This window comes from Tessaracoccus terricola, assembly GCF_054776555.1.
Genome location: NZ_BAAHBS010000005.1, coordinates 227,328 through 454,992 on the forward strand (window position 1 = coordinate 227,328; position 227,665 = coordinate 454,992).

Annotated in this window: 203 protein-coding genes, 10 tRNA genes, 2 pseudogenes and 1 riboswitch (2 of these 216 only partly in view); of the genes and pseudogenes, 136 read left to right on the forward strand and 79 right to left on the reverse strand. The window is 69.5% G+C overall.

Annotation, left to right across the window (positions count from 1 at the left end; translation table 11 throughout):
* Positions 1-1,830 carry the 5' portion of a beta-L-arabinofuranosidase domain-containing protein gene (locus ACYU7G_RS10850; protein ID WP_461107680.1) on the reverse strand. Its footprint begins 534 nt before the window's first position, so 1,830 of the gene's 2,364 nt are visible here — the first part of the coding sequence; the start codon lies at positions 1,828-1,830; its stop codon lies off the left edge, out of view.
* Between the two features lie 165 nt (positions 1,831-1,995).
* Here ACYU7G_RS10850 and ACYU7G_RS10855 point away from each other — a divergent pair, with 165 nt between their 5' ends.
* The 7 genes from ACYU7G_RS10855 (at position 1,996) to ACYU7G_RS10885 (ending at position 12,941) form a co-directional block, all read left to right on the forward strand.
* The gene (locus ACYU7G_RS10855) at positions 1,996-3,024 is read left to right on the forward strand and encodes a LacI family DNA-binding transcriptional regulator (protein ID WP_461107682.1); all 1,029 of its coding nucleotides are present in this window, start codon (positions 1,996-1,998) and stop codon (positions 3,022-3,024) included.
* Positions 3,021-4,544: a sugar ABC transporter ATP-binding protein gene (locus tag ACYU7G_RS10860; protein ID WP_461107684.1), complete on the forward strand. Its 1,524-nt coding sequence runs from the start codon at positions 3,021-3,023 to the stop codon at positions 4,542-4,544. The genes ACYU7G_RS10855 and ACYU7G_RS10860 overlap by 4 nt, the downstream gene beginning before the upstream one ends.
* A gap of 162 nt (positions 4,545-4,706) precedes the next feature.
* Positions 4,707-5,711 (forward strand): ABC transporter substrate-binding protein, encoded by a 1,005-nt coding sequence (locus ACYU7G_RS10865; RefSeq protein ID WP_461107686.1) that lies wholly within the window; start codon positions 4,707-4,709, stop codon positions 5,709-5,711.
* 103 nt (positions 5,712-5,814) lie between these two features.
* Positions 5,815-7,386, forward strand: a complete 1,572-nt coding sequence (locus tag ACYU7G_RS10870) for a sugar ABC transporter ATP-binding protein (protein WP_461107688.1) — start codon at positions 5,815-5,817, stop codon at positions 7,384-7,386.
* Positions 7,383-8,450, forward strand: a complete 1,068-nt coding sequence (locus ACYU7G_RS10875; RefSeq protein WP_461107690.1) for an ABC transporter permease — start codon at positions 7,383-7,385, stop codon at positions 8,448-8,450. The genes ACYU7G_RS10870 and ACYU7G_RS10875 overlap by 4 nt, the downstream gene beginning before the upstream one ends.
* Positions 8,447-9,466 carry an ABC transporter permease subunit gene (locus tag ACYU7G_RS10880; RefSeq protein WP_461107692.1) on the forward strand — a complete coding sequence of 340 codons (1,020 nt, stop codon included), beginning with the start codon at positions 8,447-8,449 and terminating at the stop codon, positions 9,464-9,466. The genes ACYU7G_RS10875 and ACYU7G_RS10880 overlap by 4 nt, the downstream gene beginning before the upstream one ends.
* Positions 9,467-9,539: 73 nt before the next feature.
* Positions 9,540-12,941 (forward strand): pyruvate carboxylase, encoded by a 3,402-nt coding sequence (locus tag ACYU7G_RS10885; RefSeq protein WP_461107694.1) that lies wholly within the window; start codon positions 9,540-9,542, stop codon positions 12,939-12,941.
* Here ACYU7G_RS10885 and ACYU7G_RS10890 read toward each other — a convergent pair.
* The gene (locus ACYU7G_RS10890) at positions 12,925-13,563 is read right to left on the reverse strand and encodes a hypothetical protein (RefSeq protein ID WP_461107696.1); all 639 of its coding nucleotides are present in this window, start codon (positions 13,561-13,563) and stop codon (positions 12,925-12,927) included. The two genes, ACYU7G_RS10885 and ACYU7G_RS10890, sit on opposite strands and share 17 nt — an antisense overlap.
* Before the next feature lie 152 nt (positions 13,564-13,715).
* Here ACYU7G_RS10890 and ACYU7G_RS10895 point away from each other — a divergent pair, with 152 nt between their 5' ends.
* Positions 13,716-14,702 (forward strand): hypothetical protein, encoded by a 987-nt coding sequence (locus ACYU7G_RS10895; protein ID WP_461107698.1) that lies wholly within the window; start codon positions 13,716-13,718, stop codon positions 14,700-14,702.
* A 97-nt stretch (positions 14,703-14,799) separates the two neighbouring features.
* On the opposite strand, the gene serC is transcribed toward ACYU7G_RS10895, so the two are convergent.
* The gene (gene serC, locus ACYU7G_RS10900; protein WP_461109573.1) at positions 14,800-15,951 is read right to left on the reverse strand and encodes a phosphoserine transaminase; all 1,152 of its coding nucleotides are present in this window, start codon (positions 15,949-15,951) and stop codon (positions 14,800-14,802) included.
* Positions 15,948-16,934 carry an acrylyl-CoA reductase (NADPH) gene (gene acuI, locus ACYU7G_RS10905; RefSeq protein ID WP_461107700.1) on the reverse strand — a complete coding sequence of 329 codons (987 nt, stop codon included), beginning with the start codon at positions 16,932-16,934 and terminating at the stop codon, positions 15,948-15,950. The genes serC and acuI overlap by 4 nt, the downstream gene beginning before the upstream one ends.
* Before the next feature lie 145 nt (positions 16,935-17,079).
* A riboswitch (TPP riboswitch) is annotated at positions 17,080-17,188 on the forward strand.
* 51 nt (positions 17,189-17,239) lie between these two features.
* On the opposite strand from acuI, the gene ACYU7G_RS10910 reads away from it, so the two are divergent.
* The 7 genes from ACYU7G_RS10910 (at position 17,240) to ACYU7G_RS10940 (ending at position 23,647) form a co-directional block, all read left to right on the forward strand.
* Positions 17,240-17,869 (forward strand): YkoF family thiamine/hydroxymethylpyrimidine-binding protein, encoded by a 630-nt coding sequence (locus ACYU7G_RS10910; RefSeq protein ID WP_461107702.1) that lies wholly within the window; start codon positions 17,240-17,242, stop codon positions 17,867-17,869.
* Positions 17,856-18,473: an ECF transporter S component gene (locus ACYU7G_RS10915; protein WP_461107704.1), complete on the forward strand. Its 618-nt coding sequence runs from the start codon at positions 17,856-17,858 to the stop codon at positions 18,471-18,473. The genes ACYU7G_RS10910 and ACYU7G_RS10915 overlap by 14 nt, the downstream gene beginning before the upstream one ends.
* Positions 18,463-20,091 (forward strand): ABC transporter ATP-binding protein, encoded by a 1,629-nt coding sequence (locus ACYU7G_RS10920; protein ID WP_461107706.1) that lies wholly within the window; start codon positions 18,463-18,465, stop codon positions 20,089-20,091. Before ACYU7G_RS10915 ends, ACYU7G_RS10920 begins: the two co-directional genes overlap by 11 nt.
* Positions 20,088-20,813 (forward strand): energy-coupling factor transporter transmembrane component T family protein, encoded by a 726-nt coding sequence (locus ACYU7G_RS10925; protein ID WP_461107708.1) that lies wholly within the window; start codon positions 20,088-20,090, stop codon positions 20,811-20,813. Before ACYU7G_RS10920 ends, ACYU7G_RS10925 begins: the two co-directional genes overlap by 4 nt.
* Positions 20,814-20,867: 54 nt before the next feature.
* On the forward strand, positions 20,868-21,353 hold the full coding sequence (locus ACYU7G_RS10930) for an RNA polymerase sigma factor (RefSeq protein WP_461107710.1): 486 nt from the start codon (positions 20,868-20,870) through the stop codon (positions 21,351-21,353).
* On the forward strand, positions 21,350-22,444 hold the full coding sequence (locus ACYU7G_RS10935; RefSeq protein ID WP_461107712.1) for a hypothetical protein: 1,095 nt from the start codon (positions 21,350-21,352) through the stop codon (positions 22,442-22,444). Before ACYU7G_RS10930 ends, ACYU7G_RS10935 begins: the two co-directional genes overlap by 4 nt.
* A gap of 66 nt (positions 22,445-22,510) precedes the next feature.
* Positions 22,511-23,647, forward strand: coding sequence for an N-acetylglucosamine-6-phosphate deacetylase (locus ACYU7G_RS10940; protein WP_461107714.1), 1,137 nt, complete (start codon positions 22,511-22,513; stop codon positions 23,645-23,647).
* On the opposite strand, the gene ACYU7G_RS10945 is transcribed toward ACYU7G_RS10940, so the two are convergent.
* Complete coding sequence (locus ACYU7G_RS10945; protein WP_461107716.1) at positions 23,616-25,061, reverse strand: 13E12 repeat family protein; 1,446 nt, start codon at positions 25,059-25,061, stop codon at positions 23,616-23,618. The two genes, ACYU7G_RS10940 and ACYU7G_RS10945, sit on opposite strands and share 32 nt — an antisense overlap.
* Before the next feature lie 118 nt (positions 25,062-25,179).
* On the opposite strand from ACYU7G_RS10945, the gene ACYU7G_RS10950 reads away from it, so the two are divergent.
* The 3 genes from ACYU7G_RS10950 (at position 25,180) to trxA (ending at position 27,060) form a co-directional block, all read left to right on the forward strand.
* Positions 25,180-25,878: a metal-dependent transcriptional regulator gene (locus ACYU7G_RS10950; RefSeq protein WP_461107718.1), complete on the forward strand. Its 699-nt coding sequence runs from the start codon at positions 25,180-25,182 to the stop codon at positions 25,876-25,878.
* Positions 25,875-26,627, forward strand: coding sequence for a class I SAM-dependent methyltransferase (locus ACYU7G_RS10955; RefSeq protein ID WP_461107720.1), 753 nt, complete (start codon positions 25,875-25,877; stop codon positions 26,625-26,627). The genes ACYU7G_RS10950 and ACYU7G_RS10955 overlap by 4 nt, the downstream gene beginning before the upstream one ends.
* A 76-nt stretch (positions 26,628-26,703) precedes the next feature.
* Complete coding sequence (gene trxA / locus ACYU7G_RS10960) at positions 26,704-27,060, forward strand: thioredoxin (protein WP_461107722.1); 357 nt, start codon at positions 26,704-26,706, stop codon at positions 27,058-27,060.
* 70 nt (positions 27,061-27,130) lie between these two features.
* Here the strand turns inward: trxA and ACYU7G_RS10965 are convergent, their stop codons facing one another.
* Complete coding sequence (locus ACYU7G_RS10965) at positions 27,131-28,447, reverse strand: DUF7168 domain-containing protein (protein ID WP_461107724.1); 1,317 nt, start codon at positions 28,445-28,447, stop codon at positions 27,131-27,133.
* 104 nt (positions 28,448-28,551) lie between these two features.
* Here ACYU7G_RS10965 and ACYU7G_RS10970 point away from each other — a divergent pair, with 104 nt between their 5' ends.
* The gene (locus ACYU7G_RS10970; protein WP_461107726.1) at positions 28,552-29,388 is read left to right on the forward strand and encodes a hypothetical protein; all 837 of its coding nucleotides are present in this window, start codon (positions 28,552-28,554) and stop codon (positions 29,386-29,388) included.
* Positions 29,389-29,393: 5 nt separating this feature from the next.
* Here ACYU7G_RS10970 and ACYU7G_RS10975 read toward each other — a convergent pair.
* The 4 genes from ACYU7G_RS10975 to ACYU7G_RS10990 all read right to left on the reverse strand — a co-directional run bounded on the left by ACYU7G_RS10975 (position 29,394) and on the right by ACYU7G_RS10990 (position 31,971).
* Positions 29,394-29,469, reverse strand: a tRNA-Arg gene (locus tag ACYU7G_RS10975).
* A 49-nt stretch (positions 29,470-29,518) separates the two neighbouring features.
* Complete coding sequence (locus ACYU7G_RS10980; RefSeq protein ID WP_461107728.1) at positions 29,519-29,794, reverse strand: DUF7218 family protein; 276 nt, start codon at positions 29,792-29,794, stop codon at positions 29,519-29,521.
* 52 nt (positions 29,795-29,846) lie between these two features.
* Positions 29,847-31,256 carry a class II fumarate hydratase gene (gene fumC / locus ACYU7G_RS10985; protein ID WP_461107730.1) on the reverse strand — a complete coding sequence of 470 codons (1,410 nt, stop codon included), beginning with the start codon at positions 31,254-31,256 and terminating at the stop codon, positions 29,847-29,849.
* Positions 31,257-31,305: 49 nt separating this feature from the next.
* Positions 31,306-31,971: a helix-turn-helix transcriptional regulator gene (locus tag ACYU7G_RS10990; RefSeq protein WP_461107732.1), complete on the reverse strand. Its 666-nt coding sequence runs from the start codon at positions 31,969-31,971 to the stop codon at positions 31,306-31,308.
* 49 nt (positions 31,972-32,020) lie between these two features.
* On the opposite strand from ACYU7G_RS10990, the gene ACYU7G_RS10995 reads away from it, so the two are divergent.
* The 9 genes from ACYU7G_RS10995 to ACYU7G_RS11035 all read left to right on the forward strand — a co-directional run bounded on the left by ACYU7G_RS10995 (position 32,021) and on the right by ACYU7G_RS11035 (position 40,295).
* The gene (locus tag ACYU7G_RS10995) at positions 32,021-32,305 is read left to right on the forward strand and encodes a DUF2249 domain-containing protein (protein ID WP_461107734.1); all 285 of its coding nucleotides are present in this window, start codon (positions 32,021-32,023) and stop codon (positions 32,303-32,305) included.
* A gap of 47 nt (positions 32,306-32,352) precedes the next feature.
* On the forward strand, positions 32,353-32,769 hold the full coding sequence (locus ACYU7G_RS11000) for a hemerythrin domain-containing protein (protein ID WP_461107736.1): 417 nt from the start codon (positions 32,353-32,355) through the stop codon (positions 32,767-32,769).
* A complete protein-coding gene (locus ACYU7G_RS11005) occupies positions 32,729-33,832 on the forward strand; it encodes a hypothetical protein (protein ID WP_461107738.1) in 1,104 nt (367 codons plus the stop codon). Before ACYU7G_RS11000 ends, ACYU7G_RS11005 begins: the two co-directional genes overlap by 41 nt.
* Positions 33,833-33,840: 8 nt before the next feature.
* Positions 33,841-36,444 carry a multicopper oxidase domain-containing protein gene (locus ACYU7G_RS11010; protein ID WP_461107740.1) on the forward strand — a complete coding sequence of 868 codons (2,604 nt, stop codon included), beginning with the start codon at positions 33,841-33,843 and terminating at the stop codon, positions 36,442-36,444.
* A gap of 49 nt (positions 36,445-36,493) precedes the next feature.
* Complete coding sequence (locus ACYU7G_RS11015; RefSeq protein ID WP_461107742.1) at positions 36,494-37,423, forward strand: ABC transporter ATP-binding protein; 930 nt, start codon at positions 36,494-36,496, stop codon at positions 37,421-37,423.
* Positions 37,423-38,268 carry an ABC transporter permease gene (locus ACYU7G_RS11020; RefSeq protein WP_461107744.1) on the forward strand — a complete coding sequence of 282 codons (846 nt, stop codon included), beginning with the start codon at positions 37,423-37,425 and terminating at the stop codon, positions 38,266-38,268. Before ACYU7G_RS11015 ends, ACYU7G_RS11020 begins: the two co-directional genes overlap by 1 nt.
* Before the next feature lie 7 nt (positions 38,269-38,275).
* Positions 38,276-38,512 (forward strand): helix-turn-helix transcriptional regulator, encoded by a 237-nt coding sequence (locus ACYU7G_RS11025; protein WP_461107746.1) that lies wholly within the window; start codon positions 38,276-38,278, stop codon positions 38,510-38,512.
* A gap of 72 nt (positions 38,513-38,584) precedes the next feature.
* The gene (locus ACYU7G_RS11030; RefSeq protein ID WP_461107748.1) at positions 38,585-39,958 is read left to right on the forward strand and encodes a UTP--glucose-1-phosphate uridylyltransferase; all 1,374 of its coding nucleotides are present in this window, start codon (positions 38,585-38,587) and stop codon (positions 39,956-39,958) included.
* Entirely contained in the window at positions 39,951-40,295 is a 345-nt protein-coding gene (locus ACYU7G_RS11035; protein ID WP_461107750.1) for a hypothetical protein, read from the forward strand. Before ACYU7G_RS11030 ends, ACYU7G_RS11035 begins: the two co-directional genes overlap by 8 nt.
* A 76-nt stretch (positions 40,296-40,371) precedes the next feature.
* Here ACYU7G_RS11035 and mscL read toward each other — a convergent pair whose 3' ends face one another.
* From mscL to ACYU7G_RS11050, 3 genes are all read right to left on the reverse strand, one after another.
* Positions 40,372-40,743, reverse strand: coding sequence for a large conductance mechanosensitive channel protein MscL (mscL, locus tag ACYU7G_RS11040; RefSeq protein ID WP_461107752.1), 372 nt, complete (start codon positions 40,741-40,743; stop codon positions 40,372-40,374).
* A gap of 96 nt (positions 40,744-40,839) precedes the next feature.
* Entirely contained in the window at positions 40,840-41,451 is a 612-nt protein-coding gene (locus tag ACYU7G_RS11045; RefSeq protein ID WP_461107754.1) for an SAF domain-containing protein, read from the reverse strand.
* Positions 41,452-41,516: 65 nt separating this feature from the next.
* The gene (locus ACYU7G_RS11050) at positions 41,517-41,801 is read right to left on the reverse strand and encodes an FmdB family zinc ribbon protein (protein ID WP_461107756.1); all 285 of its coding nucleotides are present in this window, start codon (positions 41,799-41,801) and stop codon (positions 41,517-41,519) included.
* Positions 41,802-41,957: 156 nt separating this feature from the next.
* Between ACYU7G_RS11050 and ACYU7G_RS11055 the strand changes: the two genes are divergently transcribed.
* Positions 41,958-42,554, forward strand: coding sequence for a hypothetical protein (locus ACYU7G_RS11055; RefSeq protein ID WP_461107758.1), 597 nt, complete (start codon positions 41,958-41,960; stop codon positions 42,552-42,554).
* Here ACYU7G_RS11055 and ACYU7G_RS11060 read toward each other — a convergent pair.
* The gene (locus ACYU7G_RS11060) at positions 42,499-43,128 is read right to left on the reverse strand and encodes a 5-formyltetrahydrofolate cyclo-ligase (protein WP_461107760.1); all 630 of its coding nucleotides are present in this window, start codon (positions 43,126-43,128) and stop codon (positions 42,499-42,501) included. The genes ACYU7G_RS11055 and ACYU7G_RS11060 overlap by 56 nt on opposite strands.
* Positions 43,129-43,146: 18 nt before the next feature.
* On the opposite strand from ACYU7G_RS11060, the gene ACYU7G_RS11065 reads away from it, so the two are divergent.
* The 10 genes from ACYU7G_RS11065 to ACYU7G_RS11110 all read left to right on the forward strand — a co-directional run bounded on the left by ACYU7G_RS11065 (position 43,147) and on the right by ACYU7G_RS11110 (position 54,282).
* Positions 43,147-44,433 (forward strand): molybdopterin molybdotransferase MoeA, encoded by a 1,287-nt coding sequence (locus tag ACYU7G_RS11065; protein ID WP_461107762.1) that lies wholly within the window; start codon positions 43,147-43,149, stop codon positions 44,431-44,433.
* A gap of 69 nt (positions 44,434-44,502) precedes the next feature.
* Positions 44,503-45,264: a hypothetical protein gene (locus tag ACYU7G_RS11070; RefSeq protein ID WP_461107764.1), complete on the forward strand. Its 762-nt coding sequence runs from the start codon at positions 44,503-44,505 to the stop codon at positions 45,262-45,264.
* A 131-nt stretch (positions 45,265-45,395) separates the two neighbouring features.
* Positions 45,396-46,421 (forward strand): FecCD family ABC transporter permease, encoded by a 1,026-nt coding sequence (locus ACYU7G_RS11075; RefSeq protein WP_461107766.1) that lies wholly within the window; start codon positions 45,396-45,398, stop codon positions 46,419-46,421.
* Positions 46,418-47,224: an ABC transporter ATP-binding protein gene (locus ACYU7G_RS11080; protein WP_461107768.1), complete on the forward strand. Its 807-nt coding sequence runs from the start codon at positions 46,418-46,420 to the stop codon at positions 47,222-47,224. The genes ACYU7G_RS11075 and ACYU7G_RS11080 overlap by 4 nt, the downstream gene beginning before the upstream one ends.
* A 20-nt stretch (positions 47,225-47,244) precedes the next feature.
* Positions 47,245-48,249 (forward strand): ABC transporter substrate-binding protein, encoded by a 1,005-nt coding sequence (locus tag ACYU7G_RS11085; protein WP_461107770.1) that lies wholly within the window; start codon positions 47,245-47,247, stop codon positions 48,247-48,249.
* A gap of 76 nt (positions 48,250-48,325) precedes the next feature.
* Positions 48,326-49,927, forward strand: a complete 1,602-nt coding sequence (locus ACYU7G_RS11090) for an ATP-binding cassette domain-containing protein (RefSeq protein WP_461107772.1) — start codon at positions 48,326-48,328, stop codon at positions 49,925-49,927.
* On the forward strand, positions 49,920-51,689 hold the full coding sequence (locus tag ACYU7G_RS11095) for an amino acid ABC transporter ATP-binding/permease protein (protein WP_461107774.1): 1,770 nt from the start codon (positions 49,920-49,922) through the stop codon (positions 51,687-51,689). The genes ACYU7G_RS11090 and ACYU7G_RS11095 overlap by 8 nt, the downstream gene beginning before the upstream one ends.
* A gap of 67 nt (positions 51,690-51,756) precedes the next feature.
* Positions 51,757-53,214, forward strand: coding sequence for an MDR family MFS transporter (locus ACYU7G_RS11100; protein ID WP_461107776.1), 1,458 nt, complete (start codon positions 51,757-51,759; stop codon positions 53,212-53,214).
* Between the two features lie 86 nt (positions 53,215-53,300).
* Positions 53,301-53,720 (forward strand): DUF1801 domain-containing protein, encoded by a 420-nt coding sequence (locus ACYU7G_RS11105; RefSeq protein ID WP_461107778.1) that lies wholly within the window; start codon positions 53,301-53,303, stop codon positions 53,718-53,720.
* 25 nt (positions 53,721-53,745) lie between these two features.
* Complete coding sequence (locus ACYU7G_RS11110; RefSeq protein WP_461107780.1) at positions 53,746-54,282, forward strand: DUF488 domain-containing protein; 537 nt, start codon at positions 53,746-53,748, stop codon at positions 54,280-54,282.
* Positions 54,283-54,339: 57 nt separating this feature from the next.
* On the opposite strand, the gene ACYU7G_RS11115 is transcribed toward ACYU7G_RS11110, so the two are convergent.
* The 3 genes from ACYU7G_RS11115 to ACYU7G_RS11125 all read right to left on the reverse strand — a co-directional run bounded on the left by ACYU7G_RS11115 (position 54,340) and on the right by ACYU7G_RS11125 (position 55,594).
* Positions 54,340-54,415 (reverse strand) — tRNA-Ala (locus tag ACYU7G_RS11115).
* A 60-nt stretch (positions 54,416-54,475) separates the two neighbouring features.
* The gene (locus ACYU7G_RS11120; RefSeq protein ID WP_461107782.1) at positions 54,476-55,015 is read right to left on the reverse strand and encodes a GNAT family N-acetyltransferase; all 540 of its coding nucleotides are present in this window, start codon (positions 55,013-55,015) and stop codon (positions 54,476-54,478) included.
* 57 nt (positions 55,016-55,072) lie between these two features.
* Positions 55,073-55,594, reverse strand: coding sequence for a ferritin (locus tag ACYU7G_RS11125; protein WP_461107784.1), 522 nt, complete (start codon positions 55,592-55,594; stop codon positions 55,073-55,075).
* Positions 55,595-55,676: 82 nt separating this feature from the next.
* On the opposite strand from ACYU7G_RS11125, the gene ACYU7G_RS11130 reads away from it, so the two are divergent.
* The 3 genes from ACYU7G_RS11130 to ACYU7G_RS11140 are packed head-to-tail and all read left to right on the forward strand — an operon-like array spanning position 55,677 to position 58,649.
* Positions 55,677-56,561 carry an alpha/beta hydrolase gene (locus ACYU7G_RS11130; protein ID WP_461107786.1) on the forward strand — a complete coding sequence of 295 codons (885 nt, stop codon included), beginning with the start codon at positions 55,677-55,679 and terminating at the stop codon, positions 56,559-56,561.
* Positions 56,562-56,596: 35 nt separating this feature from the next.
* Complete coding sequence (locus tag ACYU7G_RS11135) at positions 56,597-57,532, forward strand: formylglycine-generating enzyme family protein (RefSeq protein WP_461107788.1); 936 nt, start codon at positions 56,597-56,599, stop codon at positions 57,530-57,532.
* Positions 57,533-57,578: 46 nt separating this feature from the next.
* Positions 57,579-58,649, forward strand: a complete 1,071-nt coding sequence (locus tag ACYU7G_RS11140; protein WP_461107790.1) for a hypothetical protein — start codon at positions 57,579-57,581, stop codon at positions 58,647-58,649.
* A 14-nt stretch (positions 58,650-58,663) separates the two neighbouring features.
* Here ACYU7G_RS11140 and ACYU7G_RS11145 read toward each other — a convergent pair whose 3' ends face one another.
* Positions 58,664-59,800, reverse strand: a complete 1,137-nt coding sequence (locus ACYU7G_RS11145) for a uroporphyrinogen-III synthase (RefSeq protein ID WP_461107792.1) — start codon at positions 59,798-59,800, stop codon at positions 58,664-58,666.
* Between the two features lie 243 nt (positions 59,801-60,043).
* Here ACYU7G_RS11145 and ACYU7G_RS11150 point away from each other — a divergent pair, with 243 nt between their 5' ends.
* Both ACYU7G_RS11150 and ACYU7G_RS11155 read left to right on the forward strand, forming a co-directional pair.
* Entirely contained in the window at positions 60,044-60,262 is a 219-nt protein-coding gene (locus ACYU7G_RS11150; RefSeq protein ID WP_461107794.1) for a dodecin, read from the forward strand.
* Positions 60,263-60,287: 25 nt separating this feature from the next.
* Positions 60,288-63,899, forward strand: coding sequence for a hydantoinase B/oxoprolinase family protein (locus tag ACYU7G_RS11155; RefSeq protein WP_461107796.1), 3,612 nt, complete (start codon positions 60,288-60,290; stop codon positions 63,897-63,899).
* Here the strand turns inward: ACYU7G_RS11155 and ACYU7G_RS11160 are convergent.
* The 4 genes from ACYU7G_RS11160 to ybaK all read right to left on the reverse strand — a co-directional run bounded on the left by ACYU7G_RS11160 (position 63,875) and on the right by ybaK (position 67,171).
* Positions 63,875-64,852 carry an endonuclease/exonuclease/phosphatase family protein gene (locus ACYU7G_RS11160; RefSeq protein ID WP_461107798.1) on the reverse strand — a complete coding sequence of 326 codons (978 nt, stop codon included), beginning with the start codon at positions 64,850-64,852 and terminating at the stop codon, positions 63,875-63,877. The genes ACYU7G_RS11155 and ACYU7G_RS11160 overlap by 25 nt on opposite strands.
* A 74-nt stretch (positions 64,853-64,926) precedes the next feature.
* Complete coding sequence (locus tag ACYU7G_RS11165) at positions 64,927-65,784, reverse strand: hypothetical protein (protein WP_461107800.1); 858 nt, start codon at positions 65,782-65,784, stop codon at positions 64,927-64,929.
* 30 nt (positions 65,785-65,814) lie between these two features.
* On the reverse strand, positions 65,815-66,654 hold the full coding sequence (locus tag ACYU7G_RS11170; protein WP_461107802.1) for a CPBP family glutamic-type intramembrane protease: 840 nt from the start codon (positions 66,652-66,654) through the stop codon (positions 65,815-65,817).
* Between the two features lie 19 nt (positions 66,655-66,673).
* On the reverse strand, positions 66,674-67,171 hold the full coding sequence (gene ybaK, locus ACYU7G_RS11175; RefSeq protein ID WP_461107804.1) for a Cys-tRNA(Pro) deacylase: 498 nt from the start codon (positions 67,169-67,171) through the stop codon (positions 66,674-66,676).
* A gap of 158 nt (positions 67,172-67,329) precedes the next feature.
* On the opposite strand from ybaK, the gene ACYU7G_RS11180 reads away from it, so the two are divergent.
* Genes ACYU7G_RS11180 through ACYU7G_RS11195 form a run of 4 tightly spaced genes read left to right on the forward strand, consistent with a single transcriptional unit; the run spans position 67,330 to position 72,156 of the window.
* Positions 67,330-68,631, forward strand: coding sequence for an exo-beta-N-acetylmuramidase NamZ family protein (locus tag ACYU7G_RS11180; protein ID WP_461107806.1), 1,302 nt, complete (start codon positions 67,330-67,332; stop codon positions 68,629-68,631).
* A complete protein-coding gene (locus ACYU7G_RS11185) occupies positions 68,631-70,415 on the forward strand; it encodes a serine hydrolase domain-containing protein (RefSeq protein WP_461107808.1) in 1,785 nt (594 codons plus the stop codon). Before ACYU7G_RS11180 ends, ACYU7G_RS11185 begins: the two co-directional genes overlap by 1 nt.
* Before the next feature lie 54 nt (positions 70,416-70,469).
* On the forward strand, positions 70,470-71,342 hold the full coding sequence (locus ACYU7G_RS11190; protein ID WP_461107810.1) for a hypothetical protein: 873 nt from the start codon (positions 70,470-70,472) through the stop codon (positions 71,340-71,342).
* 25 nt (positions 71,343-71,367) lie between these two features.
* Positions 71,368-72,156: a maleylpyruvate isomerase family mycothiol-dependent enzyme gene (locus ACYU7G_RS11195; protein WP_461107812.1), complete on the forward strand. Its 789-nt coding sequence runs from the start codon at positions 71,368-71,370 to the stop codon at positions 72,154-72,156.
* A 6-nt stretch (positions 72,157-72,162) separates the two neighbouring features.
* On the opposite strand, the gene ACYU7G_RS11200 is transcribed toward ACYU7G_RS11195, so the two are convergent.
* From ACYU7G_RS11200 to ACYU7G_RS11210, 3 genes are all read right to left on the reverse strand, one after another.
* On the reverse strand, positions 72,163-72,690 hold the full coding sequence (locus ACYU7G_RS11200; protein ID WP_461107814.1) for a hypothetical protein: 528 nt from the start codon (positions 72,688-72,690) through the stop codon (positions 72,163-72,165).
* An 86-nt stretch (positions 72,691-72,776) separates the two neighbouring features.
* Positions 72,777-73,355 (reverse strand): maltokinase N-terminal cap-like domain-containing protein, encoded by a 579-nt coding sequence (locus tag ACYU7G_RS11205; protein ID WP_461107816.1) that lies wholly within the window; start codon positions 73,353-73,355, stop codon positions 72,777-72,779.
* Between the two features lie 38 nt (positions 73,356-73,393).
* Positions 73,394-73,681, reverse strand: a complete 288-nt coding sequence (locus ACYU7G_RS11210; RefSeq protein WP_461107818.1) for a hypothetical protein — start codon at positions 73,679-73,681, stop codon at positions 73,394-73,396.
* 197 nt (positions 73,682-73,878) lie between these two features.
* Between ACYU7G_RS11210 and ACYU7G_RS11215 the strand changes: the two genes are divergently transcribed.
* Positions 73,879-74,586 (forward strand): nucleotidyltransferase domain-containing protein, encoded by a 708-nt coding sequence (locus tag ACYU7G_RS11215; RefSeq protein WP_461107820.1) that lies wholly within the window; start codon positions 73,879-73,881, stop codon positions 74,584-74,586.
* 65 nt (positions 74,587-74,651) lie between these two features.
* Here ACYU7G_RS11215 and ACYU7G_RS11220 read toward each other — a convergent pair whose 3' ends face one another.
* Positions 74,652-74,927 carry a hypothetical protein gene (locus tag ACYU7G_RS11220; RefSeq protein ID WP_461107822.1) on the reverse strand — a complete coding sequence of 92 codons (276 nt, stop codon included), beginning with the start codon at positions 74,925-74,927 and terminating at the stop codon, positions 74,652-74,654.
* Between the two features lie 359 nt (positions 74,928-75,286).
* On the opposite strand from ACYU7G_RS11220, the gene purD reads away from it, so the two are divergent.
* Positions 75,287-76,513: a phosphoribosylamine--glycine ligase gene (purD, locus tag ACYU7G_RS11225; protein WP_461107824.1), complete on the forward strand. Its 1,227-nt coding sequence runs from the start codon at positions 75,287-75,289 to the stop codon at positions 76,511-76,513.
* Position 76,514: 1 nt separating this feature from the next.
* Here purD and ACYU7G_RS11230 read toward each other — a convergent pair whose 3' ends face one another.
* Positions 76,515-77,009 (reverse strand): TspO/MBR family protein, encoded by a 495-nt coding sequence (locus ACYU7G_RS11230; RefSeq protein ID WP_461107826.1) that lies wholly within the window; start codon positions 77,007-77,009, stop codon positions 76,515-76,517.
* Between the two features lie 70 nt (positions 77,010-77,079).
* Here ACYU7G_RS11230 and ACYU7G_RS11235 point away from each other — a divergent pair, with 70 nt between their 5' ends.
* From ACYU7G_RS11235 to ACYU7G_RS11250, 4 genes and pseudogenes are all read left to right on the forward strand, one after another.
* Positions 77,080-77,475: a YchJ family protein gene (locus ACYU7G_RS11235; protein WP_461107828.1), complete on the forward strand. Its 396-nt coding sequence runs from the start codon at positions 77,080-77,082 to the stop codon at positions 77,473-77,475.
* Positions 77,476-77,485: 10 nt separating this feature from the next.
* On the forward strand, positions 77,486-78,916 hold the full coding sequence (gene purB / locus ACYU7G_RS11240; protein ID WP_461107830.1) for an adenylosuccinate lyase: 1,431 nt from the start codon (positions 77,486-77,488) through the stop codon (positions 78,914-78,916).
* A pseudogene (locus ACYU7G_RS11245) lies at positions 78,916-79,776 on the forward strand (phosphoribosylaminoimidazolesuccinocarboxamide synthase); the annotation flags it as partial. The gene purB and the pseudogene ACYU7G_RS11245, both read left to right, overlap by 1 nt.
* Before the next feature lie 71 nt (positions 79,777-79,847).
* On the forward strand, positions 79,848-80,657 hold the full coding sequence (locus tag ACYU7G_RS11250) for a sunset domain-containing protein (RefSeq protein ID WP_461107832.1): 810 nt from the start codon (positions 79,848-79,850) through the stop codon (positions 80,655-80,657).
* Between the two features lie 3 nt (positions 80,658-80,660).
* On the opposite strand, the gene ACYU7G_RS11255 is transcribed toward ACYU7G_RS11250, so the two are convergent.
* Positions 80,661-81,503: a DUF2510 domain-containing protein gene (locus ACYU7G_RS11255; RefSeq protein ID WP_461107834.1), complete on the reverse strand. Its 843-nt coding sequence runs from the start codon at positions 81,501-81,503 to the stop codon at positions 80,661-80,663.
* 33 nt (positions 81,504-81,536) lie between these two features.
* On the opposite strand from ACYU7G_RS11255, the pseudogene purS reads away from it, so the two are divergent.
* Positions 81,537-81,785: pseudogene (gene purS / locus ACYU7G_RS11260) on the forward strand (phosphoribosylformylglycinamidine synthase subunit PurS); the annotation flags it as partial.
* Positions 81,785-82,459, forward strand: coding sequence for a phosphoribosylformylglycinamidine synthase subunit PurQ (purQ, locus tag ACYU7G_RS11265; protein WP_461107836.1), 675 nt, complete (start codon positions 81,785-81,787; stop codon positions 82,457-82,459). The pseudogene purS and the gene purQ, both read left to right, overlap by 1 nt.
* Before the next feature lie 61 nt (positions 82,460-82,520).
* Here the strand turns inward: purQ and ACYU7G_RS11270 are convergent, their stop codons facing one another.
* Positions 82,521-83,267: a glutamine amidotransferase gene (locus ACYU7G_RS11270; protein ID WP_461107838.1), complete on the reverse strand. Its 747-nt coding sequence runs from the start codon at positions 83,265-83,267 to the stop codon at positions 82,521-82,523.
* 93 nt (positions 83,268-83,360) lie between these two features.
* On the opposite strand from ACYU7G_RS11270, the gene pepN reads away from it, so the two are divergent.
* Both pepN and ACYU7G_RS11280 read left to right on the forward strand, forming a co-directional pair.
* A complete protein-coding gene (pepN, locus tag ACYU7G_RS11275) occupies positions 83,361-85,841 on the forward strand; it encodes an aminopeptidase N (RefSeq protein ID WP_461107840.1) in 2,481 nt (826 codons plus the stop codon).
* 35 nt (positions 85,842-85,876) lie between these two features.
* On the forward strand, positions 85,877-86,686 hold the full coding sequence (locus ACYU7G_RS11280) for a DUF1206 domain-containing protein (RefSeq protein WP_461107842.1): 810 nt from the start codon (positions 85,877-85,879) through the stop codon (positions 86,684-86,686).
* Positions 86,687-86,800: 114 nt separating this feature from the next.
* Here the strand turns inward: ACYU7G_RS11280 and ACYU7G_RS11285 are convergent, their stop codons facing one another.
* On the reverse strand, positions 86,801-87,667 hold the full coding sequence (locus tag ACYU7G_RS11285; RefSeq protein WP_461107844.1) for a hypothetical protein: 867 nt from the start codon (positions 87,665-87,667) through the stop codon (positions 86,801-86,803).
* A 326-nt stretch (positions 87,668-87,993) separates the two neighbouring features.
* Between ACYU7G_RS11285 and purL the strand changes: the two genes are divergently transcribed.
* Complete coding sequence (gene purL, locus ACYU7G_RS11290; protein WP_461107846.1) at positions 87,994-90,252, forward strand: phosphoribosylformylglycinamidine synthase subunit PurL; 2,259 nt, start codon at positions 87,994-87,996, stop codon at positions 90,250-90,252.
* Positions 90,253-90,261: 9 nt separating this feature from the next.
* Here purL and ACYU7G_RS11295 read toward each other — a convergent pair whose 3' ends face one another.
* Complete coding sequence (locus tag ACYU7G_RS11295; protein WP_461107848.1) at positions 90,262-91,803, reverse strand: class I SAM-dependent methyltransferase; 1,542 nt, start codon at positions 91,801-91,803, stop codon at positions 90,262-90,264.
* A gap of 67 nt (positions 91,804-91,870) precedes the next feature.
* Here ACYU7G_RS11295 and ACYU7G_RS11300 point away from each other — a divergent pair, with 67 nt between their 5' ends.
* The 4 genes from ACYU7G_RS11300 to ACYU7G_RS11315 all read left to right on the forward strand — a co-directional run bounded on the left by ACYU7G_RS11300 (position 91,871) and on the right by ACYU7G_RS11315 (position 95,988).
* The gene (locus ACYU7G_RS11300) at positions 91,871-92,878 is read left to right on the forward strand and encodes an SPFH domain-containing protein (protein WP_461107850.1); all 1,008 of its coding nucleotides are present in this window, start codon (positions 91,871-91,873) and stop codon (positions 92,876-92,878) included.
* Complete coding sequence (locus ACYU7G_RS11305) at positions 92,875-93,750, forward strand: diacylglycerol kinase catalytic domain-containing protein (RefSeq protein WP_461107852.1); 876 nt, start codon at positions 92,875-92,877, stop codon at positions 93,748-93,750. The genes ACYU7G_RS11300 and ACYU7G_RS11305 overlap by 4 nt, the downstream gene beginning before the upstream one ends.
* Before the next feature lie 67 nt (positions 93,751-93,817).
* Entirely contained in the window at positions 93,818-95,122 is a 1,305-nt protein-coding gene (locus tag ACYU7G_RS11310; protein ID WP_461107854.1) for a flavin-containing monooxygenase, read from the forward strand.
* Positions 95,119-95,988 (forward strand): SDR family NAD(P)-dependent oxidoreductase, encoded by an 870-nt coding sequence (locus ACYU7G_RS11315; RefSeq protein ID WP_461107856.1) that lies wholly within the window; start codon positions 95,119-95,121, stop codon positions 95,986-95,988. The genes ACYU7G_RS11310 and ACYU7G_RS11315 overlap by 4 nt, the downstream gene beginning before the upstream one ends.
* A gap of 4 nt (positions 95,989-95,992) precedes the next feature.
* Here the strand turns inward: ACYU7G_RS11315 and ACYU7G_RS11320 are convergent, their stop codons facing one another.
* Positions 95,993-97,264, reverse strand: coding sequence for an ROK family protein (locus tag ACYU7G_RS11320; RefSeq protein ID WP_461107858.1), 1,272 nt, complete (start codon positions 97,262-97,264; stop codon positions 95,993-95,995).
* A 67-nt stretch (positions 97,265-97,331) separates the two neighbouring features.
* On the opposite strand from ACYU7G_RS11320, the gene xylA reads away from it, so the two are divergent.
* Complete coding sequence (xylA, locus tag ACYU7G_RS11325) at positions 97,332-98,510, forward strand: xylose isomerase (protein WP_461107860.1); 1,179 nt, start codon at positions 97,332-97,334, stop codon at positions 98,508-98,510.
* Between the two features lie 43 nt (positions 98,511-98,553).
* Positions 98,554-99,816: an MFS transporter gene (locus ACYU7G_RS11330; RefSeq protein ID WP_461107862.1), complete on the forward strand. Its 1,263-nt coding sequence runs from the start codon at positions 98,554-98,556 to the stop codon at positions 99,814-99,816.
* A 7-nt stretch (positions 99,817-99,823) separates the two neighbouring features.
* Here the strand turns inward: ACYU7G_RS11330 and ACYU7G_RS11335 are convergent, their stop codons facing one another.
* Entirely contained in the window at positions 99,824-101,734 is a 1,911-nt protein-coding gene (locus ACYU7G_RS11335) for an LTA synthase family protein (RefSeq protein WP_461107864.1), read from the reverse strand.
* Between the two features lie 132 nt (positions 101,735-101,866).
* On the opposite strand from ACYU7G_RS11335, the gene ACYU7G_RS11340 reads away from it, so the two are divergent.
* The gene (locus ACYU7G_RS11340; RefSeq protein ID WP_461107866.1) at positions 101,867-103,363 is read left to right on the forward strand and encodes a DHA2 family efflux MFS transporter permease subunit; all 1,497 of its coding nucleotides are present in this window, start codon (positions 101,867-101,869) and stop codon (positions 103,361-103,363) included.
* Here the strand turns inward: ACYU7G_RS11340 and ACYU7G_RS11345 are convergent.
* Positions 103,356-104,969, reverse strand: coding sequence for a glycoside hydrolase family 13 protein (locus ACYU7G_RS11345; RefSeq protein ID WP_461107868.1), 1,614 nt, complete (start codon positions 104,967-104,969; stop codon positions 103,356-103,358). The genes ACYU7G_RS11340 and ACYU7G_RS11345 overlap by 8 nt on opposite strands.
* A complete protein-coding gene (locus tag ACYU7G_RS11350) occupies positions 104,966-105,961 on the reverse strand; it encodes a LacI family DNA-binding transcriptional regulator (RefSeq protein WP_461107871.1) in 996 nt (331 codons plus the stop codon). The genes ACYU7G_RS11345 and ACYU7G_RS11350 overlap by 4 nt, the downstream gene beginning before the upstream one ends.
* Positions 105,962-106,090: 129 nt before the next feature.
* Here ACYU7G_RS11350 and ACYU7G_RS11355 point away from each other — a divergent pair, with 129 nt between their 5' ends.
* The 3 genes from ACYU7G_RS11355 to purM all read left to right on the forward strand — a co-directional run bounded on the left by ACYU7G_RS11355 (position 106,091) and on the right by purM (position 109,997).
* A complete protein-coding gene (locus tag ACYU7G_RS11355) occupies positions 106,091-107,425 on the forward strand; it encodes a M20/M25/M40 family metallo-hydrolase (RefSeq protein WP_461107873.1) in 1,335 nt (444 codons plus the stop codon).
* 71 nt (positions 107,426-107,496) lie between these two features.
* Positions 107,497-108,960 (forward strand): amidophosphoribosyltransferase, encoded by a 1,464-nt coding sequence (purF, locus tag ACYU7G_RS11360; protein WP_461107875.1) that lies wholly within the window; start codon positions 107,497-107,499, stop codon positions 108,958-108,960.
* Positions 108,957-109,997, forward strand: a complete 1,041-nt coding sequence (purM, locus tag ACYU7G_RS11365; RefSeq protein WP_461107877.1) for a phosphoribosylformylglycinamidine cyclo-ligase — start codon at positions 108,957-108,959, stop codon at positions 109,995-109,997. The genes purF and purM overlap by 4 nt, the downstream gene beginning before the upstream one ends.
* Before the next feature lie 4 nt (positions 109,998-110,001).
* Here purM and ACYU7G_RS11370 read toward each other — a convergent pair whose 3' ends face one another.
* The 6 genes from ACYU7G_RS11370 to ACYU7G_RS11395 form a co-directional block, all read right to left on the reverse strand.
* Complete coding sequence (locus ACYU7G_RS11370) at positions 110,002-110,496, reverse strand: GNAT family N-acetyltransferase (RefSeq protein WP_461107879.1); 495 nt, start codon at positions 110,494-110,496, stop codon at positions 110,002-110,004.
* The gene (locus tag ACYU7G_RS11375; RefSeq protein WP_461107881.1) at positions 110,493-111,215 is read right to left on the reverse strand and encodes an ABC transporter ATP-binding protein; all 723 of its coding nucleotides are present in this window, start codon (positions 111,213-111,215) and stop codon (positions 110,493-110,495) included. The genes ACYU7G_RS11370 and ACYU7G_RS11375 overlap by 4 nt, the downstream gene beginning before the upstream one ends.
* A gap of 2 nt (positions 111,216-111,217) precedes the next feature.
* Positions 111,218-113,593, reverse strand: a complete 2,376-nt coding sequence (locus ACYU7G_RS11380; RefSeq protein ID WP_461107883.1) for an FtsX-like permease family protein — start codon at positions 113,591-113,593, stop codon at positions 111,218-111,220.
* Between the two features lie 100 nt (positions 113,594-113,693).
* Positions 113,694-114,104 carry a pilus assembly protein CpaE gene (locus ACYU7G_RS11385; protein WP_461107885.1) on the reverse strand — a complete coding sequence of 137 codons (411 nt, stop codon included), beginning with the start codon at positions 114,102-114,104 and terminating at the stop codon, positions 113,694-113,696.
* 10 nt (positions 114,105-114,114) lie between these two features.
* Complete coding sequence (locus tag ACYU7G_RS11390) at positions 114,115-115,254, reverse strand: RNA polymerase sigma factor (RefSeq protein ID WP_461107887.1); 1,140 nt, start codon at positions 115,252-115,254, stop codon at positions 114,115-114,117.
* A 1-nt stretch (position 115,255) separates the two neighbouring features.
* On the reverse strand, positions 115,256-115,660 hold the full coding sequence (locus ACYU7G_RS11395; RefSeq protein WP_461107889.1) for a YciI family protein: 405 nt from the start codon (positions 115,658-115,660) through the stop codon (positions 115,256-115,258).
* Positions 115,661-115,852: 192 nt separating this feature from the next.
* Here ACYU7G_RS11395 and ACYU7G_RS11400 point away from each other — a divergent pair, with 192 nt between their 5' ends.
* Entirely contained in the window at positions 115,853-116,350 is a 498-nt protein-coding gene (locus ACYU7G_RS11400; RefSeq protein ID WP_461107891.1) for a hypothetical protein, read from the forward strand.
* Positions 116,351-116,386: 36 nt separating this feature from the next.
* On the opposite strand, the gene ACYU7G_RS11405 is transcribed toward ACYU7G_RS11400, so the two are convergent.
* The 4 genes from ACYU7G_RS11405 to ACYU7G_RS11420 all read right to left on the reverse strand — a co-directional run bounded on the left by ACYU7G_RS11405 (position 116,387) and on the right by ACYU7G_RS11420 (position 123,315).
* A complete protein-coding gene (locus ACYU7G_RS11405; protein ID WP_461107893.1) occupies positions 116,387-117,568 on the reverse strand; it encodes an AMP-binding protein in 1,182 nt (393 codons plus the stop codon).
* Positions 117,558-118,367, reverse strand: coding sequence for an SDR family NAD(P)-dependent oxidoreductase (locus ACYU7G_RS11410; protein WP_461107895.1), 810 nt, complete (start codon positions 118,365-118,367; stop codon positions 117,558-117,560). The genes ACYU7G_RS11405 and ACYU7G_RS11410 overlap by 11 nt, the downstream gene beginning before the upstream one ends.
* A 69-nt stretch (positions 118,368-118,436) precedes the next feature.
* Positions 118,437-120,968: a glycogen/starch/alpha-glucan phosphorylase gene (locus ACYU7G_RS11415; protein ID WP_461107897.1), complete on the reverse strand. Its 2,532-nt coding sequence runs from the start codon at positions 120,966-120,968 to the stop codon at positions 118,437-118,439.
* Positions 120,969-121,101: 133 nt separating this feature from the next.
* A complete protein-coding gene (locus tag ACYU7G_RS11420) occupies positions 121,102-123,315 on the reverse strand; it encodes an NADP-dependent isocitrate dehydrogenase (protein WP_461107899.1) in 2,214 nt (737 codons plus the stop codon).
* A 161-nt stretch (positions 123,316-123,476) separates the two neighbouring features.
* Here ACYU7G_RS11420 and ACYU7G_RS11425 point away from each other — a divergent pair, with 161 nt between their 5' ends.
* Both ACYU7G_RS11425 and ACYU7G_RS11430 read left to right on the forward strand, forming a co-directional pair.
* The gene (locus ACYU7G_RS11425; protein WP_461107901.1) at positions 123,477-123,713 is read left to right on the forward strand and encodes a DUF3073 domain-containing protein; all 237 of its coding nucleotides are present in this window, start codon (positions 123,477-123,479) and stop codon (positions 123,711-123,713) included.
* A 157-nt stretch (positions 123,714-123,870) separates the two neighbouring features.
* Complete coding sequence (locus tag ACYU7G_RS11430) at positions 123,871-124,680, forward strand: alpha/beta hydrolase (protein WP_461107903.1); 810 nt, start codon at positions 123,871-123,873, stop codon at positions 124,678-124,680.
* 40 nt (positions 124,681-124,720) lie between these two features.
* Here ACYU7G_RS11430 and ACYU7G_RS11435 read toward each other — a convergent pair.
* The 5 genes from ACYU7G_RS11435 to ACYU7G_RS11455 form a co-directional block, all read right to left on the reverse strand.
* Positions 124,721-124,797, reverse strand: a tRNA-Phe gene (locus tag ACYU7G_RS11435).
* Between the two features lie 29 nt (positions 124,798-124,826).
* Positions 124,827-124,900, reverse strand: a tRNA-Asp gene (locus ACYU7G_RS11440).
* A gap of 122 nt (positions 124,901-125,022) precedes the next feature.
* Positions 125,023-125,098: transfer RNA gene (locus tag ACYU7G_RS11445), tRNA-Glu, on the reverse strand.
* Positions 125,099-125,208: 110 nt separating this feature from the next.
* Positions 125,209-126,591, reverse strand: coding sequence for an SH3 domain-containing protein (locus tag ACYU7G_RS11450; protein ID WP_461107905.1), 1,383 nt, complete (start codon positions 126,589-126,591; stop codon positions 125,209-125,211).
* A 350-nt stretch (positions 126,592-126,941) separates the two neighbouring features.
* Positions 126,942-127,583 (reverse strand): hypothetical protein, encoded by a 642-nt coding sequence (locus tag ACYU7G_RS11455; protein WP_461107907.1) that lies wholly within the window; start codon positions 127,581-127,583, stop codon positions 126,942-126,944.
* Positions 127,584-127,632: 49 nt separating this feature from the next.
* On the opposite strand from ACYU7G_RS11455, the gene ACYU7G_RS11460 reads away from it, so the two are divergent.
* The 6 genes from ACYU7G_RS11460 (at position 127,633) to ACYU7G_RS11485 (ending at position 131,268) form a co-directional block, all read left to right on the forward strand.
* Positions 127,633-127,708 (forward strand) — tRNA-Lys (locus tag ACYU7G_RS11460).
* Between the two features lie 483 nt (positions 127,709-128,191).
* On the forward strand, positions 128,192-129,133 hold the full coding sequence (locus ACYU7G_RS11465) for a hypothetical protein (RefSeq protein ID WP_461107909.1): 942 nt from the start codon (positions 128,192-128,194) through the stop codon (positions 129,131-129,133).
* Between the two features lie 96 nt (positions 129,134-129,229).
* Positions 129,230-129,595 (forward strand): bleomycin resistance protein, encoded by a 366-nt coding sequence (locus ACYU7G_RS11470; protein WP_461107911.1) that lies wholly within the window; start codon positions 129,230-129,232, stop codon positions 129,593-129,595.
* A gap of 46 nt (positions 129,596-129,641) precedes the next feature.
* Positions 129,642-130,196: a hypothetical protein gene (locus ACYU7G_RS11475; protein WP_461107913.1), complete on the forward strand. Its 555-nt coding sequence runs from the start codon at positions 129,642-129,644 to the stop codon at positions 130,194-130,196.
* Positions 130,193-130,750: a hypothetical protein gene (locus tag ACYU7G_RS11480; RefSeq protein WP_461107915.1), complete on the forward strand. Its 558-nt coding sequence runs from the start codon at positions 130,193-130,195 to the stop codon at positions 130,748-130,750. Before ACYU7G_RS11475 ends, ACYU7G_RS11480 begins: the two co-directional genes overlap by 4 nt.
* Complete coding sequence (locus ACYU7G_RS11485) at positions 130,747-131,268, forward strand: hypothetical protein (protein WP_461107916.1); 522 nt, start codon at positions 130,747-130,749, stop codon at positions 131,266-131,268. Before ACYU7G_RS11480 ends, ACYU7G_RS11485 begins: the two co-directional genes overlap by 4 nt.
* Here ACYU7G_RS11485 and ACYU7G_RS11490 read toward each other — a convergent pair.
* Both ACYU7G_RS11490 and ACYU7G_RS11495 read right to left on the reverse strand, forming a co-directional pair.
* Entirely contained in the window at positions 131,223-132,515 is a 1,293-nt protein-coding gene (locus tag ACYU7G_RS11490) for a hypothetical protein (RefSeq protein WP_461107918.1), read from the reverse strand. The two genes, ACYU7G_RS11485 and ACYU7G_RS11490, sit on opposite strands and share 46 nt — an antisense overlap.
* A 36-nt stretch (positions 132,516-132,551) precedes the next feature.
* A complete protein-coding gene (locus ACYU7G_RS11495; protein ID WP_461107920.1) occupies positions 132,552-134,015 on the reverse strand; it encodes a patatin-like phospholipase family protein in 1,464 nt (487 codons plus the stop codon).
* Positions 134,016-134,102: 87 nt separating this feature from the next.
* Here ACYU7G_RS11495 and ACYU7G_RS11500 point away from each other — a divergent pair, with 87 nt between their 5' ends.
* Positions 134,103-135,023, forward strand: a complete 921-nt coding sequence (locus ACYU7G_RS11500) for a cation diffusion facilitator family transporter (protein ID WP_461107922.1) — start codon at positions 134,103-134,105, stop codon at positions 135,021-135,023.
* 14 nt (positions 135,024-135,037) lie between these two features.
* Here the strand turns inward: ACYU7G_RS11500 and ACYU7G_RS11505 are convergent, their stop codons facing one another.
* The 4 genes from ACYU7G_RS11505 to ACYU7G_RS11520 all read right to left on the reverse strand — a co-directional run bounded on the left by ACYU7G_RS11505 (position 135,038) and on the right by ACYU7G_RS11520 (position 138,009).
* Positions 135,038-136,228 (reverse strand): galactokinase family protein, encoded by a 1,191-nt coding sequence (locus ACYU7G_RS11505; protein ID WP_461107924.1) that lies wholly within the window; start codon positions 136,226-136,228, stop codon positions 135,038-135,040.
* A complete protein-coding gene (locus ACYU7G_RS11510) occupies positions 136,225-137,052 on the reverse strand; it encodes a nucleotidyltransferase family protein (protein WP_461107926.1) in 828 nt (275 codons plus the stop codon). Before ACYU7G_RS11510 ends, ACYU7G_RS11505 begins: the two co-directional genes overlap by 4 nt.
* Before the next feature lie 16 nt (positions 137,053-137,068).
* Positions 137,069-137,686 (reverse strand): dihydroxyacetone kinase subunit DhaL, encoded by a 618-nt coding sequence (gene dhaL, locus ACYU7G_RS11515; protein WP_461107928.1) that lies wholly within the window; start codon positions 137,684-137,686, stop codon positions 137,069-137,071.
* A 68-nt stretch (positions 137,687-137,754) separates the two neighbouring features.
* On the reverse strand, positions 137,755-138,009 hold the full coding sequence (locus ACYU7G_RS11520) for a PLD nuclease N-terminal domain-containing protein (protein WP_461107930.1): 255 nt from the start codon (positions 138,007-138,009) through the stop codon (positions 137,755-137,757).
* A gap of 106 nt (positions 138,010-138,115) precedes the next feature.
* Between ACYU7G_RS11520 and ACYU7G_RS11525 the strand changes: the two genes are divergently transcribed.
* From ACYU7G_RS11525 to menD, 5 genes are read left to right on the forward strand one after another with little or no spacing between them, the layout of a single operon-like run.
* Positions 138,116-138,616, forward strand: a complete 501-nt coding sequence (locus tag ACYU7G_RS11525) for a TM2 domain-containing protein (RefSeq protein WP_461107931.1) — start codon at positions 138,116-138,118, stop codon at positions 138,614-138,616.
* Positions 138,617-138,618: 2 nt separating this feature from the next.
* The gene (locus ACYU7G_RS11530) at positions 138,619-139,644 is read left to right on the forward strand and encodes an AMP-binding protein (RefSeq protein ID WP_461107933.1); all 1,026 of its coding nucleotides are present in this window, start codon (positions 138,619-138,621) and stop codon (positions 139,642-139,644) included.
* Entirely contained in the window at positions 139,641-140,519 is an 879-nt protein-coding gene (locus tag ACYU7G_RS11535; protein ID WP_461107935.1) for a 1,4-dihydroxy-2-naphthoate polyprenyltransferase, read from the forward strand. The genes ACYU7G_RS11530 and ACYU7G_RS11535 overlap by 4 nt, the downstream gene beginning before the upstream one ends.
* Before the next feature lie 7 nt (positions 140,520-140,526).
* Complete coding sequence (locus ACYU7G_RS11540) at positions 140,527-141,495, forward strand: o-succinylbenzoate synthase (RefSeq protein WP_461107937.1); 969 nt, start codon at positions 140,527-140,529, stop codon at positions 141,493-141,495.
* A complete protein-coding gene (gene menD / locus ACYU7G_RS11545; protein ID WP_461107939.1) occupies positions 141,492-143,057 on the forward strand; it encodes a 2-succinyl-5-enolpyruvyl-6-hydroxy-3-cyclohexene-1-carboxylic-acid synthase in 1,566 nt (521 codons plus the stop codon). Before ACYU7G_RS11540 ends, menD begins: the two co-directional genes overlap by 4 nt.
* Here the strand turns inward: menD and ACYU7G_RS11550 are convergent.
* Entirely contained in the window at positions 143,044-143,622 is a 579-nt protein-coding gene (locus ACYU7G_RS11550) for a GNAT family N-acetyltransferase (RefSeq protein ID WP_461107941.1), read from the reverse strand. The genes menD and ACYU7G_RS11550 overlap by 14 nt on opposite strands.
* A gap of 45 nt (positions 143,623-143,667) precedes the next feature.
* Between ACYU7G_RS11550 and ACYU7G_RS11555 the strand changes: the two genes are divergently transcribed.
* The 3 genes from ACYU7G_RS11555 to pntB all read left to right on the forward strand — a co-directional run bounded on the left by ACYU7G_RS11555 (position 143,668) and on the right by pntB (position 147,477).
* Complete coding sequence (locus tag ACYU7G_RS11555) at positions 143,668-144,444, forward strand: hypothetical protein (RefSeq protein ID WP_461107943.1); 777 nt, start codon at positions 143,668-143,670, stop codon at positions 144,442-144,444.
* Positions 144,445-144,515: 71 nt separating this feature from the next.
* On the forward strand, positions 144,516-146,054 hold the full coding sequence (locus ACYU7G_RS11560; protein ID WP_461107945.1) for a Re/Si-specific NAD(P)(+) transhydrogenase subunit alpha: 1,539 nt from the start codon (positions 144,516-144,518) through the stop codon (positions 146,052-146,054).
* A gap of 4 nt (positions 146,055-146,058) precedes the next feature.
* Positions 146,059-147,477, forward strand: a complete 1,419-nt coding sequence (gene pntB, locus ACYU7G_RS11565) for a Re/Si-specific NAD(P)(+) transhydrogenase subunit beta (protein WP_461107947.1) — start codon at positions 146,059-146,061, stop codon at positions 147,475-147,477.
* Here the strand turns inward: pntB and ACYU7G_RS11570 are convergent.
* The 5 genes from ACYU7G_RS11570 to ACYU7G_RS11590 all read right to left on the reverse strand — a co-directional run bounded on the left by ACYU7G_RS11570 (position 147,446) and on the right by ACYU7G_RS11590 (position 153,127).
* Positions 147,446-148,789, reverse strand: a complete 1,344-nt coding sequence (locus tag ACYU7G_RS11570) for an ABC transporter permease (protein WP_461107949.1) — start codon at positions 148,787-148,789, stop codon at positions 147,446-147,448. The two genes, pntB and ACYU7G_RS11570, sit on opposite strands and share 32 nt — an antisense overlap.
* Before the next feature lie 9 nt (positions 148,790-148,798).
* Positions 148,799-149,890 (reverse strand): COG1361 family protein, encoded by a 1,092-nt coding sequence (locus tag ACYU7G_RS11575; RefSeq protein WP_461107951.1) that lies wholly within the window; start codon positions 149,888-149,890, stop codon positions 148,799-148,801.
* Positions 149,887-150,612 carry an ABC transporter ATP-binding protein gene (locus ACYU7G_RS11580; protein ID WP_461107953.1) on the reverse strand — a complete coding sequence of 242 codons (726 nt, stop codon included), beginning with the start codon at positions 150,610-150,612 and terminating at the stop codon, positions 149,887-149,889. The genes ACYU7G_RS11575 and ACYU7G_RS11580 overlap by 4 nt, the downstream gene beginning before the upstream one ends.
* 110 nt (positions 150,613-150,722) lie before the next feature.
* Positions 150,723-152,432, reverse strand: a complete 1,710-nt coding sequence (locus tag ACYU7G_RS11585; protein ID WP_461107955.1) for a TM0106 family RecB-like putative nuclease — start codon at positions 152,430-152,432, stop codon at positions 150,723-150,725.
* Positions 152,432-153,127, reverse strand: coding sequence for a demethylmenaquinone methyltransferase (locus tag ACYU7G_RS11590; protein WP_461107957.1), 696 nt, complete (start codon positions 153,125-153,127; stop codon positions 152,432-152,434). The genes ACYU7G_RS11585 and ACYU7G_RS11590 overlap by 1 nt, the downstream gene beginning before the upstream one ends.
* Positions 153,128-153,191: 64 nt before the next feature.
* Here ACYU7G_RS11590 and ACYU7G_RS11595 point away from each other — a divergent pair, with 64 nt between their 5' ends.
* Positions 153,192-153,845: an ABC transporter ATP-binding protein gene (locus ACYU7G_RS11595; protein WP_461107959.1), complete on the forward strand. Its 654-nt coding sequence runs from the start codon at positions 153,192-153,194 to the stop codon at positions 153,843-153,845.
* A complete protein-coding gene (locus ACYU7G_RS11600; RefSeq protein WP_461107961.1) occupies positions 153,842-155,482 on the forward strand; it encodes a DUF6297 family protein in 1,641 nt (546 codons plus the stop codon). The genes ACYU7G_RS11595 and ACYU7G_RS11600 overlap by 4 nt, the downstream gene beginning before the upstream one ends.
* 497 nt (positions 155,483-155,979) lie before the next feature.
* Here the strand turns inward: ACYU7G_RS11600 and ACYU7G_RS11605 are convergent, their stop codons facing one another.
* Positions 155,980-157,236: an isochorismate synthase gene (locus ACYU7G_RS11605; RefSeq protein ID WP_461107963.1), complete on the reverse strand. Its 1,257-nt coding sequence runs from the start codon at positions 157,234-157,236 to the stop codon at positions 155,980-155,982.
* A gap of 260 nt (positions 157,237-157,496) precedes the next feature.
* Here ACYU7G_RS11605 and ACYU7G_RS11610 point away from each other — a divergent pair, with 260 nt between their 5' ends.
* The 16 genes from ACYU7G_RS11610 (at position 157,497) to ACYU7G_RS11685 (ending at position 175,250) form a co-directional block, all read left to right on the forward strand.
* Positions 157,497-158,795, forward strand: a complete 1,299-nt coding sequence (locus tag ACYU7G_RS11610) for a geranylgeranyl reductase family protein (RefSeq protein WP_461107965.1) — start codon at positions 157,497-157,499, stop codon at positions 158,793-158,795.
* A 27-nt stretch (positions 158,796-158,822) separates the two neighbouring features.
* Entirely contained in the window at positions 158,823-159,182 is a 360-nt protein-coding gene (locus tag ACYU7G_RS11615) for an NADH-quinone oxidoreductase subunit A (protein WP_461107967.1), read from the forward strand.
* Between the two features lie 15 nt (positions 159,183-159,197).
* Entirely contained in the window at positions 159,198-159,752 is a 555-nt protein-coding gene (locus ACYU7G_RS11620) for an NADH-quinone oxidoreductase subunit B (RefSeq protein ID WP_461107969.1), read from the forward strand.
* Positions 159,749-160,468, forward strand: a complete 720-nt coding sequence (locus tag ACYU7G_RS11625) for an NADH-quinone oxidoreductase subunit C (protein ID WP_461107971.1) — start codon at positions 159,749-159,751, stop codon at positions 160,466-160,468. Before ACYU7G_RS11620 ends, ACYU7G_RS11625 begins: the two co-directional genes overlap by 4 nt.
* Positions 160,465-161,817 carry an NADH-quinone oxidoreductase subunit D gene (locus ACYU7G_RS11630; RefSeq protein ID WP_461107973.1) on the forward strand — a complete coding sequence of 451 codons (1,353 nt, stop codon included), beginning with the start codon at positions 160,465-160,467 and terminating at the stop codon, positions 161,815-161,817. The genes ACYU7G_RS11625 and ACYU7G_RS11630 overlap by 4 nt, the downstream gene beginning before the upstream one ends.
* Positions 161,814-162,557, forward strand: a complete 744-nt coding sequence (gene nuoE, locus ACYU7G_RS11635; RefSeq protein WP_461107975.1) for an NADH-quinone oxidoreductase subunit NuoE — start codon at positions 161,814-161,816, stop codon at positions 162,555-162,557. The genes ACYU7G_RS11630 and nuoE overlap by 4 nt, the downstream gene beginning before the upstream one ends.
* A complete protein-coding gene (gene nuoF / locus ACYU7G_RS11640; RefSeq protein ID WP_461107977.1) occupies positions 162,554-163,867 on the forward strand; it encodes an NADH-quinone oxidoreductase subunit NuoF in 1,314 nt (437 codons plus the stop codon). The genes nuoE and nuoF overlap by 4 nt, the downstream gene beginning before the upstream one ends.
* Positions 163,864-166,275, forward strand: coding sequence for an NADH-quinone oxidoreductase subunit G (locus tag ACYU7G_RS11645; protein WP_461107979.1), 2,412 nt, complete (start codon positions 163,864-163,866; stop codon positions 166,273-166,275). Before nuoF ends, ACYU7G_RS11645 begins: the two co-directional genes overlap by 4 nt.
* Positions 166,272-167,570 carry an NADH-quinone oxidoreductase subunit NuoH gene (gene nuoH, locus ACYU7G_RS11650; protein WP_461107981.1) on the forward strand — a complete coding sequence of 433 codons (1,299 nt, stop codon included), beginning with the start codon at positions 166,272-166,274 and terminating at the stop codon, positions 167,568-167,570. Before ACYU7G_RS11645 ends, nuoH begins: the two co-directional genes overlap by 4 nt.
* Positions 167,570-168,121, forward strand: coding sequence for an NADH-quinone oxidoreductase subunit NuoI (gene nuoI / locus ACYU7G_RS11655; protein ID WP_461107983.1), 552 nt, complete (start codon positions 167,570-167,572; stop codon positions 168,119-168,121). Before nuoH ends, nuoI begins: the two co-directional genes overlap by 1 nt.
* Entirely contained in the window at positions 168,118-168,939 is an 822-nt protein-coding gene (locus tag ACYU7G_RS11660) for an NADH-quinone oxidoreductase subunit J (RefSeq protein WP_461107985.1), read from the forward strand. The genes nuoI and ACYU7G_RS11660 overlap by 4 nt, the downstream gene beginning before the upstream one ends.
* Positions 168,936-169,235, forward strand: coding sequence for an NADH-quinone oxidoreductase subunit NuoK (nuoK, locus tag ACYU7G_RS11665; RefSeq protein ID WP_461107987.1), 300 nt, complete (start codon positions 168,936-168,938; stop codon positions 169,233-169,235). Before ACYU7G_RS11660 ends, nuoK begins: the two co-directional genes overlap by 4 nt.
* Before the next feature lie 10 nt (positions 169,236-169,245).
* On the forward strand, positions 169,246-171,153 hold the full coding sequence (gene nuoL / locus ACYU7G_RS11670) for an NADH-quinone oxidoreductase subunit L (RefSeq protein WP_461107989.1): 1,908 nt from the start codon (positions 169,246-169,248) through the stop codon (positions 171,151-171,153).
* 13 nt (positions 171,154-171,166) lie between these two features.
* Entirely contained in the window at positions 171,167-172,681 is a 1,515-nt protein-coding gene (locus ACYU7G_RS11675; protein WP_461107991.1) for an NADH-quinone oxidoreductase subunit M, read from the forward strand.
* Positions 172,681-174,255, forward strand: coding sequence for an NADH-quinone oxidoreductase subunit NuoN (nuoN, locus tag ACYU7G_RS11680; protein WP_461107993.1), 1,575 nt, complete (start codon positions 172,681-172,683; stop codon positions 174,253-174,255). The genes ACYU7G_RS11675 and nuoN overlap by 1 nt, the downstream gene beginning before the upstream one ends.
* A gap of 104 nt (positions 174,256-174,359) precedes the next feature.
* Positions 174,360-175,250: a polyprenyl synthetase family protein gene (locus tag ACYU7G_RS11685; RefSeq protein WP_461109575.1), complete on the forward strand. Its 891-nt coding sequence runs from the start codon at positions 174,360-174,362 to the stop codon at positions 175,248-175,250.
* Positions 175,251-175,316: 66 nt separating this feature from the next.
* Here the strand turns inward: ACYU7G_RS11685 and ACYU7G_RS11690 are convergent, their stop codons facing one another.
* Genes ACYU7G_RS11690 through ACYU7G_RS11705 form a run of 4 tightly spaced genes read right to left on the reverse strand, consistent with a single transcriptional unit; the run spans position 175,317 to position 180,865 of the window.
* Positions 175,317-177,650: a beta-glucosidase family protein gene (locus ACYU7G_RS11690; protein WP_461107995.1), complete on the reverse strand. Its 2,334-nt coding sequence runs from the start codon at positions 177,648-177,650 to the stop codon at positions 175,317-175,319.
* A gap of 8 nt (positions 177,651-177,658) precedes the next feature.
* Positions 177,659-178,543 carry a carbohydrate ABC transporter permease gene (locus ACYU7G_RS11695; RefSeq protein WP_461107998.1) on the reverse strand — a complete coding sequence of 295 codons (885 nt, stop codon included), beginning with the start codon at positions 178,541-178,543 and terminating at the stop codon, positions 177,659-177,661.
* Complete coding sequence (locus ACYU7G_RS11700) at positions 178,540-179,535, reverse strand: carbohydrate ABC transporter permease (protein WP_461108000.1); 996 nt, start codon at positions 179,533-179,535, stop codon at positions 178,540-178,542. Before ACYU7G_RS11700 ends, ACYU7G_RS11695 begins: the two co-directional genes overlap by 4 nt.
* Positions 179,536-179,542: 7 nt before the next feature.
* Entirely contained in the window at positions 179,543-180,865 is a 1,323-nt protein-coding gene (locus tag ACYU7G_RS11705; protein ID WP_461108002.1) for an ABC transporter substrate-binding protein, read from the reverse strand.
* A 148-nt stretch (positions 180,866-181,013) separates the two neighbouring features.
* On the opposite strand from ACYU7G_RS11705, the gene ACYU7G_RS11710 reads away from it, so the two are divergent.
* Positions 181,014-182,060 carry a LacI family DNA-binding transcriptional regulator gene (locus tag ACYU7G_RS11710; protein WP_461108004.1) on the forward strand — a complete coding sequence of 349 codons (1,047 nt, stop codon included), beginning with the start codon at positions 181,014-181,016 and terminating at the stop codon, positions 182,058-182,060.
* A 12-nt stretch (positions 182,061-182,072) separates the two neighbouring features.
* Here the strand turns inward: ACYU7G_RS11710 and ACYU7G_RS11715 are convergent, their stop codons facing one another.
* From ACYU7G_RS11715 to ACYU7G_RS11730, 4 genes are read right to left on the reverse strand one after another with little or no spacing between them, the layout of a single operon-like run.
* Positions 182,073-184,022, reverse strand: coding sequence for a M13 family metallopeptidase (locus ACYU7G_RS11715; RefSeq protein ID WP_461108006.1), 1,950 nt, complete (start codon positions 184,020-184,022; stop codon positions 182,073-182,075).
* Between the two features lie 39 nt (positions 184,023-184,061).
* Entirely contained in the window at positions 184,062-185,342 is a 1,281-nt protein-coding gene (locus tag ACYU7G_RS11720) for a hypothetical protein (RefSeq protein WP_461108008.1), read from the reverse strand.
* Positions 185,339-186,400 carry a 2-oxoacid:ferredoxin oxidoreductase subunit beta gene (locus ACYU7G_RS11725; protein ID WP_461108009.1) on the reverse strand — a complete coding sequence of 354 codons (1,062 nt, stop codon included), beginning with the start codon at positions 186,398-186,400 and terminating at the stop codon, positions 185,339-185,341. The genes ACYU7G_RS11720 and ACYU7G_RS11725 overlap by 4 nt, the downstream gene beginning before the upstream one ends.
* The gene (locus ACYU7G_RS11730) at positions 186,397-188,274 is read right to left on the reverse strand and encodes a 2-oxoacid:acceptor oxidoreductase subunit alpha (RefSeq protein ID WP_461108011.1); all 1,878 of its coding nucleotides are present in this window, start codon (positions 188,272-188,274) and stop codon (positions 186,397-186,399) included. The genes ACYU7G_RS11725 and ACYU7G_RS11730 overlap by 4 nt, the downstream gene beginning before the upstream one ends.
* Positions 188,275-188,401: 127 nt before the next feature.
* Between ACYU7G_RS11730 and ACYU7G_RS11735 the strand changes: the two genes are divergently transcribed.
* Genes ACYU7G_RS11735 through mptB form a run of 4 tightly spaced genes read left to right on the forward strand, consistent with a single transcriptional unit; the run spans position 188,402 to position 191,120 of the window.
* Positions 188,402-188,788, forward strand: a complete 387-nt coding sequence (locus tag ACYU7G_RS11735; protein ID WP_461108013.1) for an NADH-quinone oxidoreductase subunit B — start codon at positions 188,402-188,404, stop codon at positions 188,786-188,788.
* Positions 188,781-189,323 carry an NADH-quinone oxidoreductase subunit C gene (locus tag ACYU7G_RS11740; protein WP_461108015.1) on the forward strand — a complete coding sequence of 181 codons (543 nt, stop codon included), beginning with the start codon at positions 188,781-188,783 and terminating at the stop codon, positions 189,321-189,323. The genes ACYU7G_RS11735 and ACYU7G_RS11740 overlap by 8 nt, the downstream gene beginning before the upstream one ends.
* Positions 189,320-189,625, forward strand: coding sequence for a 4Fe-4S binding protein (locus ACYU7G_RS11745; protein WP_461108017.1), 306 nt, complete (start codon positions 189,320-189,322; stop codon positions 189,623-189,625). Before ACYU7G_RS11740 ends, ACYU7G_RS11745 begins: the two co-directional genes overlap by 4 nt.
* Complete coding sequence (gene mptB / locus ACYU7G_RS11750) at positions 189,618-191,120, forward strand: polyprenol phosphomannose-dependent alpha 1,6 mannosyltransferase MptB (protein ID WP_461108019.1); 1,503 nt, start codon at positions 189,618-189,620, stop codon at positions 191,118-191,120. Before ACYU7G_RS11745 ends, mptB begins: the two co-directional genes overlap by 8 nt.
* On the opposite strand, the gene ACYU7G_RS11755 is transcribed toward mptB, so the two are convergent.
* Positions 191,096-191,998, reverse strand: coding sequence for an exodeoxyribonuclease III (locus ACYU7G_RS11755; RefSeq protein WP_461108021.1), 903 nt, complete (start codon positions 191,996-191,998; stop codon positions 191,096-191,098). The genes mptB and ACYU7G_RS11755 overlap by 25 nt on opposite strands.
* A gap of 5 nt (positions 191,999-192,003) precedes the next feature.
* Positions 192,004-192,495 carry a YajQ family cyclic di-GMP-binding protein gene (locus tag ACYU7G_RS11760; RefSeq protein WP_461108022.1) on the reverse strand — a complete coding sequence of 164 codons (492 nt, stop codon included), beginning with the start codon at positions 192,493-192,495 and terminating at the stop codon, positions 192,004-192,006.
* A 111-nt stretch (positions 192,496-192,606) separates the two neighbouring features.
* On the opposite strand from ACYU7G_RS11760, the gene ACYU7G_RS11765 reads away from it, so the two are divergent.
* The 14 genes from ACYU7G_RS11765 (at position 192,607) to ACYU7G_RS11830 (ending at position 202,746) form a co-directional block, all read left to right on the forward strand.
* Positions 192,607-192,692 (forward strand) — tRNA-Tyr (locus ACYU7G_RS11765).
* 136 nt (positions 192,693-192,828) lie between these two features.
* Positions 192,829-192,901 (forward strand) — tRNA-Thr (locus tag ACYU7G_RS11770).
* 35 nt (positions 192,902-192,936) lie between these two features.
* Positions 192,937-193,012 (forward strand) — tRNA-Met (locus ACYU7G_RS11775).
* Between the two features lie 34 nt (positions 193,013-193,046).
* The gene (rpmG, locus tag ACYU7G_RS11780) at positions 193,047-193,217 is read left to right on the forward strand and encodes a 50S ribosomal protein L33 (protein ID WP_143937037.1); all 171 of its coding nucleotides are present in this window, start codon (positions 193,047-193,049) and stop codon (positions 193,215-193,217) included.
* An 86-nt stretch (positions 193,218-193,303) separates the two neighbouring features.
* Entirely contained in the window at positions 193,304-193,729 is a 426-nt protein-coding gene (locus ACYU7G_RS11785; RefSeq protein WP_461108025.1) for an FAS1-like dehydratase domain-containing protein, read from the forward strand.
* Positions 193,722-194,138 carry a MaoC/PaaZ C-terminal domain-containing protein gene (locus tag ACYU7G_RS11790; protein ID WP_461108027.1) on the forward strand — a complete coding sequence of 139 codons (417 nt, stop codon included), beginning with the start codon at positions 193,722-193,724 and terminating at the stop codon, positions 194,136-194,138. Before ACYU7G_RS11785 ends, ACYU7G_RS11790 begins: the two co-directional genes overlap by 8 nt.
* Positions 194,131-195,228 (forward strand): UDP-N-acetylmuramate dehydrogenase, encoded by a 1,098-nt coding sequence (locus ACYU7G_RS11795; RefSeq protein ID WP_461108029.1) that lies wholly within the window; start codon positions 194,131-194,133, stop codon positions 195,226-195,228. The genes ACYU7G_RS11790 and ACYU7G_RS11795 overlap by 8 nt, the downstream gene beginning before the upstream one ends.
* A gap of 111 nt (positions 195,229-195,339) precedes the next feature.
* Positions 195,340-196,527 carry a peptidoglycan-binding protein gene (locus ACYU7G_RS11800; protein ID WP_461108031.1) on the forward strand — a complete coding sequence of 396 codons (1,188 nt, stop codon included), beginning with the start codon at positions 195,340-195,342 and terminating at the stop codon, positions 196,525-196,527.
* A 122-nt stretch (positions 196,528-196,649) separates the two neighbouring features.
* Positions 196,650-196,722: transfer RNA gene (locus tag ACYU7G_RS11805), tRNA-Trp, on the forward strand.
* A gap of 84 nt (positions 196,723-196,806) precedes the next feature.
* The gene (secE, locus tag ACYU7G_RS11810) at positions 196,807-197,379 is read left to right on the forward strand and encodes a preprotein translocase subunit SecE (RefSeq protein ID WP_461108033.1); all 573 of its coding nucleotides are present in this window, start codon (positions 196,807-196,809) and stop codon (positions 197,377-197,379) included.
* Positions 197,376-198,197: a transcription termination/antitermination protein NusG gene (gene nusG, locus ACYU7G_RS11815; RefSeq protein ID WP_461108035.1), complete on the forward strand. Its 822-nt coding sequence runs from the start codon at positions 197,376-197,378 to the stop codon at positions 198,195-198,197. The genes secE and nusG overlap by 4 nt, the downstream gene beginning before the upstream one ends.
* An 81-nt stretch (positions 198,198-198,278) precedes the next feature.
* Positions 198,279-198,704, forward strand: coding sequence for a 50S ribosomal protein L11 (gene rplK / locus ACYU7G_RS11820; protein ID WP_461108037.1), 426 nt, complete (start codon positions 198,279-198,281; stop codon positions 198,702-198,704).
* A gap of 92 nt (positions 198,705-198,796) precedes the next feature.
* Positions 198,797-199,498 (forward strand): 50S ribosomal protein L1, encoded by a 702-nt coding sequence (gene rplA / locus ACYU7G_RS11825; protein WP_461108039.1) that lies wholly within the window; start codon positions 198,797-198,799, stop codon positions 199,496-199,498.
* 167 nt (positions 199,499-199,665) lie between these two features.
* Complete coding sequence (locus ACYU7G_RS11830) at positions 199,666-202,746, forward strand: endo-1,4-beta-xylanase (protein WP_461108041.1); 3,081 nt, start codon at positions 199,666-199,668, stop codon at positions 202,744-202,746.
* Positions 202,747-202,753: 7 nt separating this feature from the next.
* Here the strand turns inward: ACYU7G_RS11830 and ACYU7G_RS11835 are convergent, their stop codons facing one another.
* Genes ACYU7G_RS11835 through ACYU7G_RS11850 form a run of 4 tightly spaced genes read right to left on the reverse strand, consistent with a single transcriptional unit; the run spans position 202,754 to position 205,955 of the window.
* Positions 202,754-203,320: a hypothetical protein gene (locus tag ACYU7G_RS11835; protein ID WP_461108043.1), complete on the reverse strand. Its 567-nt coding sequence runs from the start codon at positions 203,318-203,320 to the stop codon at positions 202,754-202,756.
* A gap of 5 nt (positions 203,321-203,325) precedes the next feature.
* A complete protein-coding gene (locus ACYU7G_RS11840; protein WP_461108045.1) occupies positions 203,326-204,111 on the reverse strand; it encodes an amino acid ABC transporter ATP-binding protein in 786 nt (261 codons plus the stop codon).
* On the reverse strand, positions 204,108-205,052 hold the full coding sequence (locus ACYU7G_RS11845) for an amino acid ABC transporter permease (protein WP_461108047.1): 945 nt from the start codon (positions 205,050-205,052) through the stop codon (positions 204,108-204,110). The genes ACYU7G_RS11840 and ACYU7G_RS11845 overlap by 4 nt, the downstream gene beginning before the upstream one ends.
* A gap of 3 nt (positions 205,053-205,055) precedes the next feature.
* Entirely contained in the window at positions 205,056-205,955 is a 900-nt protein-coding gene (locus tag ACYU7G_RS11850) for an ABC transporter substrate-binding protein (RefSeq protein ID WP_461108049.1), read from the reverse strand.
* 313 nt (positions 205,956-206,268) lie between these two features.
* Between ACYU7G_RS11850 and rplJ the strand changes: the two genes are divergently transcribed.
* Positions 206,269-206,904 (forward strand): 50S ribosomal protein L10, encoded by a 636-nt coding sequence (gene rplJ, locus ACYU7G_RS11855; protein ID WP_461108051.1) that lies wholly within the window; start codon positions 206,269-206,271, stop codon positions 206,902-206,904.
* Positions 206,905-206,956: 52 nt separating this feature from the next.
* Complete coding sequence (gene rplL / locus ACYU7G_RS11860; RefSeq protein ID WP_461108053.1) at positions 206,957-207,352, forward strand: 50S ribosomal protein L7/L12; 396 nt, start codon at positions 206,957-206,959, stop codon at positions 207,350-207,352.
* An 81-nt stretch (positions 207,353-207,433) separates the two neighbouring features.
* Here the strand turns inward: rplL and ACYU7G_RS11865 are convergent, their stop codons facing one another.
* Positions 207,434-208,456, reverse strand: coding sequence for an endonuclease domain-containing protein (locus ACYU7G_RS11865; RefSeq protein WP_461108055.1), 1,023 nt, complete (start codon positions 208,454-208,456; stop codon positions 207,434-207,436).
* A 456-nt stretch (positions 208,457-208,912) separates the two neighbouring features.
* Here ACYU7G_RS11865 and rpoB point away from each other — a divergent pair, with 456 nt between their 5' ends.
* A complete protein-coding gene (gene rpoB, locus ACYU7G_RS11870) occupies positions 208,913-212,392 on the forward strand; it encodes a DNA-directed RNA polymerase subunit beta (protein ID WP_461108058.1) in 3,480 nt (1,159 codons plus the stop codon).
* Positions 212,393-212,531: 139 nt separating this feature from the next.
* On the forward strand, positions 212,532-216,470 hold the full coding sequence (gene rpoC / locus ACYU7G_RS11875) for a DNA-directed RNA polymerase subunit beta' (RefSeq protein ID WP_461108060.1): 3,939 nt from the start codon (positions 212,532-212,534) through the stop codon (positions 216,468-216,470).
* 84 nt (positions 216,471-216,554) lie between these two features.
* On the opposite strand, the gene ACYU7G_RS11880 is transcribed toward rpoC, so the two are convergent.
* A complete protein-coding gene (locus ACYU7G_RS11880) occupies positions 216,555-217,970 on the reverse strand; it encodes an MFS transporter (protein ID WP_461108062.1) in 1,416 nt (471 codons plus the stop codon).
* Between the two features lie 263 nt (positions 217,971-218,233).
* Here ACYU7G_RS11880 and ACYU7G_RS11885 point away from each other — a divergent pair, with 263 nt between their 5' ends.
* The 8 genes from ACYU7G_RS11885 to ACYU7G_RS11920 all read left to right on the forward strand — a co-directional run.
* Positions 218,234-219,550, forward strand: coding sequence for an ABC transporter substrate-binding protein (locus ACYU7G_RS11885; RefSeq protein WP_461108064.1), 1,317 nt, complete (start codon positions 218,234-218,236; stop codon positions 219,548-219,550).
* A gap of 81 nt (positions 219,551-219,631) precedes the next feature.
* Positions 219,632-220,534 carry a carbohydrate ABC transporter permease gene (locus ACYU7G_RS11890; RefSeq protein WP_461108066.1) on the forward strand — a complete coding sequence of 301 codons (903 nt, stop codon included), beginning with the start codon at positions 219,632-219,634 and terminating at the stop codon, positions 220,532-220,534.
* Positions 220,534-221,424, forward strand: a complete 891-nt coding sequence (locus ACYU7G_RS11895; protein ID WP_461108068.1) for a carbohydrate ABC transporter permease — start codon at positions 220,534-220,536, stop codon at positions 221,422-221,424. The genes ACYU7G_RS11890 and ACYU7G_RS11895 overlap by 1 nt, the downstream gene beginning before the upstream one ends.
* A gap of 244 nt (positions 221,425-221,668) precedes the next feature.
* On the forward strand, positions 221,669-222,040 hold the full coding sequence (gene rpsL, locus ACYU7G_RS11900; protein ID WP_143937015.1) for a 30S ribosomal protein S12: 372 nt from the start codon (positions 221,669-221,671) through the stop codon (positions 222,038-222,040).
* Complete coding sequence (gene rpsG, locus ACYU7G_RS11905) at positions 222,040-222,510, forward strand: 30S ribosomal protein S7 (RefSeq protein WP_461108071.1); 471 nt, start codon at positions 222,040-222,042, stop codon at positions 222,508-222,510. The genes rpsL and rpsG overlap by 1 nt, the downstream gene beginning before the upstream one ends.
* Before the next feature lie 71 nt (positions 222,511-222,581).
* Entirely contained in the window at positions 222,582-224,672 is a 2,091-nt protein-coding gene (gene fusA / locus ACYU7G_RS11910) for an elongation factor G (protein WP_461108073.1), read from the forward strand.
* A 261-nt stretch (positions 224,673-224,933) separates the two neighbouring features.
* A complete protein-coding gene (gene tuf, locus ACYU7G_RS11915; RefSeq protein WP_461108075.1) occupies positions 224,934-226,127 on the forward strand; it encodes an elongation factor Tu in 1,194 nt (397 codons plus the stop codon).
* 138 nt (positions 226,128-226,265) lie between these two features.
* On the forward strand, positions 226,266-227,665 hold the beginning of the coding sequence (locus tag ACYU7G_RS11920; protein ID WP_461108077.1) for a tetratricopeptide repeat protein. Its footprint extends 2,401 nt past the window's final position; the window shows 1,400 of its 3,801 coding nt (coding positions 1-1,400); its start codon is at positions 226,266-226,268; its stop codon lies off the right edge, out of view.

Sequence of the window (227,665 nt, forward strand, 5' to 3'; positions counted from 1 at the left end):
GGTGTCGCCCACGGCCCAGTCGCGGCTCGCGACGACGTGGTAGGCGCCGCTGGCTGCGGGCTCCGGCTCGGCGCCGTTGACGGCCACCGTCGCCCCGGTGGTCCATGCCGGGATCCGCACGTGCAGCGCGAACTCGCCCCCACCGTCGGTGACCGTGATGCTGGAGGTCTCCGCCTGCGGGTACTCGGTGACCTGCTGCAGCACCACCCCCTTCGATGCCCAGGTAAGGGTGGAGGGCATGTAGAGGTTCACGTACAGCGCGGAGTCGTCCTTGGCGTGGGACCAGATGGTGTCCTGGTACTTGATGTGGCTCTCCAGGGCGCTGCCGCCGCAGCAGGTGCCGATGTTGCCGTTGCCGTACTCCTTGGTGGCGCCCGGGTGGACGGGGTACATGTAGCAGTTGCCGGGCGTCAGCTGGGTGCCCTCGTTCTCGGCGTTGTCGAGCCCGCGCGTGCGGCCCCCGAGGATGTGGTTGAGCAGCGTGCGCTCGTAGTAGTCCATGTAGCCGGCGTCGGGCTCCATGAAGAACAGGGAGCGGGAGACCTTGAGCATGTTGTAGGCGGCGCACGACTCGGCGTTGCGGCTGCCGATGTCACCGGCGACGGTGTGGGCCGGTCCCCACATCTCGCCCTCGCCCGTGCCACCGTGGGCGCACATCCGCCCCGGGTTGATCATGCCGTAGAAGTTGCGGGCGGTGGCGTGGTAGTCGAAGCCGTCCTCGGCCGCGCGCGGCACCAGGCCCGCGGCCGCGAGCTTGGCGTAGCCCACGAACTGCGGGATGTGCTGGTTGGCGTGTAGGTCCGTGAGCGGGTCCTCGCCGGCGGTGCAGGAGGCGATCAGGCGGTCCTGGTCGAACAGTTGAGCGCAGGCGAGGAACTCGTCGCGGGGCGCGTCGTACGGGTCGGGCTGGCCCTCCGAGACCACCCACAGGTCGTAGAGGGCCTCGTTCATGCCGCCGAACTCGCCGCCGATGTAGATGGACCACATCCGCTGCAGCTGCTCCACCGAACACTTCGACAGCCTGCTGTGGACCCAGTGCCCGATGCCCTGGGCCAGTTCCAGCGCGGGCTGGTAGCCGCAGTGCTGGTAGGCGTCCACCAACCCGGCCAGGATCTTGGCGAGGGTGTAGTAGGGCGCCCAGATCTCACCATAGGGGGCGAACTCCTCGAGCGCCGAGAACTGCCACTCGCCGTAGGCGGACAGGAACCCGGGGTGGGAGTACGTGACGCCGCCCCTGCCGTCGGCCATCGCGGCCCGGCACTCCTCGAGGCCGTCCACCAGTTGCCGCACCCGCTGCAGGATCTCCTCGTCGTGGGTGGAGGCGTAGGCCATGGAGAGCATGGACAGCATGTGGCCGCTGTAGTGGCCGCGCAGCAGTCCCGAGGCGCCGGCACGGTTGGTGCCGCGGACGTAGTCGTCGCCCCAGCGCTGCTCGATGGCGGCGTCGACACCGCCGTCGGGCCAGCCCTCCCAGCCGCCGGCCGGGCGTGCCGCCAGGGCCTCCTCTCGGGTGATGAGGCCGGCCTGGAGGCGGAAGATCACCAGCAGGCTCTCGAGCGGGTAGCGCCGGGCGAGTTCCAGCATGTTGCGCCGCCCGCGCTCGAAGACGCTGCCGGGGTCCAGGGTCACCTCGCCGAGGGAGAACGGCTGCACCGCCCAGCCGGTGGGATGGGCCACTGCGGGTGCGCCGGTGGCGGCGGGGGTGGGGGGTGCCGCGGATCCGACCTGCGGCAGGAGGGCGGCCGCGGTGAGTGATCCGCCGGCCACCGCTCCGCCCACGAGGACACCGCGACGGGACAGCCGCGCGTGCCATGGTGTGCGTGATTGCATTTGACTACTCCTCTTCGAGTCGAGCCTTCCGGGACGTCCTTCGGTGACGCCCGTCCCGCGGATGTTACCGGGAACAATCGGTTTCGATAACCCTTTTCGACAGGTCGTTCGACACCCTCCTGCGCCAGTGGTGCCACACTGGTTGCTGATCCAGGAGGTGCGCCGATGAGTGACGCGACGATTCCGGGGCGCCCGAACATCCGGCAGGTGGCCGCGGCCGCGGGTGTCTCGCACATGACGGTGTCCCGCGTCGTCAACAACCACCCGAGCATCCGCCCGGAGACCAGGCAACGAGTCCTGGACGTCATCGAGCAGTTGAACTACCGCCCCAACGTCGCCGCCCGTGCGTTGGCGACGCAGAAGACCAGACGGTTCGGGGTGCTGGTGGAGGCGGCCCAGGAGTACGGTCCCAGCAGCATGCTGCGCGGTGTCGAGAAGGCCGCCCGCGCGGCCGGCTACTTCGTCACCTCCGTGGGCCTGCAGGACGAGGAGGGGGAGCTCTCCCCACAGGCGGCGGTCGACCACCTCACCGGCCAGGGGGTCGACGCGCTGTGCGTGATCGCGCCGCGGTCCTCGTCGGTGGCCACGCTGCGCAGGATCAGCATCGACGTGCCGGTCCTGGTCATGAAGGCCGAGGGAGACCCGAACTTCCTCACCGTCTCGTTGGACCAGAAGTTGGGGGCCAACCTGCTGGTGGACCACCTTGCAGACCTCGGCCACCGTGACGTGCTGCACCTGTCCGGGCCGCTCGACTGGCTCGACGCCCGTGCCCGCGAACGCGCCTACAACGCACGTCGCAAGGAGTGGGGCATGCGCGAGCGTCCCATCGTGGTGGGGGACTGGACCGCGGACTTCGCCTACGACTTCGCCAAGGGGCTGGGGCGCCGCCCGGACTACACCGCCATCTTCGCCGCCAACGACGAGATGGCGCTCGGCCTGGTCCACGGGTTCCATGACCGGGGCATCGCCGTCCCCGACGAGATCAGCATCGTCGGCTTCGACGACGTGCCGCTGGCCTCCCACTTCCTGCCGCCGCTGACCACCGTCAGGCAGGGCTTCCAGACGCTCGGCGCCAAGGCCGTCGAGGTCATGAAGGCCGCCGCCGAGGGCAGTGACATCCCGCAGCGCACCAAGTTGGGCGTGGACCTGGTGGTGCGGTCCTCGACCGCCGTGCCCCGGGCGGGTGCCCGATGACCGAGCCACTCATAGAACTCAGGGGGGTGACCGTCAGCTTCCCCGGCGTCGAGGCCCTCCAGGACGCGAGCATCCGGTTCTTCCCCGGTGAGGTGCACGCCCTGATGGGGCAGAACGGTGCCGGGAAGTCGACGGTGGTGAAGGTCCTCAGCGGCGTCACCGGCCCCGTCTCGGGCGAGGTGCTGCTCGACGGCCAGTCGGCTTCGCTCGGCTCGCCCGCGGCGAGCCGGGACCTCGGGATCGCGACGGTGTTCCAGGACATCGAGCTCGGCCCGAGGCTGAGCGTCGCCGAGAACATCATGCTCGGCAACGAGCCGCGCGGGCGGTTCGGCATCGACTGGAAGACCCTGCGCGCAGCGGCCAGCGAGCAACTGGCCCGCCTCGGCCTCGGTGACCTGGACCCGCGGACCAGACTGGACGCGCTGGCCCCGCCCGTCCAGCAACTCGTCGCCGTCGCGCGGGCCATGGTGGGGGATCCGCGGGTGGTGCTGCTCGACGAGCCCACGTCGTCGCTGGAACCCGGCGACGTGAATCGGTTGTTCAAGGTGGTGCGGCAGCTGCGCGACAGCGGGGTGGCCGTCGTGTTCGTCTCGCACTTCCTGGAGCAGGTCTACGCCATCAGCGACCGCATCACCGTGCTGCGCGACGGGCGAGTGGTGGGGGAGTACCCCACCGCGGACATCGACCGCGCCGAGCTGATCTCCAAGATGCTGGGCCAGGACTTCGAGGAACTGCAGGCCCTCGGCTCGCAGCGCCGGGCGCATCAGCAGGACCCGGAGGGCGATCCGGTGCTGGTGGCCGAGGAGCTCGGCAGGGACGGGGAGTTCGAGCCCACCCACCTGGAACTGTTCCCCGGGGAGATCGTCGCCCTCGCCGGGCTACGCGGCTCGGGACGCACCGAGCTGGCCCGGTTGCTGACGGCCACCGACCGTGCCGAGAGCGGTGCGCTGCTCGTCGCCGGGGAGCCGGTCACGCGGGCCGGGCCCGGGGCGGGGCTGCGCCGTCGGCTGGTGCTCTCGCCCGAGAACCGCCACCTGGGCGGGGTGATCGAGTCCATGAGCATCGCGGACAACATCATGCTGGCCCTGCAGGCCAACCGCGGGTGGGGCCGACCGGTCTCCGGCCGGGAGCGCCGCGAGACCGTCGAGTGGTACATCGAGGTGCTCGGCATCGGCGACGTCACCCCCGACACCCTCGTCGGGACCCTCTCCGGCGGGGCCCAGCAGAAGGTGCTGCTGGCGCGCTGGCTGGCGACCCGTCCCCGGGTCCTGGTGCTCGACGAGCCCACGAAGGGGATCGACATCGCCGCCAAGCTGGAGATCCAGAAGCAGATCGCCCACCTCGCGGACGAGGGGATGGCCGTGGTGTTCATCTCCTCCGAACTGGACGAGGTGGTCAGGATGGGGGACAGGATCGTCGTGCTCAAGGACCGTCGCAAGATCGGGGAGATGAGCAACGGCCCCGGCGTCAGCGTGGACACCGTCGTGGAGCTGATCGCCGCCGACGACGAGACTGCTTGACCGAATCGTTACCGAATCCGCCTCCCGCGACCTTGCGCTGTTACAGATGTTCCCGGTAACATCAACGTTGCACGCGGAGGTCGCGTGCTCGATTCGTCGGACCGGGCAGCCAGCAACAAGGCCGGTGGCCCACCGTTCCGCGGCATCTCAAGGAGGAGATTCATGGCAACCAACAGATTCCTCGCCAAGTTCATGGGACTTGTCGCGGTCGGCGCACTCGCGTTGACGGCCTGCGGTGGCGACACCGCCGGCGGCGAGGGTGACCAAGGCGGGGGAGACGCCGGTGAGCTCACCACCGTCGGCTTCGTCGCGGTGGGCCCCGAGGGCGCCTGGCGGCAGGCCAACGAGGCCAACATCCAGGAGACGTTCACCGAGGACGCGGGCTTCGAGCTGAAGTACGCACCCGCGGCCAACCTGGACCAGAAGTCCCAGATCGACGCCTTCACCTCGTTCGTCGACGAGGGCGTGGACGTGATCCTGCTCTCGGCCACCGAGGGCTCCGGCTGGGAGGACTCGCTGACCCGTGCGCAGGAGGCCGAGATCCCGGTCATCCTGATCGACCGCGGCATCGAGCCCGACAACACGGACCTCTACGTCACCCGCATCGCACCCGACAACATCGAGGTCTCGTCCTCTGTGGCGAACTGGGCCATCGAGACCTTCCCGGAGGGCGCGAACTACTTCGTCCTCGAGGGCCCGGCCGGTGTCTCCGTCGTCAACGAGCGCAACGAGGGCTGGGACGCCGTGATCGGCGAGGCCGAGGGCTTCAACAAGCTCGGCGCCCAGACCGCGAACTGGTCCACCGAGGAGGCCAAGAGCGTCTTCGAGACCGTCCTGAAGTCCAACAACAACGACGTCCAGATGGTCTTCGCCCAGAACGACGAGATGGGTCTCGGCGCCGTCCAGGCCGTCGAGGAGGCCGGACTCGTCCCCGGTGAGGACGTCAAGATCGCCACCATCGACGGCACCAAGAACGCCCTGCAGGCGCTGGCCGACGGCAAGCTCAGCTTCGTCGCCGAGTACAACCCGCTGTTCGGCGAGACCACCCTCGACGTCGTCAACAAGACGCTGGCCGGGGAGTCCGTGGACTCCTACATCATCGTCCCCAGCCTGACGTTCGACTCGCCCGAGGCGGCCGAGGAAGCCCTTCCGGACCGGAAGTTCTGAGTAGTCCACGCAATGTGGCGGGTGCGGGGTCCGAGGGGCCCCGCACCCACCTTTCCGGGCCGCGGGGACCTCGCGGTGGCCAACCAGTATCAGGGAGTTCGCGATGTCGCAGTCGCCAATCGTGGAGATGAAGGGCATCTCCATCAGTTTTCCGGGTGTGAAGGCGCTGGACGGGGTGGACTTCCGTCTGTTCCCCGGTGAGGTGCACACCCTCATGGGGGAGAACGGTGCGGGCAAGTCCACCCTCATCAAGGCGCTGACCGGTGTCTACCGCATCGACGAGGGCGAGATCTCCGTCGGCGGTGACGTCGTCGCGTTCCAGGGCACCGCCGACGCGCAGGAGGCCGGCGTCTCGACGGTGTACCAGGAGGTCAACCTCTGCTCCAACCTCAGCATCGGCGAGAACGTCATGCTCGGGCACGAGGTCCGGGGCCGCTTCGGCGTGAACTGGAAGGCCACCCACGAGGCGGCCACCCGAACGCTCACCAAGCTCGGACTGGGGCACCTGGACCCGCGGGCGTCGCTCGCGTCGATCTCGCTGGCCATGCAGCAGTTGGTGGCCATCAGTCGGGCCATGGTGACCCGCGCCAAGGTGTTGATCCTCGACGAGCCCACCTCCAGCCTCGACTCCGCCGAGGTCGAACAACTCTTCTCCGTGATGCGCCAACTCCGCGACGAGGGGGTGGCGATCCTGTTCGTGTCCCACTTCCTGGAACAGGTTTACGCCATCAGCGACCGCCTCACCGTCCTGCGCAACGGCCAGTTCGTGGGCGAGTACCTCACCGGCGAACTGGACCAGGCCAGCCTGATCGGCAAGATGATCGGCAAGGACATCCAGACCCTCAAGAGCCTCGACTCCGCCAGCGCCCGCAAGGACCACCGCTCCGACGCGGAGACCGTCTACCGTGCCCGCGGCATCGGCCGCAAGGGCTCGATCGACCCTGTCGACATCGAACTGCGCAAGGGTGAGGTGGTCGGACTCGCCGGCCTCCTCGGCTCGGGGCGCACCGAGCTGGCGCGCCTGATCTACGGCGCCGACAAGCCGGACTCCGGCGAGGTGGAGGTCCACGGCCGACGCATCGCGGTGAACACCCCCGCGGCCGGCCTGCGGCAGCGGATCGCCTTCTCCAGCGAGAACCGCCGCGACGAGGGCATCATCCGTGACCTGACGGTCCGGGAGAACCTCGTCCTCGGCGTGCAGGCCAAACGGGGCTGGGCCAGGCCGCTGGCCCGGAAGCAGGCCGACGAGATCGTCGACAAGTACATGGTGGAGCTCAACGTCCGGCCCTCGGACCCCAACCGGGCCATCCGCAACCTCTCCGGCGGCAACCAGCAGAAGGCCCTCCTGGGGCGCTGGCTGGCCACCAAGCCGGACATCCTGATCCTGGACGAGCCCACCCGCGGCATCGACGTCGGCGCCAAGGCAGAGATCCAGGAGCACGTGCTCGAACTCGCGGCAGAAGGCGTCGCGGTCATCTTCATCTCGTCCGAGCTGGAGGAGGTGGTGAGGTTGAGCGACAGGATCATCGTCCTCAAGGACCACCGTATGATCGCGGAGGTCACCAATGGGCCCGAAGTCACGGCGGAGACCATCGTGAAGATCATCGCTGACCACGGAAGCGAAGTGGACGCGCCGGAGGCCGGCGCGCAGGAGACCAGGGAGGTCGCGCAGTGAGTGACAAGAGCACCGGTCCCGCCGCGTTCCTGAAGGGGGTCGTGCGCCGCCAGTATTTCTGGGGCATCGTCGCGATCCTCCTGCTGCTCGCGGTCAACCTGACCAAGGACCCCAGCTACCTCTCGATCGGTTGGAACGACGCCAACGGCGCGCTCGTGGGCAACCTCATCGACATCCTCCGCGCCGCCGCGCCCATCATGATGATCTCCATCGGCATGTGCCTGGTCATCGCCACCAGCGGCATCGACCTCTCGGTGGGTTCCGTGATGGTGATCGCCGGCGCGACCTCCATGCAGTTCCTGGCCGCGGCCCCCAACACGTTCGGCGCCGCCATGGCCGCCCTCGGCCTCGCGCTGCTGGTCAGTGCCGTCGTGGGTCTGGTCAACGGCATCCTGGTCTCCGTCGTGGGCCTCCAGCCCTTCATCTCGACGCTGATCATGATGCTCGCCGGACGAGGCATCGCGAAGGTCATCACCGGCGGCCAGAACACCAGCGCCGTCAACGACCCCTTCCGCTGGATCGCCAACGGCTACCTGTTCGGGTTGCCCGTTGTGTTCCTGCTCGCCCTGGCCATCGTCGTCCTCGTCGGCCTGCTGGTGCGCCGCAGTGCCCTCGGGTTGATGATCGAGGCCATCGGCATGGATCCCCAGGCCGCCCGCCTGGCCGGCGTGAACCGGCGCGGCCTGCTGCTGGCCGTCTACTCCATCGCAGGTCTGCTTGCCGGCGTCGCCGGAGTCTTCGCCACGGCCAGCGTCATGACCGTGGACATCTCCCGCACCGGCTACCAGCTCGAGATGGACGCCATCCTCGCCGTCGTCATCGGCGGCACGTCCCTCGCCGGCGGAAAGTTCAACCTGACCGGCGCGACGGTGGGCGCCCTGCTGATCGCCACCCTCGACAAGACCGTCGTGTTCCTGGGCATCTCGTCCTCGGCGACGCCCGCCTTCAAGGCCGTCGTGATCGTCGTGCTGTGCCTGATCCAGTCCGAACGCGTCCGACAGGCACTGGGCAGACGCCGGACGTCCGGGTCCCGTCCCGCCAGGAAGGAGGCGGTGGCAGCATGACCGCCGCGACCATGACCGAATCCAGCACCTCCTTCAAGGACTGGGTCAAGCTCCGCCTGGAGCTCCTGCCCACCCTGGCCGCCCTGGTGATCTTCATCGCCATGGTGGTCTACGGCGAAGTGGCCTACGGCCGGATCGTCCAGATGAGCACCATCTCCAACCTGCTCATCAACAACTCCCACCTGATCATCCTCGCCGTCGGGATGACGTTCGTGATCATCACCGGTGGCATCGACCTGTCCGTCGGGGCCGTGATCGCCTTCACCAGCGTCGCCGGTGTGATGCTCACCAACGCCGGCTGGAACGGCTGGGTGGTGGTGCTGCTCATGGTGGCCATGGGCGGTGTGTTCGGCGTGGTGTCGGGCGTGCTGGTGCAGTACTTCAACGTCCAGCCGTTCATCGCCACCCTCGCCATGATGTTCCTGGCGCGCGGCCTGGCGTCGATGCTCAGCACCGTGCCCGAGCGGCTCGCCGAGGACGCCAGCATCCTGGTGCTGGCGACGCAGTTCAAGATCATCGACGGTCCCAAGGTCAACGACCTGGTCATCACCCCGGGCGTGATCATCGCGCTCGTGGTGGTGGCCGTGGCCATGTTCCTGCTGCACCGCACCCGGATGGGGCGCACCGTCTACGCCATCGGCGGCTCCGAGCAGTCGGCGCAGCTGATGGGCCTGCCCGTGCACGCCACCAAGATGTGGGTCTACGTCATCAGTGGACTGTTGTCCGGCGTGGCCGCCGTCGTCTACACCTCCAGGCTGGGGATCGCGCAGAACATCACCGGCATCGGCTGGGAGCTCGACGCGATCGCCGCCACCGTCATCGGTGGCACCCTGCTCACCGGCGGCGTCGGCTTCGTCCTGGGCTCCGTGGTGGGTTCCCTGGTGCTGGGCCTGATGATCGTCCTGATCACCCGCGACGGCGGCATCCCGCCGGAGGCCACCACCATCATCACGGGCGGCATCCTCCTGGTGTTCGTCCTGCTGCAGCGGCTGGTCCTTGCCCGACAACGCAACTGAGTCCACTCGCCACCGGCGACCATCAACTGATCGGAGGAGGGCCGCCGGGCCACTGGCCGGTAGGCTGACGCGCATGTTCTCGAAAGTTCTAGTGGCCAACCGCGGCGAAATCGCCGTCCGTGGATTCCGTGCAGCCGTTGAACTCGGCCTCTCAACGGTGGCGGTGTTCCCCTACGAGGACAGGAACGCCGACCACAGGGTCAAGGCCAACGAGTCCTACCTGATCGGGCAGGAGGGCCACCCGGTCCGGGCCTACCTGGACATCGACGAGATCATCCGCGTCGCCAAGGAGTCCGGCAGCGACGCCATCTACCCGGGCTACGGCTTCCTCTCTGAGAACCCCGAGCTCGCCGCCGCGTGCGAGCGCGAGGGCATCACCTTCGTCGGCCCGTCCGCCGAGGTGCTGGAGATGGCCGGCAACAAGGTCCGTGCCCTGGAGGCCGCCCGGAGGGCCGGCGTCCCCACGCTGAAGTCCACCCCGCCCTCCACCGACGTCGAGGAGCTCAAGAAGGGCGCCGCCGAGATCGGCTTCCCGGTGTTCATCAAGGCCGTGGCCGGTGGCGGTGGCCGGGGCATGCGGCGCGTCGACGACGCGGCGAAGTTCGCCGACGAGCTCGGCGCCGCGATGCGCGAGGCCGAGTCCGCCTTCGGTGACCCCACCGTGTTCGTCGAGCAGGCCGTCTCGGGCCCCCGCCACATCGAGGTCCAGATCCTTGCGGACCGCGACGGCAACGTCGTGCACCTGTTCGAGCGGGACTGCTCCATCCAGCGTCGCCACCAGAAGGTGATCGAGCTCGCGCCCGCCCCCAACATCAGCGACGAACTGCGCGCCGCCCTCACCTCCGACGCGGTCAAGTTCGCGAAGTCCATCAACTACTTCTGCGCCGGCACCGTTGAGTTCCTCGTGGAGACCGAGGGCGAGCGGGCCGGTGAGCACGTGTTCATCGAGATGAACCCGCGCATCCAGGTGGAGCACACGGTGACCGAGGAGATCACCGACGTGGACCTCGTGCAGGCCCAGATGCGGCTCGCCGGGGGAGAGAGCCTGGCCGAGATCGGCATCGTGCAGGACGAACTCGAGATCCGAGGCGTCGCCATGCAGTGCCGCATCACCACCGAGGACCCGCAGAACGCCTTCCGCCCGGACACCGGGTTCATCCAGGCCTACCGCTCCGCCTCCGGCGCCGGCGTCCGCCTCGACGGCGGCACCACCGGCACCGGCGTGGAGATCAGCCCGCACTTCGACTCGCTGCTGGTCAAGCTCACCACCCGCGGCCGCGACCTCCCGATGGCCGTGTCCCGCGCCAAGCGCGCGCTGGCCGAGTTCCGGGTGCGCGGTGTCGCCACCAACATCCCGTTCCTGCGCGCGGTGCTCGAGGACCCGGACTTCGTCGAGTACAACGTCACCACGTCCTTCATCGACCAGCGGCCGTGGCTGGTCTCGGCCCGCACCCCGGCCGACCGTGGCACCAAGCTGCTGCGCTACCTGGGTGAGATGACCGTCAACAAGCCGCACGGCGAGGCCCCCACCAAGCTGGAGCCCTCGGTCAAGCTGCCCGACGTGGACCTGTCCACCCCCGTGCCCGACGGCGCCCGCCAGCAGCTGCTCAAGCTCGGCCCCGAGGGATTCGCACGCCAGCTCCGGGAGACCAAGGCCGTCGGCATCACCGACACCACTTTCCGCGACGCCCACCAGTCGCTGCTGGCCACCCGGGTGCGCACCCGTGACCTCGTCGCCGTAGCACCCCACCAGGCACGGATGCTGCCCAACCTGTTCTCCGTGGAGTGCTGGGGCGGGGCCACCTACGACGTGGCGCTGCGCTTCCTCGGCGAGGACCCGTGGGAGCGGCTCGCGAAGCTGCGCGAGGCCATGCCGAACCAGAACCTGCAGATGCTGCTGCGCGGCCGCAACACCGTCGGCTACACCCCGTACCCGACGGAGGTCACCCGCGGCTTCGTGGCCGAGGCGGCCGAGGTGGGCATCGACATCTTCCGCATCTTCGACGCCCTCAACGACGTCGACCAGATGCGCCCCGCCATCGACGCGGTTCGCGAGACCAACGCCGTGGCGGAGGTGGCGCTCTGCTACACCTCCAACCTGCTGGACCCCAAGGAGAGCGTCTACACCCTCGACTACTACCTGCGCCTGGCGGAGGAGATCGTGGAATCCGGCGCGCACGTCCTGGGCCTGAAGGACATGGCCGGGCTGCTGCGCCCGAGGGCGGCCGCCAAGCTGGTGAGCGCTTTGCGCGAGCGCTTCGACCTGCCCATCCACCTCCACACCCACGACACCACGGGCGGCCAGATCGCCACCCTCGTCGCGGCCGTGGAGGCGGGCGTCGACGCGGTCGACGTCGCCAACTCGGCGATGAGTTCCACCACGTCGCAGCCGCCGATGTCCGCGCTGATCATGGCGCTCGAGGGCACCGACCAGCAGCCCGACGTGGACCCGGCTGCGGTGCTCGCGCTCGAGCCCTACTGGGAGGCGGTCCGCAAGGTCTACCAGCCGTTCGAGTCCGGGCTGCCCGCACCCACCGGCCGCGTCTACGAGCACGAGATCCCCGGCGGCCAGCTGTCCAACCTGCGCCAGCAGGCGATCGCGCTGGGCCTGGGTGACAAGTTCGAGCAGATCGAGGAGATGTACGCCGCGGCGGACAAGATCCTCGGCCGCCCCGTGAAGGTGACGCCGTCGTCCAAGGTGGTGGGTGACCTCGCGCTGCACATGGTGGCCGTCGGCGCGGACCCGGAGGAGTTCGCCGCGGACCCGCAGAAGTTCGACCTGCCGGACTCCGTCGTCGGCTTCCTCGAGGGTGAGCTGGGCGCCCCGGCCGGTGGCTGGCCGGAGCCGTTCCGCACCAAGGCCGTCGGTGGCCGCCGACGCAAGGTGCGCGAGAACGAGGTGTCCAAGGAGGACCTGGCCATCCTCGCCGAGCCCGGCCGCGAGCGGCAGGAGACCCTGAACCGGCTCCTGTTCCCCGGCCCCACGAAGGAGTTCCAGCAGAAGCGCGACGACTTCGGCGACATCTCCGTCATCCCCACGGTGCCCTACCTCTACGGCATGGACAGCAGCTCCGAGTACGTCGTGCAGCTGGAGAAGGGCGTCCAGCTCCTGTTCGGGCTCGAGGCCATCGGTGAGCCGGACAAGCGCGCCAAGCGCACCGTGATGACGCTGATGAACGGCCAGCTGCGGCCGGTTCGGGTGCGGGACTACTCCCTGGAGTCCGAGGTGGCGGCCGCGGAGAAGGCCGACCCGGGCAACAAGGGCCACGTCGCCGCACCGTTCGCCGGTGCCGTCACGGTCACCGTCGAGCAGGGCGCCGAGGTGAAGGCGGGCGAGCCCGTCGCCACCATCGAAGCCATGAAGATGGAGGCCGCCATCAACGCCCCCGTCGACGGTGTGGTCTCGCGGGTCGTGCTGCCCAGCACCACTCAGCTCGACGGCGGCGACCTCGTCGTGGTCATCGACCCGGCGTAGTCTCCTCGGGCGGGACCTCGACCACCACGACGTCGAGGTCCGGTCCGGACGCCACCACCGCCAGCAGGTCGGCCACGGGTTCCGTCCTGGCCAGCGCGGCGGTGAACTCGTCGTCGGCGCTCTGCCGCAGGGCGGTCAGCGCGTCGAGCGTTGCGACCGCGGTGACGTGCTTGGCGTAGCCGACCGTCTGGCCCGGCAGCGGCCGCAGGATGGTGCCGAGCTGGCGTGCGGCCAGGTTGCGCAGCGAGTTGTCGCTGTGGAGGCCGGCGCGGGCCAGGTCGAACTCGAGCGTGTCCAGTTCGTCCACCACCATCACCCCGTGCGCGGCGCTGAGGTCCTCGAGCCAGGCCAGCAGCAGCAGCCAACCCTGGCGGGTGCGGTCCGGCGGGAGGTGCCCGCCGGCGAGCAGCGCCTCGACGTCGGAGGCGATCGGTTGCGACGCGTCCACCTCCAGTTCCCGGTCCCTGCGGAACAGCCCCAGGATGCCCTTCGGCTTCGGGCGTTCGGGTGGGGCGAAATGGTTGGCGGCCACCTTGCGGAGGCGCTCGGCGAGGGCTTGATCGGCGCCGAAGATGTCACGCACGGCGTCGATGCTGATTGCGAACAGGCGCAGCGTGTGCATGGGGCCACATTATCCGCGCGGGTAGGCTCGGGACTGTGAATCCGAGAACCCGACGCCTGATCGTCTCCGGCGTGCTGTTGGCGCTGGTGCTTGTGGTGCTCGTGTGGGGAGTGCTGCTGCAACCCGCGTGAGGCAGTATTCTTGCCGACAACATGTTGACGCTCCGCCGATTCGCCGCTGCCCTCTCGCTCGGTCTGCTGGTCACCGCCGTCCCGGCCCTGGCCCAGGCGGACGACATCGACCTCGGCGCCACCACCGAGGTGGTGGGGCTCGCCTGGGACGATGCCTCGGAGACCCTCTTCGTCAGTGCCGCCGCCGCGCCGGATGCCGTGCAGCTGCTCAGCGCCGACGGCACCGCGACGGGAGAGGTCACCTTCACCGGTGACCCCGAGTCCGTGCAGGGCCTCGCGCACGACGACGGCCAGCTCTACATCGCAGACATCGGTGACCCGGCTGCGGACCGCGAGTTCGTGACCGTGTTCGCCGTCAACCCCGAGGACGGCCAGCAGAGCTATCGGGCCTGGGACTTCGCGTACCCCGACGGCGCGCAGGACGCCACCGCCTTCCTCATCTCCGGACGGGGCCGTTTCTACTTCATCACCACCGGTGCCGACGCAGGCATCTACGGGGCGGACCTGGACCCGTCCCGCGAGCGCGTGAACACCCTGTTCCGGGCCGCGGACGCGCCCGAGGGCGTCACCGACGCCACCTTCCTCGCCGACGGCGAGACCATGCTGGTGCGCACCGCCACCGGCGTCGAGGTGATCAACGCGTTCAGCTGGGAGGTGGAGGCCTCGGTCACCTACGAGGGTGCGCCCGAGGGTGAGTCCATCACCCAGTTCGGCGAGGGTCGGATGCTGGTGGGTGCCGGGGGAGTCCTCCGCGACGAGGCGCTGCCCGAGGGCCACACCACAGCCACGCCCGCTCCGCCGTCGCCCAGCCCCGAGGTGAGTGAGACCACCGATCCCGGCGCGGATCCCACCGCGGCGCCCTCCGCCACCGGCACCGCCGAGGCACCCGCGGACCCCGGCGACACCGGCTCCGACGGCGTCTCCCGCGGCGGCACGCTGATCGCGCTGGCGGGCGCCCTCGTCGTGGCCTTGGCCGCCGGCGCGATCGTGTTCTTCAGCCGAGACTGACCCTTCGAGGCGGTGACTGCGTCCCCGTACCTCAGGGAAACTTGGTGCCAGTTGCCCTGGGGTGCGAGCGGCAGCGAGCCTCGAAGGGCGTGACGCGCTACTTGCCCAGCTCTCCCACCACGAAGTCGATGCACTGCGTGAGTGCACGGACGTCGTCGGGCTCCACGGAGGCGTAGCAGGCGATCCGGAGCTGGTTGCGGTTCAGTGCCCGGTAGGGGTCGACGTCGACGACGCCGTGGGCGCGGAGCACCGTGGAGAGTTCCTTGGCGTCGACGCTGTCGGCGAAGTCGATGGTGGCCACGACGGGGGAGCGGTGATCCGGGTCGGCGACGAAGGGGGTGGTGAACTCGCGGTCCTCGGCCCACTCGTACAGGATCCCCGAGGAGGTGCGGCAGCGCTCGGCGACGGCGCTGATGCCGCCCCGGCCGAGCATCCAGTTGATCTGGTCCTCCATCAGCAACAGCGTGGCCACGGCGGGGGTGTTGAGGGTCTGGTGCAGCCGGGAGTTCTTCACGGCGGTGAGGAAGTCCAGGCTGGTGGGGACCCAACGACCGGTGGCCGCGATGCGCTCGGCCTGCTCGATGGCGGCCGGTGAGGCGAACGCGAACCACAGGCCGCCGTCGGAGCTGAAGTTCTTCTGCGGTGCGAAGTAGTAGGCGTCGGTCTGCGAGATGTCGGCCTCCATGCCGCCGGCGGCGGAGGTGGCGTCCACGAGCACCAGGCCGTCGCCGATGCGGGTCACGGGCGCGACGGCGCCGGTGGAGGTCTCGTTCTGCGCCCAAGCGTGGACGTCGGCGTCGGTGGCCTCCGGGACCGCGGCGGAGCCGGGCTGGGCCTCGAAGATGCTGGGCTCGTCGAGGAACGGCGCTGCCGCGCTGGCCTTCGCGAACTTCTTGGAGAACTCCCCGAACACGCCGTGCGCGGACCGCTTCTCCACCAGCGAGCTGACCGCCAGGTCCCAGAACAGGGTGGAGCCGCCGTTGCCGAGCACCACCTCGTAGCCCTCGGGGATGGAGTACAGCTCGGCGAGGCCGTGCTGGACGGCGGCCACCAGGTCACGCACGGGCGCCTGCCTGTGGGAGGTGCCCATCACGTCGCCACGCATGGCGAGGTAGTCCAGGGCCTCGGGGCGGACCTTCGCGGGTCCGGATCCGAAGCGACCGTCGGCGGGCAGCAACTCTTCGGGAATGGTGATCACGCGCCCGATTCTCTCACGCCCCGGCGGCGCCCCGGGACACACGTCCGTCAGGCCCGGACGTCCACCACCGTGCGGCCGCGGACCCTGCCGTCGAGCAGTTGCTGGGCAGTGGCCGGCACTTCCGCGAGGCCGATGGTGCTGGCGGTGCGGGCGAGCCTGGCCGGGGCGAGGTCGCGGGCCAGCCGCTGCCATGCCGTCCGGCGGAGTTCCTGCGGCGCCTCCACCGAGTCGATTCCCGCGAGCGTCACGCCACGCAGGATGAACGGCAGCACGGTGGTGGGCAGGTCGTTGCCCTGCGCCAGGCCGCACGCGGCCACCACCCCGGCGCGGTCCGTCGCGGCCAGCACGTTGGCGAGGGTGTGGCTGCCGACGGTGTCGACGGCGCCCGCCCACCTGGGCCGGGCGAACGGCTTGCCCGGTTCGGACAGGGTGGCGCGGTCGATGACCTCGGCAGCGCCCAGTCCGGTCAGGTAGTCGGACTCCTCGGGACGTCCGGTGGACGCGAGCACCCGGTACCCGAGCCCGGCCAGGACGGCGATCGCGATGGACCCGACACCACCGCCCGCGCCGGTGACCAGGACGCCACCCGAGTCCGGGGTGAGGCCGCCGTGCTCGAGCGCCAGGACGCACAGCATGGCGGTGTAGCCGGCCGTGCCGATGGCCATGGCGTCGAACGTGCTGAACTCCTGCGGGAGCGGGACCAGCCAGTCGCCCGGCACCCTAGCCCGCTCTGAGAGGCCACCGTGGTGGGTCTGGCTGAGCCCCCAGCCGTTCGCCACCACCTTGTCCCCGGGACGGAAGCGCTCGTCGTCGGATTCGGCCACGGTGCCCGCGAAGTCGATGCCCGGGACCAGCGGGTGTTGCCGCATGATCTTCCCCGCGCCCGTCACCGCGAGCGCGTCCTTGTAGTTCAGCGTGGAGTACTCGACATCGACGGTGACGTCACCGGGCATCAGGTCGGCGTCGGTGAGTTCCACCAGTTCCGTGGTGGTCCGGCCGGCATTCTCGTTCGTCAGCAGCGCGTGGAAGGTCATGTGGTCAGCCTAGGTGTGACAGGGGCTCGTGACACGCTTGGGGGCCTGTATAGCTGTGCAGCCCGACCGGCGAGTCGCGAGCGCTGGTCACAACCTTGTCCTGGGGCGTGGACAAGGAACTTCCTACTGGTCACGCCTGCTAGCGTGGGCAACGCACGGGAGTCCAGTGAGCTGGGCTGAGAGGGAGTACTCCAACTCCGACCGTAGAACCTGATCTGGATCATGCCAGCGCAGGGAGCGACCAGCCTCATCTGCTGGATCTCGGGCAACCCCGCCCTCCGTGCGAAGTCCACGGAAAGGGCAAAATGCCAAACGAGTTCACAGCAGACCCGCTGCGCTTCGGAGTGGGGGCCAGGGTCAGTGTCGCCGTGATGAGCGATGACTACGCCGACGTCATCCTGACCGCACTGCGCGACGTCGACCCACGCGGCCTTCGGATCAGCACCGGAGACGTCAGCACCTGGGCGGGTGGCCCGGAGGAGGACCTGCTGGCGTGGCTCACGGACCTGTCCGCGGCCATCGCAGCCACCGGGCACCACGCGGCCATCACGGTCCTGCTCAGCCGCGGCTGCCCGGGAGAGGTGGTCTGCGAACTGCCGGGCGGTGCCGGACCACGTGCGGTCGAGACATCATCGGGCCGCGAAGTCGGGGCCTGGGCTGCGGCCGAGTGGGCCCTCTACCCACTGGCCGACGACGTCCGCGCGGGAGTGGAACCGGACCACATGCGAGACATCGAGGCGGCCATCGAACTCGCCCGCGATCAGGGCACGTTCCGGGGCTCGGAGCACTTCGTCACCCGACTGGAGGGTGACTTGGGCACCATCCTGGGCACCGTCGTCGCAGGTTGGACGATGGTGGGGCGCAGCGTCCAGCACGTCGTCGCGCACCTCAGCATCTCCGTCAACAGCCCGAGCCACGCCGATGCTGCGGCGTGACGAGGGGCGCGCAGCCCTGCCCCTGCGCGACATCGTGCTCATGGTGGTCCTCGGCGTCACCTTCGGGTTCCTGTACTGGGTGCTGGTGCAGGCGTGGAACGCCCTCGCCGTGGCCATGGGCCCCGCCGGCGACGTTGCCCAGCACGTCCTGTTCGGGGGTTGGCTGTTGGTGGCACCGTTGGCGATTGCCATCATCCGCCGACCGGGCGTCGGCATCGTCGCGGAGATCCTCGCATCCGTTGTGGAGTTCGTGTTCCTGGGATCGCCGGCCGGCCCGACGCTGCTGATCGCGGCCGCCCTGCAGGGGTTCGGCAGCGAACTGGCGTTCGCGATCGGCCGGTACCGCCGCTTCGGCTGGGGTACCTACGCCCTGTCCGGGCTGCTCGGCGCCTCCATCGTCTTCTTCTACAGTGCCTTCCGCTCCGGCTGGTACGGGCAGAACATCTTCTGGCTGCGGTTCGGGATGCAGGCCGCCTCCGGCGTCATCCTGGGTGGCCTGCTCGCGAAGGTGCTCGTCGATGCCCTCAAGGCCACGGGCGTGTTGGCCAACTTCCGGATCGCCCGCGACGACGCTCCGGCCGAGGTGGTGCGCCGTGAGCGCTGACCCGCTCGTGGAACTGCACCAGGTGGAGGTGGTGTTCCCCTCCGGTCTCGGCGTGGGGCCCGCCACCTTCACCGTCACGGCGGGCGAGGAGGTGCTGGTGCTCGGCCCGTCGGGGTCCGGCAAGTCCACGCTGCTGCGCACCCTCCACGGCGCGGTCCCCGGCGCGATCAACGCGTCCGTCACGGGCTCGGTTGTCGTGGTGGGGCGGCCCGTGGCGGAGGTGGGCGTGGCGGGTCTGGCCGACGTCGTCGGCGTGGTGGGGCAGGACCCGTCCTCGGGGGTGTGCCTCACCGACGTCGACGACGAGCTCGCCTTCCCGCTGGAGAACCTGTGCGAGGAGCCGTCCCGGATCCCCGGGCTGGTGGCCGACGCGCTCGCCACCGCCGGGGCGGGCCACCTCGCCGGGCGTCGGACCGCGGAGCTCTCCGGCGGGGAACTGCAGCGGATCGCGATCGCCGCCGCCACCGTCGCCCGCCCCCGGCTGTTGCTGCTCGACGAGCCCACGTCCATGCTGGACGCCGCCGGGATCGACGGGGTGCGTGCCGCCGTCGCAGAGGTCCGGCGCCGGACCGGGGCCGCCGTCGTGCTGGTGGAGCACCGGATGGACGAGTACGCGGGCGAGGCCGGTCTGGCCGGACTGCCCGCGCGGTGGATCGTCGTCGACCGCGCCGGGCGGATCCGTTTCGACGGCGAGGCCGCCACCCTCGACGATCACACCGTCGCCGAACTGTTGACCGCCGGCTGCTGGCTCCCCGCGGAGCTGGAGGAGCGCATCGTGCCTCCCGAGACTGCCCGAGCCAGTTGCCCTGAGGTGCGAGCGGCAGCGAGCCTCGAAGGGCCTCCCACACCTCTGCTCGCACGGGGCCTCGCCGTGGCGGCGGGCGGCCGCCGGGGCGGGGAGGCGGTGCTGCGCGACGTGGACCTGGAGATCGCGCCCGGCGAGGTGGTGGCCCTGCTGGGGGCCAACGGGCAGGGCAAGTCCTCGCTCCTGACCTGTCTGGCCGGTCTCCACCCACCGCTCGCGGGAATGGTCCGGGGGCCGCAGGTGGGGCTGGTGTTCCAGAACCCGGCCGACCAGTTCCAGGCCCACACGGTCCGCGACGAGGTGGGCTTCGGCCTCGCCGCGGGCAGCGAGGAGCGGGTGCAGGACCTGTTGGTGCGCTTCGACCTGGCCGACCTGGCCGAGCACAACCCGCACCAACTCTCCGGTGGCCAGATGCGGCGGCTCAGCCTCGCGGCGATGCTGGCCCACCGACGCCCGTTCCTGCTGGCCGACGAGCCCGGCTTCGGGCTGGACCGGCACGCCACGGTCGCGGTCATGCACGCACTGCGAGAGGTGGCCGACGACGGCGGGGGAGTGCTGTTCTCCAGCCACGACCTCCGCTCCGTGGCAGCGACGGCGGACCGCGTCGTCGTCGTGGCAGGCGGCACCGTGGTGGCTCAGACCACTCCGCGCGAACTGCTCACGGACCCCGACCTGCTGCATCGCGCCGCGCTCAGGCCGACCACCCGGCTGGTGGAAGTCGCACGCGCCTGCGCGGACGACGCCGAGCTGCGGGCACTACTGCAGGCCGTGGACCGTCGGGTCGGCGCACTGGGCAGGGAGGTGGCGGCATGAGCCCTCTCCCCGCGACGACGGGTTGGCTGCACCGCCGCAACCCGACGGTGAAGCTGGTGCTGGTGTTCGTGGTCTCGTTCGCGAACCTGTTCCTGTTCGACCTGCGCGTGCTCGGACTCCTCTACGCAGCTGCCGTTGCCGGGATCCTGGCCTGCCGTGCGGTGTCCGTGCGGACGCTGCTGCTGGGGCACGTCCCGTTCCTGTTGTTCGGGATCGGGCTGGTGGCGGTGAACTGGATGAGCCGTCCGGAGAACGGACTGGTCATCGGCCTGGCGCTGGCGCTTCGTGGGCTGGTGATCGGCGTACTGAGCATCGCGTTCATCGCCACCACACCGCCCCGCGACCTGATGGTGAGCCTCGTCCAGCACGCCCACCTGGGCCCACGTCTCGCCTATCCGCTGTTGGCCGGCCACCGGATGCTGCAGACCATGCCCGCCCGATGGGGCACCATCCGCGCGGCGCAGTCGGTGCGGGCGCCGCGCAACGGGAAGGGTCGCGCCCGGTTCGGGCCCAGGGAGTTCTCCCAAGCAGCGTTCGCACTGCTGGTGGGCTCCATCCGGGCCTCGGAGCAGATCGCGCTGGCGCTCGAGTCCCGAGGACTCCGCGCCGGTCCGCGGACCATCCACCGACCGGTTCCCCTCACCGCGGCGGACTGGGCCCTCGCCGTCTTCGTTCCCTGCGTCTTCGCCGCGCTGGTGGCCCTGCCGGGCCTGCTCGCCTGATTGGATGTGGTCACCGCTGCAACGAAACCGGTACAGGCCGCGTTGAGGAGGGGCATGAGCGGAAGCACGGCGTTCGACGACTGGGTCTCGGCCTCGCAGTCCCGCCTGCTCCGGTACGCCTACCTGCTGTGCGCGGATCGCGAGGAGGCCCGCGACGTGGTGCAGGACGTCTACAGCCGCATGTTCACCAAATTCGACCGGCTCCATCGCGACGGCGGGGTCGACGCCTACGCAACCCGGTCGGTCACCAATGAGGTGATCTCCAGACGACGCCGACGCCGGCTGCAGACCGTGTCGCTGGAGAAGGAACCGGCCGCTCCCGCGGCCGTGGAGCGGGTGCCCGACCGCGTCGTCGCCTGGGAGCTGTGCCGGGAACTGCCGATGCCGCAACGCGCGGCAGTGGTGCTCCGGTTCTACGAGGACCTGGACTTCGCCCGGATCGGCGAACTGCTCGGCATGCCGGAGGCAACCGCCCGCTCACACGTCCACCGTGCGCTGACCGCACTCCGGCAGCGCCTCGACGAGGAGGATCACCGATGAGCGATCGAGCTGAACAGGCGTTTCGCGACGCCTTCGAGGAGCAGGCAGACGTCCCGCTCGGCACGGTGGGGCCGCCCAGGCGCCACCGCAGACCAATCCAATGGCTGGCGGCGGCGGCCGTCGTGCTGGTCGGGCTGGGGGTGCCGCTCTGGCTGCTGCTCGACGGCAACGGCGACATTGCGCTCCCCGCGGACACGACGTCACCGCCGGTGGTGGAGGAGACCGAACCGACGCTCAGCGGCCTCCCCGCGCCCCAAGACGGGTGGAAGTGGGTGTCGCGGTATGACGTGGCGGTGCAGGTTCCTGAGGCATGGGCCTACAGCGGCTACGCCTGGGCCAGCTCGGCGTGGTGCATCGACGCCAAGTCCGAGCCGGACGTCCCAGAGGCCCCGTTCGTCAGTTCCCCGCAGGGGGTGGTGGCGGCGATCGACTGTGGGGAGTTCCGCCCGGAGTGGGTCCAGATGCACCTCGATTGGCTACGGTCCGGTGCGGAACCGGGGGCACCACTCACGGAGCAGGTCTCATCCGCGGTTGGCGACACCGAAGTGGTGGTGACACTCACCTCGGACCCGTCCGACGAGGACCGGGTGCTCGCCGAGGAGATCACCGGTTCCGCGGTCACCTTCGAGCGGGATCTAGCCGGATGCACACCCGGATCGCCGATCACCGACATCGATGCCCGGCCCTCGCCGGCGTGGGAGGTCGCGCAAGCGGAAGCAGTGCTGGAGATCGGGCTCTGCCGCTACGAGGAGCGGGCTGGGGGGTCTCTGCTGGTGGGATCGCGACTGCTCGTGGGAGAGCACGCGTCCGCGTTCGCGGCAGCCGCAGCCGCCGCCCCGGAGGGCACCGGGGGAGACCCCGACACTTGCATCGAGGGCTACGGCGCCACCAGTGGCGTGGTGGTGCACGTCCTGGACGCCTCAGGGGTGCATGACCTCTTCCTCAGGGTGGACGGCTGCCGCCTGCTGGGATCCGATGACGGCACCACCCGGCGTCTGCTCACCGAGGACATGTGCATCCCGATCTTCCGGGAGGAAACACCGAACATGGTCACCGGGCAGGGAGTGGACCCGACGCTGTGCTGGCGCTGACTGCTCCCGATCAGTTCCGCTGACCCGGTGTTCCCGCGTCGGGCAGCGGGGTGGTTGGATGGGCGCATGGCTGAACGGATCGAGGTTGGGCGTGCGGTCACGCCCGAGGGCGTCATCGAGAACGCGGTGTTGGTGGTCGAGGACGGCCGCATCGTCGCGGTGGAACAGGCGGCGAGCGTCTCGGGCGAGTTCGCGTCGTTGGTGGCGGTGCCGGGCTTCGTGGACACGCACTGCCACGGCGCCGACGGCGTGAGCTTCGGCAACCCGGATGCCGACGCCAACCGCCGCGCGGTGGCGTACCACCTGCGCAACGGCAGCACCACGGTCTTCGGCTCCACCGTCACAGCCTCCGTCTACGACATCGTCGAGCAGGTGGGCGTGCTGCGTGGCCTCTACGACTCCGGTGAGTTGGGCGGCATCCACCTGGAGGGCCCCTTCCTGGCCCCGGAGAAGAAGGGCGCCCACGACGCGGCCCTCCTGATCGATCCCGACCCCGCCACCGTCGAACGCCTGATCGAGGCCGGGGGGCCGGCGCTGAAGATGGTCACCATGGCCACCGAGCGCAACCACTCCCGCGAGGCCATCGCCCGCTTCAGGGAGGCCGGAGTGAAGGTGGCGTTCGGCCACTCCGACGCGGACGAGGCCAAGACCCGCGACGCCCTGGACTGGGGCGCGGACCTGGTGACGCACCTGTTCAACGCCATGCGTTCCATCCACCACCGCGAGGCCGGCCCCGTGCCCGTCCTGCTCACGGACGAGCGCTGCATGGTGGAGCTAATCTGCGACGGCGTCCACCACGCGCCGGTGATCGCACGCATGGCCATCGACGCCGCCGGCGTGGACCGCGTCGCCATGGTCACGGACGCCATGAGCGCCACCGGTCTGGGCGACGGCCACTACATCCTCGGGGCGCTGCCCGTCGAGGTGAAGTCCGGCACCGCCCGCCTCGTCACCGACGACGGCAGCCAGGGCGCCATCGCCGGCTCCACCCTCACGATGGCCGGCGCGTTCCAGTACCTGGTGCAGCAGGTGGACTGCAGCCTCGAGGAGGCCGCCATCATGTGCGCCACCACCCCCGCCCGCTGGCACGGCCTCGGCGACGTCGGCGAGCTGGCTCCAGGCCGCTTCGCGGACCTGTGCCTCGTCGACGACGGCGGAGCGCTCCACGCGGTCATCCGCCGTGGCCGGCGCGTCCCCGCTTGACCGCACGCCCCGACCTCATCCGGGCCAGCAGTTCCTCGGGGACCCGGGGCAGCCGACCGCGGAGTTCAGCCATGGTCATCGGCTTCTGCTCCCGGGCCAGCCGGCGCCACTTGGCACTCGGTGATTCCACTACTCGACGTGTCCCCTTCCGCGGATGCACCGAGTAGCGGTATCCGAGCGGTGACTCGTAGAGCATCAGCATCGAGTCTGGCTGCTCCACCTTCCACAGCCCGGCGGTCTTGGCGCGGTGCGCCCGGCGGCTGAGTGGAGCAAGATTTCCCAGACGGGTCTGGCCTGGGCCGTTGGCTCGCTTGAAGGCCACGGTGTGGTCCAGGTCCAGCCCGGTGGCCCGGGAGGAGAAGGGGAACAGTTCGTTCGGGGCCGCCAACCCCACGGCCGTTCGCAGGGAGTCCGAGGGCACGTACTGGTCCTCGGCGGGCACGTCGTTCAGGTCGATCACAGGGCGGACGGTGACGTCGATGCCCTTCAAAGCTTCGGCGAGCGTGGCGACGGTGACGTGTCCCGCCTTCTCGACCCTGGCGGCACCCTCCAACTTGCCGAGGGCGTCGACATGGAGATGGACGGCGATTCCGATCCGGGGGCGCAGCTTGTGCAGTGGCGTGGTGATGGTGCCGCACAGGTGGCCGAGGCAGCCGTTCTCGTCCTCGAACAGTTCGGGCTGGGCCTCCCGCTGCAGCATCGCCAGGGCTTGTGCCGGGTTGGCGAGCACCCCGAGCGCCTTCGCGCGGAGGACCTCCAGGGTTTCGTCGGGATGCTGGCTGCGCAGGAGCTCCGCGAACTGCTGCACGGCGGCGTCGAGCTGGTGGGCGTCCAGCACCGCCAGCCGACCGGTGAGGTTCATGGTGCCCTGGAACAGGCCCCAGACGTGCACCCCGAGTTGGGTTCGCTCTTTTCGTTCCCGTTTCGCCGCGGCTTCTGGATCCAGGTTGATGATGAGCTTCGCGAGTTGGTTCATGGCCCCGGTCCAGCCGTGGCGGTGCTGCACCTTCAGCCACTTGCGGGTGACCTCCTCGGCGACCTCGGCGGGGAGGTCATGGCACTTCCGGGCAGCGGCGAGAGCCCGGTCCGGATCCAGCTCGAGATCCATCATGTCTCGGTACATGCCCGGGTGACGGTGGCGAAGGCTCACCGCGTCGGCGATCAGGCCTGCGGCAGCGTTCGTCGAGATTCCCAGGAGCCCTGCAACCTCGAGGCTGACGTACTCGGAGACCTCCGGAGCCCCCGCACCGAGCTTGACCCCGCGGTCCGCCAGGACGGGCATGACGTCGTCGACGGTGACGTCGTAGTTGGTGGCGAGCTCCGCCACGAGCATGATCCGGCGCGCACGTGCGAGCCGGGCCAGGTGGTCTGTCGCCACCAGTTCCTCGGCCAGCAGGTGCGCTGTGGTGTCCATGAATCGATGGTGTCACCCACCTCTGACAATTGGAGTGGGCCCGGTCCGTGGCGCTCTGATTCCCCGGCGCCGCTCCGACGGTTCGGACTAGACTGCCCCCGGAGGTGGTCGAAGAGCCATGAGCGGTGACCTGATCGACACGACGGAGATGTATCTCCGCACTGTCTACGAACTGTTGGAGGAGGGCGTGCCGCCCCTGCGTGCGCGCATCGCAGAGCGCCTGCACCAGTCCGGTCCGACCGTGTCGCAGACCGTTGCGCGGATGGAGCGTGACGGACTGCTGGTGGTCGAGGAGGACCGCCACATCAAGCTCACGCCCACCGGCGCGAAGCTCGCCCGCGACGTGATGCGCAAGCACCGGTTGGCCGAATGCCTGCTCACCGAGGTCATCGGTCTCGAATGGGACAAGGTCCACGAGGAGGCCTGCCGCTGGGAGCACGTCATCTCCCTCGACGTCGAGCGTCGCCTTGTCGAGATCCTCGACTCGCCCACCTTCTCCCCGTACGGGAACCCCATCCCCGGGCTGAAGGAGCTGGGCGTCGACGCGCAACAGGTCCCGTTCCGGCGCGGTGTCATCCCGCTGTCCGAGCACGTCGCCACCCACGGCAACGCGCCCGCACGGCTGGAGCGCATGAGCGAGAACGTCCAGAACAACCCAGACACCATCGAGGGCATCGCAGCCATCGGGCTGCGGCCGGGCGTCGCGTTCACCGCCAAGGACGTCGTCGGAGGCGTAGAACTGACGGTGGGCACACAGACCCTGTTCATCTCCACCCAGACCGCCGAGCAACTGTTCGTCGCGCAGGCGGCCGCATGAGCGAGGCCGCCTCCGGGGTCCGCTGGTACGGTTCACGCCGTCCCGGTGCTTCGGAATGGGTGCTCGAGCACTCTCACGGCGGCGACCATGATCCGTACCGCTGGCTGGCGCGAGCCGTCGCGGACTCAGCCACCAAGGTCCTCGACCTGGCCTGCGGCACGGGAGCCCTCACCAGGCGGCTGGTGAAGTCGGACCGCACAGTGGTGGGGGTGGACCTCTCCGACGCCAACCTCGAAGCAGCGCGGGCGGCCGGCCCCGGGACCTATGTCCGGGCCGACGTCGGCTACCTCCCGTTCGCAGACGACAGCTTCGACGCCGTGGTGACGAGCCTCGGCCTCGGGGTGGTTGCGGACCGTGCGCGGTTCCTGAAGGAGGCGGCCCGCGTGCTGCGACCCGGGGGAGTGTTCGCGGCACTCTCGCCGTCGCTGCGGCCCTTCAACGCCGAGGACCTGCGCATCTCCAGCCAGCTCGCCGGTTACCTGCGCGTCACGCCGCAACTGCCGGGCCTCTCGGAGTTCCGCGCCAAGAAGATGCTGGCCGAGGCCGGACTGAAGAAGGTGGAGGACTCCCGCTCCCGCTACCACTACGAGGTGGCTTCGCGCGAGGACGCCGAGTTCCTGCTGGCGGGGCTGCGCCAGGCCCCAGACCGCTCGCGCTCCTCCGCGGCGCTCGAGTTTCTCGCCGCACGGGCCGAGGCGGAGCCGTTCCGGGTGCCGCTGCCCATGCGGCGCATCGTCGCCCTCAAATAGGGCTGTGGAATTTTTCCGGGCCGGGTAGCGTTGAGGATGACGAACCAAGAGACTTCAACAGAAGGGGGTCGCGCAAGTGTCGACCACTGACCTGACCAAGGATAACTTCGCCTCCACCATCGAGGGCAACGGCGTCGTCCTCATCGACTTCTGGGCCGACTGGTGCGGCCCTTGTCAGCGCTTCTCGCCGATCTACGACGAGGCATCCGAGCGTCACGAGGACGTCGTCTTCGCCAAGCTCGACACCGAGGCCAACCAGGAGATCGCAGCCGCGCTGGAGATCCAGTCCATCCCCACTCTGATGGGCTTCCGTGACGGCGCGCTCGTGTTCCGCCAGTCCGGACTCCTCAACGGCAAGCAGCTGGACAGCCTCGTCGAGCAGATCAAGGAACTCGACATGGACAAGCTGAAGGAGGAGGCCGCGCAGGGCTGAGCCCCGCAGCTTCCACCGCACCACATCCCGCCCCCGGCCCCGGGGGCGGGATGTTGCCGTTTCCCACGGCTCAACCAGCCGCCAGCTCCTGCGCCGCACCCAGCCGGGCCCGCTCGGCGGCGTCCCAGCCCCGCCACAGCGAGTGGCCGTCGGTCACCTCCCCGGAGCCGCGCCACGTGCCGGAGACCCCGTGGGTGCGCTTCATCTTGTCGAAGTAGTCACTGACCTCCACCTCCTTGGCCACCAAGGCCAGTTCGGTCGACGTCGGGACCGTGGCCCCAGGAGCCTCCTGTCGTGGCTCGGAGGCCCGGGTGGCGTCCTCCCGAGCGACCCGTGCCGCTCGCCGGGCCTGCCGGAGCCGGGCGCCGATCCGGGTGGTCCAGCCCTCGTAGAACGCCACCCGGGCGGTGCGGCCGTGGACGGGCTTGTGTGCCCCGGAGCGGATGTAGGCATCACCGTCGGCGATCATCTGCAGCACCAGCGTGACGTACAGCGTCTTGGCCACCCGGATGTCCGAACCGAAGCCGTACAGGGTTACGACGGTGTTGTCCGTGCGGATGGTGCAGCGCAGGTCATTGGCGCTGGCGACGGCCAGCATCAGGTTCACGAACCGCACGTTCGAAGGCTTGCCGCGGTGCCCCAGCCGGACCGCCTCGAAGGTGGGGGCCAGGGCGGCCTCGCCCGATTCGTGTGCGGCACGGGCCACGGCCAACTCGATGGAGTGCAGCGTGGCCAGTTCCTGTGCCTTGGCGAAGAAGGTGTCCCGCTCGGCCTCGGTGGAGGCGCCCTCCGCGTGCCTCAGCAGCTTGCCCACCTTGGCCAGCATCCCGTCGTCGACGGGGTCCTGCCGGTCCAGCCCCGCTTGCTGGTTGGCGTCGCGGAGCATGGTGGCGATCTCCACCCAACCGATGTCCTTCAGCAACTGGATGAGGGTGGCGCGGAAGCCCTCGCCGTGGTTGTCGATGATGGCGCCCTGCGTGCCGGTGTTGAGGTGGTGGGCCACCTCGTGGAGCACCACGAGCCCGCGCAGCGCCCAGCCGCCGCCCTTCTCCCGCTCGGGCAGGTGGATGAAGCCGTCGCGGTAGCTGGCCTTCTTCCAGCCGCGGTGGCTCACCACCTGCAGGTCCGCCTGCTCCCGCCCGCGGTAGTTGGAGCCGAACCCCTTGGCCTGTTGCCGCAACCGGGTCAGCACCTCGTGCACGAAGTTCGTCACCTCTGCAGGTCTCGAGAACCGCAGTTCCGGCTCCGGCCGGTAGGTGACGTCGCGGGCGTGCAACCCTTCGCGCAGCACCACCCGCACCTCGCCGCTCTCGTGGTCGACTGCGTCGAGCCAGGCCGCCACCATGTCCTCGGCCGCGTATGTCAGCTTCTGCTCCGGATCCTCCATGTCGTGAGGATGCCAGAGCCCACTGACAACTCTGCCCGCGCCGCCCCGCCGATTCGCCACGGCGCCTACGCTTGCAGCATTACCGGGGCACGGAAGGGGCTGGAATGCTGCGCAGGATGCTCGCCGGCCTGTTGGTGGCGGTGGCGGCCGTGCTGGCCCCCGTGGCGGTTGCGGCGGTGTGGACGAAACAGACCGTCACGGACCAGGAGCGCTACTTGGACGTGGTTTCCGAGGTGTCTGCCGTGCCGAGCGTGCAGCAGGAGGTCCGCGGCCGCGTCGTCGAGGCCATCGTGCACCGCATCGATCCGGGCGCGTTGACCGCGGCACTCGTGGACAGGGCAGTCACCCGGGCGGTGGAGAGCGTGTTCAGCCACGAGCGGTTCGGCGAGCTCTGGCTCGGGCTGAACCGGGTGGTGCACGCGCAGGTCACGGGCGTGCTGGCGGGGGAGAGTGCCGAGTTCGAACTGTCCGACGACGGCACGCTCGCGATGCGGATCGGCCCCGTGGTCGAGGCACTCGCAGCGCAGTTGGAGGAGTTTGGGGTGGAGGTGCCACCCGGTCTGGCCACCGACGAGACCGTGGTCCTGGTGCAGAGCCGCGACCTGGTGCTGGCGCAGTCCGCACATGACCTCCTCGTGCTGGCCGCCGCCTGGCTGCCGTTGGTCTGCGTCGTGGGACTCTGCCTCGGGCTGCTGCTCGTCGAGCGACGTGCGCAGGCACTGTTCGTGGCCGGCCTCGTCACCGCCGGAGTGGCCGTGGCCCTGGTACTGGCGCTCCAGAAGTTGCTCGCCACCCTCGACGACGTGGTCGCTCGGGAAGCGGCCTCGACGCTGCTGGCATCACTGTCGCCCTGGATGTGGGCCACAGCGGTGGTGGGCGGGATCGTGGCGGTGGTCGCAGGCGTCGTGGGAGTGGTGATCCGGCAAGCCCGGTCGGCGTGAGCCGTTGGCGACCCCGGCAGGATTCGAACCTGCGACACCCGCTTTAGGAGAGCGGTGCTCTATCCCCTGAGCTACGGGGCCAACTCGAACAGGGTACCGGTCCTTCGCCCGAGGCACGAAGCCGCTCGCCTCAGTGGTTGCGCAGCGCGTCGATCAGCTCGTCCTTGTTCATGCTGGAGCGGCCCTCGATCTCGAGTTCGGCGGCACGGTCCTGCAACTCGTCCACCGTCCAGTCGTCGTAGCTGCCCGACTCGCCACCCTTGCGGCCGACCTCCTCCCGGGAGGTGTTGGCGGCTGCGTTGGCGATGCGCGCCGACTTCTCCTTGCTGTTGCCCTCGTCGCGCAGCTCCTCGTAGAGCTCCTTGTCCTTGACGCTCGGGCCCGGATCCCGCTTCTTCTCGGCCATCTCGACCTCCTGAATCGTTGGGAGCCCCAACCCTACGCCGCGGGAGGTCGAGCTACTGGCCCCGGGGGTGGGTCATGTCCATGGGGACCACCCACTCGTCGAACTGCGCGTCGGTAAGGAAGCCCAGTTCGAGGGCGGCCTCGCGCAGGGAGGTGCCGTCGGCGTGGGCCTTCTTCGCGATCTTGGCGGCCTTGTCGTAGCCGATGTGCGGGTTGAGGGCCGTGACCTGCATCAGGTTCTTGGCCAGGTTCTCCTCGATGCGGGCCGTGTTGGGCTCGATGCCGACGGCGCAGTTGTCGTTGAACGCGGTGCAGGCGTCGCCGATCAGACGGATGCTCTCCAGCACGGCGTGCGCCATGACGGGCTTGTACACGTTGAGCTGGAAGTTGCCCTGGCTGCCGGCGAAGCCGACGGTGGCGTCGTTCCCGAAGACGCGGGTGGCCACCATGGTGAGCGCCTCGCACTGGGTGGGGTTCACCTTGCCGGGCATGATCGAGCTGCCGGGCTCGTTCTCCGGGATGGTGATCTCGCCGATGCCGTTGCGGGGGCCCGATGCCAGCCAGCGCACGTCGTTGGCCACCTTCATCAGCGCCATCGCCAGCACGCGCAGCGAACCGGAGACCGCGACGAGGGCGTCATGGGCGGACAGGGAGGCGAACAGGTTCTCGGCCTGGCGGAACTCGAGCCCGGTCTCCTCGGCGATGAGCTCGGCGGTGCGCGCGCCGAAGCGGGCGTGCGCGTTGAGCCCGGTGCCGACGGCGGTGCCGCCGATGGCGAGATCGGCCAGCCCCTTCTCGGAGTGGCGGACCTGCTCGAGCGCGTAGTCGATCTGGGCCACCCAGCCGGAGACCTCCTGGCCCAACGTGATCGGCGTCGCGTCCTGCAGGTGGGTGCGGCCCACCTTCACGATGCCTGCGAACTGCTCGGCCTTGGCGGCGAGGGTCTCGCGCAGCGCGCCGACCTGCTCGTAGAGGAGTTCGTGCAGGTCCAGTGCGATGGCGATGTGCATCGCGGTGGGGAAGGTGTCATTGCTGGACTGGCCGCGGTTCACGTGGTCGTTGGGGTGGATGGGGGACTTGCTGCCCATCTCGCCGCCCAGGATCTCGATGGCGCGGTTGGAGATGACCTCGTTGGAGTTCATGTTGGACTGGGTGCCGCTGCCGGTCTGGAACACCACCAGCGGGAAGTGGTCGTCGAGCTCGCCGCGGATGACCTCGTCGGCGGCCTGCACGAGCGCGTCGAGCTGGGTCTGGTCCAAGGTCAGTTCGCCGAGCTCCGCATTGGCGCGGGCGGCGGACTTCTTCAGGATGCCCAGGGCGCGGACCATGGAGCGGCCCCACACGAAGGTGTCTCGGCCGATGGGGAAGTTGCCGATGCTGCGCTGGGTCTGCGCGCCCCAGTAACGATCGGAGGCAACCTCGACGGCGCCCATGCTGTCTGTTTCGGAGCGGATCTCAACCATGACCCGATCCTAATGGGAGTGGCCGCCGGGGTGAGTGGCGGGTCCGGCCTCAGGCCGTGACGGCCTCGCAGGCCTCGACGCGGCACCCGGCCTCCTCGGCGAACGGCAGCAGTGTCAGGCCCTCCGCCGCACCGATCCGGCGCAGCACGCCGTCGATCAAGCCGTGGTGCACGTCGCACAGGAAGGCCTGGTCGTCGTGGTCGTTCCCGATCAGTGGGCAGGTCCGCAGCACGAGGGCCTCGCCGTCGGCGGTGCGGACGCGACCCGGGTCGAATCCCAGCATGTCCAGCACGCGGACGACGGCCTCCACCGGGTCGTGCGCATCGCCGGACAGGCCGGCGGCCTGTGAGTCTCCCCACATCCTGCCGATCTCGCGGGCCTCGTCCGGGCCGTGGCCCGTGCGCACGAGGTAGGAGGCGAAGGCGCCGGTGAGGCTGATGCTGCTGGCCTCCGTCGGGTCCAGGGCGGCCCGCCCCTCGTCGGTGAGGGTGTGGCCGCGGGGGCGGCGGCCCGGCCCGGTCCCCGGGATGTCTGCGACGGTGATCAGGCCCCTGTCCGCCAGTGCGCCCAGGTGTGCGCGGGAGGCGTTGGGGTGGCCGCCGAGGTGTTCGGCGAGCTGGTTGATGGTGACGTGTTCGCCCCCGAGGTCCCGAATCGCCTGCAGCACCCTGCGGCGCGGGTTGGAGAGCTTGTTGCGTTCCTGGGACCTGTGCATGGGCCCACCATACACTTTTGTACAACAAACTTGTAGTAATGTTCGCCACGTGACTGAACTGACCATCACCGAAAAGACATCGTCCTGCGGCTGCGGAGGACACGACGAGGCGCTCCCCGAACTGGACGCCCGCGTGATCCCGCACGCCATCCGCCACGCCGCCATCCACGGCGTCGTCGACTCGCTGCGCCCCGGCGCCGCGTTCGTCCTCGTCGCCCCACACGATCCCAAGCCGCTGCTCGCGCAGATTGCCGAGCACCACGGGGATGCCATCGCCGTCAGCTACGTCCAGCAGGGACCCGACGCCTGGAAGTTGAAGCTGGCCCGCGCCTGATGTGCTCCTACTGCGGGTGTGATTCGATCGAGGTGATCGGTCGCTACATGGAAGAGCACGTGGAGATCATCAACTCCTGTGGCCGCCTGAAGTCTGTGGTGGCAACAGGCGATGACACCACGATCAGGACGCACGCGCACGAACTCGCCAACCTCCTCGGACCTCACACGAAGTCCGAGGAGGTGGGCCTGTTCAACATCATGGGGCGCCGCGAGGAGTTCCATGACCACATCCAGGTGCTCTGCGGCGAGCACCGCAGCCTCGATGACCTGCTCGAGGCCATCGTCGCCGGTGACCACTCCCTGATGGACACCCTGGAGCATGAACTGCGAAACCACATCGACAAGGAGGACAACGGGCTGTTCCCTGCCGCTGCCTCCGGACTGGACGGGGACGAGTGGCAGGAGATCGACCGTCGCACCCATGAGCACGACCACGCAACGGGAACGCCCCACACCCACTGACCCCGGTCGGATCGCCCGCGGTTGGCGCACGCTCCTCATCGTCCTGGGCGGATTGTCCATGCTGTCTGGGCTCAACGCGGCCCTGGTGAGGCTCGGCGTCTGGGCACCGGTGGCCTCCGAGCGGGTCGGTGACCTGCACGGGCCCGTCATGGTGCTCGGGTTCATGGGGACGCTGATCTCGCTCGAACGCGCCCAGGCCCTGCGCAACCCGCTGGCCTACCTCGCTCCCGGACTCCTCGGGCTGGGGTCGATCCTGCTGGTGGTCGGAGTGCCGCAGGCCCTCGGCAAACTGCTGCTCTTCGACGGCACCCTCGCCTTCGTGGCCTTGATGCTGGCGCTGTGGCTGCGCGCGCCGCTGGGGTTGGTGGCGGCACAGGTGCTCGGGGCGTTCATGGCCGCGCTCGCGGCGGGGCTGTGGCTGGTGGTGGACATCGCCGCGCTCATCCCGTTGCTGGCGGCCTTCCTCGTCATCACCATCGCCGCCGAGCGGGCAGAACTCGCCCAGTTGACGATGGGCAAACGCGCCATCCCCACCCTGCTGGTGATGGCCTGCGTACTGTCACTGTCCGCGAGCCTGGCCGTCGTCGTCCCGCACGTGGCCGGCCGGGTCTTCGGTGCCGCCTGTCTGCTGACCGCCCTGTGGCTGATCCGCGACGACGTCGGGCGCCGGATGGTGCGCACCGACGGTCTGCGCCGGTTCAATGCGGCCGCCCTGTTGGCCGGGAACTTCTGGCTGGCGGTGGCCGGTATCGTGTGGCTCGTCGTCGGCCAACCCACGGGCCGCGGCGCCTATGACATCACCATCCACGGCGTGTTCCTGGGCTTCGGGCTCTCGATGATCATCGCCCACGCGCCGATCATCTTCCCCACCGTCCTCGGCCGCCCGCTGCCGTACCGGCCGGTCATGTGGGTGCCGCTCGCGGTGCTGCACGGCGGCATGGTGGTCCGCGCGCTCGGTGACCTGACCGGAATCGACGCACTGTTCAAGACTGGAGGCATAGTGACCGTCAGTTCACTGCTGCTGTTCGCCGCGAGCGTGGTGTTCTCGGTGGTGAAGGCATGAGCCGGGGCATGCGCATCATGCGCGACATCCCCGTGGTGGTCTGGATGGTGGCGGCCGTCGTGATCGCCGTCATCCACCGCTCGGTCCCCGAGGCCACCTGGCTGATGATCCACCTCGTCGGACTCGGCGTCATGACCCACGCCGTCATGACCTGGAGCGCGCACTTCACCGCCGCACTGCTGAAGACCCGGCCCGACGACGCCGCAGCCACCCGCTCCTCCGTCCGGCTCGGCCTGCTCGGCATCGGCTCCCTGCTGGTGTTCATCGGAGTGCCCTCCACCATCTGGGCGCTAACGCTCGTCGGCGCGGTGGCCGTCGGAATCGCCGTCGTGTGGCACGGCATCGAACTGGTGCGCGACCTGCGCCGAGCCCTGCCCGGCCGGTTCCGCATCTGCATCCGCTACTACATCGCCGCCGCCTGCTGCCTGCCGGTCGGTGGCGGCTTCGGCGCTGCGCTGGCGCTGGGGCTCGACGACGCCTGGCACGCCCGGCTGCTCGTCGCCCACACCATGACCAACATCCTCGGTTGGCTCGGCCTGACCGTGGTGGGCACCCTCGTCACGTTCTGGCCCACCGTGCTGCGCACCCGGATGGACGACCGTGCGGAGCGGCTCGCCAAGCAGGCGCTGCCCATCCTCATCGGCGGCATCGCCGTCGTCGCCGCCGGCTCCCTCACCGGACTGCGGCTCGTCTCCGTGCTGGGCCTGTTCGTCTACGCCGGGGCGCTGGTGTTCTGGGGCCGGTGCCTGTGGGGTCCGCTGCGCCGCAAGCTGCCCCGCGAGTTCGCGCCCGCATCCATCGGGCTGGCCTGCGTCTGGGCGTGCGTGGCCATCGTCGCCACCGCCCTGCACGTGCTGCGCACCGACGACAAGGGCCTGGCCGAGGGGTACCCGATGGTGGCCTCCATCTGGGTGGTCGGGTTCGCCCTGCAGCTCGTGACCGGTGCGCTCAGCTACCTGATGCCGTCGGTGATGGGCGGTGGGCCGCGCGTGGTGCGCAAGGCTGCCGCGAAGTTCGACAGGTTCGCCGGAGCCCGCCTCGTCGTCATCAACGTCGGGCTGGTGCTGTGGCTGTTCCCGCTGGTCCCGTGGGTGCGAGTGACCCTGTCCGTGTTGGTGCTCGTGGCGCTCGCGACGTTCCTGCCGCTGATGTTCGCGGGCATCGCGGCGTCGGTGAAGGAGAAGCGCCGCCTGGCCGCCGGCGAGCCCGCCGACGACGCCGAGCGGCCGAGCGCGTTCACCGGCAGTGGCTTCGTCGCCGGTGTCGCTGCGCTGGCCCTGGCCATCACCATCGGCGTCGGCGCGGACCCGGGAGCCGTCGGGCTCGGGGAGTCCGTGGCCGTCTCGTCGGAGGAAGTGGTGCCCAGCGGCGAGACCGTCCGGGTGCGCGTGGAGGCCGTCGACATGGCCTTCGAACCCAACTCCGTGACGGTCAGCCCCGGCGATCACGTCATCATCGAACTCGTCAACACCGACCCCACCAACATCCACGACCTCGCCGTCGGCGACCAGCGCACCGAACGCCTCGCCCACGGTGAGACCGCCGAACTGGACCTCGGCGTCGTCGGCGCCACCGTCGAGGGCTGGTGCACGGTGGTGGGGCACCGCCAGATGGGCATGACCTTCACCGTCGTCGTGGAGGGTGCGCCGGGCACGGCGGCCCCCAGTGCCGAGCCGAGCCACGATGACGGCGGCGTGCACGTCGACCCCGACGCGCAACTCGGCCACGTCGTCGACCCGGTGCTGGAGCCGCTGCAGGCACCTCCGGGGGAGGAGACCGTCCATCGCGTCACCTTCACCGTCACCGAGGTGCCGCTCGAGGTGGCCCCCGGCATCTGGCAGACCCGTTGGACGTTCAACGGGCAGGGCGTGGGCCCGACGCTGCACGGCCGGGTGGGTGACGTCTTCGAGGTCACCCTCGTCAACGAGGGCACCATGGGGCACTCGATCGACTTCCATGCCAGCAACCTCGCGCCCGACGAGCCGATGCGCACCATCGCTCCTGGCGAGTCGCTGGTCTACCGGTTCACGGCCGAGCGGGCGGGCATCTGGATGTACCACTGCTCGACGATGCCCATGAGTTCCCACATCGCCGCCGGCATGCATGGCGCGGTCATCATCGAACCGGCCGAGGGGTTGCCGGAGGTGGACCACGAGTACGTGGTGGTCCAGTCCGAGGTGTTCCTGGACTCGGCCGCCACCACGCCCGAGGAGGCCACCGAGGTGAACGCTGACGCCGTCGCCGCGGAGGAGCCCAGCTTCGTCGTGTTCAACGGCATCGCCAACCAGTACCGCCAGGAGCCGTTCACGGCCGCGGTGGGGGAGCGGGTCCGGTTCTGGGTGCTCTCGGCCGGTCCCAACCGCCCGATCTCGTTCCACGTCGTCGGCGCCCAGTTCGACACCGTCTACAAGGAGGGCGCCTACCTCCTGCGCGACGGCGTGGATGCGTTCGGCGAGTCGGGCGGCGGCTCGCAGGCGCTGGACCTGCAGGCCGCCCAGGGCGGGTTCGTCGAGCTCGAGTTCCCCGAGGCCGGCCACTACAGCGTGGTGAACCACGTGATGGTCGACGCCGAGCGCGGCGCCCACGGCATCGTCGAGGTCACCGAGAGCTGACCGCAACACCCCATCGACACAATGTAGTAGGACTGCTACATTCGTGACTATGGATACTGCTCAGCATCCCGTGATCAGTTGCGAGGGACTGACGATGGCCTACGGCCAGAAGCTCGTCCTGGACGGTCTGGACCTGGAGGTCCCTCGAGGCCAGGTGGTGGCGCTGCTCGGGCCGAACGGTGCAGGCAAGACCACCACCGTCGAGATCCTCGAGGGCATCCGGCGCCCCAGCGGCGGCCGGGTGGAGGTGCTCGGCGCGGACCCCGTCAAGGCGGGGGAGGCATGGAAGGCGCGGGTGGGGATCGTGTTGCAGAGTTGGCGGGACCACGCCCGCTGGCGCGTCCACGAACTGCTCGAGGTGATCGCCGCCTACTACGCCCCCTACGCCACCGACCAGGTGGTGCGGCCGTGGCCCACGGACGAGCTGCTGGAGCGGGTCGGGCTGGGGGAGTCACGCAGGCAACGCATCGACAAGCTCTCGGGCGGGCAACGTCGTCGGCTCGACGTCGCGGTCGGCCTGGTGGGGCGCCCCGAGTTGCTGTTCCTCGACGAACCCACCACCGGTCTCGACCCGAAGGGTCGCCGGGACATCCACGACCTGCTGGGCGACGTCGCAGACCTTGACACCACCATCCTGATGACCACCCACGATCTCGACGAGGCGGAGAAGGTGGCCGACCGGATCCTGATCCTCGCCGCCGGACGCATCATCGCCGACGGCACCCCCGACGAACTCCGGCTCGGGTTCTCCCGCACCAACGAGGTCCGCATCCGGGACCGCGCGACGGGGCGCGTGGCCGTCCACTCCACCCCGGACCCGACGGCGTGGCTCACTGAGCAACTCACCACCCGCCCGGGCGAGGTCGAGGTCCTCGAGGTGCGGCCGGCCTCGCTCGAGGAGGCCTACCTCAACATCATCCGCATGGCCGAGGCGGGCGAGGACCTCTCCCAGATCGAATCCATCAAGGAGGTGGCGTGATGAACCGCCGTTCCGCACTGCTCAGGGCCGCCTGGGGCCAGGCGAAGGTGACCCTGTGGCGCAAGTACGTCAGCCCCACCGGCATCTCGCTGATGATCTTCCCCCTGATCGTGCTGGTGGTGCTGTGGTTCGTCCGTGACACCGTGATCGACGGCACCGTGCCCGTGTCCGCATGGGTGTTCTCCGGAATGCTCGCCTTCAGCCTCATCGCCGGTGCCGCGCTGGGCGTCTCGGCCGAGATCCAGCAGGAGCGCGAGGACGGGACCCTGATGCGTGCCAAGGCCGTGCCCAACGGGGTGCTGGGGCACCTGCTGGCGAAGTTCGTCGTCGCCGTGGTGGACACCGCCATCCCCGTGGTCCCGCTGGTGCTGGGGGCCGCCATCATCCTGCCCGGTCTGCTGCCCACCGACCCGCTGAGTTGGCTGCTGTTCCTGCTCGTCTACGCCCTGGCCACCGCGGCGATGCTGCCCTGGGGCGCCGTGATGGGGTCCATCTTCCGGTCCGCGCTCGGACTCGGCGTGGCGAGCCTGCTGCTGTATGCGATGGCCGCCGTCGCCGGCTTGTTCTACCCGCTGACCGCCCTGCCGGGAGCGCTCCAGGTGATCGGACAGTTCACCCCGCACTACTGGATCGGCCTGGGGATCCGCACCGTCCTGCTCGACGACGCCGCCATGGCCCTCGAGGTGGGCGGCAGCTGGCGGACACCGCTGATGGTGCTGGTGCTCGCGGGTTGGGCCGTCGTCGGGATGGTGCTGGCGCCGATGCTGTTGCGCCGGATGGCCCGCAAGACCTCCGGCAGCGCCGTCGCCGAGGCGCGCGAGCGGGTCCTGAGTCGGGGATACTGAGCTCCCGATGAGTCCCACCGTCAACGACAACGTCCACAACCGCATCGCCATGCTGCGCGCCGAGCGCGGCATCTCCCGGCGGCAGTTGGCCGACGCCCTCGGCGTGCACTACCAGACCGTCGGCTACCTCGAGCGGGGCGAGTACAGCCCCTCGCTGGAGATCGCCCTGCGGATCGCGGGCTACTTCGAGGTGCCCGTCGAGGTGATCTTCTCCCTGGAGCCGTTCCCGCGGTTGGGCAGCTGAGGCGACGCTCGGGTGGTTGGGGTGCCGGGCGCGTCGATAGGATCGGTGGCGAAGTCGACGAAGGGAAAGATCGTGTCCGAAGCAGGTCTCGCCGCCGCACGGGAGAAGATGCAGGCCGCCGGGGTGGCCAAGCCCGCCATCGAGGTGTTCTCGCACTACTACAAGCTGCTCACCTCGGGTGAGACCGGGTTGATCCGCGAGGACAGCATCACACCGCTGCTCGACCCGCCGATGCTGGCGGACGTCGACATCTCCGACGAGGCGGCCGCCGACGCGATCGGCAAGACCGTCATCGTGAAGCTCAACGGCGGTCTCGGTACGTCGATGGGTCTGGACCGTGCCAAGACCCTGCTCGAGGTGCGCGACGGCAAGAACTTCCTGGACCTGATCGTCGCGCAGGTCCGCTCCGCCCGCCGCACCTACGACGCGCGCTTGCCGCTGCTGTTCATGACGTCGTTCCGCACCGACGAGGACACCCTCGCGCACCTGGCCCGCTACGAGGACCTCGCCGTCGACGGGCTGCCGCTCACGTTCGTGCAGAACCAGGAGCCGAAGCTGCGCGCCGACGACCTGACCCCGGTCACCTGGGAGGCGGACCCGACGCTCGAGTGGTGCCCGCCCGGCCACGGCGACCTGTACACCGCACTCGAAGGCTCCGGTGTCCTCGACGAACTCCTCGCCGCCGGCTTCCGCTACGCGTGCGTCTCCAACGGCGACAATCTCGGCGCCGCCCCGGACGCGACGATCGCCGGCTGGTTCGCCGCCTCCGGCGCCCCGTACGCAGCCGAGCTGTGCCGCCGCACCATCAACGACAAGAAGGGCGGCCACCTGGCCATCCGCAAGGCCGACGGCCAGCTCATCCTGCGCGACACCGCCCAGACCGCGCCGGAGGAGATGGACTACTTCACCGACGAGCACCGCCACCCGTTCTTCCACACCAACAACCTGTGGTTCGACCTGCAGAAGCTGCGCGACACCCTCGTCGAGCGTGAGTCCGTGCTGGGCCTGCCGATGATCCGCAACGAGAAGACCGTGGACCCGGGCGACTCGTCCTCCACGCCGGTGATCCAGATCGAGACTGCCATGGGTGCCGCCATCGAGGTGTTCGAGGGCGCGACGGCGATCTGCGTGGGCCGCGACCGGTTCCAGCCGGTGAAGACCACCAACGAACTCCTGCTGCTGCGCTCCGACGTCTACGACCTCGGCCAGGACGGCCGCCTCGCGGCCACCACGAAGTCCACTCCGGAGATCGATCTCGACTCGAAGCACTACAAGCTCGTGGACAAGTTCTCCGAGCGGATCCCGCACCAGCTCTCGCTGCGCGAGGCGACGTCGTTCAAGGTCCGCGGCGACTGGACCTTCGGGCGCGACGTGCGGGTGGTCGGCGCCGCGGAACTCGCAGGTGAGGGCGGCACGATCGAGGACGGCGCCACCGTCGGTGAGTGAGCCCGTCCAACTCGGCAGGGCGCTGACGGGGCACGAGCTCCCGCTCACCGCCACCGAACCGACGGCGCTCGCGGCCGAACTGGCCGCCCTCGGGTGGGACGCCAACAGGTTGGCCGAACTGCGCCGTGCGCGAATGGCCGCCCGCGAGCCGTGGCCGTTCCCCGTGGAGGTGGAGGAGTTGCGCCGGTTCGGGTTCGCCCGCTTCCACGCGCAGCTGACCCAGCTCCGGGAGTTGCTCGGCCTCAGCGGCCGCACCCCGACCCCGCCGGCCCAGGACCGGAAACCCAACCGGGACGAACAGCGGCTGATGGCCGACAGGCCCCCGCACTGGGGCTGAGCCCGGCAACGTCCCGGGACGAGGAACGGGGCGCCACCCAGCGGTGGCGCCCCGTTCATGGTTCAGAGGGTGGTGCTCAGCGGTTGCGCTGCTCGCGCAGCAGGTCGCGGATCTCGACGAGCAGTTCCTCGGACGTCGGGGTGGCGTCCGCCTCCTCTTCCTCGGCCTTCTCGAAGCGCTCACGCAGCTTGTTGTAGGGGAGGACGATGCCGAAGTAGACGATGGCCGCCATGATGATGAAGGCGATCAGTGCTGTCAGGAAGACACCGACGTTGATGCCACCGACCGTGGCGTTGCTGAAGTCCGGCATGCCACCGGCCAGGCCGATGAGGTCGACGATGATCTGGGTGAATGCCGTCACCACGGCTGCGAACGCCGTCGCCATGATGAAGGCGACGGCAAGCTCGATCAGATTCCCGCGGAGCAGGAATTCCTTGAAGCCCTTCATGATGTTTCTCACTTTCGGTTTCCGCCCGGGTGGGGTTGCCCGAGACCACGCGATACTAACCACATCAGGGTCCCGTCCCGCGGTAGGCGCGGCCGGTCAGGCGGAACCAAGGATCACGCTCAGCTCTCCCCTCTGGCCGAGGGCGGCCACCGTAGGGGCGATCTCGGAGGGCACGTCCACCAGGACCAGCGGCGCCCGACCCGTGCCCACGCTCAGTCCCGTGCTCTCCGTCCTGGCCGGCAGGGCCGCCACCCGGGCGTCGTCGGTCACCACCTCGAAGGCCTCGCCCGCGAACACGAGGCTCACCCGGCTCCCGGGGGCCAGCAGATCGACGAGTTGGTCGTCCGGGATCGCGATCGGCACCAGGGCCCGCCCGGCGGCCAGGTCAGTGGTGGTGGCCAGCATTCCCGACTGGACGACGGTGTTGGCGCCCAGGCGCCAACCGGCGGTGGCGCCGACCACGTCGTCGAGCGAGGGCAGCACGCCCTCCGGGAGTGCGTCAGGGGAAAGGGCGACCACCTGCAGGTCCGCCTCCGTGAGGACGGCACCGGCGGCGACTGCGCGGGTGGTGACCACGACGTCGGTGCCGGGTGGGGTGCTGGGGGCGAGTTGGGTGGCCAGCAACAGGACGCCGAGCCCGGCGAGCGCGGCGGCGAGGGCGCGGCGGTGCCAGGCGACGAACTGTCTCAGCTTGTGTGGGAACTCCATACCCACACTCTGGTAGTCGGGATGCCCGATGCGTCATTGTCCACAGGCAACCCCTCTGCCGGGGGTCAGGAAGCGGCTGGGGCGGGCGAGCTGCTGGAGGCTGAGGACGACGACGAGCCGCTGTCCGAGGAGGACGACTCCGACTTCGCGGCCGGGGTGCTGGCGCTGTTCGACTTGCGCGAGTCGGTGGCGTAGAAGCCGGATCCCTTGAACACGACGCCCACCGCGTTGAACACCTTGCGCAGTTCGCCGTCGCAGGACGGGCACACCGTCAGCGAGGGGTCGGTGAACTTCTGGAAGATCTCGAGATCTTCGCCACAGGCGGTGCAACGGTACTGGTAGGTGGGCATACGGCTGTCTCTTTTCGCGAAGGGGACTCCAGACATGATAAGCCGCCCGCCGCATTCCCCCAAGACAGAGCCATCCATGCCCCCGTGTCCCGATACGATCTGCAACCGGCGCAAGGGGTGCGCCGCTTGTCAAACAGCAAATGGATGGGGATGGGGATGAAGAGGACTCTGACGGCAGGCATCGGCGCGGTGCTGGCTCTGGCGATGACGGCATGCGGCGGCGAGGGCGCGGATTCGGTGGATCCGGTCGAGCCGCCGACGCAGGCGCAGACCGCCGACGAGCAGGAGCCGGTGGAGGCCACGCCGGATTCCCAGCCCACCGAAGCGGCCGACGAGGGAGCCGGTTCTGCGGGGGCGTTGCTGCAGTGCGAGGACGAGGCCGTGCTCGCGGCCACCGAGGACATCCGCACCCGCGCGGGCCTCACGGTCCTGTTCGGCGACTCGCTCGAAGAGGTCACCAACTGCTTGTGGGGCCTGGAAGGGGACAGCGACTCGCTGCAGATCAACATCCAGTACTGGACGCTGGGTGGCGACGTGCCGGACCAGGCCACGCTGGACATGCTCACCCTGCAACGCATCGAGGCCCCGGACCTGGAGTCCCGTGGACTCGTCGTCGCGCACGAGGGCGAGGGCAGGGAGACGGTCTGGGCGTTCGGTCACGGCTTCCAGGTGTGGGCGAGGCCGGACAGGATCGAGGTCACGCAGGAGGAGTTGGTCCAGTTGGCCACCAGCCTGGTGGAGGAGATGGCCTGAGGCCTCCACCCAGCGCCTCGAACCCGGCCTCGGTGACCACGGCGTCCACTGGGATGTCGTGGGGGAGCGTCGGCACCCCGTCGAGCACCTCGTCGGCCCGCGCCAGCGCCCAGACCGGGACGCCCTCGCGGCGGTGCGGCAACGCCCTGTCGTACCAGCCGCCCCCGGTGCCCAGCCTGCTGCCGTCGCGTCCGACGGCCAGGCAGGGGACCACGGCGACGTCGGCCCGGCCCAGCGCGGCCGGGCCCAGCGCCGGCCCCGGCGGATGGGGGATCCCGGCCCACCCCGGGACCAGCTCCGCCGCGCCGCCGAACCGCGCCCAGTCCGGGCTGCGGCGCAACTTCGGCAGCAGCACCTCACGACCCTGCGCCAGCAGCGCCTCCAGCAGCCCCGCCGTGCCGGGTTCGGCCGGCCGTGAGGCGTAGAGCGCCACGACGGCGGCGTCGACCGGGAGCGCGGCCAGCAGTGCCGCGGTGCGCGCGGCGTCGGCCCCAGCCCACTGCGCGGCCGACAAGCGGGAACGCGCCGCCACCATGGCCAGACGCAGCGAGTCCTTCGAGCGGTCCGCGATCATTGAACTATCGTAGGCAGCATGGCTCTTTTCGGTCGCAGGAAGCCCGCCCCCGTCGTCGAGGAAGTGGTGGAGGAGGCTCCCAGCCTTCCCCCCGCACCCCCGGTCGACGACGCCGGGCTCCGGTCAGTCGCGGACCACATCGAGTACCTGCTCGGGCTGGTGGAGCCGCTGCGCCCGTTCGGGATGTCGCTGGTGGAGGCCTGGGACCAGGTGATGTGCGAGGACATCAACTCGATGATCAACGTGCCCCCCAACAGCACCGCGAAGGTTGAGGGCTACGCAGTGCGGGTCGCGGACCTGCGCGACGACGACGGCGCCATGGTGGAGACCTTGCGCCTGGTGGATGCCGAGGAGCGGCTCGCGCCCGGTGAGGCGGCCCGCGTGCTGCCCGGCGCGGTGCTCCCCAAGGGGGCAACGGCCGTGCTGCCGGCCACGTTCGTCGAGGCCTCCGACGACGGGCTGAGGCTGCTCGACGTCGTCGAGGAGGGTGCGTACCTGCGCGCGGCAGGCGAGCACCTGGCAGTCGGCGCCCGCCTCCTGAGCGAGGGGGAACGCCTCAACGACCGCGCCATCGGCATGCTCGCCAGCGCCGGCATCGACAAGGTCCTGGTGCGGCCCCGCCCGCGCGTCGTGGTGGTCAGCTCCGGCCACGAGCTGGTGGAGCCCGGGGACCAGGTGCACCACGGCGAGAACACGGACTCCAATTCGTTCATGATCGCCGCGGCCGCACGTGCCGCCGGTGCGACGGTGTTCCGGGTGGCGTTGCACAGCAGCGACCCGCAGGAGCTCAAGATGGCCATCGCGGACCAGCTGATCCGCGCGGACCTGCTGGTCTCGACCACCGGCGGCCACCGCGAGGACTACGAGGCCGTCGCCAACGCGATGCGCGAACTCGGCCTGGTGGACTCGGCGGAGGTGGCGATGTCGCCGGGCCGGACCCAGACCTTCGGCCTGATCGGCGAGGACCAGGTACCGATGGTGATGCTGCCCGGCAACCCCGTCTCGGCCTACGTCACCTTCCAGACCTTCGTGTGGCCGTTGATCCGTCGCCTGATGGGTGCCAACGAGAAGCGACGCGCCGTGCGCGCCATCGCGTCCTCGACACTGCGCTCCCACAAGGGACAGCTCCACCTGCTGCGCGGCGAGCTGTTCTCCGAGTCCAGCATCCGCACCGTGGAGCGGGTCACGGACCCGCACGCCCTGGCGGAGCTGTCCCGGAGCAACGCGCTGATCATCCTCGACGAGGACACGGACCTGGTGAAGGCCGGCGAACAGGTCATGTGCTGGCCCCTCGAGGAAGACTGACCGAGGATCTTTCGCGGTCAACCGCGAGTTGATCTACCTAATTACACGGATGTTGTTTACGGTGGGCTTGTGCTCGCCGGAATCGTCATCAGTGTCCTAGTCATCGCAGGTCTGGCGTTCGGGCTGCCCTGGTTGGCATCCCACCGCGACGCACCTGAAGTCCTCGAGGGGGATCCCACCGAGCGGTTCTCCGACTCGATGCGCATCCTGCGCCGCGACATCTCCGACTACCTGGAGACCACCGACGCCGCAGAGGTCTCCACGCCGCTCACCCGTCGGGCCGAACTCACCGAGATCCGACTGCTCGCCGCCAGTGCGGCCACGCGTCGTCGCCGCACGCTGCTCGCGCTCCTCGCACTGGTGCTGGTCGTCGGTGTGGTCGCGATCCTCGGCCATCTGCCCTGGTGGGCCGTCCTGGTCCCCGTCGGCCTGGTGCTGGGCTTCGTCGTCGTCTCCCGGCTCGGCGTGGGCGCCATGCACCGCCGGTTCGCCGCCCGCGCCGCCTCGGTGGACGAGGGCTTCGGCGACGAGGACACCACTGTCCTGCAGGCCCCGGTGGAGGACGAGACCTCCCGCGAGATCCGCGTGGACCTGTCCGCGCCACAGACCACCGGCGCGCTGTGGGACCCCATCCCCGTCACCGCGCCCACCTACGTCTCCAAGCCCCTCGTGCCGCGGACCGTCCGCACCATCGACCTGTCCGCGCCCGTCGTCGCCAAGCAGCCGCTGGTGCCGACCGCCGACCGCCCCGGCTCCGACGTCGAAGAACTCGAGATGGAGGACACCGAGGCCATGGTGCACGAGTTCCGTCCCCGCGCGGTGGGCGAGTAGCCCGCACCTGAAACGCCTGGACCGGGCCCCGAACGTTGGATCGTTCGGGGCCCGGTTCCGTCCATCCTGATCCCCTTGTTGCGAATGATTCTCATTATGAGTTAGGTTGTCGAGGAATCGAGAGGACACCGATGACGACAACTCTGGGCCGCCGGCCGCTCATCCTTTCCATGCTGGGGCTCGCCGCATCCGTGTGCCTGCTCGTGGCAGCCGCGTCGGGACCCGTGGCGGTGCCGCTGGGCGACGTGCTCGCCTCCCTCGGAAGACTCCTCACCGGATCGTCCTCCGCCGAGGGTGTCGACGCACTGGTCTCCGCGGTGCGCGTGCCACGCGTGCTGATGGCCCTGGTGGTGGGAGCGGGCCTCGGCGTGGCGGGAGCCGCGATGCAGGCGGTCTTCCGCAATCCACTGGCCGAACCCGGCATCACTGGTGTGTCCTCCGGTGCGGCCACCGTCGCCGTCATCCTGATCGTCACGGGCGGAGCGTCGTCCTCGTCCTGGCTGCTGCCGGTGGGGGCGTTCGCCGGTGCCCTGCTCGCCGTGCTCGTGGTGCAGGCCGTCGGCCTCGGTGCGGGCGGCAACTCCACCGCTTCCCTCCTGCTGGTCGGGATCGCCCTCAACGCCTTCCTCGGTGCCATCATCAGCGCGGTCGTGGCCAACGCGGTGAATGCCGAGGATGCGCGGTCTGCCATGTTCTGGCTGAACGGCGACCTCACCGGGCGGACTCTCGACGACCTCCGCCTGGCCATCCTGCCGCTGGTGCTCGGGGTGGCGGTGATCCTGTTCCATGCCCGTGACCTGAACCTCCTGGCCCTGGGTGACGCCACCGCCCAGACCTCCGGCATGAACGTGCGCCGCGTCAAGCACGTGGTCCTGGCGGCCGCGGCCCTCGCCACCGCGGCGGGCGTGGCGGTCACCGGCGTGATCTCCTTCGTGGGTCTCGTCGTGCCGCACCTGGTGCGGCTGCTGTGGGGCGGCGACCACCGGATCCTGCTGCCGGCCAGTGCCCTGCTCGGCGGCATCTTCCTGCTGGGCGCCGACACCGCGGCGAGACTGGTCCTCCAGCCGGTGGCGCTGCAGACCGGAACCGTCACCGCGCTGCTGGGAGCACCGTTCCTGCTGGTGTTGGTGGTGCGCGTCCGGAGGCGGTCCGCGTGAGGGGCGCCGCGCCCGAGCCTGCGTCCGGTCCCGCCGTCAGCCTGCGCGGGGTCCGCGTCGCCCATGGGAGTCGGACGGTGCTGGACGTGCCTGCGTTGGACTTCGAGCCGGGCCGGGTGCACGGACTCATCGGGCCCAATGGGGCGGGCAAGTCCACCCTCCTCAAGGCGGTCCTCGGGCTGCTGCCTGCCACCGGCGAGGTGAGCGTGCACGGCCACGCGCTGGCCCGGATGCCCTTCCGTGCCCGCGCGCGGCTGCTGTCCTACCTGGCGCAGGACACCGCCCTCGAGGTCGACTTCAACGGCCGCGAGCTCGTCCGGATGGCGCGCCACGCACGGCTTCGCCGTTTCGGATCCCTCGGCGTCGACGACGAACGTGCCGTGGACGACGCCCTCCGGCTGACCGGTGCCGACGCCTGGTCCCGTCGTCCCGTGACCAGCACCTCCGGCGGTGAGCGGCAGCTCACCATGCTCGCCCGCGCCATCGCACAGGATGCTGCGGTGCTCCTCCTGGACGAGCCGATCTCCGCCCTGGACCTCGGCCACGAACTTGACGTGCTGCGCCTGCTCCGCCCTTGGGTCGACGCTGCCGCGACGTCCCGAACCGTCCTGGTGGTACTCCATGACCTGACTCTGGCGGCCAGGTTCTGTGACCGGCTGACCCTCGTCGTCGACGGCCGCATCCACTGCCAGGGCACGCCCGAGCACGTCCTCACCGCCCACCACCTCCGCCCCGCCTACGGCGTCGACGTGGACGTTTCCACCAGTCGCGCCACCGGAACCCTGCAGGTCACCCCACTTTGAGAACCAACGAGAGGAAACCCATGAAGACACCATCCGCGCTGAGCCGCGCCACCGGAGGGCTGGCGCTGCTGGCCCTGGCCCTCACCGGTTGCGCCACCGCCGACGAGAACACCCCCGGCGCCCCGGCGTCGCCGGCGGCCGCTGCCTCCGCACCCGCCCAGGCGGGCTGGCCCCGCACCGTCGCGGTCGGGGACCGGGAGGTCGCGATCGAGCAGGAGCCCGCGAGCATCGTCGCGGTCACCTCCGAGGCGGCAGACCTGGTGCTGCTGCTTGCGGGTCCGGAGCGGGTGGCGGCCGTCGCGGCCGGCAGTCAGTCGCCCCACTCGGGCACCGCCGTCGAACTCGCCCTGCAAGTGGCCGACACGCTGCCGCCGGGGACGGACCCGGACCCCGAACAGATCCTGTCCCTGGCGCCTGACCTGGTGGTCTCCACCGCTCGGCACGGCGGTGAGAAGGCCGCGGCAGAGCAGTTGCAGGCCACCGGGGTGCCCACCGTCAACCTGGACTCTGCGGCCTTCGCCACGCCTGAGGGCATCGCCGAGACCATCACCACCCTCGGGGACATGCTCGGCGAGGAGGAGCGCGCGGCCTCGCTCCGCATCGAGTTCGAGGAGCGGATCGCCGAGCTGGATGCCCAGCACCTGCACGACGGCCCCGCCACGCTGGCGCTGATGGCCCGGGGCCGCAATGTCATGGCGATGGATGACTCCCTGATGCTGCCGCATCTGGTCGAGCGGGCCGGCGGCACCAACGCCGCCTCCGCCATCGGCATCACCCAGACCCGCCCCGTCGACGCCGAGGTCATCCTCCACGCGAATCCCGACGTGATCATCCTCGAGGACTTCCAGGGCCTGGGCCGCGCACCCTTCGAGGAACTCCTGTCCAACCCCGCACTCGCCGACGTGCCGGCGGTGGCGGCCGGCCGGGTGCACCTCGTCCCGATGACGGACGCATCCGGCATCTCAGGCGTCCGCACCCCTGTCGGCTACCGCACGGTGATCGACATCCTGTCCGAGGTCGGCTGACGTGCACCGCCGCCAGCGCCGACACGGGGCACACCCGGGACCACCGGTCGACACGGCTGCGGGCCGGCGATGGATCGTGGCCAGCCTCCTGCTGTCCGTGGCCGCCGCACTCCTCACGGCGGGGAGCTTCGTCGTCCTCGGAACGGTCTTCGACGCCGGCCCCGACGTCCGCCGGGTCCTGACGCTGGCCTGCCTCACGGCATCGGCGCTGGGGGCCGAGGTCGCCTCCGGGTGGCTCTCGGTGACGTGGGCCCGCCGGGAGGAGGTCCCCCTGCGAGAACGGCTGCTGCGGCGCTGGTGGGACGGTTCCGCGGGGGAACGGGACCACGAATCCGCCGGAGCCACCGTCGAACTGCTGACGGAATCCGTCGAGCGCGTCTCCAACTACCGCCAGACCTTCCTCGGACCGATGCTCGGGGCCGCCCTCGGACCACTCGCGGTGCTGGTGCTGCTGGCAGTGGCAGTCGACCCGGTGGTGGCGGCAGCCCTGGCGCTCGTGCTGCCACTGATCCCGCTCACGGTGCTGGGGTTCAGCAGGGCCTTCCGGAGGGTTTCCGGAGGCTCGCGGCGTGCCCGCGCACACCTCGCCGACCGGTACCTCGAAGCCATCCAGGGGCTGGAGACCATCACCCTGTTGGGTGCGGCGGGACGGGTCGAGGCCGACCTCGCCCGGGTGGGGGAGGCCAACCGGCGGGCGACCATGCGGCTGCTGGCCGGCAACCAGGTGGTGCTGTTCGTCACCGATGCGGTCTTCTCGCTCGGCGTGGTGACGTCAGCGGTGGTGCTGGCGGCCTGGCGCCTCGACGCCGGCGCCATCGGCCCCGGCGACGCCATCGCGGTCGTGCTGTGCGCCATCCTGCTGCTCCAGCCGCTGGACCGGGTGGGGTCGTTCTTCTACGTCGGCATGTCCGGGATGGCCTCCCAGCGCGCCATCAGGCGCTTCCTCGCCCACGAAACGGCGGCGCCTCCGGCGTCCACCACACCCGAACCCCAGCCGACCGGGCGGGGTGCCGGGCCCGTCGTCGATGTTGTCGACGCCTCGTTGGGTCACGGCGCGGCCCCGGTGGTCTCCCAGGCACGGTTGCGGCTGGAGGCCGGCTGCCGGGTGGCCGTCGTCGGCCCCTCGGGCGGCGGGAAGACGACGCTGCTCAGGGCGTTGAAGGGCGACGTCCTGCCTTCCGGCGGCAGCATCGTGGTGGACGGAATCGCCTCGTCGGCCGGGACCCGCGACGATGTCCGCGCCGCCAGCGCCCTGGTTTCCCAGACCACGTGGCTGTTCACCGGAACCATGGCGTACAACCTGCGGCTCGGAGCACCATTGGCCACCGACGACCAGCTCTGGGACGTACTGGAGCAGGTGGATCTTGCCGACTTCGTCCGCCGCAGCCCGCGGGGCCTCGACACCGTGGTCGGGGAACGGGGGCACGCCGTCTCCGGGGGCCAGGCGCAGCGGATCTCGCTCGCGCGGGCAGTCCTGTCCGGGAGGCGACTCCTGCTGCTCGACGAACCCACCGCGCACGTCGACCTCGAGTCCGAGGCCATCATCCTGGAACTGCTCCGGCGTCTCCCCGCGGACTGCAGCGTCGTCATGACCACCCACCGCCCGGCCATCGCGGCAGCGGCCGAGTCCGTGTGGGAACTGCGTGACGGAACACTGGCGGAGGTGACCCATGCGTGAAACGACCCGGCCGGATCGTGCGGTACTGACCCGCTGGCTGGTCTCGACCACCCGTCCGGTACTCGCCCCGTTGATGGCGTCCACGACGTTCCGGATGCTGGACCAGCTCGCCGGCCTGGCTCTGTTCGGGGCGGGTGCGGCCCTGGTGCTCGGCTGGGCGGGGGAGGCCTTCGACCTGTGGGGGATCGCCGGGATGATGGTGCTGCTCAGCCTGGTGAAGGCGGTGAGCCGCTACCTCGAGCAGTTCCTCGGGCACCTCGTCGCGTTCAAGGCGTTGGAGTTGCTGCGGCGCGACCTGTTCTCCAAGCTCTGGCCGCAGGCGCCCGCCGTCAGCACACGACTGCGCGCGGGAGACGTCCTGGAGCGGGCCACCAAGGACGTCAACCGGCTCGAGGTGTTCTTCGCCCACACCGCCGCCCCTGCCGTGACCGCCGTGCTGACGCCGCTGGTGGCGGCGATCGTGATCGGGGTGGTGGTGTCCCCGGCCGTTGCCCTCGTGATGGGGATCGGGTTCGTGGTCAGCCTGTGCGTGCCCGCATTCGGGGCCCGTCCCGCGGCCGCAGCGGCCATCCGCACGGCAGAGCTCCGGGGACGCCTCACCCAGGACGTCACCGATTCCGTCCTGGGCGCCACCGAGGTGACGGGTTACGGCCTGCAGGCGGACAGGCTCGGTCGGGCCCGTGGCCTGGGCGAGGAACTGCTGCGGCTGGGACGCCGCGTCGCCGCCATCTCGGGGCTGAGGCGGGGGATTGCGATCACCGTCGCGATGGCAACCGTGGTGGGGGTGGTCCTCGTCGGGCTGGGCCAAGGGAGCGAAGCCGCCGCAGTGGCCGCGGCGGCCCTCGTCACCCTGCGCGGGTTCGAGGTCACCAAGGCCGTGGAGGACTTCGTCACCGACCTCGACGCCTCCTTCGCCTCGGCACGACGGCTCTGGACGCTGACCCACACCCCGGCGTCGGTGACCGAACCGCCGTCGGCCGTCGCCGTCCCACAGGGCGCCATCGAGGTCCGGTGGCGGGAGCTCACCCACACCTACCCGGTCGATGGTGTCGGCCGCGGCGAGCCGGCGCTGCAGGAGGTCACCGCCGTCGCCCCGGCCGGGTTGCACACCTGCCTGCTGGGTGCCTCGGGTGCCGGCAAGTCCACCATGGCGCAACTGGTGCTGCGCTACTCGGACCCGGACGAGGGTGCGGTCCTCCTCGGAGGCGTCGACGTCCGCGGTCTCGCGCTGCAGGAACTCCGATCAGCCGTCACCCACGTGGCGCAGCGCCCCTTCCTGCTCAATGCCTCGGTGGCGGACAACCTGCGCCTGGCGAGGCCGGAGGCAAGCGACGAGGACATCCGAGAGGCCTGCCGGGCCGCCCGGATCAGCGAACACGTCGAGTCACTGCCCCAGGGCTACGACACCCACGTCGGGGAGGACGCCGGCCGCTGGTCCGGCGGGCAGCGCGCCCGGTTGGCACTCGCCCGTGCGCTCGTGACCCGGGCGCGGGTGTTCGTGCTGGACGAGTACAGCGCGCACCTCGACGAGGAACTGGCCGACGACGTCGCCCTGGCCCTGCGCGAGGAAAGGCCCGAGGCGACTGTCATCGAGGTGACGCACAGGGTCTCCAGGGCGCTGGCGGCGGACCACGTCGTCGTGCTGGACCGCGGCCGGTGTGTCCAGGCGGGCGCGCCGAACACACTCGCGGATTCCGACGGCCCATTCGCACGGTTGCTCATGCGCGAGGGTGACCAAGTGCTGCGGCTGGGACGGACTTGACAGCGGGGGTAGGGTTTACAAGCTTGTGTGAAACCCGCACTGGTCGATGAGCAACTGAGGATTGCCGATGCCCGAAACCAGAGCAGACAACCGTCTAGACCCCAGGACCCGTGGCGTCATCGCCATCCTGCTGGTGTCGGCGTTCATAGTCATCCTCAACGAGACCACCCTCAACATCGCCATCAAGGCGGTGATGGACGACATGGGGGTGACCGAGCGCACCGCCCAGTGGCTGACCACGGCGTTCATGCTCACCATGGCGGTCATCATCCCGGTCTCGGGCTGGTTGCTGGAGAGGTTCTCCACCAAGCGGGTGTTCCTGCTGGCGATGACGTTGTTCATCATCGGAACCTTCATCGTGGCCATCGGCCCCCTGTTCGGCATCGTCCTGGCGGGCCGCGTGGTCCAGGCCAGCGGTACGGCAGTGATGATGCCGTTGCTGATGACCACGGTGCTCGAGGTGGTCCCCGAGGAACGTCGTGGCGTCATGATGGGCAACATCTCCATGGTGATCGCCGTTGCCCCGGCGCTGGGACCGACGCTGTCCGGGCTCGTGCTGCAGGTGGCTGACTGGCGCACCACGTTCTGGATCATCCTCCCGCTGGCGATCGCGCTGCTGGCGCTCGGGGCCGCCAAGCTGGAGACGCTGAACGAGCCGCGCCGCGTCCCCGTCGACGGTCCCTCGGTGGGCCTGTCGGTGATCGGTTTCGGCGGACTCGTGTACTCCCTGAGCCTGTTCGGCGAACCGAGCGTGCCGGTGCTGCAACTGGTCATCGTCCTGGTGGTCGGTCTGGCCGCGCTGGTGCTGTTCCTGATGCGGCAGGTGCGGCTGGCCCGCACCGGCAAGGCGCTGCTGAACCTCGGCACGTTCGCCACCGCAGGGTTCCGCAACGCCGTCGTCGTGGTGGCCATCGCGATGGCGGCGATGTTCGGGACGCTGATCATGCTGCCGCTGATCCTGCAGGACGCCCTCGGCATGGAGCCGCTCCACGTCGGACTGATGATGCTGCCCGGTGGTCTGGTGATGGGCCTGCTCGGCCCCACCGTCGGAAAGCTGTACGACAAGGTGGGCCCGCGCCCCCTGGTCGTGCCCGCCACGGCGCTGATCGGCGTGGTGCTGGCTCTGTTCTCGTTGATCACCGTCGGGACGCCGGTGTGGTTCATCGTGGTCTGCCACGTCGCGATGAGCATCGGCTTCGCGTTCATGTTCACGCCGCTGCTCACCAGCGCCCTCGGCTCGCTGCCGCGTCCGCTGTACCCGCACGGCTCGGCCGCAGTGGGCACCGTCCAACAGCTCGCCGGTGCGATCGGAACCGCCCTGTTCGTCACCATCTACTCCAGCCAGGCGCGCGTGGCGGAAGTCACGGGGCTGGACTCCGCGCACGCCATGCTCACCGGCTCGCGGGTGGCGTTCCTGTGCGCCGCGGCGGTCTGCGTGCTCGCGTTCGTCGGCACCTGGTGGCTGCGCAAGCCCGAGCGCAGTGGTGACCAGGCAGAGGAGCCCAGCGCCGCCGCCATGCACTGAGCGGCCCATGGGCTAGCGTTGGGACTGATCCGTCGGCCCGGCCGAGGTGGTCGGGGCGACGGTGCAGTGCCACTGAGGAGGCCGTCATGAGCAAGAAGAAGCCCGAGCCCAAGCTGCTCTCGGGCGGCAACCCGCAGGTCCCCAAGGCCGACGGGGACGAACCCGTGAAGACCTACGTCGAGGCCATGCCCGGCTGGAAGCGCGACGTTGGACGCAGGCTGGACAGCCTGCTGGGGGAGCTGCCCGAAATTCGCCGCGGCGTGCGCTGGAACCAACCCTTCTACGGCCCCCAGGGGTCGGAGAACTGGTTCCTGTCCTTCCGCTGTTTCACCGACTACGTCCAGGTCCAGTTCCTCAACGGGACGTCCCTGGACCCGATGCCGCCGAAGGACTCGAAGCACGAGGGCATGCGCTACCTCGACATCCGGCAGGATGACGAACTGGACGAGGCGCAACTACGCTCCTGGTTCAAGCAGGCGCGCGAACTGCCGCCGGTGAAGATGTGATCGGGGTGGATGGGCCCATCCCCGCATGACCATCTTCACCATCGGTCATTCGAACCGTCCGCTGCAGGAGTTCACGGACCTGCTGCGTGAGCACGACATCGCCTTGGTGGTGGATGTGCGCCGGCTCCCCGGGTCCAAACGCAACCCCTGGTTCAACGACGACGCGCTGGCCGCCTCGCTCGCGGACCTCGGCATCGACTACCGCTGGTCGCAGGGGCTCACCGGGCGTCGTCGAGTGAGCAAGGACGTCCCGTTCGAGGTCAACGCCTGGTGGGAGAACCGCAGTTTCCACAACTACGCCGACCATGCCTTGGGGGCTGAGTTCCGCGAGGCCCTCGAGGAACTGCTGCGGTGGGCCCCGGAGGCCGCCACCGCCGTGATGTGTTCCGAGGCGGTGTGGTGGCGCTGCCACCGCCGTCTCATCGCGGACCACCTGCTGGCACGCGGAATCGACGTCCGCCACATCGTGGGTCCCGGCAGGGCGGAGCCCGCACGGCTGAGCGAGGGTGCCGTCGTCTCGGAGGGCGACGTCGTCAAGTACCCGGCGGAGCCCAAGTCCTGAGGTCGTCGGGCAAGAAAAAACCCCCGGCGGGAGCAGGTGCCCCTCCGAGGGTGGTTCTGGTGGAGCTAGGGGGATTCGAACCCCCGGCCTTCTCATTGCGAACGAGACGCGCTACCAACTGCGCCATAGCCCCATCTTTCAAGCGGGTCAATACTACCACCGGGGCCGGGGGAGCCACAAAATCGGGTGGTGCTCAGCGCTCCCAGCCCATGACTGCGACGCGCTGCCCGGTCTCGGGGTAGGTGAAGTCCGGCAGCAGGTCCACGAAGCCCTTGCGGCGGTAGAGCGCGCGGGCGGGGTTGTCGGGGTGCGTGCCCAGCAGGGCGCGGGACTGGGGCATGGAGTCCAATTGGGTGTCGAGGAGGGCGCCGCCCAGGCCCTGGCCGTGGACGGCGGGGTCAACTTCGATCTCGGCGAGCTCGAAGGCATCCTCGAACCAGTCGAGTTGCCCCGCGTCGTTCATGGCCTCGGCGATCTGCTGGGGCCACCAGTTGTTCGACTGTAGGTCGTAGCCGTAGAGGAAACCGAGGATCTCGCCGTCGATCTCACCCACCAGGCAGGTGGCGCCCTTGTAGGTCTCCATGCAGCGGGCGAAGTCCTTGGCGAACTGGGCGGCGGCCTCGTCGGTGTGGTCGAAGGCCTCGCGGTAGATGTTCGAGATTCGGCCGGCCCTGGCGACTGCCTCCTCGGGCGCCAGCCACCGCAGGTAGTCCTCCATGTTGATCTCGCTCACGGTCCCACCCTACGGCCCGACGCGGTCGGCGTCGAAGCGTGGGCGGCGGCTCCGTCGTCAGTCGGCGGTGTTCTCGGTGGAGCCGCCCGGGCGCGCCCCGAGTTCCGCGTCCAGGCGCAGCAGCCCGGGGCCGTCGTCGCCGACGAGGCGGATCCGGGCGAGGATCTCCTTGACCGTTGACTCCTCCTCGATCTGCTCGTCGACGAACCAGTTGAGGAGCGGGCGGGCGTCGAGGTCGCCCTCGGCGTCGGCAGCGCGGTAGAGGTCGCGGATGGATTCGGAGACGATCTCCTCGTGGTGCAGGGCCGCCGCGAACACCTCCGCCGGGGAGGCGCCTGCGGGCACCTGCGGAGCCTCGACCGCGCCGATGACCGGGTGGTTGTCGCGGTCGATGACGTGGTCGATGAACTTGTTGGCGTGCACGATCTCCTCGTCAGCTTGGTGACGCAGCCATTGGGCCATGCCGGGAAGGTCCTGCGCGTCCATCTCGATGGCGAGCTGGCGGTAGGCCATCGACGAGGCGAACTCCAGGGTGATCTGGGCGTTGAACTTCGGGAGCAGGGTTTCCGAGATCTTCATGTGCTGAATCTATGCCCTTTGACGCTGCTTGTCAGCGCCCAATAGGTTCGTCACAGTACTCCAGCAGCAGAGAGGTGGCGCGATGACGGGCCGGACCACGACTGACAGGCAGGCCATCGAGGTGGCAGACCGCGTGCTCGAAGGGCCGCACGGCCCGCTGCCAGTGCGTATCTACAGCCCCGAGGCGCCCCACGGCCCCGCCTTCGTGTGGGTCCACGGCGGCGCGTTCGCGGCCGGGGACCTGGACATGCCCGAGGCGCACTGGGTGTCGACAGCCCTCGCCGAGCGGGGCATCCCCGTCGTGTCCGTCGACTACCGACTGGCGCCGTTCCCCGAGGACTGGGTGGTGGCCGACGGCGTCGCCCGGGAGGAGGGGGTGCACTTCCCCGTGGCCCACGAGGAGGTGGTCTTCGCCTACCGCTGGGCGCTCGGGTCCGGCCTGGCAGATGGTCCCTGGTCACTCGGCGGCGGCAGCGCCGGGGGCAACCTGGCCGCCGGGGCCGTGCTCGCGCTGCTGCATGGCGACGGCCCCCTGCCACCTTTCGTGTTCCTCGCCTACCCGACGCTGCACGCGCACCAACGTCCCCACCGCGCTGAGGTGGAGGCGGCGCTGCAGGGGGCGCCCGAGGAACGTCGCTACCGGCCCGCCGCCATCCTCGGCATGTACGAGAACTACCTCGGCGCCGGTGTGGACGTCGCCTCGGCCCCGATCCGCGCCATCCCGGGCCTCGCGACCGCGGCGGACCTCGTCGGGCACCCCCGCACCCTGGTGGTCAACAACGAACTGGACGACCTGCGCACCTCAGGCGAGGCCTACGTCGACGTGCTGGTCGAGGCCGGCGTCGACGTCGACCTGGTCACCGAGCCCGGCACCTTCCACGGCCACCTCAACCGGCCCGAGGAGGGGATCGCCGAGGGCACCATCGAAGCCGTGGCCGGGGAGATCCTCCACACGCTCGCGCAATAGAGTGGCCCCACTCCAGCCGTCACGAAGGAGAGCCCTTGTCCTGTTGCGCACCAGGTCCTGAGACCCCAGCCGGGCCTCCGGCGGCCGTCGACCACCCCTGGGGGCGTGGCGACGGACGGTCAACGCTCCCCGACGCCGACGTCGTCCACCTGCCGGGCGGAACGTTCCGGATGGGCAGCGAGGATCCCGACGTGAACCCGGCCGACGGTGAGGGACCGGTCCGCAGCGTCGCCGTCGAGCCGTTCGGGATCGCCTGCCACACGGTCACCAACGCCCGGTTCCGCCAGTTCGTCGACGCCACCGGGTACGTCACCGAGGCTGAGGAGTTCGGCTGGTCGTTCGTGTTCCACCTGCTGCTCGACGAGGCGGAACGCGACTCCCACCCGCACCCCGTGGGCACGCCCTGGTGGCGCGGAGTCGAGGGCGCCCGCTGGGACTCGCCCACGGGCCCGGCCTCGGGCATCGACGACATCCCCGACCATCCCGTCGTCCACGTCTCCTGGCGCGACGCCGAGGCCTACGCCCACTGGGTGGGCGGCAGGCTGCCCACCGAGGCCGAGTGGGAGTACGCGGCCCGCGGCGGCCTGGACCAGGCCCGCTTCGCCTGGGGTGATGAGCTCACCCCCGGCGGCGAGCACCGCTGCAACATCTGGCAGGGCACCTTCCCGACGGACAACTCGGCGGCCGACGGGTTCGTCGGCACCGCCCCGGTGGGCAGCTACGCGCCCAACGGGTACGGCCTGTTCGAGGTGGCCGGCAACGTGTGGGAGATGTGCGCCGACGAGTGGAACAGCAATCCCGCGGACCCGACGACGGGCCGCACCTATCCCGGTGGACGCGTGATGCGGGGCGGTTCGTACCTGTGCCACGACTCCTACTGCAACCGGTACCGGGTGGCCGCCCGCACCAGCAACACCGCCGACAGCGCGGCCGGCAACCTGGGTTTCCGGGTGGCGTTCGACGAGGCATAGGCGGAACCCCGCGTGCCAAGGGCCGGAAGGTGGAACACTTTCGGCCATGAGCACCATCCGTAGCATCCTCGGGGGAGTTGCCACAGTCCTGCTCCTGACGTCCTGCTCCCTCCTGCAACCAGCACCCGCCGAGGAGCCGACGGCGGCCCAACCCACGCCGAGCCCGCATCCCGTGGCGTCCGAACTCTCCCAGCAGGTCTGGGACTCCGCGGTGGAGGGCCTCGTGGAGATGGGTGGGGTGCACGCCGTCTGGATGGGCGTGGCCGAGTGGCCCTTCACGGGCGAGTACGTGATCGCGGCCGCGTTCCCCGGGGCAGCGTTGGGCCAGATGGAATGGGACTGGGTGGACTCGACGGGCGAGGTGCGCGAGAGCATCGCGCTCGGGGCGGGTGGCGACATCACGGTGCCCCTGGCCGAGTACTCCTACCAGCAGGCGCGTGACTTCCTCGACGACGTCGGCGAGTGCGGCGTCGACGAGGTCCGGATGTGGGCCGCCAGGCCCATGCCGTCGGGGGCGTGGCACGAGTACGGTGGCTGCGCCGCCGAGAACCGGGTGGCGCAGGATCGCGGCGCTACGCCGGGGCTGTACAACGTCGTCCCCACTCCCCAGATCGTGCGTCTGGACGGGCAACCGGTCCCGGACCTGGAGGAATGGGCATCCCCGGAGGCCCTGGCTCAGATCTGGGCCGACGGGCAGGCTGCGCTGGGTGAGTCGCTGCTGCGGGGCATCTCCATCTCGCCCGCGTACGGTGGGGTCAGCATCGTGGGGTCGAACGGCAGCGAGTGCGGAGCGCAGACGGGCTTCGCGTTCACCAGGTCCCTCACGCCCTCGGACGCGCGGCTGGACCTGAGGCCGGGACAGGGCGGCCTGGTGGCCAACTGCAGCCAGGGCAGCGACCGCGGGTTCCGGTTCTCCGACGTCACGCCCGAAGAGGTGGCCGAGGTGGCCGCCGAGGCCATCAAGGAGCACGGGCTGGACCTCGGCCCCCGGGCCGGGCACCTGGCCATCGCGCTCGAGGGGCAGGCGCTGGTGATGCTGATCGGGCAGGACCGTGCGGTCTCCCACACCTACGTCCTGATCCCGGACCCGGCCGCGACGCAGCAGCCACCCGCCTGAGGCCCGGCCGCCGCTCACGAGTTGAGGCGGTAGCCCCGCTTGATGACGGTGGTGATCAGGTCGGGCTTCGGCAGCATCCGCCGCAACCGGCTCAGGGCCATGTCCAGGGCGTGCCGCGTCGCCACCGAGGGCAGCGCGGCGCAGAGTTCATCGCGCGAGACCACCGAGCCGTCGGCCTCCATCAGGCAGCGCACGATCTCTGCCTGCGTGGGGGAGAGCTCGCACTGCTCCCCGGCGACGTCGAGGGTGCGGCCCCGCAGCAAGCAGGGGCCGTGGATGGTGTCGCGGGTGAGCGTGCCCAGGGACGTGAGGTGTTCCACCAGTTGGAGGATCATCGCTCCCATCCGGTGCCGTTCCGGGACCAGCACCCGGGCCACCCCGGCGTCCTCCAGCGGGCCGGCGGTGACTGGGCCGACGGTGGCCACGGCGACACGTTCGTTCAGCGAGCGCACCAGCGCGGTCTCCCGGTTGCGACGGTGTGCTGCCGCGATCAGGGCAGCCGCGGCGGGGGCGCTGGTGAAGGTGACGGCGTCGAAGTGGGCGGCGCACAGACCGTCGACCAGCTTGTCCACCGCCGGGTCCGTGGCGGACTCCAGCCAGCGGTACGGCTCCACCTTCAGCACGTGCGCGGCGCCCAGCCGCCGCAGCGCGGCGGGGAGCCCGAGGTCGTGGTCTGCCTGCAACTGCACCGCCACGGTGGCCCCTCGGAGCCTGCCGTTGAGCTGGGGGACCAGGGAGGCCACGGTGCCGTCGTCGGAGATGCCGGCTGCCCGGAAGCCGTGGGCTCGGATCGCGCCGTGGGCCTTCGCGCCGCGGACGTACAGGGCCGCGGCCTCGACGGCCTCGCTCAGTTCGGTGCCCAGACCGGCCGCCTCCGCGGAATCGAACCAGCGTCGGAACCCGTAGGCGGTGGAGACCAGCAGGACCTCCGGCCGCGCGGCGATCACGCGCCGGGTCTGCTCCAGGAGGACGGCCTCGTCGTCGAGGGGCGCCAGCCGAAGGAGCGGCACGTGGGTGACGTCGGCGCCGCGCCTGGTGAGGGCCTCGATGAGCTCGTCGGATCGTCGGTCGCTGGTGACCGCCACCCTGAAGCCCACGAGTGGGCGCTGGCCGGCTTGCTCCAGTCCGGGAGCCGTGGTGCAGCTTTCCATGCGCTGCTCGCCTCTTTCCTCTCGTGCTGGAGCATCCCCGGCTCCGCGGTCGTTCGTCCGAGGCTATTGGCCTGATGTCCACACGGGGTTGCGGGATCGTGACGGTCGAGTAACGGAATTCTCACTCCGGGTGCTGACTGCCTGCCCAGGAGTCTCTCATGCCTCTGGGCCCCCAGCGCCGGCAAGAGGCCTACTGTGGTCAGAGGCGGTTTTCCCGCAACCAACTGGACGAAGGAGTTCGAGATGGGCGACAACACCTACAAGGTCACCGAGATCGTCGGCACCTCCGGCGACGGCCTGCAGCAGGCCATCGACGGGGCGATCGCACGCGCCGCGAAGACGTTGAAGAACTTGGACTGGTTCGAGGTGACCGAGGTCCGAGGACACATCGAGGACGGCCGGGTGGCGCACTACCAAGTGGGCCTCAAGGTCGGGTTCCGGCTGGAGGACGCGGCCGGCTGATCCCCGCCCGGTAGCCTCTGAGGCCATGGCTTCGAAGTGGCAGTTCTGGATCGACCGTGGCGGCACGTTCACCGACGTCGTGGCCCTGCGCCCCGACGGGGAGCTCGTCTCCCACAAGGTGCTGTCCGAGGACACTGCCACTCCGCCGCGCTACCGGGACGCGGCCGTGGCGGGCATCCGGGAACTGCTGGGCGTGGGCCCGCAGGAACCGGTGCCCGTGGAGCAGATCGACGTGGTCCGCATGGGCACCACCGTCGCCACCAACGCCCTGCTGGAGCGCAAGGGGGAGCCGACGGCGCTGGTGATCACGCGCGGTTTCGCCGACGCGCTGCGCATCGGCTACCAGAACCGCCCGCGCATCTTCGATCGCCACATCGTGCTGCCCGAGATGCTCTACGAGCGCGTCATCGAGGTGGACGAGCGCATCACCGCCGACGGGACGGTGCTCACCCCACCCGACCTCGACGCCCTGGCCGGGCCGCTGCGCGAGGCCATCGCCGATGGCATCGGTGCCGTGGCCGTGGTCTGCCTGCACAGCCACCTCCACCCGGCACACGAGCAGCAGGTCGGCGCGCTCGCGCGCCGGCTCGGGTTCGAACAGGTGTCCCTCTCCAGCGAGGTCAGCCCGCTGCTGAAGGTGGTCCCGCGTGGCGACACCACAGTCGTCGACGCCTACCTCTCCCCGATCCTGCGCCGCTACGTGAAGCAGGTCTCCGAGGAGCTGCCCGGCGTGGACCTGCTGTTCATGCAGTCCCACGGCGGCCTGACCGAGGCCCGGCACTTCCGTGGCAAGGACGCCATCCTCTCCGGCCCCGCGGGCGGCATCGTCGGCATGGTGCGGATGTCGGAGGCCGTCGGCCTGGACCGGGTGATCGGGTTCGACATGGGCGGCACCTCCACCGACGTCTCCCACTACGCCGGGTCCTACGAGCGGGTCCTCGACACCGAGGTTGCAGGCGTCCGCATGCGGGCACCGATGCTGGACATCCACACCGTCGCCGCCGGCGGTGGCTCGATCCTGCACTTCGACGGCGCCCGCTACCGCGTCGGCCCCGACTCCGCGGGCGCGATGCCCGGACCCGCGTCCTACCGGCACGGCGGACCGCTGACCGTGACCGACGCCAACGTCATGCTCGGCCGGATCCAGCCCGCGCACTTCCCGGCCGTGTTCGGCCCGGACGGGGACCAGCGCCTGGACCTCGACGTCGTCCGCGCCCGGTTCACGGAGTTGGCCGCCGAGATCACCCGCGCCACCGGGGACGACCGCACGCCCGAGGAGGTGGCGGCCGGGTTCCTGCGGATTGCCGTGGCGAACATGGCCGGCGCGGTGAAGAAGATCTCCGTGGCCAAGGGGCACGACGTCACCGGCTACGCCCTGACCACGTTCGGCGGTGCCGGCGGACAGCACGCCTGCGCCGTCGCCGATGCCCTCGGCATGCGGACCGTGCTGGTGCCGCCGCTGGCCGGGGTGCTCTCCGCGCTCGGTATGGGCCTGGCCGACGTGACGGCGATGCGTGAGCAGGCGGTGGGGGAGCGATTGGGCGAGGAGGTGCTGCCGCGGCTCGAGGCAGTCGCCGAACAGCTCGAGGAGGCCGCCCGCTCGGAACTGGAGGGTGCTCCCGGGGACCGCACCGTGGTGCAGCGGCGCGCCCACCTGCGCTACGACGGGACGGACACGCCACTGCAGGTGGAACTCTCAGGAGAGGCGGGGATGGTGGCCGAGTTCGAGACCGCGCACCGCCGGCTCTACTCCTTCCTGCTGGAGCGCCCCCTCGTGGTGGAGGCGGTCTCCGTGGAGGTGGAGGCACGCTCCGGCGCCGTCGCCCCCGGTGCCCCTGGCGATGCCGGCCGGGCGGAGTCCCAGCCGTCGCCGCCCGAGGGCGAGGTGGAGATGTTCGTCGACGACGGTTGGCGGCGGGTGCCGCTGCACCGTCGCGAGGACCTGCCCGTCGGGGAGCGGGTGGCGGGCCCCGCCCTGGTGGTGGAGGCCAATGCCACAACCGTGGTGGAGGACGGCTGGCGGGCGGAGGTGGGCGCATCGGGTGAGTTGCTCCTGGAGCGGGTCCGGACCGGTGCCGCCGAGGCCGGGGTGGGTCTGGAGGCCGATCCCGTGATGCTGGAGATCTTCAACAACCTGTTCATGTCCGTGGCCGAGCAGATGGGCACCCGCCTGGAGCAGACGTCGCAGTCGGTCAACATCAAGGAACGGCTCGACTTCTCCTGCGCCCTGTTCGACGCCGGCGGCAACCTGATCGCCAACGCACCTCACATCCCCGTGCACCTCGGCTCGATGGGCACCAGCGTCCGGGAGGTGATCATGCGCGCGGGACGGATCCGGCCCGGGGACACCTACGCCGTCAACGACCCCTATCACGGCGGCACCCACCTGCCCGACATCACCGTCATCAGTCCCGTGTTCGACGAGGCCGGCGACGAGGTGCTGTTCTGGGTGGCCTCCCGCGGCCACCACGCCGAGATCGGTGGCATCACCCCCGGGTCCATGCCCGCGCGCTCCCGCACCGTCGACGAGGAGGGCATCCTGTTCGACGCCTGGCTGCTCGTTGCTGAGGGCAGGTTCAGGGAGGCCGAGACCAGGGCACTGCTGACGGCGGGCCCGCACCCGTCGCGCAACCCCGACGGCAACCTCGCCGACCTGCGCGCCCAGGTGGCCGCCAACGCCCGCGGCGCCGAGGAGGTGGCCACCATGATCGAGCACTTCGGACTCGACGTGGTGCGCGCCTACATGGCCCACGTGCAGGACAACGCCGAGGAGGCGGTGCGACGGGTGGTGGCCGGGCTCGAGGACGGCGAGTACGCCTACGAGACCGACTCCGGCGCCACCATCCACGTGCGCGTGGCGGTGGACCGCCGGGCCCGCTCCGCGACGCTGGACTTCACCGGCACCTCACCGCAACTGGCCACCAATCTGAACGCGCCCGCCGCCGTGACCACCGCGGCCGTGCTGTACGTGTTCCGCACCCTCGTCGACGACGAGATCCCGCTCAACGACGGCTGCCTGCGCCCCCTGGAGATCATCCTCCCGGAGCGCTCGATGCTCTCACCCGAGCACCCGGCAGCAGTGGTGGGCGGCAACGTGGAGACCTCCCAAGCCGTCACCGGTGCCCTGTACGCGGCGCTCGGGGTGCAGGCCGAGGGCGCCGGGACCATGAACAACGTGTCCTTCGGAAACGACCACCACCAGTACTACGAGACCCTGTCCTCGGGCTCCGGCGCGGGCGACGGGTTCGACGGCACGTCGGTGGTCCAGACCCACATGACCAACTCGCGGCTCACGGACCCGGAGGTGCTCGAGACCCGCTACCCACTGCTGCTGGAGTCCTACGAGATCCGCCACGGCAGTGGGGGAGTCGGCCGGTGGCGGGGCGGCGACGGGGGTGTGCGACGGTTGCGCTTCCTGGAGCCGATGACCGTCAGCATTCTGTCCGGGCACCGGCGCGTCCCGCCCTACGGCATGGCGGGCGGATCCCCGGGTGCGCTGGGTGGAAACCGCGTGGAGCGCGCCGACGGGACGGTCACGCCGATGGCCGGCAACGACGTCGTGTCCGTGGGCCCCGGCGACGTGCTGGTGGTGGAGACCCCCGGAGGTGGTGGTTACGGGTCTTCGGGGTCCAGGTAGGCCTGGGCCACCAGGCCCAGGTGGTCCGTGCCGGAGATTTCGAAGTGGAGGGGGCGGGAGCCCGAGACCCTGTCCGAGAACAGGAAATGGTCGATGCGCGCGAACGCCGGCACGGCTCCTCCCGCCGGCCATGTCGGGCGCCACGTGTCCAGACCGGTGGCGCCGTCCATCGCGTTCCTGATGGGTCCCTTGGTCAGGACCTGCATGGTGTGGTGATCATCGATGGCGTTGAAGTCGCCCACCAGCACCAGCCGCTCGGCGGCGAACTCCATCGCCAGCGCGCTGACCGCGTAACCGTCCTCCGTCCAGACCTCGGCCCCGAGGTGGGGCGGGGTGGAGTGGATGACACCGACGTGCCAGGTGGTGCCTGCCACCTCGGTGGTGGCGACGAAGTTGTCGAAGGTCGTGTCCGCCGTGGCGACGATCTCCACCGGGGTGCGCGAGAGCAGCATCGTGCCGCCGGCGTCCTCGCGCTCGGTGCCCACCCGGTGCGGGAACTCGTCGAGGATTCCCACTGCGTCCAGCCGCCCGCCGAAGTCCGGCGTGTACTCCTGGATGGCCACCAGGTCCACGAACGGACCCAACCTGTCCCGCAGTTCACCCACGTCCGCCCGGCCGTACTGGACGTTCAGGGAGACCACCGTCAGGTCCGGTGGGACCTGCTCGGTGGCGACGATGACCTCCTGCTCCGGCAGCACCGGCAGGCCCCACACCACGAAGGCGGCCACGGCCAACGGGACGGCGAGTAGCTTCCACCAGCGGTGCAGCACCAAGACCAGACCGACGATGGCCACACAGCACGGCAGCCACAGCATGGGGATGAACGTGGCCGCCGCGATCAGGAACGACGAGGCGGTCTGCCACTGCGTCACCAGCGAGAGGCTGAGCAGCACGGCAGCCGCCAACGCGCCGGCGACCAGTAGCAGCCAGCCGAGCCCACGCATCAGTTTCATGCGCTCACCGTATTGACGCGGAGGAGCACCCCACATCCCACCCGGGACGCCGAACCGAGGACCCGGGTCTGATTTCACCGCTCCAGGTTCCATGACACCAGCGCCTCCCGCGCAAGCGGGGCCGCGACTGGGCCCACGTTGCCCAGGACGCTGACCAGGGGCAGGTCCCGCAGGTCTCCCTCGTAGATGCGGTCCCGGCCCACCCGCCAGCCGACCAGGCTGAGCACGTCGGCCAGGTCCTGCAGGAGCGGGAGCCGGCCCATGGTGCCGGTCTCCAACAGGACCAGCAGTGCCGCGTCGCGCCCGAACCCGGAGTCCTGCGGCACCAGCGCCGAGGACAGGTACAGGTACTGGTCCCAGGGGTCGGCCCGGACGTCGGCCCCCACCACGGTGGGCAGCACCCGTCGCCCCTTCGTCTCCAGCAGCCCGACACCCTCCAGCGCAACCCGGAACCGCCGCACCTCGGGGGTGTGCACCTCCCGGTTGCCCACCTGCCCGTGCGGGGTCCGGTGCCGCGGCACCACGTCGCACGCCTCGACTACGGTGGCGGGGGTCAGGTGGCCCGCGGACGTGAGCCGCAGCCCGCCGCTGGCGGCCCGGTCCAGGAACCACCCCACGGGCGTGAGCCCGCTGGTGAGGTGGTGCTCGCACAGCCGCGGGAAGTCGTCGTCGAGCAGCCTGGCCACCTGCCGTTTGATGACGGCCCCGGTGGGGGTGTCGGCCAGCGCCTGCGCCATCCCGCTCAGCCGCGCGAGGATGGGGGCGTCGCTGCCCGGGGCGGACCACGAGCCGGTGTGGCAGCCCACCTCGAAGCCCGGGGGATCGGTGCCGCCGGCGCGTGCGAACGACTCCCTCAGGTCCGCCAGGCCGGGGGAGGACATGAGCGTGTCGAAGCGGTGGTGGAGGTCCGTGCTGCTGGGTTGGTCTGCCATGCAACGACGCTACGACGAGGCTCTGACAGTTCAGTAGAAGAAGATGGCGAACAGGTGCGGGTTGTGGGCGTGGACGATGGCCATGAACACGATGGCGTCGAACAACAGGTGCACCACCAGCACGTACAGCAGGGAGCCGGTGCGGGCGAACAGGAAACCCTGGACCAGCGCGAACGGGAAGGTCAGCAACGGGCCCCACTCGCGGTAGCCCAGCTCCCACAGGAACGAGACGAAGATGGTGGCCTGCAGCAGGTTGGCCAGCCACACCGGGAAGTGGCGGCGCAGCAGCGCGAAGCAGGTGCAGATGAAGAACAACTCGTCCCAGGTGCCGACGAAGTTCACCCCGACGAAGAACCGGACCAGTTCGCTGGTGTCGGTGATGTGGGGCCAGTTGAGGTAGGCGCCGGAGCGGATGAAGTAGAACGGCAGGATCGCCCAGCCCAGGAACGGCACGGCGACGATGTAGGTGATCTCCACCTTGGACCACTTGTGCCCACCGATCCACGGGAAGCCGATGGCGCGCCGTCGGTAGAGCAACCTGTCCACCAGCAGCGGCACGCTCACGGCCAGCACCAGGACGGTGCCGATGGTGAAGAACCGGTCCCAGCTGACGTCTGCCTCCACCGATGTGGCGCTCACGATTGCCACGCCGATCCCGATGAGCAGCAGGTCCTTGCGCAGTTCGCGGTCCACCAGGTGGGCCGCGACGAGGCTGAGCACCAGCAGCGCGTGCCCCCAGCCGGCGAGTTGGAGGCCGAACAGCAGCACCGCTGACAGGCTCACCCCCAGCGCGGGCAGCAGTTCGCCCACCCGCCAACCCTGTTCCGGGCGCGGCTCCGTGGTGGGAGTCAGGTCCGATGACGAGGCCATGGTCCAAGCATCCCAGACCTCAGCCGACGACGCGGGCGATGGCCGCGCTGCTGCCACGGGTGGCGGCCAGCAGGTCTCCGGGCGCCAGCTCGATGTCCAGGCCGCGCTTGCCGCCGCTGACGAGGACGGTCGGGTGCGCGTCCGCGGAGGCGTCCAGCACCGTCGGCAGGGCCTTCTTCTGCCCGATGGGGCTGATGCCCCCGACGACGTAACCAGTGCTGCGTTCGGCCGCGGCCGGGTCCGCCATGACCGCCCGCTTGGCGCCGAGCGCTGCCGCGATCGCCTTCAGGTCCAGCTGCGCGTCCACCGGCACGATCCCCACGGCCAGGCCGCCGTCGGCCTCAACCAGCAGGGTCTTGAACACCCTCGCCGGCTCCACCCCGAGCGCCTCGGCGGCCTCGAGGCCGTACGACGCGGCCGCCGGGTCGTGCTCGTAGGTGCGCACCTCGAACCGGATGCCTGCGCGCTGCAGCGCAACCGTGGCGGGTGTGCCGCCGCTCGTTTTCTTCTTCGCCACAACCGGCAGCCTAGTGACCCCGGGTCTGTTACGTTGTCGAGGTCGCCGACGTGGGCGACGCTCGGGGGACGAAACTCGATGAGGCGGTTCGTCAGATGAGCAACACAACACAACTTCTCCGACGTTCCTGCCCGTCGCAAACGGAAAGGGACGGTTGAATGACTGTCAGCAGACGAGGGATGTTTCGTGGCGCCGGAATCGGCGCAGCAGCAGTGGCCGGCACGGCGCTCACCGCAGGTGTGGCGCAGGCGCACGGCGAGAAGGGCGACAAGGGCCGCGGCCGTGGCCGTGGCCTGAGGACCGGCGCCGACGTCGCAGCCGCGGATCGGTGGCGCATCTTCTCCGGGCGCAAGGTGGGCGTGATCACCAACCCCACCGGGGTGCTGGAGGACTTCACCTCCATCGTCGACGACATGGTGGCCCGCGGCGTCGACGTCGGCGCGGTCTTCGGTCCCGAGCACGGCTTCCGTGGCACCGCGCAGGCCGGTGAGAGCGAGGAGACCTTCGTCGACCCGCGCACCGGGGTCACCGTCTACGACGCCTACGGCGCGAACGTGGACAAGTTCGCGGGCTTCTTCACCGAGTCCGGGGTGGACACCGTCGTGTTCGACATCCGCGACGTCGGCGCCCGCTTCTACACCTACATCTGGACCATGTGGACCGCCATGCAGGCGGCCTCGCAGGTGGGGATCGCGTTCGTCGTGCTGGACCGCCCCAATCCCTTGGGCGGGCAGGCCCGCGGCCCGGTCCTCAAGGAGGGCTTCACCTCGGGAGTGGGGCTGCTGGAGATCGCCCAGCAGCACGGCATGACCGTCGGGGAGCTCGCCCGCTACTTCAACGGCACCTTCATGGAACGTGCCGGGCAGGCGAAGCTGGCGGACCTGGACGTGGTGGAGGTGCGGGGCTGGCGTCGCGAGATGGTGGGCCCGGACCAGGCGGACCGCTGGATCCCGCCGTCGCCGAACATGCCCACCCCACAGACCGCCACGCTCTATCCCGGGACCGGGCTGGTGGAGGCCACCGACTGGTCCGAGGGCCGCGGCACCACCCGCCCGTTCGAGCTGATCGGCGCCCCCTACATCGATCACCAGTGGGCGGCGGCGCTGAACCAGCTCGGCCTCAAGGGGGTCGAGTTCCGCGAGGCCTACTTCGTGCCCACCTTCTCCAAGAACCAGGGCGTGGTCTGCGGCGGCGTCCAGGTCCACCTCATGGACGAGGAGAAGGTGGAGGCCATCGAGTTGGCCACGCACATGCTGGTCACCGCCCGGGACCTGTACCCGGAGTTCTCGTGGCGCGGCGACGGCGGCCGGTGGATCGACCTGCTGACCGGCTCGGACCGGTTCCGCACCCAGCTCGAGGCCGGTGAGTCCGCCGAGGCCATCATCGCCGCGTGGCAACCCGAGTTGCGGCAGTTCGTGAAGGACACGCGCAAGTACCTCCTGTACTCGGGTCGGCGCTGATGACCGGCGCGCTGAGGAAGTTCTTCGGCGCGTCGGCGGTGGGGGTGACGACGGTGGGGATGCTCGCCGTCGGCGCCCTCGCGCCCGCGCACGCCGACGGGCGGCACGGCGGTGGCCACGGGCAGACCGGCCGCTTCGACGTCGTCCATGATGGCTTCATGAGCCCACGCACCACCCTCTCCGACGCGGACCCGGCGCAGCTCGGCCTGGATCCGGATCCCATCGCGGCGGCCTGGGCGGAGATCGACTCCTACGCCGACCCCACCGACCCTGAGGTCAGGCCGCTGTACGCGTCGAGCGTCGGGATCATGGGCCATGCCGGCAAGGTGGTCAGCAGACACCACGACGGCTACTCGCTGCTGTACTCCGACGGCGCCGGCACCCAGCTGCCGCCGGGGGAGCGGATCGAAGCGACGCCGGAGACCATCTACGACATGGCCTCGGTGAGCAAGCTGTTCACCTCCATCGTCGTGATGCAGCTCGTCGAGGACGGGCTGGTGGACCTGGACGCCACCTACGGCAGCTACGTGCCGGAGTTCGCGAACGGCGGCAAGGAGGAGATCACCGTCTCCCAGTTGCTGACCCACACCTCCGGGCTCGTGGCGTGGCTGCCGCTGTGGAGCCAGTACCCGGACGTGGAGTCACGGATCCGCGCGGTCATGGAGGTGGAGGTGAGCAACCCGCCGGGCACGGTCTACGAGTACTCGGACCTGAACCTGATCGCCCTCGGGGTGCTGGCCGAACGCCTCACCGGTGACCCGCTGGACGTCCTCGTCCGCGAGGGCATCACCGAGCCCCTCGGGATGGTGGACACCGGCTACAACCCGGACCCGGCGCTGAAGCAGCGCATCGCCGCCACCGAGTTCCAGGCCACCCCGGACCGGGGGATCGTCTGGGGTGAGGTGCACGACGAGAACGCATGGAGCCTGGGCGGCGTCGCCGGCCACGCGGGCGTGTTCTCGACGGCGCAGGACATGGCCGTCCTCGCCCAGACGTTCCTGAACGGCGGCGCCTACGGCAAGGCCCGGATCCTCAGTGAGAACTCGGTGCGGGCCATGGTCACCAACCTCAACGAGGAGTTCGGCAGCGACGCCCACGGGCTCGGGTTCGAACTGGACCAGATGTGGTACATGGGCGGCCTGTCGAGCCCCGCCACGGCCGGCCACACCGGCTACACCGGCACGTCCTTGGTGATCGACTTCCAGTCCCGCTCGTTCGTGGTGCTGCTCACCAACCGGGTGCACCCGAGCCGCTCGTGGGGTTCCAACAACCCCGCCCGCAGGGCCGCTGCCGCCGGGCTCGCCCGCGCGCTCGCCGTCGCACCGGAGAAGGGACGGAGCGCCTGGTACGGCGGGACCGCGAACGCGTCGGAGGCCACGCTCACCGTCGCCGTCCCGGACGGCCGCAGGGTCAGCGTCGAGTTCAGCGCCTTCGCCGACCTGGAACCCACCGACACCTTCGCGCTGGAGGCCTCCGCCGACGGCGGCGAGACCTGGGAGTTGGTGCCCTTCACCGTGGAACGCGGCAGGGGCAGGCACGCCGTGCGGGTGGAGACCGACGGCACCTGGAACAACCAGGGCAACCGGGACTGGGGCCGAGCCGACGCCCGCGTTCCCGAAGGCTCGCAACTGGTGCGGTGGCGCTACACCACCGACTCCAACACGCAGGGACGCGGCGTCTTCGTCGACGCCGTCAAGGTGCGCGACGGCAGGCGAGTGGTCCTGAACGGCGAGAGCCGGCCGGAGGCGTTCGACGCCGACGGCTTCACCGAGGTGCGCCGCTGACAACGGCCGTCCCCGATCCGGGACACCCGGGAGCTTCCATGCCAGACTCATGCCATGAGCGACGAGGGCGTGGACTCCCGGGCCCGGTTCGAGGAGGCGCCCGAACTCCTGGCCCGCTACGTGCGGGCCGCCGGGCTGCACATGCTCGGCTCCTTCTGCGTGGTGGTGGCGGGCTTCCTGTTCGGGTCCGTGTGGCCCCACGGCTACCTCTCGTGGGAGAGTCTGGCCGCCACGGCTGACCGCTGGGCGGAGACCGCCAGCAGGCTGGCGCTGCCCATGCTCGCCCTCGTCGTGGGCTTGCTGCTTCCGCTCTACCTCGCACCGCTCGGCTCGAAGGACCTGGAGGAGAAGGCCTCCACCGCCGAGGAGGCCCTGACGGCCACCGACCACGAGGTGCTCGCCATCCAGGACGTCCGCGAGAACCTGATCCTCGTGCTTGCCACCGTCGGTTCCGTGGCGTCGTGGTGGATGTTCCCCCCCGGTTTGGAGAACCCGATCTTCGGACTCCTGGTCGTCGTGCTCGCCATGGTGTTCGGGGCGTTGGCCACCATCCGCGAGGCCACCTTCGGCCGCGCCGCCATGCACGTGCTGCGAGCGCACCGGGCCCAGCGCGGCCTCACCCGGTTGCTCGAGCGCAACGGGGTGGACCCCGCCGGGGATCTGACCACCGTGTACGAACAGATCGTCCACGCCCGCCGATGGCAGTGGTTGCTGCTGGCCTTGGTGGCGCTGCTGGTCCCGCTCGAGCTGTGGCTGGTGGGGCGCGGCTTCGGGTTCCCGACGCCCTTCCTGGACGTGGGCGTGGTGAGCGTCGTCGTCGTGCTGGTCCAGGTGCTGCCGCGCCACGGCCGCACGCACCGGTTGCTGCTGGTCGACGATGCGCTGCGCTCCCTGCGCAGGGCGGAGTCTGCAACCGCCCCGCGCTGATCCCATCCGCGGTTAGCGTGGGCGCATGCGCAGCCTCGAGCCAGCCACCTACCTCGAACACATCCGGACCGAGTCCGCCCGGTTCCGGGAGGTCCTCACCGACGCCGACCCGGCCGCCCGCGTCCCCACCTGCCCCGACTGGGACGCCTCGGACCTGCTGTGGCACCTGACTGGCGTCAATCGGTTCTGGGCCAGCGTCATCGAATCCCGACCGGACCGGCCGGAGCAACAGGAGCCCTCGCGCCCGGCGTCGTACGCCGCGATGCTCGAGGCCTTCGACGACGCGTCCCGAACCTTCCAGCGGGCGCTGGCCGCAGCGGACCCCGCGGAAACCGCGTGGACGTGGTCAACGGAGCAGACGGTGGGCTTCACCTACCGGCGGCAGGCCCACGAGGCGCTGGTCCACCGGCTCGACGCCGAACTGACGGTGGGGGAGATCACTGGCGTGGACACCCAACTGGCGGCCGACGGGATCGAGGAGACCCTCGACGTCATGTTCGGACAGGTCCCGTCCTGGGGGACCTTTACCGCCGGCGACGGTGTGCTGCGCATCGACCCCGAAGACGCTGACTGGCCCGTGTGGGTGCAGTTGGGGACCTTCACCGGTACCGACCCCGACGGCCGGACCTTCGACGAGCCCGACATCTCCGTGATCGAGGATCCCGGCGTGGAGCCCGACGCGGTCCTGGCCGGTCCTGCCGTGGTCATCGACGCGTGGCTCTGGCGACGGGCCGACGACGCCGAACTGTTGGTCCACGGGCAGCGGGACGTGTTCGACCGGTTCCGGGTCATAGTCGACCAGCCGCTGAACTGAACGGGCTCAGTTGCCGGTGCTGGGCATCCCGGGGTACTCACTGTTCTCGGTGGGCTCCGACGGTGCAGCGAGGGGAGTGCTGGCGTCGAGCATCGCTTCGGCCAGTGTCACCGCGCCACTTTGCACCGCAGTCGGAACCACGAGCGTGGCTGCCTCGGCGTCCACCTGGTAGTGGATGACCCAGTTGTTCCCCACCGGCACGGCGAACGCGCCGGGCGTGAGTCCGCTGACTTCGGTGAGTGGGCTGGTGCTCGCCTCGACCTCCGTCCGCACCTCGAGCAGGGTGGTGGTCTCGAACCTGAACAGGACCAGACCGGCCCCACTGACGCTGTACTGGCACTCGCGCTCATCCACGAACGTGCTGGTCACCTGGCGGCCAAGGGCTGCTGCCACCGTGTCCTCTGCGGGGCACACGACGCTCATCGCGGCCGCCACTGGCGTCGGCTCGGGCGTTGGATCCGCCACCGCCAGCGCCGTGTACGGGCACGTCAGCAGCGCCGCTCCGACCCCTGCGAAGCGTCTGGAGTTCTTCATCCCCACCCCTTCCCGACCCTCCAACGCTACGTCGTGGCGACGCAGGAGGGAAGTCGGGGCAGTTGTGGCGTGCCGCGTACGGCTGTTCAGCGCAGGACGGCGAGCACCACTTCGCGCTCCTGGTCACCCTCCACAAGGCGTCCGAGAAGTCGTCCCGGAGCATCCTCGTAGCGCTCGTCGGTGATCAGCCCGACCACCTCGAGCTCACCCACCGGATCAGCGCCCTCGGCCACTCCACTGCCCCAGACCTCCATGCCCGCTGCCCTGATGCTGCCGTCGTGTGCGGTCACGGTCTCGACGGCCGTGTCCCGCTCGCGGATCACGCGCTCCAACTCCACCAGGTAGACCGGGTCCGTCATGGCGTCGTAGACGTAGCGGGTGCCCAGGGCACTGTGCTCCAGCACCCCGATCAGGCCCTCGACGTCATCGTCGATCGGGGCGCTCCGGTAGGTCTGCGGGATCTGGAAGACGTGGCCGCCGGCGCTGAAAAGCAGTGTCTCGATCCCCACCTCGCCGTCCGGGTCCACGAACCGGAACGCCGCCACCTGCTCGATCACCGAAGGGTCCCCGCTGAACCACTCCTGCCTGGCGAGCCAGTCGATCACCAGTTCCCGCTTGGTCGGGGTCAGTGTTGAGCCGGTGTGGATCTCTGCGCGGCGGGTCATGGGTCCTCCTACTGCTGGCCTGTGTGCGGGGTCACCAGTCAACCACGTCCCGGTTCCCTCGAACCGTCAGGCGCTGGCGCTGTCGCGCGACGCCCGTGCCAGCCGGTCGACGAGATCATCCGGGATGGGTTTGTTGGCGAGAAGGTGATGCCCGTCTTGCTTGCCTTGAGCCCCAGAGCCGCGATCTCGTCAGCGTGCTCGGTGATCGCTCCTGCAAGGAGGTACAGCCCGCAGTTCTTGCTGAACGCGGCGTAGCTCGCCACCACAGTGCCGCCGATCGCGAACCCCGGCATGTTGTACGCCACCATCTCCTCCGCCTCGCTCATGCCGATGAGCGGCAGAGCCCCATGGACTGACTGGTGCGCACGGCTCTGTCTCCGGTGCTGAGCGCTCCACGCAGGTGCACCATTCGGGTGAGTTGCCACTTTGGCTCCGTCTCCGGTGTCAAGCGCTCCACGCACTCTTCTGCCGCGAGTAGCGCGGTCGCCATTGCCGCCGGCCGGATGATGAAGAATGGGTCGGCATGACGGACTTCACTGCTCGGGCTGCCCGGTTCGTGTTCGAGCACTTCCCCCAAGCCCACGCCGCGTTCCTCGGAGGGAGCGCCATGAGAGCCGACGCCACGGACAGCTCCGATCTCGACATCCTCGTAGTGCTCCCCGATCAGTGGTCGGAGACAGCCTTCGTCGAGACCACTCGATTCGAAGGGCAACTCGTGGAGGTCTTCGCATACGGGTCAAGCGCCCTGCAACTATGGCTCGCGAGGGGACGCAGCGAGCGTCGCCCGGTGCTCGACAAGCTGATGGGTGAGGGTGTTCCCCTGATCGGTGGAATGGCAGCCGAGTCGTTGGGCATGCAGTCCCGGCAGGTGCTCCGTGATGGGCCTGGGGCTACAGATCCTGCTGAGCTGCGCTCCCGGGCGTACAGCCTGTCTGCGGTTCTGGATGACTTGGTGGACGCCACCAACAACGGTGAGCGCTTCGTCCTCACCGCGACAGCATGGAAAGAGGCGGCGGAACTGGCGTTGGTGGTGCGACAGCGGTGGTTGGGAACCGGCAAGTGGCTGCTGAGGGAACTCGCCGCGGGACCAGACGAGTTTGGGCTCGTCGCCTGGGTTGGCGGCGCACATGACCAAGCTGATCTCGTGCAGTGTGTCCGCGCCGTCCTGGAAGCGGCTGGCGGCTACGTGCAGGCGGGGTTCGTACGTGGACATCGGCCGCCAGGTCTCTGACTGCTCAGGCCGCCCACCGCGATCGATGCGGCCATGACCAGTGACCGGAGCAATCGACCAGCGTTCTAGGAACGGTACGACGAGCACTCGGCAAGGAGGCTGTCGAACTCGCCGCTTGCGGCCCGACTGCGCACGTCGTCGCTGAGCTCCGCCGTGGGGATGACGCCAAGCGGGACAACGTCGCCGCCATGATCGGTGTCCAGCCCACAAGCGCTGACCACGGTGAACGCGGAGGCCTGCAGGGAGGTGTAGGTGGGATCCAGCCCGAGCACCGGTGTGGACAAGTCGTAGATCACGTACGCCGCCTCGGGCAAGGACGCCTCGACCTGATGGACCGTCATCCCGGTCAACGGAACCGGGGTGGAAGGACTGGTACATCCTACGAGGGCAAGCGTCGCCAAACACCCCAAGAGAACTTTGGGCGCGCTGGCTCGACGCCTCTGAGGAACGTCACGCACCTTTGCCATGCCCGGATTGTTCCACGGTTGATGATCGTGCAGGCGACTTGCTGACTGGAGCCCCAGGTTGACTGGCGCATTTGGCCCCGTAGACGGAGCCGAATGCGCCAGCCAAGTGCGCCACCCCAATAGCGTGGCGCAGTTTGCTCCGTCTCCGATGCCGACTGCGCCACCCGGCCACAGGCCGCAGCTGGCTGGATCGCAGAGCCAGAGTCTCGGCGCACTTGGATACGCTGTGACCCGTGAAGATCCTCCTCCTCGGAAACGGCGGCCGCGAGCATGCGCTGGGCCGCGCGCTCGCAGCTGATCCGGAAGTCGCAGAGCTCCACGTCGCACCGGGCAACCCGGGACTGGCCTCTCTGGCCACGCTGCACGACATCAACCCGGCCGACCCGGACGCCGTCGTCGCGCTGGCACGCGAACTGGGCGCCGACCTCGTCGTAGTCGGCCCGGAGGCGCCGCTGGTGGCCGGGGTCAGTGACGCGGTGGTCGCCGCGGGCATCGACTGCTTCGGGCCGTCGGCCGAGGCAGCGGTGCTCGAGGGGTCCAAGGCGTTCGCCAAGGAGGTCATGGCCGCGGCAGGAGTGCCGACGGCGGCCTCGCGCCTGTGCGAGACCTCGGAAGCGTCCGCGGCAGCGCTCGACGAGTTCGGCGCCACCTACGTGGTCAAGAACGACGGCCTCGCCGCCGGCAAGGGAGTTGTGGTCACCGACGACCGCGCCGCCGCCCTCGCGCACGCCGAGGCCTGCGGCCGGGTGGTCATCGAGGACTTCCTCGACGGTCCCGAGGTCTCCCTGTTCGCGATCTGCGACGGCGAACGCGGGCTCCCGCTGATGCCCGCGCAGGACTTCAAGCGCGTCGGCGACGGCGACGCCGGGCCGAACACCGGTGGGATGGGCGCCTACGCCCCGCTGCCGTGGGCCCCCGAGGGCCTCGTTGGCGAGATCATGGAGAGCGTCATCAACCCGACGCTGGCCGAAATGAAGCGCCGCGGCACCCCGTTCGTCGGCCTCCTCTACGCCGGCCTCGCGCTGACGTCGAAGGGCCTGCGCGTCGTCGAGTTCAACGTCCGCTTCGGTGATCCGGAGACCCAGGCCGTGCTGGCGCTGCTCGAGACCCCGCTGGGCGGCGTGCTGCGCGCGGCCGCACGCGGAGAGCTGGACAGCGTCGGGGCCCCGAAGTGGTGCGACGGCGCGGCTGTGGTCGTCGTCTCCGCTGCCGAGGGCTACCCGGGCACTCCCCGCAGCGGCTGCGTCATCGAACTGCCCGCCGACGCCGAGGACGCCTGGGTGCTGCAGGCCGGCACCACCCTGGCCGACGACCGCCTCGTCGCCTCAGGTGGCCGGGTGTTGGGCACCGTCGGCAGGGGAGCGGACCTGGAAGAGGCCCGTGAGCGCGCCTACGCCCACTTGGCCAAGGTGGACTTCGCCGACGGCTTCAACCGCACCGACATCGGCGTTCCGCACTGACTCAGCGGTTGCGCCGCCAGATGTCGGTGGACAGCGCCGTGGCGAAGGACGTCCAGGCGGCGTAGGGCTTGAGGGCCCAGCCCAGCTTGGGGTCCTGTTCGCCCGCGCGCTTGGACAGGTCGGCAGAACTGGCCGCCAGCGCACCCGCCAGCAGGGACGCCAGCCCGAGCCGCTTCGCCTTGAAGAAGGTGAAGCTCCAGCCCGCGTTCAGCAGGAGGTTGAGCGCGAGCGCCGCCTTGTAGTCACCGTGCTGCTCCTGGTCGCCGGCCCGCTTCGAATCGGCCAGCACCTTGCCCGAGGCCAGCGCGATGCTCGCGTACAGGGCGGTCCAGGCGACGGGGAAGGCCCAGCTCGGCGGCTGCCAGGCGGGCTTGTCCAACGACTTGTACCAGCGGGTCTGAGGGTCGGTGGCCAGCGATCCGGCCACGGCCGTCGCCACGACCGCCCCCGTCGCGCCGAGGTAGGAACGCAGGGCGCTCTTCTTCTTGCGGGACATGTGCACCTCCAGTTGTGGTGGACCACCCAGTCAACCGGACGCAGGGGTCAGATGTGCCATCATTTCCGACATGCCATCTCCTGCGAGCGACGCCCCCTGCCCGTGCGGCGGGGAGACCTTTGGGGCCTGCTGCGAACCCATCATCAACCAGTCCGCCAAGGCTTGGACCGCGGAGGCGGTGATGCGCTCCCGCTTCACCGCGAACGTCATCGGAGACCTCGACCACCTCTGGCGGTCCTGGCACCCCAGGACCCGGCCCAAGCGCGTGCTGCCGTCGGGTAACCAGTGGCTGACCCTGCAGGTCACCGACGTCGTCGACGGCCAGCCGGGGGACACCAAGGGCATCGTCGAGTTCGTCGCCACGTTCCAGGAGCACACCCGCACCAGGACCATGCACGAGCGCTCCGGGTTCGAGTACCGGGCCGGTAGGTGGCTGTACACGGAGGCACTCCCGCTGAACCAATAAGCTGTTGCCCATGAGCCTGCCGAACGTCCTTGCAAACCGATACGCCTCCGCCGCGATGCGCGCCGTCTGGGCCCCCGAGGCCAAGGTGGTGGCCGAGCGGAAGCTGTGGCTCGAGGTGCTGCGCGCCCAGCGCGACCTCGGCGTCGACTTCGGCGGTGCGGACGCCGACGAGGTGATCGCCGCCTACGAGTCCGTCATCGACGACGTGGACCTGCAGGCGATGGCCGAGCGGGAACGCGTCACCCGGCACGACGTCAAGGCGCGCATCGAGGAGTTCAACGAGCTCGCCGGCCAGGAGCACGTCCACAAGGGCATGACCTCCCGGGACCTCACCGAGAACATCGAGCAGTACCAGGTGCTGGCGTCGCTGCGGATCATCCGCACCCGCGTGATCGCCGCGCTGTCGCAGCTGGGGCGCCTCGCCGCCCAGTACGCGGACCAGCCGCTGACCGGCCGTTCCCACAACGTCGCCGCCCAGATCACCACCCTCGGCAAGCGCTTCGCCACCGTCGCCGACGAGCTGCTCGTCGCCCTGCAGCGCATCGACGAACTCCTCGAGCGCTACCCGGCCCGCGGGATCAAGGGCCCCGTCGGAACCGCGCAGGACATGCTGGACCTCCTCGGGGGCGACGCCGCCAAGCTCGCCGAGCTCGAGTCCCGCGTGGCCGACGCCCTCGGCTTTGGCGCCGTCCTGACCTCCACCGGGCAGGTCTACCCGCGCTCCTTGGACTACGACGTTGTCACCGCGCTGGCCCAGACCGCGGCCGGCCCGTCGAACCTCGCCACCACCATCCGCCTGATGGCCGGCCTGGAGCTCGTCACCGAGGGCTTCAAGGAGGGCCAGGTGGGCTCGTCCGCGATGCCTCACAAGATGAACACCCGCTCCTGCGAGCGCGTCAACGGCCTGTCCGTGGTGGTGCGCGGCTACGTCGCCATGATGGGCGAACTCGCCGGCGACCAGTGGAACGAGGGCGACGTCTCCTGCTCCGTGGTCCGCCGCGTGGCCCTGCCGGACGCGTTCTTCGCGCTCGACGGCCTGTTCGAGACCTTCCTCACCGTCCTGACCGACTTCGGTGCGTTCCCCGCCGTCATCGAGGCAGAACTGCAGCGCTACCTGCCATTCCTCACCACCACGAAGGTGCTGATGGCCGCAGTCCGCAAGGGCGTCGGCCGCGAGGTGGCCCACGAAGCCATCAAGGAGCACGCTGTCGCCGTGGCGCTGGACCTCCGCAAGGGCCTGGCCGCCAACGACCTGCTGGACCGGCTCGCCGCCGACGAACGCCTGGGCCTGACCCGCGACGAGCTCGGCTCGCTTGTGGGCAGTCCGCTGGAGCTGGCCGGCACGGCGCAGGACCAGGTGGCCCGTCTGGTCGCCAGGATCGACGAGATCGTCGTCGCCAACCCCGACGACGCCGCCTACGTCCCCGGGGCGGTGCTGTGATGGCGCAGTTCTCATCCCTCGGCCTGCCGCTGCGCCACGCCGGGAAGGTCCGCGAGCTCTACGACATGACCGTCGACGGCCTCCCACGCGTCCTCATGGTGGCCACGGACAACATCTCGGCGTTCGACCACGTCCTGTCCACCCGCATCCCGGACAAGGGCGCGGTGCTGACGCAGCTGTCGCTGTGGTGGTTCGAGCAGCTCGCAGACATCATCGACAACCACGTGGTCTCCACCGACGTGCCCGCGCAGGTCAGCGGCCGCGCCACTGTCGTCGAACTGCTGGACATGGTGGAGGTGGAGTGCGTCGCCCGCGGCTACCTCACCGGCAGCGGCTGGGCGGAGTACCAGGAGTCACAGACCGTGTGCGGTGTCGCGCTGCCCCCGGGCCTGCGCGACGGCGACAAGCTGCCCGAGCCCATCTTCACCCCGGCCATCAAGGCCAAGGTGGGCGAGCACGACGAGAACGTCGACTACGCCACCATCGCCCGCATCCACGGCGAGGAACTCGCCTCGCAACTGCGTGACCTGACGCTGCGGATCTACACCCGCGCCGCCGAGATCGCGGCTGAGCGCGGCATCATCCTGGCCGACACGAAGTTCGAGTTCGGCCTGCGCCCCGACGACACCATCGTCCTCGCCGACGAGGTGCTCACCCCCGACTCGTCCCGGTTCTGGGACGCCGAGCTCTGGGAGCCCGGGGTCTCGCTGCCCAGTTTCGACAAGCAGTACGTCCGTGACTGGCTGGCCCACGAGTCCGGCTGGGACAAGGCCTCCGACACCCCGCCGCCGGCCCTGCCGGACGACGTCGTGGCCGCCACCCGGGCCCGCTACCTCGAGGCCTATGAGCGATTGACGGGCACGGGCTTCACTTCCTGATTGGGATGTGCCATCCTCCTCGCAGGAATCACCGTTCTCAGGGGGAGAATCTCATGTTCGTGCGTCGTCTTCTGGTGGCCTTCGCCGCCTTCGCAACCATCTTCGGGGCCTCGCTGGTGCCCGCCCAGGCCGACACGGCCCCGGACCAGTACTCGGCGCCCGGCGTCCACCTGGTCAATGACCGTTACTGGCGCACCACCTGCAGCATGTACTCCACCACCGTGGTGCGCTGCACCACCGAGATCTACGGGACCAAGGTGTTCAGCCAGGACGGCCGTTGGTACAAGCAGAACGACTGGGTCTTCAACAACCTGACGTACCTGCCCTCGCCCCGTGCGAACTGGGCCACGAACAACCTCGGCAAGAGCATTGCGTGGACGGCCGAGGACGGCCGTCGCTGGGAGTCCGAGTGCGACACCGCCGCCACTGGTCGTGGCGCCTGCCGCCAGTACGTCTACGCCGACGTCGCCTCCGAGTCCGGCGGTGTGGTCAAGCAGGAGAGGCTCCGCGTCTTCAACTCCCTGGTGAAGTTCCAGACCGGATCAACCCCTTGGGTCAGCCAGGTCCCCGCGGCCGTCGCGGCCCGCACCGACGTTCCCGTCGCCACCGCCCCGGTGCTGCTGACGCCTGCCAAGCCCGTCGTCGCGAAGCCTGCTCCGGTGGTCGCGCCCAAGCCGACGAGCTACGCACCGAGCGGCAGGAACTGCCCCTCCAACGCGCCGATCAAGGGCAATCACAGCTCCAGCGGCGAGTACATCTACCACGTGCCCGGCGGGCAGTTCTACGACCGGACCAATCCCGAGCGCTGCTTCACCACTGAGGCTGCGGCGCGCGCAGCTGGTTTCCGCGCCTCCAAGCGGTGACCCTCAGCGCACGATCCTGATCTGCTCGAGCATGCCGGTCATGGTTTCGAGGGCCTCGTCGTCGGCGTCGACCACACCACCCCAGAAGACGCTCAGCCCCAGTTCGTGTCCGGTGTCCAGCACCACCACCTCGAACACGGCACCGCCACCGGGGGCGTTGGGGGTGTAGGCGTGGGCCCGTACCCGCCATCCCTCCACGCCGTCGACGACGAACGCTTCGTTGACCTCGATCTCACTACCGGTCAGCCCGGAGACGTTGCCCGAGGTGATGTGGCACTCGATGATCTGGTTGGCGGTGGTGCGCGCATCGGTGAACCCGGCGGAGGTGGGCGCCACACCTGCGACCAGCAGGCTCATCCAGGTGCTGCCCGGGAAGCGCTTGATGGTGCTGTCCTGGTCGGTCAGCACGCGTGAGATCCGGCCGTAGGGGTGCTCCCAGGGATATGGCACGGGGAATGTGAGGTTCCCGCCCTGCACGACGCCGTCGCCCCGGGTCTCGCTGGAGCGTTCGTTCTCGACGCGTGGGCACTCCACCGCCTCGCCACCAGATTCGGCGGGAGAGGGCGTCGGAGTGGGCGAGGGGGAGGGGGTCTCGGAGCCGGGCAACTCGTCCCACACGGTTCCGCTCGGCCGGGCGGTGCGGGTGTCCTCGGCCACCGGGCTCCCGCCGGGCCAGACCAGGAAGGCGATCACGAGGGCGGCCACCACCACGAGGGCGCCGATCCCGACGGTCCACCCCCCGGACCGCCGGCGTTGGTGCGGGGCGCCGGACCACGCCGTTCCGTCCCAGTACCGGACACGGTTCGGCTCGCCCGACGGATCGGGGTACCAACCGGGCGCGGACATGGCGTGAGTATAGGAGCGACGCAGTCCAGTATTGTGTCCCGCATGAGTCGTGTGATCGTCAACGTGATGCCCAAGCCGGAGATCCTGGACCCGCAGGGCAAGGCTGTTACCGGTGCCCTCGGCCGCCTCGGCTTCGACGGCCTGAGCGTGCGCCAGGGCAAGCGCTTCGAGATCGAGGTGGACGGCGACGTGACCCCCGAGAGGCTCGCCGAGATCGAGCAGGCCGCCGAGCGGCTGCTCGCCAACACCGTGATCGAGTCCTTCGAAGTGGTGACCGACTGATGCCCCGCATCGGGGTGGTGACCTTCCCCGGTTCCCTCGACGACCACGACGCCCTGCGCGCCGTCGAACTCAGCGGCGCCGAGGCGGTCCCGCTGTGGCACGGCTCCGACTCCGTCGACGGCGTCGACGCCATCATCCTGCCCGGCGGCTTCTCCTACGGTGACTACCTGCGCTGCGGTGCCATCGCCCGCTTCAGCCCCATCATGGACACCGTCATCGACGCCGCCAACAAGGGCATGCCCGTGCTCGGCATCTGCAACGGCTTCCAACTGCTGTGTGAGGCGCACCTCCTCGACGGTGCCATGATCCGCAACGTGGACCAGCACTTCATCTGCCGCGACCAGCGGCTGAGGGTCGAAACCGTGGACACCGTCTGGACCAAGTCGTTCAGCAAGGGCGAGGAGATCACCATCGTCCTCAAGAACGGCGAGGGCAACTACCAGGCCGACGCCGAGACACTGAAGCGCCTCGAGGACAACGACCAGGTTGTCTTCCGCTACCTGGACAACCCCAACGGCTCCGCCAACGACATCGCGGGCATCACCAACGCCCGCGGCAACGTCGTCGGCCTGATGCCGCACCCCGAGCACAACGTCGAGGAACTCACCAGCCCGTCGCTCGACGGCCGCAAGTTCTTCTCCTCCGTGCTGGACTTCCTGGCCGTCCGCGTCTGAGACGAGACGTGAAGATCGCCGCACCCCGGTGGGATGCGGCGATCTTCGCGTTTTCCGGGACCTAGTTGCCGGCCAGCCAGCGCACGGCGTTGTCGAACAGCCGCGCATAGCCGGGCCACGCCATGAACTCCTGCGGTGCCCAGTGCGGTGAGATGTCCGAGGCGAACGCCAACGTGCGGCCCTCACCGACGGTGCGCACCACCAGAAGGGGGTGGGCCTCGACGGTGGCCAGCACCGTCGCGTCGGGGCGGGCCGTCAGCTTCTGGTAGCCGAGCAGGGCCGGCCACTGCTGGTCCAGGCCCTCGGCCACCGGGTGCGCGGCACCGGTGAGCTCGCCCTCGACGCCCTCGGGCGCCTCGACCCTGTCGTCGTAGGGGAGGATCTCCACCGGCAGCACCTCCTCGATGGCGGTGCCGTGGTAGTTCGCCTTGGCCTGGAAGCCTTGGAAGCTCAGGTAGCCGCCGGCCATCATCAGGCCGCCGCCGCCCTGCACCCACTCGCGCAGCAGCTTCGCACGGTTCGGTGCGCGCTTGCCCTCCTCGAACACCTGCGGCGGCAGCAGCAAGGTGTTGGCGCCGACGTCGGAGAGGATCACGACGTCGTAGGCCGCCAGTTCCTCCAGCGTGAGCGGGAAGTCCGCGGCGACGTCGTGGGAGCGCATGTGCTCCACCTCGTGCCCGGCCTCTCCGAGGACGCGCAGCAGCTCCGCGCAACCGATGTGAACCTGGGTGTGGGGGAAGACGTCATAGCCCTTGTGGTCGTTGACCGCACTTACCCATGACTCGCCCGCAAGCAGGACCCTCGCCATTGATGCTCCTTGTGAATGCGCCATTCGGCGCCCTTGACTGTGTCCGCCACTCTAGCCGTCCAACCACGGCCCGGACAGTGGAAGGATGGGGGCATGTCCGCCAACCTCACCCGTGAAGAAACCGCCGCCCGAGCAGCCGCCGTGACCCTGACCACCCAACAGGTCACCGTCGACCTGCGCGACTGCCAGGACCTCCACCAACCCACCTACCCGGTGCGCTCGGCCATCAGGCTGACGGCGTCGGAGCCGGAGACGTGGATCGACTACATCGGGGACTCGGTCACCGCGGTGCTGGTCGACGGCCAGGTGCGGCCGGTCGAGTTCGACGGCGCCCGCGTGCAGGTGCGTGACCTGCCGTTGGGGCAGGAGTGCGAGGTGGTGGTGGAGGGAGCCTCCCTCTACTCCCGCACGGGGGAGGGTCTGCACCGGTTCCGCGACCCGGCCGACGGCCGCATCTACCTCTACACCCAGTACGAACCTGCCGACGCCCGGCGCGTGATGCCGTGCTTCGAGCAGCCGGACATGAAGGCCCGCTACTCGTTCAGCATCATCGGCCCCGAGGACTGGGAACTGCTGTCCAACCAGCCCGGCGTGGCCCGCACGGGGGTGGGGGAGGGGATGGTGTGCGTCGACTTCGCCGAGACGCCGCCACTGTCCAGCTACATCACCTGCGTCTGCGCCGGCCCCTACCACCGCGTCGAGTCCTCCTGGACCTCCCCCGACGACCGGATCGAGGTGCCGCTGGCGCTGCTCTCGCGCCAGTCCCTGTCCCAGCACCTCGACGCCGACGAACTGTTCCGGATCACCCGCGCCGGGCTCGAGTACCTGCACACCGCCTTCGGCGACTACAGCTGGGGCAAGTACGACCAGATCTTCGTGCCCGAGTACAACCTCGGCGCCATGGAGAATCCCGGCCTGGTCACCTTCACCGAGCACTACCTGTTCCGCTCCCAGGCCACCCCGGCGCAGTACCAGGGGCGCTCCAACACCATCCTGCACGAGATGAGCCACATGTGGTTCGGGGACCTCGTGACGCCCCGCTGGTGGAGCGACCTGTGGCTGAAGGAGTCCTTCGCCGAGTTCATGGGAGCCCACCTCTCGCTGGAGGCCGCCGGATTCGAGGACGCCTGGCTCAACTTCACCGGCGTCCGCAAGGCGTCGGCCTACATCGCCGACGCCCTGCCCACCACCCATCCCGTGGTGGCCGACATCCCGGACCTGGAGGCGGCCAAGAACAACTTCGACCGCATCACCTACTCCAAGGGCGCCTCCGCCCTCACCCAACTGGTCCACTACGTCGGGCTCGAGGACTTCTTCGCCGGCTGCCGTGCGTACTTCGCCCGCCACGCGCACGGCGCCGCCTCACTGGCGGACTTCCTCACCGCCCTGGCCGAGGTCTCCGGCAAGGACCTGGCCGCCTGGTCCGACGCGTGGTTGCGCACCAGCGGCCACGACACCCTGCGCGTTGCCGACGGCGTCCTCCTGCGCGAGGGCCCAGACGCCGACCGCCCCCACGCCACCACCGTCGGCGTCTACGACCTGGCCGACGACCGCCTCGTGCTGCGCGAGCGCCACCCGGTGGTGGTCAACGGACCAGAGACACCGCTGCCGGCGCTCGACGGTGCCGCGGCGGTCATCCCCAACGACACGGACCAGACCTTCGCCCGCCTGGCCTTCGACGACGCCACCCGCGCCGTCCTGCTGACCCACGTCGGAGACCTCGAGCCACTGACCCGGGCCGTGGTGTGGTCCTCGCTGTGGTCCGAGGTGCGGGCCGCCACCCTCGGGGTGGCCGACTACGTGGCCGCAGTCATCAACCACGGGCCCGCGGAGGACCGACCCGGCACCCTCGCGGCCATGCTGGCCCACGCCCATGACGCCGTCGCGCGCTACGTCCCCGAGCCCCGCCGCCAGGAACTGGCCACCGTCTGGCTCGACGCCTGCGCCGCCTCCGCCCGCGGCGCCGAGCCCGGCGGCGCGGAACAACTGCTGTGGACCAAGGCCCACCTGCGGGCCGCCACCCTGGTGGCCGCCGACGTCGACTGGGTCACCGACGGCGAACTCGCCGGCCTCGACGTCTCCGCGGACCTGCGCTGGCTCGCCTGGCAGGCCCGGGCCGTGCACGGCCGCGCCAGCGACGACGACCTGGCCGCAGCCCTCGACGCGGACCGCACCGCTGCCGGTGAGACCGCCCACCTGCAGGCCTTCCACTCCCGGCCCGACGCCGGACTGCGGCAGGAGGCGTGGCGGCGGGCCCACGTCGTCGGCGGGGAGAGCAACGACGCGGTGGACGCCTTGCTTTCGGGTGCGTTCGCGCCCGGTTCCCCCGAACTGACCGACCCCTTCGCGCAGCCGTACTTCGAGGGCCTCCTGGACGTCTGGGCGGACCACCCGATCGAGATCGCGCGGCGCCTCGTGGTGCGCGGCTACCCGCGCTCGGTGGCCCACCTGGGACAGTCTCAGGCCTGGCTCGACGCCAACCCCGATGCACCCGGGGCGTTGCGCCGGCTCGTGGTGGAGTGCGACGCCGAACTCCGCATCGCTCATCAGGTGCAGGCGGCCTTCGCCGAGTGAGCACGAGGCGACGCCGCGCTGGTTAGGGTGACGGGATGGAGACCCCGGACAGGCACGACGCCGAGCGAGCCGCGCGAAAGGTGGAGGAGTCACGCACCTACCGGGTGTCCGTGCGGGCCGGGCTGGTGGCCTACGGGGTGATGCACCTGCTGATCGCGTTCCTCACCTTCCGGCTGGCCACGGGCGGCTCCGACGAGGACGCCTCCCAGACCGGGGCGCTGCGCGCACTCGCCAACTCCCCGATGGGGCCGGCGCTGCTCGGGGCCGTCGCCGTCGGCTTCCTCGCGCTGGTGGTGTGGCAGGTGATCGACGCGTTCATGGGGCACCGCGAGTACAGCGGTGGCCAGCGCTGGCGCAAGCGGGTGGCGTCGGTGGGCAAGGCCGTGGTCTACCTGGTGCTAGGTGCCAGCGCGGCCAACATCGCGCTCGGGGACCGCTCCGACGGCGACACCGCGGAGGCCGCCGGTGGTGCGGTGATGTCGCTCCCGTTCGGGCAGGTGCTCGTCGCGATCACCGGTCTCGCGATCGCCGCCCTCGGCGTCTGGCTGGCCTCCAAGGCCTTCACCGACAAGTGGGAGGAGGAACTCGCCGGCGAGCTCGGGGTGCTGGGAACGTGGGCGGCTCGGGTGGGCCACTTCACCAAGGGCCTGGTGTATGCCGGGTTGGGTGCGCTGTTCGTGTGGGCCGCGGCCAACCACGAGCCCGAGTCCACCGGCGGCATGGACGCCGCCCTCCTGGCGCTGCGCTCAGCGCCGTTCGGGCCGTGGCTCCTGGGCGCCGCAGCCTTCGGCCTCGCCTGCTACGGCCTCTACTGCTTCTTCTGGGCCCGTCGCGCCAAGGTCTGACGCGGCGCAGGCGGGATCTCACGCCTGTCCTCGGTCCCAGGTGTGACCAGCGCTCGCGACACGCCGGTCCGTCTGCACAGCTCGACGGGTCACGAGGCGTGTCGCGAGCGCTCGTCACGCCCCCAGTCGGTGCCGGTCCCAGACCACGCTCCTGACGAACTCCTTGGTCTCCTCCCGATGGTCCCGCATCTGCCGGGGGGTGAGGGTGTAGGAGCGCCAGCGGTTCGCGATGAACCGGTTGAGACGCGAGGAATCCTCCTCCATGGCGCGGTGCGTGCTGTGGAACTGGAAGCTGTTGATCTCGAAGGCGATCCGGGCTTCCTCGATGCTGATGTCCGGCACCAGGGTGGTGCCGTCGAGGACCACGGCCTTGTTGCCCTGCCAGCCCCTGATTCCCGCCTCCCGGAACAGGCGGTGGGCGTCCACCTCCGCCGGGGACCAGGGATTGCCACTGAGGTCGTGCGCCAACTCACACGCCCGCTTCCTGCTGCGCTGGGACCACGACCGAGCAGCCGATGAGATCTTCGCGGGCGTCGTGCGGCCCTTGCGCAGCGCCGTCGTGCCGGGCCCCAGATCGTCCTCCAACCCGGCGGTGATGGCCGTGGCAGCAGGCCCGGTGATCCGGACCCCGTCCTTCCACTCCAGCAGGGCAGGGTCGAGCTTCGTGCGGAAGAACTGGATCGGTCCTCGGTCCGCCATCGGAAGGTTGACGTAGACGGAGATGGTGGACAGCGGTGCGCAGTCGTCGAAGTCCAGGGCGCCGGCCGCCCGCCCAGCGATCACTGCGTTCGGGTTCCACAATGCGACCGCGCGGATCCATGCGTACCGGTCATCCACCAGCCCTGCGTCCATCGCGATTCCCGGCAGGGCCTGGACCAGCAGACCCGCCCTGAGCGCACGCCACCAGAACGAGCGCAGATCGCGATGGTCCCGCATGCGAACCACCCCGGCATTGGCTGTCATCACTTCAGATGCGTTCATCCGACAATCTGGTCACGGACGGCGGTGCGGGCGGAAGGGATCTGCGGGGACTGACAACACGGGCTCCGTGATTGGCAACACCTGGGGGTCTCCGGGCAACACCTGGCGGGTCAGTGGCAACACCCGACGGTGCCGGGTGTGACCAGCGCTCGCGACACGCCGGTCCGCCTGCACAGCTCGAAGGCCACCTTGGCGTGTCGCGAGCTCCTGTCACACCTGTCCCGCCCGAGACCGCGTCGGTGCCGCTCCCGCACGCACAGCGCGCGGTTGTGGGACGGATCGGCGCGGGTGGGCGGTCCCGGCGCAGGGAGGGTAGATTGTCGCCCGTGGCAGACACTGTTTCGAACGCGATCGACACCCCGGACCTCGAGCAGCCCTACGCGGCACTCGGCGTGAAGGACGAGGAGTACGCGCGCATCCGCGGGATCCTCGGCCGCCGGCCCACCAGTGCGGAGCTGGCGATGTACTCGGTGATGTGGTCCGAGCACTGCTCCTACAAGTCCTCGAAGGTGCACCTGAAGCGCTTCGGCGAGCTCAGCCAGGAGACGCCGCGCGGACCGCTGCTGGCGGGCATCGGCGAGAACGCCGGCGTGGTGGACGTGGGCAACGGGTACGCCGTCACGTTCAAGGCCGAGAGCCACAACCACCCCTCCTACGTCGAGCCCTACCAGGGCGCGGCCACCGGAGTCGGCGGCATCGTGCGCGACATCCTGGCCATGGGCGCCCGCCCGATCGGCGTCATGGACTCCCTGCGCTTCGGCCCCCTCGAGGAGGCCGACACCCTGCGCGTCCTGCCCGGCGTCGTCGCGGGCGTGGGTGGCTACGGCAACTGCCTGGGCCTGCCCAACATCGGCGGCGAGGTCCAGTTCCACGACTCCTACCTCGGCAACCCGCTGGTCAACGCCCTGTGCGTCGGCGTGCTGCGCCACGAGGACCTGCACCTCGCCCACGCCTCGGGCGTCGGCAACCAGGTGATCCTGTTCGGTGCGGCCACGGGCGGCGACGGCATCGGTGGCGCCTCCATCCTCGCGTCGGAGACCTTCGACGAGGACGGTCCCGCCAAGCGCCCCAGCGTGCAGGTGGGGGACCCGTTCATGGAGAAGCTCCTCATCGAGTGCACCCTCGAACTGTTCCAGGCAGGCATCATCAACGGCATCCAGGACTTCGGCGCCGCCGGCATCTCCTGCGCCACCTCCGAGCTGGCCTCCGCCGGTGACGGCGGCATGAAGGTGAACCTGAACCTGGTCCCGCTGCGCGATCCCTCCCTCAAGCCGGAGGAGATCCTGATGAGTGAGTCCCAGGAACGCATGATGGCGGTGGTCGAGCCGGCCAACGTCGAGCGCTTCATGGAGATCTGCCGCAAGTGGGACGTCCTCGCCACCGTCATCGGCGAGGTCACCGACGGCGACCGCCTCGTGATCACCTGGGACGACCAGGTCATCGTCGACGTCGACCCGAAGACCGTCGCGCACGAGGGCCCCGTCTACGAACGCCCCTACCAGCGCCCCGCCTACCTCGACGCCGCCGCCGCGGACCGGGCCGAGGACCTCCACCGCGACAACTCCGCCGACGGCATCCGTGCCGCCGTGCTGAAGGTCATGTCCCACCCCAACGTCGCCGACAAGTCCTGGGTCACCGACCAGTACGACCGCTACGTCCGCGGCAACTCCGTCCTCGCGCAGCCCGAGAACTCCGGCATGCTGCGCATCGACGAGGAGACCGGCCTCGGCATCGCCCTCGCCCTCGACGCCAACTCGCGCTTCACCTACCTCAACCCCTACGCCGGCGCGCAGCAGTCCCTCGCTGAGGCCTACCGCAACGTCGCCGTCACCGGTGCCGAGCCCGTGGCCGTCACCGACTGCCTGAACTTCGGCAGCCCCGAGGACCCCGAGGTGATGTGGACCTTCGTCGAGGCCATCGGTGGCCTCGTGGACGCCTGCAAGGAACTGGCCATCCCCGTCACCGGCGGCAACGTCAGCCTCTACAACCAGACGGCCACCACCCCGATCCTGCCCACGCCCACCATCGGCGTCATGGGTGTGATCGACGACGTGGCGGACCGCATCAAGTCCGGCTTCACCCACGAGGGCGACGGCATCCTGCTGCTGGGCGCCACCCGCGAGGAGCTCTCCGGCTCCATCTGGGCCGACGCCGTCCACGGCGGCCACCTCGGCGGCGTGCCCCCGCAGGTGGTCCTCGACGCGGAGCGCGCGCTCGCGCGCGTCATGGCAGCGGCCGCGAAGGAGGGGCTTGTCAGCTCCGCCCACGACCTCTCCGAGGGCGGCCTCGCCACGGCACTGCTCGAGTCCGCGCTGCGCAACAACCTCGGCTTCGCCGTCACCCTCCCCGAGGGCGACCCCACCGTGACGCTGTTCTCCGAGTCCGGCGGCCGCGCCGTCGTGTCCCTGCCCGGGGACTCCCTGGGCCGGTTCGAGGCGCTGTGCGCCGAGCACGGCGTCCCCGTCGCCCGTCTGGGCGAGGTCACCGGCGACGCCACCGCCGAGTTCGTCGGCCAGTTCGAGATCAGCCTCGACGAGGTCCGCGACGCCTGGCGCGCACCCATCCGCGAGGCGCTCGGCGCCTGAGCTGCGCGCTCAGGCGGGCTTCTCGGCCACCAGCAGCACGTTGGTCCAGGACCACTCGTCCGGGACCAGCGTGCCGTCCTCGGCGACGGTGAACACCTCGGCCGCGGGGGCGAACCGGTTCTCGATCAGCCATGGGTTCTGCACGCCGCGCGTGTCGGTGGTGCAGCGGAAGCCGGCACCCTCCAGCACCTCCACCCACTCGGCAGGGGAGTAGAAGCAGAACGCCTCGTGGGCCTCGGAGAGCCAGGAGTCCACGTAGTCCTTCTTGGCCAGGTACTCGTACAGCGCGCGTCGGGTCAGGCGGACGTGCTCCACGCCGTCGACGTCGAGGACCTCGTAGCTGATGCCGTCGCCCTCCTCGGCACGGAAGTCCTGCGCGAACCGCTCGAAGCGGGCCCGTGAGGACAACTCGGCCAGGTCTCCGGAGGCGGCGCCGTCATCGGTGGTGAACCGCACGAGCACCTCCCGGTCTGCGTCCTCGGGGCCGACGACGTCGTAGTTGATCCACACCCCGCCCGGCCGCAGCATCTCGTGGGTGTGCCGGATGTACTCGGCCAGCGCCTCGGGACCCATGTAGGACCACACCTCGTGGGTGAGGGCCATCGTGATCACGGTGTCCACCGAGTTCTCCTCGAACAGCTTGCTGGTGAGGATGTTGCGCTGGTGGAAGAAGACGTTGGCGTCGCCGAACTCGCCGTTTGACTGGCGCTGCCGGCAGATCTCGTACAGCGGGCGGGCCACCTCGACGCCGTAGAAGTCCGACTCGAAAAGCTCGGGACGCTCGGCCAGCAGCTTGATGGTCTGCCCCGTGGCGCAGCCGACGTCCACCACCCGGCCCGGTCGGACGGCGTGCGCGAACTCCGAGACCTTGCGCCAGGCGTTGTCCTCGAACGCGGCCCGGTAGGTGGCGTAGTCGCGGGTGTCTGTGATGTCGCCGTCGTCGGAGTCGATCAGCGGGTCGGAGTGGATCTGCTGGATGTGCTCGGCCAGGCCGTAGCGAAGGTACTGCTGCCGGGCGGTCGGGTCCATGGCGGCGGTGATGGCGTCGTCGTCGGCCCAACCGGTACCCGCCGCGATGATGGCCTCCACGACGTCCCAGGGGCGCTGCTGCTCGGTCCCGAGTTCCACCGTGTCGATGCTGTGGCCGAGCGCCTCGTAGCCGTCGATGACGGCGGGCGTGGAGCACGCGACGACGGTGTTGGCCGGGGTCATCGCCACCCGCCCGCCGCTCTGGGTGCGGATGGTCTCGATGACGTAGTGCGCGAAGTCCGGCTTGGGGGAGCGGTTGCCGATCCGGAAGGTCAGCGACGGCAACGCCTCCACCGCCGCGACCGCCTCCACCAACCCGAGCCGCCGGGAACCCGAAACCGGATTGCGCTGGGTGCCGCCGTGGTCCGCGCTGGTGATGGCCCAGACCACCTCGGCGTCGGGGTGACGCTCCAACAGCCCGCGCAGGTGGGAGACCTGGAAGCGGGTGACGAGGTGGTGGCGGCCGGGGAACAGGATGTATCGCACCACCCGATTCTTGCGCATCCACCGACTGCGATGCATTGATGTCAGTTTGACAGGTAAAGCGATCGAGGTTTAATGTCGAAGTGACGTAAAAAAAGGAGGAAACATGACCACCATCCGTCGCTTCCCGTTCTTCTCCCACGCCACCGGAACCGCCACCCGAGTCCTGGTGCAGGGCCGGGGCGGCGAGCTCGTCTCGCACGGCCCCGGTGCATCGTTCTGGTTCCGCCCGCTGGGCGCGAGCATCTCCGAGGTGCCCGTCGAGGACCTCGAATTCGGCAACATCTTCCGCGTCACCACGCGCGACCGCCAGGAGGTCAGCGTGCAGACCGCGCTGACCGTGCGGATCGCCGATCCCGCCCGGGCCGTGCGCCACCTGGACTTCGCAGTCGACGTCTCGAGCGGGGAGTGGAGCGGCCGACCGCTGCAGACCCTCCAGAACCGGGTGGCCGAGACCGCGCAGCAGTTCGCAGCCGCCGTCGTGGCCGCCAACCCTCTCGAGGTCCTCCTCGACGAGGGGCTCACCCTTGTGCGCGACGCCGTGCTCGAGGGCCTGCGCTCCGAGGAGCAGCTCAGCTCGGCCGGTGTCGAGGTGGTGGGGGTCCGGGTGGTGGCCGTGCGCCCGGAGGAGGAGCTGGAGCGGGCGCTGCAGACCAAGGTGCGCGAGGCCATCCAGGCCGAGGCGGACCGGGCCACCTACGACCGCCGCGCCCAGGCCGTGGACCGGGAGCGCGCCATCAAGGAGAACGAGCTCAACAACCGCACCCAGTTGGCCAGGCGGGAGGCCGAACTCGTGGAGCTCGCGGGGGCGAACGAGCGCCGTCGCACCCAGCAGGAGCTCGAGCGCGAGGAACTGCGTGGCGAGGCGCTGCTGGAGAGCAGGCGCCTGGCCGTCGACGCGCGGGTGGACGAGATCGAACGGGTCGCGGCGGCCGAGAACGCGGCCCTCGCGGCCAAGCTGGAGGCCTTCGGCGCGGCCGACCTGCCGGCGCTGCTGGCCGGCGTGTTTCCCGAGGTGGTCAGGGCGCTGCCGGAGATCGACGCCGTCACCCTGACCCCGGACCTGCTCGGCGACGCCGTGACCCGGGCCCTCACAGCGCTGCGTGCAGCATGAGCGCGCCCCGCCTGGTGCTGGTCCACCGCCGCACCCAGCTGGAGGAACTGCTCGCGGAGCACTCCACCCTGGGTGCCGTCGAGTTCTTCCTGGCCGCCCGGGGCGAGCGGGTCCAGCCGCTGCTGGTGGCCGACGAGGCCCAGCGCCGGGCGCTTGAACTGGCCGCCGCTGCCGTCCCGTCCGACTGGCGGCAGGCCGTCGTGGAGCGGGGCCAACTCTCGCGCTTCCTGTTCGAACCGGACGACCTCGTCGTGGTGGTGGGGCAGGACGGGCTGGTGCCCAACGTCAGCAAGTACCTCGACGGGCAGAGGGTCTTCGGCATCAGCCCGGGCGTGCCCGGCCTGCTGTGCAGTCACCGGGCCGAGGACCTCGCAGGGGTGGTGTCCGGGGCCGTGGGCACCCGGGTCAGCGCCCGTGCGATGGCGGAGGCCCGGGTCGACGACGGCCAGCGGCTGACCGCGCTGAACGAGCTGTTCCTCGGTGACCGCGGCCACCAGTCCGCCCGCTACGCCCTCGAGGTGGGCCAGGGGCGGGAGGAGCAGTCCTCCTCCGGGCTGGTGGTGGGCACCGGGACTGGGGCGACGGGGTGGCTCGCGTCCCTGTGGCGGCAGGCCCGCCCGGGCTTCGAGCTCCCGGCGGCGGACGCCGACGGGCTCGCCTGGTTCGTCCGCGAGGCCTGGCCCTCGGCCGCCACCGGCGCGAGCGTCGTCGCCGGGCTGCTCGGCCCCGGGGAGGAGCTGCGGCTGCGTGCGCGGGGTTCCCTGGTGGTCTTCGGCGACGGGATGGAGCGGGACCACCTCCGCCTGGGGTGGGGCCAGGAGGTGACCATCTCCCGCTCCGAGCGGCAGCTGCAACTGTTGCGGCTGGCATGAGTTTCCCCCCGCCGCCCCGTCGACTCTCCTAACATGCGAACACCTCGACTATTCGAAGGAGAAGGTGTTGAGCGGGAACGTCTGCATCATCGGCGCCGGGCCGGGTGGCCTGGCGGCGGGGCGCGCACTGGCGGCGCGAGGCCTGGACTACGAGCACCTCGAGCGCAACGCCGGGGTGGGAGGCCTGTGGGACATCGACGCGCCGGGCACCCCGATGTATGACTCGGCCCACTTCATCTCCAGCCGCACCGTCTCCGGGTTCAGCGGCTTCGAGATGCCCGACGACTTCCCCGACTATCCGAACCACCGCCAGGTCCTCGCCTACCTGCGCGACTTCGCGGACCACCACGGCCTGACCGAGCGCATCCGCTTCGACACCGCGGTGGCCGGACTGGAGCGGGCGGGCGCCGGCTGGCGGGTCAGCCTGGCCGACGGCACCGCCGACGAGTTCTCCGCGGTGGTGGTGTGCACGGGCTCCCAGTGGACGCCGCTGGAGGTGGAGGTGCCGGGCTTCACCGGCGAGGTCAGGCACTCGGTCACCTACCGCAGCGCCGACGAGTTCCGCGGCAAGCGGGTGCTGGTGGTGGGCGGTGGCAACTCCGCCTGCGACATCGCCTGCGACGCGGCCCGCACCGCCGAGGCCGTCAGCATCAGCATGCGTCGCGGCTACTGGTTCATCCCCAAGCACGTGTTCGGGGTCCCCTCCGACGTGGTGGGCGGCAAGGGCTCGTTCCTGCCGAAGCGCCTGGAGCGGGCCCTGCTGCAACCGCTGCTGCGCCTGCTCGTGGGTGACCTGACCCGGATCGGGCTCCAGAAGCCGGACCACAAACTCTTCGAGACCCATCCGGTGATGAACGACCAGCTCCTGCACCACGTCCGCCATGGCGACGTCACGCCCAGGTGCGGCATCCGCTCCGCCGACGGCGCCACCGTCACGTTCACCGATGGCACCGCCGCCGACTTCGACGTCGTGCTGCTGGCCACCGGCTACCGCCACGCCGTGCCGTTCGCGCAGGACCTGTTCGGGGACCCGCAGCACCCCGACGAGCTCTACCTGAACTCCTTCTCGAGACGGCACTCCGGACTGTGTGCCGTCGGCTTCGTCGAGACCAACTCCGGCGCCTACCAACTCCTGGACAGGCAGGCCCACCTGGTGGCCGGCTACCTCGACGAGCGCGCCCGCGGCTCCGAGGTGGCCGCCCGCTTCGAGCAGCGCATCCGCACCGACCGGCCGGACCTGACCAGCGGCCTGAAGTTCGACCGATCGCCGCGCCACAAGGGCTACGTGGACTCCGACGCCTACGTCGCGGCGCTGGACGCCGTCGCCGCCGAGTTCGGGTGGCAGCGTCCGGGAGTGGGAGCCGCGCGATGAACTACGACTACGAGGACAAGGCGATGGTGGTCACCGGCGGCGCGGGCGACATCGCCGCCGCGTTCATGGGGCCGGCCGCCCGGCGCGGCGCGCGGCTGGCCGTCGTCGACATCCGGGGTGAGCAGGCGCAGCGGACCGCCGCCGCACTGCCCGGCGCGGGGCACCTGGCCTACGCCGCAGACCTCACGGACCTCGAGCAGGTCACCCACCTGGTGGACCGCATCGGTGAGGACTTCGGCCGCATCGACGTGCTGGTCAACAACGTCGGCATGTCCAGCCAGGAACGCTTCGACGAGCGCGACGTGGCCTCCATCCGGCGCGAGCTCGAGGTGAACCTGCTCTCGCCCCTGGTGCTCACCCGGCTCGCCGTGCCACTGCTGCGCGCCGCCGAGGACCCGAGGGTGGTCACGACGGTCTCGCTGGGCGGGATCTTCCCCCTCGGCGAGACGCCCATCTACACCGCCTCCAAGTTCGGCCTGCGCGGTGCGATGCTGGCCATCGGGCTGGACCTGGCGCCGAAGGGCATCAGGGTCTCCTCGGTGCTGCCGTCGGCCACCGACACCCGGATGCTGCGGCAGGAGGCCGTCGAGGGCGGCAACTCGCTGCAGTTCCAGGACCCACCGCAACCGCCCGAGGCGGTGGCGCGGGCGATGATGAGCCTCCTGGACCGGCCCCGGCTGGAGGCCTACCCCAGGTTCTCCGAGTCGCTGCTGGTGCGGGTGGGCACCTTCTTCCCCAACCAGTTGCCGAAACTGATGAAGCTGTTCCGGCGCAAGGGCGAGCGTGGCATGGCCACCTACCTGAGGCGGCTCGAGGCGGAGGGCCACGTCGTGCGAGGACCCGCGGGCTGGGAGCTGGTGGACTAGCGCCTCACGCGGCGCCGGCCACGTCCAGCCACGCGGTGGGGTGTGCCAGGACGGGGGCGAAGGCCGCGAGCGCGGCACCGTGGGCGGCCGGGCTGGCGTCGGTGTCGATGGGGATGATCTCCGGCGGCGAGAGCTCGTAGGCGAGCACCCGGTGCTCCAGCTGCTGCTGCATCGCAGGGACCACCCACTTGCCCAGCCGGCCGAGGTGACCACCGATCACCACCACCGGCAGGTCCAGCAGGTTGAGGGCGGCTGCGACGCCCACGCCCAGCGCGGCCCCGGCGCGGCGGAGAGCCTCGATGGCGTCGGGGCGGTCCGCCTCCGCTGCCGCCATCAGTTCCTCGATGGTGCTGACACCGGCGCGGGCACGCACGGCCTTCGCGCCGGCGAACGCCTCGACGCAGCCGGTGGCGCCGCACCCGCACTGGGGCCCGTTGGGGTCCGCGCAGATGTGGCCGAGCTCCCCGGCCCAGCCGTGCCGGCCGGCGGCCACGCCCGCCTCCGTCACGGCCGACGAGCCGATGCCGGTCTCGCCGGAGATGTAGAGGAAGTCGCCCATCTCCGAGGGCTTTCCGGGGGACTCGGTGGCGATGGTCTCTGCGGCGAAGTCGGCTTCGTTGCCCACCACCAGGGCGACGTCGTCGCCGAGGGCGAGCGAGCCGCGCAGGATGTCGGCCACCGGAACGTCGAGCCAGCCGAGGTTGGGGGCGCGCAGGAGCACGCCCCGGTTCGAGTCCACCAGGCCGGGGACGGCGATGGCGGCCCCGACCAACCGGCCGGGGCCGGACTCGTCGAGGGCCTCGCGGGCGAGCTCGGCCAGGCGCCCGAGCACCTCGGTGGGGGAGGAGTGCGCGTAGTCGCCGTCTTCCGTGGCGTTGGCCAGCACGGTCCCGTCGAGGTCCAGGACGAACACCGCGATGTGGGTGACGTTCAGTTCCATCCCCAGCGACACAAGTGCCCCGGCGGCCGGGACGAGGGGGAGCGCGGGACGCCCGGCACGCCCGGTGCCCAGCGCCTCGAGCTCCAGCAGCATGCCGCCGCCGAGCAACTCGTCGACGAGTCGGGAAACGGTGGAGCGCGTGAGCCCCGTCAGGGCGGATACGTCCGCGCGCGACGGCGGTTCCGTGCAAGCGAGCACCTGCCGGAACACTAGTGACAGGTTGCGTTCCCGCAGGTCCGACTGCCTGGCTCCCGGCTGCCCGGAGCGCAGGGAGGAGGTGGGGCGTGCGCGGCGCTTGAGCGTCTCTGCTCCACCGGGCGATACGTCTTCTGGCATGCGCTTGACTCTACAGCCTCCCACTGATTAAGTTGTCGACAGAAACAAAACTCGTTGAGGAGTGGACATGGCACCTGTGCCTTCAAAGACTGACAAGTTCTCATTCGGTCTGTGGACCGTCGGCTGGACGGGCACGGATCCGTTCGGTGGAGATTCCCGTCCCAGCCTGGACCCGTGGGAGTACTCCGACAAGCTCGCGGAGCTCGGGGCGTGGGGCATCACGTTCCACGACGACGACGTCGTCGCCTACGACGCACCGGAGGAGGAGCGCCGCGCCACCTTCGCCAAGCTGAAGGATGCCGCGGACAAGGCCGGCCTGGTGGTGGAGATGGTCACCACCAACACCTTCAGCCACCCCGTGTTCAAGGACGGTGGCCTCACCTCCAACGACCGCGCCGTGCGCCGCTACGGCCTGCGCAAGGTGCTGCGCAACGTGGACCTCGCCGCGGAGATGGGCGCCACCACGTTCGTCATGTGGGGCGGCCGCGAGGGTGCGGAGTACGACTCGTCCAAGGACCTGTTCGCCGCCCACGCCCGCTACGCCGAGGGCCTCGACACCGTCGCCGGCTACATCAAGTCCCAGGGCTACGACCTGCGCATCGGCCTGGAGCCCAAGCCCAACGAGCCCCGCGGAGACATCTTCCTGCCCACCATCGGGCACGCCCTCGCGCTGGCGGACTCGCTGGAACACGGCGACATCGTCGGCCTCAACCCCGAGGTGGGCCACGAGCAGATGGCCAACCTGAACTACACCCACGGCCTGGCGCTCGCCCTGTACCGCGACAAGCTGTTCCACATCGACCTCAACGGCCAGCGCGGCCTGAAGTACGACCAGGACCTGGCCTTCGGTCACGGCGACCTGATGAGTGCGTTCTTCACCGTCGACCTGCTCGTCAACGGTTTCCCCGCCTCCCCGGACGCCACCCGCTACGAGGGCCCGATCCACTTCGACTACAAGCCGAGCCGCACCGAGGGCATGCAGGGCGTGTGGGACTCCGCACGCGCCAACATGGTGGGCTACCTGATGCTGGCCGAGAAGGCCCGCAAGTTCCGCCAGGACCCTGCCGTCCAGGCGCTGATGGAGGAGGCCTCGATCTTCGAGCTGGCGCAGCCCACCCTCGCCGAGGGGGAGTCCGTGGCTGACTTCCTCGCCGCCGAGGAGGAGTTCGACGCCGACGCCAAGGGTGCGCGCGAGTACCGTTTCGTCCAGCTGCAGCAGCTGGCACTGGAGCACCTCATCGGCTGATCCCGGCCGCCCGAGCCGGCCCCGGGGCTAGGGTGGCGAACGTATGAGCAGAACGTTCGCCTCCCTCGCAGTCCCCAACTACCGCTGGTTCGCGGCCGGGGCTGTGGTCTCGAACGTCGGCACGTGGATGGCGCGCACGGCGCAGGACTGGCTCGTGCTCACCATCCTCACCGACGGCTCCGCCTCCGCGCTGGGCATCGTCACCGGTCTGCAGTTCCTGCCGCTGCCGTTCCTGGCCCCCTACGCCGGGTTGATCGCGGACCGGTTCAGCAAGAAGCACATCCTGCTCACCACCCAGGTGCTGATGGCCATCACCGGGCTGGCGCTGTGGTTCCTGGTGGCCACGGACCTGGCGGTGCTGTGGCACGCCTACCTGCTGGCGTTCCTGCAGGGCGTGGTGGTCTCCTTCGACAACCCCGCCCGGCAGGCGTTCGTCAACGAACTGGTCGGTCCGAAACTGGTGGCCAACGCCGTCGGTCTCAACTCCGCCTCCTTCAACATGGCCCGTCTCATCGGCCCCGCGGTGGCCGGTGTGGTGATCGGCGCCTGGGGCGTGGCCCCGGCGCTGCTGATCAACTCCCTCAGCTTCATCGCCGTGCTGCTGGGACTGCTCCTGATCCGCGACTCCGAGCTCATGCTCCCGCCGAAACCCAAGACCCGCGGCACCGTCAGGGAGGGCATCGCCTACGTCAGGTCCAGACCGGACCTGATGCTGATCTTCCTGGTGGTGTTCATGCTCGGCACCTTCGGCATGAACTTCCAGATCACGATCGCGCTGATGGCCACCGAGATCTACGGCAAGGGCGCCGAGGAGTACGGCCTGCTGAGTTCCGCGATGGCCGTCGGAACCCTGGCCGGGGCGCTCCTGGCCGCGCGCCGGGGCACCCCGCGGCTCCGCGTCCTGCTCGGGGCGCTCGGCCTGTTCTCACTGTTCTGCCTGTTCTCAGGACTCGCGCCGACCTACATCACCTTCGGGCTGCTGCTGGTGCCCTGCGGCCTGTTCGCCCTCACCGTCATGACCAGCGCCAACTCCACGGTGCAGCTGTCCACGGCACCGGAGTTCCGCGGCCGCGTGATGGCCCTCTACATGGCCATCTTCATGGGCGGCACCCCGATCGGCGCCCCCGTCGTCGGCTGGGTGGGAGACCTCCTGGGGCCGCGTTCGACGCTCATCTTCGGGGCGCTCGCCTGCGGGATCACGTTCCTGGGCGTCGGGGTGTTCCTGGTGGTCTACCGCGGGCTGCGCGCCCGGCTACGGCTGCGGTGGCCACTGACCCTGGACGTCTACCACAAGCGGGAGTCCTGAGCCGGTCTCAGCGCGGCGGCGCCAGGAGTTCCTCGGTGGCCCAGCCGGCGCCGGCGGCCATGTCGTACTGGGCCAGCCGGTAGTCGCGCAGCAGCTCGCGGCCGCGGTCGGTGAGGTCGGCCTCGGAGATCGCCTCGCCGTCGGGCCCCAACCATCCGGTCCGCTCGATGGCAGGGATCTCGGTGGCCAGTTCGTGCAGCAGCGCGGTCCACGGCGTGTGGGCGGCACCCGCGGAGTCGAGCACCTGGTTCACCAACTGGTTGGCCCCGATCATCCCCGGGTCCTGCTTCGTGGTGGGGAAGTTCGCGAACACCACCCACGGTGTCTCGTATCGCCCAGTGGGCCCGCTCGCGTCCAGCACCTCCTCGGGCCAGACGTTGGGCAGGTGGTCTCCGTAGAGCAGCACGATGGTGCGCTCGTCCATGTCCGCCAGGTCCGCCGCGAACGCCTCCAGCGCCTCGTCGGAGGCCTTCAGGCCGCGCAGGTACTGACCCGCGGTCTCGCGCTGGGCATCGTCGAGCGGGCCCTCGACGTTGATGGGATTGGCCAGGCCCTGCTGGGGGCCGTGGTTCTGCATGGTGACGACGTTGACCACCATCGGGTCCTGCGAGGCGGCCAGTTCGTCCACCACCTTCTCGAAGACCGCGGCGTCGGAGATGTACTGGTCGCCCGGGAGCTTGCGCAGGCCGCGAAGTTCGTCACGGAACTCCGCCCGCTCGATGCCGAGGGCGGGGTAGACGACGTTGCGGCGGTAGAACTCATCGGCGTAGGGGTGGATGGCGTAGGTGGAGTGGGTGCCGTCGCCGAAGGTGCGCAGGTGGCTCGGGAACGACTCGGTCTGGGCCACCAGTCCCGGGAACGGGCTGTCCACCTGCGGCTGCAGGTTGGCCACCGCCATGCCGGTGAGCACCTCGAACTCCATGCTGGAGGTGCCGCCGCCGTAGGCGCCCGAGAGCAGCGTCCCGGAAGTGTTCTCGGCCATCAGCTCCCGCATGAAGGGCAGCGGGTCCTCGGCCGCCGTGATGTCCGGCATCGCGAGTGGGTCCGAGAGCGACTCGGACAGCACCAGCACGATGTTGGTGTCCGCGAGCGCCGCCGGCTCGCGATCGGCGTTCAGGTCCGCGGCGACCTCGCCGTAGCGTTCCGCCAGCAGGTCCATCACGCCCTCGGAGTAACCCGCCGGCTCCTCCATCGGGGCGGCGGGCAGGTTGTACAGCAGGCCGGCGATCACGCCGTTGTCGTCGTAGTTCTGCGCCTGGTTCCACGGCCGCCACTTCGCGCCGGCGGCCTCGTACAGGGCGCGTGCGGTGTTGCCCGGCACGTTGAACGTGGCAGCTGTGAGGAGCACCGTCGCGGCCATCGTGCCCGCAACCACTCGCCCCACCACGTGGCGACGGAGCCGAGGCTGCGTCCGGTCCGGGTGGCGTGGCCCGCGGCGGAGGGCCGCATGGCGGGTGAAGGTCCAGCCCACCAGGGGGATGGCCACCAGTGCCGCGCCGATCAGCAGCAGGGGGCCGGCGCCCACGTTCTCCACGAGGAAGCCCGTCTGGGTGAGGTAGGTGGCGTCGGAGACGAACAGCGGCTCGCCGCGCAGGCGCAGCTTGAAGTAGTCCCCGCAGGCGATCAGGGTGAGCAGCACGATCAAACCTGCGGCCGCGACCCAGGTCCGGTTCGACACGGCCCGCAGGAAGACGAACACCGCCCACACCAGAGCCACCCCGATGGCCACCACGCCGGGTTGCAGCTGCAGCAGCCGCTCCACCGGCTCGGGCCGGGCCTTGCCCAGCCCATGGGTGAGCTCGAGCCCCAGTGTGAGGACACCGGCGAGCGCCAGCCCGAACAGCGACCGGAGTGCGGCGCGGCCCGCCACACCGCCACGCGACGCAGCGGTGGTCGGTTCGTCCCGCGAAAACAACATCCCGCGATTCTACTTCCCCGACGGCGCACCTCCCCGACGGCGTCGTTCGGGATGGCTGTCGCACTCCCTAAGCGTGGTGTCCCTGATGCTTCACCAGCAGGATCACCACACTGAGGTGGCAGACTTCGCAGCATGCCCGTTGCCGAGACCGATCTCCTCCCCTCCCAGCAGAAACGCGCCTGGCCGGCGCTGTTCTCGCTGGTGATCGGGTTCTTCATGATCCTCGTGGACCAGACGATCGTCTCCGTCGCGATGCCGCACATCATGACCGGCCTCGACGCCGACGTGAACGACGTGGTCTGGGTCACCAGCGCGTACCTGCTCGCGTTCGCGGTACCGCTGCTGGTCACCGGCAGGCTGGGGGATCGGTTCGGCCCCAAGAACGTCTACCTGGTGGGCATCACCGTCTTCACGCTGTCGTCGGCGTGGTGTGGGTTCGCCACCACCATCGAGCAACTGATCCTCGCCCGCGTCGCACAGGGCCTCGGCGGGTCCATGATGACGCCGCAGACCATGGCCGTGATCACCCGGATGTTTCCGCCCAGACAGCGTGGCACCGCGATGGGGCTCTGGGGCGGGGTGGCCGGGTTCGCGACGCTGGTGGGGCCGATGCTGGGCGGCGTGATCGTCGACGGTCTGGACTGGCGGTGGATCTTCTTCATCAACCTGCCGGTCGGCCTGGTGGCGATCGTCGCGGTCTCGATCATCGTTCCGCAACTGCCGCGGCACAGCCACACCTTCGACCTGCCCGGCGTCGCGCTCAGCGCCGTGGGCATGTTCCTGCTGGTGTTCGGCATCCAGGAGGGTGCCGCGCACGACTTCGGCCCCGTGCCCATCACCCTCGGTCCGGTGGCCGTCGCGCCCCCGTCGGTGGGGCTCATCATCGCCGGCGCGGTGGTGCTGGTCCTGTTCGTCGTGTGGCAGGCCGTCAACCGTTCGGAGCCGCTGCTGCCGCTGAAGCTGTTCCGGACCAGGGACTTCACCTTCGCCAGCATCGGGATCTGCGTGGTGGGTTTCGTGGTCACCAGCATGGCGATGCCGATGATGCTCTACCTGCAGGTCGGCGCCGGCCTCACCCCTATCCGGGCGGCGGCGATGCTGATCCCGATGGCCGTGATCTCCGGCGTGCTCGCCCCGTTCATGGGCAAGCTCGCCCACGGCTGGTTGGGCAAGTGGATCGCCGTCGCAGCGCTCGCCTGCCTCGGGCTGGGGCTGGCGTGGTTCGGGCTGTGGGTGCAGACGCAGGTCCCCGTGCTCCTGCTGCTGGTCCCGACGGCGCTGCTCGGCCTCGCCAACGGCGGCATGTGGGGTGCGCTGTCGATGGCGGCCACCCGCGACCTGCCGATGGACAGTGCGGGCGCGGGGGCCGGGGTCTACAACACGCTGCGCCAGGTGGGCGCGGTGGTGGGCTCGGCCGCGATCGCAGCCACCATGGAGGCCCGGCTCGTCGCCCATGGCCTGCCCACCTCCATCCAGGGCTCCGGCGGCAGCGTGCCTCCGGAGGTGGCCGGCCCGTTCTCCGACGCCATGGGCCAGAGCATCCTGCTGCCCGCGGCGGTGTGCGTCATCGGCGTGGCCGCGGCGCTGTTCCTGACCAGACGCAATCCCGACGGCAGCCCCGTCAGCTGAGCCGAATCCAGGCGGTGGTGTTGGATGGCAGGGTGCCGTCGTCGACGTCGCCGCTGGCCAACAGCACCTCGCCCGCCGGCAGCGCCACCGACGGGGCGGACACGTTGGTGACCACGCCCACGCCTGCTGACCGGAACGCGACGACGCCCTCACCCAGGTCCAGCCACTCGAGTTCACCGCGTCCGAGTCCCAACTCGCGGCGCAGCCGCAGCGCGTCGCGGTACAAGGACCACGTGCTGCCGGAAACGCCCATCTGCTGGTCGACTGCCAACCCTCGGTAGGACTCGGGCTGGGGCAGCCAGGTCCGCCCGTTGGGGGAGAAACCCAGGCCCGGTGCGTCCGCCTCCCACGGCATCGGCACGCGGCAGCCGTCGCGGCCCGCCTCGGTGTGCTCGGAGCGCCACCACGTGGGGTCCTGGCGGACGTCGTCGGGCAGGGTGGTGTGCTCGGGCAGGCCGAGCTCCTCGCCCTGGTACAGGTAGGCCGAGCCGGGCAGGGCGAGCATCATCAGGGTGGCCGCGGTGGCGCGGGCCAGGCCCAACTCGTTGTCCGGCTGGGGATCGGCGGCACCGATGCCGTGGTGGTTGGTGGTGTCCGCGCGTCCGTAGCGGCTGCGGTGGCGCACCACGTCGTGGTTGCTCAGCACCCAGGTGGTGGGGGCACCGACGGCGGCGGTGGCCGCCAGCGACGAGGTGATCACGCGGCGGTATGCCTCGGCGTCCCAGGGGCACTCGAGGAACTCGAAGTTGAAGGCGTGCTGCATCTCGTCGGGGCGCACGTAGTTGGCGATCCGGGAGGCGGGGACCCAGGCCTCGGCCACCAGGATCCGGTCGCCGTCGTAGCCCTCGAGCACCCGGTGCCAGTCACGGTAGATGTCGTGCACGCCGTCCTGGTCCCAGGCCGGGCCCATCTGCATACCGAGCAGTTCGGCGTCGACGACGTCCTCGTCGGGCAGTCCGGGAGCCTTGACCATGCCGTGGGCCACGTCGATGCGGAAGCCGTCGACGTCGGCGTCCAGCCAGTGGCGCAGGATCGCCTCGAACTCGGCGCGGACCTCTGGGTTGTCCCAGTTCAGATCCGGCTGGCGCTCGTCGAACAGGTGCAGGTACCACTGTTCCGGGGTGCCGTCGGGGGCGGTGAGCCGGGTCCAGGCCGAGCCGCCGAAGACGCTGTGCCAGTTGTTGGGTGGCACGCTGCCGTCACCCTGCCCGTCGCGGAAGAGGTAGCGCTCCCGCTCGGCCGAGCCGGGCCCGGCGGCGACTGCGGCACGGAACCACTCGTGCTCGTCCGAGGTGTGGTTGGGCACCAGGTCCACGATGACGCGCAGCCCCAGCTCGTGGGCCCGGGCGATCATGCGGTGCGCGTCGGCGGTTTCGCCGAAGAGCGGGTCCACCACCCGGTAGTCGGCCACGTCGTAGCCGGCATCAGCCATGGGGGAGCGGTAGAAGGGGGACAGCCAGATGGCGTCCACACCCAGCTCCACCAAGTAGGGCAGGCGCTCGATCACACCCGGCAGGTCGCCGTAGCCGTCGCCGTCGCTGTCCGCGAAGGAGCGGGGGTAGATCTGGTAGATGACGGCGTCGCGCCACCAAGGAGTTTGGGTCATGCAGCGGGTCCTGTCGAGTTGCGGATGATCAGGTCTGGGTGGAAGAGGAGTTCGGAGCGGTCCAGGGGGGTGCCGCCGAGGCCTTCGAGGAGTGCAGTGACTGCGGCCTCGCACATCGCTCGCACAGGCTGGCGGATCGTGGTCAGTGCAGGGGCCGTGAACGCCATCAGCGGGCTGTCGTCGAAGCCGACCACGGACAGGTCCCCCGGCACGGACAGGCCTCGGGCGTTGGCTTCCCGCACGGCGCCGAGTGCCATGATGTCCGAGCCGCAGACGACGGCGGTGTGACCGGACTCGACCAACCTCGCGGTCGCCAATTGGCCGCCCTCGGCGGTGAAGACCGTGCTGGCAATGCTCTCCCGGGAGAATCCGAGTGCCTCGAACGCCTCGGCCTTGCGCCGGGCGGGGAGGTAGCGCTCGGAGCCGATGGCCAGCCCGATCCGCTCGTGGCCGAGCGTGCGCAGGTGGGTGACCGAGGCGGAGACCGCCTCGGCGTCGGAGCAGGAGAAGAACGCGCCCCGCAGTTCCGGGGCGTAGCCGTTGATGAACACCGTGGGGACGCCGGACTCGATGAGGCGCCGGTAGTGCTCGTTGGAGCCGAGGCTGTCGGCGGGGGTGCCGGAGACCGAGATGACGCCGGAGACGTTCAGCCCCTGCAGCGTCTCCAGGTGCTGCAGTTCGCCGGTGCCGGAGTTGCCGGCGGGACACACGACGTTGGCCTGGCCGGCGGCGAACAGCAGGATGTCGAGTTCCTCGACGAAGGCGGGGAAAGCCGGGTTGGACAGTTCGGGCACCACGATGGCCACGACGCCCGTGCGCTTGCCGTTGGCCGTCTCGCGGGCGTAGCCGAGTTCGTTCATGGCTTCGAGCACGACCCGCCGGGTTTCCTCCTTCACGCCCGGCTTGCCGCTGAGCACGCGCGAAACCGTCGCCGTGGAGACGCCTGCAGCGTCGGCGAGATCGGCCATCCTCGTCCGTTTCCTGGGTGCCATCAGCGTTCCTTCCCTCAGTCGCAAACGCTACCAACAAATCGGTGAGATTTGCTGAAAGCGTTACGCATGCTGGTCATGGCGGCCGGGCCACCGTCGCCATGGGATGGCGGCCCGAGTACGGTTGGACCCATGACGAACCTCTCCTGGGACCTCGAGAACGTCCTGCCATCGGTCATCGCGGACCTCCACGAACTGATCACGATCCCCTCGGTGTCGTCCCAGCCGGAGCACGACGCCGACGTCCTGGCCTGCGCCCACCGCGTCGAGGGCCTGCTCAAGGGGGCCGGCTGCCCCGAGGTGCGCCTCATCGAGGCCGGCGGCAAGCCCGCCGTGTACGGCCACTACCCGGCGCCCGAGGGCATGCCCACCGTCCTGCTGTACGCCCACTACGACGTCCAGCCCACCGGCGACCCGGCGCTGTGGACCTCGCCGGCGTTCACCCCCGACGAGCGCGACGGCCGCCTGTACGCCCGCGGCTCCGCCGACGACAAGGGTGGCATCGCCGTCCACCTCGCCGCGCTGCGCGCCTTCGACGGCAACCCACCGGTGGGGGTGAAGCTGTTCATCGAGGGCGAGGAGGAGATCGGGTCCCCGACGGCCTCGGCTCTGCTGGACGAGTACGCCGAGGAGCTCAGCGCCGACGTCTTCGTCATCGCCGACTCCGTCAACTGGGCAGTGGGCGAGCCCAGCCTGACCACGTCGCTGCGCGGTGTGGTCGACGCCGTGGTCACCGTCTCCACCCTGGAACAGGGGCTGCACTCCGGCCAGTTCGGCGGCGTCGTCCCCGATGCCCTCACTGCCCTGGTGCGGCTGCTGGCGACGCTCCACGACGAGAACGGCGACGTCGCCATCGACGGCATCGGCTCCTTCCCCGGCCCGGACCTCGCCTACCCCGACGAGCGGATCCGCCAGGAGACGGGCATGCTCGACGGCGTGCAGCAGATCGGCACCGACAGCGCCGTCCAGCGCATGTGGTACAAGCCCGCTGCCTCCGTGCTGGCGATCGACACCACCCGGATCACCGACGCCTCCAACACCCTCATCCCCGCCGCCTCGGCCAAGGTCAGCGTCCGGCTCGCGCCCGGCCAGGACCCCGAGGCCGCGCAGGCCGCCCTGCGCGCCCACCTCGAGGGCAACTCGCCCTGGGGCGCGAAGGTGGAGGTGACCGACGGACAGCTCGGCGGCCCCAGCCGGATCGCGCTCGAGGGCCCCCTCGCCGAGGCCGCCCGCTCCGCCTTCGTCGAGGCCTTCGGAAAGGACCCCGTGGAGATCGGCTGCGGCGGCAGCATCCCCATCGTCGCCGAGTTCGCCGAACGCAACCCCGACGCCGTCGTGCTGGTCACTGCCGTCACGGATCCCGACTCGCGGATGCACGGCATCGACGAGTCCGTGGACCTCGGCGACCTCGCGAAGGCGGCCACCGCCGAGGCGTTGATGCTGGTCAACCTGGCCACGGGTTCCTGAGGGTCCGCGGGTGGGTCTCAGGGCCTGCGCACGATGTGGGCCGCCCGCGCTGCTCGGGGTAAGCTGACCCGGTGCTACGTCCCGACGGCCAGCTGAGCCTCGACATCGACCCCATCGAACGCGCACCCCAGGATGAGTGCGGCGTCTTCGGCGTCTGGGCTCCCGGTGAGCACGTCGCCGAACTCACCTACTACGGCTTGTTCGCCCTGCAGCACCGCGGCCAGGAGTCGGCCGGCATGGCCGTGTCCAACGGGCAGCGGATCATGGTGTTCAAGGACATGGGGCTGGTGTCCCAGGTGTTCAACGAGACCACCCTCACCGCCCTGCGCGGCCACGTCTGCGTCGGCCACACCCGCTACTCGACGACGGGCGCCTCGGTCTGGCAGAACGCCCAGCCCACCTTCCGCTCCGGCCCCCACGGCGGGCTCGCGCTGGCCCACAACGGCAACCTGACCAACACCCTCGAACTCGAGCAGTGGCTGGGTGAGCTGGACTCCGGCGAGAAGGTGCCGGAGAAGAAGACCATGGACTCCACCAACGACACGTCCCTGGTGACGGCGTTGATGGTGTCCTTCGGCGACGAGCCCCTCGAGGACGTCGCCATGAAGGTGCTGCCCCGCCTGCGCGGCGCGTTCTGCCTCAGCTTCATGAACGAGAACACCCTGTTCGCCGCCCGCGACCCGCAGGGCATCCGCCCGCTGGTGCTGGGGCGCCTGGAGCACGGCTGGGTGGTGGCCTCGGAGACGGCTGCCCTGGACATCGTCGGCGCCAGCTTCGTGCGCGAGGTGGAGCCCGGCGAGTTCATCGCCATCGACGAGGCGGGCCTGCGCTCGCAGCGCTTCGCGGAGGCCAAGCCCAAGGGCTGCCTGTTCGAGTACGTCTACCTCGCCCGCCCGGACACCACCATCGCCGGCCGCGGCGTCCACACCACCCGCGTGGAGATCGGCCGCGAACTGGCCCGCGAGCACGCCGTCGACGCGGACCTGGTGATCCCCGTGCCCGAGTCCGGCACCCCGTCGGCCATCGGCTACGCCGAGGAGTCCGGCATTCCCTACGGGCAGGGCCTGGTGAAGAACGCCTACGTCGGGCGAACCTTCATCCAGCCCAGCCAGACCATCCGCCAGCTCGGAATCCGGCTCAAGCTCAACCCGCTGCGCGAGATCATCGCCGGCAAGCGACTCGTCGTGGTCGACGACTCGATCGTGCGCGGCAACACCCAGCGCGCCCTGGTCCGGATGCTGCGCGAGGCCGGCGCCGCAGAGGTGCACGTGCGGATCTCGTCGCCGCCGGTGGAGTGGCCCTGCTTCTACGGCATCGACTTCTCCACCCGCGCCGAGCTGATCGCGCCGGGCCTGACGGTGGAGGAGATCTGCCGCTCGATCGGTGCCGACACCCTCGGCTACATCTCCCTGGAGGGCCTCACCCGGGCCACCACCATCCCCGCGGACAACCTGTGCCGCGCCTGCTTCGACGGGAAGTACCCCGTCGGCATCCCACCCGAGCAGGCCGAACTGCTGAAGCTGGAGGAACAGTGAACACCAGTGCCTACGCCGCCGCCGGCGTCGACATCGAGGCCGGAGACCGCGCCGTCGAGCTGATGAAGGCCTCCGTGGCCCGCAGCCGCCGCCCCGAGGTGCTGGGCGGCCTCGGCGGGTTCGCCGGCTTCTTCGACGCCAGTGCGCTGAAGGACTTCCGCAACCCGGTGCTGGCCACCTCCACCGACGGCGTCGGCACCAAGGTGGCCATCGCGCAGGCCCTCGACAAGCACGACACCATCGGCTTCGACCTGATCGGCATGCTCGTCGACGACCTCGTCGTCGTGGGCGCCGAGCCGCTGTTCGTGACCGACTACATCGCCACCGGCAAGGTGGTGCCCGAGCGGATCGCCGCCATCGTCGGCGGCATCGCCGACGCCTGCGTGGCGGCCGGCTGCTCCCTGGTGGGCGGCGAGACCGCCGAGCACCCGGGCCTGCTGGGCCCCGACGAGTACGACATCGCAGGCGCAACCACCGGCATCGTGGAGAAGGACGAGATCCTGGGCTCGCACCGGATCGTCGCCGGCGACGTGGTGGTGGGGATGGCTTCCTCCGGCCTGCACTCCAACGGCTACTCGCTGGTGCGCCACGTCCTGCTGGAGCAGGCCGGCTGGGCGCTGGACCGCGACGTCGCCGAACTGGGCCGCACCCTCGGGGAGGAACTGCTGGAGCCCACCAAGGTGTACGCGCTCGACGTGCTGGACCTGATCAAGCGCACCGAGGTGCATGCCTTCAGCCATGTCACCGGCGGGGGTCTGGCCAACAACCTGGCCCGCGTCATCCCCGATGGCCACAAGGCCGTCCTGCGCCGTGACTCATGGACCCCCGGCCCCATCTTCCAGCTCGTGCAGCAGGTGGGCGGCCTCTCGCAGGCCGACGTCGACGCCACGCTGAACATGGGCGTCGGCATGGTGGCGGTCCTCCCGGCCGACGGCGTGGACACGGCCATCGCGGGCCTCACCGAGCGGGGGATTGACTCCTGGGTGCTGGGCGAGGTCCAGGCCTCCGACGGCGAGGGCTCGGTCGAACTCGTCTGAGCGGCTACAGCTCCTTGCCGTACCAGCGGTCGGCGTTGGAGTTGTCGTTGAAGCGGGGCACCTCGCGGAGCCCGGCGCGGGCGTAGAGCCCGGAGGCGGCGTCCAGCGACGAGTGCGTGTCCAGCACCAACCTGTCGCCCCCGAACTCGCGGGCGGCGATGGTGAGGTGTTCGAGGAGCCGCCTGGCGACACCCCGCCCGCGCGCCTCCGGGCGCGTGAACAGGTGCTTGAGCTCGTACCAGCGGCTGCCGCCGAAGCCGTCGTCGACCCACTCCGGGCCGGGCACGATGCTGCGGATGCCCGCGCAGCCGAGCACCTCGTCGCCCTCGGCGCCCACGACGAACGTGCCCTGTGGGGGCAGGAACAAGGCCGGGTCGGGTTGCGGCGCCTGGTACCCGCCGGCGGCTGGCGGACGGGTGGCGACGCGGTCGGCCACGTACTCCCGCAGGAGCACGACGGCCACGGGGGAGTCCGTGCGGACCTCGCGGATCTGGATCACCGCACAATCCTAGTGACGGCGGCCACCGGGTCCAGCGTGTCCCCGAGCCAAAGCTGCTGCGAGACGTGGCCGTCGGCCATGAACACCACCCGGTCCGCGCGGGCGGCGACGGTGGCGTCGTGCGTCACCACCAGCAGCGCGGTGCCGGCTTCGTTCAGTTCCCCCAGGAGGTCCATCACCCCGGCAGCGGCGGCGCTGTTGAGCGCGCCCGTGGGTTCGTCACAGAACAGGATGCTGGGGGAGCGCATCATGGCCCGGCAGATCCCGGCACGCTGCAACTGCCCGCCGGAGACCTCGGTGGGCATCCGGTCACCGAGGTCCGCGATCCCGGCCCGCCGCAGCAGCTCCTCGGCGCGGGCCTGGCGTTCCGTCGCCGTCCCGATGCCGTCGAGGGAACTGGTGAGCACGATGTTGTCCAGCAGGGACAGGTCCCGCAGCAGGGTCGGCTGCTGGAAAACGAAGCCGATGCGTTCCCGACGCGCGTCGGCGAGCCGGTCGGGACCGAGCGCGGTGAGTTCGGCGTCCTCGAGCCTCACCGTGCCCTCGTCGACGCCGTCGAGTCCGGCGAGGCAGTGCAGCAGCGTCGACTTCCCGGAACCCGACGGTCCCATGACGGCGACGAACTCGCCCTCTGCGACGTGCAGGTCCACCCGGTGCAGGACCGTGGTCCCGGGATAGGACTTGCGGATGCCGGTGGCCTCCAGCACAGCGGTGGACATGTTCACTCCTTGATGGTCTGGGCGATCGACTGGTCGACGCCGGATCTGGTGCTGACGAGGGTGGTGGCCGCCACGACGAGCAGCAGCGCGGCGGGCGTGGCGACGAGGGTCAGCCAGGGATTGGTGTGCAGGGAGAGCTCGGACAGGCCCGCGGGGCCCAGCAGCGCTCCGGCGAGCGGACCGCCCAGGAAGTGGGCGAGCACCGTGCCCAGCAGCACCCCCGCCACCAGCACGCTCCCGGACCGCACCAGGTCCTGGAACCGGATCTGGCGGTCCCGGAAGCCGAGGGCGCGCAGCGTCGCGATGCGGGCGGCGTCGCGCGCCACCAGCAGCCTCATGAACAGGGCGGTGACCAGGGCCGCGACCGCCAGGCCCACCAGGACGGCCGCGAGCGCGGCCGCGCCCAGCGCGTCGATGGTGCCGCCCAGGGTGGCGCGCACCTGGTCCGGCACGGAGCTGACGCGCACGTCCGGGTTGGCCGCCGCGTAGCCGCTGATGGCGGCGCCGGTGTGGAACCCGGGGCCGAAGTCAGCCTGCAGGGTGCTCCACATCACCTCCGAGGAGGTGTGCGGCGCCACCATCTTGGCCGTGCGGCCGCCGTTGGTGATGTCCTGGTAGTGGCCCACCACCGAAAGCCGCAGCGGGTCCCCGCCGCCCACCGGCTGTGCCACCACGACGTCGCCGAGCGCTGCGCCGAGGGTCTCGGCCTGGATCGCGGAGAGCGCCAGGTGTCCGGGCTCGGTGGGGGCATGGCCGCTGAGGTAGGAGACGGGGAACATGGCGTGCTCGCCCGAGGTGATCTTCAGGCTGACCCGATTGCCGTCGGCCGAGGTGGCCGTGTAGGCCGACGTCACCAGCAGGCTGTGGCGCTCCACCCGGGGGTCGGCGTCGAGTTCGGCCGCGAGCGCTTCGACGCGTTCCGCCCCGGCGGGTGGGCGCACGTCCACGAGCATGTCGCTGACGCCCACGCCCATGTTGGTGATGAAGTCGGGGGCGGTGACCGTGGTGTACAGGTTCTGCGGCACCACCAGCACGAACACCGCCAGCGTGTGCACCACCAGGGGGACGACGAACAGTCCCGGGCGGCGCCACAGGTCCCCCAGTCCGAGGGTGGCGTTGGTGCCGAGTGCGCCGTCGGCGATGGTGAGCCAGCGCGGCAGGCGCCGGGGCGACGTGGAGGGTGCGGCCCCGCTGCGCAGCGCATGGACCGGCGAGACCCGTTCCAGGGCCCGCAGCGTGCGCCGCACCGAGAACATCACCACCGCCACCAGCGACGCGGCGAGCGCCACTCCGGCGAGGGCCGAGGGCACCTCGCGCCCCGACGGTCCCATGAACAGTTCCACCCTGGCCAGCAACAGCCGACTCAGGCCGACGGCGGCGACCAGACCGACGACGGCCCCGCCCAGCGTCAGCGCGAGGTAGCGCCGCGAGTACAGCCGCCGCACGTGACGACGCCGCACGCCGACGGCCTTCAGCACCCCGATCTCGCGGTAGTCCTGCTCGATGGTGGTCAGCAGCGTGAACCGCACGCACAGCAGCGCGATCCCCACCAGCAGCAGTGAGACCAGGAGCGCGATGGCCGCGGTGATCCCCTCGGACAGGGAGTTGACCAGCAGGAACAGGTTCCCGGTGACGGTGGGGCCGTGGGCCTCCAGCCCGGCCTCGCGGTACTCGGCCTCGAACCCCGCGGCCCCTGTCGGGTCGGCGAAGCGGAACTGGACCAGGTGCTCCACGGCACCGGCGTCGGCGACGGCGGTGCGCACCCGCTCGAGGTCCGCGGGCGAGACCAGCAGCCGCTTGGAGGAGGCGTAGGAGGAGTTCATCTGGGAGTCACGCAGGAAGCCCGCCACCTCCAGTTCCAACCGCCCACCCGGACCCGTCACGGCGACGGTGTTCCCGACGGCGAGGTCGAGTCCGACCAGGTAGAACAGGGGCAGCCAGACCGTCCCCGGCTCGGGCTCGATGACGTTGCCCTCGGTGTCCAGCAGGAAGTCGAAGTCCGGGTTCTGGGTGACGAACGAGTTGTCCTGCAGCCCGGCGGCCAGGGTGGTGTCGACGCCGTCGCCGGTGATCCGGACCGCCGCGCCGTCGACGTTCAGGATCTCGCTGACCGCCCACTGCTCCACGAGCGGGTGCCCGTCCGCGAACTCGGCCATCCGGTCCCGGTCCACCTCGCCCGCGTGCATCTGCAGGAAGTGCGGTGTCCGGGCCTGGGACATCATGGACTCGGCAGCACCGGTGGCGGTGACCACCAGGGCGGCGGCCGAGGCGGCCAGCATCGTCGCCAGCGCGACGAAGCCGACCAGGACGCCGCCGGCCACGGGGTTGCGACGCAGCGCGGAGCGCGTCAGTCTGCGCAGTTCCGGCACGCCTGGCATGGTTCCCCTCCGTCGGTCGTCGGCTCGGTCACCTTCAACCTATGGATGGGGCGGGGGAGGGGGTATCGGGCGTTGCCCGGAGGCGTCCCGGTGCCGGCCCCTAGGGTGCCGGTGCCCTGTGCTCGAGCGCAGCCAGCAGGGCCTTTGCGTAGGCGTTCTCCGGGTCGTGGTCGTGGAATTCGAGTTCCGCCCCGCCCACCAGGATGGCCACGGTGTAGCCGGCGGAGCGGGTGAGCGAGCGGAACGCGTCGCCCAGGGCCGCGCGCAGTTGCCCCTCGTGGGGCAGCCACACGGTCCGTTCCTGCGCCACGGAGTCCAGCGCCCACTCCGTCGTGCCGTTGAAGGCGAAGATCGTGCCGGTCTCCAACTCGCGGGGCTGGATCACCATGTCGGAGAGGAATAGCAGGTCGTCGATCATCTCGGTGGCGGTCACGATGAACCGGTCCCCGGGGGCCGGCCGCCAGGCCAGGCCCGCGTCGCGGAGCTGCAGTGCCAGCGAGAGGTCGATCATGACCCCAACCCTATGCGCTGGCGTTCAACCGGGCGGCCTGCCGCAGCAGGTGCTCCCGCTCCGCGGCGTTGGTGGCGCGACGCGCAGCCGACGCGTAGAGGTCTGCTGCCAGCCGGAGGTCACCGGTGCGTTCGTGCAGGTGTGCGGCGACGGCCTCGTAGCGCGGCAGGCCCGGGTCCAGTTCGGCCAGCGCCCTGAGCCCGGCGCCGGGCCCGTCGGCCTGGCCGACGGCGACGGCCCGGTTGAGGCGGACCACCGGGCCGTCGGTCAACCGGACGAGCTCGTCGTACCACTCCACCACCTGCACCCAGTCGGTCTCCGCAGTGCTCCGGGCGTCTGCGTGGAGTGCGGCGATGGCGGCCTGGGCCTGGAACTCGCCCAGCCGGTCCTCGGCCAGCGCGCCCTGCAGGATCTCGATCCCCTCGGCCGCGAGGGCCGTGTCCCACAGCCGGCGGTCCTGTTCCGCCAGCGGCACCAGCTGGCCGTCATCCGTCCAGCGCGCCGGCCGCCGGGCGTGGTGCAGCAGCATCAGCGCCAGCAGGCCCCGGGTTTCGGGATGGTCGTCGAGGGTGGCCAGGGCTCGGGTGAGCCGGATGGCCTCGGAAGCCAGGTCCACGTCTCCGGAGTAGCCCTCGTTGAACACCAGGTACAGCACCCGCAGCACCGTTCCCACGTCGCCGGCGCCCTGCAGTCCGGCCTCCGCCACCACCCGCTTGGCCCGGCTGATCCGCTGGGCCATGGTCGACTCCGGCACCAGGTAGGCGTCGGCGATCTGTCGGGTGGTCAGGCCGCCCACCGCCCGCAGCGTCAGTGCGACGGCCGACGACGTCGTCAGCGCCGGGTGGGCGCACAGGAACCAGACCCGGAGCGTGTCATCGGCCACCGGCGCCGCACCGGGCGGCGGTTCCGCCCCGGCACGTTCCTCCCGCAGCCGGCGGGAGGAGTCGGCACGCAAGGCGTCGAGGTGGCGGCGCCACGCCGTGGTCACCAGCCAGCCCTTGGGGTCGCGCGGTCGGTTCGCCGGCCAGCTGCGCCACGCCTCCAGCAGTGCCTCCTGGACGGCGTCCTCCGCCGACGCGAAGTCCGCGCCGCGCCGGCAGAGGATGCCGATCACCTCCGAGCTCAGCCGGCGGACCAGCCCGTCGTCCACGTCACTCCTGGATGGTGGGTGTTGCGCTCAGGAAGGGACGCAGCTCCAGCCACTCGTGGATCGGCTCACCGCCCGCTCCGGGTGCGGCCGAGAGCTCGCCGGCCAGTTCGAGCGCGCGCTCGTAGGAGTCGACGTCGATCACCATCCAGCCGGCGATGAGGTCCTTGGTCTCGGCGAAGGGGCCGTCGGTCACCGGCGGCCGACCCTCGCCGTCGGAGCGCACCCAGGTGCCCTCCTCCGCGAGCGCCTGCCCGTCCACGTACTCGCCCGTGGCCCGGTACTTCTCCGCGAAGTCGGACATGTAGGTCATGTGGGCCGAGACCTCGTCGGGCGTCCAGCGGTCCATGGGGACGTCGTTCACAGCGGCGGGTGCGCCGCGGTAGTGCTTCAGCATGAGGTACTTCATGGTGGTTCTCCTTCGGCTGGTGCGACCCATTCTGGTCGCTCTCACCACTGGGTCGCAGCCGGTGGGGCGTTCTCGACATCGCCCGTGGAACTGGATGAGAACGTCCTAATTCCCATGTCAGGATCCCGTCATCTCCGGGTAGTTGAGTGGGTACCAACAACAACACAGCAGTTCTCGAAAGGAACCGAAGCCATGAACAAGACCTGGAAGATCGCAGTCGGCGTCACCACCCTCTCCGCCCTCGGCCTGGGCCTCGCCGCCGCCAACGCGGTGGAGCCGACCGAGGCGCTCCAGCTCACCGAGCGCCGCTCCGTCGCCGCAGCCGCCGACGGCTGGGACGTCGCCACCAAGGTTCCCGCCGCCGCTGCCCCCAGCGTCGCCGCCTTCAATCGCACCACCCTCGACACCCCGCTGGCCCAGGTGGCCGGCGAGCTCAGCGCCCAGTCCGTGCAGACGGCGCAGTCCGTGGTCAGTGCCCAGTCCGTGGTCTCCGCCGAGACCATCCAGACCGCCCAGTCCGTGGTTTCTGCCCAGAGCCCCGCCTCCGTGCAGTCGGCGCAGAGCCCCGTGTCCGTCCAGTCCGCCCAAAGCCCGCAGTCGGTGCAGAGCCCGGTCTCGGCTCAGTCGGCGCAGAGCCCGCAGTCCGTCCAGTCCGCTCAGTCGGTCCAGTCGATGGACTCGGTCGACTGACCAGCCGAAGAACAGCTTGGCCCTGACCGGTGGCGGTCAGGGCCGCCCTGCTGTCGTGACCTCCACGGCCGCAGGGGTGGCGGCGTTCCCGAACTCCCTGCGGATGGCCTCCCTCAGCTGCCGGCCGTCGACGTGGCCCGCGGCTGTCACCACCGCCACGGGGCGGGTGCCGAAGCGTTCGTCGCCCCGGTCCTCGAGCCTGACGGCCGAGACCCCGGGCTGCGCCAGAAGCCACCGCCGAACTACCTCGGGGCTGGTGTTCTCCCCGGCGGAGACCCGGACCCCGTCGGCGCGGCCGGTCACGTGGACGCGCCCGTCCCGGATGAACCCGCGATCTGAATCGAAGAAGCCGGGGCCAAGCATGGGGGAGCGCACCAGTAGCCGCCCTTGGTCAGCCCTGATGCGGACGCCGGGCAGCGGCAGCCCGTCAAGGGTGAGCGTGCCGGTCTCGGTGGTGCCGTAGGCATCCACCACCCGCGCCCCGAAGGCCGCCGACAACCTCGCCGGTCCCGTGAGCCGGTCCGAACCGCTGAGCACCAATCCGAACCGGGGCACCGGTGCCGAATGGCGTGTGAGGGTGCCAGCCAGCTCTTCCAGCTGGAGCGGGACTCCCGTCAGGACGTCTACGAAGCCAAACCCCCGGAGCCGGTCGGCGGCTTGGCGTCCAGGGGCGACGAAGTGGCCGCCCAGCGCCATGGTCACCAGGAACGTGGTGAAGCCGTGGCCGTGGCTCACCGGTGCCAGGCTGACGACGACAGGCCGGCGGAACCGGGGGAGCATGCCGAGCAGCCCCACCACCTGACCCATCGCGCGGACGCCGCGACGTGACCGCACCACGCGGGCACCGCCAGTCGTACCTGAGGTGGTGAAGAACACCCCGGCCCCTCCGGAACGTGCCGCCCGGGCCTCCCGGAGTGCCCGCTCACCGGCGCGCGGTGGGACGACCACCACGGTGCGCCGGGCCAGCAGGCCGCCCAACGCGTCGATGACCACGGTGCGGGCCTCGTCCGAGCTGAGCACCACCGCCGGAGCGCTCCGTGAGCCGCTGCGCAACTCCCGGCGTCGCCGCCGGATGGCCCGCCACAGTTCGCGCCTGGTCAAGGTGCCGGCATCGTCGGTGAATGCGGGGTCCGAACCACGGGCGCGGACCTGTGACCGCAGCACCCGCCACAGTGCCACCCAAGTGGGCCGCCAGGGCCCCCGCACCTCAGCGGTCACGGTCGGCGAGCCTGAGCGAGAACGGTGCGGTCAGTCTCGCCGTCGTCCCCGGGGCGACGGCGTGCAGCACCTCGTAGGGACGCAGCCACCACGGACCCACCCGCCCCTGCCGCGTCACGACGGCGCGGGCAACCCATTCGGCGGCTGCTTCGGTGCTCATGGCGACCCTCGGTGCCCGGCCGCGGGTGGGTGTGGCCATCGGCGTCGCCACCAGCGGGAACGCCAGCACTGACGTCGCCACGCCGTCGCGGCGGAGTTCGGGTGCGATGCTGCGCGCCCAGGCGTCCCAGCCCGCCTTGGAAGCGACGTAGGGGGACCAGCCGGGGACGGACGTGCGGGCGTTCACGGTGGTGGTGGCGATGAAGTGCCCCCCGCCCTGGTCGCACATCGCGCCCAGCAGGGGGAGGGCGTGGCTGACGGGACCGGTGAAGTTCGCCGCGACGGAGCGCGTGACCGAGTCGGGCCGGTCCACCAGGGCGTGGAGGCCGCGGGCGATCGAGTGGCCCGCGTTGCTGAACAGCACCTCCGGGATCCCGTGCTCGGCCAGCACCTCCTCGGCGGCGGCCCTGCCCGCAGTGGTGTCGCGGAGGTCCAGCGCCTGCACCACCGCCCTGGATCCCTCCGACCGCACCCGCTCCGCGAGCGACTCGAGCAGCTCACGACGACGCGCCACCAGCACGAACTTCGCCCCCGAGGGCGCCATCGCCTCCACGAACGCACGGCCGATCCCCGACGAAGCGCCCGTCACCACGACGAGCCGTGCCCGGAGCCGTTCCCGGGCCTGCGCTAGCCAGTCCATGCCAGAAAGCGTAGTGGGATGCGAAAACCCCGCGGCAGGGGGAACCTGCCGCGGGGTTTCGGGAGTGGGTCAGACCACCGGCTTTGCGTGCCAGATGCGGTCCAGGTAGTCGCGCATCGAGCGGTCGGAGCTGAAGTAGCCGGTGCGGGCCACGTTGAGGATGGCGGAACGCGTCCATGCCTCCTGGTCCGCGTACTTGGCCTCGACGGCTTCCTGGGCCTGCAGGTAGCTGGCGAAGTCGGCGAAGGCCATGAAGCGGTCGTCGTCCACGAGGGCGGACAGGACGGGCCCGAAGGTTCCCCGGTCGCCGTTGGAGAAGGCGCCGGATCCGATCAGGTCGATCGTGGCCCGGAGGTCCTCGTTGGTCTCGTAGTACGAGCGCGCGCGGTAGCCCTGCTCCCGGAGCGCGGCGGCCTTCGGCTCGTCCATGCCGAACAGGAAGAAGTTGTCGTCGCCCACCAGGCCGCGGATCTCGACGTTGGCGCCGTCGTCCGTGCCGATGGTGAGTGCGCCGTTGAGGGCGAACTTCATGTTGCCGGTACCGGAAGCCTCCAGGCCGGCGAGCGAGATCTGCTCGGACAGGTCCGCGGCCGGGATCAGACGCTCTGCGAGCGTGACGTTGTAGTTCGCCGGGAATGCGACCTTCAGGCGTCCCTCGAGGCGGGCGTCCGCGTTCACGACGGCGGCCACGGAGTTGATCAGGTGGATGATCTCCTTGGCCAGGCGGTAGCCGGGGGCGGCCTTCGCGCCGAAGATGACGGTGCGGGGCGTGAGGTCCTCGACGGCGCGCTTGCCGGAGAGCACCTGCTCGTACAGGGACACCACGTGCAGGAGCTTCAGCGTCTGGCGCTTGTACTCGTGCAGGCGCTTGACCATCACGTCGAGCAGGTGGCCCTTGGGCAGGTCGATGCCGTCGCGCTTGCGGAGCACCTCGCGCAGGATGTCCTTGTTGGCCGCCTTCACGTCGCGGAACGCCTGACGGAAGCCCGCGTCGTCGGCCAGCGGCTCGAGGCGGTCGAACTGGTCCAGGTCCTTGATCCAACCGGCGCCGATCCGGCTGGTCACCAGCTCGGACAGCAGCGGGTTGGACTGGCGCACGAAGCGACGCGGGGTGACGCCGTTGGTCACGTTGGTGAACTTCTCGGGCCACAGGGCGGAGAAGTCGGGCAGCACCTTGTCCCGCAGTAGCTGGCTGTGGAGCGCGGCGACGCCGTTGACCTTGGAGCCGGCGACGGTGGCCAGGTGGGCCATCCGCACGGACTGGACGGGGTGCTCGGTGACGATGGACATGCGCAGGGCGCGGGCCTCGTCGCCGGGGAAGGTGGCGCGCACCTCGGCCATGAAGGACACGTTGATCAGGTTGATGATCTGCAGGTGGCGGGGCAGCAGTCGGCCGAGCAGCTCGGTGGGCCAGACCTCCAAGGCCTCCGGGAGGAGGGTGTGGCAGGTGTAGGCGAAGCAGGACTTCGTGACCTCCCACGCCTCGTCCCACTCGAAGCCCTTCTCGTCGATGAGGATGCGCATCAGCTCCGGAACGGCGATCACCGGGTGGGTGTCGTTGAGCTGGAAGACGATCCGCTCGCCGAGACGGTGCAGGTCGAAGCCGGGCTCCAACTCGTTGTCGATGAAGTCGCGCAGCGAACACGCGACGAAGAAGTACTGCTGCTGCAGGCGCAGCTCCTTGCCCTGCGGCGTGGAGTCCTCGGGGTAGAGCACCTTGGAGATGTTCTCGGCGAAGGTCTGCGCGCGGACGGCCTCTACGTAGTCGCCCTGGTTGAAGGTCTGCAGGTCGAACTGATTGTTCGCGCGAGCGCCCCACAGGCGCAGTGTGTTCACGCGGCGGGTGCCGTAGCCGGGCACCAGGTAGTTGTACGGGAGGCCCTGGACGCCCCACCCCGGCACCCAGCGGGTGCGCTCGCGGCCGTCGTCGTCGGTCCAGTTCTCGGTGTGGCCACCGAAGTTCACCTGGACGGCGTTCTCCGGGTGCACGAACTCCCACGGGGACTCGAGCGCGAGCCAGGTGTCGGCCTCCTCCACCTGGTGGCCGTCGACGAAGGTCTGGCGGAAGATGCCGTACTCGTAGCGGATGCCGTACCCGATGCAGGGGACGTCCATCGTCGCGAGGGAGTCGATGAAGCACGCGGCCAGGCGGCCGAGGCCACCGTTGCCGAGGCCCGGCTCCACCTCCTGCGCCCTGACCTCGGCCAGGTCGATGCCGTGCTGCGCCAGCGACTCCTCGACGATTTCGGTGAGGTCCGTGGCCAGCAGCGCGTTGTCCAGTTGGGGGCCCAGGAGGTACTCGGCGGAGAGGTAGCCGACGGTCTTCGGCTTCGCGGCGGCGTCCTTCTCCTTGGTCTCCAGCCACTCGTCCACCATGTAGTGGCGCACGGCGCTGGCCGTGGCCTGGAACTTGTCGTGGAGGCTGGAGTCCTTCAGGCTCACGCCCTGGCGGTTGTGGAGTTCGCGCATGAACTCGGTCGTGAAACCGGACACGCTCTGTCGCGGGTCATCCTTGATGACGGCGATGGGGTCATTGCCGTTGCGGGAGGTGCTTCGCTGCGTGGAGTGGGCCACGCAATCTGTGTTCAGGGACTCAGGCATGCGACCAGACTAGGACACTTCGGCCACGTTTTCGCCCCTGAGGGCAAGTTTTCAGAAAATTACTTGAGTCGTGGACCCTGCGAACAGCGACGGCGCCGCACCCGGGAGTGGGTGCGGCGCCGTCGTCGGCGGGTCAGTTGATGGAGTCGATGATCTCGTTGAGGGTCTTCGACGGACGCATCACGGCGCCCGCGAGGGCCGCCTCGGGGCGGTAGTAGCCGCCGATGTCGGCCGGGGACCCCTGTACGGCCAGCAGTTCGTCCACGATGGTGGTCTCCTGGTCCGTGAGGCGCTGGGCAACGTCCTTGAACGCCGCTGCCAGCTCGGCGTCGGCATCCTGTGCCGCCAGCTCCTGGGCCCAGTAGAGCGCCAGGTAGAAGTGCGAGCCGCGGTTGTCGATGCCGCCGAGGCGACGTGTGGGGGACTTGTCGTTGTCGAGGAACTGGCCGGTGGCGCGGTCCAGCGTGTCCGCGAGCACCTGCGCCTTGGCGTTGTCCTCGGAACCCGCGAGGTGCTCGAACGACGCGGCCAGCGCCAGGAACTCGCCGAGGGAGTCCCAACGCAGGTAGTTCTCGGCGACGAGCTGCTGCACGTGCTTCGGTGCGGAGCCGCCGGCGCCGGTCTCGAACAGGCCGCCCCCGTTCATCAGCGGTACCACGGACAGCATCTTGGCCGAGGTGCCGAGCTCGAGGATCGGGAACAGGTCCGTGAGGTAGTCACGCAGCACGTTGCCGGTCACCGAGATCGTGTTCTCGCCGCGGCGGATGCGCTCGATGCTGAAGCGGGTGGCGTCCACCGGGTTCATGATCGAGATCTCAAGGCCCTCGGTGTCGTGGTCCGCGAGGTAGGTCTTGACCTTGCTCATGACGTTGCGATCGTGGGCGCGGGTCTCGTCGAGCCAGAACACCGCCGGCCAGCCGGTGGCGCGGGCGCGCGTGACGGCCAGCTTCACCCAGTCGGCCACGGGGGCGTCCTTGGTCTGGCAGGCGCGCCAGATGTCGCCCTCGTGCACCTCGTGGCTGATGAGCACCTCTCCGGCGGAGTTCAGCACCTGGACCTTGCCCGGGGCGGACATCTCGAAGGTCTTGTCGTGGCTGCCGTACTCCTCGGCCTTCTGCGCCATCAGGCCCACGTTGGGCACCGAGCCCATGGTGGTGGGGTCGTAGGCGCCGTTGGCCTTGCAGTCCTCGATCACGGCCTGGTAGACGCCGGCGTAGGAGGAGTCGGGGATGACTGCGAGGGTGTCGTCCTCCTCGCCGTCGGGGCCCCACATGTGGCCCGAGGTGCGGATCATCGCGGGCATCGAGGCGTCGACGATGACGTCGGACGGGACGTGCAGGTTGGTGATGCCCTTGTCCGAGTTGACCATCGCCAGGCGGGGACCGTTCTCGAGCGCGGTCTCGATCGCGGCACGGATCTTCGCGCCGTTCGGCAGGGCGTCGACCCCGGCGAGCAGGGCGCCCAGACCGTCGTTGGGGGAGAGGCCGGCGGCGGCGATCTCGTCGCCGTAGGACTCGAAGACGGAGGCGAAGAACGCGCGGATCACGTGGCCGAAGATGATGGGGTCCGAGACCTTCATCATGGTGGCCTTCAGGTGTACGGAGAACAGCACGTCGGCGCGCTTGGCCCGCACGATCTGCTCGCGCAGGAAGTTGGTCAGGACGGCGCCGTGCATGACGGTGCCGTCGACGATCTCGCCGGCCTCCACCTTGAGGTCGTCCTTCAGCACGGTCACGGTGCCGTCGACGGCCTCGTGCACGATCTGGAGGGTGTCCGCGGCGGGCAGGATGACCGACTTCTCGTTGTGGCGGAAGTCGGCGTGATCCATGGTGGCCACCTCGGTACGGGAGGTGGTCTCCCACTTGCCCATGCGGTGCGGGTTCTTGCGGGCGTAGTTCTTCACCGACTCGGGGGCGCGGCGGTCCGAGTTGCCCTCGCGCAGCACCGGGTTCACGGCCGAGCCGAGCACCTTGCCGTAACGGTCGCGGACCTCGCGCTCCTCGTCGGTGCTGGGGTCCTCGGGGAAGTTCGGCACGGCGATGCCCTGGCCCTGCAGCTCCGCGATGGCCGCCTTCAGCTGCGGGATGGAGGCAGAGACGTTTGGCAGCTTGATGATGTTGGCATCGGGGGTCTTGGCCAGCCGGCCGAGCTCGGCGAGCGCGTCGGACTCCTGCTGGTCCGCGGGCAGCCTGTCGGCGAACTGCGCGACGATGCGCGAGGCCAGCGAGATGTCGCGGGTTTCGACGTCGACCCCGGCCTGGCTCGCGTATGCCTCGATGATCGGCAGGAACGAGTACGTCGCCAGCAACGGCGCCTCGTCGGTCAGCGTGTAGATGATCTTGCCCATGTGCTCTCCAATGATCTCGGTGCGTCGACCGACAGCTTAGCGACCACGCGGTTGGGCGTGTTCTTTGGTTTGTCCGCGACCTCCGGTAGCCTATGGCCCACGAGTTATTGACAGATTCCGCGGCAAGGCCGCGAGGGACAAAGCGAGGGGGTCGACCCGATATGGGGCGCGGCCGTGCAAAGGCGAAGCAGACCAAGGTGGCCCGCGATCTGAAGTATCGCCCTGTGGACACCGATTTTGCGTCACTGGAGCGTGAGCTCAGAGGTGAGAGCTACACCGAGACGGAGGAGATCCCCGACGCGTACGCGGATCTCGCCGAGGAGTACGGACACGGTGGAACCTACCTCGACGATGCTGACGACGCTGTAGAGGACGAGGACGACGACTCCCGAGGCTGAGCGTCCGCCCAGCCTCGTGTGGGCTCCGGACCAGGAGCTGGAATCCTTCGAGGTCCTCACACTCGAGCTCCCAGACCTACCGACATTCAACGGTGAGGAACCGGGATCTCTGGTTGCCACAATCATCCGGCGCAACCCGCCGGCAACTCGTCGTGCCGTGCTGTACGTCCATGGCTGGAGTGACTACTTCTTCCAGCGGCACATGGCCGACGAGTTCGCCGACGCGGGCTACGACTTCTATGCCGTGGACCTGCACCGCTACGGGCGCTCGCTGCGTCCCGGCCAGTTGGCCGGTTTCACCACCGACCTGGCGCAGTACCACGACGAACTGAACCGGACGGCCGACGTGATCGCCCAGGAGGGCCACGACGAGCTGGTGGTCGTCGGCCACTCCACCGGCGGCCTGGTGGCGGCCCTGTGGCTGCGGGCGCACCCGGAGCGGGCGAAGGCGCTGGTGCTGAACTCCCCGTGGCTGGAGCTGCAGGGCTATCCGGCGCTCCGGCCCGCGATCGCGCCCATGCTGAACGCCGTCGGCCAGTTGAACCCGCTGGCGGCCCTGCGGGTCTCCGAGGTCGGCTTCTACCGACGTTCCATCCACGCCTCCCAGGAGGGGGAGTGGGACTACAACGAGAACTACAAGGGCCACAAGGCCTTCCGGGTGCGGGTGGGCTGGCTGGCGGCCATCATGACCGGCCACGCCAAGGTGGCTGCCGGGCTCGGGATCCAGGTCCCCATCTTCATGGCCATCTCCGAACGCACGGTGATCCCTGCCAAGTGGACCGAGGAGCTCACCAAGGCCGACATCGTCCTCGACGTGGAGAGCCTCGCCTCGCGTGCCCCCATGCTGGGCCGGCACGTGACCCTCGTGCGCATCCAGGACGGCCTGCACGACCTCGTGCTGTCTCCCGAGGCCGTCCGTGCGGAGTTCTTCACCGAGCTCCGCCGCTGGCTCGCCACCTACGGCTGATCCGTACAAACAAAAACCCCGCTCGGTGAGCGGGGTGTTCTGGTGGCCAGGGCCGGGATCGAACCGGCGACCTTTCACTTTTCAGGCGAACGCTGCTACCAGCTGAGCTACCTGGCCAGGTGGCTTTGCGCTGATGCGCTTACCAGCGACCCCGACGGGACTCGAACCCGCGACCTCCGCCGTGACAGGGCGGCGCGCTAACCAACTGCGCTACGGGGCCAATTTCTTGACCTTGCTGGCTGAGCCAGCCCGGTAACTATAGCGTGGTGTTTCCCCGGAAGGGAAATCGGGCTCCGACGCTAGTCAGTTACCAGTTCAAACCCCTCCCAGACGGGAAGGACTTGGCATCCCCAACGGGATTCGAACCCGTGCTGCCGCCGTGAAAGGGCGGAGTCCTAGGCCGCTAGACGATGGGGACCGGACTGCACAAGGATAGAGGGCTTCGGCCCGGGGTTGCAAACGCCGGACCCCACCCCCGCGAACAGCTTCGGGCGGGAGTGGGGTCCGGGTTTCCTTCGGCCCGGGGGATCAGCCGTAGGTGTTGATGTGAACGTGGTCCTTGTGGTTGGCGGTGTCGCCGCCACGGTTGGCCATCGCGCGCCAACCCTCCTTGTTGCGGGCCACGCTCCAGATCTTCTGGTCGAAGATGATGTAGTTGATGTTGAACTCCGAGGCGTGCTTCTGGAAGTAGTAGGCGATCTCCCAGCCCAAGGCCTTGTTGTTCTTGTAGTTGGGGATCATGACGTCCACGGCGCGGCCGGCCGGGTGGTCCGGGGTCACGTCGCGACGCCAGCCGTACTGGGTCTTGATCTGGGGGTAGTTGTCCCAGACGTGCCAGGCGATGCGCTGGACGTTGGCGTTGGTCTTGTCCAGGCCGCTGGAGTAGCCCTTGTTGATGTCGCCCCGGTCGGAGCCGCCACCGCTCGGCGGGGGAGCGGGTTCGGACGGCTTGGACGCGGACAGGTACTTGGCCGTCACCCAGCGGATCGCACCGTTGTGGACGATCTGGGCGCGGCCGCTGGTGACGGTGCCGGTGACTGCGACGGCGGAGCCGCGCGGGATCTCGCCGGTGTAGGCGGTGCCCGTGGCTGCGTGCCAGATGTTCAGGTTCGCGGTGGCGTACTGCGTGGTGGTGTCCGGGACGCCGGGCGCGGTGGGGACCGTCTCCGTCAAGCGGGTCAGGTAGGAGTTGTTCACCCAGCGCACGTTGCTCTGCCACACCACCTGCGCCATGTTGTTCTGCACGGTTCCCGTGAGTTCCAGGATGGTGCCGCGCGGGACGTCGCCCAGTGACTTGAAGTCACGCCCCGAGGTGGTGCGGATCATCAGTGCCGCAGTGGCGCGGGCCTTCTGCTTGATGGCCGGCAGTGACTGCGTCGGGGCGCCCTCGGAGCTCGACAGGTAGCTGGTGGAGGCCCACAGGGTGGTGGAGTTGTACTGGACCTGCGAGTAGGAGCCGCTGATCTTTCCGGTGAGGGTGAGCTTGGCGCCCTGGGTGGCCACCACCGAGACCGGGTCGTTGATCGTCGGTCCGACGCGCAGGTTCAGGTTCGCCGTCGTGTATGCGGTGCCCTGGGCCGCGGAGGCGGCGGGGGAGGGTGCGGCGTTCTTGGCGACGGAGCCGCTGGTCAGGTAGGCGGTTGCGATGTAGGCGGTCTTGCCGTTCCAGGAGACCTCGGTCCAGCCGTTCTTGCTGCTGCCCGCGGAGACCCGCTCACCCTTGTACAGGATGCCCACCCGGGCGTTGGTCACGGACGGCCCCGAGCGCACGTTCACGGCCGTGGTGGCGGTGAGCTGCGTGCCGGCGGCCTCGGCGCTCAGGCTGAGTGCCACGTTGGCCGTTCCCTGGACGAGGGCGGCCATGGTGCCCGCGATGGCGATACCCCTCAAGCCCTTGAGTACCCGGTTCACAGTGGATCCCTTCGGATGGATGTCACAGAACTGGGTGGAACACGCCGCTTCCTCGAAGTCGGGTGACCTCCGGCGGGTTCCTTGCCCAGTGGGTCGGAGACTAGGGATCGCTCCGAGGCCTCGACAAGCGCTACTTGAGAGTTTGCTGAGCGAACCGCAAGCCGCCACGCCGATTGCACCACCGAAACCACAACAGTGTGATTCAAGTGTTCGAATCACCCGCCAAATGGGTGGCTACGGGTTATGCGCGACGAGGTGGCTCGGCTGTTTGATTCTGGCCGATGCTGAGAGTCGCCTGAGAGTGGCGCTGGTGATCAGTTTCGCCCAACCTCTCAAGTGGCACTTGAGGTTCAGGCTTTGGAGGTCTCCACCCAGGTGTTGCCCGAGTCGCTGGTCCAGGTGTCTGCCCTGCCAAGAGCCGATTCGGGGGTGTAGCCGGCCTTGAGGTCCTGGGTGGCGAGGACCTCGCCGCCCACCACCGCCGCGAGCTCGTAGAGGTCCTTCCCGGGCGCCTTCGCTGCCACCACGGCGGTCTGCAGGGCCCGGCGGTTGGCGCGCAGGGTGCTGAGCACGTCCGGGTGGATGTCCGTGGCCACCACCGCGAGCGGCGCCTGCTCGGTGGCGCTCGCCAGCAGCGCGAGCAGTTCCCGCACGGCGCTGATCTCGCCGTCGACCATCAGGATGCGCACGTCGCGCCACTCGGCCTGTTCGCCGGCCGTCGCGAAGTCCGGCAGGGCGTGCCCGAAGGCGAGCCGCGTGCCCGGGTGATCCTTCGCGGCCCTGGCGTCTGCTCCGGGCCGGGGGAGCCGTTCGACATCGCTCTCGGTGACGTAGGCGGGCAGGTGCGCGTCGACCTCGGGCGTGCCGCGCTCGGGGGGTGCCTCGCCGTCCCCCTCCAGCCGGCGGCGGCGGTGGGTGTCGTACAGGACGGCCGCCACGAGCAGGGGGATGCCGATGCCCAGCGCGATGATCAGTCCGAGGTAGTCAGCCACGCAACCAGCCTCCCACGCAGCGGGTGCGCGAAGGCACTAGACTGTGCGGGCGCCTATAGCTCAGTTGGTAGAGCAGGGGCCTTTTAAGCCTCGGGTCGCGGGTTCGAGCCCCGCTGGGCGCACCAAGGTGCTCGCATCGGTTTCCCGGTCCGCCTTCGCTTGCGGACCTTCTTCAGGAGTGCTTCCAACTCGGCCGGGTGTTCCACCTTCGGGACCGGGACCACCCTGCGCGTTCCCGCCGTCGGGTGCACCTCGTACTGGAAGCCGAGGGGACTGTCCCACAACACCACCATGGGTTTCGGTTGCTCCACCCGCCAGTGGCCGGCCGTCTTGGCCCTGTGCGCCCGTCTGCTCAGCGGGGCTAGGTTGCCGAGCCGGGTCTGGGCCGGTTGGCCGCAGCGGAACGCGACGGTGTGGTCCAGGTCCAGCCCGTGCGTCAGCCGGGTGGAGTAGGGGAACGGTTCGTACGGTGCCGCCAGCTCGGCCGCTCGGCGCATCGACGTGCTGGGCACGTAGCGGTCCTCGGCGGGCAGGTTGTCCAGGTCGATCACCGGCAGCACCTTGACGTCCACCCCCGCGAGCGCCTCCGCCAGCGTGGCGGTGGTGATGTGACCCGCCTTCTCCACCCGGGCGGCACCCTCCAGGTTCCCGAGCGCGTCCACGTGCAGGTGTACCGCGATGCCCAGCTGCGGACGCAGCTTGTGCAGGGGAGTGGCGATGGTGCCGCACAGGTGGCCGAGGCAGCCGTGCGGGTCATGGCGCTGGGCGCCGTCGTCGGTGGGCACCCCGGGCGCCTCGGGCAGCGACGGCTGCGCTGCCTGTTGCAGCAGGGCGAGGGCGTAACCGGGGTTGGCGAGGACGCCGAGGGCCCTGGCGCGCAGCACCTCCTTCGTGCTCCCGGGCTGTTCGGCCCCAAGGATCTCTGCGATGCGCTCCACCGCCGCGTCGAGGTAGCGGGCGTCGAGGGTCTCGAGCCGGCCGGTCAGGTTCATGGTGCCCTCGTGCAGGCCCCACACGTGCACCCCCAGCTGGGTGCGGGTGCGGCGCTCCCGGGCGGCGGTGATCTCCGGGGCGGCGTTGGCGATCTCCTTCTGCAGCCGGTTCATGGCCGCGGTCCAGCCGTGCCGGTGCTGGGTCTTCATCCAGGCGTCCGTGACCTTCTCGGCCACCTCCTGCGGAAGGTGCTGGCACTTGCGGGCCGCGGCGCAGGCACGGTCCGCGCCCACCTCCAGCTTCCGCATCCGCGCGTACAGGTTGGGATGGCGGTGCTTGAGGTTCACTGCGTCGGCGATCTTCCCGCCCGCGGTGGCCGGGGTGCAGCGCAACAGGCCTGCCACGTCCAGGCACAGGAACTCAGACACGCTCGGGGCGCCGTCACCCATCGGGATCTGCTTCTCCACCAGGGCCTCCACGACGTCGTCGTCATTGAGGCTGTAACTGGAGGCCAGCTCTGCCAGCAGCATCACCTTGCGTGCGGCCACGAGCTCGGACAACTGGTCCATCTCGAGGAACTCCTTGGCGAGCGTGCCGGCAATGTCTTCCATGAGTGAATTCCATCGGAGAAAGGCTTGGATTTGAACAGTTGTACGAATAATTTTTCTTCCCCTGTCCGGTTCGAGCAGACCTCCCACGAGTACGTTCGGACCATGACCGACCGTGCGATTCCCAACCTGCCCTCGCGTGACTTCGACGCCACCTCGGCCTTCTACCTGGCCTTCGGGTTCCGGGAGTCCTACCGGAGCGTCGCCTGGCTGATCCTGCGCCGGGGGGACCTGCAGCTCGAGTTCTTCCTGTTCCCGGGAGTGGACCCGGCCACGAGTTCTGCCATGTGCACTGTGCGCGTGGCCGACGTGGACTCCCTCTACCGGGAGATCAGGGACTCCGGCGTGCCTGAGGGCAGCACCGGGTTCCCGCGGCTGCACCCGGTTCGGATGCAGGACTGGGGCATGCGGGCCGGGTACCTGGTGGACATCGACGGCACGCAACTCGCCCTCGTGGAGGACCCGGGCTGAGCCTGGCGGGTGCGGCTTGGACGCGGCAACCCCTACGATGCCATCCATGGCGAGGATCAACCCGACGGTGCGCACGTGGCTGGTCACGTTCGCCGTCGTCGCGGTCGTGCTCGGGGGCCTGGCGCTCGCGGGCGGGTTCGCGCCCAGGGATCCTGCACCGCTGCGGGTAGATGCGGGCCGGGAGGTGTCCCTCAGCCGCTGGGACATCACCGTGGAGCACTGTGAGGTGGAGCCCGACGACGAGGCCGACGGCGGCGACGTCCGAATCCACGTCGCGGCCACCAACCGCTGGGACGCCACGCTCGACAACCTCAGCACCGCGGTCGGCGTGGACCTGCCCACGGGGGAGTTGTTCGGGTTCCAGCACGAGTCCTTCGGCACCAGGACTGACAGCGGCGGAGGCTTCGACCCGGGCTTCCCGGCCACTGCCCACCTGCGCATCACCACGGAGCAGCCGCTGTGGGAGCCGTCCGAGACCGTCCGGGTGAGCCTGTACGACGAGGCCTCCTCCGACGGCTACATCTCGAACGACCGCTGGTACCCGGCGAGCATGGTGGCAGTCGTGGACCTGGAGTGCACCTTCCTGGAGGTGGAGGAGTGAGGACGCTCGGCCGCATCGCCGCCTTCGCCGCCTGCCTCGTGGCCGTCGGCCTGATCGGGATGGTCACGCGCGACGGCGGCTTCGTGACCCGCTGGTACAGCGGCGACGTCGACCAGACCATCACCAGCCCCGACTTCGACGTGCGTGTCCTAGGGGTGGAACTGGCGCACGAGGTCAGCGAGGGCGAGGAGGGCCGCGGCACCGACGGCGTCTGGGTGGTGGTGGAGTGGCAGGCCGACTTCCACCGCCAGTCCTCGAGCTTCAACGCCGTGAACTTGGTGCTGCGCGACGGCACCACCTTCGAGCAGCGCGACGAGTATGCCTCCCGGTGGGGAGTCCCACGCACCGACCCCGGCTTCAGCAGTACCGGCACGTCGGTGTTCCAGGTACCCCCCGACGACCTGGCGGGCGCGGTCATGACGATCGAGCGCTCGCAGGGATTCATCTTCACCCACGGCGCCGGGGTCCGGGTGGAGGGCCTCCTCGACGAGGACCTCGAGGTCCGTGACAGGGTGACGCTGCGCGCCCCGCAGACGGAGGTGACGGGGCGGTGAGGCGCTGGATCATGGCCGGCGTCGCGCTCGCGCTGGCGCTGGGGACCGCCATCGGGATAGGCCTGGTGCGCTCGGACAGGCAGCAGCCCATCATCACCCACTGGGCTGGGCCCGGCGAGGTGGTGGCCGTGCGCGGCATGGAGTTCGAGTTCGTCAGCCTCGAGGCGGTGGACTACGAGCCGCAGGGCAGCAGCGACCCGGTCCCGGCAGGTGCCGTTGCGCTGGTGGCCGAGTTCAGGCAGCGCCTCCTGGAGGTGCCCGAGGAGCGCTTCGACCTGTCCTGCGACATCAGGCTCGAGAACGGACCGGACAGTTGGGCCCGCAACTTCGACGTCGGCTATGACCTCGAGTTGAGCCCCGAGTGCCACCCCGCCGAGGACGAACGGGTGACGCCCGGGAGTGAGCGGACCGTCTCCCTGGCCTGGGTGGTCCCGGAGACCGCCGTCGACGGTGCGCGCGTCGCGGTCCGGTTCTACGCGGGTGAGCCGGAGGGGATCGGCTTCGACCCTGCGGGCTGAGGCTCCTTGAGGGTGACCTGCAGCACCCTGTCGAAGGTGGTGGCGTACAGGCACGCCAGCAGCGGCCAGGCCAGCAGTTCCGCCACGAGCTCCGTCAGGTAGGCGTAGCGCAGCGTGATGGCCGTCGAGTTGGGGCCGACGAGCCACAGGATCGAGTCGTCCAGCCAGGTGCTGAGCCCCCTGCCCGTCGCCGCCAGCACCAGGTAGGCGCCCAGCAGCGGCAGCCCCGCCCTGATCACCAGCCGGAACGCCTCCACCACCGGCAGCAGCGGCTCCAGCTGGCCGGCTGCGACGCGTCCGGCGACGGCCAGCGGCGTGCGTTCCCGCCGCTCACCCAGGCGGCGCGCCCGGTCCGAGGCGGAGTCCAGCACGCCCAGCAGGCGGCCGCCCGCCACGCCGCTGGTGAAGTCGTGCCAACCCACGGTGAGCGCGGTGAGCGCGAGCCACAGCAGGGGCAGCAGCACCGCTCCCAGCAGGCCGGGCAGCAGCCCGTGCCAGATGAACAGCCCCAGCCGGTCCACCGCCTCCGGCAACGTGATGCCGGCGGGTAGGTGGAACTCCGGCAGCAGCACCACGAAGCCGTCCCAGGCGTCGGTGCCCCACTGCCACACCTGCCGACCCTTCAACCAGACCGTGACGTTGTTCCAGATGGTGTCCAGCCCCAGGAAGGCCGTGAGGATCGCCACGCCGCGCAGGAACGTGAGCAGCACGCTCACCAGGACGCCCTTGCGGTCCCGCGCGAGGAACGCGATCCCCGCCTGCAGCGCCCAGGCCACCACCGTGACGACGAGGTAGAGGCGCCAGTCGGCGAACGAGATGGAGAAGTTGGCGGCGTCGATGCCCCACCACGTCAGGTTGGCGCTGAAGGCCCGTTGCACCTGGTCCTCGGTCAGGCCCCACACCGCGTACAGCGCGAGGAACGGGACCACAGCCTCGATCATCACGTCGCGCCACCGGCGCTGCCGGATGGGTGGGGCGCCCTTGGTCCGGGTGACCTCGTCGAACGCCTTCGGGTGGCGGGTGACGGTGAACAGCATGGCGATGATGCAGACCACCCAGAACACCATGCCGAAGGCGAAGCAGGCCAGGGCCGCCAGCCGGTTGGGCCCCAGCAGCACTCCGACGTGGAACGACAGCTCCCGGACCGACCAGCCCAGCGCCAACCAAGTCAGCAGGGCGGGCAGGTGGCGGCGCCACAGCCCGAAGGTGCCCCGCGCCAGGTGGGCGAGTTCGTCGAGCGTCTGCATGGCCGACAGCGTATAGCGCCACGGGGCCTCAGCGGGTCACCCGCCCAGCCACGTCTTCTCGAACGTCGGCTCCTCGAGGTGGTGCTCGAAGTTGCGCCACCACTCCGCTGCGCCGGGTGGGAGGGCCTCGGCGGGGCTGGCGTCGACGAGGCGCCGGAGCTCGCCCTTGGTGCCGGCGAGGCGGGCGCCGATGCTGGCGGTGTCCGCGCCGTCGGCGATCTGCTGCTCCAGTTGCAGGGCACGGATCCGCAGCACCGTGATGCGGGCGGTGCGGGCCTCCTGGGCGGCGCCCAGCTCCAGCACCTCCTCCGCGGCGCGCATCCAGCCGTAGTCCATGTTGATCCGGATCAGGCCGGGGTGGACCGTCATCGCCTCGTGCACGTCGACCTCCGGGTCGATCACGATGGCGCCGGCGGAGTGGGCGTAGGCGAGTTCGTCGCGGGTGGCCTCGTCGATGAGGATCTCCATGGAGCGGGTCACCACGCTGAACAGGTCCGCCTCGGCCATCGACTGGCGCGCGGAGACGCCCATCGACTGCGAGCTGATGACGTAGGTGCGCTCGGCGCGGAAGTGACCGATGGCGAGCTCTGCCGGCAGGTTCTCGCGGGCGCCGCCGTCGACGTAGGTCTCGTGGCCGAGCGGCACGGGGCGGAACACGGCCGGGATGGAGCAGGACGCCAGCACGCCCGTCGCGAGGTTGTGGGGGGAGTCGTCGATGAGCCGGTCCGTGCGGTCGACGATGCGGCCGTCCTCGCGCATGTAGTGCAGTTCGCCGGACTCCAGGGACACCATCGCGATCCGCATGGTGTTGCCCGAGGCGGCCACCCGCTCACCGTCAAAGACCTCCTTGTCCAGCAGCCGGGCCAGCATGGGGCCGGGCCGGTACATCGAGCGCGTCTGTTCGAGCCCCAGCCGGATGGTGGCCAGGTCCGTCCCGATCTTCGGGAGGTGCCCGAGATGGCCCATGATCGCGCCCAGGTCCGCGAGTGACCACTCCGCGTGCAACTCCTCGTCGGGCATGAGCGCCAGTTCCAGCGGATCGGGCGGCGACGGCGGGCTCGCGGGGCTGGCCGCGGCCTGTCCCTGCCGGCGCAGGAACGGCAGCCTAGCGCTGAACTTCGGCGGCGTCGCGGGCTGCTCGGGCGGGTCCACGATCTGCAGCCACAACGGCATCTCCTGCCGCGCGCGGGCCATCCACGGCCGGGGCAGGAACATGTCCTCCGACGTGGTCATGTCCAGCCAGATCTGGCGCAGCAGCCCGGCGTAGGTGCGCTGCTCCTCCGCGGTGGCGCCCTGGGCCAGGGCGGAGGCGAGGATCGCCCCGGCGGAGGTGCCGACGAAGATGGTGGGGGCGAACTTGGGGTCATGCTCGTAGAGCCACGCCAGCGCCCCCAACTGGAAACTGGCCCTCGAGCCGCCGCCCGAGAGCACGCAGGCCACCGTCTCGGCGCGGGGCGTGAAACCGAACAGCGGAAGTCCCAACCAACCTCGTCTTGGCATGCGGGGGAGTCTACTGGCGATGCCCGTCCCCACGTGGTTCGAGACGCCGGATCGCGCCCGACTTGCCGGACAGGGCACGATGGACCCGTGAGCAGCGACACCCCGACCAACGTCCGCCCCGACCTGACCCGCTACGGCTGGCTGGCCGTGGCAACGGCAGTCGTCACCATCGCGCTCAAGGCCGGGGCCTACTACGTCACGGGCTCCGCCGGCCTGCTCGCGGACGCGGCGGAGTCCATCGTGAACCTGGTCGCGGCCGTGGCGGCGCTGATCGCGCTGAAGGTGGCTGCCAAGCCGGCCGACAAGAACCACCACTTCGGCCACACCAAGGCCGAGTACTTCTCGGCAGCGGTCGAGGGTGTCATGATCTTCGTCGCCGCCGGCTCCATCATCGTGTTCGCGATCTTCCGCCTGTTCAACCCGCAGCCGCTCGAGCAACTCGGGATCGGCGTGGCCATCTCGCTGGTGGCGACCGTCGCCAACGGCATCGTCGGCGTGGTCCTGATGCGGGCCGGCCGCAAGCACAACTCCATCACGCTGCGCGCCGACGGCAAGCACCTCATGACCGACGTCTACACCTCCGTGGGGGTGGCCATCGGCATCGTGGCGGTGCTGCTGACCGGCTGGACCATCCTGGACCCGTTGCTGGCCATCGCCGTCGGCATCAACATCCTGTGGGCGGGCTATGGACTCGTGAAGGAGTCCACCGAGGGATTGATGGACATCTCACTGCCCAAGGAGGACAACGCCCGGCTGCGGGAGATCCTCGACGCGCACACCTCGGAGACCATGTGCTTCCACGCCGTGCGCACCCGCGAGTCCGGCACCCGCCGGTTCATGGAGATGCACATGCTGGTGCCGGGTGCCTGGACGGTGCAGCAGGGCCACGACGCCATGGAGGACCTCGTCGTCGAGATCCGGGAGGAGTTCCCGGACCTGTGGGTCACCGGACACCTCGAGCCCATCGAGGACCCCCGCAGCTACGAGGACATGGAGTACGACTACTGAGTGCTGCCCCGGCCTCAGACGTGGCGGGCGGGGCCCCCGGGCCGGGTGACCATGGTGGTGGCGCGGCCTGCGACGTCGGGGAACTCGGCGAGGTAGCGGGCCAGCCAGTCGGCGGCGAAGGCCTCGGCGTCGGCGGTGCGGGTCAACGCCCACACGGATCCGCCGAAGCCGGCGCCGAAGCCGGTGGAGCCGTCGGCCCCGAGTTCCCGGGCGAGGGCCTGCAGCCGGTTGGTCTCGAGGATCTGGTTGCCCAGCGCCTCGTCCGCGTTGCGCTGGGAGATGTCTGCCAGGCGGCCGAACTCTGCGAGGTCTCCGGTGGCGAGTGCCTTGGTGGCGGCGGGGATGACCTCTTCGGACTCGGTCAGGAAGGCCCGCAGGCGGGCGCTCATCTCGGGGGAGTGGGCGACGATGGTGCGCAGTCCCTCGAGGGCGTCGTCGTCGGACGCCAGGGCGTCGGCGATGACGGCGTCGGTGCGGCCGGTGGCGGCGTTCCAGGCGGCGACGATCTCACGGGTCAGTTGCGAGGCCCGGTTGTAGGACTGCAGGGCCGTGCCGGTCTTCTCCGCCAGCACGCCGGAGACGGCGACGACGAAGGACCACTCGGGGCGGAACGGCACCGACTCGTGCTCGGTGATGGGGCAGAAGGAGAACTGGGTGAGCTGGTCCGGCTTGCAGCACAGCATCGCAGTGTGGTCCTCGGAGCCGCCGAAGGTGCCGACGCCGCGGACACCTTCGAGGGTGCCGAAGCTCATCCCGTTCTCGAAGCAGGCCATGTAGCCGGCCAGGTCGATCTCGGAGTGGATGTTGTCCTGCCACTGCGGGGTCTCGCGGAAGCCGTTGTGGTCGATCAGCGACAGCGCCATCGCCACCACCAGCGCCGACGACGAGGACATCCCGCTGGCCAGGGGAAGGTCCGAGTCGATCTCGAGCCGGGCCGGCAACAGATCGCCGAAGTTCAGTGCAAGCCGGTCCACCACGGCCTGGAGGTAGCCGCCCCAGTGCCCGGCGGGCAGCTCCATGCGGTCTCCGGGTTGCAGGACCAGCACGTCGGGGCTGGCCGACGTGGTGGCGGAGATCCCTGAGCCGAAGTCGTTGAGGGTGATCGTGATGCCGCGGTCCACCGCAGCGAGGAGGGACCGGCCGCCCGCGTAGTCGGTGTGCTTGCCGAGCACCTCGAGGCGGCCGGGAACGAACATCCTCGTCACAAGTTGGCCTCGCGGTCCCCGAGCGCCTCGACCACGGATGCGACGTCGCCACGGTTGGACATGTCCAGCACGCCGACGTTCGCGCGCACCACACGGTACGGGTCACCGGAGTCGATGGCTGCGCGGACGGCGTCGGTGATCTCGTACTCGCCGCGGGCGGACATGGGGATGGCCTTGGCGGCGGGGAAGATCGCGGGGCCGCACAGCCAGCAGTTCATGGACAGGACAGCATCGTCACCGAGACGCGCCACCGTCGCGTCGTCCGGCTTCTCGACGAGCTCGTCGAGGTTGCCGTCGGCGTCGGCGGTGGCCAGCGCGAACGCCTTGATGCGCTCCGGGTCGATGTTGGACTCGGTGAGCATGGCCTCGCGCTCGAAGCCCACCAGGGCCGAGCCGGGGACGTCGGCGAGCTGGCGCAGCGCCTCGGCCGGGTAGTAATTGTCGGAGTTGATGACCAGCACGCGGTCCTGCCCGGCGAACTCCTCGGCGGCGAGCACGGCGTTGGCGGTGCCCAGGGGCTCCTCCTGCACGGCGTAGCTGATGGTGACGCGGGACTTCTCGACGGAGTCGTAGTAGTCACGGATCATGTCGTGCTCGGGGCCGATCACGAGGCAGACTTGGGTGAAGCCGGCGTCGGCGAGAGCCGTGATGACGTGGTCCAGGAACGGGCGGCCCACGGAGATCATTGCCTTCACGCCGGCGGATGCCGCCTTCGACTGCTCCTCGCTGAGCTCTACGCCGTCGGCCTCCTTGCGCATCCGCGAACCGAGGCCGCGGGCAAGGATGACAGCTTTGGTCGGGGGTGCGATGGTTTCAGTAGCCATGGCCCAACCATATTGGTCAGGCGCGGTCCGCGAAAAGTGTGGACACCAGCAGTGACGCCGAGACGGCGCCGGGGTCCAGGTGCCCGATGCTGCGCTCACCCAGGTAGCTCGCGCGTCCCCGCTTCGCGGCCAACGGCTTCGTGCTCTGGGCACCCTCGTGCGCCGCCTCGATGGCGGTGGTGACCGCCTCCGGCAGCGGCAGGTCGGCGGCCGCGGAAGCCTCGAGGCTCTCGACGGCGGGGGCCAGCGCGTCCACCATCGTCGCGTCGCCCACGTCGGCCTTGCCGCGTGCGACGACGCCGTCGAGCCCCAGCCGCATCGCACGGGCGAGGGAAGCGGTGCTGATGTTCGAGGCCCACGCCTGGCCGGCGCGCAGGAAGAAGGTGCCGAACAGTGGGCCGGAGGCGCCGCCGACGTTGCTGACCAGTGCCATGCCGACGTGCTTCACGTTGCGGGCCGGTGAGTCGGCCGCGACGAGGCTCTCGCGGGCGACGCGGAAGCCACGCAGCATGTTGGTGCCGTGGTCGCCGTCGCCCACCTGGCGGTCGAGTTCGTCAAGTTCTGCGGCGTGCTCCTCGAGCAGGGCCGTGGCTCGGTCCAGCCATGCCTGAATCGCGTCGTTGTCGGTTGTCATCCGGCGTTCCTCCTCCGGGCCGATTCCGGCCACGGCAAGTGTATCGAGGGGTCAGTGGGCAGTCGATTTCAAGGCCTGAGGCCGCGCAGGAAGTCCTCGTCGCCGTCGGGTCCCTGGTCCCGCGGGAGGGGGCGTCGGGTCTGCTCGGTGGGCCTTCCCCACAGCAGCCAGGACACGGGGCCGACCACCGGGAGGCAGATCACGGCGCAGGCCCACAGCCACTTGGGCATCACCCGGACGCGGTAGGTGTGCGACTGGGCGACTTCCACGATGCAATAGATCGTCAGGGCGACGATCGCAACGACTAGCAGTACCCGGGTCACGCCTCCAGCCTACCCGCAGCCGCCGCGTGCGCGAACTTTCGGTGTCGGCGCCGGGTGCTACTTTCAACGCAACGCATCTGCGCTCGGTCCGGCAGGGAGGAAGGCAATGAGCAGCCCGTACAACACGTCCGGTCCCGGTGGTCCCGGGCCGTCCTTCGAGCCCGCCGGCGGGTACTCGTCGGGTGCCCACTCCGCCCCGACGCCGGACCCGTACGCGTCGCGGCCGGCCACCAACCTCTACGGCCAGCCCGTCGACCCCTATGCGCAGCACGGGATGAGTCCCTACGGTTCCTACGGCGGCGGCTCCTACGGCGTCTACGCCTACCCCCAGCAGCCAGCGAAGTCGAAGGTGGCGGCGGCCCTGCTGGCGTTCTTCCTCGGCACCCTCGGCGCCCACTCCTTCTACCTCGGGAAGAAGGGCCTCGGCATCGGGCACCTGGCCCTGGTGGCGGCGGGCTTCACCATGATGATGGTGGGCGTCATGTCCGGCGAGTCGGGCCTGGCCATCGCCGGGGTCGGCTACCTGCTGTGGGCAGCCAACAGTCTGTGGGCCTTCGTCGAGTTCATCATCATCCTGGTCACCCACGAGTCCGACCTCGGGCGCTGAGCGTGGCGGCAGCCCAGGCGGTGCGCGCCGTCGCCCGCATGCTCGACGGCGGCCCGGCGCTGTGGTTCGCACCCGGCCCCGCGCCGCAGTTGCCCCCCGACGTGGGCGCGGTCGTGGCCACCTCCGGGTCCACCGGCGTCGCCAAGCCAGTCGTGCTGTCCCGGGCGGCGCTGCGGGCCGCGGCCACCGCGTCGCAGGAACGCCTCGGCGCCCCGCTCACCTGGCACCTCGCGCTCGCCCCGCACTACGTCGCCGGCCTGATGGTGCTGGTGCGCTCGCTGGTGGCGGGTCGGGAACCGGTGCTCGGTGCCTCCGACCTCTCCGACGCGCGGGCCACGGGTGACGGCGACGCCCTGTCCGTGGTCCCCACCCAGTTGCACCGCGCCCTCGCGTCGCCGGCCGTCACGGCGGCACTCGCCCGCTTCGACGCGATCCTCGTCGGCGGCGCCTCCCTGTCACCCACCCTGCGGGACCGCGCCGACGACGCCGGACTCCGCGTGGTGGAGACCTACGGCATGAGCGAGACCTGCGGGGGGTGCGTCTGGGACGGGCTGCCGCTGCCCGGGGTGGAGGTGCGGATCCTGCCCGATTCACGCGCCCCGGAGGGCAGTGGCCGCATCGCCCTGGGCGGCCCCATGCTCTTCGACGGGTACCTGGGTGGGGCGCGGGCGACGCATGAGTTCCTGACGGGCGACTTCGGCACGTTCGACGGGATCCGGCTCGAAGTCGGTGGCCGGCTCGACGACGTCGTCATCACCGGCGGCGTGAACGTCTACCTGGGCGAGGTGCGCCGGGCGGTGGAGGCGCGCGAGGCCGAGGCCACCGTGCTCGCCGTCCCCGACGAGGAGTGGGGGGTGCGGATCGTGCTGTTCGCGCCCCACGGGGATCTCGCCGGCTGGAGGGACGCCCTGGCCGAGGACCTGCCCCGCACGGCGCTGCCGCGCCAATTCGTACGGGTGGACGCGCTGCCGCGGACCGCGGGTGGCAAGCCGGACCGCTCCGCTCTCCTAGAGTGGGTCCAATCATGAGAGACACCTTCAACATCTGGGTGGCCGGTGCGCGCCCCAACACCCTGCCCGCGGCGCTCGCGCCCGTCCTCGCCGGCGCCGCCGTGCCCGCCTTCTCCGGAGTCCACGACTGGCTGCTGGCGCTGTTGTGCTTCCTCGTCGCGCTCGGACTCCAGATCGGTGTCAACTACGCCAACGACTACTCCGACGGTGTCCGCGGCACCGACGACGACAGGGTGGGCCCGGTCCGTCTCGTGGCCTCCAGCCTCGCCAGTGCGGCGGCGGTGAAGCGGGCGGCCTTCATCTGCTTCGGCGTGGCCGCCCTCGCCGGCCTGGTCATCGTCGCAGTTACCGGGCACTGGTGGATGGTGGCGGTGGGGCTGGTGTGCATCCTCGCCGCCTGGTTCTACACCGGCGGCAGCAGGCCCTACGGCTACCTGGGCCTCGGCGAGGTGTTCGTCTTCGTGTTCTTCGGCCTCGTCGCCGTCACCGGCACCGCGTTCGTGATCGGCGACGCCGTGCCCCCGGCCACGTGGGCCGCCGCCTGCGCCATCGGCTTGCTCGCCAGCGCACTGCTGGTGGTCAACAACCTGCGCGACCTCGACAAGGACAAGGTGGCCGGCAAGCTCACGCTCGCCACCCGCCTGGGTGACGCGGGGACCCGCTGGTTCTACGTCGCGCTGGTGGGGTTGGCCGCCGTTTCCGTCGTCGTCTTCGCCGCGCTGACCACCTGGAACGCACTGATCGCGCTGCTGGCGTTCGGGATGGCCGTCGTGCCGCTGCGCCGGATGCTCGGCGGGGCCACCGGCACCGCGCTGATCCCGCTGCTGCGGGCCACCAGCATGACCGAGCTCGGCGTCGGGCTGGGCCTGCTGGTCGGTACCTTCGCGGGCTGAGCCGGACATGCGCACCCTCGTCTACGACATCGCCCTGACCACCCGGTTCAGGAACATCACCCGCCGCCAGGGGGTCCTCCTGGAGGGCCCGGCCGGCTGGGCCGAGTGGAGCCCGTTCCCCGAGTACGACGACGTGGTGGCCGCCCGCTGGCTGGCCGCCACCCAGGAGGCCGCGGAGCAAGGGTTCCCCGAACCCCTGCGAGACTCGGTCCCAGTCAACGCCATCGTGCCCGCCGTCGGCCCCGAGGAGGCGGCCGCCCGGGTGCGCGAGGCCGGATGTCGGACCGCGAAGGTGAAGGTCGCCCAGGCCGGCGAGACCCTCGACGACGACGTCGCCCGCGTCGCCGCCGTGCGGGGGGCCCTCGGCGCGGATGGCCTCATCCGCGTGGACGCCAACGCAGCCTGGGACGTTACCGGTGCGTTCGAGGCACTGCGGGAGCTCTCGCAGTTCGGTCTCGAGTACGCCGAGCAGCCCTGCCGCGGCGTCGAGGAACTCCGGGAACTGCGCCACAGGCTCGACGGGGCCGGCATCGCGGTTCCGATCGCCGCCGACGAGTCCATCCGGCAGGCGCTCGACCCGCTCGCGGTCAGGGACATCGCCGACGTCGCCATCCTCAAGGTCCAGCCCTTGGGCGGGGTGCGCGCCTCGCTGCGGCTGGCCGAGCAACTGGGCCTGCCCGCCGTCGTGTCCAGTGCCCTGGAGACCTCCATCGGCCTGCGCGCCGGCGTCGCCCTGGCGGCCGCGCTGCCCGAGCTCCCGTACGCCTGCGGGCTGGAGACCGCCTCGCTGCTGCGCGACGACGTCGCGTCGAACCCGCTGCGTGCTGCCGACGGGGCGCTCCCCGTGGGCGAGGTCCACTTGGATGCCGACGCACTGGAACGCGTCGCGGCCGGTCCCGAGGTGGCACTCTGGTGGCGGCAGAGACTGGGCCGTGCCGCCGAACTGCTCGGCAGGCCTGGGTTGGAGGAGAAGTGAGTTCACCACTGCTCGGCGCCGTCGTCGCCGAGACGTTGGCAGCCTGCGGGGTCACCGACGTCGTGCTCGCGCCCGGTTCCCGCAACGCGCCCCTCTCGCTCGCGCTGCACGCCGCGGACGCGGCCGGTCGGCTCCGCCTGCACGTGCGCGTCGACGAACGCGTGGCAGCCTTCACCGCACTCGGGCTCGCGAAGGGTTCGGGGCGGGTGGTTGCGGTGGCCACCACCTCCGGCACCGCCGTCGCCAACCTCGCCCCCGCGGCGATGGAGGCCCGGGCCGCGGGCGTCCCTCTCGTGCTGGTCACCGCGGACCGGCCCGCCGAGGCCGTCGGGACCGGCGCAAACCAGACCACGGACCAAGTGGGCGTGTTCGGGCCCGCAGCGCTCGGCGTCGTACGCCTCTCGGCAGCATCCGGGAGCATCGAGTCCTGGACCGCCGCGGTCCAGCGCGCGCACGTGCTGGCCGCCGGCGTCCGCACCCGTCGGCCCGGTCCGGTGCAACTGAACGTCGAGTTCCCGGCCCCGCACGTGGGGCCCGTGCCCGAGGTCGAGGTGCGTGTGGCCCAGGTGTCCGGAAGCGTCGGCGCCACGGTCGTCGAACTGGACGAGCGCCCAACCGTCGTGCTCGTCGGCGACGCCACCCTGGCTGTGGGCACCGAGGCCCGCGCCGCGGCCGAGCTCGCCGGGGCGCCCCTGTTCGCCGAACCCTCGAGCAACGCGCGGGCGGGTGGCAACGCCGTCGCCGGCTACCGGCTACTGCTGGACTCGGCCCTGGCGCAACGGATCGAGCGGGTGGTGTGCTTCGGGCACCCCACCCTCTCGCGGCCGGTCACCCGGTTGCTCTCCCGCCCCGACGTGGAACTGGTGGTGGTGACGGACCGGGCCGAGTGGACAGACGTCGGCTCGCGGGCGGCTATGGTGGCAGACCGCGTGCTGCTGACCGGCCAGCCCGAGGGCTGGCTGGGGGAGTGGCTGGCCGCTGATCGCGCGCTGCCGGTGCCCGGGACCTCCGGCTGGGGCGGGCCCGCCGTCGTGACGGCCGTGCTCGGGAGCGTCGCGGCCGGGGACAACCTGTTCCTCGGCTCCAGCCAGACCATCCGCGACGCGGACCTGGCGCCCGTGGCGCCCCACCCGATCCGGACCTGGTCCAACCGCGGCCTCTCCGGCATCGACGGCACCCTCGCCACCGCCACGGGCGTGGCGCTCGCCACGGGCCGGCCCACCACGGTCCTCCTCGGGGACCTGACCCTCCAGCACGACCTGGGCGCCCTCGTGAACCCCACCCTCGAACCGACGGCGGACCTGCGCGTCGTGGTGGCCGACGACGACGGCGGTGCCATCTTCCACACCCTCGAGCAGGGTGCCCCCGCCCACGCCGACGCGTTCGAGAGGGTGTTCGGCACCCCCCAGGGCGTGGACCTCGCCGCAGTGGGAGCGGCCCTCGGGTGGGACAGCGTCGTGGTCACTGGCCGCGAGGAACTGGCCGCCGCGCTTGCCGGTCCCGTGCGGGGCCACCAATTGGTGGTCGCGAAGATCCCCAGGGGCGGGCTCAGGACGAACTGAGCGGGTGGCGCATCAGGATCCGCGAGAACCCGTTCAGAACAGAGGTGGTCTCTGCCACCTTCTCGAAGCCGGCCCGCTCGAACATGGCGCGGGTGCCGACATAAGCCATCGTCAGGTCCACCTTCCGGCCCTCGTTGTCCACCGGGTACGCCTCCACCGCCGGGGCGCCCTGCGCCGCAGCATGCTCGAGCGCACCGCGGATCAGCGCATGCGTGATGCCCTTGCCCCGGTGCCCCGGACGCACCCGCAGGCACCACAGGCTCCACACGTCCAAGTCGTCGACGTGCGGGATCTTGCGGTTGCGTGCGAACGACGTGGCCGAGCGCGGGTGGATCGCCGCCCAACCCACCGGCACGTCTCCCTCGAGCGCCACCACGCCCGGGGCCGGGTCCTCCGCGCACAGTTGACGGACCCGCTCGGCGCGCTCGGGGCCGCGCAGCGCGTTGTTCTCCTTGGAACCGATCCGGTAGCTGAGGCAGAAGCACACGTTGGAGGTGGGCTTCTTCGGACCCACCACCGCCTGCACGTCCTCGAACCGGTCGGCCGCCACCACTGAGATCGCCATCGGTCCATTCTGCCTCGCCAACCCTGCCGGAAGTAGGGTCGGGACATGGACAAGGACCTGTTGCGCCGACTGTTCGTGACCGCGAGTGCTGTCTTCTGCGTGGTCGGTCTGCTGTTCGGAACGGGGCTGATCGGCCAACGGGTGGCCGAGTCCGCGGGCGGGGCGTTGTCGGACGAGGCGACCCTGGTGGCCCCCGACGGCCCTGCCTTCTCGATCTGGAGCGTCATCTACCTGGGACTCGTCGCCTACGTGGTGTGGCAATGGTTGCCGCGCAACGCCGCAACGGAGCGGGAACGCTCCATCGGGTGGCTCGCGGGGCTGAGCATGATCCTGAACGGCTCCTGGCTGCTGGTGACACAGGTGAACCTGATCTGGGTCAGCGTCGCCGTGATCCTGGCGCTGGCACTGGTGCTGGGCCTGCTGGTGCGCAACCTCCACCGTCACCCCGACGACTCCTGGCCCGGCGGGCTCATCGTGGACGGAACGCATGGACTGCACCTGGGATGGGTCACCGCCGCGTCCTGCGCGAACATCGCCGCGGCGGGAGCCGCCTCGGGCTGGGAACCCCGGGGCGTCCTCGGCCCCGTGCTGGCCATGGCGGTCATCGCCGTCGCGGCGGTGCTGCACGGCGTCTACCAGGTGGCATTCGGCGCCCGGGCGGCGGTGGCGCTGGCCATGTCGTGGGCGTTTGCCTGGATCGCAGTCGGACGCACCGCCGGCGAGCCACAGTCCGCAGCCGTGGGTGTCGTCGCTGCCGTGGCCTCCGTCCTGGTGCTGCTCACCTGCGCGCTGGTGTGGCTGCGTCACCGGGGGACCACCTAGCACGTCGGCCCACCGCGGCAACACCCACCCCGCCCGAATCCACACGGAGGGCGCCGGATAACTTGGGCCACATGGAGATCGGTGTGCCCAACGAGGCCGCCCGGGGCGAGAACCGGGTGGCCGCAACCCCAAGCACGGTCCAGCAACTCGTGGACCTCGGCCACCGGGTCACGGTGGCGGAGGGCGCGGGTCTGAGTTCTGCCTTCGCCGACGACGCGTACACGGCGGCGGGGGCGAGGATCTCCGCCCCCGAGGACGTGTGGGGCGCCGACGTCGTGGTCGCGTTCCACCCGCCCACGGACGCCCAGCTCGCGACGATGCGAGCGGGTGCCGTGTTGGTCGCCCTCCTGGCGCCGCGCCAGGACCCGGACCTGACCGCACGCCTCGCCGCACAGGGAATCACGGCCCTGAGCATGGACATGGTTCCCCGCACATCGCGGGCGCAGTCGATGGATGCGCTCAGCGCCATGGCCAACATCTCCGGCTACCGCGCCGTCGTGGAGGCGGCACACCACTTCGGGAGGTTCTTCACCGGCCAGGTCACCGCGGCGGGCAAGGTGCCACCGGCGAAGGTGCTGGTGGCCGGCACCGGCGTCGCGGGCCTCGCCGCCATCGGCGCCGCGCGCGGCATGGGCGCCGTCGTGCGCGCCACCGACGTCCGCCCCGAGACGGCCGAGCAGGTGGAGTCCATGGGCGCCACGTTCCTGCACGTCGCCGCCGAGGACCAGGCAATCAGCTCCGACGGCTACGCGAGCGAGGTGGGGGACGACTACGCCGAACGTGCCGCGCAGCTCTACGCCGAGCAGGCCGCCGACGTGGACATCATCATCACCACCGCAGCCATCCCCGGCCGGCCGTCACCGCGGCTCATCACGGCTGAGATGGTGGCCGGCATGCGCAACGGGTCCGTGATCGTGGACCTGGCCGCAGCCGGCGGGGGGAACTGCGAACTGACCCGCCCCGGCGAGGTCTTCACCACCGACGGCGGCGTCACCATCATCGGCTGGACCGACCTCGCGGCCCGCCTGCCCGGCCAGGCCTCGCAGCTCTACGGCACCAACCTCGTCAACGTGCTCACCCTCATGACCCCGGAGCGCGACGGCCGGCTCGTGGTGGACTTCGACGACGAGATCGTGCGCACCATGACCACCGTCCGCGACGGCCACGTCACCTTCCCGCCGCCACCCGTCGAGGTCTCCGCAGCGCCCGCCGCCGCGCCAGCACCGGCCCCGGCGATCGAACCACCCGCGCCGAAACCTAAACGTCCCTGGTGGCACCAGGTGGTGGCGGTCGGCGTCGGCTCGCTGGGCTTGGTCGCCGCGCTGACGTTCGCGCCGGAGGGCTTCGTGTCCCTGTTCGGGATCTTCGTCGTCGCCGTCGTGGTGGGCTACTACGTGGTCTGGAACGTCACCCACGCCCTCCACACGCCCCTGATGAGCGTCACCAACGCAATCAGCGGCATCATCATCGTCGGCGCCATGACCCAACTCGCCAGCGACTCGTGGCTGGTCAAGACGCTTGCCTTCGTCGCGGTGCTGATCGCGTCCATCAACATCTTCGGCGGGTTCACCGTCACCGCCCGCATGCTGGGCATGTTCAGGAAGGGCTGACAAGGTGCTGAGCAACTTCATCGACGCCACCTACATCGCCTCCGGGCTGATGTTCGTCCTCGCCCTGGCCGGCCTGAGCAAGCACGAGACGGCCCGCCGGGGCAACGTCTACGGGGTGATGGGGATGGTGTTCGCGCTGGTGGCCACCAACTTCGCCATCGCCTACACCGACTACCGCAACCACGAACTCCAGCCGGTCTCCGCGGCGCTGCTCTACGGCGCCGTCGCCATCGGTGGCCTGATCGGGGTCTGGCGGGCCCGCCGGGTGCAGATGACCGGGATGCCCGAGCTGATCGCCCTGCTGCACAGCTTCGTCGGCGCCGCGGCCGTGCTGGTGGGCTTCAACGTCCACCTCCAGCACCCCGGTGCCGACGCGTTCCACACCGTCGAGGTCTACCTCGGGATCTTCATCGGGGCCGTCACCTTCACCGGTTCGATCGTCGCCTGGGGCAAGCTCAACGGGAAGCTCAAGTCCCGCCCGCTGGTGCTGCCGGGCAGGCACTGGCTGAACCTGGCCACCGTCGCGGCAGTCGCGCTGCTCGGCTGGTGGTACGTGGCCTCCGGCTCGGTCCTGCCGCTGCTCCTCATGACGGTCCTGGCGCTCTGGCTCGGCGTCCACCTCGTGGCCGCCATCGGTGGCGCGGACATGCCCGTGGTGATCTCCATGCTGAACTCCTACTCCGGCTGGGCCGCCGCCTTCAGCGGTTTCATGCTGGACATGAGCGTCCTGGTCATCACCGGCGCCCTCGTCGGCGCCTCCGGCGCGATCCTGTCCTACATCATGTGCAAGGCCATGAACCGCTCCTTCATCTCGGTGATCCTCGGCGGCTTCGGCGACGACACCGCCCCCGCGGCGGCCACGGACCAGGGGGAGCACCGCGAGGCCACCACCGGCGACGTGGCCGCGCTGCTCGCCGAAGCCCGCAGCGTCGTCATCGTCCCCGGCTACGGGATGGCCGTGGCCCAGGCCCAGTACCCGGTGGCCGAACTCGTCGCGCGCCTCCAGGAGCGCGGCACCGAAGTCCGCTTCGGCATCCACCCCGTCGCCGGACGGCTGCCGGGCCACATGAACGTGCTCCTGGCCGAGGCCAACGTCGCCTACGACATCGTCCTCGAGATGGACGAGATCAACGACGACCTCGCCGGCACCGACGTCGTGCTCGTCATCGGCGCCAACGACACCGTCAACCCGGCCGCCGAGGAGCCCGGCTCACCCATATCCGGGATGCCGGTGCTGAAGGTGTGGGAGGCCGGCACCGTGGTGGTGTTCAAGCGCTCCATGGCCGCCGGTTACGCAGGGGTGCAGAACCCGCTGTTCTTCCGTGACAACACGGTGATGTGCTTCGGCGACGCCAAGGCGTCCACGCAGGCCATCCTCGCCGCGCTGCCCGTCACTGCGCGCGAATCGCTCCCAGCGCGCTGAGCCGCATCGCCCGCTGCGCCGGCACGAGGCCTGCCACGGTGCCGATCAGGGTGGAGAACGCCACCGCGCCCAGCGCCAGCCAGGCCGGGACCACCGAGATCTCGGTGGTGCCCATCCCCATGCCCATCGCGCCGCCGAGGGTGGCGTTCACCACCGTGGAGACGGCCAGGCTCAGGAGCAGTCCGAACAGGCCCCCGAAGAAGCCGATGCAGGCGGACTCGAGCAGGAACATGTTGCGGATGTCGCGCAGTGCGGCTCCCAGCACCTTCATGATCCCGATCTCGCGGGTGCGTTCGTAGACGCTCATCAGCATCGTGTTGGCGATGCCGATGGCCGCCACGAGGAGCGAGATGGCTCCGATGCCGCCGAAGACGGCCTGGATCAGCGCGGACTGCTGCTCCATCTGGTCCATCCACTCCACGGCCGCGTCGATCTGGTAGCCCTGGTCCCGCAGCATCGTGGTGAGTTCCTTCGCCGCCGGGATGTCGTCGGCCATCATCACGAGCTGCGAGTAGACGAAGGCCCCCATCGGCTTCCCCCCGGGGGTGGCGGGCTGCCCGGGCAGCGCCTTGCCGGGGAAGGCCTCCTCCAGGGTGCGCACCAGTGCGGCCAGGTCTGCGTACAGCGCCGTGGAGTGCTGTCCCCACTCCATCTCCTCCCCGGCGATCACGCCGGCGACGGGCACGAGGAACTTCTGTGGCGGTGCTGCGGCCGCCGGCTCCTCCCCGTCGCTGCCCGGCTGCGGCTCCATCGGGCCCTCAGAGCCCGGGAACGTGACGAAGAACTGCTGGGTGGCCATGTCCACCTCGAGCGGCATGCCGGTGACGGGGTCCCAGAAGTACATCTCGCCCACCTTGTCGCCCGCCACCAGGGCCAGGGGAGCGCCCTGGTCAGGGATCCCACCCGTGGCGAACTCCACGTCCAGGGACTCCAGCATGGCGTGCGGCACCCCCATGAACTGCATCCACATCACGTTGCCCTGCAGGTTGACCTCGGCGTCGGCGAAGTAGGCGGGCCAGACGTCGGCCACGCCCGGCAGCGCCGCCAGCTCGGCGACGAGGTTGTCGTCCATGGGGACCACCTCCGCCGCCGGGTCGCCCTCCATCATCGAGGTGGAGTAGATGGTGATCTGGCGCAGGCTCGAGTACTGCTCGATGGAGTCGAGTTGGGCCTTGGACAGGCCGACGCCCAACGAGACCATCACCACCACGGCCATGGTGCCGATCACCACGCCCACCACCGTCAGCGAGGTCCGGAACTTGCGCTGCCACAGGCTCGCGAGGCTGGAGCGGATCAGGTCTGCGAAGCGCATGCCATGCCCCTACGCGAGGTCCGTGGGGACGAGCGGGTCGCCGTCGAGGAGCGCCATGTCGGAGTCCTTCTCACGGGCTCGGCGCCGGCGTCGCGTGCGCCCGACAAGGAACAGCACCAGCGCCAGGACTGCGATGACCACTGCGGCGGCGATCGCCAGCAATCCGCCCGGGATACCGCCGATCGCCCCGGCCTCCTCCTCGACGGGGAACTCCTCCTCCATGGGGAACTCCTCCTCGGGCAGCATCTCGGGCTGCACCACCAGCGCGAGTTCCTTGTCCAGTGTCGTGACGGTGCCGTTGGCGTCCTCGTAGCTCACCTGCAGGGTCACCGGTCCGGTGGTCTCCTCGAGGGACTGCACGGTGATGTCGACCGCTCCGGAGGCGCCGGGCTCGATGGTGCCGACGAACACCTCCTGCGGTGCGAGCCCCTGGCCCTCGGGGACGCTCACCCGGGCGTTGAACAGCTTGTTGCGGCCCAGGTTGTTGATGCTGAAGCTGACCGACGCCTGCTGGCCGGCCGTGATGGCCTCCGGCATCACCTGCGCCGTCGACGTGTCGGCGCGCACCGTCTGCAGCACCACGATCGCCACCTGCTCGGTGGACTCGAACGCGTTGGCCTGTGCGTCCTCGTACTCGATGCGCAGGGTGAGCGAGTAGGGCTTCTCCTCCAGCGACGGCAGCGTGCGCAGCATCATCTCGCGGCTGACCGATCCCTCCGCGCGGATCGTCGAGATGTAGGTGGAGGTCGAACCGTTGACGGGCAGGAAGGCACCCGCCTCGTCCGAGACCAGCGTGACCCGGAGGTTGTTGACGCGCGTGGTGCGGGACATGTTCTGCAGGGTGAACGAGATGTTCACCGCGTCACCGGCCACCACCTCCTGGGGAACGCTGAGGAACTCGGTGAGCATCACCCGGGGCACGGAGATGCCGGCGGGCCCCTCGGAGCCGCCACCGCCGGTGCCGTCGCCGGACCCCGAGCCCGCTCCCGCGCCGTCGTCGCTGACCAGGCCGTCGGTGCCGTTGCCGGCGTGGGCGGTGACGGGTGCCAGGAGGGCCAGGCACAGGGCCGCCAACAGTGCGATGGAGCGGAGGAGTTTCATTGTGCGACCTTTCGGGGCGAGTCGTCGTGCTCGACGTGGGTGATGTCGCTGATGCGGCCGTCGCTGATGGCGACGATGGTGTCGGCGAAGCTTGCGAGGTGCTGGTCATGGGTGACCATCACCCAGGTCTGGTTGAACCGCCGCACCACGCTGCGGAAGAGGTTCAGGGTCTGCTCCGCGGTGCGGGAGTCGAGGTTGCCGGTGGGTTCGTCGGCGAACACGATCGCCGGCTGCACCGCCAGGGCGCGAGCGATGCCGACGCGCTGCTGCTGCCCGCCGGAGAGTTGCGACGGCTTGTGGTGGAGGTGGTGCCCGAGTCCCAACTGGTGCAGCACCAACCTCGCCCGCTCCCGACGCCGGGGCCTCGACCAGCCGCGGAAGGACAGCGGCATCGCCACGTTGTCCAGGGCGGTCTGGGACTCGATCAGGTTGAAGGACTGGAAGATGAAGCCGACGTTCTCGCGCCGGAAACGCACCAGGTCCGTCTCGCTCATCGCGTCGAGCCGACGGCCTGCGACGTGCACCTCACCGTGGGTCGGACGCTCGAGTCCACCCAGCATGTTCAGCAGAGTGGACTTCCCCGAGCCCGACGTGCCGACGACTGCCGTGAAGCTGCCACGGGGGATGGTGAGGTCAACGCGGTTCAGGGCCACGACGGGGGATCCGCCCACGCGGTACACCTTGCTCAGGTCCCGGGTGACGACAGCCGGTTGCGCATCCATTCCCACCCCCTTCTCGAACGAGTTGCGATGAGCATAGGGCCAACCCGCCCGCGCGGCGGCGGTGGGGGCGGGTTCGTGGACCCCGGTCTGATGCGGCAGGGTCCCGAGGCCTAGTCGGAGACGGTTTCGTCCATTCCGGTCAGCCACTGCCTGACCGCCCAGGTGGCGCGCACGTCGTCCTCGTTGTACTCCAGCACGCGGGTGCGGGCGGCGGCGCGTTCGGTGTCGCTGCCGCCGTTGACGGAGGCGGCGAACCAGGTCTGCGAGTTCAGGCCCCCGGCGTCGTCGTCGCGCCAGTTGAACCCGGCTCCCTTGCGGGCCACCACCTTCAGCCCGAGGCCGTCGACTCCGACGAAGTTGTCCCGCACGTGGCGGAACAGGTCCACGAAGTGGTCGCGTACCAGGTCACAGGCCGCCAGCAGGTCCGGGTGGTTGCTGCGCTCGGCCAGCCGGCGCAGGTGCACCGTCTCGTAGTCGCTGTAGTGGTAGACCAGCGCCCCGGGGTTGGAGGCGACGAAGTCCACCAGCCAGCGGGCGAACCGGGCCGCCAACCGGACCTCCTCGTCGCCGGACTGGTCGGTGAACGCGCTGAAGTGTTCGTAGTACTGCTCGCCCGTGCGACGGTCGGTGACCAGCACGCCCCACAGGTAGGTGACGTCGCGTTCGGCGGTCTCGATGTCCAGGTCGATCTCCACGTCGGCGCGGGGGACCGCGATGGGGTCTGCGGAGACCCGCTCCAACTCCACCCCCGCCGCCAGCATCCGTGCCCGCCTGGCCGCCGTCCGGAGGCGCTGCTCGGAGTGGTCGCGATGGGCCGTCAGGGGCAGGTACTGCGGCAGGATGGCGTCGACGTCGGCCTCCGCCAGTTCGGCGACGGTGCCGATGCCCAGTCCCATCAGCGTCTGCAGCTCCCTGACGTCCAGCGGGGTCTTGGAGATGCGCAGGGAGAGGTCGTCGTCGTCCATGCGGGGCCGGCACACCTCCCACCAGGCGCACCACTCGCACTCCTTGACGCGGATGGGACGCACCACCGGCTCCGGGTCGTCCACGCCGGTGCGCTTCATCGCCTGCTCGGCGACGTGCACCCGGAAGCCGTGCTCGTGGTCGTAGCGCTCCAGGGCGGAGCGCATCCGGTGGCCCGTGGGCGAGGTGCGGGAGAAGGTGCGCAGGAACCGGTGGTCCAGGCGCACCCACGCGATGGTGGCCTCATCCCCGGAGGCCGGCACCTTGTCCGTGCCCACGATCCCCGCCAGCAGGGTCCGCGAGGCGAAGCCCGAGGTCTCCAGCAGCCGCCACACGTGCGCCAGCTCCAGCAGGGCGGCCTGCCGGTAGGCGCGGTAGCGCAGGTCCGGCAGCACCTGCATGTCCCCGAGCGAGCCGATGTTGGAGTACTGCAGGTCCGTGCAACCCACCTGCCGCTCCAGCACCTTGTAGTTCTTGATGCGCAGCGGCCAGTAGCCGGGACGGCCGTCGGGGGTGTCGTCGCCGCGCACCAACACGTCGGCGCGTCCGCTCCGGTGCCCGGCCAGGTCCAAGGGCAGCACGCCGCCCACGATCACCGGCACGCCGTCGGAGAGCGCCTGCAGGGTGGAGGCCTCGAGCTCGGCCCAGTCGTCGGTGCCGAGCGAGCGCAGGTCCACGACGTCGGCGTCGTGCTCCACGATGCTCGCCAGCACCAGCTTGCGCTGGTCCTCGCCGCCCTGGAACGACTCGCGCAGGGAATGGTCCAGCGCGGGCTGCTGCAACGTCGGGTCGAAGTCGTTGAACGTTTTGACCGGACAGCTGCGGGCGGCGTAGGCGCCGAGGGTGAACTCTGCCATCAACGCTTCCACGCCCGATGGAGGGCGACGATGCCGCCCGTCAGGTTCTGCCACTCGACGTCGCGCCAGCCCGCCTCCACCATCAGGTCCGCCAGGCCCTGCTGGTCCGGCCACGCGATGATGGACTCGGCGAGGTAGCCGTAGGCCACCGGGTTGCTGGAGACCTTCGCAACCAGCGGCACCGCCCGCAGCGCCCCCTCCTCGTAGAGGAAGCGGAAGGCCCCGTTGCTGGGCGTGGAGAACTCGTTGACCACGATCCGGCCGCCCGGCTTCGTCACGCGATGCAGTTCCGCCAGCGCCTCGACGGTGCGCTCCACGTTGCGCAACCCGTAGGAGATGGTGACCGCGTCGAAGGACTCGTCCGCGTACGGCAGGTGCAGTGCGTCGCCGTTGACGAAGTCCAGCGCGGGCTGGTGAGCCTTGCCCACGCGCAGCATGCCCATCGACAGGTCCGTGGGGAACACGACGGCCCCGGCGTCGGCGAACGGCTTGGACGACTTGGCGGTGCCCGCGGCGAGGTCCAGGATCCGTTCCCCCGGACGGGGAGCGACGGCGGCGACGGTGGCCCGGCGCCAGGCGCGGTCCTGCCCGAACGAGAGGATGGTGTTGAGCAGGTCGTAACGCTCGGCGACCCCGTCGAACATGGCCGAGACCTCGGCCGTCTGCTTGTTGAGGTCCGCTCGCGTGTGCTGCATCCCATCACCCTATCGCCGCGCAACGACAGGTGCAGTTCGCAGGCATTCGACCCGATGGTGAACAATGGGGGCCGTGGCGAAGCGCGAAGTTGTCCTGACAGTCGAGAAGTTGAAGAAGGCCTACGGGCCCGTGACCATCGTGGAGGGGCTCGACCTCAAGGTCCACGCCGGCGAGGCGGTGGCCCTCACCGGCCGCAACGGTGCCGGCAAGTCCACGGTGCTGCGCTGCATCGTCGGTGCCGACAAGCCCGACGACGGCGCCGTCAAGGTGCTGGGCACCAAGATGAACGAGACCAACCCCGAGATCCGCAAGAATGTCGCCACCGTCATCGACGACCTCGACTTCTTCCCCGACCTGTCAGTGGTCGAACACCTGGACCTCCTCGCCCGCGCGCACGGCATCCACGAACCCGACGCGCTCGTCGACGAGGTGCTCGACGAGGTCCAGCTGGTGCCCCAGGCCTCCCAACTGCCCAACACCCTGTCCTCCGGGCAGCGCCGACGCCTCGCACTCGCGACGGCGTTCGTCCGGCCGCGGCGCCTGCTGGTGATGGACGAGCCCGAGCAGCGCCTCGACGTCGAGGGCATCGAATGGCTCGGCAACCGCCTGCGCGAGGAACTCGACGACGGGCTCGCGATCGTGCTCGCCAGCCACGAACCCGCCCTGCTCAAGGCCATCAACGCACGAGAGGTGCGTCTCGGGGAGCCGCGCGGATGAGTGCCACCGACGAGAAGTTCGGCGAGGTGGGCCAGGCCGACGAGAAGCAACTGAAGCTGCTGATGCGCGACTGGCGCCACGGCCGCGCCGACCGCAACCTCCTGCAGGCCCTCCAGGACGCCTACGTCATGGTCTTCGGTGTCGTGCTCATCGGCGCCATGCTGATCAGCTCCATCATCCAGGCCCAGCAGTCGGTCTCCGGCTGCGAGGCCGACTCCTGCCTGGCCGCGCGCGGCCTGCTGCCCTGGGCCGCCGTCGCAGCAGTCCTGGCATTCACGCTGGTCGCCTGCCGGATGTTCGGGCCGATCGTCGCCTCCGCGGCCGAGGGCTTCTGGCTGATGGACGCCGCAGTCGACCGGCGCAAGCTCCTGCGTGGCCGCCTGTTCGCCTCCCTCGCCGTCGCCTTCTTCGCCGGCGGGCTGTTCAGCGCCCTGATCGCCACCCTCACCGGATCCACGCTGCCCCACATCGGGATCTGGGCACTCGCCGGCGGACTCGGTGCGCTGGGCCTGACCGCCTTCGCCGCCGCCGAACAGGGCGTGGAGCGGCACTGGATCACCTCGACCCTGCAGTGGATCGTCGGCCTCGCCGCCGTCGCCACCCTGCTGGCCCTGGTGGGCATCGCCGCCGGCTGGCTGCCCGTCGCCGGACTGGAACAGCTCAGCGTCGAGTTCGCCTACCTCGTCGCCGGTGCGGGGCTGCTGCTCGGGCTCGTCTCCCTCGTCGTGGCCCACCACCGGCTGCGCAACATCCGCCGCCAGCGCCTGACCGCCGGCAGTTCCCTGATCGCCGGCATGCAGGGTGCCGCCTTCGCGCTGGACTTCGCCCTCGTGCGCGACATCCTCGTCGAGCACAAGGCCAAGCAGAAGGGCCACGTCCGCGCCACCCGTGGCGCCGGCCAGGGGACCACGGCCCTCATCATGCGCGACGTGCAGCGGCTGTGGCGCAACCCCATGCCCCTGGTGGTGTGGCTCGGCTCAATGGTGGTGCCCTACGCCGTCCAGGCCCTCGGCATCTCCCAGCTGAACCCGCCCATCTCCGCGCTCGTGCTGATGACGGCACTGATCCCGTTCATGAACTCACTGCGCGTGCTCACCCGCACCAAGGGCCTGCAGCGCGCCTTCCCGTTCTCGCCTTCGCAGATCAAGACCGCCGTGATCGTCGTGCCCGCCGTGCTGGCACTGATCTGGGGGATCGCCACCACACCCGCCTTCCTGGGGGCCCTCGGCGGCGAGCAGCTCGACGTCGTCGCCGGCATCACCGCCGCCCTGATCACCGCCATCGCCGGCCTGCTGGCCGCCATCCGCTGGATGAGCGCCAAGCCCGCCGACTACGGCGGCCCCATCGTCGCCATCGGCGTCGGCGCCATGCCGCCCGGGATGCTGTTCTCCATGCTCCGCGGCATCGACATGGTGGCCCTGGTCACCCTGCCCATCGTGTTCGGACTGCCCGCCTGGGTGTCCCTGCTGATCGCCGCCATCGCGTTCGCCATCCTGCGCTCCGGGTTCGACAAGGACCAGATGATGGAGCAGCAGGAGGAGCAGCGCAAACTCCTCGAGGAGGAGAAGGCGCGCCGTGCCGGGCGTTCCACCGGGAACACCACCAAGATCAAGGTGCAGCGGTCTCAGAAGAAGTAGTCGGGTTCGCGCGGACGGAGCGGGGCGCGGACGGAGCGGGGGCGGCCGGAGCGGGGGCGGCCGGAGCGGAAGCCGGGTTCAGGCGCCGTTGGTGTCGGACTGTGCGTGCGCTCAGACTGTGGGGTTCCCCCGATTCAAGCGTTTTTGGGCGCCTGAACCCGGCTTCCGCTCCGGCCGCGGCGGTGCTGGACGCTACCTGTATCGCAGACGCTACCTTTGTCGCTCGACGCTACCGGTATCGCTCAACGCTACCCCTGTAGAGGTAGCGTCGACAGCTAGCGGTAGCGTCCACAGCCAGAGGTAGCGTTCCGCCCGACCCGGCCACGCAGGGAGCCAGGGCCCCGACGTTGCGGACCCGACCGTTCAGGCTGGGGGCCGTACGGGTCTCCGAGAGCCTAAGAACGTTTGAAGCCCGGGTGAAAGACCACGACCAAACGCCCGGAGTCTGGAGCCAACGGCTCTCGGAGACCCGTACGGCCCCCAGCCTTGGAGAAGTCCTACTCCGACAACCCCAACGCTTGCAGCATCGGCAGCAGCTTGGCGTTGGTCTCGGCGATCTCGGCGTCGGGGTCGGAGTCGGCGACGACGCCGGCACCGGCGAACAGGTGGATCTCACGGGGGTCGTTGCGCAGGATCTGGCCGCCGCGCAGGGCAAGGGCCCATTCGCCGTCGCCGCGGGCGTCGACCCAGCCGATGGGGCCCGCATAGCGGCCGCGGTCCATGGACTCGAGCTCGCCGATCACCTCGCGGGCGAGGAACGTGGGCGTGCCGCAGACGGCGGCGCTCGGGTGCAGGGCGGCGGCCAGGGCGAGGGAACTGGTGTCGGGGTCGGTGACGCCGGTGATGTCGGTGGCCAGGTGCAGGACGTTGGGCAGGGGCAGCACGGACGGCGACTCGGGCACGTTCATGGCCGAGCAGAAGGGCTCGAGGGCGTGGGCGATGGACTCGACGGCGAACTCGTGCTCGGAGATGTCCTTGCGGGAGCGCGCCAGGTCCGCCGCGCGGGCGAGGGGATCGGTGTGGTCCGGGTCCAGGGAGATGGTGCCGGCCAGCACCCGCGACGTCGCGAGCCCGCCCTGGCGTCGGATCAGGAGCTCGGGAGTGGCGCCCACCAGGCCGTCGACCATGTAGGCCCAGGTGGTGGGGTAGCGGTTGAGGAGGCGGTTCAGGATGGTGCGGCCGTCGATCGGCGCCGCGGAGCGGGCGCGGACCTTGCGGGCCAGCACCACCTTGCTCACCTCGTCGGCGTGGATGAGGCCGACGACCTCCGCGACGATGCGGCCCCAGTCCTCAGGGGGCACGGGGCCGTCGTCGAGCTGGACGTCCGTGGGTGGGACCAGGGCCTCGCCGACGTCGGGGAGTTCGTAGTCCATCTTGCCGCCGGTGAGCTTGGTCATCCAGAACTGGCCGGCGCGACGGCCGATGATCACCCTCGGCACGATCAGGACAGAGCGCTCCTCGGAGGCGTCGGGGTCGAAGGTGAAGGAGCCGACTGCCAGCGGGCCGGTGCCGTAGGCGCCGGGCAGCTCGGAGTCGTGGTCGATGTAGGAGGCCACCTCGTTCCACCACACGTCGGCGGCGTCGGGGTAGTCGGTCTCGAAGCGGTCCACCTCGCCGATGGTGATGATCCCCTCGCCCTTGCGGATGAACGCGGTGGAAGGGCCGTTCAGGGGCAGGAAGCGCTGCAGCGGGCCCGGGTCGTCGATGGCGACGGTGGTGGCGCGCAGACGGTTGCTCCCTGATTCCAGAATCACCCACCAGACATTAGCCGAGCGCAATGAGTGCCTGCTAACCCACTCCTCGATTGGGGGCGGCCGGTTCTGGCGGACTTCTTGACGAAAGCCCGCGCACAACGCATTTTCGCAACGAATGTGTACTTGAAATGATCCGCGAAATGCCTAGTCAGAATGAAATGACAGGCGGAATGCCCCCGGTTGGAGGTTTGCGGATTTGAAGCCCTAGACTGACCCCCGAAACCCTCTGGGTGAGGGTAGTGTCGAGCCAGGAGTAGCCCATGCAGAACGCCAAGCCAAGCAGTGGCATGGCGGCCACCGGAGGGACTGAGGCCGACGTCATCGTCGTCGGCGCCGGCCCCGGCGGATCCTCGACCGCGGCAAACCTCGCGCGCCGCGGTCTTTCCGTGCTCCTCCTCGAGAAGAGCCACTTCCCGCGTGAGAAGGTGTGCGGCGACGGCCTGACCCCGCGCGCCACCCGTGCGTTGACCCGGCTGGGCATCGACACGTCGCAGGAGGCGGGCTGGCTCCACAACAAGGGCCTGCGCATCTACGGCGGCCGCACCGAACCCTTCGTGCTCGACTGGCCGGACCTGACCGACTTCCCGCCCTACGGCGTCGTGCGCCAGCGCGCAGACTTCGACGACATGCTCGCGCAGCATGCCGTGTCCTACGGGGCCGAGCTGGTGCAGGGCGCCAACGTCAACGAGGCCATCATCGACGACCGCTCCGGCAGGATCGTCGGCGTGCGCACCAAGGACGGCACCAGCTACCGGGCGCCACTGGTGGTGGCCGCCGACGGCAACTCCTCGCGCCTGGCCATCTCCATGGGCCTCACCAAGCGCGACGACCGCCCCATGGGCGTGGCCGTGCGCACCTACTACAAGTCGCCCCGCCACGACGACGACTACCTCGAGTCCTGGCTGGAACTGTGGGACGGCGAACCGCACAAGTCGACGCTGATGCCCGGCTACGGCTGGGTGTTCGGCATGGGTGACGGCACCTCCAACGTCGGCCTCGGCGTGCTCAACACGTCCAAGGGATTTGGCAAAACCGACTACCGAGCCCTCCTGAAGCGCTGGCTGGACAACACCCCGGAGGAGTGGGGCTTCCGCGACGAGAACATGATCGGCAAGGTGCAGGGCGCCGCGCTGCCGATGGCGTTCAACCGCAAGCCCCACTACGGCCGTGGCCTCCTGCTGGTCGGCGACTCCGGCGGCATGGTCAACCCCTTCAACGGGGAGGGCATCGCCTACGCCATGGAAGCGGCGGAGGCGGCTGCCGACGCGATTGCCGAGGCCCACGCGCGCGGCATCGGGACGGCGTCGGCGGAGAAGGCGCTGCGCGGCTACCCGGCCCGCCTCAGCGCCGAACTGGGCGGCTACTACCGCCTCGGCACCATCTTCGTGAAGCTCATCGGGGACCCGAGGATCATGCATTTGTGCACGACTTATGGGCTACCTCGCAAAACTCTCATGCGATTCGTGATGAAGTTGTTGGCGAACCTCACGGACAAGCGCGACGGAGACGCGATGGACCGGATCATCAACGCTCTGTGCAAGGTGGCGCCGTCGGCATGATCGTGAACTGGAAGGGAAGGCACTGACGTGAACCTGTACATCCCAATCGTGGGCATGGTGGTCCTGGCCACCGTGTTCGTGCTGGTGGCGATTGTCCTCAGTCTCAACGTCGGGCCCGCGCGGTACAACAAGGCCAAGTTCGACTCCTACGAGTGTGGCATCCAGGCCACGCCGCAGCCCATCGGTGGCGGCCGGTTCCCGGTGAAGTACTACATCACCGCGATGCTGTTCATCATCTTCGACATCGAGATCGTCTTCCTGTACCCGTGGGCGGTCGCTTACAACCAACTGGGCACATTCGCCGTGGTGGAGATGGTCATCTTCGTGATCACGGTCCTCATCGCATACTTCTACGTCCTGCGCCGCAACGGCCTGGACTGGGAATGACAAGGAAGATCTGACATGGGAATCGAAGACAAGCTGCCCAGTGGCATCCTGCTGACCACCATCGAGGGTGTTGCCGGCTGGATGCGTCAGGCATCGTTCTGGCCCGTGACCATGGGTCTTGCCTGTTGTGCGATCGAGATGATGGCCTTCGGGACCCCGCGCTACGACTCGGGCCGCTGGGGCCAGGAGGTCTTCCGCGCCTCGCCGCGCTCCGCCGACCTCATGATCGTCTCCGGCCGCGTCAGCCAGAAGATGGCACCGGTCATCCGCCAGATCTACGACCAGATGCCCAACCCGAAGTGGGTCATCTCCATGGGCGCCTGCGCCAGCTCCGGCGGCATGTTCAACAACTACGCCGTCATCCAGGGCTGTGACCACTTCCTGCCCGTGGACATGTACGTGCCGGGCTGCCCGCCGCGCCCCGACATGCTGATCGACGCCATCTTCAAGCTGCGCCAGCAGGTGCAGCGCACGCCCATGGGCGCCAATGCCGTCAAGGCCGTCGAGGAGAACGAGCAGCTGGCCCTGGCCGCGCCCGCCACCCACGAGATGAAGGGGCTCATGCGATGAGCGAGGACAACCTCCCGAAGCGCGCCGAGGGTGGCCTTCCCGAGTCCCAGGGCGAGGAGCTGACGGCTCCGGCGCACAAGGCGTTCGCAGTCACCAAGGGCATGTGGTCCCGCGGGACCGGGGACACCTCCGGCTACGGCGGCATGACCCGCACACTGCAGATGCCAGGCGAGTCCGAGCCGCCCTTCGAGGACGACGCCGCCGACGCCATCTTCAACCGCGCCCTCGAGGTGGTGCCCGCCCTGCGCGGCACCCGCGTCCTCTACGACCGCGGAGAGCTGACCATCTACGTGGACCGTGCCGAGCTGCCCGCCGTGGTGAAGGCCTTCCGCGACGACGCGTTCCTGCGCTTCGAGATCTGCATGTCCGTCTCAGGCGTGCACTACCCGGAGGAGACCGGCGCCGAACTGCACGCCGTCTACCACCTGATCTCCATCACCCACAACCGTCGCGTGCGCCTCGAGGTCACCTGCCCCGAAGCGGACCCGCACATCCCCTCCGTGGTGGCCACCTACCCGATGGCCGACTGGCACGAGCGCGAGACCTGGGACCTGTTCGGCATCCAGTTCGACGGCCACCCGGCCCTGACGCGCATCCTGATGCCCGACGACTGGGAGGGGCACCCCCAGCGCAAGGACTATCCGCTGGGTGGCGTCGACGTCGAGTACAAGGGCGCAAGGGTTCCCGCCCCCGACAACCGGAGGACTTACTCATGAGCAGCACGCATGCGGCCACCGAGGACATCTTCGCCTCGCCGGGTGAAGCCACCGCGGACCGGGTGTACCTGGCGCAGGGCGGCGACTGGGCCGACATCGCAGGAGAGCACGCGGAGCGCGGCGACGAGACCATCGTCGTCAACATGGGCCCCCAGCACCCCTCAACGCACGGCGTCCTCCGCCTGATCATGGAGATGGACGGCGAGACCGTCGTCTCCTGCCGCCCAGGCATCGGCTTCCTGCACACCGGCATCGAGAAGAACATGGAGTACCGGACGTGGACCCAGGGGGTCACGTTCTGCACCCGCATGGACTACGTCGCGCCGCTGTTCAACGAGGCCGTCTACTGCCTCGGCGTCGAGAAGCTCCTCGGCATCACCGACGACATCCCCGAGCGCGCGAACATCATCCGCGTGCTGGTGATGGAGCTCAACCGGATCGCCTCCCACCTGGTTGCCATGGGCACCGGCGGCATGGAGATCGGCGCCCTCACCATGATGACCATCGCATTCCGTGAGCGCGAGATGATCCTCGACTTCCTCGAGGGCATCTCCGGCCTGCGCATGAACCACGCGTTCATCCGTCCAGGTGGCGTCGCCAACGACCTGCCCGAGGGCGGCCTGGACCACCTGCGCACCATCGTCGCGTGGCTCAAGAAGCACCTGCCGGAGTACGCGGCGTTCTGCAACGAGAACCCCATCTTCAAGCTCCGCATGAAGGACATCGGCAAGCTCAACCTCGCCCAGTGCATGTCCATGGGTGTCACCGGCCCGCGCCTGCGCGGCACCGGATTCGAGTGGGACCTGCGCAAGGTGCAGCCCTACTGCGGCTACGAGACCTACGACTTCGACGTCATCACGTGGGAGGGCGACGACTCCTACGCCGCGTTCCGGATCCGTCTGGACGAGTGCTGGGAGTCGCTCAAGATCGTCGAGCAGTGCATGGAGCGCCTCGAGAAGACCCAGGGCCAGCCCATCATGGTGGCCGACGCCAAGATCGCGTGGCCCGCGTCGCTCTCCCTCGGTCCCGACGGCCAGGGCAACAGCAACGAGCACATCAAGCACATCATGGGTGAGTCCATGGAGGCGCTGATCCACCACTTCAAGCTCGTCACCGAGGGCTTCAAGGTGCCGGTGGGGCAGGTCTACCAGGCCATCGAGTCCCCGAAGGGCGAGCTGGGGGTGCACCTCGTCTCCGACGGCGGCACCCGCCCCTACCGGGCCCACTTCCGGGACCCCGGGTTCAACCATCTGCAGTCGATGTCCATGCTCACCGAGGGCGGCATGATGTCCGACGTCGTCGTCTCCCTCGCGAGCCTCGACCCAGTTCTTGGAGGTGTGGACCGATGAGCGGCCACTTCGTCAGCGACTTCCCCGATTCCGGGGCGGTCGACTACTCGGACCAGTCGACCAGCATCGACGAGACCACGATCGCCGAGCTGCGCGAGCTCGCCGGCCGCTACCCGCAGGCCCGTTCCGCGCTGCTGCCGATGCTGCACCTGGTGCAGTCCGTCGACGGCCGCGTCAGCCCGTACGGCATCGAGGTCTGCGCCGACATCCTCGGCATCTCCACGGCCCAGGTCTCCGGCGTGGCCACCTTCTACACGATGTACAAGCGCCGCCCGGCTGGGAAGCACCACGTGGGCGTCTGCACCACCGCACTGTGCGCGGTCATGGGCGGCGACATCCTGCTGGAGCGCGCCAAGCAGCGCCTCGGCATCGACGAGGGCCAGACCACCGCCGACGGCCAGGTCTCCCTCGAACGCCTCGAGTGCAACGCGGCGTGCGACTTCGCCCCCGTGGTGATGGTCAACTGGGAGTACTTCGACAACATGTCGCCGGAGACCACCGACGCGCTGCTCGACGCCCTCATGAACGACGAGGAGGTCTCCTCCCCGCGAGGCGCGACCCTCACCTCGTGGAAGGCCGCCGAGCGCGTGCTGGCAGGCTTCCCCGACGGCCGCGCCGACGAGGGCCCCTCCGCCGGGCCGGCCTCCCTGGTCGGTCTGGAGGTCGCCCGTGAGAACGACTGGCGCGCACCCGACCCGAACAACCTGCCGCAGCCCGCGGCCGAGGAGGAGGCGAAGTGACCGACCTGCTCACCCCGGTCCTCTCGGAGCACTGGGGCACCGAGAACTCCTGGAAGCTCTCCAGGTACGAGGCCACCGGTGGCTACCGTGCCCTGCGCAAGGCCATCGACATGCAGCCGGCCGACGTCATCTCGCTGGTGAAGGAGGCCAACCTCCGCGGTCGCGGTGGCGCAGGCTTCCCCACCGGCATGAAGTGGTCCTTCGTGCCGCAGGACAACCCGAACCCGAAGTACCTCGTGGTCAACGCCGACGAGTCGGAGCCGGGCACCTGCAAGGACATGCCGCTCATGATGGCGTCCCCCCACACGCTGGTGGAGGGCGTCATCATCTCGGCGTTCGCGATCAGCGCCCACACCGCGTTCATCTACTGCCGCGGCGAGGTGCTGCACATCATCCGTCGCCTCCAGCAGGCCGTTCGCGAGGCCTACGCCGCCGGCTACCTGGGCAAGAACATCCTCGGCACCGGCTACGACCTGGACATCATCGTCCACGCCGGTGCCGGCGCCTACATCTGCGGCGAGGAGACGGCGCTGCTCGACTCCCTCGAGGGCCGACGCGGCCAGCCCCGCCTGCGTCCGCCGTTCCCCGCCGTCGCGGGCCTGTACGCGTCCCCGACGGTGGTCAACAACGTCGAGTCCATCGCGTCGGTCCCGTCGATCGTCGACAAGGGCGCGGCCTGGTTCCAGGCCATGGGCACCGAGAAGTCCAAGGGCTACACGCTCTACTCGCTTTCCGGGCACGTCAGGCGTCCCGGCCAGTTCGAGGCGCCGCTCGGCATCACCCTGCGCCAGCTGATCGAGCTCGGCGGCGGCATCCGCGAGGGCCACCAGCTCAAGTTCTTCACCCCGGGCGGCTCGTCCACCCCCATCCTGACCGACGAGCACCTGGACCTGCCGCTCGACTACGAGGGCATGGCCGGGGCCGGCTCGATGCTGGGCACCAAGGCACTCCAGATCTTCGACGAGACCACCTCGGTGGTCCGCACGACGCTGCGTTGGGTCGAGTTCTACAAGCACGAGTCCTGCGGCAAGTGCACCCCCTGCCGTGAGGGCACCTGGTGGCTGGTCCAGCTGCTGATGCGCTTCGAGGCGGGAACCGCCGAGGAGGGCGACATCGAGAAGATGCTCGACGCCTGTGACAACATCGGGGGCCGCTCGTTCTGCGCGCTGGCCGACGGTGCGGTTGCCGCCGTCACGAGTGCGGTCAAGTACTTCCGCCACGAGTTCGAGCAGGGCTACCACACGCCCGCATGGGAGCTGTTCCCGTACGAGAAGAGTGCAGTGTTCGCAACGGAAGGAGCCGCGAAGTGAGCGTCGACGCCAAGACCGCCGCGAATGAGGTCGAGCCGGCACCCAAGCTGGTCACCCTCACCATCGACGGCACCGAGGTCAGCGTTCCCGAGGGCACCCTGATCATCCGTGCCGCGGAGATGGTGGGCACCAACATCCCGCGCTTCTGCGACCACCCGCTGCTCGACCCCGTCGGCGCCTGCCGCCAGTGCATGGTGGAGATCCCGGACGCGGGCAACGGCCGTGGCTTCCCGAAGCCGCAGGCCTCCTGCACCATGCCGGTGGCCGAGGGCATGAAGGTGAACACGCAGGTCACCTCGCCGGTGGCGGAGAAGGCCCAGCGGGGCATGATGGAGTTCCTCCTCATCAACCACCCGCTGGACTGCCCGATCTGTGACAAGGGCGGCGAGTGCCCCCTGCAGAACCAGTCGCTCAGCCACGGCGCGGGGGAGTCCCGCTTCGGCATGGCCAAGCGCACGTTCCCCAAGCCCATCAACATCTCCGCGCAGATCCTCCTGGACCGTGAGCGCTGCATCCTGTGCGCGCGCTGCACCCGGTTCTCCGACGAGATCTCCGGTGACCCGTTCATCGCACTGGTCGAGCGCGGAGCGCTGCAGCAGGTCGGCTTCTACGAGCAGGACCCGTACGACTCCTACTTCTCCGGCAACGTGGTGCAGATCTGCCCCGTGGGTGCGCTCACCTCGGCGGCCTACCGGTTCCAGTCCCGCCCCTTCGACCTGGTCTCCACGACGACATCGTGCGAGCACTGCGCCAGCGGCTGCGAACTGCGCGCCGACCACCGGCACCACCAGATCAAGCGCCGCCTCGCCGGGGACGACCCGGAGGTCAACGAGGAGTGGAGCTGTGACAAGGGCCGCTTCGGCTTCATGTACGGCCGCGGCGAGGACCGCATCACCCGCCCCCTCGTCCGTCGCGACGGTGTCCTCCAGGCCGCCAGCTGGCCCGAGGCGATCGACGCCGCGGTTGAGGGACTGCAGGCTGCCGGGAACTCCGTCGGCGTCCAGACCGGTGGTCGACTGACGCTGGAGAACGCCTACGCCTACTCCCGCTTCGCACGCAGCGTGCTCGGTACCAACAACATCGACTTCCGCTCCCGTCCGCACTCCGACGAGGAAGCCGAGTTCATCGCCAGCCGCGTCGCCGGACGCATGCTCGCGGACTCTGTGAAGAACCTCGACCTCGAGAAGGCCAAGCACGTCGTGCTGGTGGCCTTCGAGCCGGAGGACGAGTCCCCCATCATCTTCCTGAGGCTGCGCAAGGCGAACCGCAAGACCGGTCTCAAGGTCACGACGCTGGCCCCCTTCTCCAGCCGCGGCAGCGACAAGCTGAACGCAGAACTGGTGCAGGTTGCCCCCGGCGGTGAGGTGGCGGCGCTCGAGGCGCTGCAGCTCGACGCCGGTTCGGTGATCCTGGTGGGGGAGCGCGCCGGCACGCTGCCGGGCCTGCTCTCGGCCGTCGCCGCCAAGGCCGACGCCACGGGTGCCCGCCTGGCGTGGGTCCCGCGCCGTGCCGGTGACATGGGTGCGATCGAGGCCGGGTGCCTGCCCAACCTCCTGCCCGCGGGACGCCCGCTGGGCGACGCCGCGGCCCGCGTCGACATCTCCTCGGCATGGGGCGGGGCGCCGATCTCCGCCGATGCCGGGCTCTCGGCCACCGAGCAGTTCGCTGCAGCCGCCTCGGGCAACCTGAAGGCACTCGTGCTCGCGGGCGTCGACCCGGCGGACCTGGCCGACCCGGCCGCTGCGCTGGCCGGACTCGAGCAGGCCGACTTCGTCGTCAGCATCGAGCAGCGCCAGAGCGCAGTGACCGAGCGTGCCAACGTCGTGTTCCCCGCCGCGCTGGTGGAGGAACAGGCGGGCCACTTCATCAACTGGGAGCACCGTGAGCGCCCCGTCGCCCTGGTGAACCGGGCAACCCGGACCCCCATGACGGACCTGCGGATCATCGCGGCCCTCTCCGATGCGCTGGGCTCCGACCTCGGTTTCCGGACGCCCGCAGAGGCCTACGCCGATCTCGCGGAACTCGGGGTCTGGGACGGCTCCCGCCCGGGCGATCCCAACGTCGCCGACGCCGGGGTACCGGAGGGTCACGTCGTGTCCTCGTGGCGCGAGTTGCTGGACGCCTCCAGCGGCAACGACCACGAACTGGCACTGCGCGCCACGGCACGCCCCGCCGTCGTGCGCGTCTCGCCGGCCACGGCCTCGCAGCTCGGTCTGGGCGACGTCGCTTCCGTCTCCGTGGGAGAATCGAAGGTCGAACTCGCGGTCATGGTGACCAACAGCATGGCCGACAACGTGGTCTGGGTCCCTGCCAACCCGGGTGTGGGCAGCGGCGACAGGCTACCCGCGGTTGCGGGCAGCCCGGTCACCATCCAGGCAGTCAACGCTGACGAAGGAGATCAGGCATGAACAACGTGTTCTTCCAGGACCCTTGGTGGTTGATCCTTATCAAGGTGGTCGCACTCTTCGTGATCCTGCTCGTGTGGACGATCTTCAACGTCTGGTACGAGCGTCGGCTCGTGGCGAAGATGCAGCACCGTCTGGGCCCCATCATGAACGGTCCGTTCGGCCTCGGACAGGCGCTGGCCGACGGCACCAAGCTGATCTTCAAGGAGGACTTCCGGCCGGCCGGCACGGACCGGTTGGTGTTCAACCTCGGCCCGCTGCTCACCGGCGTGGCCGCCTTCACCACGTGGACCGTCATCCCGTTCGGCGGTGAGGTGGAGATCTTCGGCCACACCACGCGCCTGCAGGTCACGGACCTGCCGGTGGCCGTGCTGTTCATCATCGCCATCGCCTCCGTCGGCATCTACGGCATCGTGCTGGCCGGCTGGGCGTCCAACAACACCTACTCGTTCCTCGGCGCCATCCGCTCCTCGGCGCAGATGATCTCCTACGAAATCGCGATGGGCCTGTCGATCGTCGGCGTGTTCCTGCTGTCGGGCTCCATGTCCACCCACGCCATCGTGGAGGCGCAGTCCAACCCGATCATCTTCCGCGTCCCCTTCACCGAGATGCAGTTCGACGTCGGCATCGCCGGTTGGTACGCCGTCCTGCTGCTGCCCTCGTTCATCATCTACGGCATCTCGATGGTGGGCGAGACGAACCGCGCCCCCTTCGACCTGCCCGAGTGCGAGTCGGAGCTGGTTTCCGGCTACATGACCGAGTACTCCGGCTTCCGCTATGCCATGTACTTCCTTGCGGAGTACATCAACATGGCGACGGTCTCCGCCGTCGCCGTCACGCTGTTCCTGGGCGGCTACCTGCCGCCGTGGCCGCTCAACCTGATCCCGGGAATCGACAACCCGTGGTTCGGGCCGATCTTCTTCATCATCAAGGTCCAGCTCGTGTTCTCGATCTTCGTGTGGCTGCGCGGCACCCTGCCCCGCTTCCGCTACGACCACTTCATGGACCTCGGCTGGAAGATCCTGATCCCGGTCTCGATCCTGTGGATCGTCATGATCGCACTGGCGCCGCAGTACACCATCGGCCTGGCCGTGGCCCTGCTGGCGATCCTGATCGCGTTCAGCGGACGCACCGACGCCGAGGAGAAGGAAGAGATCGACACCGACGAACCCTTCGACGCCTTCGCCGGCGGTTATCCGGTGCCGCCACGTCCTGGGCAGGTGCTGCCCGAACTGGCCGGCGTCGTCACGGTTCCCGCAGGTGTCGGCGACGACGAAACGCAAGGGGAGGAGAACTGATGGGAATCTTCGATCCGTGGGCCGGATTCGGTGTCACGTTCAACACCATGTTCCGCAAGACCTTCACGCAGGGCTACCCGCAGAAGGGCAAGGAAAAGGTCACCATGCCCCGCTTCCACGGGCGTCACCAGCTGAACCGCTGGCCCGACGGCCTGGAGAAGTGCGTCGGCTGTGAGCTGTGCGCCTGGGCCTGTCCCGCAGACGCGATCTACGTCGAGGGTGCCGACAACACCGAGGACCAGCGGTTCTCCCCGGGCGAGCGCTACGGCCACGTCTACCAGATCAACTACCTGCGTTGTATCTTCTGCGGGTACTGCATCGAGGCCTGCCCGACGCGTGCACTGACCATGACCAACGAGTTCAAGCTCGCCGACGACAACCGTCGCGACCTGATCTACACCAAGGACGAGCTGCTCGCGCCGCTCATCTCGGGCATGGAGCAGCCGCCGCACCCGCGTCGACTGGGCGACAGCGAGAAGGCATACTTCCTCGGGCTGCCCGAGACCGGCCAGCCCGACACCCGCACCCCTGCCCAAGGAGCCGCCAAATGACCTCCTTCGTCCCACTGGTGAGCGCCGGTGAGGTTGCCTTCTGGATCTGCGGCCCGATCGCGATCCTGCTGGCAGTGGGCATGGTGATGATGCGCAAGGCGGTGCACAGCGCCATCTGCCTGGCCGGGGTGATGCTCTCCCTGGCCGTCATGTACGCCGCCCAGGACGCACCGTTCCTGTTCGTCATCCAGATCATCGTCTACACCGGCGCGATCCTGATGCTGTTCCTGTTCGTCGTCATGCTCGTCGGCGTCGACACCTCCGACTCGGTGGTGGAGACGCTGAAGGGCCACCGCGTGGCCTCGTTCCTGGCCGTCATCGGCCTCGGGGTCCTCGTGATCATGGCCATCGGGCAGGGCGTGTTCCAGGGTGAGCCCGCGGGCCTGGCAGCCGCCAATGAGGAGTTCGGGGGCAACCTCGAGGGCCTCGCCGCGCTGCTGTTCTCCCGTTACGTGTTCGCGTTCGAGGCCACCGCGGCCCTGCTGATCACCGCCGCCGTCGGCGCCATGGTCCTCGCCCACGGCGAGCGGCTGAAGGCGAAGAAGTCGCAGGTGGTCCAGGCCCAGGAGCGGATGGAGGCCTACGCCGCCGAGGGCAAGCACCCCGGCGTGCTGCCGAACTCGGGCGTCTACGCCCGCTTCAACGCCATCCATGCGCCGGCACTGCTGCCCGACGGCAGCATCGCCGAGGCGTCGGTCTCCGACACGCTCACCGCACGCGGTGCGATCGTGGCGGTCGACCAACTGCGCGCCCCCGCCGACGAGGCCTTCAAGGCCATCGAGCGGGTCCACTCCGATGCTGAGGGAGAAAGCCAGTGAGCAGCGAACCGTACCTCGTGGTCTCGGCGATCCTCTTCGCCCTCGGCGTCCTCGGGTTCCTCGTGCGCCGCAACGCGATCATCGCGTTCATGAGCGTCGAGCTGATGCTGAACTCGGTCAACCTGTCCCTGGTGACGTTCTCCCGGCAGCACGGCAACCTCGACGGCCAGGTGGGCACCTTCTTCGTGATGGTGGTCGCCGCTGCCGAGGTCGTGGTGGGGCTGGCGATCATCGTCGCCGTCTACCGCGCCCGCCGATCGGCCTCCGTCGACGACGCCAACCTGCTGAAGTTCTGAGGGGCCAAGCGTGCATCTCCTTGAAATCGTAAACGCCGTCCCGGCCAGCGGGCTGTTCAGCCTCGCCTGGCTGCTGATCGCGATCCCACTGGCCTCCGCGGCCCTGCTGCTCGTCCTCGGGCGCTACTCGGACAAGTGGGGCCACCTCCTCGGCACCGCCGCACCCATCGCGTCGTTCGTGATCGGCCTGGCCCTGTTCGGCCAGATGCTGTCCGCCGACGAGGGCTCGCGCGCCGTGTCCGTCCCGCTGTTCGAGTGGATCTCGACCGGCTCCTGGAGCGTGAACGTCGGTCTGCTGGTGGACCAGCTGTCGATCCTGTTCGTGCTGCTGATCACCGGTGTCGGATCGCTGATCCACATCTACTCGATCGGCTACATGGCCCACGACGAGAGGCGCCGTCGCTTCTTCGCGTACCTGAACCTTTTCGTGGCCGCGATGCTGCTGCTGGTGCTGGCCGACAACTACCTCGTGCTGTTCGTCGGCTGGGAGGGCGTCGGTGTGGCGTCCTACCTGCTGATCAGCTTCTGGCAGCACCGGCCCTCGGCCGCGGCCGCCGGCCAGAAGGCGTTCGTCGTCAACCGCGTCGGTGACCTGGGCATGGCGATGGCAATCTTCACGATGCTGTCCTGGTTCGGCTCCAGCGCGTTCGCCGACGTCAACGCCGGCGCCGCGGAACTGACGCCCTTCTGGGCGACGCTGCTCGGCCTGCTCCTGCTGCTCGGCGCCTGCGGCAAGTCCGCACAGGTGCCGCTGCAGTCCTGGCTGCTGGACGCCATGGAGGGTCCCACCCCGGTGTCCGCCCTCATCCACGCGGCGACGATGGTCACCGCCGGCGTCTACCTCGTGGTCCGCTCCAACGTGATCTACTCCCAGAGCGAGATCGCGCTCACGGCCGTCGCCATCGTCGGCACCGTGACGTTGCTGGCCGGTGCCTGGATCGGTTCCAGCAAGGACGACATCAAGAAGGTCCTCGCCGGCTCCACCATGTCCCAGATCGGCTACATGATGCTGGCCGCGGGCCTCGGCCCGGTCGGTGCCGCGTTCGCGATCTTCCACCTGATCACGCACGGCTTCTTCAAGGCCAACATGTTCCTCGGCGCCGGTTCCGTGATGCACGGCATGAACGACGACGTGGACATGCGCCACTACGGTGCGCTGTCCAAGGCGATGCGGGTGACCTTCATCACCTTCGCGTGTGGCTTCCTCGCCATCATCGGCTTCCCGTTCACCTCCGGCTTCTACTCCAAGGACCACATCATCGAGGCAGCCTTCGGGCAGAACGTCGTCCTCGGGGTGCTGGCGCTCATCGGTGCCGGTGTGACCGCGTACTACATGACGCGCCTGATGGTGATGACCTTCTTCGGCAGCAAGCGCTGGGACGACGACGTGCACCCGCACGAGTCCCCGCTGGTGATGACGGTGCCACTGGTCATCCTCGCCATCGCCTCACTCGGCGCCGGTCTCGCGATGAACGGCTGGATCCAGGGCTGGCTCGCGCCGGCCACCGGCCACGAGGTGCACAACACCCCGCTCGTCCACTTCACCCCCATCGGCCTGCTCACCCTCGGCGTGGTCGTCGTCGGCGTGGTCATCGGCTGGTTCCTGCACCGGGGCGAGATCCCCAGGCAGCAGCCCCGCACGAAGAACCCGCTGGTGATCGCCGGCCGCGCGGACCTGTTCGGGGACGCGTTCAACGAGCACGCACTCATCCGGCCCACCCGCGGCCTCACGAAGGGCATCGGGGCGATCGACCGCGGTGTCGTCGACGGGCTGACGATGGGCTCAGCCTCCCTCGCAGGCGGCCTCTCGGCCTGGCTGCGGACGGCCCAGAACGGTTACGTTCGCACCTATGGCCTGACGTTGGTCATCGGAGTCGTGGCCCTCGCGGCCATCGTGTTCTTCGGACAGCTGGTCTGAGGAGGAAGGCACAATGATCAACTCGATTCCCCTGCTGACCATCCTGGCGCTCCTGCCACTGGTGGGTGCCCTGGTCCTCCTGCTCCTGAAGGGAACCACCGGCAAGCTCGTGGGCCTCGGCTTCGCGCTGACCACGACGATCCTCGGTGTGGTCGCCTTCGTCCTGTCTTTGGGCAGCCCGCTCGTCGAGAACGTGGAGTGGATCGCCGCCATCGGCGCCTACTACTCGCTCGAACTCGACGGCCTCAGTGGCGTGCTGGTGCTGCTCACGGTGATCCTCGTGCCGGTCGTCATGATCGCCGAATGGAACATCGACGAGACGCCCGACGCCCGCTGGAGCGGCCGCACCTACTTCTCGCTCGCCCTGATGATGCAGACCTTCGCGCTGTACGTCTTCATGGCCGGTGACCTGCTGCTGTTCTACATCCTGTTCGAGGCCACCCTGATCCCGATGTACTTCCTCATCGGTGGCTGGGGCGGCGCGAAGCGCAGCGCGGCCGCGATGAAGTTCCTGCTCGTGTCGCTGGCCGGCGGCCTCGTGATGCTCGTGGGCGTCGCGGGCGTCTACGCCGTCGGCGCTGCACAGGGCCAGGTCAGCTTCCTCCTGTCCGACCTGCAGCAGATCGACTTCAGCGGCACCGTCGGCAACTGGCTGTTCGTCGCGTTCTTCTTCGCCTTCGCACTGAAGGCGCCGCTGGTGGGCCTGCACACCTGGCTGCCCGACGCCGCCGAGCAGGCCCGCGCCGGCACCTCCGCGCTGCTGATCGGCATCCTGGACAAGATCGGCGCCTTCGGGATGATCAAGATCTGCCTGATGGTGTTCCCCGAGGCCAGCCAGTGGGCCACCCCCGTGGTGCTGGTGTGGGCGATCGTGTCCATGATCTACGGCGCCCTGATGGCGTTCGGCACCAAGGACCTGCTGCGGTTCGTGTCCTACACCTCCATCAGCCACTTCGGCTTCATGGTCTTCGGCGTCTTCGCCATGACCACCCAGTCGCTGACCGGAACCATCTTCTACATGCTGGCCCACGGCCTGTCGGGCGCCGCCCTGTTCCTGGTGGTCGGCTTCCTGGTCCAGCGTCGCGGGACGGCGGAGGTCTCCGCCTTCGGCGGCGTGCAGAAGGTGGCCCCGGTGCTCGCCGGCTTCCTCCTGGTGGCCGGACTGGCGACGCTGTCCCTGCCGGGTCTGGCGAACTTCGTCAGCGAGTTCCTCGTGATGGCCGGCGCCTGGCAGCGTTACCCGATCCACACGGCCGTGATCACCATCGGCATGGTGCTCGCCGCCGTCTACGTCCTGAGCATGTACCGCCGCACCATGACGGGCCCCGTGACCAAGGCCACCGAGGAGCACATCACCACCGACCTCACCTCGCGTGAGCGGGCGGCAGTGGTGCCCCTGCTGGTGCTGCTGCTGGTGTTCGGCTTCTTCCCGAAGCCGATCCTCGACGTCGTCGACGATGCAGCCACCGCTGTGATGTCCGTCGCCGGGGTGCAGGACCCGGCCCCGCAGATTGAGGAAGGCAACTGATGAGCACGATCCTTGAGATCACTGCGCCGACACTGGAATGGCTTCAGCTGTCTCCGCTGCTGGTGCTCCTGGGCGCGGGCGCCCTGGGCGTCCTCGTCGAGGCCTTCGTCCCACGCACCGCGCGCTACGCCATCCAGGTCTTCATCGCGGCCATCGCCGTGATCGTGGCCCTGGGCCTGACCATCAACAACTGGGTCGCGGGCGAGAACGTGATCGGCGCCATGGGCTCGGTGGTCATCGACGGACCCACGCACGTCTTCTGGGCGATGCTGCTGGTCTTCGGGCTCGGGGGAGTGGCGCTGTTCGCCGAACGCGGCGTTGGCGGCGGCCAGTCCGCCTTCGCGGCCTCCGCCGCCACCGTGCCGGGCTCGCCGCTCGAGCGTGAGGCCGAGCGCCTCAAGCGCGAGCACACCGAGATCTTCCCGCTGCTGCTGTTCGCCCTGTTCGGCATGCTGCTGTTCGTGTCCTCGAACGACCTGCTGATCCTGTTCGTGGCGCTGGAGATCCTGTCGCTGCCGCTGTACCTGCTCTCCGGCATGGCCCGTCGCCGTCGCCTCCTGAGCCAGGAGGCCGCGCTGAAGTACTTCCTGCTCGGCGCGTTCGCATCCGGCTTCTTCCTGTTCGGTGCGGCCCTGCTCTACGGCTACTCCGGCAGCTTCGAGCTGGGGGCCATCGCCGACGCCATCACCGAGGGCACCGGCAGCAACCTGCTGCTGCTCGGGGGCATCGTCCTGCTGGCCGTGGGCATCCTGTTCAAGATCGGCGCGGTGCCGTTCCACGCCTGGACCCCCGACGTCTACGTGGGCGCGCCCACCCCGGTCACCGGGTTCATGGCCATCGCCACCAAGACCGCCGCCGTCGGTGCGCTGCTACGCCTGTTCTACGTCGCGCTCGGCGCCGCCCGTTGGGACTGGCAGCCGATCCTGACCGCCGTCGCCATCGCCACGATGCTCGTCGGCTCCGTGGTGGCCCTGGTGCAGACCGACGTCAAGCGGCTGCTGGCCTACTCCTCGATCGCGCACGCCGGCTTCATCCTCGTGGGTGCCGTCGGCGTGGTGGCCGCGGGCGAGGACGTCTCGCTCAACAGTGTCGGGTCCATCGCGTTCTACCTGCTGGCCTACGGCTTCGCGACGCTCGGCGCCTTCGCCATCGTCACGATGGTGCGCCGCTCCGGCGGCGAGGCCAACAACCTGAACGCCTGGCGCGGTCTCGGCAAGGACCACCCCGTGGTCGCGACTGTGATGACGCTGTTCCTGCTCAGCTTCGCCGGCATCCCGCCGACGGCCGGGTTCGTCGGCAAGCTCGCGGTGTTCGCGTCCGCATGGGCCGGTGGCTACGGTTGGCTCGTCTTCCTGGCAGTGGTGTTCAGCCTGGTCGCGGCGTTCCTGTACCTGAAGATCGTCGTCGCCATGTGGTTCCAGGACCCGGTGGAGGGTGAGGCCGCCGAGGTGGCCATCCCGTCGTTGTGGACCTGGGGAGTGGTCGTGGTGGCGCTGTTGGCTACCATCGTCCTCGGAATCCTGCCCGGCGGGCTGCTCGAACTGTTCAACGGCGCCGCCGAGTTCATCCGCTGACCCCACGGGTCGGCATTCGAGGAGGAAAGTTGTCACAGGTGGTCCACCCGGACGAGCTGACGCGCCTGTCCGAGCGTTTCGAGGAGCGCCTGCTCGAGGTGGCCATGGCCGACTCGGACTTCGTCTCGGAGGCGGCCACGCACATCATCGCCGCCGGCGGCAAGCGCTTCCGGCCCACGCTGGTGTTCGTGTGCTCCCGCTTCGGTGGCGACGTGGACGAGGACGAGCTCATCAAGGCCGCCCTCGTGATGGAGCTGACCCACGTGGCCAGCCTCTACCACGACGACGTCATGGACGATGCCACCATCCGGCGCGGCACCCCCTCGGCCAACGTGATGTGGGGCAACCACGTCGCGATTCTGGTGGGGGACTGGCTGTTCACCCGCGCCTCCACCACGGTCAACGAGTTGGGGCGAGACTTCGTCGACCTCCAGGCCGCCACCTTCACCCGCCTCGTGCAGGGCCAGATCGCCGAGACGGTGGGGCCCCGCGACGGTGACGACCCGCTCGAGCACCACCTGCAGGTCATCGCGGACAAGACCGGCTCCCTGATCGCCGCCTCCGCCCGCTTCGGCGGCATGGTGGCAGGGGCATCGGAGGAAGTCCTGGACGCCCTCAGCGCGTTCGGCGAGGAGCTAGGGGCAGTGTTCCAGCTCAGCGACGACCTGATCGACATCACCTCCACCACCACCGGCAAGACCCCCGGCATCGACCTGCGCGAAGGGGTCCCCACCCTGCCGACCCTGATGCTGGCGGCCTCCGAGGACCCCGCCGACGAGCCCCTCAAGGCGAAGATCGCCGGGGACCTGTCCTCGGACGAGGCGCTGGCCGAGGCGCTGGCGGAACTCCGCGCCCACCCGGTGATGGAGCGGGCCCGGGCCGAGGTCCAGCGGCGCGCCGAGGCTGCGCGCCGGCACCTGGACATCCTCCCCGAGGGCGAGGCCAAGGACCTGCTGCTTCAGCACTGCGACGACCTGGTGGACCGCACCAGCTGAGAAGCCGCAGACGAACCGAGGGGAGGTGGCCCGGCCACCTCCCCTCGTCCGTTTTCCGGCCCCGGGCTAGTTGATGGTGACCGGTGTGGTCAGCACGCGGCCCTCACCCACGACGCGACGCTCCCCGGTCAGCTGCACGGCCAACCCGTCGAGTCGGTCCTCCGACGAGTGTCCGGCGGACAGCAGGACCTCCCCGGGCTCGACGATGCGCTGCAGGTCCGAACCGGTGAAGGCGGTGCGGTCCGCGTGCACCTCGAACGTGAGCCGCCGCGACTCGCCCGCGGCCAGGTCCACCTTCGCGTAGCCGATCAGCTGCTTCAGCGGACGCACCACCTCGGCCCACGGGTCCTCGAGGTAGAGCTGCACGGTCTCGGAACCGTCGCGATCCCCGGTGTTGGTGACCGTGACGGAGTAGCTCACCGCGCCGTCGACCGGGACCTCCAGCGCGGAGACCGCGGCGTCGTTGAGACGGAAGCTGGTGTAGGAGATGCCGTGCCCGAACGGGAACACCGGGCGCGGGTCCAGGTTCGAGATGCCGTCGGAGAACCAGCCCAGCGAGGGGGCGAGGTAGGTGCCCGGCTGGGCGCCGTACCCTGACGGGATGCCGATCGGCAGCCGCCCGGAGGGGTTCAGCTCACCCGTGAGGACGCGCGCCAGTACGTCGCTGCCCTCGACGCCGGGCATGAAGGCCTGGACGATGGCGGCGCAGCGGCCCACGTACTCGCCGAGGGCGTACGGGCGGCCGGTGACCAGTACGAGGACCACCTTGGTGCCGGTGGCCAGGACGGCGTCGACGAGCTCGCCCTGCCGCCCGGGCAGCCGTAGGTCGGCGACGTCACAGCCCTCGCCGGAGGTGCCGATCCCGAACATGCCCGCGATGTCACCGACGGTCACGATCACCACGTCCGCGGCAGCGGCCAGCTCGACCGCCTCGGCCAACTGCTCGTCCGTGCCGTCGGTGAAGCCGCAACCGGCCGCGAACGAGACTTCGCCGCCGATCGCACCGGGCAGCACGTCGGGCAGGGACTTGATGTCCAGGCCCGTGTCCGTGCCACCGTCGCGGGACAGCACGTGGTTCGGGAAGGCATAGCAGCCCATGTAGGAGCGCACGTCGGTCCAGACGGGACCGATGACGGCTACCTTGCCGGGGGCGGCCAGCGGGAGGATGCCATCGTTGGCGAGCAGGATGACCGACTCCTCGGCCACCCGGCGGGCGACGTCGCGGTTGCGCGCGGAGTCCAGGTTTCGCTCGGCATCGGTGCCCTGCAGCGGCTCCCAGTCCGCGTCGAGCAGCCCGAGCTCGGCCTTCTGCGTCAGGACGCGCAGCACGGCGGTGTCCACGGTGGCCTCGTCGAGGATGCCGAGCTCGATGGCCTCCCGCAGGTGCCCGTACGGACCGGTGGCGGGCAGTTCGACGTCCAGGCCAGCGGTCAGCGCCAGCGCGGCAGCGTGCGCCGGGGTGGGGGCGATGCGGTGGGTCTTGGTGAGGAAGTCGATGGACCAGTAGTCACTGACCACGGGGCCCTCGAAGCCCCAACGCTCGCGGAGCACCTCGGTGAGCAGCCAGCGCGACGACGTGGCGGGCACGCCGTCGATGTCGCAGTAGGAGTTCATCACGGACTTCACCCCGCCCTCGCGGACGGCCATCTCGAACGGCGGGAGAATGACGTCCTCGAGTTCGCGCGGCCCCATCGAGATGGGGGCGTGGTTGCGGCCGGCGCGGGAGGCGGCGTAGCCGGCGAAGTGCTTGAGGGTGGCGTGGACCCCGGCCTCCTGCAGGCCCTGCACGTAGGCGGTGCCGAGCGTGCCCACGAGGTACGGGTCCTCACCCGTGGTCTCCTCGACGCGGCCCCAGCGGTAGTCGCGCACCACGTCGAGCAGCGGGGACAGGCCCTGGTGCACGCCCACGGCGGCCAGGTCCTCGCCGATGGCCGCGGCCATCTCCCGGATGAGTTCGGGACGCCAGGTGGCGCCCCAGGCGATGGCCGCCGGGTAGACGGTGGCGCCGAGGGCGGTGAACCCGGTCAGGCACTCCTCGTGGGCCAGTGCCGGGATCCCGAAGCGGGAGGCGGTGGTCACGTCCGCCTGCCGCGACGCCAGCCGCGCCAGCCCTTCCGGGACGCTGACGGGGTCTGTCCCGAAGGTGCGGGTCAGGTGCCCCATGCCGTTGGCCGCGGCCTGTTGCCAGGTCTTCTGGTGGGACTTGAAGGCGTGCTCCATGGGTGCGACGTCGTGGGTCTCCACCTCCTCGTCCGCCGGCTTGTCGGAGGCACGGTGCCAGTGGGAGCCCAGCTGGGCGGCCTTCTCCTCGAGCGTGAGCTCGGCCAGCAGGGCCGCGGCGCGCGCGGCCGGGGCCAGACCGGTGTCCTGCCAGGGGAGCATGTTGGTGTCCTTGTGCATGGTGGGTATCAGCCCTTCACCGCGCCCTGCAGTCCGCCGACGATGCGGCGCTGCATGGCGAGGAAGAAAATTAGTGCGGGGATCATGGAGAGGGTGGTGAACGCGAACACGCCGGCGGTGTCCGCCGAGTGCTCCGAGGAGTAGTCGGCCACGCCGAGGGGCAGGGTCCGCATGTCTCCCTGCAGCAGCAGCAACGGGAGCAGGTAGGAGTTCCATGAGCCGACGAAGGCCAGCACCCCGACGGTGACCAGCCCTGGGCCCGACAGCGGGAGCATGATGCGGGTGAACACGCTCAGGCGGCTCGCGCCGTCGATGAAGGCTGCCTCCTCCAGTTCGGCCGGGATGGCCTGCAGGAACGGGCGCAGGATCACGATGGTCATCGGCAGGGCGAAAGCGGCCTGGGGGAGTGCGATGCCCCACCAGTTGTTGCTGAGGCCGAGGTCCTTGCTGATGATGATGAACAGCGGGATGGCGGCGACGGTTGCCGGGAACAGCAGCCCGGTGACGAAGATCATGTACAGCTTCTCGCGGTGGCGGAAGCGGTAGCGGGCCAGTGGGTAGGCCGCCATCAGCCCGAACAGCATCACCATGCCGGTGGTGAGCAGCGCGATGACCGTGGAGTTGAACGCGTACACCCAGAAGCTCGGGTTGGTGAGCACGCCGGCGTAGTTGCTCCAGACCCAGGGGTCGGGCAGCCCGGCCGGGTTCTCGGCGAGTTGGGCATTGGTGCGGAAGCCGCCGAGCACAGCGTAGAGGACCGGGCCGAGGGTGAACGCCACCACGACCAGGGCGATGAAGTAGGTCAGCGGGCCCGCGCTGCCGGAACGGTTGCGACGACGGCGGGGCGCCGGGGCCTGGGCCAAGGCGGCCGGGGCGGTGGTGACGGCGGTCATCGTCGGGCCTTCTTCCGTGGCTTGGGGTCCAGCTGGTTGTCCCGGCTGAGGATGAACTTCTGGTAGACCAGCGCCAGCACGAGCGCGATCACGAACAGCACCACCGAGGCCGCGCCGGCGATGCCGTAGTTGGAGCGCTTGGTGCCCTCGTTGATCAGGAAGGTGGCCATGGTGGTGGTGGCGTTGGCCGGACCGCCCTTGGTGAGGATCCAGACCATGTCGAACAGCTGGAGCGAGCCGACCATGGACAGGAACGCCCAGGTGCGCAGCGTCGGCCCCAGCAGCGGGATGGTGATGTGCCACTGGACGCGCCACCAGGAGGCGCCGTCGATCTGTGCCGCCTCGTCGATCTCCGCGGGGATGGACTGCAGGCCGGCGAGGAACAGGATGATGGCCAGCCCGACGTACTTCCAGGTGAGCACCACCATCACGGTCCACAGGGCCAGCTCGGGGGTGCCGAGGAAGCCCTGGGCCGGGGGAGTGATGCCGACGGCCACCAGCAGGTTGTCGATGAAGCCGTAGCGCGGGGTCAGCAGCTGGAACCAGACGACGCCCGCGATCACCTCGGCCAGCACGTACGGCACGAACACGAGGGTGCGCACGACGCCCTGGAACTTCATCCGGCGGTTCAGCAGGAGCGCGATGGCGATGCCCACCGGCAACTGGATGACGATGGAGGCGACGACGATGAACAGGTTGTGGCCGAGGGCGCCGAGGAACACGTCGTCGGTGAGGACCGACACGTAGTTCCGCAGGCCCACGAAGTCCACGAGGGGGCCGAAGCCCTTCCAGCGGAAGACGGACAACTCCACCGCCCGCAGCATCGGCCAGACGACGAACATCGCGAACAGGATGAGCGCCGGGGCCGTGAACAGCGCCACCTCCAGGGCCATGCCCCAGCGACGGCGACGTTTCCGGGGCACCTGCCCCGACGGGCGCTCCTCCCGGGAGCGCCCGTCGGTGGAGGTTGTTGCGAGGGTGGAGGTTGACATCGTCTTCCTACTTCTCCGCGTCTGCTGCCTGCTGGATGGCGTCGACGATGCCCTGCGGGCTGGACTGGCCCGCGAACACGAGGGCGATCTCGTCGTTCATGGCGCCGCCGATGGAGGTGCCGAAGGCGGTGTCCAGGTACAGCTGCACGCGCTCGGCGTCGTCACGGACCTGGAGGAGTTCCGCAAGGGCCGGGTCGGAGACGAACTCGGTGGCCGTGGGGTTGGTGGGCAGGCCCATGTCCAGCTCCGCGAAGCCCTGCTGGACCTCGTCGGACAGGAGGTACTCGACGAAGTCGACGGCCTGCTGGGGAGCAGCCTCGGGCACGCCCCACGCGTCACCGCCGCCGAGCGGGAAGGTGGGATCGCCCGCGCCGCCCTCGACAGCGGGGAACGCGAACCAGCCGGTGGCCTCGCCCAGACCCGAGCCGTCCTCGGTCAGGCCCTGCATGACCCCGGGCTCCCAGTGGCCGGCGAGCTGCATCGCAACCTTGCCGGTGGCCAGCAGGCCGGAGGCGCTGGTGGGTCCGGACTGGGCCTCGGTGGTGAGGAAGCCGGGGTTGAAGGGCTCGGACTCGACGAGCTCCTGCAGGCTCTCACCGGCTGCGACGAAGCAGGGGTCGCTGAAGTCGAGCTGGGTCATGGCGGTGTCCAGGGCGTCCGCGTCGCACTGGCGCAGTGCGAAGTAGTACCAGTAGTGGGCGGCCGGCCACTTGCTGCCCGCGCCGACGGAGATCGGGTCGATGCCGGCGGCCTTCAGCTTGTCGATGACATCGTACAGGTCCGCCATCGTCTCGGGCTCGGCCTCGATCCCGGCCTGCTCGAACAGGTCCGTGTTGTACCAGAAGCCGACCACGCCGATGGAGAACGGCAGGGCGTAGGTCTGGCCGTCCACCTGCCAGCCCGAGACGCTGCCGCCCAGGTTGGCGATGGTCTCGGGGATCAGGTCGGAGAGGTCCTTCACCAGACCCACCTCGACCTTGTCGACGAGCTCGCCGCCGCCGCGCTCCATGTAGATCTCCGGCACGTCGCCGGACTGCCAGGCCGCCTCGAGCTTGGTGACCATGTCCTCGTGCTGCATGGCGCTGACCTCGATGGTCACGCCCGGGTTGGCGGCCTCGAAGTCCGCTGCCACCTTGTCGTAGTACTCCTTGCCCTCGCCGGTGTTCGAGTTGTGCCACCAGCGCAGGGTCACGTCCTCGGCCTGCGAGGCAGTGGTCTCACCCCCGCCGGTGGTCGTCTCACCGTCGCCGGGGCCCTCCGCGGCCCCGCTGCAGGCTGTCAGCAGCATCGATGCGGCTGCCGCGATCCCAAGGATCTGTCGCTTCTTCATTGAAACCTCCAGGTTGGCGTCCGCGAAAGCTTTCGCGAAACGAGCTAGATGGAATTAGTTTAACCGCAGTTCTAATGCTGTCAACAACACCGTAACCAGTGTTACACAGGCGTTGCCAAGGCTCGAAACGTTTCGTATGCTGAGTGGCGTGAGTGAACTCAACGGAGAGCGTGTCCGGCTGGATGACGTGGCGCGGCACGCCGGTGTTTCAAGGGCCACGGCCTCGAAGGCCGTCAACGGGCGCGTCGACGTCTCGACGGCCACCCGCGCCCGCGTGCTGGCGGCGGCAGAGGCCCTGGGGTACGTCCCGACGGGCGGGGAGCAGCGCAACTCCTACCCGCTGATCGCGCTGGTCGCCGACAACCTGACCACCACCTACACCCTGGACATCCTGCGTGGCGCCGCCACCACCGCGATGGCCCACGGGGTGGCCCTGGTGTCCCTCTACACCCCGCCGAACCGGGTCCACCACGACCCGGTGCCGTTGGAGGACCAGTGGTTCGAGATGATCAAGGCCCAGGACTACGTGGGAGTGATCGTCGTCACCTCCCGGCTCTCCTCCCGCCAGCTGGCCAAGGTCCGTGAGCTGGGCATCGGGCTGGTCTCCATCGACCCGGCCAACGCCATGCCGCCGGACTTCACCAGCATCGGCGCCACCAACTGGAACGGCGGCGTCGAGGCCACCCAGCACCTGATCGAGCAGGGCCACACGCGCATCGGCTTCGTGCGCGGCACCCCCGGATCAGTGCCCGCAACGGAGCGGTTGCAGGGCTACCTCTCCGCGCTGAGCATGAACGAGCTGCCCCACGACCCGCGGCTCGTGGCGGGGGAGGAGTTCTCTCACGAGGCCGGAGTGCGCGCCGGCCTGGAACTGCTGTCCCTGCCCGAGGACGTCCGGCCCACCGGCATCTTCGCCGCGAACGACGACGCCGCCCTCGGCGTGTTCCAGGCCGCGCGCCAGCTGGGCATGTCGGTCCCGCGCGACGTCAGCGTCGTCGGTTTCGACGACACCCTGATCGCAGGCCTGTCCGCGCCCGGGCTGACCACCGTGCGGCAGCCGCTGGAGGACATGGGTTCGGCGGCGGTGCGTTCGCTGATCGACCGCCGCGCCGGGCGCCCCACCACGACGGGCCCCATGCGGCTGGCGACACAGCTGGTGGTGCGGGGCTCGACGGCGCCGGTGGACCGGGCCTGAGCCCCACCCGCGTCACCAGATGGTGACGCGCTCCTCGGGCGCCAGCCACAGGCCGTCGTCCTCGGTGAGGCCGAACGCCTCGTGGAAGGCGTCCAGGTTGCGCACGATCTGGTTGCAGCGGAACTCGTTGGGGGAGTGGGGGTCGGTGGCCAGGCGCTGCTTGGCCGCCTCGGGGCGCACCTTGGAGCGCCAGGCCGCGGCCCAGCCCAGGAAGAATCGCTGCGCGGGGGTGAGGCCGTCGATGGCCGGGCCGTCGAGGTCGCCACCGGAGAGCAGCCACGCCTTGTAGGCGATGCCCAGGCCACCCAGGTCCCCGATGTTCTCGCCGATGGTGAGCTCCCCGTTCACGGTCTCGCCGTCGGCACCCTCCGGGGAGAGCACCTCGTACTGCCCGACGAGGGCCTTCGTGCGTTCCTCGAAGGCGGCGCGGTCCTCCTCGGTCCACCAGTCGCGCAGCCTGCCGTCGCCGTCGGCGGTGGAGCCCTTGTCGTCGAACCCGTGCCCGATCTCGTGCCCGATCACCGCACCGATGGCCCCGTAGTTCACGGGGGCGTCGGCGTCGACGTTGAAGAACGGCGGCTGCAGGATGGCGGCCGGGAACACGATCTCGTTGCGCAGCGGGTGGTAGTAGGCGTTCACCGTCTGCGGGTACATCAACCACTCCTCGGGGTCGATGGGGCCGCCGAGCCTGGACAGGGTGAGGTCCATGTCGAAGGAGTGGATGGACGTCACGTTGCCGACGAGGTCGTCGCGGTCGATCTGCAGGGCCGAGTAGTCGCGCCACTTGTTGGGGTAGGCCACCTTGGGCTTGAACTTGGACAGCTTGTCGAGGGCCTCGGCGCGCGTGGCATCGGTCATCCAGTCCAGCTTCTCGATGGAGATGCGGTAGGCCTCCAGCAGGTTGGCGACCAGCTCGTCCATCGCACCCTTCGCGGCGGGCGGGAAGTGGCGCTCCACGTAGATCCTGCCGACCGCCTCGCCCATGGCGCCCTCCACCAGGGACACGGCGCGCTTCCAGCGGGGGCGGAGCTCCTCGGTGCCCTGCAGGGTCTTCTCGTAGAAGTCGAAGCGGGCGTCGACGAAGTCCTGGGACAGGTACGGGGACAGGCCCGCGATGGCCTTCCAGCGCGCCCACGACTTCCACGACTCCAGCGGCTGAGACGTCAGCAGGTCACCGGCCGCCTCGTCGAAGGAGGGCTGGCAGGCCACCACGTCGGCCACCTTCGCCACCGGCAGCTCGGCGCCCTCGACGAAGGCGTCCCAGTCGAAGCCGACGGCGAGCGCGGTGAACTCGGGCCACGTCTTCGGGTTGTACATCTGGCGCAGGTCACGGGTGCGGACCTTGTCCCAGTGGTGCTCCGCGATGGCGGTCTCCAGCTCGAACACGGCGTGGGCCTGTTCCGGGGCGTCGTGGAAACCGGCGAGTTCGAAGACCTGCTGCAGGTGCGCCCGGTAGGCCTGGCGCGTCTCGGCGTGCTTGTCCTCGCGGTAGTAGGCCTCGTCGGGCAGGCCCAGGCCGGCCTGCTCGGCGAACATCACGTAGCGCTGCGGGTCTCCCGGGTCCGACTCCTCCCCGAAGGCGATCAGCGAGGATAAGCCGTGGCGCAGGTTCCAGCCGAGGTGGCGGGACAGTTCGGAGACCGAGTTGATGTCGGAGATCTTGTTGAGCAGCGGGTGCAGCGGGGTGGCGCCGAGTGCCTCGATGCGCTCGGTGTCCATGAAGGAGGCGTACAGGTTGGCGATCTTGCCGGCCTCCGAGGCCGGGTCGTCGGCGGACAGTTCGGCGATGATCTCCTGCACCTGCCGCTCGGACTGGTCGCGCAGGTCGACGAAGCCTCCGGCGGTGGACTTGTCGGCGTCGATCTCCACGGTCGCCAACCAGGAACCGTTGGCATGGCGGAACAGGTCGTCCTGCGGGCGGACTGAGGTGTCGAAGTGGTCGAACTGGATCGCTTGGGTCATGGCCCCAATCCTATGGGGACGGCCAACCGGGCAGGGTGGTCAGCGGTTCCAGGTGACCGTCACGTCGTCGGCGCTCCGGCCCAGCATCGTCGCGCTGATCTGGACGTTGCGGGCGAGGTCGTTGTTGCCGGAGGTGTGGCCGTCGGTGTAGGTCATCGTCACCCGGTACTGCAGTGAGACGGTGGCGATGCCGATGGTCTGGTCGTCGGAGTTCAGCGTGGGGTTGAACGTGGCCCAGGGGTCGTTCAGCAGCGTCCACTCGACACTGCCCGACGAGACGGGCTTGTTCGCGCGGATGGCGTTGGGGCAGCCCGTGGGGGTCAGCTCCTTGGAGGCGATGCAGCGCGTCAGCGACTCGCGCGCCGAGCCCAGCAGCGCGTCTCGTCCCTCGGCGGTCAGTTGCGGGTTCACGGGGAACACGGTCACGTCGGTGTAGGCCAGCGACTGGATCCGGAAGCTCGCCTCCTGCGGGTAGGCGATGAAGGGCAGGTTGGTGCTGAGGGAGTAGGTGCCGGGGACCACCTCGAGCGGGATGGTGTGGTCGGCCTCGACACCGTTGATGAACATCGGCAGGTTGTCGCCGCCGGCCACCTGCGTCAGCACCGTCACGGTGGTTCGGGCCAGTTGGTAGTCGCCGGAGTCGAGGCGGTTGACGCGCACCCTCGTGTTGACCTCCTCGCCGGCCAGGACGTAGGAGACCTCCACCTCGGAGGCGTGCGGGTCCTCGGTGTGGATCTCGATGTTGCTCGGGCGGGAGCCCTCAGGCATCGCGGCGTGCGCCTCCGGCTCCAGCAGCAGCATCGAACCGGTGCCGCCGGGCGGGCCGTAGGTCAGCGCCTCCTCGATGTCGCCGGCCGCCAGCGCCTCGAAGTAGCCGCGCACGGCTGCCTGGGGCGTCTGCAGCACCGAGCGGGTGGCGGTGGCGGTGACCTCGACGATGGTGTCCGGGTCCTGCTCGACGTTGCGCAGGAACTGCACGTAGAACAGGCCCGCACCCATGCCCAGCACCATCACGGTGACCAGGGTGACCAGGACGGCCCTGAGCGGGAACGGGCGCCGGGCCTCCTCCTGCTCCACCTCCGGGGCCTCGAAGCGGCGGGAGTCGCGCGCCCGGCTGAGGACGTCCTGCATCGCGAGGGCGTCGAAGGACGGCCCGGCCGAGCCGGTGGGGATGGGCCGGATGACGTTCGAGTCCGGGCGGGTCGGCGTCGCCTCCGAAGCCGGTTCGTCCCCGCCGTGGTGGTGGGGCGGGATCGGCTGCTGGTCGGATCCCCGCTGGGGGGACCCGCCGCCGGTCGGCTGCCAGCCGCCTGAACTCATGAGGCCGTGGCCTCCCAGGTGTCGGGGCCCGCCAGCAGGTCGGCCAGGGCCGCGTCCTGGTCCTCGGCCCGCACCTCGCGGACCTGTTCGCGGACCATGTCGTCGTAGACGGGGCGCTGCACGTCGCGGAAGATCCCGACGGGTGCCTGGCGCATGACCCCGGCCTCCGTGAGGCGCGACAGCGCGAACGCCTGCGACGGGTCGGGGCGCTCGGCGTCGTGGACGACGATCGCGGCCGGGTCGACGTCGGCGGTCTCGCCCACCTCGAAGTCGTGCTGGGCGTTGCGGAACACGCAGAACCTGCCATCGGCGCCGAAGGTGATCGGCTCGCCGTGGCGCAGGTTGATCAGCAGGTCCTCCTTCTCGGGGCCCTTCAGGCCCTCGAAGGCACCGTCGTTGAAGATGGGGCAGTTCTGGTAGATCTCCACCAGGGCCGTGCCGCGGTGCTTCGCCGCCGCCGTCATGACCTCGGTCAACTGACGGCGGTCCGAGTCGATGGCCCGTGCGACGAACGTCGCCTCCGCGCCCAATGCCAGCGAAATCGGGTTGAACGGGTTGTCGAGCGAACCGAGAGGGCTGGACTTGGTGAGCTTGCCCACCTCGGAGGTGGGGGAGTACTGCCCCTTGGTGAGGCCGTAGATCTCGTTGTTGAACAGCAGGATGGTGATGTTCACGTTGCGGCGCAGCGTGTGGATCAGGTGGTTGCCGCCGATGGACAGCGAGTCACCGTCGCCGGTCACCACCCACACGTCGAGGTCCTCGCGCGCCGTCGCGATGCCAGTGGCGATGGCGGGGGCGCGGCCGTGGATCGAGTGCATGCCGTAGGTGTCCACGTAGTACGGGAACCGCGCCGCGCAGCCGATGCCTGAGACAATGACGGTGTTCTCCCGCTTGATGCCCAGCGTGCCCATCATCGACTGGAACGTGGACAGGATTGCGTAGTCGCCGCACCCGGGGCACCAGCGCACCTCCTGGTCCGAGGTGTAGTCCTTCTTGCCGAGGGGTTCCAGCGCGATCGGGACGCCACGCAGGCCGGTGAGGTCGGTGTTGGTGGTCACTTCGCTCCTCCTTCCGTGAGGGAGTCGAGTTCGGAGACCAGGTCGGTCTCCAGCTCGGACAACGAGATGGGCAGGCCGCGCACGCGGGAGTAGCTGGTGACCTCGCGCAGGTAGCGGGCCTGCAGCAGCCCGGCGAGCTGGCCGAGGTTCATCTCGGGCACGATCACACGTTCGTAGGAGGCCAGCACGTCGCCAAGGTTGGCAGGCATCGGGTTCAGGTGGCGCAGGTGTGCGGTGGCGACGTCGCGGCCACCGAGGCGCACGCGACGGGCCGCGGCCGTGATGGGTCCGTAGGTGGAACCCCAGCCGAGCACCAGCACGCGGGCCCTGCCCGAGGGGTCGTCCACCACCACGTCGGGGATGTCGGCCACGACGGCGTCCACCTTGGCCTGGCGGGTGCGCACCATCGTGTCGTGGTTGTCCGGGTCGTAGGAGATGGCGCCGGTGACGGCGTCCTTCTCGATGCCGCCGACGCGGTGCTCCAGACCGGGCGTGCCGGGGACCGCCATCGCGCGGGCGAGGGTCTGCGGGTCCCGCTTGTAGGGCAGGAAGGCGGGCTCGCCCTTCTTGTCCGTGCCGTTCAGCTCGGTGGCGTAGCCCGGGACGATCGGCTCGATCTCGGCCAGGTCCGGGATCCGCCACGGCTCGGCGCCGTTGGCGAGGTAGCCGTCGCTGAGCATGATCACAGGGGTGCGGTACTTGACCGCGATCCGGCAGGCCTCCAGTGCCGTGTCGAAGCAGTCGGTGGCGGACTTGGCCGCCAGCACCACCACGGGCGCCTCGCCGTTGCGGCCGTTGATGGCCTGCAAGAGGTCCGCCTGCTCCGTCTTGGTGGGCATCCCCGTCGATGGTCCGGCGCGCTGCACGTTGACCACCACGAGCGGGATCTCGGTCATGATGGCCAGCCCGATGGTCTCCATCTTCAGCGCCATGCCGGGGCCCGACGTCGTGGTGACGCCGAGCGCTCCGGCGAACGACGCGCCCACCGCGGACGCGACGCCGGCGATCTCGTCCTCGGCCTGGAACGTCATCACGCCCAGGTCCTTGCGGCGGGAGAGCTCGTGCAGGATGTCCGAGGCCGGGGTGATGGGGTAGGAGCCGAGGAACAGTTCCAGCCCCGACTTCTTCGCGCCCGTGATCAGGCCGTAGGCGGTGGCCAGGTTGCCCGTCACCTGACGGTAGCGCCCGGGCTTCATCGGGGCGGCGCCCACCTCGTAGCGGTGCTCGAACACCTCGGTGGTCTCGCCGAAGGCGTGGCCGGCGCGGAACGCGGCGATGTTGGCGTCGCGGATGTCCGGTTTCTTCGCGAACTTGCCCTCGAGGAACTTGATGGTCTGGTCCGTCTCGCGCGAGTACAGCCAGCTCAGCAGGCCCAGCGCGAACATGTTCTTGGTGCGGGAGGAGTCCTTGCGGGTCAGCCCGAAGTCCTTCACCGCCTCGCTGGCCATGCCGGTCAGGTCCAGCGCGTGCACCTTGTAGGAGGCCAGCGTGGAGTCCTCCAGCGGGTTGTGCAGCCAGCCGATCTTGGCGAGGTTGCGCTTGGTGAAGTCGGCGGTGTCGACGATGATGACGCCGCCCTTGGGCAGGTCGTGCAGGTTGGCCTTCAGCGCCGCCGGGTTCATCGCGACGAGCACGTCGGGCCGGTCGCCCGGGGTCACGATGTCGAAGTCGGCGAAGTGCAGCTGGAAGCTGGACACGCCGGGCAGGGTGCCCTGGGGGGCGCGGATCTCGGCGGGGAAGTTGGGGAGGGTGGCGACGTCGTTGCCGAGGCTCGCGGACTCGGCGGTGAATCGATCGCCCGTCAACTGCATCCCGTCGCCGGAATCCCCGGCGAATCGGATCACGACGCGATCGAGCGGTTGGGGTTGAGCCACGAAGTTCTTCCCTACTTTCCAAATTCATGGGCCACGGCCGTGTCCCGCATCACATTGTAGGCAGACCGATAAGCATGGAAACCATTGCGGAATTCAGGGCGGACCGGCTCATCGTAGGATCTAGGACATGCTGCAGGCGAAGGACTGGTTCGGGGACTCCTCGGTCTACGTCGTCGACGTCCCGCTGGCGTGCTGCGCGCTCGAGTCGCAGGCGGCGGCGGGTACCTCCGACGTGCTCGAGGTGCCCGAGGGTGCCCGCTTGGTGGTGGCCCTGTCGGGCACCATCACCCATGCCGTCGCCCCCGCCGTCCGCGAACTGATCGCCGGCCTGCCCGGCAAGCCCGTCGTGGTCTCGTTCGGCTCGTGCGCCTGCGTCGGCGGGCCCTACTGGGACTCCTACTCCGTCGCCAAGGGCGCCGCTGACATGGGGGTCGAGGTGGACCGCTTCATCGCGGGCTGCCCCCCGCCGCCCGAGGCGCTGACGGCCGTCCTGGAGGAGGTGCGCCGTGGCTGAGGAGACCATCGAGCAGGTTGCCGCGGCGCAGTGGTTCGCGCGGGTGGAACGCGCCCGGGCCGAGGGCCACGTCCACCTGGCCAACCTGACGGCGGTCGACGAGGTGGGCCGCTCGGATCACGTCCGCGTCCTGCTGTTCCTCGACGACGCCACCGGGGCGCGGCGGCTGCGGCTGGTGACGCAGGTGGACCGGGACGGCGGCGAGCTGGCCGGCATCACCGGCCTCTACGCGGGTGCCGCCTGGCTGCAGCGCCAGGTCCACGACTTCTTCGGCGTCAGCTTCACCGGCGACGACGACTCACCGCTGCTCAACCATGCGGGCGGGGCGCCGCTGCGCAAGGACTTCCTGCTGGAACCGAGGGTGCAGGGGCGGTGGCCGGGCGCCCTGGAACCGGGGGAGTCCGACGCCAGTCCGGGCCGACGCAAGCTCGTCCCGCCCGGAGTGCCCGACGCCGACCTGTTGGCGGACCCCGAGGCCACCCCGGCGGAGATCGCCCTGTCCGCCTCCGGCACCCGGGTCAGGAGGGGACGATGAGCCAAGCGCACGGATCCATCGCGCTCGTCGAGGAGCGCTGCACCTCCTGCATGATCTGCGCCCGGGAGTGCCCCACCTGGTGCATCTCCCTGACCTCGCACACGGAGAAGTCCGCGCCCGCGCCCGGGGCCAGGGAGCGGACCCACAACGTGCTGGACACGTTCACCATCGACTGGGCACTGTGCATGTACTGCGGCGTCTGCATCGAGCAGTGCCCCACCGATGCGCTGCTGTGGGACGGCGCCCACGTCCCGGCCACCGAACGGCTCTCCGACCTGCTCCATGGCCTCACCCGTGACTAGGGGCCGGGTCGACGAGGCACGCGACGCACTCCGGCAGGCGGTCGGGACACGTGCCGTGCGCTTCGGGTTCCTCGGCTCGCTGCTGATCCTGCTGGGCTCCCTCAGCCCGGCATACCTGCCCCAGGCCTCCCCGGTGTGGGAGGTGCTCTACCAACTCCGCCTCGACGGGCCGGTGTCCAAGTGGGCCGGAACGGTGCTCACCATGGTGGGCCTGGCGCTGCTGCTGGAGTCCTGGCTGCGCCTGCGGCCCTCCCGGCGGCGGGCCAAGGGGCTGCCGCAGCTGCGCCACTGGGCGGTGTTCGGCGTCATCGCCCTGCCGCTGCTGTTCGGCCCGCCGATCTTCTCCCACGACGCGTACTCCTACGCCGCCCAGGGGTGGATGCTGCACAACGGCGTCAACCCCTACGCCGTCGGGCCGGGGGTCCTGCCCGGCACCTTCGCCGACCAGGTGGCCTGGGTGTGGCGGGACACGCCCGCCCCCTACGGGCCCCTCGCGCTGCGGATGAGCCACTGGCTCGTCGTGGCGGCCGGGTTCGACCCGCTGTGGTCGGCCCAACTGATGCGCATCCCCGCACTGCTCGGGGTGGCCCTGATCGGGCTCCTCGTGCCCCGGATCGCCCGCCGCATGCGCATCGACCCGTACGCCGCCAGCTGGTTCGCCGTCCTGAACCCGATCCTCGTGATCGACTTCGTCGGCGGCATGCACAACGACTCCCTGATGACCGGGCTGATGCTGCTGGGCATCTGGCTCACCATGAAGTACCGGCACTGGTGGGCGGGGGCCGTCGTCGTGGGGGTCGCCGCCAGCATCAAGCAGCCCGCATTCCTGGCGGCGGTGGCGCTGCCGTTCCTGGTGGCCCCCTGGACCAGTTGGAAGGCCCGCCCGGTGGCCGTGGCGGTCATGCGAGGGTTCGCGTCCCTGCTCATCTCGGTGGCCGTGTTCGCAGGCATCAGCGTCGCCACCGGCCTCGGCTTCGGATGGGTGAACGCGGTGAACGTGCCCGGCATGGTGGACACCGTCTCCCCGTTCAGCGTGCTTGGACACGCCCTCCAGTACGTGCTGGACTTCTTCGGGCTGGACCCGAGCCCGGACGGCCGCACCGCGATCAACGTGGCGCGCGCCGTCGGCATCGTGGTGTGTGCGGTCGGGATCGTCTGGATCGCCGTGCGCCACCTGGGGCGTCGCCCGCTGCACTTCGTCAGCTGGTCGTTCCTGCTGTTCGCGTTCTGCGCACCCGCCATCCACTCCTGGTACGTGGTCTGGGGCGGGGTGCTGTTCCCGATGACCAGGCCGACGCGCCGCTGGCTGCGGGTGGCGATCGTCGTCACCGCGGTGCTGTTGGGGTACGCCGCGATGAACTTCGCCCTGCGCAACGGCCCGTGGCTGATCGGGTTGCTGCTGGTGTGGGCGCTGTACGAGTCCGTGAAGTCCCACGAACTGGACCAGGACTGGGACGCCCCGGCCCCGCCTCAGCCCAGCGCGGTCAGGTCGTAGTCCACCACGACGGGGCAGTGGTCGCTCATCCGCTCCTCGTAGCTGGCCTCGCGGGCCGTGTGGTGGCGCAGCGCCGCCCGCGCCAGCCGCGGCGAGGCCAGGTGGTAGTCGATGCGCCAGCCCGAGTCGTTGACGAAGGCCTGCCCGCGCCAGGACCACCACGAGTACGGGCCGTCGGCCTCCGGTTCGAGGTGGCGCACCACGTCGACGAGGCGACGCGGCCCGGTGACGCTGCCGAACCAGTCCCGCTCCTCCGGCAGGAAGCCCTCGGACTTCTGGTTGCCGCGCCAGTTGCGCAGGTCCTGACGGCTGTGGGCGATGTTGAAATCCCCCACGACGACGAACTCGCGCCCGAGCGCTGCGGCCTCGCGCCGGGATGCGGTCAGCAGCCGGGCGAAGCCGCGCAGGAAGCGCATCTTGCGGTCGTACTTGTCCTTCGAGCCCTCCTCGTGGGGCCAGGCGGCCCCCTTGGGCAGGTACAGCGACGCCACCCGCACCGGGGCATCGCCGAGGTCCACCTCGACGTAGCGCCCCTCGTCGGCGAAGAGGGCGAGGTCGCGGTTGGCGATCCGCTCCACGGTCTCCTCGACCAGCTCGGCGCCGGGGGCGCCCATGTGGGCCGTCCCGGACAGGGTCCGCACCCGGGCGGGCGGGACGCGGGTCAGGACCGCGACGCCGTTGCGGCCGGCCAGCTGCCCGGCCTCGAGGACGACGTGGTGGTCACCGAAGGCGTTCTCCGGCAGGTCCGCCACCCGGCAGCGCACCTCCTGCAGGGCGATCACGTCGGCGTCGCTGGCGTCCCAGAACCGGGCCGCGCCCCTGCGGAGCGCGGCCCTGATGCCGTTGACGTTGTGGGTTCCCAGTCGAAGAGTCTCCATGCAGGTCAGCGGTAGTTCTCGAACTGGACGGCGAAGTCGTAGTCCTGGTCCTTGATCATCTTCTGGACCGCCTGGAGGGCGTCGCGGCTCTTGCTGCTCACACGCAGCTCCTCGCCCTGGATCTGGGTCTTGACGCCCTTGGGGCCCTCGTCGCGGATCAGCTTGGCCACCTTCTTGGCATCCTCGGTCTTGATGCCCTCCTTGGTCACGGCGGTGATCTTCCAGACCTTGCCGGACTGGCGGGGCTCGCCGGCGTCGAGGGCCTTCAGGTTCACGCCCCGGCGCGCGAGCTTGGTCTGGAACACGTCGAGGACGGCGTTGACTCGGTCCTCGGAGACGGCCTCCATCTCGATTGCCTCCCCGGACCACTTGATGGACGCGTCGGTGTTCTTGAAGTCGAAGCGCTGGCGCACCTCCTTGGCGGCCTGGTTCAGGGCGTTGTCGACCTCCTGGCGGTCAACCTTGCTGACGACGTCGAACGAGCTCTCGGATGCCATGGGGTCCTCCTGCGGGCTTGGATGTGCCGACCATTGTGCCAGCGCCGCCTCACTTTGCCACGGGCGCCAGTTTGTCTGTAGGCTCTTGCATCGCTGGGTTTCGCCCGGCACGGCAGGTTGCCCGAGTGGCCAATGGGAGCGGACTGTAAATCCGTCGGCGTACGCCTACGCAGGTTCGAATCCTGCACCTGCCACCAGGCCTCGGATCGGATTGGTCCGGGGCCTGAACACTGCCTTTCCGGCCTCGACGGCCAACGGGAAGGTCGGTGGAGGTCAAGGCCCGGCCCGATTTGGGACGGAAACGGATCTTGTTGTATGTTTGGTCGTCGGCTGGCCCCTATAGCTCAGTAGGCAGAGCGTCTCCATGGTAAGGAGAAGGTCTGCGGTTCGATTCCGCATGGGGGCTCTGTTCTTCTTCGGGAACCCTCGGGGTTGAACTTCGACGGGGTAGCTCAGTCGGTAGAGCAAGCGGCTCATAATCGCTGTGTCGCGGGTTCAAGTCCCGCCCTCGTCACCACAACTCAGCCCCAGGATTCGAAACGAGGAAAATCATGGCCAAGAAGGGTTCGGACGTCCGCCCGAAGATCACGCTTGCCTGCACCGAGTGCAAGGAGCGCAACTACATCACCAAGAAGAACCGGCGCAACGACCCGGATCGTCTTGAGCTGAGCAAGTTCTGCCCGCGCTGCCGCACCCACCGTGCGCACCGCGAGACCCGCTGAGCCGCACAGGACCAGAACCGACGGCCGTCCCCTCACCGGGGGCGGCCGTCGCTGTCTTCACGGGCACGATGCCCTAGCCTGATCCCATGCCGATCACACCCGAGCACGCGGGCCGCAGCTATCCGCCGTCCGCCCCGTACCGTGTCAGCCGCGCCAAGATCGCCGAGTTCGCCACCGCGATCGGGGACCGCAACCCCGCCTACTTCGCCGAGGACCCGGTGGCGCCGCCGACGTTCGCCGCAGTGATCGCGGCCCAGGCCTGGGGAGACCTGTTCGAGGACCCGGACTTCGGCCTCGCCCTGCACCGCACCATGCACGGGGACCAGTCCTTCGAGGTCACGCGCCCCCTGCGGGAGGGCGACGACGTGGTGGCCACCCTCACCATCGAACGCGTCCGCAACCGGGGCAGCCTGGACATGGTCAGCATCGTCGTGGACCTCGCCGTGGACGGCACCACCGCGATCGCCGCCCGCTCCACCCTCATGCACACCCGGGAGGACTCCGATGACTGACCCCAGCACCTTCGCCAAGGGGGACCAGCTCCCGGAACTGCGGATCCCCGTCACCCGCTCCACGGTGGTGCGCTACTCCGGTGCGTCCACCGACTTCAACGAGATCCACTTCTCCGACCGCCACGCGCAGGCCATCGGCCTGCCCGGCGTGGTGGCCCACGGCATGTTCACCATGGGTGCCGCCCTGCGGATCATCACCGACTGGGTGGGGGACCCGGCCCGGGTCCAGCAGTACTTCGTCCGCTTCACCCGTCCCGTGGTGGTGCCGGACGACGACGAGGGTGTGGAGGTGGTCGTGAACGCCACCGTCACCGACGTCACCGACGGCGTGGCCAAGCTCGGGATCACCGCCACCTGCGGCGACGACGCCGTCCTGGGGGCCGCCCGGGCGGAGGTGCGCATTGACTGAGGGCCCCACCTGCGAGGTGACCCGCTCCACCCACGCGGGCAGCGACGACGTCGGTCCCGCCTCGGACCTGCTCGCGGACCACACCACGCTGCGGGTGGGCGGCCCGGCAGCACGGATGGTGGTGGCTGCGGACGACCGGACGCTCATTGACACCGTCGCCGAGTGCGACGCGCGGGGCGAGCCGGTCCTCGTGCTCGGGGGCGGCTCCAACCTGCTCGTCGCCGATGAGGGCTTCCCCGGGACCGTCGTGCGCGTGGCCACCAAGGGCGTCGACGCCGTCGTCTCCGACTGCGCGGGCGCCACCGTGCAGGTGGCCGCGGGGGAGAACTGGGACGCCTTCGTCGCCCACAGCCTGGAGCAGGGCTGGGTGGGGCTGGAGACACTCTCCGGCATCCCCGGGCTGGTGGGTGCCACGCCCATCCAGAACGTCGGCGCCTACGGTTCCGACGTCTCGCAGACCATCGCGTCCGTGCTGACCTGGGACCGCGTGGAGCGGACGCAGAAGACCTTCGCGGCCGCGGACTGCGGCTTCGGGTACCGGACCTCCCGGTTCAAGGCCGAACCCCACCGCCACCTGGTGCTCAGGGTCACGTTCCAACTGCGGCTGGGGGACCTCGGCGCACCCATCGCCTACCCGGACCTCGCCCGGGGGCTCGGGATGGAGGTGGGGGAGCGGGCCCCGTCACGTCGGGTCCGTGACGCCGTGCTCGCCATCCGCGGGTCCAAGGGCATGGTGCTCGACGCCGAAGACCACGACACCTGGAGCGCGGGTTCCTTCTTCACCAACCCCGTCCTGAGTGCGCAGGAGGCCGCCGCCCTGCCACCGGAGGCGCCCCGTTACCCGGCGGGGGAGCGGGTCAAGACCAGCGCCGCCTGGCTGATCCAGCACGCCGGCTTCGGCAAGGGCCACGGTGGTCCGCGGGCCGCGCTGTCCGGCAAGCACGTGCTGGCCCTCACCAACCGGGGCGGGGCCTCGGCAGCCGATCTCGTGGCCCTCGCCACCACTGTCCGCGACGGCGTCGAGGAGAGATTCGGGATCCGGCTGGTGCCGGAGGTGAACCTCGTGGGCACCGCGCTCGGCGACGCCTGAGGAAGCTGAAGCCGAGGTTCAGGTGGCTCCCGGATGCGGGCGGCGCTCGGCTAGGTTGCTGCCGGAGGGCCGCTTCCCCCCTGTGCGGCCGGCATCCGGAAGGACGAGATCTTGCGTTCGCTTCGCACCGCGACCGTGGCGCTGGCCGCCGTCGCCAGCCTCGTGTTGTGCCTTGTTCCCACAGTGCAGTCGGCCAACGCCGATCCGGTGGACGGCACCGCGACCCCCGTGGGGGCCGACCCCACCGCCGAGCCCGTGCCGCTGTCCCAGGCCTTCAGCAACCCGGAGACGGCGCTGGAACCCAACGCCGTCATCGAGGCGGCCGCCGCCGCGGACACGAAGGGCTTCATCGCGAGCCTCGTGGAGCCCGCACGCAAGAACCAGGCCAACACCGGGATCCCGGCCTCCGTGGCCATCGGCCAGGCCGCGCTGGAGACGGGCTGGGGGCGCTCGAAGATGGCGCAGGACCCCATCAACAGCTACTTCTCCATCAAGTGCGGTGGCTCCACGCCCTACTCCAACGGCTGCGTCGACGTCAGCTCCAGGGAGCACGGCTCGAACGGCTGGTACGAGGAGGTGTCCTCCTTCCGAACGTACGCCACCGTCGGTGACTCGCTGCTGGACTACGGGCGCCTGCTGTCCGGCAACAGCCGCTATCGGGGGGCCTTCAAGTACAGCGACGACCCGGACAACTTCATCCGGGAGGTCCACCGGGCCGGGTACGCGACGGACCCCAACTACTCCAAGACGGTCATCTCGATCATGGTGACGCACAAGCTCTACCAGTACGACCTGCCGACGGTGCCCACCGCCGGGTTCAACCCGGACTGGCAGCCGAAGCCGTTGCCGGCCGCCCCCGCCAAGCCCGACGTCATCCCCCAGTTCGTCCCCGGCCCCGACTTCCCGGCCTACTCCACCGGAGCGCGGGAGCAGGGCGTCACCACGTTGCAGCACCTGCTCAACACCTACAACTCCGCCGGCCTCGAGGTCGACGGCATCTTCGGCGCGGCCTCGAAGCAGGCCGTGGTGGACTGGCAGCGCAAGGTCGCCCTCGGCGCCACCGGCGTGATGGACGACAAGACCTGGGCGGCCCTCCTGCCGAAGCTCTCGCAGGGGGCCCGTGGCGCCGCCGTGACGGCCGTGCAGCTCGAGCTGAAGCAGGCCGGGTTCAAGGCCCCGACCGACGGCATCTTCGGCGCCACTACCGTCGATGCCGTGAAGGCGTTCCAGCGCCACCACGACATCCGTCCCACGGGTGTGGTCACCGCCGTCGTGTGGGCCCGGATGCTCGACTGGTGAGCAGGGCCGCGGACCCCGGTTCGACGCGACGGGGGGAAGTGGCCTAGTATTGGGGATCTGGCGAAGTTTGCCTATGATTCCTTGTGCCTCCAGCACAGCGGATCCGGCTGATGGAGTCATGAAGGGTAGTAGCTCAACTGGCAGAGCAGCGGTCTCCAAAACCGCAGGTTGGGGGTTCGAGTCCCTCCTGCCCTGCGAAGCAGTCCGATACTGTTTCAAAGGCGCCTGCCGTCCCGTTGGGGCGGAAGGCATTTTGTTTGTTGACCGAAGGGTAAGCGCGTGAGCGACAAGACTCCGGAATCGGACGAGTTCGACGAACTCGCCGAGAATGAGTCGGCCGAGGGACTGGAAGCCGCAACCGACGACGTGGCCGAGGCCACCGACGTCGAAGCCGCCAGCGACCCTGCCAGCGGATCCACCAGCGCCGCCCAGGGTGTGCCGCGCAAGACCGCCAAGGCTCCCGTCCGCAAGAAGGACATCGCCCCCGAGGCCGATGACGCGGAGATCGCAAAGCTCGAGGAGGGCTTCTCCGAAGAGGAGAACGCCGCCGCGACGGAGACCGTCCGGGTCGCCCGCAAGACCGCGAAGGCCCCCGTCAAGAAGACCACCGCCACCCGCAAGCGGTCCGAGAGTGAGCGCGAGGAGACCGACCCCTACCGCGCCGGCAACCCGGCGAAGTTCGTGGAGCAGTCCGCCGCAGAACTGAAGCAGGTCGTGTGGCCCACCTGGCCCCAGCTCGTCAGCTACTTCAGCGCCGTGCTGGTGTTCGTCCTGTTCTTCATCGCCTTCATCGGCCTGCTCGACCTGTTCTTCGGCTGGGGTCTGCTCAGCCTGTTTGGAGATGACCGATGAGTGAGAACGAGACCGGCGCAGAAGACTTCGAGATCGACCTCGGTGACCTGAGTCCCGAGAAGGAGCCCGCCGACGACGTCGAGATCGACTTCGGTGCCGTCGAGGAGTCCTCCGAGGAGGAGGACGACACCGCCGAGGTGGACCTCAGCGACGACGAGGAGGCCGAGGAGTCGAAGCCCTCGCCCGAGGACGACGACGCCACCGCAGCCGCGATCGCGCAGCTTCGGGAGGAGCTCGAGTCCAAGTTCGGCGACTGGTATGTCATCCACACGTACTCGGGCATGGAGAACCGCGTCAAGCAGAACGTGGACTCCCGTGCGCAGTCGCTCAACATGGAGGACTACATCTACGAGACGGTCGTTCCCACCGAGGACGTCGTCGAGATCCGCAACAACACTCGCAAGACGGTCACGCGCTGCGTCCTGCCGGGCTACGTCCTGATCCGCATGGACCTCACGGACGAGTCCTGGGGCGTCGTGCGCCACACCCCGTCCGTGACCGGCTTCGTCGGCCACGGCCAGACCCCCGTCCCGCTCAGCGTGGACGAGGTGCTCAAGATGCTTACCCCCTCCGTGGTTGCGAAGGTCGCGGCCGAGTCGGCCGGAACCGCCAGTGCGGCGCGGGGCAAGAAGAAGGTCGAGGTCGTCGACTTCCAGGTCGGCGACTCCGTCATGGTGACCGATGGTCCCTTCACCGGGGTCCATGCCACGATCACCGAGATCAACGCCAACAGCCAGCGGCTGCGTGCCCTCGTCGAGATCCTCGGGCGGGAGACGCCCGTCGACCTCGAATTCCGTCAGGTCGAGAGAGTCGTCTAAGCTGAACTGTTGCGCCCGGTCCCGGGCCCAGGGCGTCGCCTGAAACGGGACCAGTTCCACAACCAACCAAAGGACCCACCCATGCCTCCCAAGAAGAAGGTTTCGGCGGTCGTAAAGATCGCCCTGCAGGCTGGCGCAGCCACCCCTGCCCCGCCCGTCGGTACCGCCCTCGGTCCGCACGGCGTCAACATGATGGAGTTCGTCAAGGCCTACAACGCCCAGACGGAGTCCCAGCGCGGCAACGTCATCCCCGTCGAGATCACCATCTACGAGGACCGCACGTTCACCTTCATCACGAAGACCCCGCCCGCTGCCGAGCTCATCAAGAAGGCCGCCGGCGTGGCCAAGGGCTCTGACAACGCGCTGAACAAGGTCGGCAAGCTCTCGAAGGACCAGGTCCGCGAGATCGCCGCCACCAAGCTGCCGGACCTCAATGCCAATGACATCGAGGCCGCCATGAAGATCGTCGAAGGCACTGCCCGCTCCATGGGCATCTCCACCGACTGATCCCAACATCCCGAATTTCCCTGGCAGGGGAGTGCAACCCCACACCAGGAACTGGTGGAGCAGCCCGCGAGGCTGCCGAGGAAGGAACCAGAATGAAGCACACCAAGGCATACGCCGCGGCCGCGGAGAAGCGCTCCGAGGAGCAGCTCTACAGCCCCGAGGAGGCCCTGCGCCTCATCAAGGACATGGCCTCGGCCAAGTTCGACGAGACGATCGACGTCGCCATGCGACTCGGCGTCGACCCCCGCAAGGCGGACCAGATGGTCCGTGGCACGGTCAATCTTCCCCACGGCACCGGAAAGACGGCAAGGGTCCTCGTCTTTGCGGCCGGTGAGAAGGCTGAAGCCGCGCTCGAGGCCGGCGCCGACGAGGTCGGCACCGATGACCTCGTCGACAAGATCGCCGGCGGTTACCTCGACTTCGACGCAGTCGTGGCAACCCCGGACATGATGGGCAAGGTCGGCCGTCTGGGCCGCGTGCTCGGCCCCCGTGGCCTGATGCCCAACCCGAAGACCGGCACCGTCACCATGGACGTGGCGAAGGCCGTCTCCGACATCAAGGGCGGCAAGATCGAGTTCCGTATCGATCGCCACTCCAACCTGCAGTTCCTCATCGGCAAGGCCTCGTTCTCGGCCGAGCAGCTCGCGGACAACTACTTCGCGGCCCTCGACGAGATCCTTCGCCTGAAGCCCGCCTCCTCCAAGGGGCGCTACCTGCGCAAGATCGCCATCTCCGCCACCATGAGCCCGAGCGTGCTCGTGGATGCCGCGGCGATCAAGCCGGCCGCGGACTGACAAGCAGTTTCCAGGACACTGGACGACGGGGTGGGCGCGCGGCGCCCACCCCGTTCTGCATGCCCGCAGACATGGGTTCCGAAACTCAACGAAATTTGTTGCAGGAACGGACTAATATCCCTAGGGTGAGTCCCACAGCACCGTCAGAGACTGCAAGGGAGCACCCAATGACGCTGGAACAACACACATCCGCACCAAGACGAATACTCACCGCCGCACTGGCCGCGGCCCTCGCGCTCGGCGCCGGCATGCTGGCCGGACCCGCAGCGGCCGACACCGTCGAGACACCGCTCACGACCGATTTCGAGACCCAGTTGGAGCCTTGGGGCGTGCGCGGCTCGGGCGATGCCTCGGCCACGCTCGTGGCCGAGGCCCACGGCGGCGAGAGCGCCGCGCTGGTCTCCGGCCGGACCGCCGCCTGGAACGGTCTCGGTGCCTCGGTCGCCGGTGTCCTGGAGGCCGGACAGGTCTACGAACTCGCCGCCTGGGTGAAGTTGCCCGCGGGTGCCGAGGAGCCTGCGGACATCCGCGTCTCGATGGAGCGCGACGTTCCCGACGACGCCGGTGACAAGTGGGTCACCCTGACCACTGCCACCGGAGTCGGGGCGGGGGAGTGGGTCAGCATCGAGACCACCGTGACCATGCCGGAGGCACCGAACCTGCTGTACTTCGAGACCGCATCGGGAACCGCGGACTTCCTCGTGGACGACATCTCCATCGGCGCCGTCGTCGGCGAGGTGCAGGACCTGCTGCCCATCAAGGACACTGTCGAGTTCCCCGTCGGTGTGGCCATCGACGAGCGCGAGACCACCGGTCTGGCCTCCGAACTGCTGCTGCGCCACTTCGGGCAGATCACCCCCGAGAACCACATGAAGCCCGAGGCCTGGTACGACGAGGAGCGCAACTTCAGTCCGGACCCGCAGGCCGACGCCCTGATGGCCTACGCGGCCGCCAACGACCTGTCGGTCTACGGGCACGTGCTGGTGTGGCACAGCCAGGTCCCCGAGTGGTTCTTCCAGGACGACGCCGGTGAGCCCCTCACCGACTCCGAGGCTGACCGGGAGGTGCTCCGGGAACGGCTCGAGAACCACATCTTCGACGTCGCCGAGCACCTGGCCACCAACTTCGGCAACTTCGGCTCCGAGACCAACAAGCTCGTAGCCTTCGACGTCGTCAACGAGGTGATCTCGGATGACCGCACCGACGACGGCCTGCGCCGTTCCGAGTGGTACCGCATCCTCGGGACCGACTACCTGGACCTCGCCTTCGCCTACGCCGACGAGGCCTTCAACGACGTCCACGCCGAGCCGGGCGTGGAGCGTCCCGTGAAGCTGTTCATCAATGACTACAACACCGAGCAGGGCGGCAAGCAGGACCGATACCGCCAGGTGGTGGAAGGCCTGCTGGAGCGGGGCGCCCCGCTGGACGGCGTCGGACACCAGTTCCACCTGAACCTGTCCACCCCGATCAGCACCCTCGACGCCGCCATCGAGCGGTTCTCGGACCTGCCCGTCATCCAGGCGGTCACCGAGCTCGACGTCACCGTCGGCACCCCCGTGACGGAGGCGGCTCTGGTGCAGCAGGGCCACTTCTACCGCGACGCCTTCCAGGTCTTCCGGGACCGTGCCGACGAGCTGTTCTCGGTGACCATCTGGGGGCTCACGGACAACCGGAGCTGGCGCTCGGAGCAGGCGCCGCTGGCCTTCAGCGGGACCTACTCGGCCAAGGATGCCTACTACGGCATCGTCGACTCCGAGGAACTCACCCCCATCATCCGCGACGCCGTCGTGTTCGCCGGCGACGTCCCGCTGACGGCCGAGGGCCTGGCCGATCCCCTGTGGGCCGACTTGCCGCTGCACGCCGCCGGCGAGGCGGCCGAGTTCCAGCTCCGGTGGACTCCCGAGCACCTGGTGGTCTGGGCGGACCTCGCCGACGACGCCACCGCCGTGACCGTGACCCTGGGCGAGCAGACGGTCACCTTCGCACGGGACTCGGCCGACGCCGTCGTCGAGGACGACGGGGAAGGCTGGACCGCCCTGCTCCACGTGCCCGCCGAACTGGCCGAGGGTGACAGCATCGCCTTCGACCTTTCCGTCGCCACGCCCGCCGGGGGCGTCGACTGGAACGCCGGAGCCGCCCTCGGTTCGGTCGCGCTGGTGGAGGAGCTCTCCGCCATCGACGTCGCCCACACCGCTGAGGCGCCCGTCGTGGACGGCGAGCTGGAGGCCGCCTGGGCCGGCGCCGAGTCGTTGACCACGGACCGGGTCCTCACCGGCGACGAGACCGCCGCCACCGCGGAGGTCAGGGCGCTGTGGCACGGCACGCAGCTGTACCTCCTCGCAGAGGTCACCGATGCCGTCATCGACCTGTCCTCCTCCGACCCGTGGGTGCAGGACTCCGTGGAGTTCTTCGTGGACCTCGGCAACCGCAAGGGCGGCGCCTACGAGGCCACGGACACCCAGATCCGGATCAACGTCGACGGCGAACTGTCCTTCGGCACCGGGGACGAGGCCACCCAGTTGGCGCGTGTCACCAGCGCTACGGCCCGCACGGAGACCGGCTACCGCGTAGAGGCGGCCATCGACCTCGGCGAGTACGGCGGGGCGGGCACCATCCAGGGCCTCGACGTGCAGGTCAACGACGGCGTCGCGGGGGAGCGCACCGGCGTGACCACCTGGGCGGACCCGACCGGCCTCGGTTACCAGAACACCTCCCGCTGGGGAGTCGCCCGACTGCTGGCCGACGAGTCACCGGCCCCGTCGCCGTCGCCCTCCCCGAGCCCGACTCCGACGCCCTCGCCGACGCCGACGCCGCAGGAGCCTGCACCGTCGCCGGTGGACGACCTGTACTCCAAGCCGGGGTTCCACCACGTGAACGGACGCTGGTGGCACACCTCCTGCGAGCCGTACTCGCAGACCATCCGCTGCTTCACCGAGATCTGGGCCACCCAGGTCAAGGTGGTGGACGGTCGGTTCGTCGGTGAGACGGGATGGCACTTCAACAACCTCACCTACCTGCCGCACCTGACCCGTGCGCAGTGGGCCGACAACCCGCTGGGGCACCCGGGGGAGTGGACCGCAGCCGACGGTCGCAGGTGGCGCACCGAGTGCGACACCGCCGTCACCGGACGCGGCGGCTGCCGCACCTGGGCATGGGCCGACCACGTGGCAGCCAGCCTGGACGGGGACGTGTGGACCTACCGGAAGACCGCCGGGTGGGTGCTGAACAACATCGTCCGGTTCCGGTGACTCCCGCTCAGTGGAACTGCCACACGGCGCGGTCGCCCAGGCCGTTGGCGTAGACCAGCTCCACGTAGTCGACCGGCTCCGTGATCAGGTCGAAGGTCAGGTAGCCGGAGACGCACTCGCCTTCCCCGTAGGATCCTTCCGCGGGGAAGGCGGGTTCGTACGCTCCGGGAACCTGGGGGCGTTGGACGTTGCCGTTGGAGTCCTCGAGGTGCCACGGCTCGAGCGAGACCCGGGAGGGCTGCCCGGCCTCGAGTGCCTTCGTGACGCACACCTCGATGGGCAGGCCGGCCTTGCCCTCGATCATCTCGCCCTCCCCGGTGTCCTCCAGCAGTTCGACCGTGAAGTTGTCGAACGTCGCCCTGCCCTGCCACATCATCGTCTGGCCGGGAGCGGGTGAGGCGGGAGTGGGGGAGGTCTGTTCGGGAGCAGACGTGGCGGGAGTCTGAGGTGCGGTGGTGCCGGGATCCGGGTCCCGCGTCGGTGCCTCGTCGGCGGGGGACAGGAACTGGCAGCCCGCCACGGCCAGCGTGGCCGCCAACATCCCGAGCGTGGCCCTGCCGCGGCGCTGACCCATCGGCCTCAGAGCACCTTCGCGAAGAAGTCCCTGGTGCGGGGGTTGCTCGGGTTGCCGATCACCTCGGCGGCGGTCCCCGCCTCCACCACGAGGCCGTCGTCCATGAAGACCACCTGGTCGGCCACCTCGCGGGCGAACCCCACCTCGTGGGTCACCACCACCATCGTCATGCCCGACGCGGCGAGGTCCTTCATCACGCCCAACACCTCACCCACAAGTTCCGGGTCCAGCGCCGAGGTGGGCTCGTCGAAGAGCATCAGCTCGGGCTCCATGGCCAGTGCCCTGGCGATGGCGACGCGCTGCTGCTGCCCGCCCGAGAGCTGCGCGGGGTAGTGTCCCGCGCGGTCGGCCAGGCCGACGCGGTCCAACAGGTCGCGGGCGCGCTGCTCGGCCTGTGCCCGAGACAGACGCCGCACCTTCCGGGGCGCCTCCATCACGTTGGCGAGGGCGGTCAGGTGCGGGAACAGGTTGAAGCGCTGGAAGACCATTCCGATCCGGGAGCGCTGGCGGGCGATGTCGGAGTCCGTGCGGCGGTGGAGTTCCACGGTGCCGTCGCGCCTGGTGACCTCGCGCAGGCCGACGAGTTCACCGTCGACGTGGATGCGGCCGGCGTTGAACTCCTCCAGGCCGTTGATGCAGCGCAGCAGGGTGGACTTGCCGGACCCGGACGGACCCAGCAGGACCGCCACCTCGCCCTGCGCGACGGTGAGGTCCACGCCCTTGAGGACGTGCAGTTCGCCGAAGAACTTGTGCACGCCGTCGATCTGGATCTTCGCGGTGGGAGCAGTCATGGGGTGATGTCCAGGTAGGGGTCGGCGTGCGTGGTACGGGCGGCGAGGATGGCCTGCTGGCGCTTCGACATGCCGCGGGTGGAGCCGGGGGTGGAGTCCTTGCCGTCGAACCCGCGGCCGTAGTAGCCCTCGAGGTAGTGCTGGCCCACCATCAGCACCGACGTGATCACCAGGTAGTAGATGGCGGCGACGATCAGCAGCGGGATGGGCAGGAAGTTCTGGTTGCCGATGGCGTTGGTGACGAACGTGAGCTCCAGGGTGAACGGCACGGCGAGCACCAGCGAGGTGGTCTTCAGCATGGAGATGGTCTCGTTGCCAGTCGGGGGCACGATCACGCGCATGGCCTGCGGGACGATGATCCGCCACAGCGTCGTGGAGCGCTTCATGCCCAGCGCGGAGGCGGCCTCCCACTGCCCGTCGTCGACCGAGTTCAGGCCGGAGCGGACGATCTCGGAGAGGTAGGCGCCCTCGTTGAGGCCCAGACCCAGGAGGGCGGCGACGGTGGCGTTGACGACGTCGGCGGTGGTGAATACGAAGAACTCCGGGCCGAACGGGATGCCCAGGCTCAGCCGCGGGTAGAGCACCGAAAGCAGGCCCCAGAACACCAACTGGGTGTAGACGGGGGTGCCGCGGAAGAACCAGATGTAGACCGTGGACATCGCCCGCAGCACCGGGTTGGTGCCCATCCGCATCACCGCGCTCGTGACCGCGAGCACGATGCCGATCACCATGGCCCCCAGCGTCAGGAGCAGGGTCCAGCCGACGCCGGCCACAACGCGCGGGTCGAACAGGTACTGGCCGACGACGTCCCAGCGGTAGTTGGGGTTGGTCAGCAGGCTGTTGACCAACATCGCGGCCAGGACGAGAACGACGGCCGCCCAGACCCACAGGCTGGGCCTGGGGACTGGGCGGGCCTTGATCAGCTCCGGGGCGTCAGCCATGGATCAGGGGTGGACGTCGGCGGTGGTGATGATGGCGTCGGCGTTGCCCCAGCTGGTGAGGATGGCCTCCCAGGTGCCGTCGTCCATCAGGTGTTGCATGGCGGCCTGCATGGCTGCGGTGAGGTCCGGGTCGTCCTGGTTCACGACGATGCCTTGCGGGGCGGAGTCGCGGATGCCGCCGACGACCTCCATCTGGCCGCTGGTCAGCTCGACCGCGTAGGAGGCGACGGTGGAGTCAGCGTAGAAGGCGTCGGCCTTGCCGCCGATGACGTTGGTGGTCACGTCGGACTGGGAGCCGTAGGGGAGCACCTCGATGGCCTCCTCGCCGGCCTCGGCGCAGGCCTCGTTGAACGTGGCAAGCTCCTCCTCCTGGTACGTGCCGGTCTGGACCCCGATGGTGGTGCCACACACGTCGTCGGGGTCGAACTCGGTGGGGTTGCCGGACTTGACGGCGTAGGAGGAGCCCACCTCGATGTAGCTGATCATGTTGTAGTTCGCGGTGCGTTCCTCGGTGATGGTGAACGAGGAGATGCCGACGTCGTACTTGGTGCCGATGCCCGGCAGGAGGGAGTCGAACTCGGCTGCGGAGACCTCGGCCTCGAGGCCCAGCACGTTGCCGAGGGCCTTGCCGAGATCCACGTCGTAGCCGATGGCGGTCTGCAGGTCCTCCGCCCGGAACTCCGCCGGCGCGTAGTCGATCGATGCCCCGATGACGAGCTTGCCCGAGTCGGCGACGTCGGCCGGCAGGAGCGCTGCGATCTCGTCGACCTTCGCCACGCCCGAGACGTCGTAGGTGCGGTCGGTGGACTCGGCCGGCGTCGCGGTCTCGTCGGTGGGGGTCGAGCAGGCCGTCAGCGCGAGGGCGACGACGGCGGAAGCGGCGATGATCGGGCGCAGGCGCATCGATTCTCCTTGTGGTGCTTGATGGTTCAATCCAAGAGGATATCCCAGCGCCCCGTGTGGAACCGCATCGGGTGGGCGGAGCCGATTTGGTCCGTTGCCGTGGGGGCGGGTAATGTTGCTCCAGCCGAAGACCGCAGGTGACGAGAGTCTGAATTCCCGAGAGGGTGCCCGCGCAGGTGATCGCAAGTGTTCCACAGCTGTGCTGTGCAGCCCCGCGCCACCTGGCGACGGGGTCTTTTTCTTGTCTGGGTCATCGGCGCCGGGGCTCCCCGCCAGGGTGCGCCGGCTGTCAACAGTTAGGAAAGGAGACCCAATGGCGAGGCCGGACAAAGCAGCCACGGTCGCAGAGCTGAAGGAAAGCTTCAGCGAGTCTGCGGCTGCCGTGCTTACCGAGTACCGCGGTCTCACCGTCGCGCAACTGCAGGAACTGCGTCGCACGCTCGGAGAGAACGCCACCTACGCCGTTGCGAAGAACACCCTTGCCGCGATTGCAGCGAAGGAAGCCGGGATCGAGGGTGTCGAAGACTCCTTCACCGGCCCCACCGCCATCGCGTTCATCTCGGGTGATGTCGCTTCCACCACCAAGGGGCTGCGCGACTTCGCAAAGGCAAATCCGTTCCTGGCAATCAAGGGCGGCGTCATGGACGGAAAGTTCCTCGACGCCAATACGGTTCTGAAGCTTGCTGACCTCGAATCCCGCGAGGTCCTGCTGGCGAAGATGGCTGGTGCGCTCAAGGGCAACCTGGCCAAGGCCGCAGGCACTCTGGCAGCCCCGCTGTCCAAGAGCGCCCGTCTGCTCGGTGCCCTCCAGGGTGCCGCAGAGGCCAACCCGGCCCTCATCGGTGGCGCAGGCTCCGTGCCGGCTGCCGAGGCCACGAACGACGACGCCGCCACTGGCGACGTCCCCGCCGCCGACGCGGCAACCGAAGCAGCAGACGCTGCGGAATGATCCGCCCGCAGCAAGCACTGCTGCTGACGAACTGACGAAAGGAACGCCCAACATGGCGAAGCTCTCCAAGGAAGACCTCCTTGACGCGTTCAAGGAAATGACCCTCATCGAACTCTCCGAGTTCGTCAAGCTCTTCGAGGACACCTTCGAGGTCACCGCTGCCGCTCCGGTGGCCGTGGCTGCCGCTGCCCCGGCCGCTGCCGGTGGCGACGACGCCGGTGCCGAAGAGGCCGGCTCCGACAAGGTCGACGTCATCCTCACCGCAGGTGGCGACAAGAAGATCGCAGTCATCAAGGAGGTCCGCGCACTGACCTCCCTCGGCCTGAAGGAGGCCAAGGACCTCGTCGAGGGCGCTCCGAAGCCCGTCCTCGAGCAGGTCGACAAGGACACCGCGGCCAAGGCCAAGGAGGCCCTCGAGGCCGCCGGCGGCTCCGTCGAGGTCAAGTGACCCCGGTCTGACCGACCAACTCCGAGTGGCCCGTCCCCTTCTGGGGGCGGGCCATTCGTCATGCCGGGACCTGTGGGCCGCTCAACTGGCCACGGCGACGTCGTTGCCCGTCGCCGTCGGGTGGTCCGCCGCGGCTACCGTCGTGCTCGCGGCTGCGGCCACGCCGTCGGCTCGACCCGACCCGCCGATGGGATCGCTCGGAAGGGGCACCGGTGCCCCTTGCGCCGATTCTGGTCGGCGCGTCGGGTCAGTGGCGCCGTGGCCTCGCGGTGGTCGTCGATGGAAGTCGCTGCTGACGTAGGTGAGGATCTCCCGCAGCACCCGGGACCAGTCATGCATCACGTCCTCCCAAGTGAATCGAAGCACCACGTAGCCGAGTTCTGGCGCCCGCCTGTCGCGACGGCGGTCCTCCCGGAACTGCTTGCGCGTGCGATGGTGTTCGAACCCGTCCAGTTCCACGAGGATGCGCTCACCGATCAGCAGGTCGAACCGGCCGACTCCCGGCACTCGGTGCTGTGATCGAACCCGAACCTTGCGCTGGCCCAGCCGGTACCTCACTACGGACTCCAAAGGTGACTCGGCGAGTCCCGTGGCGCGCGCCAGCAGGCGACGTGCGTAGGCCGGGGCCTTGGCCAAGAGCTCCTCGAGTTCGGAACGGGTCCGACGTTCCTCCTGCAGCACGCAGTCCAGTGCCACGACGGCGTCCTCCGGCGAGTGGTTCAGCACGACTGCCACGAGCGCCGCGTCCAGGGAATCCACCGGGGCACCGCGATGAGTCAGCAGGGACCTGCATTCCTGCGCTCCTGGCACGGGTCCGTCACGCCGTCGCCGCTCCTTGCGTCGGACGTGGTGGTCAGGGCCGGCGCCGAGCGTCCAGACCCCCAGGAGTTCCAGTGCCGAGAGGCAGGTCAGCGTGCCGCCTGCGGCAACCGCCGTGACCACGCCCTCGGCGGTCTCGGCAGTTGCGAACAGCGAGCGGCTGAGACGTACCAGCGGCCCCGCCTCCTCCGCGCCCTTGAGCGCGCTTCGGGTCAACCCCGCGGCGATGAGGTCCTTGCGTGCGACGATGCCGTCCCGGGCATGCTGCCGGATGAGGTGCTCCATACTTCGAACTCTGGGAGTCGCTGACGTCGATCCGTCACTGACCCCCACGCCCTGTGGACAACTCCCGGTGGCCCTCGGGTGGGGCCAGTCCCTTGCAGCGACCCGACATGCCGAAGGAATCTGGGGGAGGGGGCACCGGTGCCCCCTCCGTGGAATCCGATCGGCGTGTCGGGTCGGGCCACCCGCGGCGGCGGCACGACGGTGCGGGCCCGGCCGGTGTCGTGGCCGGAGTTCACCCGCCGTTCGCCCGGCGGGTCGTGGCATCTGTCAGGTCTCTCGGATATGCTTGCGGCAGGTCGATGGAGACCTCCCCGGGGTCCGGTCAGCGGGTTGCCGATTCGTTCGGCGTGGCCTATAGTGGTTTTTTGCCCTGCTATGCAATCGTGCCCTGTCATTTGACACGGGTCTTTTGCTGTGCGAAGAACCAGCTTCTCGCGTTCTTGGAAGGACCGAATCTTGGCAACCTCGCGCTCTGCGTTGAAGAACACCAATGTCGTATCGACCAGCGGAAGGATCTCGTTCGCGAAGATCCACGAGCCGCTCGAGGTCCCAAACCTGCTTGACCTACAGGTCGACGCCTACAACTGGCTGATCGGAAACGAAGAGTGGAGCAAGTCCGTCGAGGAGCGCCTGGCTGCAGGCCGCACCGACGTGAACACCCGCTCCGGCCTGGAGGAGATCTTCGAGGAGATCTCGCCCATCGAGGACTTCAACGAGACGATGTCGCTGTCTTTCCGCGACCATCGCTTCGAGGAGCCCAAGCACAGCATCGAGGAGTGCAAGGACCGCGACGTCACCTACGCCGCGCCCCTCTTCGTGACCGCCGAGTTCGTCAACAACGACACCGGTGAGATCAAGTCCCAGACCGTGTTCATCGGCGACTTCCCGCTGATGACCGACAAGGGCACCTTCATCATCAACGGCACCGAGCGCGTCGTCGTGTCCCAGCTGGTACGCTCGCCGGGCGTCTACTTCGAGCAGACCCCCGACAAGACCTCGGACAAGGACATCTACTCCTGCAAGGTGATCCCCTCGCGCGGTGCGTGGCTGGAGTTCGAGGTGGACAAGCGGGACATGGTCTTCGTCCGCCTGGACCGCAAGCGCAAGCAGAACGTCACCGTCCTGCTGAAGGCCCTCGGCTGGACCGAGGACAAGATCCTCGAGGAGTTCGGCGACTACGAGTCGATGCGCCTCACCCTCGAGAAGGACTCGGTCCACACCCAGGACGAGGCCCTCCTCGACATCTACCGCAAGCTGCGTCCGGGCGAGCCCCCGGCGCGCGACGCCGCCCAGGCGCTGCTGGAGAACTACTACTTCAACCCGAAGCGCTACGACCTGGCCAAGGTCGGCCGGTACAAGATCAACAAGAAGCTGGGTCTCGAGCTGCCGTTCGACCAGCAGGTCCTCACCATCGAGGACATCGTCGCCTCCATCAAGTACATCGTGGCCCTCCACGAGCACAAGGAGGACCTGGACGGTGTCATCGTCGAGGCCGACGACATCGACCACTTCGGCAACCGTCGCCTCCGCACGGTCGGCGAGCTGATCCAGAACCAGCTCCGCACCGGCCTCGGCCGCATGGAGCGCGTGGTCCGTGACCGGATGACCACCCAGGACATCGAGGCGATCACGCCCCAGACCCTGATCAACATCCGGCCCGTGACCGCCGCGCTGAAGGAGTTCTTCGGGACCTCCCAGTCGTCGCAGTTCATGGACCAGAACAACCCCCTCGCCGGCCTGACGCACAAGCGTCGCCTGTCCGCGCTGGGCCCCGGTGGCCTCTCGCGTGACCGCGCCGGCATGGAGGTCCGAGACGTCCACCCGTCGCACTACGGCCGCATGTGCCCCATCGAGACCCCTGAAGGCCCGAACATCGGCCTGATCGGCTCGCTGGCCACGTTCGCGCGCATCAACGCGTTCGGCTTCATCGAGACCCCCTACCGCAAGGTCGTCGACGGCAAGGTCACCGACCAGATCGAGTACCTGACCGCCGACGAGGAGGACCGTTACGCGATCGCGCAGGCCAACGCCGCGCTCGACGAGGACGGCCGCCTGACCGAGGAGCGCGTGCTCGTGCGCATCAAGCACGGTGACGCCGACGCGGTCTCGGCCGCCGAGGTCGAGTACATGGACGTGTCCCCGCGCCAGATGGTCTCTGTGGCCACCGCGCTGATCCCGTTCCTCGAGCACGACGACGCCTCGCGTGCCCTGATGGGCGCCAACATGCAGCGCCAGGCCGTCCCGCTGGTCCGCAACGAGGCCCCGTTCGTGGGCACCGGCATGGAGTACCGTGCCGCGGTCGACGTCGGCGACGTAACCGTCGCGAAGAAGGCCGGCGTGGTCCACGCCGTCTCGGCGGACCTCATCGAGATCGCCAACGACGACGGCACCTACACCACCTGGAAGCTCGACAAGTTCGTGCGCTCCAACGCGGGCACCTGCATCAACCAGCGCCCGCTGGTGGCCCCCGGTGACCGCGTCGAGGTCGGCACCCCGCTGGCCGACGGCCCCTGCACCGACCAGGGCGAGCTGGCCCTCGGCAAGAACCTCCTCGTCGCCTTCATGCCCTGGGAGGGCCTGAACTACGAGGACGCCATCATCCTTTCCCAGCGCATCGTCCAGGACGACGTCCTCACCTCGATCCACATCGAGGAGCACGAGGTCGACGCCCGTGACACGAAGCTGGGTGCGGAGGAGATCACCCGCGACATCCCCAACGTCTCCGACGAGATGCTGGCGGACCTCGACGAGCGCGGCATCGTCCGCATCGGCGCCGAGGTCTCCGCGGGAGACATCCTCGTGGGCAAGGTCACCCCGAAGGGCGAGACCGAGCTCACCCCCGAGGAGCGCCTGCTGCGCGCCATCTTCGGTGAGAAGGCCCGCGAGGTCCGCGACACCTCTCTGAAGGTTCCCCACGGCGAGTCCGGCACCGTCATCGGCGTGCGCGTCTTCGACGCCTCGGAGGAGGACGACGAGCTTCCCCCCGGCGTGAACCAGCTGGTCCGCGTGCACGTGGCCCAGAAGCGCAAGATCTCCGACGGTGACAAGCTCGCCGGCCGCCACGGCAACAAGGGCGTCATCTCCAAGATCCTGCCCATCGAGGACATGCCGTTCCTCGAGGACGGCACCCCCGTCGACATCGTCCTGAACCCGCTCGGTGTGCCCTCGCGAATGAACATCGGCCAGGTGCTGGAGAACCACCTCGGGTGGATCGCCAAGACCGGCTGGGACGTCACCGGCGTCGAGGAGGCCTGGGCCGAGCGCCTGCGCGAGGTCGGCCTCGGCCGTGTGGAGGGTGACGCCAAGGTCGCCACCCCCGTGTTCGACGGCGCCAACGAGCAGGAGATCCAGGGTCTGCTGGGCAACTCCCTGCCCACGCGTGACGGCGACCGCCTGATCGACGAGGGTGGCAAGGCCCGCCTCTTCGACGGCCGCTCCGGCGAGCCGTACCCGGAGAAGATCGGTGTCGGCTACATGTACATGCTGAAGCTGCACCACCTCGTCGACGACAAGATCCACGCGCGCTCCACCGGGCCGTACTCGATGATCACCCAGCAGCCGCTGGGCGGCAAGGCACAGTTCGGTGGCCAGCGCTTCGGTGAGATGGAGGTGTGGGCACTCGAGGCCTACGGTGCCGCCTGGGCGCTGCAGGAGCTCCTGACCATCAAGTCCGACGACGTCCCCGGCCGCGTGAAGGTCTACGAGGCGATCGTCAAGGGCGAGAACATCCCCGAGCCGGGCATCCCCGAGTCGTTCAAGGTTCTCGTCAAGGAAATGAAGTCGCTGTGTCTGAACGTCGAGGTGCTCTCCGACGACGGCCGGATCATCGACCTGCGTGACTCCGAGGAGGACCTGCGCTCCGCAGAGGACTTCGGCATCGACCTGGGCCGTCGCCCGGGCGGTGACACCGGATTCATGGACGTCGGCGAAGTCTGAGTAATCGCACGGGGGCTCCGTCCCCGTGTGCCCCCGGCCGTGGTTGCGACCGCGGTTGGGGCTCGGTCCCGATCAACCAAAAGACAACTCAGACGAACAACAGCTCACCTACAAGTGATGTAGGGGAAAGAGAAGAAACGTGCTGGACGTGAACTTCTACGACGAACTCCGAATCGGTCTCGCGAGCGCCGACCAGATCCGTGAGTGGTCCTACGGCGAGGTCAAGAAGCCGGAGACCATCAACTACCGCACGCTCAAGCCCGAGCGCGACGGCCTCTTCTGCGAGAAGATCTTCGGTCCCACCAGGGACTGGGAGTGCTACTGCGGCAAGTACAAGCGCGTGCGCTTCAAGGGCATCATCTGCGAGCGCTGCGGCGTCGAGGTGACCCGTAGCAACGTGCGCCGTGAGCGCATGGGCCACATCGAGCTGGCCGCCCCGGTCACCCACATCTGGTACTTCAAGGGTGTCCCGAGCCGTCTCGGCTACCTGCTGGACATCGCGCCGAAGGACCTCGAGAAGGTCATCTACTTCGCGGCCCACATGATCACCGCCGTCGACGAGGAGGCCCGTCACCGGGACCTGTCCTCGCTGCAGGCGAAGGTCGAGGTCGAGCTGAAGCAGGTCGCGGCCCGTCGCGACGCAGACATCGAGACCCGCATGTCCAAGCTCGAGGAGGACCTGGCCCAGCTGGAGTCCGAGGGTGCCAAGGCAGACATCAAGCGCAAGGTCCGTGAGGGCGCCGAGAAGGAGGTCGGCCAGCTGCGCACCCGTGGGCAGCGCCAGCTCGACCGCATCCAGGCCGTCTGGGACCGCTTCAAGACCCTCAAGGTCCAGGACCTCGAGGGCGACGAGATCCTCTACCGCGAGATGGACGCCCGCTTCGGCAAGTACTTCGAGGGCTACATGGGCGCGGAGGCCATCCAGAAGCGCCTCCAGACCTTCGACCTGAAGGCCGAGTCCGAGGCGCTGCGCGAGACCATCGCCACCGGCAAGGGCCAGCGCAAGACCCGTGCCCTGAAGCGCCTCAAGGTCGTCAACGCGTTCCTCACCGGCGGCAACCACCCCGCCGGCATGGTGCTCGACGCCGTCCCGGTCATCCCGCCGGACCTGCGCCCGATGGTGCAGCTCGACGGTGGCCGCTTCGCCACGTCGGACCTGAACGACCTGTACCGCCGCGTCATCAACCGCAACAACCGCCTGAAGCGCCTGCTGGACCTCGGTGCCCCCGAGATCATCGTGAACAACGAGAAGCGCATGCTCCAGGAGGCCGTGGACTCGCTGTTCGACAACGGCCGTCGCGGCCGCCCCGTCACCGGACCCGGCAACCGTCCGCTGAAGTCCATCTCGGACATGCTCAAGGGCAAGCAGGGACGCTTCCGCCAGAACCTGCTCGGCAAGCGCGTCGACTACTCCGGCCGTTCGGTCATCGTGGTGGGACCGCAGCTGAAGCTGCACCAGTGCGGCCTGCCGAAGGCCATGGCGCTGGAGCTGTTCAAGCCGTTCGTCATGAAGCGCCTCGACGACCTCAACCACGCCCAGAACATCAAGGCGGCCAAGCGCATGGTCGAGCGCCAGCGCCCCGTCGTTTGGGACGTGCTGGAAGAGGTCATCGCCGAGCACCCCGTGCTGCTGAACCGTGCACCAACCCTGCACCGCCTCGGCATCCAGGCGTTCGAGCCGCAGCTCATCGAGGGCAAGGCCATCCAGATCCACCCGCTGGTCTGCACCGCGTTCAACGCAGACTTCGATGGTGACCAGATGGCCGTGCACCTGCCGCTGAGCGCGGAGGCGCAGGCCGAGGCCCGCGTCCTGATGCTGTCGACGAACAACATCCTCAAGCCCGCCGACGGCCGCCCCGTGACCATGCCCACCCAGGACATGATCATCGGCCACTACTTCCTGACCTCCGAGCGCGACGGCCAGGGCAAGGGCCGCACGTTCTCCTCGATCGCAGAGGCCACCATGGCCTTCGACCGCGGCGACCTCGACGTGAACGCGCCGATCCGGCTGCGTCTCACCGACGTCGTGATCGAGGGTGCGGAGCCCCGCCACGACGGGTCCTTCCTCGTGGAGACCACCCTCGGCCGCGCCCTGTTCAACGAGGCGCTGCCGGAGGACTTCGGCTTCGTCAACGAGGTCGTCGGGAAGAAGGCCCTGGGACGCATCGTCAACGAACTGGCGGAGCGCTACTCGAAGGTCGTCGTCGCCAACGCGCTCGACAACCTGAAGGACATGGGCTTCCGCTGGGCGAGCCGTTCCGGCGTCACCGTGTCCATCGCGGACGTCCAGACCCCGCCCCAGAAGGCGGAGATCCTGGCCGGCTACGAGGCGCGCGCCACGAAGGTGGACAAGCTCTACGAGCGCGGTTCGGTGACCGAGGACGAGCGTCGTCAGGAGCTCATCGAGATCTGGACCGACGCGACGGCGGAGCTCACGCAGGCCATGCGCGAGAACTTCACCACCGAGAACCCCATCTTCATGATGGTCGACTCCGGTGCGCGAGGAAACATGACGCAGATGCGTCAGATCGCCGCGATGCGTGGCCTGGTGGCGAACCCGAAGGGCGACATCATCCCGCAGCCCATCAAGTCGAACTTCCGTGAGGGCCTCTCGGTGCTGGAGTACTTCATCTCCACGCACGGTGGCCGAAAGGGACAGGCCGACACGGCCCTCCGCACGGCCGACTCGGGCTACCTGACCCGTCGACTCGTCGACGTCAGCCAGGACGTCATCATCCGCGAGGAGGACTGCGGCACCGAGCGCGGCCTCACCAAGACCATCGCCGTGTGGTCGAAGATGGGCACCGACGAGACGGGCCGTCCCGTCGAGGTCCAGACCGAGGCGTTCGCCAAGGGCGCCCAGGTGGAGACCGTCTCCGACGTGGAGACCGCTGTCTACGCCCGCGTGCTGGCAGTCGACGCCGTCGACGCCAAGGGCGAGGTGCTCGTCGCGGCCGGCACCGACCTCGGTGACGCCGAGATCGACAAGCTGGTCGCCGCCGGCGTGACCGAGGTCAAGGTCCGTTCGGTCCTGACCTGTGAGGCCGCCACCGGTACCTGCGCGCTCTGCTACGGCCGCTCCCTGGCCTCCGGCAAGACTGTGGACGTCGGCGAGGCCGTCGGTATCGTCGCCGCTCAGTCGATCGGTGAGCCCGGAACCCAGCTGACGATGCGTACCTTCCACACCGGTGGTGTGGCCGGTGACGACATCACGCAGGGTCTGCCGCGTGTCGTCGAGCTCTTCGAGGCCCGCCAGCCCAAGGGCAAGGCGCCCATCGCCGAGGCCGACGGTGTCATCCGCGTCGAGGACGGCGAGCGCAACCGCAAGCTCGTCCTGGTGCGGGACGACGGGGGCGAGGACCTCGAGTACCCGGTTGCGCGTCGTACCCGCCTCGAGTTCGAGGACCACTCGGGTGCCCGCATCCGCATCGAGGACGGCGTGCACGTGTCCATCGGGCAGCAGCTGACCGCCGGTCAGGTGGACCCGCAGGACGTCCTGCGGATCCGTGGTCTGCGCAAGGTGCAGGAGCACCTGGTGGACGAGGTGCAGCGCGTGTACCGCACGCAGGGCGCCCCGATCCACGACAAGCACATCGAGATCATCATCCGCCAGATGCTGCGTCGCGTGACGGTCATCGACTCCGGTGACACCTCGATGATGCCAGGTGAGCTCGTGGACCGTCCGTCCTACGAGGCCGCCAACCGCAAGGCGCTCACCGAGGGTGGCAAGCCCGCGGAGGGACGTCCGGTGCTGATGGGTATCACCAAGGCGTCACTGGCGACCGACTCGTGGCTGTCCGCGGCCTCCTTCCAGGAGACCACCAAGGTGTTGACCGATGCCGCCATCCAGGGCAAGAGCGACTCGCTCGTCGGCCTGAAGGAGAACGTCATCCTCGGCAAGCTGATCCCGGCCGGAACCGGCCTGGACCGCTACCGCAACATCCGGGTGGAGCCCACCGAGGAGGCTCGCTCCAGCCTGTACACCATGACCTACGACCCGTACGACTACTCGTTCGGTTCGGATCCGGCAGGTCCCGGTGTGCCGCTGGACGACCTCGACTTCGGCGACATCCGCTGAGGCTGATCAGTCCGACGAGGAGGGCCAGGTGCTGCGAAGCACCTGGCCCTCTTTCGTTGTCCGGTGGGGGAGTGGAGCCCGGGGTCAGGGGTGCTCCTGGTGCTCCTGCACCGAGCCCGGGACTGCCCGCCCGGCAGCGCCGAAACCTTCCGCCGTGGTGCCCGGCAGGTCCTGGGACGGGGTTTCGACGTCGGCCATGCTGGGCGGGGTCTCGGCGAAGCTGCGGGAGACCCTGCGGTAGGCGGGGGTGAAGAAGGCGGCCACGGTCACGGCCAGCCCCACGAGGCCGCTGAGCAGGAACACGAGCGCGATGCCGCGGCCCTCGCCGTGCCCGAGCAGCCAGGCCCAGCGCTCCTGCCCGCCGCCCGTGCGCATGTAGGGCAGCAGCCAGAACTCGGCCAGGGGCGCCACGGCGAAGGCGCTGATGGGGGAGGCGGCCAGTTCCATGGACTGGGCGAGGCCGAACACCCGGCCCTGCTTCGCGTACGGCACGGTGCGCTGCAGCACGGTCTGCTCGGCGGCCTCCACCGCCGGGACGATGGCCATGTAGGCGAACATCGTGACCGCCAGCAGCACCACGGACTCGCGGATGGACATCGCCATCCCGACGACCCACATGGCCACCAGCACCAGCAGCATGGTGCGGATGGGGTTGCGGCCCAACCCTCGTTTCCCCACCACGGCACCGCCGACGATGAAGCCGACGGAGCACACGGCATAAACGATGCCCCACCACTCGACGCTCATCAGTTCCAGGCCGTAGGGGTCCAGCAGTGCCATGTAGGTGCCGCCGAGGAAGTTGTTGAAGGTGGAGAAGATGATCAGGGCCAGCAAGCCCGGGATGGCCACCACGGTCTGCCAGGCGATCCGGAACTGCGCCGGGCCGCCGTGCTGGTCCTCGGCCTCGATCCGGGACTTCGGGATGTCGAGGGTCATGACGTGGCCCAGCGACACGGCCATCGCGACGAGCCCGATCAGGAGGGTGGTCTGCATGCCCAGCAGGCCGACTGACAGGCCGGACAGGACCGAGCAGATCAGCATCGCCACCCCGTTGACCATCCCGACCAGGCCATTGGCGCGGTCCCTCGCGTCGGGCTCCACGAGGAGTGTGACCGATGCGGAGAGGGTGATGGAGCGGATGGACTCGACGATGCTGCCCGCAAGTACCAGGAACAGGAACGCCCAGAAGCCGGGGCTCGTCAGTGAGAGCAGGGCCGAGTCGGGGGCGAACAGCATCAGCCCGAAGGCCAGCGCGAACGCGACGACGGTGGCGGCCGCGGCGGTGACCAGGACCGGCTTCTTCTGGTGGCGGTCGACGAAGGTCCCGAACGGCACCCCGAGGACGGCGAGCAGGGCCATGTAGGCACCGCCCAGGATCCCGGTCGCGAGCACGGAGCGGGTCTCGAGGTAGACCCAGAAGGTCACCGCGAACCAGATGTAGTTCGTGGCGATGTTGGCCACCAGGGTGTTCGCGAGCAGGGCGCGGAAGGTCTTGTTCATGGCCCGCAGAAGTCTGCCACCACCGGCGCCCGGCACCAATGGTGGGAGGAAACTTTCAGGGTTGGCTCAGGGTGAGGGCTGCACCGGCAGGATTGTTACCAAAGCGGAATGTTCATTCGCGCATTTCGACTTCCATCTGCATGGTGGGAGCGCTTGAATGGCTGGTGCTCGCCGATGAGCGGGCCCGGCCGCGGGGCAGGTCTCCGCGCGGAGCTTCGAGTAGACGTGGCACACGAGGATGCGTGCCGAGGGAGGACTGAGCAATGGATCGCAGGCAGTTTCTGATCGGCCTTGGTGCCGCGAGCGCCGTCGGTGTCGTCGGCCTTGCGGGCTGTGGCACCGACGAGGGGACGGAGACCCCGGGGACGGACCCCACCAGCACGGGCGAGGGTCCGGTCGAGGGTGGCGCGGGCGGCACCGTCGGCGTGTTCACGTGGTGGGCCGAGGGCTCGGAGAAGCTCGGTCTGGAGGAACTGGAGAGCCTGTTCGCGGAGCGCTTCCCGAACAACACCTTCGAGAACCTCGCCGTCGCCGGTGGTGCCGGCACCAACGCCAAGGCCAAGCTCGCCGCGGACCTGCAGAACGGCAACCCGCCGGACTCGTTCCAGGGCCACGCCGGCGCCGAGCTGATGGATTACATCGACGCGGACCAGATCCTCCCGGTCAACGACGTCATCGAGGAGCTCGGTGGCGCCGAGGTCTTCCCGCAGAACCTGCTGGACCTGATCACCGTCGACGGGGACATCTTCTCCGTGCCCTCCAACGTCCACCGCGCCAACGTGGTGTGGGCCAACCCGGCGGTCATCGCCGAGGCCGGTGCGGCCGAGGTCCCCGCGGACCTTGACGCCTGGATCGCGGACATGGGCAAGATCAAGGACTCGGGCATCGAGACCCCGATCACGGTGGGCGGCACCTGGACGCAGGTCCACCTGTTCGAGACCATCCTGCTCGCCGAACTCGGGGTCGACGACTACAACGCCCTGTTCGCCGACGGCGCGTGGGACTCCGACGGGGTCAAGTCGGCCGTCTCGAAGTACGCCCAGATCCTCGAGTTCGCCAACACCGCCTCCGACGGTGACGACTGGCCGGCCGCCACCGACGCGGTCATCGAGGGACGCGCGGCCTACAACGTCATGGGTGACTGGGCGGTCGCGCAGTTCGCGTCCAAGGACCAGGTCGACGGTGAGGACTTCACCTACTTCCCGGTCCCCGGCACCGACGGCGTCTTCGACTTCCTGGCCGACTCCTTCACGCTGCCCAACGGGGCGCCGAACCCCGAGGGCGCCAAGGACTGGCTGCGGCTGGTCGGCTCTGCCGAGGGCCAGTTGGCGTTCAACCTGGCCAAGGGTTCCATCCCGGCGCGCACCGACGTCGCCGCCGACGAGTTCCCGCCCTACCAGCAGACCGCCATGGAGTCCTTCGGCAACGACGCGATCGCCTCCTCGATCGCGCACGGCGCAGCGGTCAACATGGCGTGGCTGTCCGAGATCTCAACGGCGATGTCGAAGTTCTACAGCAGCCGCGACGAGGAGACCCTGGTCACCGACCTCGTGGCAGCCGCCGAGACCTACGGCTTCTGACCCAACCGTGCAGCGGGTTGTCGCACCCTCCCCGGGAGCGGCAACCCGCTTGCTCGTCCACCCCCCAGAACAAGGAGACCCATGAAGAAGGTCAAGACCTGGTTGCCCGGGCTGTTGCTGGTGATGCCGTCGATCCTCCTGGTCCTCGTTTTCGTCTACGGGCTCATCGGCCAGAACGTGGCCACGTCGCTCGAGCGGGTGGAGACCAGATCCGGACGGCTCGTCAACGAGGGCGGTCTGGCGAACTACGCCGAACTGCTCGGCAGCGAGCGCTACCAGCACGCCCTGTGGAACCTGCTGGTGCTCACCCTCGTCTTCGTCGTGGGGGCGATGTTCTTCGGGCTGTTGTGGGCGATCCTGCTGGAGAAGGGCGTGACGGGGGAGGGGGCGTTCCGCTCCATCTACCTGTTCCCGATGGCGGTGTCGTTCATCGCCTCCGGCGTGGTCTGGAGGTGGTTGATGTCACCGGGGCAGGGCGACTACGAGGCCGTCGGGCTCAACCGGTTGTTCATCGACATGGGTCTGCCACAGTTGCAGAACTCGTGGTGGTCCTCGGACTCGCGGTTCAACATGGCCGCGATGGCGATGCCCGCCATCTGGCAGCTCGCCGGCTACGTCATGGCCCTGTTCCTCGCCGGGTTCCGCGGCATCACCACGGACCAGCGCGAGGCGGCGCGCATGGATGGTGCCTCGGAGTGGAAGATCTACCGTCACGTGCTGTTCCCGCAGCTCTCGCCGATCGCACTGAGCGCGCTGATCATCATGGGTCACATGTCGCTGAAGATGTTCGACCTGATTTACGCCATCGCGGGCCAGAACTCCTACGTCTCCGAGGTGCCGGCGACGCTGATGTGGTTGCAGCTGTTCAACCTGAACGACCCGGTGGCGGCGGCGGTCAACGCCACCATCCTGCTCCTGCTGGTGGCGCTCGTCGTGGTGCCCTACCTCGTACACACCAACCGCACCGAGAAGGCAGGCCGATGATGAGTGCCGTGGCAACCCGGTCCGAGGACCGGATCGTTCCCCGCAAGAAGAAGGTCGGGGGCAAGAAGGTGGCTCTGACCGGCGGGCAGTACCTGCTGCTGGTCTTCTTCGCGGCCGTCGTCCTGATGCCGCTGTACGTCGTGGTGGTCACGAGCCTGAAGTCGCCGGCTGAGTACTCGTCCCTGACCGCGTGGAGCCTTCCCCGGGAGATCTCCGGCCAGGGGTGGGTGGCGGCATGGGAGGCGTTGGCCCCGGCGATGTTGCGCTCCATGGTGCTGGCGGTGAGCGCCGCCGTGCTGTCCTCGTTCCTGGGCTCCCTGAACGGCTATGTCTTCTCCAAGCTGCGCTTCCCCGGCGCGACGCTGATCTTCACGCTTTTCCTTTTCGGAATGTTCATCCCGTACCAGGCCATCATGATCCCGCTGCAGTCGCTCATGATCCAGGTGCAGTCCACGGCAGAATGGCTGGCGGGCATCCCCACGCTGATCATCGCCCACACCATCTACGGCATCCCGATCTGCACGCTCATCTTCCGCAACTACTACGCCACGGCCCTGCCCGACGAGATCGTCGAGGCCGCACGCGTCGACGGTGCGGGCACGCTGCGGATCTTCCGCTCCATCGTGCTGCCGGTCTCGGCGCCGGCCTTCGTCGTGACCCTGATCTGGCAGTTCACCAGCGCCTGGAACGACTTCCTGTTCGCCCTGTTCCTGACCAACCGGAACACGGGCCCGGTGACCTACGCCCTCCAGGAGCTCGCCTCGGCCCAGAACCCCGACTACGCGCGGATGATGGCCGGCGTCCTGATCGCCAGCCTGCCCACGCTGGTCGTCTACGTCGCGCTCGGCAAGTACTTCGTGTCCGGGCTGATGAGTGGTTCGGTGAAGTAGCCGCATTTTGACCCTGTGGGGGTGGGGGAGTAACCTTGTTGAGCGTGTCCGCCCTCGCGGGCACTTGTGCGTGCCCTGGCATGGGCCCCAGCCTTGAGTTGCAGAGGTGGTCGGGGTCGTGCGGAGCTCGCACGGCGGCCCAAGGCCCGGAGCAACTACGGAAACGGTGACCCGGAACGCGCTGGTCGAAGCCGCAAAATGCCAGGGAATTACATGTCCAGACAGCGAAAGTGATACCAAACAGGTGCCAACAATTCAGCAGCTGGTCCGAAAGGGCCGACACGATAAGTCGTCATCAAGCAATACCCCCGCGCTCAAGGGCTCGCCCCAGCGTCGCGGTGTGTGCACCCGTGTGTACACCACCACCCCGAAGAAGCCGAACTCCGCGCTGCGCAAGGTCGCGCGCGTTCGCCTGAGCTCCGGCATCGAAGTCACCGCCTACATCCCGGGTGTCGGCCACAACCTGCAGGAGCACTCGATGGTGCTCGTGCGCGGCGGCCGTGTGAAGGACCTCCCCGGTGTCCGTTACAAGATCGTCCGCGGCTCCCTGGACACCCAGGGCGTCAAGGGCCGCAAGCAGGCCCGTAGCCGCTACGGCGCGAAGAAGGAGAAGTAATGCCTCGCAAGGGTCCCGCGCCGAAGCGCCCCATCAACGTAGACCCCGTCTACGGCTCCCCGCTGGTCTCCCAGCTCGTGAGCAAGATCCTGCTCGACGGCAAGAAGACCGTCGCGCAGGGCATCGTGTACAACGCCCTTGAGGGCACCCGTGAGAAGACCGGTGTGGACCCGGTGCAGACGCTGAAGCGCGCACTGGACAACATCCGCCCGTCCATCGAGGTCAAGTCGCGCCGCGTCGGTGGCGCCACCTACCAGGTCCCGATCGAGGTCAAGCCCGGTCGCCAGACCACGCTGGCCATGCGTTGGCTCGTCAACTTCTCCCGCGACCGTCGTGAGAAGACCATGACCGAGCGTCTCATGAACGAGATCCTCGACGCGTCCAACGGCCTCGGTGCCGCCGTGAAGCGTCGCGAGGACACGCACAAGATGGCAGAGGCCAACCGCGCCTTCGCCCACTACCGCTGGTGACCTCCCTGCCCTCGAGCCTCGTGCTCGAGGGCATTCACCGTTAACTCACGAAGCCAGAGAAGGACACAACAGTGGCCAACCAAGACCTCTCGCAGGTACGCAACATCGGCATCATGGCGCACATCGATGCCGGCAAGACCACCACCACCGAGCGCATCCTGTTCTACACGGGCAAGAACCACAAGATCGGCGAGACGCACGACGGTGCGGCGACGATGGACTGGATGGAGCAGGAGCAGGAGCGCGGCATCACCATCACGTCCGCCGCGACGACCTGTTTCTGGCACGACACCCAGATCAACGTCATCGACACCCCCGGCCACGTTGACTTCACCGTCGAGGTGGAGCGCTCGCTGCGCGTCCTCGACGGCGCGGTCGCCGTGTTCGACGGCGTCGCCGGTGTGGAGCCGCAGTCGCAGACCGTGTGGCGCCAGGCCACCACCTACGGCGTGCCGCGCATCTGCTACGTCAACAAGCTGGACCGCACCGGTGCCTCGTTCGACTACTGCGTCCAGACCATCCGTGACCGGCTGAACACCGACCCGGTGGTCCTGCAGATCCCGATCGGCTCCGAGTCCGACTTCCTGGGCGTTGTCGACCTGGTGGGCATGCGTGCCCTCACCTGGCGCGGCGAGACCGTCATGGGCGAGGACTACGAGGTGGAGGAGATCCCCGCAGAGCTCAAGGAGCGTGCCGAGGAACTCCACGCCAAGCTCGTCGAGCGTGTCGCCGAGGTTGACGACGACCTGATGGAGAAGTACCTGGAGGGCGAGGAGCTCACCAAGGACGAGATCGTGGCAGGCATCCGCAAGGGTGTCATCGGCAACGAGTTCACCGTCGCGCTGGCCGGCAGCTCCTTCAAGAACAAGGGCGTCCAGCCGCTGCTCGACGCCGTCGTGGCCTACCTGCCCTCCCCGCTCGACGTCCCCGCCATCGACGGCTTCAAGCCGGGTGACGAGGAAGTGGAGATGCACCGCAAGCCCTCGAACGACGAGCCGCTCGCGGCGCTGGCGTTCAAGGTGGCCGCTGATCCGCACCTGGGTCGCCTGACCTACGTGCGCGTCTACTCCGGCGTTCTGGAGACCGGCTCCTCGGTGCTGAACTCTGTCAAGGGCCGCAAGGAGCGCATCGGCAAGATCTACCAGATGCACGCCAACAAGCGTGAGGAGATCGACTCGATCGGCGCCGGCATGATCTGCGCCGTGATGGGCCTCAAGGACACCACCACCGGTGACACCCTGTGCGACCAGGCGAACCCGATCGTCCTGGAGTCGATGAACTTCCCCACCCCGGTCATCGAGCAGGCCATCGAGCCGAAGACGAAGTCCGACCAGGAGAAGCTCGGCACGGCCATCCAGCGCCTGGCCGAGGAGGACCCCACGTTCCGCGTCCACACCGACGAGGAGACCGGCCAGACCATCATCGCCGGCATGGGCGAGCTGCACCTCGACGTGCTCATCGACCGCATGCGTCGTGAGTTCAAGGTGGAGGCCAACATCGGCAAGCCGCAGGTGGCCTACCGCGAGACCCTGCGCCGCCCGGTGGAGAAGGTGGAGTACACCCACAAGAAGCAGACCGGTGGTTCGGGCCAGTTCGCCCGCGTCATCATCAACCTGGAGCCGGGCGAGCCCGGCACCGGCTACGAGTTCGTCAACGCCGTCACCGGTGGCCGCATCCCCAAGGAATACATCCCCGCAGTGGACCAGGGTGTCAAGGAGGCCATGCAGTTCGGTGTCCTGGCCGGCTACCCGGTGGAGGACATCAAGGTCACCCTGACCGACGGTGCCTACCATGACGTCGACTCCTCGGAGATGGCGTTCAAGCTGGCCGGCTCCATGGTGTTCAAGGAGGCGGCCCGCAAGGCGGATCCCGCCATCCTCGAGCCCATGATGGCGGTCGAGGTCACCACGCCCGAGGACTTCCTCGGCACCGTCATCGGTGACCTGAACTCCCGTCGTGGCCAGGTCCAGTCCATGGACGAGGTCCACGGCAACCGCGTGGTGCGCGCCCTGGTGCCGCTGTCGGAGATGTTCGGCTACGTCGGTGACCTGCGCTCGAAGACCTCGGGCCAGGCCTCCTACTCCATGGAGTTCGACTCCTACGCCGAGACCCCGAAGGCCGTCTCCGAGGAGATCGTCGCGAAGGCTCGCGGCGGGGAGTGATCCCGTAGTCGCCAGACGCTGAGCCGGCCGGTGCCCGAGAGGGTGCCGGCCGGCTCTTTCGTGCCGTTTGCATCCTTGCCGGGCGGTGCATGTAGCATGGGTGGTCGCTCGTTTGACTCTGGCGCTCAGATCGCTAGCATTACTCGAGTATGCGTTCGGGTTGTAGACTTGGGCGCTGTACCCCTGCCCGTCACAAGGTGCGGGTCACACCAGACGAACAACGTCGCGCAGAGCGTGCGGCGATACCTAGAAGGAGCCCCAGTGGCAAAGGCCAAGTTTGAGCGGACCAAGCCGCACTGCAACATCGGCACCATCGGACACGTCGACCACGGCAAGACCACTCTGACCGCGGCGATCACCAAGGTGCTCCACGATGCATACCCGGATCTGAACGAGGCCTCGGCCTTCGACATGATCGACAAGGCGCCCGAAGAGCGCCAGCGCGGCATCACCATCTCGATCTCCCACGTCGAGTACCAGACCGAGAAGCGCCACTACGCGCACGTCGACTGCCCCGGTCACGCTGACTACGTCAAGAACATGATCACCGGTGCCGCCCAGATGGACGGCGCAATCCTCGTCGTGGCAGCCACCGACGGCCCGATGGCCCAGACGCACGAGCACATCCTGCTCGCCCGTCAGGTTGGCGTGCCGGCGATGGTCGTCGCCCTCAACAAGTGTGACATGATCGACGAGGCTGACGCTGACCTCATCGAGCTGGTCGAGATGGAGCTGGACGAGATCCTCTCCGCCCAGGGCTTCGAGGACACCAAGATCGTCCGCGTTGCTGCCTTCCCGGCGCTCAACGGTGACGAGAAGTGGGCCAAGAGCATCCTCGAGCTGATGGACGCCGTCGACGAGAACATCCCGCAGCCCGAGCGTGAGACGGACAAGCCGTTCCTCATGCCCGTTGAGGACGTCTTCACCATCACCGGTCGCGGCACCGTCGTCACCGGTCGTATCGAGCGCGGCATCGTCCGCACCGGTGAGACCGTCGACCTCGTCGGCATCCGCGAGGACAAGCAGACCACCACCATCACCGGTGTCGAGATGTTCCGCAAGATCCTCGACGAGGGTCGCGCTGGTGAGAACGTCGGCCTGCTGCTCCGTGGCACCAAGAAGGAAGACGTCGAGCGTGGCATGGTCATCATCAAGCCCGGCTCGACCACCCCTCACACGGACTTCGAGGCCCAGGTCTACATCCTGAACAAGGAGGAGGGTGGCCGTCACAAGCCGTTCTTCTCCAACTACTCGCCGCAGTTCTACTTCCGCACCACGGACGTGACCGGCGTTGTGCAGCTGCCCGAGGGCACCGACATGGTCATGCCCGGTGACAACACCGAGATGACCGTTCACCTCAACAAGCCCGTCGCGATGGAGGAGCAGCTCAAGTTCGCCATCCGCGAGGGTGGCCGCACCGTCGGCGCCGGCAACGTCACCAAGATCATCAAGTGATCTGACTGACCTCGCACAGTCGAAGGGCCCCGCACCGGTTGGTGCGGGGCCCTTTGCCATTCGTTGGCTTCGGGACGGGGCGTGTGCAATGGCATGTTCCCCTAGGATTGCGGTGCAGCGCCGCGGAACGGGGGACGGATGTCAGCGACGGTGGAACCGGAGTTCGTCGGGGAGTCCCGGCACGCGGTCGTGGCAGGCCTGCTGGCCTCGTTGGACGAGGTGACGCGCCAGCCGGTGCCCAGATGGGTCTCCCTGGAGGCGCCGTCGGGCTGGGGCAAGACGCGCATCGCCCGCGAGTTCTACGCTCGGCTGGCCGCGCGCCAGCCGGAACCCCACTACTGGCCCGAATCCATCCTCGACGCCGGCACCACGAGCGACGTGACCACCAGGCGCAAGCGGGTCAACCCCGACGTGGTCCACACCCCGGGCAGCCTGCCGTCGTTCACCTGGTGGGGCATCACCTGCTCGTTGCGCAGCGGGGCGGAGAGCATCGCGCTCCTGCAGGACGCGGCCGTGCTCGAGGCCCATGCCCCCTATCTGGAGGATGCGTGGCTGAAACTGCCCCGCACCTCGCTCGCCGGCCGGGACATCCGCGCCTTGGGCACGGCCGTTGCTGACGAGGTGGTCATGGAGGTGGGCGGCCGCGCCGTCGAGGCGGTCCTCGGTGGTGCCCTGCCGGGGCTGGGGCTGGTGCGGTGGCTCGGGGAGTGGGGCTGGGGAAAGGCCAAGGAGTCCCGGGAACGCCGGCGCCGCCTTGCCGGAGAGGACGCGATCACCGCGAGCCACGAGGAGTTGGGGGACTCGTTGGTGGCGCTGCTCACGAGGTTGTCCAGGCCCGGACTACCCACGGTGCTGTTCGTCGAGGACCTGCACGACGCCGATCCGTTGTTGTTGGAGGTGATCGGAAATCTGCTGTCCTCGAACAGCTCCGTCCTCGTGCTCAGCACGGGGTGGCCAGGCCACCTGGACGAGGACGCGCAGCTCCGCGAGTTGATGGCTGCGGCCGGGGAGAGACTCGTCAGGATCACCCCCGAGACCGGTGAACTGCCGCACCCCTTCCCTCCGGGGGCGGGACTGGGACCGCTGGACGAGGGGGCCTTGGACAGGATCCTCGGCTTCTACTACCCGGAAGTGGTACCGGAGACGGCCAAGCTGGTTGTGGCAAGGTACCCGAACCCGCTCGCGCTGGAGCTGTTCTGCCAGATCCCGGCGCTGCGGCGACGCTTCGCGGAGACCCGGCTCGAACTCTCCCCGAGGGACCTGGAGCGGTTGCCCAACTCGATCCGGGACCTCTACCGGCACCTGTGGAAGGAGCTGCCCTCCCAGCTGCGCCAGGCGCTGGCCATCTCCACACTCGGGATCCCCGCCGTCCTGGATCCGAACTCCGGTGGTTCGCAGTGGTGGAATGCGCGGCTGATGGCGGAGGCGGTGGCGGTCCTGGACCTGCCCGACGCGGCAGAGCTGGCCAGCGCCATGAGGCAGGCTCCCACCGCCTACGCGTGGGCGCGGGTGGTGAGCGAGACACTGCGGCAGTTCCT

Coding starts and splice junctions, on each gene's coding strand:
- ACYU7G_RS11495 (WP_461107920.1), bottom strand. CDS start 134,015: ATGCCAAGACGAGGTTGGTTGGGACTTCCGCTGTTCGGTTTCACGCCC.
- ACYU7G_RS11055 (WP_461107758.1), top strand. CDS start 41,958: ATGAAGAGGACTCTGACGGCAGGCATCGGCGCGGTGCTGGCTCTGGCG.
- ACYU7G_RS11890 (WP_461108066.1), top strand. CDS start 219,632: ATGAAGAAGGTCAAGACCTGGTTGCCCGGGCTGTTGCTGGTGATGCCG.
- ACYU7G_RS11280 (WP_461107842.1), top strand. CDS start 85,877: ATGGAGACCCCGGACAGGCACGACGCCGAGCGAGCCGCGCGAAAGGTG.
- ACYU7G_RS11350 (WP_461107871.1), bottom strand. CDS start 105,961: ATGGCACCCAGGAAACGGACGAGGATGGCCGATCTCGCCGACGCTGCA.
- ACYU7G_RS11410 (WP_461107895.1), bottom strand. CDS start 118,367: ATGGACTGGCTAGCGCAGGCCCGGGAACGGCTCCGGGCACGGCTCGTC.
- ACYU7G_RS11195 (WP_461107812.1), top strand. CDS start 71,368: ATGCGCAGCCTCGAGCCAGCCACCTACCTCGAACACATCCGGACCGAG.
- ACYU7G_RS11620 (WP_461107969.1), top strand. CDS start 159,198: ATGGGAATCGAAGACAAGCTGCCCAGTGGCATCCTGCTGACCACCATC.
- purQ (WP_461107836.1), top strand. CDS start 81,785: ATGCCCCGCATCGGGGTGGTGACCTTCCCCGGTTCCCTCGACGACCAC.
- ACYU7G_RS10950 (WP_461107718.1), top strand. CDS start 25,180: ATGAGCGGTGACCTGATCGACACGACGGAGATGTATCTCCGCACTGTC.
- ACYU7G_RS10890 (WP_461107696.1), bottom strand. CDS start 13,563: ATGCACACGCTGCGCCTGTTCGCAATCAGCATCGACGCCGTGCGTGAC.
- ACYU7G_RS11235 (WP_461107828.1), top strand. CDS start 77,080: ATGCCATCTCCTGCGAGCGACGCCCCCTGCCCGTGCGGCGGGGAGACC.
- ACYU7G_RS11475 (WP_461107913.1), top strand. CDS start 129,642: ATGGCGAGGATCAACCCGACGGTGCGCACGTGGCTGGTCACGTTCGCC.
- ACYU7G_RS11845 (WP_461108047.1), bottom strand. CDS start 205,052: ATGGCTGACGCCCCGGAGCTGATCAAGGCCCGCCCAGTCCCCAGGCCC.
- ACYU7G_RS11425 (WP_461107901.1), top strand. CDS start 123,477: ATGGGGCGCGGCCGTGCAAAGGCGAAGCAGACCAAGGTGGCCCGCGAT.
- ACYU7G_RS10970 (WP_461107726.1), top strand. CDS start 28,552: ATGCTGCGCAGGATGCTCGCCGGCCTGTTGGTGGCGGTGGCGGCCGTG.
- ACYU7G_RS10955 (WP_461107720.1), top strand. CDS start 25,875: ATGAGCGAGGCCGCCTCCGGGGTCCGCTGGTACGGTTCACGCCGTCCC.
- ACYU7G_RS11110 (WP_461107780.1), top strand. CDS start 53,746: ATGACCATCTTCACCATCGGTCATTCGAACCGTCCGCTGCAGGAGTTC.
- rplJ (WP_461108051.1), top strand. CDS start 206,269: ATGGCGAGGCCGGACAAAGCAGCCACGGTCGCAGAGCTGAAGGAAAGC.
- ACYU7G_RS10990 (WP_461107732.1), bottom strand. CDS start 31,971: ATGCACAGGTCCCAGGAACGCAACAAGCTCTCCAACCCGCGCCGCAGG.
- ACYU7G_RS10880 (WP_461107692.1), top strand. CDS start 8,447: ATGACCGCCGCGACCATGACCGAATCCAGCACCTCCTTCAAGGACTGG.
- ACYU7G_RS11785 (WP_461108025.1), top strand. CDS start 193,304: ATGCCGATCACACCCGAGCACGCGGGCCGCAGCTATCCGCCGTCCGCC.
- ACYU7G_RS11010 (WP_461107740.1), top strand. CDS start 33,841: ATGCGCATCATGCGCGACATCCCCGTGGTGGTCTGGATGGTGGCGGCC.
- nuoI (WP_461107983.1), top strand. CDS start 167,570: ATGGGAATCTTCGATCCGTGGGCCGGATTCGGTGTCACGTTCAACACC.
- ACYU7G_RS11535 (WP_461107935.1), top strand. CDS start 139,641: ATGAGAGACACCTTCAACATCTGGGTGGCCGGTGCGCGCCCCAACACC.
- nusG (WP_461108035.1), top strand. CDS start 197,376: ATGAGTGAGAACGAGACCGGCGCAGAAGACTTCGAGATCGACCTCGGT.
- ACYU7G_RS11065 (WP_461107762.1), top strand. CDS start 43,147: ATGGCTCTTTTCGGTCGCAGGAAGCCCGCCCCCGTCGTCGAGGAAGTG.
- ACYU7G_RS11160 (WP_461107798.1), bottom strand. CDS start 64,852: ATGAAACTGATGCGTGGGCTCGGCTGGCTGCTACTGGTCGCCGGCGCG.
- ACYU7G_RS10925 (WP_461107708.1), top strand. CDS start 20,088: ATGAGCCCTCTCCCCGCGACGACGGGTTGGCTGCACCGCCGCAACCCG.
- ACYU7G_RS11840 (WP_461108045.1), bottom strand. CDS start 204,111: ATGACTGCTCCCACCGCGAAGATCCAGATCGACGGCGTGCACAAGTTC.
- nuoE (WP_461107975.1), top strand. CDS start 161,814: ATGAGCGGCCACTTCGTCAGCGACTTCCCCGATTCCGGGGCGGTCGAC.
- ACYU7G_RS11130 (WP_461107786.1), top strand. CDS start 55,677: ATGACGGGCCGGACCACGACTGACAGGCAGGCCATCGAGGTGGCAGAC.
- ACYU7G_RS11885 (WP_461108064.1), top strand. CDS start 218,234: ATGGATCGCAGGCAGTTTCTGATCGGCCTTGGTGCCGCGAGCGCCGTC.
- ACYU7G_RS11575 (WP_461107951.1), bottom strand. CDS start 149,890: ATGAAACTCCTCCGCTCCATCGCACTGTTGGCGGCCCTGTGCCTGGCC.
- dhaL (WP_461107928.1), bottom strand. CDS start 137,686: ATGACAACCGACAACGACGCGATTCAGGCATGGCTGGACCGAGCCACG.
- ACYU7G_RS11700 (WP_461108000.1), bottom strand. CDS start 179,535: ATGTCAACCTCCACCCTCGCAACAACCTCCACCGACGGGCGCTCCCGG.
- ACYU7G_RS10910 (WP_461107702.1), top strand. CDS start 17,240: ATGCCAAACGAGTTCACAGCAGACCCGCTGCGCTTCGGAGTGGGGGCC.
- rplA (WP_461108039.1), top strand. CDS start 198,797: ATGAAGCACACCAAGGCATACGCCGCGGCCGCGGAGAAGCGCTCCGAG.
- ACYU7G_RS11085 (WP_461107770.1), top strand. CDS start 47,245: ATGAAGACACCATCCGCGCTGAGCCGCGCCACCGGAGGGCTGGCGCTG.
- ACYU7G_RS11470 (WP_461107911.1), top strand. CDS start 129,230: ATGACCGACCGTGCGATTCCCAACCTGCCCTCGCGTGACTTCGACGCC.
- ACYU7G_RS11880 (WP_461108062.1), bottom strand. CDS start 217,970: ATGAACAAGACCTTCCGCGCCCTGCTCGCGAACACCCTGGTGGCCAAC.
- ACYU7G_RS11830 (WP_461108041.1), top strand. CDS start 199,666: ATGACGCTGGAACAACACACATCCGCACCAAGACGAATACTCACCGCC.
- xylA (WP_461107860.1), top strand. CDS start 97,332: ATGGCACCTGTGCCTTCAAAGACTGACAAGTTCTCATTCGGTCTGTGG.
- ACYU7G_RS10930 (WP_461107710.1), top strand. CDS start 20,868: ATGAGCGGAAGCACGGCGTTCGACGACTGGGTCTCGGCCTCGCAGTCC.
- ACYU7G_RS11215 (WP_461107820.1), top strand. CDS start 73,879: ATGACGGACTTCACTGCTCGGGCTGCCCGGTTCGTGTTCGAGCACTTC.
- ACYU7G_RS10980 (WP_461107728.1), bottom strand. CDS start 29,794: ATGGCCGAGAAGAAGCGGGATCCGGGCCCGAGCGTCAAGGACAAGGAG.
- ACYU7G_RS11000 (WP_461107736.1), top strand. CDS start 32,353: ATGGAAGAGCACGTGGAGATCATCAACTCCTGTGGCCGCCTGAAGTCT.
- ACYU7G_RS11250 (WP_461107832.1), top strand. CDS start 79,848: ATGTTCGTGCGTCGTCTTCTGGTGGCCTTCGCCGCCTTCGCAACCATC.
- ACYU7G_RS11865 (WP_461108055.1), bottom strand. CDS start 208,456: ATGGAGCACCTCATCCGGCAGCATGCCCGGGACGGCATCGTCGCACGC.
- ACYU7G_RS11540 (WP_461107937.1), top strand. CDS start 140,527: ATGCGCACCCTCGTCTACGACATCGCCCTGACCACCCGGTTCAGGAAC.
- mscL (WP_461107752.1), bottom strand. CDS start 40,743: ATGAAGGGCTTCAAGGAATTCCTGCTCCGCGGGAATCTGATCGAGCTT.
- ACYU7G_RS11385 (WP_461107885.1), bottom strand. CDS start 114,104: ATGATCGACCTCTCGCTGGCACTGCAGCTCCGCGACGCGGGCCTGGCC.
- ACYU7G_RS11205 (WP_461107816.1), bottom strand. CDS start 73,355: ATGACCCGCCGCGCAGAGATCCACACCGGCTCAACACTGACCCCGACC.
- ACYU7G_RS11155 (WP_461107796.1), top strand. CDS start 60,288: ATGGCTTCGAAGTGGCAGTTCTGGATCGACCGTGGCGGCACGTTCACC.
- ACYU7G_RS11490 (WP_461107918.1), bottom strand. CDS start 132,515: ATGCAGACGCTCGACGAACTCGCCCACCTGGCGCGGGGCACCTTCGGG.
- ACYU7G_RS11210 (WP_461107818.1), bottom strand. CDS start 73,681: ATGAGCGAGGCGGAGGAGATGGTGGCGTACAACATGCCGGGGTTCGCG.
- ACYU7G_RS11045 (WP_461107754.1), bottom strand. CDS start 41,451: ATGGAGTTCCCACACAAGCTGAGACAGTTCGTCGCCTGGCACCGCCGC.
- ACYU7G_RS10965 (WP_461107724.1), bottom strand. CDS start 28,447: ATGGAGGATCCGGAGCAGAAGCTGACATACGCGGCCGAGGACATGGTG.
- ACYU7G_RS11525 (WP_461107931.1), top strand. CDS start 138,116: ATGAGCAGCCCGTACAACACGTCCGGTCCCGGTGGTCCCGGGCCGTCC.
- ACYU7G_RS11835 (WP_461108043.1), bottom strand. CDS start 203,320: ATGGGTCAGCGCCGCGGCAGGGCCACGCTCGGGATGTTGGCGGCCACG.
- ACYU7G_RS11895 (WP_461108068.1), top strand. CDS start 220,534: ATGAGTGCCGTGGCAACCCGGTCCGAGGACCGGATCGTTCCCCGCAAG.
- ACYU7G_RS11685 (WP_461109575.1), top strand. CDS start 174,360: ATGGCCGACTCGGACTTCGTCTCGGAGGCGGCCACGCACATCATCGCC.
- ACYU7G_RS11125 (WP_461107784.1), bottom strand. CDS start 55,594: ATGAAGATCTCGGAAACCCTGCTCCCGAAGTTCAACGCCCAGATCACC.
- rplK (WP_461108037.1), top strand. CDS start 198,279: ATGCCTCCCAAGAAGAAGGTTTCGGCGGTCGTAAAGATCGCCCTGCAG.
- ACYU7G_RS11100 (WP_461107776.1), top strand. CDS start 51,757: ATGCCCGAAACCAGAGCAGACAACCGTCTAGACCCCAGGACCCGTGGC.
- ACYU7G_RS11165 (WP_461107800.1), bottom strand. CDS start 65,784: ATGGCAGACCAACCCAGCAGCACGGACCTCCACCACCGCTTCGACACG.
- ACYU7G_RS11595 (WP_461107959.1), top strand. CDS start 153,192: ATGGGGGCCGTGGCGAAGCGCGAAGTTGTCCTGACAGTCGAGAAGTTG.
- acuI (WP_461107700.1), bottom strand. CDS start 16,934: ATGACCTTCCACGCGCTGCTGACGAACGAGAATGCCGGCCGGACCACC.
- ACYU7G_RS10935 (WP_461107712.1), top strand. CDS start 21,350: ATGAGCGATCGAGCTGAACAGGCGTTTCGCGACGCCTTCGAGGAGCAG.
- ACYU7G_RS11140 (WP_461107790.1), top strand. CDS start 57,579: ATGAGCACCATCCGTAGCATCCTCGGGGGAGTTGCCACAGTCCTGCTC.
- ACYU7G_RS11850 (WP_461108049.1), bottom strand. CDS start 205,955: ATGCGCCTGCGCCCGATCATCGCCGCTTCCGCCGTCGTCGCCCTCGCG.
- ACYU7G_RS11230 (WP_461107826.1), bottom strand. CDS start 77,009: ATGTCCCGCAAGAAGAAGAGCGCCCTGCGTTCCTACCTCGGCGCGACG.
- nuoH (WP_461107981.1), top strand. CDS start 166,272: ATGAACAACGTGTTCTTCCAGGACCCTTGGTGGTTGATCCTTATCAAG.
- ACYU7G_RS11295 (WP_461107848.1), bottom strand. CDS start 91,803: ATGCATCGCAGTCGGTGGATGCGCAAGAATCGGGTGGTGCGATACATC.
- ACYU7G_RS11610 (WP_461107965.1), top strand. CDS start 157,497: ATGCAGAACGCCAAGCCAAGCAGTGGCATGGCGGCCACCGGAGGGACT.
- ACYU7G_RS11185 (WP_461107808.1), top strand. CDS start 68,631: ATGACCGGCGCGCTGAGGAAGTTCTTCGGCGCGTCGGCGGTGGGGGTG.
- ACYU7G_RS11180 (WP_461107806.1), top strand. CDS start 67,330: ATGACTGTCAGCAGACGAGGGATGTTTCGTGGCGCCGGAATCGGCGCA.
- ACYU7G_RS11200 (WP_461107814.1), bottom strand. CDS start 72,690: ATGAAGAACTCCAGACGCTTCGCAGGGGTCGGAGCGGCGCTGCTGACG.
- ACYU7G_RS10895 (WP_461107698.1), top strand. CDS start 13,716: ATGTTGACGCTCCGCCGATTCGCCGCTGCCCTCTCGCTCGGTCTGCTG.
- ACYU7G_RS11020 (WP_461107744.1), top strand. CDS start 37,423: ATGAACCGCCGTTCCGCACTGCTCAGGGCCGCCTGGGGCCAGGCGAAG.
- ACYU7G_RS11705 (WP_461108002.1), bottom strand. CDS start 180,865: ATGAAGAAGCGACAGATCCTTGGGATCGCGGCAGCCGCATCGATGCTG.
- ACYU7G_RS10860 (WP_461107684.1), top strand. CDS start 3,021: ATGACCGAGCCACTCATAGAACTCAGGGGGGTGACCGTCAGCTTCCCC.
- ACYU7G_RS10855 (WP_461107682.1), top strand. CDS start 1,996: ATGAGTGACGCGACGATTCCGGGGCGCCCGAACATCCGGCAGGTGGCC.
- ACYU7G_RS11715 (WP_461108006.1), bottom strand. CDS start 184,022: ATGACCCAAGCGATCCAGTTCGACCACTTCGACACCTCAGTCCGCCCG.
- ACYU7G_RS11580 (WP_461107953.1), bottom strand. CDS start 150,612: ATGGATGCGCAACCGGCTGTCGTCACCCGGGACCTGAGCAAGGTGTAC.
- ACYU7G_RS11305 (WP_461107852.1), top strand. CDS start 92,875: ATGAGCGCGCCCCGCCTGGTGCTGGTCCACCGCCGCACCCAGCTGGAG.
- ACYU7G_RS11675 (WP_461107991.1), top strand. CDS start 171,167: ATGATCAACTCGATTCCCCTGCTGACCATCCTGGCGCTCCTGCCACTG.
- ACYU7G_RS10885 (WP_461107694.1), top strand. CDS start 9,540: ATGTTCTCGAAAGTTCTAGTGGCCAACCGCGGCGAAATCGCCGTCCGT.
- ACYU7G_RS11510 (WP_461107926.1), bottom strand. CDS start 137,052: ATGGCTACTGAAACCATCGCACCCCCGACCAAAGCTGTCATCCTTGCC.
- ACYU7G_RS11585 (WP_461107955.1), bottom strand. CDS start 152,432: ATGGCAGAGTTCACCCTCGGCGCCTACGCCGCCCGCAGCTGTCCGGTC.
- ACYU7G_RS11380 (WP_461107883.1), bottom strand. CDS start 113,593: ATGCCAGGCGTGCCGGAACTGCGCAGACTGACGCGCTCCGCGCTGCGT.
- fumC (WP_461107730.1), bottom strand. CDS start 31,256: ATGGTTGAGATCCGCTCCGAAACAGACAGCATGGGCGCCGTCGAGGTT.
- ACYU7G_RS11150 (WP_461107794.1), top strand. CDS start 60,044: ATGGGCGACAACACCTACAAGGTCACCGAGATCGTCGGCACCTCCGGC.
- ACYU7G_RS10945 (WP_461107716.1), bottom strand. CDS start 25,061: ATGGACACCACAGCGCACCTGCTGGCCGAGGAACTGGTGGCGACAGAC.
- ACYU7G_RS11630 (WP_461107973.1), top strand. CDS start 160,465: ATGAGCAGCACGCATGCGGCCACCGAGGACATCTTCGCCTCGCCGGGT.
- ACYU7G_RS11400 (WP_461107891.1), top strand. CDS start 115,853: ATGAACAAGACCTGGAAGATCGCAGTCGGCGTCACCACCCTCTCCGCC.
- ACYU7G_RS11315 (WP_461107856.1), top strand. CDS start 95,119: ATGAACTACGACTACGAGGACAAGGCGATGGTGGTCACCGGCGGCGCG.
- ACYU7G_RS11015 (WP_461107742.1), top strand. CDS start 36,494: ATGGATACTGCTCAGCATCCCGTGATCAGTTGCGAGGGACTGACGATG.
- purB (WP_461107830.1), top strand. CDS start 77,486: ATGAGCCTGCCGAACGTCCTTGCAAACCGATACGCCTCCGCCGCGATG.
- ACYU7G_RS11075 (WP_461107766.1), top strand. CDS start 45,396: ATGACGACAACTCTGGGCCGCCGGCCGCTCATCCTTTCCATGCTGGGG.
- ACYU7G_RS11755 (WP_461108021.1), bottom strand. CDS start 191,998: ATGGAGACTCTTCGACTGGGAACCCACAACGTCAACGGCATCAGGGCC.
- ACYU7G_RS11005 (WP_461107738.1), top strand. CDS start 32,729: ATGAGCACGACCACGCAACGGGAACGCCCCACACCCACTGACCCCGGT.
- ACYU7G_RS11095 (WP_461107774.1), top strand. CDS start 49,920: ATGCGTGAAACGACCCGGCCGGATCGTGCGGTACTGACCCGCTGGCTG.
- ACYU7G_RS11395 (WP_461107889.1), bottom strand. CDS start 115,660: ATGAAGTACCTCATGCTGAAGCACTACCGCGGCGCACCCGCCGCTGTG.
- ACYU7G_RS11550 (WP_461107941.1), bottom strand. CDS start 143,622: ATGGCGATCTCAGTGGTGGCGGCCGACCGGTTCGAGGACGTGCAGGCG.
- ACYU7G_RS11255 (WP_461107834.1), bottom strand. CDS start 81,503: ATGTCCGCGCCCGGTTGGTACCCCGATCCGTCGGGCGAGCCGAACCGT.
- ACYU7G_RS11220 (WP_461107822.1), bottom strand. CDS start 74,927: ATGACGGTCCATCAGGTCGAGGCGTCCTTGCCCGAGGCGGCGTACGTG.
- ACYU7G_RS11330 (WP_461107862.1), top strand. CDS start 98,554: ATGAGCAGAACGTTCGCCTCCCTCGCAGTCCCCAACTACCGCTGGTTC.
- ACYU7G_RS11300 (WP_461107850.1), top strand. CDS start 91,871: ATGACCACCATCCGTCGCTTCCCGTTCTTCTCCCACGCCACCGGAACC.
- ACYU7G_RS11720 (WP_461108008.1), bottom strand. CDS start 185,342: ATGAGTTCAGGCGGCTGGCAGCCGACCGGCGGCGGGTCCCCCCAGCGG.
- ACYU7G_RS11745 (WP_461108017.1), top strand. CDS start 189,320: ATGAGCCAAGCGCACGGATCCATCGCGCTCGTCGAGGAGCGCTGCACC.
- ACYU7G_RS11375 (WP_461107881.1), bottom strand. CDS start 111,215: ATGTCCACCGCTGTGCTGGAGGCCACCGGCATCCGCAAGTCCTATCCC.
- ACYU7G_RS11690 (WP_461107995.1), bottom strand. CDS start 177,650: ATGCACAAGGACACCAACATGCTCCCCTGGCAGGACACCGGTCTGGCC.
- ACYU7G_RS11345 (WP_461107868.1), bottom strand. CDS start 104,969: ATGACCCAAACTCCTTGGTGGCGCGACGCCGTCATCTACCAGATCTAC.
- ACYU7G_RS11570 (WP_461107949.1), bottom strand. CDS start 148,789: ATGCGCTTCGCAGACCTGATCCGCTCCAGCCTCGCGAGCCTGTGGCAG.
- ACYU7G_RS11695 (WP_461107998.1), bottom strand. CDS start 178,543: ATGACCGCCGTCACCACCGCCCCGGCCGCCTTGGCCCAGGCCCCGGCG.
- ACYU7G_RS10870 (WP_461107688.1), top strand. CDS start 5,815: ATGTCGCAGTCGCCAATCGTGGAGATGAAGGGCATCTCCATCAGTTTT.
- ACYU7G_RS10940 (WP_461107714.1), top strand. CDS start 22,511: ATGGCTGAACGGATCGAGGTTGGGCGTGCGGTCACGCCCGAGGGCGTC.
- nuoN (WP_461107993.1), top strand. CDS start 172,681: ATGAGCACGATCCTTGAGATCACTGCGCCGACACTGGAATGGCTTCAG.
- ACYU7G_RS11285 (WP_461107844.1), bottom strand. CDS start 87,667: ATGAACGCATCTGAAGTGATGACAGCCAATGCCGGGGTGGTTCGCATG.
- ACYU7G_RS11735 (WP_461108013.1), top strand. CDS start 188,402: ATGCTGCAGGCGAAGGACTGGTTCGGGGACTCCTCGGTCTACGTCGTC.
- ACYU7G_RS11145 (WP_461107792.1), bottom strand. CDS start 59,800: ATGGAAAGCTGCACCACGGCTCCCGGACTGGAGCAAGCCGGCCAGCGC.
- ACYU7G_RS11060 (WP_461107760.1), bottom strand. CDS start 43,128: ATGATCGCGGACCGCTCGAAGGACTCGCTGCGTCTGGCCATGGTGGCG.
- ACYU7G_RS11340 (WP_461107866.1), top strand. CDS start 101,867: ATGCCCGTTGCCGAGACCGATCTCCTCCCCTCCCAGCAGAAACGCGCC.
- ACYU7G_RS11170 (WP_461107802.1), bottom strand. CDS start 66,654: ATGGCCTCGTCATCGGACCTGACTCCCACCACGGAGCCGCGCCCGGAA.
- ACYU7G_RS11190 (WP_461107810.1), top strand. CDS start 70,470: ATGAGCGACGAGGGCGTGGACTCCCGGGCCCGGTTCGAGGAGGCGCCC.
- ACYU7G_RS11025 (WP_461107746.1), top strand. CDS start 38,276: ATGAGTCCCACCGTCAACGACAACGTCCACAACCGCATCGCCATGCTG.
- ACYU7G_RS11420 (WP_461107899.1), bottom strand. CDS start 123,315: ATGGGCAAGATCATCTACACGCTGACCGACGAGGCGCCGTTGCTGGCG.
- ACYU7G_RS11415 (WP_461107897.1), bottom strand. CDS start 120,968: ATGCCTGAGTCCCTGAACACAGATTGCGTGGCCCACTCCACGCAGCGA.
- ACYU7G_RS11320 (WP_461107858.1), bottom strand. CDS start 97,264: ATGCCAGAAGACGTATCGCCCGGTGGAGCAGAGACGCTCAAGCGCCGC.
- ACYU7G_RS11625 (WP_461107971.1), top strand. CDS start 159,749: ATGAGCGAGGACAACCTCCCGAAGCGCGCCGAGGGTGGCCTTCCCGAG.
- rplL (WP_461108053.1), top strand. CDS start 206,957: ATGGCGAAGCTCTCCAAGGAAGACCTCCTTGACGCGTTCAAGGAAATG.
- ACYU7G_RS11590 (WP_461107957.1), bottom strand. CDS start 153,127: ATGCAGCACACGCGAGCGGACCTCAACAAGCAGACGGCCGAGGTCTCG.
- ACYU7G_RS11790 (WP_461108027.1), top strand. CDS start 193,722: ATGACTGACCCCAGCACCTTCGCCAAGGGGGACCAGCTCCCGGAACTG.
- ACYU7G_RS11760 (WP_461108022.1), bottom strand. CDS start 192,495: ATGGCATCCGAGAGCTCGTTCGACGTCGTCAGCAAGGTTGACCGCCAG.
- pepN (WP_461107840.1), top strand. CDS start 83,361: ATGTCCGCCAACCTCACCCGTGAAGAAACCGCCGCCCGAGCAGCCGCC.
- rpsG (WP_461108071.1), top strand. CDS start 222,040: ATGCCTCGCAAGGGTCCCGCGCCGAAGCGCCCCATCAACGTAGACCCC.
- rpmG (WP_143937037.1), top strand. CDS start 193,047: ATGGCCAAGAAGGGTTCGGACGTCCGCCCGAAGATCACGCTTGCCTGC.
- ACYU7G_RS11335 (WP_461107864.1), bottom strand. CDS start 101,734: ATGTTGTTTTCGCGGGACGAACCGACCACCGCTGCGTCGCGTGGCGGT.
- ACYU7G_RS11105 (WP_461107778.1), top strand. CDS start 53,301: ATGAGCAAGAAGAAGCCCGAGCCCAAGCTGCTCTCGGGCGGCAACCCG.
- ACYU7G_RS11600 (WP_461107961.1), top strand. CDS start 153,842: ATGAGTGCCACCGACGAGAAGTTCGGCGAGGTGGGCCAGGCCGACGAG.
- ACYU7G_RS11270 (WP_461107838.1), bottom strand. CDS start 83,267: ATGGCGAGGGTCCTGCTTGCGGGCGAGTCATGGGTAAGTGCGGTCAAC.
- ACYU7G_RS11050 (WP_461107756.1), bottom strand. CDS start 41,801: ATGCCCACCTACCAGTACCGTTGCACCGCCTGTGGCGAAGATCTCGAG.
- ACYU7G_RS11355 (WP_461107873.1), top strand. CDS start 106,091: ATGACGAACCTCTCCTGGGACCTCGAGAACGTCCTGCCATCGGTCATC.
- ACYU7G_RS11560 (WP_461107945.1), top strand. CDS start 144,516: ATGGAGATCGGTGTGCCCAACGAGGCCGCCCGGGGCGAGAACCGGGTG.
- ACYU7G_RS11660 (WP_461107985.1), top strand. CDS start 168,118: ATGACCTCCTTCGTCCCACTGGTGAGCGCCGGTGAGGTTGCCTTCTGG.
- ACYU7G_RS10915 (WP_461107704.1), top strand. CDS start 17,856: ATGCTGCGGCGTGACGAGGGGCGCGCAGCCCTGCCCCTGCGCGACATC.
- ACYU7G_RS11555 (WP_461107943.1), top strand. CDS start 143,668: ATGGACAAGGACCTGTTGCGCCGACTGTTCGTGACCGCGAGTGCTGTC.
- ACYU7G_RS10865 (WP_461107686.1), top strand. CDS start 4,707: ATGGCAACCAACAGATTCCTCGCCAAGTTCATGGGACTTGTCGCGGTC.